This is a genomic window from Rhizobium freirei PRF 81 (assembly GCF_000359745.1).
In the GTDB taxonomy this organism is placed as follows: domain Bacteria; phylum Pseudomonadota; class Alphaproteobacteria; order Rhizobiales; family Rhizobiaceae; genus Rhizobium; species Rhizobium freirei.
The window spans coordinates 1-221,154 of sequence record NZ_AQHN01000072.1 but is presented as its reverse complement, the minus strand read 5'-3'; the positions used below and the strand labels follow the sequence as shown (position 1 = coordinate 221,154).

The 221,154-nt window shown below is 59.5% G+C and carries 240 protein-coding genes and 1 pseudogene (1 of these 241 only partly in view); 96 read left to right on the top strand and 145 right to left on the bottom strand.

Translation table 11 applies throughout. The annotated features are described in order from the left end of the window. Positions 1-55 carry the end of a 5-deoxy-glucuronate isomerase gene (iolB, locus tag RHSP_RS20060; RefSeq protein WP_037153143.1) on the top strand. 743 nt of this gene lie to the left of the window's left edge, so 55 of the gene's 798 nt are visible here — the last part of the coding sequence; its start codon lies beyond the left edge, outside the window; the stop codon is at positions 53-55. A 59-nt stretch (positions 56-114) separates the two neighbouring features. On the opposite strand, the gene RHSP_RS20055 is transcribed toward iolB, so the two are convergent. Next, positions 115-1,482, bottom strand: coding sequence for an MATE family efflux transporter (locus RHSP_RS20055; protein ID WP_004121786.1), 1,368 nt, complete (start codon positions 1,480-1,482; stop codon positions 115-117). 65 nt (positions 1,483-1,547) lie between these two features. Beyond that, positions 1,548-1,982 (bottom strand): glyoxalase superfamily protein, encoded by a 435-nt coding sequence (locus RHSP_RS20050; RefSeq protein WP_004121783.1) that lies wholly within the window; start codon positions 1,980-1,982, stop codon positions 1,548-1,550. Between the two features lie 309 nt (positions 1,983-2,291). On the opposite strand from RHSP_RS20050, the gene RHSP_RS20045 reads away from it, so the two are divergent. After that, positions 2,292-2,690 (top strand): pilus assembly protein PilZ, encoded by a 399-nt coding sequence (locus RHSP_RS20045; protein ID WP_037153140.1) that lies wholly within the window; start codon positions 2,292-2,294, stop codon positions 2,688-2,690. A gap of 110 nt (positions 2,691-2,800) precedes the next feature. On the opposite strand, the gene RHSP_RS20040 is transcribed toward RHSP_RS20045, so the two are convergent. Further along, a complete protein-coding gene (locus RHSP_RS20040; RefSeq protein WP_004121778.1) occupies positions 2,801-3,709 on the bottom strand; it encodes an AraC family transcriptional regulator in 909 nt (302 codons plus the stop codon). Between the two features lie 96 nt (positions 3,710-3,805). Between RHSP_RS20040 and RHSP_RS20035 the strand changes: the two genes are divergently transcribed. Then, the gene (locus tag RHSP_RS20035; RefSeq protein WP_004121774.1) at positions 3,806-4,558 is read left to right on the top strand and encodes an SDR family oxidoreductase; all 753 of its coding nucleotides are present in this window, start codon (positions 3,806-3,808) and stop codon (positions 4,556-4,558) included. Positions 4,559-4,800: 242 nt separating this feature from the next. After that, a complete protein-coding gene (locus RHSP_RS20030; RefSeq protein WP_037153137.1) occupies positions 4,801-5,913 on the top strand; it encodes a pyridoxal phosphate-dependent aminotransferase in 1,113 nt (370 codons plus the stop codon). Between the two features lie 215 nt (positions 5,914-6,128). Here RHSP_RS20030 and RHSP_RS20025 read toward each other — a convergent pair whose 3' ends face one another. Further along, complete coding sequence (locus RHSP_RS20025) at positions 6,129-6,392, bottom strand: sel1 repeat family protein (RefSeq protein ID WP_004121770.1); 264 nt, start codon at positions 6,390-6,392, stop codon at positions 6,129-6,131. A 461-nt stretch (positions 6,393-6,853) separates the two neighbouring features. Here RHSP_RS20025 and RHSP_RS20020 point away from each other — a divergent pair, with 461 nt between their 5' ends. The 3 genes from RHSP_RS20020 to RHSP_RS20015 all read left to right on the top strand — a co-directional run bounded on the left by RHSP_RS20020 (position 6,854) and on the right by RHSP_RS20015 (position 9,197). After that, a complete protein-coding gene (locus RHSP_RS20020; protein WP_004121767.1) occupies positions 6,854-7,192 on the top strand; it encodes a DUF2147 domain-containing protein in 339 nt (112 codons plus the stop codon). Positions 7,193-7,396: 204 nt separating this feature from the next. Then, on the top strand, positions 7,397-7,573 hold the full coding sequence (locus RHSP_RS35170; RefSeq protein WP_167332664.1) for a hypothetical protein: 177 nt from the start codon (positions 7,397-7,399) through the stop codon (positions 7,571-7,573). 121 nt (positions 7,574-7,694) lie between these two features. After that, positions 7,695-9,197, top strand: a complete 1,503-nt coding sequence (locus RHSP_RS20015) for an AMP nucleosidase (protein WP_004121765.1) — start codon at positions 7,695-7,697, stop codon at positions 9,195-9,197. 17 nt (positions 9,198-9,214) lie between these two features. Here RHSP_RS20015 and RHSP_RS20010 read toward each other — a convergent pair whose 3' ends face one another. Beyond that, on the bottom strand, positions 9,215-9,445 hold the full coding sequence (locus RHSP_RS20010; protein ID WP_004121764.1) for a hypothetical protein: 231 nt from the start codon (positions 9,443-9,445) through the stop codon (positions 9,215-9,217). Between the two features lie 156 nt (positions 9,446-9,601). On the opposite strand from RHSP_RS20010, the gene RHSP_RS20005 reads away from it, so the two are divergent. Genes RHSP_RS20005 through RHSP_RS19990 form a run of 4 tightly spaced genes read left to right on the top strand, consistent with a single transcriptional unit; the run spans position 9,602 to position 11,981 of the window. Then, positions 9,602-9,961, top strand: a complete 360-nt coding sequence (locus RHSP_RS20005; RefSeq protein ID WP_004121762.1) for a YciI family protein — start codon at positions 9,602-9,604, stop codon at positions 9,959-9,961. A gap of 10 nt (positions 9,962-9,971) precedes the next feature. Next, positions 9,972-10,334, top strand: coding sequence for a YciI family protein (locus tag RHSP_RS20000; RefSeq protein ID WP_004121760.1), 363 nt, complete (start codon positions 9,972-9,974; stop codon positions 10,332-10,334). 17 nt (positions 10,335-10,351) lie between these two features. Next, positions 10,352-10,729, top strand: coding sequence for a YciI family protein (locus tag RHSP_RS19995; RefSeq protein ID WP_004121758.1), 378 nt, complete (start codon positions 10,352-10,354; stop codon positions 10,727-10,729). A 10-nt stretch (positions 10,730-10,739) separates the two neighbouring features. Next, positions 10,740-11,981, top strand: a complete 1,242-nt coding sequence (locus tag RHSP_RS19990) for an RNA polymerase sigma factor (RefSeq protein WP_037153295.1) — start codon at positions 10,740-10,742, stop codon at positions 11,979-11,981. Positions 11,982-11,986: 5 nt separating this feature from the next. Here the strand turns inward: RHSP_RS19990 and RHSP_RS19985 are convergent, their stop codons facing one another. Continuing rightward, entirely contained in the window at positions 11,987-12,946 is a 960-nt protein-coding gene (locus RHSP_RS19985) for a lysylphosphatidylglycerol synthase transmembrane domain-containing protein (RefSeq protein WP_037153134.1), read from the bottom strand. A gap of 96 nt (positions 12,947-13,042) precedes the next feature. Between RHSP_RS19985 and RHSP_RS19980 the strand changes: the two genes are divergently transcribed. Further along, positions 13,043-14,062: a glycosyltransferase family 2 protein gene (locus RHSP_RS19980; protein WP_037153293.1), complete on the top strand. Its 1,020-nt coding sequence runs from the start codon at positions 13,043-13,045 to the stop codon at positions 14,060-14,062. 93 nt (positions 14,063-14,155) lie between these two features. Here the strand turns inward: RHSP_RS19980 and RHSP_RS19975 are convergent, their stop codons facing one another. Continuing rightward, a complete protein-coding gene (locus RHSP_RS19975; protein WP_004121748.1) occupies positions 14,156-15,523 on the bottom strand; it encodes an aspartate aminotransferase family protein in 1,368 nt (455 codons plus the stop codon). A 287-nt stretch (positions 15,524-15,810) separates the two neighbouring features. Between RHSP_RS19975 and RHSP_RS19970 the strand changes: the two genes are divergently transcribed. Next, a complete protein-coding gene (locus RHSP_RS19970; RefSeq protein WP_037153291.1) occupies positions 15,811-17,151 on the top strand; it encodes a glutamine synthetase family protein in 1,341 nt (446 codons plus the stop codon). Positions 17,152-17,156: 5 nt separating this feature from the next. On the opposite strand, the gene RHSP_RS19965 is transcribed toward RHSP_RS19970, so the two are convergent. Continuing rightward, a complete protein-coding gene (locus tag RHSP_RS19965; RefSeq protein ID WP_004121743.1) occupies positions 17,157-18,104 on the bottom strand; it encodes a diacylglycerol/lipid kinase family protein in 948 nt (315 codons plus the stop codon). A 327-nt stretch (positions 18,105-18,431) separates the two neighbouring features. Between RHSP_RS19965 and RHSP_RS19960 the strand changes: the two genes are divergently transcribed. Next, a complete protein-coding gene (locus RHSP_RS19960; RefSeq protein ID WP_004121740.1) occupies positions 18,432-19,649 on the top strand; it encodes an MFS transporter in 1,218 nt (405 codons plus the stop codon). Here the strand turns inward: RHSP_RS19960 and RHSP_RS19955 are convergent. After that, positions 19,614-20,018: a winged helix-turn-helix transcriptional regulator gene (locus RHSP_RS19955; protein WP_004121737.1), complete on the bottom strand. Its 405-nt coding sequence runs from the start codon at positions 20,016-20,018 to the stop codon at positions 19,614-19,616. The genes RHSP_RS19960 and RHSP_RS19955 overlap by 36 nt on opposite strands. A 104-nt stretch (positions 20,019-20,122) precedes the next feature. On the opposite strand from RHSP_RS19955, the gene RHSP_RS19950 reads away from it, so the two are divergent. Together RHSP_RS19950 and mgtE are read left to right on the top strand one after the other, a co-directional pair. After that, on the top strand, positions 20,123-21,136 hold the full coding sequence (locus tag RHSP_RS19950) for a zinc-binding alcohol dehydrogenase family protein (protein ID WP_004121734.1): 1,014 nt from the start codon (positions 20,123-20,125) through the stop codon (positions 21,134-21,136). Positions 21,137-21,489: 353 nt separating this feature from the next. Beyond that, entirely contained in the window at positions 21,490-22,863 is a 1,374-nt protein-coding gene (gene mgtE, locus RHSP_RS19945) for a magnesium transporter (RefSeq protein WP_004121731.1), read from the top strand. 52 nt (positions 22,864-22,915) lie between these two features. Here mgtE and RHSP_RS19940 read toward each other — a convergent pair whose 3' ends face one another. Further along, entirely contained in the window at positions 22,916-23,389 is a 474-nt protein-coding gene (locus tag RHSP_RS19940) for an Lrp/AsnC family transcriptional regulator (RefSeq protein WP_004121727.1), read from the bottom strand. A gap of 145 nt (positions 23,390-23,534) precedes the next feature. Here RHSP_RS19940 and RHSP_RS19935 point away from each other — a divergent pair, with 145 nt between their 5' ends. After that, entirely contained in the window at positions 23,535-24,449 is a 915-nt protein-coding gene (locus tag RHSP_RS19935; RefSeq protein ID WP_004121724.1) for a DMT family transporter, read from the top strand. 94 nt (positions 24,450-24,543) lie between these two features. Here the strand turns inward: RHSP_RS19935 and RHSP_RS19930 are convergent, their stop codons facing one another. Next, complete coding sequence (locus RHSP_RS19930) at positions 24,544-25,071, bottom strand: GNAT family N-acetyltransferase (protein WP_004121721.1); 528 nt, start codon at positions 25,069-25,071, stop codon at positions 24,544-24,546. 6 nt (positions 25,072-25,077) lie between these two features. Continuing rightward, positions 25,078-26,742, bottom strand: coding sequence for an electron transfer flavoprotein-ubiquinone oxidoreductase (locus RHSP_RS19925; protein ID WP_004121718.1), 1,665 nt, complete (start codon positions 26,740-26,742; stop codon positions 25,078-25,080). 293 nt (positions 26,743-27,035) lie between these two features. Between RHSP_RS19925 and RHSP_RS19920 the strand changes: the two genes are divergently transcribed. From RHSP_RS19920 to RHSP_RS35165, 7 genes are all read left to right on the top strand, one after another. Next, a complete protein-coding gene (locus tag RHSP_RS19920; protein WP_037153286.1) occupies positions 27,036-27,824 on the top strand; it encodes an SDR family oxidoreductase in 789 nt (262 codons plus the stop codon). A gap of 424 nt (positions 27,825-28,248) precedes the next feature. Then, positions 28,249-29,490: an efflux RND transporter periplasmic adaptor subunit gene (locus RHSP_RS19915; RefSeq protein ID WP_004121713.1), complete on the top strand. Its 1,242-nt coding sequence runs from the start codon at positions 28,249-28,251 to the stop codon at positions 29,488-29,490. Beyond that, positions 29,487-32,606: an efflux RND transporter permease subunit gene (locus RHSP_RS19910; RefSeq protein WP_004121711.1), complete on the top strand. Its 3,120-nt coding sequence runs from the start codon at positions 29,487-29,489 to the stop codon at positions 32,604-32,606. Before RHSP_RS19915 ends, RHSP_RS19910 begins: the two co-directional genes overlap by 4 nt. 229 nt (positions 32,607-32,835) lie before the next feature. Next, positions 32,836-34,125, top strand: a complete 1,290-nt coding sequence (locus tag RHSP_RS19905) for an Hsp70 family protein (RefSeq protein WP_004121709.1) — start codon at positions 32,836-32,838, stop codon at positions 34,123-34,125. Positions 34,126-34,278: 153 nt separating this feature from the next. Then, positions 34,279-35,166, top strand: coding sequence for a uracil-DNA glycosylase (locus RHSP_RS19900; protein ID WP_004121705.1), 888 nt, complete (start codon positions 34,279-34,281; stop codon positions 35,164-35,166). A 140-nt stretch (positions 35,167-35,306) separates the two neighbouring features. Beyond that, positions 35,307-35,498 carry a hypothetical protein gene (locus RHSP_RS19895; protein ID WP_037153128.1) on the top strand — a complete coding sequence of 64 codons (192 nt, stop codon included), beginning with the start codon at positions 35,307-35,309 and terminating at the stop codon, positions 35,496-35,498. Between the two features lie 160 nt (positions 35,499-35,658). Beyond that, the gene (locus RHSP_RS35165) at positions 35,659-35,820 is read left to right on the top strand and encodes a hypothetical protein (RefSeq protein ID WP_167332663.1); all 162 of its coding nucleotides are present in this window, start codon (positions 35,659-35,661) and stop codon (positions 35,818-35,820) included. Between the two features lie 102 nt (positions 35,821-35,922). On the opposite strand, the gene RHSP_RS19890 is transcribed toward RHSP_RS35165, so the two are convergent. Then, positions 35,923-36,798, bottom strand: a complete 876-nt coding sequence (locus RHSP_RS19890) for a hypothetical protein (protein WP_004121702.1) — start codon at positions 36,796-36,798, stop codon at positions 35,923-35,925. Positions 36,799-37,292: 494 nt separating this feature from the next. Between RHSP_RS19890 and pepN the strand changes: the two genes are divergently transcribed. Both pepN and RHSP_RS19880 read left to right on the top strand, forming a co-directional pair. Next, positions 37,293-39,941: an aminopeptidase N gene (gene pepN / locus RHSP_RS19885; protein WP_004121699.1), complete on the top strand. Its 2,649-nt coding sequence runs from the start codon at positions 37,293-37,295 to the stop codon at positions 39,939-39,941. A 229-nt stretch (positions 39,942-40,170) separates the two neighbouring features. Next, positions 40,171-42,486 carry a PAS domain-containing sensor histidine kinase gene (locus tag RHSP_RS19880; protein WP_004121690.1) on the top strand — a complete coding sequence of 772 codons (2,316 nt, stop codon included), beginning with the start codon at positions 40,171-40,173 and terminating at the stop codon, positions 42,484-42,486. Here the strand turns inward: RHSP_RS19880 and RHSP_RS19875 are convergent, their stop codons facing one another. The 13 genes from RHSP_RS19875 to RHSP_RS19815 form a co-directional block, all read right to left on the bottom strand. Further along, positions 42,487-45,447 carry a bifunctional [glutamine synthetase] adenylyltransferase/[glutamine synthetase]-adenylyl-L-tyrosine phosphorylase gene (locus RHSP_RS19875; RefSeq protein ID WP_004121682.1) on the bottom strand — a complete coding sequence of 987 codons (2,961 nt, stop codon included), beginning with the start codon at positions 45,445-45,447 and terminating at the stop codon, positions 42,487-42,489. A gap of 41 nt (positions 45,448-45,488) precedes the next feature. Beyond that, on the bottom strand, positions 45,489-46,904 hold the full coding sequence (locus RHSP_RS19870; protein ID WP_004121680.1) for a sensor histidine kinase: 1,416 nt from the start codon (positions 46,902-46,904) through the stop codon (positions 45,489-45,491). Further along, positions 46,901-47,659 (bottom strand): response regulator transcription factor, encoded by a 759-nt coding sequence (locus RHSP_RS19865; protein WP_004121678.1) that lies wholly within the window; start codon positions 47,657-47,659, stop codon positions 46,901-46,903. Before RHSP_RS19865 ends, RHSP_RS19870 begins: the two co-directional genes overlap by 4 nt. A 104-nt stretch (positions 47,660-47,763) precedes the next feature. Further along, the gene (locus tag RHSP_RS19860; RefSeq protein ID WP_037153122.1) at positions 47,764-49,302 is read right to left on the bottom strand and encodes a Do family serine endopeptidase; all 1,539 of its coding nucleotides are present in this window, start codon (positions 49,300-49,302) and stop codon (positions 47,764-47,766) included. 168 nt (positions 49,303-49,470) lie between these two features. Beyond that, entirely contained in the window at positions 49,471-49,977 is a 507-nt protein-coding gene (locus RHSP_RS19855) for a cytochrome c-type biogenesis protein (RefSeq protein ID WP_004121672.1), read from the bottom strand. After that, entirely contained in the window at positions 49,974-51,962 is a 1,989-nt protein-coding gene (locus RHSP_RS19850; protein ID WP_004121670.1) for a heme lyase CcmF/NrfE family subunit, read from the bottom strand. Before RHSP_RS19850 ends, RHSP_RS19855 begins: the two co-directional genes overlap by 4 nt. Then, complete coding sequence (gene ccmE, locus RHSP_RS19845) at positions 51,959-52,408, bottom strand: cytochrome c maturation protein CcmE (protein WP_004121650.1); 450 nt, start codon at positions 52,406-52,408, stop codon at positions 51,959-51,961. Before ccmE ends, RHSP_RS19850 begins: the two co-directional genes overlap by 4 nt. Further along, complete coding sequence (gene ccmI / locus RHSP_RS19840) at positions 52,405-53,547, bottom strand: c-type cytochrome biogenesis protein CcmI (RefSeq protein WP_004121648.1); 1,143 nt, start codon at positions 53,545-53,547, stop codon at positions 52,405-52,407. Before ccmI ends, ccmE begins: the two co-directional genes overlap by 4 nt. 95 nt (positions 53,548-53,642) lie before the next feature. Continuing rightward, on the bottom strand, positions 53,643-54,074 hold the full coding sequence (locus RHSP_RS19835; RefSeq protein ID WP_004121645.1) for a hypothetical protein: 432 nt from the start codon (positions 54,072-54,074) through the stop codon (positions 53,643-53,645). 91 nt (positions 54,075-54,165) lie between these two features. Further along, entirely contained in the window at positions 54,166-55,563 is a 1,398-nt protein-coding gene (locus tag RHSP_RS19830; protein ID WP_004121642.1) for an ATP-binding protein, read from the bottom strand. After that, a complete protein-coding gene (locus tag RHSP_RS19825; RefSeq protein ID WP_004121640.1) occupies positions 55,553-56,224 on the bottom strand; it encodes a response regulator transcription factor in 672 nt (223 codons plus the stop codon). The genes RHSP_RS19830 and RHSP_RS19825 overlap by 11 nt, the downstream gene beginning before the upstream one ends. 133 nt (positions 56,225-56,357) lie before the next feature. After that, a complete protein-coding gene (locus RHSP_RS19820) occupies positions 56,358-56,606 on the bottom strand; it encodes a hypothetical protein (protein ID WP_004121637.1) in 249 nt (82 codons plus the stop codon). Between the two features lie 565 nt (positions 56,607-57,171). After that, positions 57,172-57,480: a Dabb family protein gene (locus tag RHSP_RS19815; RefSeq protein ID WP_004121619.1), complete on the bottom strand. Its 309-nt coding sequence runs from the start codon at positions 57,478-57,480 to the stop codon at positions 57,172-57,174. A 62-nt stretch (positions 57,481-57,542) separates the two neighbouring features. Between RHSP_RS19815 and RHSP_RS36060 the strand changes: the two are divergent. Then, positions 57,543-57,764: pseudogene (locus tag RHSP_RS36060) on the top strand (hypothetical protein); the annotation flags it as partial. 179 nt (positions 57,765-57,943) lie between these two features. On the opposite strand, the gene RHSP_RS19805 reads toward RHSP_RS36060, so the two are convergent. After that, positions 57,944-58,432, bottom strand: coding sequence for a YcgN family cysteine cluster protein (locus tag RHSP_RS19805; protein ID WP_004121616.1), 489 nt, complete (start codon positions 58,430-58,432; stop codon positions 57,944-57,946). Positions 58,433-58,601: 169 nt separating this feature from the next. On the opposite strand from RHSP_RS19805, the gene RHSP_RS19800 reads away from it, so the two are divergent. The 5 genes from RHSP_RS19800 (at position 58,602) to RHSP_RS19780 (ending at position 64,644) form a co-directional block, all read left to right on the top strand. Beyond that, the gene (locus RHSP_RS19800) at positions 58,602-60,791 is read left to right on the top strand and encodes a transglycosylase domain-containing protein (RefSeq protein ID WP_004121614.1); all 2,190 of its coding nucleotides are present in this window, start codon (positions 58,602-58,604) and stop codon (positions 60,789-60,791) included. A gap of 262 nt (positions 60,792-61,053) precedes the next feature. Beyond that, entirely contained in the window at positions 61,054-61,641 is a 588-nt protein-coding gene (locus RHSP_RS19795; RefSeq protein ID WP_004121611.1) for a DUF1214 domain-containing protein, read from the top strand. Continuing rightward, on the top strand, positions 61,634-62,182 hold the full coding sequence (locus RHSP_RS19790; RefSeq protein ID WP_004121608.1) for a DUF1254 domain-containing protein: 549 nt from the start codon (positions 61,634-61,636) through the stop codon (positions 62,180-62,182). The genes RHSP_RS19795 and RHSP_RS19790 overlap by 8 nt, the downstream gene beginning before the upstream one ends. Positions 62,183-62,979: 797 nt before the next feature. Further along, complete coding sequence (locus RHSP_RS19785; protein WP_037153113.1) at positions 62,980-63,186, top strand: hypothetical protein; 207 nt, start codon at positions 62,980-62,982, stop codon at positions 63,184-63,186. Positions 63,187-63,636: 450 nt separating this feature from the next. Continuing rightward, on the top strand, positions 63,637-64,644 hold the full coding sequence (locus RHSP_RS19780) for a DUF2336 domain-containing protein (RefSeq protein ID WP_037153280.1): 1,008 nt from the start codon (positions 63,637-63,639) through the stop codon (positions 64,642-64,644). A gap of 6 nt (positions 64,645-64,650) precedes the next feature. Here RHSP_RS19780 and RHSP_RS19775 read toward each other — a convergent pair whose 3' ends face one another. The 3 genes from RHSP_RS19775 to RHSP_RS19765 are packed head-to-tail and all read right to left on the bottom strand — an operon-like array spanning position 64,651 to position 67,582. After that, positions 64,651-65,010, bottom strand: a complete 360-nt coding sequence (locus RHSP_RS19775) for a DUF1491 family protein (protein WP_004121602.1) — start codon at positions 65,008-65,010, stop codon at positions 64,651-64,653. A 48-nt stretch (positions 65,011-65,058) separates the two neighbouring features. Next, positions 65,059-66,075, bottom strand: a complete 1,017-nt coding sequence (locus tag RHSP_RS19770) for a peptidoglycan-binding domain-containing protein (RefSeq protein ID WP_004121599.1) — start codon at positions 66,073-66,075, stop codon at positions 65,059-65,061. Continuing rightward, positions 66,047-67,582: a sensor histidine kinase gene (locus RHSP_RS19765; protein WP_200863278.1), complete on the bottom strand. Its 1,536-nt coding sequence runs from the start codon at positions 67,580-67,582 to the stop codon at positions 66,047-66,049. The genes RHSP_RS19770 and RHSP_RS19765 overlap by 29 nt, the downstream gene beginning before the upstream one ends. Positions 67,583-68,053: 471 nt before the next feature. Here RHSP_RS19765 and RHSP_RS19760 point away from each other — a divergent pair, with 471 nt between their 5' ends. Further along, entirely contained in the window at positions 68,054-68,518 is a 465-nt protein-coding gene (locus RHSP_RS19760; protein ID WP_004121592.1) for a DUF5330 domain-containing protein, read from the top strand. Between the two features lie 130 nt (positions 68,519-68,648). Then, the gene (locus tag RHSP_RS19755) at positions 68,649-69,071 is read left to right on the top strand and encodes a SufE family protein (protein ID WP_004121589.1); all 423 of its coding nucleotides are present in this window, start codon (positions 68,649-68,651) and stop codon (positions 69,069-69,071) included. A gap of 164 nt (positions 69,072-69,235) precedes the next feature. Here the strand turns inward: RHSP_RS19755 and RHSP_RS19750 are convergent, their stop codons facing one another. The 8 genes from RHSP_RS19750 to RHSP_RS19715 all read right to left on the bottom strand — a co-directional run bounded on the left by RHSP_RS19750 (position 69,236) and on the right by RHSP_RS19715 (position 76,162). Continuing rightward, a complete protein-coding gene (locus tag RHSP_RS19750; protein ID WP_004121588.1) occupies positions 69,236-69,667 on the bottom strand; it encodes a Ros/MucR family transcriptional regulator in 432 nt (143 codons plus the stop codon). A gap of 529 nt (positions 69,668-70,196) precedes the next feature. Further along, complete coding sequence (gene mnhG, locus RHSP_RS19745; RefSeq protein ID WP_004121585.1) at positions 70,197-70,562, bottom strand: monovalent cation/H(+) antiporter subunit G; 366 nt, start codon at positions 70,560-70,562, stop codon at positions 70,197-70,199. Beyond that, on the bottom strand, positions 70,562-70,939 hold the full coding sequence (locus tag RHSP_RS19740) for a cation:proton antiporter (RefSeq protein WP_004121582.1): 378 nt from the start codon (positions 70,937-70,939) through the stop codon (positions 70,562-70,564). The genes mnhG and RHSP_RS19740 overlap by 1 nt, the downstream gene beginning before the upstream one ends. Further along, on the bottom strand, positions 70,936-71,409 hold the full coding sequence (locus RHSP_RS19735; protein ID WP_004121580.1) for a Na+/H+ antiporter subunit E: 474 nt from the start codon (positions 71,407-71,409) through the stop codon (positions 70,936-70,938). Before RHSP_RS19735 ends, RHSP_RS19740 begins: the two co-directional genes overlap by 4 nt. Further along, positions 71,406-72,971, bottom strand: coding sequence for a Na+/H+ antiporter subunit D (locus RHSP_RS19730; protein WP_037153107.1), 1,566 nt, complete (start codon positions 72,969-72,971; stop codon positions 71,406-71,408). The genes RHSP_RS19735 and RHSP_RS19730 overlap by 4 nt, the downstream gene beginning before the upstream one ends. A gap of 4 nt (positions 72,972-72,975) precedes the next feature. After that, positions 72,976-73,353: a Na+/H+ antiporter subunit C gene (locus RHSP_RS19725; protein ID WP_004121572.1), complete on the bottom strand. Its 378-nt coding sequence runs from the start codon at positions 73,351-73,353 to the stop codon at positions 72,976-72,978. Next, a complete protein-coding gene (locus RHSP_RS19720; RefSeq protein WP_004121568.1) occupies positions 73,353-73,772 on the bottom strand; it encodes a Na+/H+ antiporter subunit B in 420 nt (139 codons plus the stop codon). Before RHSP_RS19720 ends, RHSP_RS19725 begins: the two co-directional genes overlap by 1 nt. Further along, positions 73,769-76,162, bottom strand: coding sequence for a putative monovalent cation/H+ antiporter subunit A (locus RHSP_RS19715; protein WP_004121565.1), 2,394 nt, complete (start codon positions 76,160-76,162; stop codon positions 73,769-73,771). Before RHSP_RS19715 ends, RHSP_RS19720 begins: the two co-directional genes overlap by 4 nt. A gap of 383 nt (positions 76,163-76,545) precedes the next feature. Here RHSP_RS19715 and RHSP_RS19710 point away from each other — a divergent pair, with 383 nt between their 5' ends. Then, positions 76,546-77,061 (top strand): hypothetical protein, encoded by a 516-nt coding sequence (locus tag RHSP_RS19710; protein ID WP_004121561.1) that lies wholly within the window; start codon positions 76,546-76,548, stop codon positions 77,059-77,061. Here RHSP_RS19710 and trhA read toward each other — a convergent pair. Then, the gene (trhA, locus tag RHSP_RS19705; RefSeq protein ID WP_004121558.1) at positions 77,036-77,704 is read right to left on the bottom strand and encodes a PAQR family membrane homeostasis protein TrhA; all 669 of its coding nucleotides are present in this window, start codon (positions 77,702-77,704) and stop codon (positions 77,036-77,038) included. The genes RHSP_RS19710 and trhA overlap by 26 nt on opposite strands. Before the next feature lie 315 nt (positions 77,705-78,019). On the opposite strand from trhA, the gene RHSP_RS19700 reads away from it, so the two are divergent. Together RHSP_RS19700 and RHSP_RS19695 are read left to right on the top strand one after the other, a co-directional pair. Then, positions 78,020-78,886, top strand: a complete 867-nt coding sequence (locus RHSP_RS19700; protein WP_004121555.1) for a VOC family protein — start codon at positions 78,020-78,022, stop codon at positions 78,884-78,886. A 99-nt stretch (positions 78,887-78,985) separates the two neighbouring features. After that, positions 78,986-80,155 carry an AI-2E family transporter gene (locus RHSP_RS19695; RefSeq protein ID WP_081615335.1) on the top strand — a complete coding sequence of 390 codons (1,170 nt, stop codon included), beginning with the start codon at positions 78,986-78,988 and terminating at the stop codon, positions 80,153-80,155. Positions 80,156-80,230: 75 nt separating this feature from the next. On the opposite strand, the gene RHSP_RS19690 is transcribed toward RHSP_RS19695, so the two are convergent. Beyond that, on the bottom strand, positions 80,231-81,022 hold the full coding sequence (locus RHSP_RS19690; RefSeq protein ID WP_037153277.1) for a polysaccharide deacetylase family protein: 792 nt from the start codon (positions 81,020-81,022) through the stop codon (positions 80,231-80,233). A gap of 262 nt (positions 81,023-81,284) precedes the next feature. Between RHSP_RS19690 and RHSP_RS19685 the strand changes: the two genes are divergently transcribed. Further along, the gene (locus tag RHSP_RS19685; protein ID WP_004121545.1) at positions 81,285-82,196 is read left to right on the top strand and encodes a DnaJ C-terminal domain-containing protein; all 912 of its coding nucleotides are present in this window, start codon (positions 81,285-81,287) and stop codon (positions 82,194-82,196) included. 3 nt (positions 82,197-82,199) lie between these two features. Further along, positions 82,200-82,532: a chaperone modulator CbpM gene (locus RHSP_RS19680; RefSeq protein ID WP_004121542.1), complete on the top strand. Its 333-nt coding sequence runs from the start codon at positions 82,200-82,202 to the stop codon at positions 82,530-82,532. A 30-nt stretch (positions 82,533-82,562) separates the two neighbouring features. Here RHSP_RS19680 and RHSP_RS19675 read toward each other — a convergent pair whose 3' ends face one another. Continuing rightward, complete coding sequence (locus RHSP_RS19675; protein ID WP_004121539.1) at positions 82,563-82,952, bottom strand: DUF930 domain-containing protein; 390 nt, start codon at positions 82,950-82,952, stop codon at positions 82,563-82,565. Between the two features lie 289 nt (positions 82,953-83,241). Between RHSP_RS19675 and RHSP_RS19670 the strand changes: the two genes are divergently transcribed. The 4 genes from RHSP_RS19670 (at position 83,242) to RHSP_RS19655 (ending at position 88,061) form a co-directional block, all read left to right on the top strand. Then, positions 83,242-85,335, top strand: coding sequence for a S9 family peptidase (locus RHSP_RS19670; RefSeq protein WP_037153275.1), 2,094 nt, complete (start codon positions 83,242-83,244; stop codon positions 85,333-85,335). A 20-nt stretch (positions 85,336-85,355) separates the two neighbouring features. Then, positions 85,356-85,883 (top strand): DUF1697 domain-containing protein, encoded by a 528-nt coding sequence (locus tag RHSP_RS19665; RefSeq protein ID WP_004121532.1) that lies wholly within the window; start codon positions 85,356-85,358, stop codon positions 85,881-85,883. A 99-nt stretch (positions 85,884-85,982) separates the two neighbouring features. After that, complete coding sequence (locus tag RHSP_RS19660) at positions 85,983-87,461, top strand: protein adenylyltransferase SelO (protein WP_338059920.1); 1,479 nt, start codon at positions 85,983-85,985, stop codon at positions 87,459-87,461. Between the two features lie 72 nt (positions 87,462-87,533). Then, positions 87,534-88,061, top strand: a complete 528-nt coding sequence (locus RHSP_RS19655; protein WP_004121526.1) for a hypothetical protein — start codon at positions 87,534-87,536, stop codon at positions 88,059-88,061. Positions 88,062-88,144: 83 nt separating this feature from the next. On the opposite strand, the gene bla is transcribed toward RHSP_RS19655, so the two are convergent. After that, on the bottom strand, positions 88,145-89,146 hold the full coding sequence (bla, locus tag RHSP_RS19650; RefSeq protein ID WP_004121523.1) for a class A beta-lactamase: 1,002 nt from the start codon (positions 89,144-89,146) through the stop codon (positions 88,145-88,147). Positions 89,147-89,376: 230 nt separating this feature from the next. On the opposite strand from bla, the gene RHSP_RS19645 reads away from it, so the two are divergent. Both RHSP_RS19645 and RHSP_RS19640 read left to right on the top strand, forming a co-directional pair. Beyond that, positions 89,377-89,790, top strand: a complete 414-nt coding sequence (locus tag RHSP_RS19645; protein WP_004121519.1) for a MerR family transcriptional regulator — start codon at positions 89,377-89,379, stop codon at positions 89,788-89,790. Between the two features lie 198 nt (positions 89,791-89,988). Then, positions 89,989-90,477 carry a GNAT family N-acetyltransferase gene (locus RHSP_RS19640; protein WP_004121516.1) on the top strand — a complete coding sequence of 163 codons (489 nt, stop codon included), beginning with the start codon at positions 89,989-89,991 and terminating at the stop codon, positions 90,475-90,477. A 36-nt stretch (positions 90,478-90,513) separates the two neighbouring features. On the opposite strand, the gene RHSP_RS19635 is transcribed toward RHSP_RS19640, so the two are convergent. From RHSP_RS19635 to RHSP_RS19620, 4 genes are all read right to left on the bottom strand, one after another. Beyond that, a complete protein-coding gene (locus RHSP_RS19635) occupies positions 90,514-91,140 on the bottom strand; it encodes a C39 family peptidase (RefSeq protein WP_276307830.1) in 627 nt (208 codons plus the stop codon). 110 nt (positions 91,141-91,250) lie between these two features. Beyond that, positions 91,251-92,165 (bottom strand): cytochrome c, encoded by a 915-nt coding sequence (locus tag RHSP_RS19630; protein ID WP_037153268.1) that lies wholly within the window; start codon positions 92,163-92,165, stop codon positions 91,251-91,253. 101 nt (positions 92,166-92,266) lie between these two features. Next, positions 92,267-92,710 (bottom strand): c-type cytochrome, encoded by a 444-nt coding sequence (locus RHSP_RS19625; RefSeq protein ID WP_004121509.1) that lies wholly within the window; start codon positions 92,708-92,710, stop codon positions 92,267-92,269. Between the two features lie 166 nt (positions 92,711-92,876). Further along, a complete protein-coding gene (locus tag RHSP_RS19620) occupies positions 92,877-93,512 on the bottom strand; it encodes a LysE family translocator (RefSeq protein ID WP_004121507.1) in 636 nt (211 codons plus the stop codon). Between the two features lie 129 nt (positions 93,513-93,641). Here RHSP_RS19620 and RHSP_RS19615 point away from each other — a divergent pair, with 129 nt between their 5' ends. Then, complete coding sequence (locus RHSP_RS19615) at positions 93,642-94,343, top strand: helix-turn-helix transcriptional regulator (RefSeq protein ID WP_004121506.1); 702 nt, start codon at positions 93,642-93,644, stop codon at positions 94,341-94,343. 42 nt (positions 94,344-94,385) lie between these two features. On the opposite strand, the gene RHSP_RS19610 is transcribed toward RHSP_RS19615, so the two are convergent. Next, positions 94,386-95,228: a metallophosphoesterase gene (locus RHSP_RS19610; RefSeq protein WP_004121504.1), complete on the bottom strand. Its 843-nt coding sequence runs from the start codon at positions 95,226-95,228 to the stop codon at positions 94,386-94,388. Positions 95,229-95,358: 130 nt separating this feature from the next. After that, a complete protein-coding gene (locus RHSP_RS19605) occupies positions 95,359-95,961 on the bottom strand; it encodes a superoxide dismutase (RefSeq protein ID WP_037153101.1) in 603 nt (200 codons plus the stop codon). Positions 95,962-96,232: 271 nt separating this feature from the next. On the opposite strand from RHSP_RS19605, the gene RHSP_RS19600 reads away from it, so the two are divergent. Next, entirely contained in the window at positions 96,233-96,880 is a 648-nt protein-coding gene (locus RHSP_RS19600; protein ID WP_037153263.1) for a hypothetical protein, read from the top strand. Between the two features lie 4 nt (positions 96,881-96,884). Here RHSP_RS19600 and RHSP_RS19595 read toward each other — a convergent pair whose 3' ends face one another. Next, on the bottom strand, positions 96,885-97,229 hold the full coding sequence (locus RHSP_RS19595) for a nuclear transport factor 2 family protein (protein WP_004121492.1): 345 nt from the start codon (positions 97,227-97,229) through the stop codon (positions 96,885-96,887). Positions 97,230-97,407: 178 nt separating this feature from the next. Between RHSP_RS19595 and RHSP_RS19590 the strand changes: the two genes are divergently transcribed. The 3 genes from RHSP_RS19590 (at position 97,408) to RHSP_RS19580 (ending at position 100,253) form a co-directional block, all read left to right on the top strand. Further along, on the top strand, positions 97,408-98,223 hold the full coding sequence (locus tag RHSP_RS19590; RefSeq protein WP_004121490.1) for a helix-turn-helix domain-containing protein: 816 nt from the start codon (positions 97,408-97,410) through the stop codon (positions 98,221-98,223). A gap of 108 nt (positions 98,224-98,331) precedes the next feature. After that, positions 98,332-99,018 carry a YbhB/YbcL family Raf kinase inhibitor-like protein gene (locus RHSP_RS19585; protein WP_004121488.1) on the top strand — a complete coding sequence of 229 codons (687 nt, stop codon included), beginning with the start codon at positions 98,332-98,334 and terminating at the stop codon, positions 99,016-99,018. Further along, the gene (locus RHSP_RS19580; RefSeq protein WP_004121486.1) at positions 99,015-100,253 is read left to right on the top strand and encodes an MFS transporter; all 1,239 of its coding nucleotides are present in this window, start codon (positions 99,015-99,017) and stop codon (positions 100,251-100,253) included. The genes RHSP_RS19585 and RHSP_RS19580 overlap by 4 nt, the downstream gene beginning before the upstream one ends. Before the next feature lie 69 nt (positions 100,254-100,322). On the opposite strand, the gene RHSP_RS19575 is transcribed toward RHSP_RS19580, so the two are convergent. Next, on the bottom strand, positions 100,323-101,210 hold the full coding sequence (locus RHSP_RS19575) for a branched-chain amino acid aminotransferase (protein ID WP_004121484.1): 888 nt from the start codon (positions 101,208-101,210) through the stop codon (positions 100,323-100,325). A 327-nt stretch (positions 101,211-101,537) separates the two neighbouring features. Here RHSP_RS19575 and RHSP_RS19570 point away from each other — a divergent pair, with 327 nt between their 5' ends. From RHSP_RS19570 to zwf, 4 genes are all read left to right on the top strand, one after another. Then, positions 101,538-102,578 (top strand): zinc-dependent alcohol dehydrogenase family protein, encoded by a 1,041-nt coding sequence (locus RHSP_RS19570; RefSeq protein ID WP_004121483.1) that lies wholly within the window; start codon positions 101,538-101,540, stop codon positions 102,576-102,578. A gap of 335 nt (positions 102,579-102,913) precedes the next feature. Continuing rightward, positions 102,914-104,473 (top strand): TerC family protein, encoded by a 1,560-nt coding sequence (locus RHSP_RS19565; RefSeq protein ID WP_037153098.1) that lies wholly within the window; start codon positions 102,914-102,916, stop codon positions 104,471-104,473. Between the two features lie 15 nt (positions 104,474-104,488). Further along, on the top strand, positions 104,489-105,259 hold the full coding sequence (tam, locus tag RHSP_RS19560; protein ID WP_037153096.1) for a trans-aconitate 2-methyltransferase: 771 nt from the start codon (positions 104,489-104,491) through the stop codon (positions 105,257-105,259). Between the two features lie 171 nt (positions 105,260-105,430). Next, positions 105,431-106,951 carry a glucose-6-phosphate dehydrogenase gene (gene zwf, locus RHSP_RS19555; protein WP_004121479.1) on the top strand — a complete coding sequence of 507 codons (1,521 nt, stop codon included), beginning with the start codon at positions 105,431-105,433 and terminating at the stop codon, positions 106,949-106,951. A 99-nt stretch (positions 106,952-107,050) separates the two neighbouring features. Here the strand turns inward: zwf and RHSP_RS19550 are convergent, their stop codons facing one another. Continuing rightward, a complete protein-coding gene (locus RHSP_RS19550; RefSeq protein ID WP_004121477.1) occupies positions 107,051-107,446 on the bottom strand; it encodes a hypothetical protein in 396 nt (131 codons plus the stop codon). A gap of 216 nt (positions 107,447-107,662) precedes the next feature. Between RHSP_RS19550 and RHSP_RS19545 the strand changes: the two genes are divergently transcribed. Next, positions 107,663-109,174, top strand: coding sequence for a helicase HerA-like C-terminal domain-containing protein (locus RHSP_RS19545; RefSeq protein ID WP_037153093.1), 1,512 nt, complete (start codon positions 107,663-107,665; stop codon positions 109,172-109,174). Positions 109,175-109,312: 138 nt separating this feature from the next. Here RHSP_RS19545 and RHSP_RS19540 read toward each other — a convergent pair whose 3' ends face one another. Beyond that, entirely contained in the window at positions 109,313-110,089 is a 777-nt protein-coding gene (locus tag RHSP_RS19540; protein WP_004121473.1) for a VOC family protein, read from the bottom strand. A gap of 215 nt (positions 110,090-110,304) precedes the next feature. After that, positions 110,305-111,030, bottom strand: a complete 726-nt coding sequence (locus RHSP_RS19535) for a DUF899 domain-containing protein (RefSeq protein ID WP_004121472.1) — start codon at positions 111,028-111,030, stop codon at positions 110,305-110,307. 71 nt (positions 111,031-111,101) lie between these two features. Between RHSP_RS19535 and RHSP_RS19530 the strand changes: the two genes are divergently transcribed. Beyond that, complete coding sequence (locus RHSP_RS19530; protein WP_004121469.1) at positions 111,102-111,548, top strand: MarR family winged helix-turn-helix transcriptional regulator; 447 nt, start codon at positions 111,102-111,104, stop codon at positions 111,546-111,548. Here the strand turns inward: RHSP_RS19530 and RHSP_RS19525 are convergent. The 3 genes from RHSP_RS19525 to RHSP_RS19515 form a co-directional block, all read right to left on the bottom strand. Then, positions 111,535-112,305 (bottom strand): RES family NAD+ phosphorylase, encoded by a 771-nt coding sequence (locus tag RHSP_RS19525; protein ID WP_037153090.1) that lies wholly within the window; start codon positions 112,303-112,305, stop codon positions 111,535-111,537. The genes RHSP_RS19530 and RHSP_RS19525 overlap by 14 nt on opposite strands. Next, a complete protein-coding gene (locus RHSP_RS19520) occupies positions 112,265-112,648 on the bottom strand; it encodes an MbcA/ParS/Xre antitoxin family protein (protein ID WP_004121464.1) in 384 nt (127 codons plus the stop codon). Before RHSP_RS19520 ends, RHSP_RS19525 begins: the two co-directional genes overlap by 41 nt. A 123-nt stretch (positions 112,649-112,771) precedes the next feature. Beyond that, a complete protein-coding gene (locus tag RHSP_RS19515; protein WP_004121460.1) occupies positions 112,772-113,194 on the bottom strand; it encodes an organic hydroperoxide resistance protein in 423 nt (140 codons plus the stop codon). Positions 113,195-113,327: 133 nt separating this feature from the next. Here RHSP_RS19515 and RHSP_RS19510 point away from each other — a divergent pair, with 133 nt between their 5' ends. Beyond that, complete coding sequence (locus RHSP_RS19510; RefSeq protein WP_004121458.1) at positions 113,328-113,792, top strand: MarR family winged helix-turn-helix transcriptional regulator; 465 nt, start codon at positions 113,328-113,330, stop codon at positions 113,790-113,792. Positions 113,793-113,889: 97 nt separating this feature from the next. Here the strand turns inward: RHSP_RS19510 and RHSP_RS19505 are convergent, their stop codons facing one another. The 6 genes from RHSP_RS19505 to RHSP_RS19480 all read right to left on the bottom strand — a co-directional run bounded on the left by RHSP_RS19505 (position 113,890) and on the right by RHSP_RS19480 (position 120,280). Further along, the gene (locus RHSP_RS19505; protein WP_004121455.1) at positions 113,890-114,621 is read right to left on the bottom strand and encodes a L,D-transpeptidase; all 732 of its coding nucleotides are present in this window, start codon (positions 114,619-114,621) and stop codon (positions 113,890-113,892) included. Between the two features lie 162 nt (positions 114,622-114,783). After that, entirely contained in the window at positions 114,784-115,590 is an 807-nt protein-coding gene (locus tag RHSP_RS19500; protein WP_081615339.1) for a L,D-transpeptidase, read from the bottom strand. 172 nt (positions 115,591-115,762) lie between these two features. Beyond that, on the bottom strand, positions 115,763-116,743 hold the full coding sequence (locus RHSP_RS19495; RefSeq protein WP_037153087.1) for an alpha/beta hydrolase family protein: 981 nt from the start codon (positions 116,741-116,743) through the stop codon (positions 115,763-115,765). A gap of 89 nt (positions 116,744-116,832) precedes the next feature. Continuing rightward, positions 116,833-118,470 (bottom strand): cisplatin damage response ATP-dependent DNA ligase, encoded by a 1,638-nt coding sequence (locus RHSP_RS19490; RefSeq protein ID WP_004121438.1) that lies wholly within the window; start codon positions 118,468-118,470, stop codon positions 116,833-116,835. Then, entirely contained in the window at positions 118,470-119,480 is a 1,011-nt protein-coding gene (locus tag RHSP_RS19485) for a ligase-associated DNA damage response exonuclease (protein ID WP_004121433.1), read from the bottom strand. The genes RHSP_RS19490 and RHSP_RS19485 overlap by 1 nt, the downstream gene beginning before the upstream one ends. 29 nt (positions 119,481-119,509) lie before the next feature. Next, complete coding sequence (locus RHSP_RS19480) at positions 119,510-120,280, bottom strand: carbon-nitrogen hydrolase family protein (protein ID WP_037153083.1); 771 nt, start codon at positions 120,278-120,280, stop codon at positions 119,510-119,512. A gap of 218 nt (positions 120,281-120,498) precedes the next feature. Here RHSP_RS19480 and RHSP_RS19475 point away from each other — a divergent pair, with 218 nt between their 5' ends. Continuing rightward, a complete protein-coding gene (locus RHSP_RS19475; RefSeq protein ID WP_004121428.1) occupies positions 120,499-121,869 on the top strand; it encodes a TIGR03808 family TAT-translocated repetitive protein in 1,371 nt (456 codons plus the stop codon). Here the strand turns inward: RHSP_RS19475 and RHSP_RS19470 are convergent. From RHSP_RS19470 to RHSP_RS19440, 7 genes are all read right to left on the bottom strand, one after another. Beyond that, positions 121,866-122,654, bottom strand: coding sequence for a crotonase/enoyl-CoA hydratase family protein (locus tag RHSP_RS19470; RefSeq protein ID WP_004121424.1), 789 nt, complete (start codon positions 122,652-122,654; stop codon positions 121,866-121,868). The two genes, RHSP_RS19475 and RHSP_RS19470, sit on opposite strands and share 4 nt — an antisense overlap. Beyond that, positions 122,651-123,520, bottom strand: a complete 870-nt coding sequence (locus tag RHSP_RS19465) for a hydroxymethylglutaryl-CoA lyase (RefSeq protein WP_004121422.1) — start codon at positions 123,518-123,520, stop codon at positions 122,651-122,653. Before RHSP_RS19465 ends, RHSP_RS19470 begins: the two co-directional genes overlap by 4 nt. Continuing rightward, positions 123,517-125,505 carry an acetyl/propionyl/methylcrotonyl-CoA carboxylase subunit alpha gene (locus RHSP_RS19460; protein WP_004121420.1) on the bottom strand — a complete coding sequence of 663 codons (1,989 nt, stop codon included), beginning with the start codon at positions 125,503-125,505 and terminating at the stop codon, positions 123,517-123,519. Before RHSP_RS19460 ends, RHSP_RS19465 begins: the two co-directional genes overlap by 4 nt. A gap of 9 nt (positions 125,506-125,514) precedes the next feature. After that, on the bottom strand, positions 125,515-125,898 hold the full coding sequence (locus tag RHSP_RS19455) for a RidA family protein (RefSeq protein ID WP_037153079.1): 384 nt from the start codon (positions 125,896-125,898) through the stop codon (positions 125,515-125,517). Between the two features lie 10 nt (positions 125,899-125,908). Next, complete coding sequence (locus tag RHSP_RS19450; RefSeq protein WP_037153076.1) at positions 125,909-127,516, bottom strand: carboxyl transferase domain-containing protein; 1,608 nt, start codon at positions 127,514-127,516, stop codon at positions 125,909-125,911. Positions 127,517-127,552: 36 nt separating this feature from the next. After that, the gene (locus RHSP_RS19445; protein WP_004121414.1) at positions 127,553-128,716 is read right to left on the bottom strand and encodes an isovaleryl-CoA dehydrogenase; all 1,164 of its coding nucleotides are present in this window, start codon (positions 128,714-128,716) and stop codon (positions 127,553-127,555) included. An 86-nt stretch (positions 128,717-128,802) separates the two neighbouring features. Continuing rightward, positions 128,803-132,276 carry an indolepyruvate ferredoxin oxidoreductase family protein gene (locus RHSP_RS19440; protein ID WP_004121412.1) on the bottom strand — a complete coding sequence of 1,158 codons (3,474 nt, stop codon included), beginning with the start codon at positions 132,274-132,276 and terminating at the stop codon, positions 128,803-128,805. A 303-nt stretch (positions 132,277-132,579) separates the two neighbouring features. Here RHSP_RS19440 and RHSP_RS19435 point away from each other — a divergent pair, with 303 nt between their 5' ends. Continuing rightward, positions 132,580-133,239 carry a glutathione S-transferase family protein gene (locus tag RHSP_RS19435; protein WP_004121408.1) on the top strand — a complete coding sequence of 220 codons (660 nt, stop codon included), beginning with the start codon at positions 132,580-132,582 and terminating at the stop codon, positions 133,237-133,239. 6 nt (positions 133,240-133,245) lie between these two features. Here the strand turns inward: RHSP_RS19435 and RHSP_RS19430 are convergent, their stop codons facing one another. Then, positions 133,246-134,142: a LysR substrate-binding domain-containing protein gene (locus RHSP_RS19430; RefSeq protein WP_037153073.1), complete on the bottom strand. Its 897-nt coding sequence runs from the start codon at positions 134,140-134,142 to the stop codon at positions 133,246-133,248. Positions 134,143-134,293: 151 nt separating this feature from the next. On the opposite strand from RHSP_RS19430, the gene RHSP_RS19425 reads away from it, so the two are divergent. Further along, the gene (locus RHSP_RS19425; protein WP_037153070.1) at positions 134,294-134,479 is read left to right on the top strand and encodes a hypothetical protein; all 186 of its coding nucleotides are present in this window, start codon (positions 134,294-134,296) and stop codon (positions 134,477-134,479) included. 27 nt (positions 134,480-134,506) lie between these two features. Next, the gene (locus RHSP_RS19420) at positions 134,507-134,863 is read left to right on the top strand and encodes an MmcQ/YjbR family DNA-binding protein (protein ID WP_004121400.1); all 357 of its coding nucleotides are present in this window, start codon (positions 134,507-134,509) and stop codon (positions 134,861-134,863) included. Between the two features lie 5 nt (positions 134,864-134,868). On the opposite strand, the gene RHSP_RS19415 is transcribed toward RHSP_RS19420, so the two are convergent. Together RHSP_RS19415 and RHSP_RS19410 are read right to left on the bottom strand one after the other, a co-directional pair. Beyond that, on the bottom strand, positions 134,869-135,489 hold the full coding sequence (locus RHSP_RS19415; protein ID WP_037153257.1) for a glutathione S-transferase family protein: 621 nt from the start codon (positions 135,487-135,489) through the stop codon (positions 134,869-134,871). A 147-nt stretch (positions 135,490-135,636) separates the two neighbouring features. Further along, positions 135,637-135,993 carry a hypothetical protein gene (locus tag RHSP_RS19410; RefSeq protein WP_004121393.1) on the bottom strand — a complete coding sequence of 119 codons (357 nt, stop codon included), beginning with the start codon at positions 135,991-135,993 and terminating at the stop codon, positions 135,637-135,639. Positions 135,994-136,118: 125 nt separating this feature from the next. Here RHSP_RS19410 and RHSP_RS19405 point away from each other — a divergent pair, with 125 nt between their 5' ends. After that, positions 136,119-136,874 (top strand): DeoR/GlpR family DNA-binding transcription regulator, encoded by a 756-nt coding sequence (locus RHSP_RS19405; RefSeq protein WP_004121390.1) that lies wholly within the window; start codon positions 136,119-136,121, stop codon positions 136,872-136,874. 167 nt (positions 136,875-137,041) lie between these two features. Next, positions 137,042-137,542, top strand: coding sequence for a DUF2127 domain-containing protein (locus RHSP_RS19400; RefSeq protein ID WP_004121387.1), 501 nt, complete (start codon positions 137,042-137,044; stop codon positions 137,540-137,542). Positions 137,543-137,545: 3 nt separating this feature from the next. Here RHSP_RS19400 and RHSP_RS19395 read toward each other — a convergent pair whose 3' ends face one another. Next, on the bottom strand, positions 137,546-138,553 hold the full coding sequence (locus RHSP_RS19395) for an asparaginase (protein ID WP_004121385.1): 1,008 nt from the start codon (positions 138,551-138,553) through the stop codon (positions 137,546-137,548). Between the two features lie 102 nt (positions 138,554-138,655). Then, the gene (locus RHSP_RS19390; RefSeq protein ID WP_004121384.1) at positions 138,656-139,282 is read right to left on the bottom strand and encodes a helix-turn-helix transcriptional regulator; all 627 of its coding nucleotides are present in this window, start codon (positions 139,280-139,282) and stop codon (positions 138,656-138,658) included. A 101-nt stretch (positions 139,283-139,383) separates the two neighbouring features. Here RHSP_RS19390 and RHSP_RS19385 point away from each other — a divergent pair, with 101 nt between their 5' ends. Further along, positions 139,384-140,808, top strand: coding sequence for an MFS transporter (locus RHSP_RS19385; RefSeq protein ID WP_004121383.1), 1,425 nt, complete (start codon positions 139,384-139,386; stop codon positions 140,806-140,808). On the opposite strand, the gene RHSP_RS19380 is transcribed toward RHSP_RS19385, so the two are convergent. The 4 genes from RHSP_RS19380 to RHSP_RS19365 form a co-directional block, all read right to left on the bottom strand. Next, positions 140,789-141,787: an NAD(P)H-quinone oxidoreductase gene (locus RHSP_RS19380; RefSeq protein WP_037153066.1), complete on the bottom strand. Its 999-nt coding sequence runs from the start codon at positions 141,785-141,787 to the stop codon at positions 140,789-140,791. The genes RHSP_RS19385 and RHSP_RS19380 overlap by 20 nt on opposite strands. A 79-nt stretch (positions 141,788-141,866) precedes the next feature. Continuing rightward, positions 141,867-143,672 (bottom strand): GGDEF domain-containing protein, encoded by a 1,806-nt coding sequence (locus tag RHSP_RS19375; RefSeq protein ID WP_004121379.1) that lies wholly within the window; start codon positions 143,670-143,672, stop codon positions 141,867-141,869. Positions 143,673-143,881: 209 nt separating this feature from the next. Beyond that, entirely contained in the window at positions 143,882-144,127 is a 246-nt protein-coding gene (locus RHSP_RS19370) for a ribbon-helix-helix domain-containing protein (RefSeq protein ID WP_004121377.1), read from the bottom strand. A 225-nt stretch (positions 144,128-144,352) separates the two neighbouring features. Then, a complete protein-coding gene (locus RHSP_RS19365; RefSeq protein ID WP_004121375.1) occupies positions 144,353-144,901 on the bottom strand; it encodes an HdeD family acid-resistance protein in 549 nt (182 codons plus the stop codon). A 153-nt stretch (positions 144,902-145,054) separates the two neighbouring features. Between RHSP_RS19365 and betI the strand changes: the two genes are divergently transcribed. From betI to RHSP_RS19330, 7 genes are all read left to right on the top strand, one after another. Further along, positions 145,055-145,642: a transcriptional regulator BetI gene (gene betI / locus RHSP_RS19360; protein WP_004121373.1), complete on the top strand. Its 588-nt coding sequence runs from the start codon at positions 145,055-145,057 to the stop codon at positions 145,640-145,642. A 5-nt stretch (positions 145,643-145,647) separates the two neighbouring features. Beyond that, entirely contained in the window at positions 145,648-146,289 is a 642-nt protein-coding gene (locus RHSP_RS19355) for a glutathione S-transferase family protein (protein ID WP_004121369.1), read from the top strand. After that, the gene (gene betB / locus RHSP_RS19350; protein ID WP_037153063.1) at positions 146,289-147,752 is read left to right on the top strand and encodes a betaine-aldehyde dehydrogenase; all 1,464 of its coding nucleotides are present in this window, start codon (positions 146,289-146,291) and stop codon (positions 147,750-147,752) included. Before RHSP_RS19355 ends, betB begins: the two co-directional genes overlap by 1 nt. Before the next feature lie 162 nt (positions 147,753-147,914). Beyond that, positions 147,915-149,564, top strand: a complete 1,650-nt coding sequence (gene betA, locus RHSP_RS19345; protein WP_037153254.1) for a choline dehydrogenase — start codon at positions 147,915-147,917, stop codon at positions 149,562-149,564. Positions 149,565-149,647: 83 nt separating this feature from the next. Beyond that, a complete protein-coding gene (locus tag RHSP_RS19340) occupies positions 149,648-149,917 on the top strand; it encodes a type II toxin-antitoxin system Phd/YefM family antitoxin (protein WP_004121362.1) in 270 nt (89 codons plus the stop codon). Beyond that, positions 149,904-150,335: a hypothetical protein gene (locus RHSP_RS19335; protein WP_004121360.1), complete on the top strand. Its 432-nt coding sequence runs from the start codon at positions 149,904-149,906 to the stop codon at positions 150,333-150,335. The genes RHSP_RS19340 and RHSP_RS19335 overlap by 14 nt, the downstream gene beginning before the upstream one ends. A 34-nt stretch (positions 150,336-150,369) precedes the next feature. After that, complete coding sequence (locus tag RHSP_RS19330; protein ID WP_037153060.1) at positions 150,370-151,731, top strand: chloride channel protein; 1,362 nt, start codon at positions 150,370-150,372, stop codon at positions 151,729-151,731. Between the two features lie 152 nt (positions 151,732-151,883). On the opposite strand, the gene RHSP_RS19325 is transcribed toward RHSP_RS19330, so the two are convergent. After that, complete coding sequence (locus tag RHSP_RS19325) at positions 151,884-152,330, bottom strand: RrF2 family transcriptional regulator (protein ID WP_004121355.1); 447 nt, start codon at positions 152,328-152,330, stop codon at positions 151,884-151,886. A 489-nt stretch (positions 152,331-152,819) separates the two neighbouring features. Here RHSP_RS19325 and RHSP_RS19320 point away from each other — a divergent pair, with 489 nt between their 5' ends. From RHSP_RS19320 to cysN, 3 genes are all read left to right on the top strand, one after another. Then, entirely contained in the window at positions 152,820-153,557 is a 738-nt protein-coding gene (locus RHSP_RS19320; RefSeq protein WP_004121353.1) for a phosphoadenylyl-sulfate reductase, read from the top strand. Between the two features lie 124 nt (positions 153,558-153,681). After that, positions 153,682-154,635 (top strand): sulfate adenylyltransferase subunit CysD, encoded by a 954-nt coding sequence (gene cysD, locus RHSP_RS19315; RefSeq protein ID WP_004121350.1) that lies wholly within the window; start codon positions 153,682-153,684, stop codon positions 154,633-154,635. 1 nt (position 154,636) lies between these two features. Beyond that, the gene (cysN, locus tag RHSP_RS19310) at positions 154,637-156,127 is read left to right on the top strand and encodes a sulfate adenylyltransferase subunit CysN (protein ID WP_004121347.1); all 1,491 of its coding nucleotides are present in this window, start codon (positions 154,637-154,639) and stop codon (positions 156,125-156,127) included. A gap of 153 nt (positions 156,128-156,280) precedes the next feature. Here cysN and hisC read toward each other — a convergent pair whose 3' ends face one another. Both hisC and RHSP_RS19300 read right to left on the bottom strand, forming a co-directional pair. Next, on the bottom strand, positions 156,281-157,339 hold the full coding sequence (gene hisC, locus RHSP_RS19305; protein ID WP_037153057.1) for a histidinol-phosphate transaminase: 1,059 nt from the start codon (positions 157,337-157,339) through the stop codon (positions 156,281-156,283). A 169-nt stretch (positions 157,340-157,508) separates the two neighbouring features. Further along, positions 157,509-158,432 carry a LysR family transcriptional regulator gene (locus tag RHSP_RS19300; protein WP_004121342.1) on the bottom strand — a complete coding sequence of 308 codons (924 nt, stop codon included), beginning with the start codon at positions 158,430-158,432 and terminating at the stop codon, positions 157,509-157,511. A 179-nt stretch (positions 158,433-158,611) separates the two neighbouring features. Here RHSP_RS19300 and RHSP_RS19295 point away from each other — a divergent pair, with 179 nt between their 5' ends. The 4 genes from RHSP_RS19295 to RHSP_RS19280 all read left to right on the top strand — a co-directional run bounded on the left by RHSP_RS19295 (position 158,612) and on the right by RHSP_RS19280 (position 163,725). Then, a complete protein-coding gene (locus RHSP_RS19295) occupies positions 158,612-160,171 on the top strand; it encodes an MFS transporter (protein WP_037153054.1) in 1,560 nt (519 codons plus the stop codon). 241 nt (positions 160,172-160,412) lie between these two features. After that, complete coding sequence (locus tag RHSP_RS19290) at positions 160,413-160,754, top strand: hypothetical protein (RefSeq protein ID WP_004121337.1); 342 nt, start codon at positions 160,413-160,415, stop codon at positions 160,752-160,754. A gap of 416 nt (positions 160,755-161,170) precedes the next feature. Continuing rightward, positions 161,171-162,232, top strand: coding sequence for a porin (locus tag RHSP_RS19285; RefSeq protein WP_004121334.1), 1,062 nt, complete (start codon positions 161,171-161,173; stop codon positions 162,230-162,232). 410 nt (positions 162,233-162,642) lie between these two features. Next, positions 162,643-163,725 carry a 3-deoxy-7-phosphoheptulonate synthase gene (locus RHSP_RS19280; RefSeq protein ID WP_004121331.1) on the top strand — a complete coding sequence of 361 codons (1,083 nt, stop codon included), beginning with the start codon at positions 162,643-162,645 and terminating at the stop codon, positions 163,723-163,725. Between the two features lie 31 nt (positions 163,726-163,756). Here the strand turns inward: RHSP_RS19280 and RHSP_RS34800 are convergent, their stop codons facing one another. The 5 genes from RHSP_RS34800 to RHSP_RS19255 form a co-directional block, all read right to left on the bottom strand. Then, positions 163,757-164,185, bottom strand: a complete 429-nt coding sequence (locus RHSP_RS34800; protein WP_276307829.1) for a DUF6314 family protein — start codon at positions 164,183-164,185, stop codon at positions 163,757-163,759. Positions 164,186-164,272: 87 nt separating this feature from the next. Continuing rightward, positions 164,273-164,800 (bottom strand): peptide-methionine (S)-S-oxide reductase MsrA, encoded by a 528-nt coding sequence (gene msrA / locus RHSP_RS19270; protein ID WP_004121324.1) that lies wholly within the window; start codon positions 164,798-164,800, stop codon positions 164,273-164,275. Then, positions 164,797-165,246: a peptide-methionine (R)-S-oxide reductase MsrB gene (gene msrB, locus RHSP_RS19265; RefSeq protein ID WP_004121320.1), complete on the bottom strand. Its 450-nt coding sequence runs from the start codon at positions 165,244-165,246 to the stop codon at positions 164,797-164,799. The genes msrA and msrB overlap by 4 nt, the downstream gene beginning before the upstream one ends. A 182-nt stretch (positions 165,247-165,428) precedes the next feature. Further along, positions 165,429-165,926, bottom strand: a complete 498-nt coding sequence (locus RHSP_RS19260; protein ID WP_004121317.1) for a GAF domain-containing protein — start codon at positions 165,924-165,926, stop codon at positions 165,429-165,431. Between the two features lie 41 nt (positions 165,927-165,967). Then, the gene (locus tag RHSP_RS19255; protein WP_240535470.1) at positions 165,968-166,786 is read right to left on the bottom strand and encodes a pentapeptide repeat-containing protein; all 819 of its coding nucleotides are present in this window, start codon (positions 166,784-166,786) and stop codon (positions 165,968-165,970) included. Between the two features lie 495 nt (positions 166,787-167,281). Between RHSP_RS19255 and RHSP_RS19245 the strand changes: the two genes are divergently transcribed. Continuing rightward, entirely contained in the window at positions 167,282-167,758 is a 477-nt protein-coding gene (locus RHSP_RS19245; RefSeq protein WP_004121313.1) for a GIY-YIG nuclease family protein, read from the top strand. Between the two features lie 33 nt (positions 167,759-167,791). Beyond that, positions 167,792-168,208, top strand: a complete 417-nt coding sequence (locus RHSP_RS19240) for a hypothetical protein (protein WP_037153045.1) — start codon at positions 167,792-167,794, stop codon at positions 168,206-168,208. Between the two features lie 120 nt (positions 168,209-168,328). Here the strand turns inward: RHSP_RS19240 and RHSP_RS34795 are convergent, their stop codons facing one another. The 7 genes from RHSP_RS34795 to RHSP_RS35650 form a co-directional block, all read right to left on the bottom strand. Then, complete coding sequence (locus RHSP_RS34795; RefSeq protein ID WP_157385393.1) at positions 168,329-168,502, bottom strand: hypothetical protein; 174 nt, start codon at positions 168,500-168,502, stop codon at positions 168,329-168,331. Between the two features lie 78 nt (positions 168,503-168,580). Next, entirely contained in the window at positions 168,581-169,819 is a 1,239-nt protein-coding gene (locus RHSP_RS19235) for a hypothetical protein (protein WP_004121308.1), read from the bottom strand. Positions 169,820-169,825: 6 nt separating this feature from the next. Further along, positions 169,826-170,134, bottom strand: coding sequence for a hypothetical protein (locus RHSP_RS19230; RefSeq protein WP_004121306.1), 309 nt, complete (start codon positions 170,132-170,134; stop codon positions 169,826-169,828). Positions 170,135-170,256: 122 nt separating this feature from the next. Continuing rightward, complete coding sequence (locus tag RHSP_RS19225) at positions 170,257-170,613, bottom strand: hypothetical protein (RefSeq protein ID WP_004121304.1); 357 nt, start codon at positions 170,611-170,613, stop codon at positions 170,257-170,259. Between the two features lie 41 nt (positions 170,614-170,654). Then, positions 170,655-170,864 (bottom strand): hypothetical protein, encoded by a 210-nt coding sequence (locus RHSP_RS19220; protein ID WP_037153036.1) that lies wholly within the window; start codon positions 170,862-170,864, stop codon positions 170,655-170,657. Further along, entirely contained in the window at positions 170,865-171,332 is a 468-nt protein-coding gene (locus RHSP_RS19215; RefSeq protein WP_157385392.1) for a hypothetical protein, read from the bottom strand. It lies immediately after the preceding gene. 8 nt (positions 171,333-171,340) lie between these two features. Beyond that, the gene (locus RHSP_RS35650) at positions 171,341-172,075 is read right to left on the bottom strand and encodes a peptidoglycan-binding protein (RefSeq protein WP_004121291.1); all 735 of its coding nucleotides are present in this window, start codon (positions 172,073-172,075) and stop codon (positions 171,341-171,343) included. A 132-nt stretch (positions 172,076-172,207) separates the two neighbouring features. Between RHSP_RS35650 and RHSP_RS34790 the strand changes: the two genes are divergently transcribed. Together RHSP_RS34790 and RHSP_RS19205 are read left to right on the top strand one after the other, a co-directional pair. Beyond that, a complete protein-coding gene (locus RHSP_RS34790; RefSeq protein ID WP_157385391.1) occupies positions 172,208-172,447 on the top strand; it encodes a hypothetical protein in 240 nt (79 codons plus the stop codon). Between the two features lie 10 nt (positions 172,448-172,457). Further along, positions 172,458-173,270: an FkbM family methyltransferase gene (locus RHSP_RS19205; protein ID WP_051074112.1), complete on the top strand. Its 813-nt coding sequence runs from the start codon at positions 172,458-172,460 to the stop codon at positions 173,268-173,270. Positions 173,271-173,322: 52 nt separating this feature from the next. Here RHSP_RS19205 and RHSP_RS19200 read toward each other — a convergent pair whose 3' ends face one another. Genes RHSP_RS19200 through RHSP_RS19165 form a run of 8 tightly spaced genes read right to left on the bottom strand, consistent with a single transcriptional unit; the run spans position 173,323 to position 180,992 of the window. After that, complete coding sequence (locus RHSP_RS19200) at positions 173,323-175,512, bottom strand: hypothetical protein (protein ID WP_004121286.1); 2,190 nt, start codon at positions 175,510-175,512, stop codon at positions 173,323-173,325. 10 nt (positions 175,513-175,522) lie between these two features. Further along, complete coding sequence (locus RHSP_RS19195) at positions 175,523-176,044, bottom strand: DUF4376 domain-containing protein (RefSeq protein ID WP_004121284.1); 522 nt, start codon at positions 176,042-176,044, stop codon at positions 175,523-175,525. After that, positions 176,041-176,925 carry a hypothetical protein gene (locus RHSP_RS33160; RefSeq protein WP_004121282.1) on the bottom strand — a complete coding sequence of 295 codons (885 nt, stop codon included), beginning with the start codon at positions 176,923-176,925 and terminating at the stop codon, positions 176,041-176,043. The genes RHSP_RS19195 and RHSP_RS33160 overlap by 4 nt, the downstream gene beginning before the upstream one ends. A gap of 9 nt (positions 176,926-176,934) precedes the next feature. Next, positions 176,935-177,678 carry a DUF2612 domain-containing protein gene (locus RHSP_RS19185; protein ID WP_004121280.1) on the bottom strand — a complete coding sequence of 248 codons (744 nt, stop codon included), beginning with the start codon at positions 177,676-177,678 and terminating at the stop codon, positions 176,935-176,937. Beyond that, a complete protein-coding gene (locus RHSP_RS19180) occupies positions 177,678-179,063 on the bottom strand; it encodes a baseplate J/gp47 family protein (RefSeq protein ID WP_240535469.1) in 1,386 nt (461 codons plus the stop codon). The genes RHSP_RS19185 and RHSP_RS19180 overlap by 1 nt, the downstream gene beginning before the upstream one ends. A gap of 51 nt (positions 179,064-179,114) precedes the next feature. Beyond that, a complete protein-coding gene (locus tag RHSP_RS19175) occupies positions 179,115-179,465 on the bottom strand; it encodes a contractile injection system sheath initiator (RefSeq protein WP_004121275.1) in 351 nt (116 codons plus the stop codon). 1 nt (position 179,466) lies between these two features. Continuing rightward, positions 179,467-180,132, bottom strand: a complete 666-nt coding sequence (locus RHSP_RS19170) for a Gp138 family membrane-puncturing spike protein (protein WP_004121272.1) — start codon at positions 180,130-180,132, stop codon at positions 179,467-179,469. After that, a complete protein-coding gene (locus RHSP_RS19165) occupies positions 180,129-180,992 on the bottom strand; it encodes a baseplate hub protein (RefSeq protein WP_004121269.1) in 864 nt (287 codons plus the stop codon). Before RHSP_RS19165 ends, RHSP_RS19170 begins: the two co-directional genes overlap by 4 nt. Before the next feature lie 54 nt (positions 180,993-181,046). On the opposite strand from RHSP_RS19165, the gene RHSP_RS19160 reads away from it, so the two are divergent. Next, on the top strand, positions 181,047-181,436 hold the full coding sequence (locus RHSP_RS19160) for a hypothetical protein (RefSeq protein ID WP_004121267.1): 390 nt from the start codon (positions 181,047-181,049) through the stop codon (positions 181,434-181,436). A gap of 3 nt (positions 181,437-181,439) precedes the next feature. Here RHSP_RS19160 and RHSP_RS19155 read toward each other — a convergent pair whose 3' ends face one another. The 22 genes from RHSP_RS19155 to RHSP_RS35160 form a co-directional block, all read right to left on the bottom strand. Beyond that, the gene (locus tag RHSP_RS19155; RefSeq protein WP_004121266.1) at positions 181,440-181,748 is read right to left on the bottom strand and encodes a phage baseplate plug family protein; all 309 of its coding nucleotides are present in this window, start codon (positions 181,746-181,748) and stop codon (positions 181,440-181,442) included. Positions 181,749-181,751: 3 nt separating this feature from the next. Beyond that, positions 181,752-182,378, bottom strand: a complete 627-nt coding sequence (locus RHSP_RS19150) for a hypothetical protein (RefSeq protein ID WP_004121265.1) — start codon at positions 182,376-182,378, stop codon at positions 181,752-181,754. Then, entirely contained in the window at positions 182,378-184,483 is a 2,106-nt protein-coding gene (locus RHSP_RS19145) for a hypothetical protein (protein WP_004121263.1), read from the bottom strand. The genes RHSP_RS19150 and RHSP_RS19145 overlap by 1 nt, the downstream gene beginning before the upstream one ends. 117 nt (positions 184,484-184,600) lie before the next feature. Beyond that, on the bottom strand, positions 184,601-185,128 hold the full coding sequence (locus RHSP_RS19140; protein ID WP_200863276.1) for a hypothetical protein: 528 nt from the start codon (positions 185,126-185,128) through the stop codon (positions 184,601-184,603). Between the two features lie 10 nt (positions 185,129-185,138). Then, entirely contained in the window at positions 185,139-185,573 is a 435-nt protein-coding gene (locus RHSP_RS19135) for a phage tail fiber protein (protein WP_004121258.1), read from the bottom strand. A gap of 24 nt (positions 185,574-185,597) precedes the next feature. Continuing rightward, on the bottom strand, positions 185,598-187,556 hold the full coding sequence (locus RHSP_RS33155; RefSeq protein ID WP_051074111.1) for a DUF3383 family protein: 1,959 nt from the start codon (positions 187,554-187,556) through the stop codon (positions 185,598-185,600). A 40-nt stretch (positions 187,557-187,596) separates the two neighbouring features. After that, complete coding sequence (locus tag RHSP_RS33150; RefSeq protein ID WP_004121253.1) at positions 187,597-188,535, bottom strand: phage neck terminator protein; 939 nt, start codon at positions 188,533-188,535, stop codon at positions 187,597-187,599. Between the two features lie 116 nt (positions 188,536-188,651). Beyond that, on the bottom strand, positions 188,652-190,079 hold the full coding sequence (locus RHSP_RS33145; protein ID WP_004121252.1) for a hypothetical protein: 1,428 nt from the start codon (positions 190,077-190,079) through the stop codon (positions 188,652-188,654). A 577-nt stretch (positions 190,080-190,656) separates the two neighbouring features. Then, the gene (locus tag RHSP_RS19110; protein ID WP_157385390.1) at positions 190,657-190,827 is read right to left on the bottom strand and encodes a hypothetical protein; all 171 of its coding nucleotides are present in this window, start codon (positions 190,825-190,827) and stop codon (positions 190,657-190,659) included. A gap of 19 nt (positions 190,828-190,846) precedes the next feature. Beyond that, a complete protein-coding gene (locus RHSP_RS19105; RefSeq protein ID WP_004121249.1) occupies positions 190,847-191,227 on the bottom strand; it encodes a hypothetical protein in 381 nt (126 codons plus the stop codon). Continuing rightward, positions 191,224-191,769 carry a hypothetical protein gene (locus tag RHSP_RS19100; RefSeq protein WP_004121241.1) on the bottom strand — a complete coding sequence of 182 codons (546 nt, stop codon included), beginning with the start codon at positions 191,767-191,769 and terminating at the stop codon, positions 191,224-191,226. The genes RHSP_RS19105 and RHSP_RS19100 overlap by 4 nt, the downstream gene beginning before the upstream one ends. Positions 191,770-191,781: 12 nt before the next feature. Then, positions 191,782-192,204 (bottom strand): DUF4054 domain-containing protein, encoded by a 423-nt coding sequence (locus tag RHSP_RS19095; RefSeq protein WP_004121239.1) that lies wholly within the window; start codon positions 192,202-192,204, stop codon positions 191,782-191,784. A gap of 6 nt (positions 192,205-192,210) precedes the next feature. Further along, positions 192,211-192,600 (bottom strand): hypothetical protein, encoded by a 390-nt coding sequence (locus tag RHSP_RS19090; RefSeq protein ID WP_004121237.1) that lies wholly within the window; start codon positions 192,598-192,600, stop codon positions 192,211-192,213. A 166-nt stretch (positions 192,601-192,766) separates the two neighbouring features. Continuing rightward, positions 192,767-193,708 carry a GIY-YIG nuclease family protein gene (locus RHSP_RS34785; RefSeq protein ID WP_004121236.1) on the bottom strand — a complete coding sequence of 314 codons (942 nt, stop codon included), beginning with the start codon at positions 193,706-193,708 and terminating at the stop codon, positions 192,767-192,769. A 70-nt stretch (positions 193,709-193,778) separates the two neighbouring features. Continuing rightward, positions 193,779-194,918: a major capsid family protein gene (locus tag RHSP_RS19085; RefSeq protein ID WP_037153022.1), complete on the bottom strand. Its 1,140-nt coding sequence runs from the start codon at positions 194,916-194,918 to the stop codon at positions 193,779-193,781. Between the two features lie 14 nt (positions 194,919-194,932). Beyond that, positions 194,933-195,661: a structural cement protein Gp24 gene (locus RHSP_RS19080; protein WP_004121232.1), complete on the bottom strand. Its 729-nt coding sequence runs from the start codon at positions 195,659-195,661 to the stop codon at positions 194,933-194,935. A 16-nt stretch (positions 195,662-195,677) separates the two neighbouring features. Continuing rightward, positions 195,678-197,402: a DUF2213 domain-containing protein gene (locus RHSP_RS19075; protein WP_081615334.1), complete on the bottom strand. Its 1,725-nt coding sequence runs from the start codon at positions 197,400-197,402 to the stop codon at positions 195,678-195,680. Positions 197,403-197,438: 36 nt separating this feature from the next. Continuing rightward, on the bottom strand, positions 197,439-197,891 hold the full coding sequence (locus tag RHSP_RS19070; protein ID WP_004121226.1) for a hypothetical protein: 453 nt from the start codon (positions 197,889-197,891) through the stop codon (positions 197,439-197,441). Beyond that, a complete protein-coding gene (locus RHSP_RS19065; protein ID WP_051074109.1) occupies positions 197,881-198,738 on the bottom strand; it encodes a phage head morphogenesis protein in 858 nt (285 codons plus the stop codon). The genes RHSP_RS19070 and RHSP_RS19065 overlap by 11 nt, the downstream gene beginning before the upstream one ends. Next, positions 198,698-200,197, bottom strand: a complete 1,500-nt coding sequence (locus tag RHSP_RS19060) for a phage portal protein (RefSeq protein ID WP_004121212.1) — start codon at positions 200,195-200,197, stop codon at positions 198,698-198,700. The genes RHSP_RS19065 and RHSP_RS19060 overlap by 41 nt, the downstream gene beginning before the upstream one ends. Positions 200,198-200,204: 7 nt before the next feature. Then, complete coding sequence (terL, locus tag RHSP_RS19055; RefSeq protein WP_240535468.1) at positions 200,205-201,404, bottom strand: phage terminase large subunit; 1,200 nt, start codon at positions 201,402-201,404, stop codon at positions 200,205-200,207. A 223-nt stretch (positions 201,405-201,627) separates the two neighbouring features. After that, positions 201,628-201,993: a hypothetical protein gene (locus RHSP_RS35160; protein ID WP_004121207.1), complete on the bottom strand. Its 366-nt coding sequence runs from the start codon at positions 201,991-201,993 to the stop codon at positions 201,628-201,630. Positions 201,994-202,100: 107 nt separating this feature from the next. Here RHSP_RS35160 and RHSP_RS34780 point away from each other — a divergent pair, with 107 nt between their 5' ends. Continuing rightward, complete coding sequence (locus RHSP_RS34780; RefSeq protein ID WP_157385389.1) at positions 202,101-202,448, top strand: hypothetical protein; 348 nt, start codon at positions 202,101-202,103, stop codon at positions 202,446-202,448. A 36-nt stretch (positions 202,449-202,484) separates the two neighbouring features. Here RHSP_RS34780 and RHSP_RS19045 read toward each other — a convergent pair whose 3' ends face one another. From RHSP_RS19045 to RHSP_RS19000, 10 genes are all read right to left on the bottom strand, one after another. Beyond that, positions 202,485-202,763 carry a hypothetical protein gene (locus RHSP_RS19045; protein WP_004121192.1) on the bottom strand — a complete coding sequence of 93 codons (279 nt, stop codon included), beginning with the start codon at positions 202,761-202,763 and terminating at the stop codon, positions 202,485-202,487. A gap of 192 nt (positions 202,764-202,955) precedes the next feature. Then, positions 202,956-203,315, bottom strand: coding sequence for a hypothetical protein (locus RHSP_RS19040; protein WP_004121188.1), 360 nt, complete (start codon positions 203,313-203,315; stop codon positions 202,956-202,958). Further along, positions 203,312-203,563, bottom strand: coding sequence for a hypothetical protein (locus tag RHSP_RS19035; RefSeq protein ID WP_037153016.1), 252 nt, complete (start codon positions 203,561-203,563; stop codon positions 203,312-203,314). The genes RHSP_RS19040 and RHSP_RS19035 overlap by 4 nt, the downstream gene beginning before the upstream one ends. 161 nt (positions 203,564-203,724) lie before the next feature. Continuing rightward, positions 203,725-204,216 carry a hypothetical protein gene (locus RHSP_RS19030; RefSeq protein ID WP_157385388.1) on the bottom strand — a complete coding sequence of 164 codons (492 nt, stop codon included), beginning with the start codon at positions 204,214-204,216 and terminating at the stop codon, positions 203,725-203,727. 552 nt (positions 204,217-204,768) lie between these two features. Continuing rightward, a complete protein-coding gene (locus RHSP_RS19025; protein ID WP_004121183.1) occupies positions 204,769-205,446 on the bottom strand; it encodes a hypothetical protein in 678 nt (225 codons plus the stop codon). After that, positions 205,443-205,883 carry a hypothetical protein gene (locus RHSP_RS19020; protein ID WP_037153012.1) on the bottom strand — a complete coding sequence of 147 codons (441 nt, stop codon included), beginning with the start codon at positions 205,881-205,883 and terminating at the stop codon, positions 205,443-205,445. The genes RHSP_RS19025 and RHSP_RS19020 overlap by 4 nt, the downstream gene beginning before the upstream one ends. Beyond that, positions 205,880-206,413, bottom strand: coding sequence for a DUF1643 domain-containing protein (locus RHSP_RS19015; RefSeq protein WP_004121178.1), 534 nt, complete (start codon positions 206,411-206,413; stop codon positions 205,880-205,882). Before RHSP_RS19015 ends, RHSP_RS19020 begins: the two co-directional genes overlap by 4 nt. A gap of 319 nt (positions 206,414-206,732) precedes the next feature. Next, positions 206,733-207,500 (bottom strand): hypothetical protein, encoded by a 768-nt coding sequence (locus RHSP_RS34775; RefSeq protein ID WP_157385387.1) that lies wholly within the window; start codon positions 207,498-207,500, stop codon positions 206,733-206,735. Beyond that, a complete protein-coding gene (locus RHSP_RS19005; RefSeq protein WP_004121176.1) occupies positions 207,497-207,757 on the bottom strand; it encodes a hypothetical protein in 261 nt (86 codons plus the stop codon). The genes RHSP_RS34775 and RHSP_RS19005 overlap by 4 nt, the downstream gene beginning before the upstream one ends. Beyond that, the gene (locus RHSP_RS19000) at positions 207,754-209,220 is read right to left on the bottom strand and encodes a DnaB-like helicase C-terminal domain-containing protein (protein WP_004121174.1); all 1,467 of its coding nucleotides are present in this window, start codon (positions 209,218-209,220) and stop codon (positions 207,754-207,756) included. Before RHSP_RS19000 ends, RHSP_RS19005 begins: the two co-directional genes overlap by 4 nt. Positions 209,221-209,279: 59 nt before the next feature. Here RHSP_RS19000 and RHSP_RS34770 point away from each other — a divergent pair, with 59 nt between their 5' ends. Beyond that, positions 209,280-209,603, top strand: coding sequence for a hypothetical protein (locus RHSP_RS34770; RefSeq protein WP_157385386.1), 324 nt, complete (start codon positions 209,280-209,282; stop codon positions 209,601-209,603). 139 nt (positions 209,604-209,742) lie between these two features. Here the strand turns inward: RHSP_RS34770 and RHSP_RS36055 are convergent, their stop codons facing one another. The 12 genes from RHSP_RS36055 to RHSP_RS18930 form a co-directional block, all read right to left on the bottom strand. Next, the gene (locus RHSP_RS36055; RefSeq protein ID WP_420820099.1) at positions 209,743-210,072 is read right to left on the bottom strand and encodes an HNH endonuclease; all 330 of its coding nucleotides are present in this window, start codon (positions 210,070-210,072) and stop codon (positions 209,743-209,745) included. 197 nt (positions 210,073-210,269) lie between these two features. Beyond that, positions 210,270-210,908, bottom strand: a complete 639-nt coding sequence (locus tag RHSP_RS18985) for a RuvC family protein (RefSeq protein ID WP_004121168.1) — start codon at positions 210,906-210,908, stop codon at positions 210,270-210,272. Further along, complete coding sequence (locus tag RHSP_RS18980) at positions 210,905-211,624, bottom strand: GcrA family cell cycle regulator (RefSeq protein ID WP_004121165.1); 720 nt, start codon at positions 211,622-211,624, stop codon at positions 210,905-210,907. Before RHSP_RS18980 ends, RHSP_RS18985 begins: the two co-directional genes overlap by 4 nt. Continuing rightward, positions 211,621-211,830, bottom strand: coding sequence for a hypothetical protein (locus tag RHSP_RS18975; RefSeq protein WP_037153002.1), 210 nt, complete (start codon positions 211,828-211,830; stop codon positions 211,621-211,623). The genes RHSP_RS18980 and RHSP_RS18975 overlap by 4 nt, the downstream gene beginning before the upstream one ends. A gap of 88 nt (positions 211,831-211,918) precedes the next feature. Then, positions 211,919-212,371 carry a hypothetical protein gene (locus RHSP_RS18970; protein ID WP_240535467.1) on the bottom strand — a complete coding sequence of 151 codons (453 nt, stop codon included), beginning with the start codon at positions 212,369-212,371 and terminating at the stop codon, positions 211,919-211,921. 169 nt (positions 212,372-212,540) lie between these two features. Beyond that, a complete protein-coding gene (locus RHSP_RS18965; RefSeq protein WP_157385385.1) occupies positions 212,541-212,885 on the bottom strand; it encodes a hypothetical protein in 345 nt (114 codons plus the stop codon). A gap of 465 nt (positions 212,886-213,350) precedes the next feature. Continuing rightward, positions 213,351-213,482: a hypothetical protein gene (locus RHSP_RS35855; RefSeq protein ID WP_276307828.1), complete on the bottom strand. Its 132-nt coding sequence runs from the start codon at positions 213,480-213,482 to the stop codon at positions 213,351-213,353. Positions 213,483-213,618: 136 nt separating this feature from the next. Continuing rightward, positions 213,619-213,816, bottom strand: coding sequence for a hypothetical protein (locus RHSP_RS18955; protein ID WP_037152997.1), 198 nt, complete (start codon positions 213,814-213,816; stop codon positions 213,619-213,621). Continuing rightward, a complete protein-coding gene (locus tag RHSP_RS18950) occupies positions 213,813-214,268 on the bottom strand; it encodes a hypothetical protein (RefSeq protein WP_037152995.1) in 456 nt (151 codons plus the stop codon). The genes RHSP_RS18955 and RHSP_RS18950 overlap by 4 nt, the downstream gene beginning before the upstream one ends. Before the next feature lie 3 nt (positions 214,269-214,271). Beyond that, on the bottom strand, positions 214,272-214,733 hold the full coding sequence (locus RHSP_RS33140; protein ID WP_167332661.1) for a hypothetical protein: 462 nt from the start codon (positions 214,731-214,733) through the stop codon (positions 214,272-214,274). A gap of 196 nt (positions 214,734-214,929) precedes the next feature. Then, positions 214,930-215,439: a hypothetical protein gene (locus RHSP_RS18935; RefSeq protein ID WP_004121152.1), complete on the bottom strand. Its 510-nt coding sequence runs from the start codon at positions 215,437-215,439 to the stop codon at positions 214,930-214,932. Next, positions 215,436-215,672, bottom strand: coding sequence for a carph-isopro domain-containing protein (locus tag RHSP_RS18930; RefSeq protein ID WP_004121149.1), 237 nt, complete (start codon positions 215,670-215,672; stop codon positions 215,436-215,438). The genes RHSP_RS18935 and RHSP_RS18930 overlap by 4 nt, the downstream gene beginning before the upstream one ends. A gap of 95 nt (positions 215,673-215,767) precedes the next feature. On the opposite strand from RHSP_RS18930, the gene RHSP_RS18925 reads away from it, so the two are divergent. The 11 genes from RHSP_RS18925 to RHSP_RS18875 all read left to right on the top strand — a co-directional run bounded on the left by RHSP_RS18925 (position 215,768) and on the right by RHSP_RS18875 (position 220,866). Beyond that, entirely contained in the window at positions 215,768-216,568 is an 801-nt protein-coding gene (locus RHSP_RS18925; RefSeq protein WP_051074107.1) for a LexA family transcriptional regulator, read from the top strand. Next, positions 216,568-217,026 (top strand): DUF2441 domain-containing protein, encoded by a 459-nt coding sequence (locus tag RHSP_RS34765; protein WP_004121143.1) that lies wholly within the window; start codon positions 216,568-216,570, stop codon positions 217,024-217,026. The genes RHSP_RS18925 and RHSP_RS34765 overlap by 1 nt, the downstream gene beginning before the upstream one ends. A gap of 723 nt (positions 217,027-217,749) precedes the next feature. Next, positions 217,750-218,001, top strand: coding sequence for a hypothetical protein (locus RHSP_RS18920; protein WP_004121141.1), 252 nt, complete (start codon positions 217,750-217,752; stop codon positions 217,999-218,001). Continuing rightward, a complete protein-coding gene (locus tag RHSP_RS18915) occupies positions 217,998-218,192 on the top strand; it encodes a hypothetical protein (protein ID WP_037152991.1) in 195 nt (64 codons plus the stop codon). Before RHSP_RS18920 ends, RHSP_RS18915 begins: the two co-directional genes overlap by 4 nt. Before the next feature lie 432 nt (positions 218,193-218,624). Then, positions 218,625-219,098: a hypothetical protein gene (locus RHSP_RS18905; RefSeq protein WP_004121138.1), complete on the top strand. Its 474-nt coding sequence runs from the start codon at positions 218,625-218,627 to the stop codon at positions 219,096-219,098. 45 nt (positions 219,099-219,143) lie between these two features. Continuing rightward, positions 219,144-219,566 (top strand): PIN domain-containing protein, encoded by a 423-nt coding sequence (locus tag RHSP_RS18900; RefSeq protein ID WP_004121137.1) that lies wholly within the window; start codon positions 219,144-219,146, stop codon positions 219,564-219,566. Positions 219,567-219,607: 41 nt separating this feature from the next. Continuing rightward, entirely contained in the window at positions 219,608-219,886 is a 279-nt protein-coding gene (locus RHSP_RS18895; protein ID WP_004121136.1) for a hypothetical protein, read from the top strand. After that, positions 219,886-220,137, top strand: coding sequence for a hypothetical protein (locus RHSP_RS18890; protein ID WP_004121135.1), 252 nt, complete (start codon positions 219,886-219,888; stop codon positions 220,135-220,137). The genes RHSP_RS18895 and RHSP_RS18890 overlap by 1 nt, the downstream gene beginning before the upstream one ends. A gap of 6 nt (positions 220,138-220,143) precedes the next feature. Beyond that, positions 220,144-220,353, top strand: a complete 210-nt coding sequence (locus tag RHSP_RS18885) for a hypothetical protein (RefSeq protein ID WP_037152983.1) — start codon at positions 220,144-220,146, stop codon at positions 220,351-220,353. Further along, the gene (locus tag RHSP_RS18880) at positions 220,346-220,660 is read left to right on the top strand and encodes a hypothetical protein (RefSeq protein WP_004121134.1); all 315 of its coding nucleotides are present in this window, start codon (positions 220,346-220,348) and stop codon (positions 220,658-220,660) included. The genes RHSP_RS18885 and RHSP_RS18880 overlap by 8 nt, the downstream gene beginning before the upstream one ends. Then, positions 220,657-220,866, top strand: a complete 210-nt coding sequence (locus RHSP_RS18875) for a hypothetical protein (RefSeq protein WP_037152981.1) — start codon at positions 220,657-220,659, stop codon at positions 220,864-220,866. The genes RHSP_RS18880 and RHSP_RS18875 overlap by 4 nt, the downstream gene beginning before the upstream one ends. Positions 220,867-221,154 lie beyond the last annotated feature (288 nt).

Genomic DNA, 221,154 nt, shown 5'->3' with positions numbered 1-221,154 from the left:
GCGCATCTGGAAATTCCACAATGCCGTGGAGCATGAATGGCTCCTCAAGTCCTGAGCGGCGCCCGCACACTCATAACGAAATGGCCGCGCCCAGAAACGCGGCCTTTTCCATTCTTATGCGGGCAACAAGCCGTAGCGCCATTTCCGATCCCTGGCATTGCGCGACAGCACGAGCCAGGTGAGGAGGATCATCCCCGCTTCCGCGAAGATCGGCGTCATCCAGATCCCGCGTTCGCCGAAGACGAACGGCAGCAGGAATGTCAGCGGCAGCGTGAACAGATAGGACCGTGACAGGCCGAAGATCGCGCCGCGTTTCGCATCGCCGATCGACTGGAAATAGGACGATAGGATGATCGCCTGGCCGAAGAGGAAATAGGCGCCGATCGTCCAGGGCAGGATGCGGCCGACTTCCTCGACGATCACCGGATCGGCCACGAAGATCGAGCCCAGATGCCTCGCCAGCAGTTCGACGACAAGTTCGACGGCGGCGCAATAGACCAGGGCCGAGATCATGGCGATCAGAACGCTATGGCCGACGCGAGCCGGAAGTGCTGCGCCATGATTATGGCCCGAGATGGTTTGCAGCGCGATGCTCAGGCCCAGCAGCGGCAGATAGGCGAAGGTCATCACCCGCGTGACGATCCCGTAGGCACCGACGGTCGCAACATAATCCCCCTGGTGCCAGATCGACAGGTTGAAGAGGATCGCAGCCGAACTCAGCGAAATGCCGATGAAGCCGAGGCTCATCGGCGCGCCGAAGGCAAAGATGCCGCGCCACTCGCGAACATGCAGCGCCGTGTCAACCCAAAGCCCATCGGGTCGACGGAGACGATAGACGATGACGACCATCAGGCAGATGAACTGCGCCAGGATCGAGCCGCCGGCGGAGCCGACCACGCCCCAATGAGCGACGGCCATCAGCAGCCAGTTTGCCAGGATGTTGAGCAGCGTCGAGGCAAGCGTCACCAGCGTCATGAAGCCGAGCTTTCCCTCGCAACGCAGCCCATCGAGATGCAGCGAGAGGAAGAAGCTGATCGGCGCGAAGGCGACCATGACGCCCATGAAGGCTGCGCCGCTGCGAGCGACATCGGCGTTTCCCGCCGCGGCCACGGAAATGAACTGCCGGGCCGCGAGCCAGTAGACAAGATTGATGATCACGACGACGGCGATCGCCAGCGTATGGGCGCCCGTGAACACGGACCTCGCCCCTTTGCGATCTCCGGCTCCGAGGCGGCGCGCGAGAATGCTCGCCATGCCGTTCGAAACCAGCGTCTGCAGCGCGACCAGCAGCATGAGCGCAGGGAAGATGAGGCTGACGGCAGACAACGCGTCGGCCCCGACATAGACACCGAGGAAATAGGCATCGACGACGGCAAAGAGGCCGCTGACTGTCGTGATGACGATGATCGGCGCAGCGGTTTTGGCAAAGACGCCTGGCAGCCAGCCGGTGAGGAACATGTTATTTTCAGCATGACGTGTCATGGTGGTATCCACACGAAATCGCTCGTTATTGGCGAGGATGAAGATCTAGTGATGAAAGATGAATGTCAGATGTCGAGAATAAGATGGGGCACGCCGTTCGACGTCTTGCGCGGCGAAACCCCATCGGCATCGACCTGGGCATTGATGCGCTGGCGGAAGGCCGAGAAACTCTCGAATTCCACCACATCGACCGGCTCGTCGAAATGAATAGTGATCTTGTAAAGACCGCCGGATTTTGCCGACATTGCCAGAACCCTGCCCGTGAACGGCTGGTTCAGGTAACGCCCGCGAACGGCAGAGCCGACATCGAAGGGCGCATCCGGCCCGTCATTCGGCTTTGCCGCGAGCGCCGACAGCGTGTTCCAGTCGCGCAGCCCATGTTGCTTTGCGATCAGTTCCAGCGCGGTGCTGTGGCTCATGTCGTCGCCGCGCTCGGCCATCGCCTGGCGCAGACGCCGGGCCTGAGCCTTCAATTCATCTATGGACGGATACGTCGTCATAGGATCAGCCTTTGCTAAGGCACGCAATTACGACCGTGAAACGGGGCTCGCATTACCGTCAGTCAGCATGCCCTATATGGCTGTGACCAAAACTGCGAGGACTTCACCTTGGATTTTCATCCGCGAGCGGCAGGCGTCTCGAACCGAGAGGTCGTATGATCCAAGCCGATCCCGCTGTCAAGATGCACCAAAATCGGCACAAAAGACGAACCCGTTAAAATTCTACCAATGCATTTGACGCTTCGGCAAAATCTCCGTGCAAGGTTCGTAGAGTAACCGAGATGAATTCGGTCTGTTCTTCAACAGGGAATGACAATGCTTCGCGCAACGCATCTGGCGAAAGTCAAATCCGAAGTCTACGAACGACGCTGGGAACGCTTCTACGTCCAGCGACCTGCACGCCTGGTGGCGGTGCGGCCCTGCCTGACCGGCATCTCGATGCGAAGCGCCGAGATTACCGATATCTCGCGCGGCGGCGCCAGCTTTATCGTCGGCACGACCGTCGGTCTGCCGAGCCACTACTATCTGAACATCCTCGGGCTAGCCTATCGCATCGCCTGCGCCGAAGTCAGCCGTAACGGCAACCGCGTCCAAGTCCGCTTCATCAACCTGATCGAGCCAGAGACATTGCGTCGCGTCGTACGCGCCGATTTCATGATCGGCAACGTCGAAGCACTGGCCGCGCGCGGCAAGCGGCAATTGGTATAATTCAGGTGAGATTTGGGAATGCAGCCGGCGGCTGCGTTCGGCCCGAAGCCGCTAGTCCCATATTGGTCTGGCGGGACTACCTCGTGATGCTAACTGATGACGTCACGTCCTCAATCGCTTCCTAAGCTTTTGCGGGCATATCGAGCGGGCGGCATGCCTGCGTATCGCGCAAAGGCAACGCTAAAAGTGCTTGCCGATCCGTAACCTACGCGTTCGGCCACTTGATCCATGCCCAATTCGCGACTGCGCAATAGCTGCTTTGCAAGAGCCATGCGCCAAGCCAGCAGATATTCCATTGGCGGCCGGCCGACAACGCGGCTGAAACGCGCGAAGAAAGCCGATCGTGACAGGGCCGCTTCGGTTGCAAGATCCGCCACCGTCCAGGGATAGGCAGGGCGCGCATGCATGGCGTGAAGCGCTGCCGCCAAGCGTTCATCGGCAAGGCCGCGACTCAAGCCCGGCGCAGCGGTGGTTTTAGTGCCGGATCGCAACGCCTCGATCAACAACACCTCCAGCAGCCGTTCCAGCACGAGTTCGCGCGCCGGCCTGCGCTCGCGTGTTTCCTCCCCGACCAATTGCATCAGCGTAGCAAGTCGCGGCTCATTGCGAACGATAACCACCTCAGGCAAGAGAGAAACGAGCAGGGCCGCATCCGGCGCGCCGAAGCTGCAATGCCCTATGCGCATGCGCAGATCCGCCGGCCCTTCGAGGCGGCCGACACGGAAACGGCCGCCACTCAACTGCGTCGGAACCATGGCGGGCAGATCGACCGGTGCGTCGACGCTCTCGTTGATGAGATCGCGCATGGCCGGCGCGAGCACGAAGTCACCGGCCTGGAGGATGAAAGGTTGATGTCGACCAAACGCTACGCGGCAGCGCCCCTCAAGGATTGCGCAGTAGAATGGTTCGCCTGTGGCCTCTCGATGAATTCGCCAGGAGCCGGCGCATTCCACCAGCTTCGAAAAGCGCGCGGTCGGCTGCAGCAGCGTGACAATTTCGGCAAGAGGATCGACGGCCATAATCAGGACTGAGGCTAAAGAAATAGAGACTGTAGCATATACAAAGTCTCTCGCTCGGTCACTACCATGGCGTCATTCCTTTGTTTGGAGAAACTCATGTCTACAATATTGATCACCGGTTGCTCATCTGGCTTTGGTCTGGAGACCGCAAAACTGTTCCTTGAACGAGGATGGGACGTGATCGCGACAATGCGCACACCCAATCCCGGGCTGCTACCGGCTTCCGAACGCCTGCGAATTCTGGCACTCGACGTCACCGATCCAGCAAGCATTGCGGAGGCCGTTATGAGTGCCGGTCCCATAGACGTACTGGTCAACAATGCCGGTTTTGGAGCACCAGCACCAATCGAGCTGACCGCGTCGGAGACGGTGCAGTCGCTGTTCCAGACAAATACGATCGGCACATTGGCGATGGTTCAAGCCATATTGCCGCAGATGCGTCAACGCAGAGCTGGAGTCATCGTCAACGTCACCTCCACGGTGACCGTCAAGACTCTACCGGTGATTGGGATCTACCGGGCGAGCAAGGCAGCGGTGAACGCCTTCACCGAGTCCTTGTCGGTCGAGATGCAGCCGTTTGGCGTGCGGGTGCATATTGTCTTGCCAGGCCGCTCGCCGGAAACGCGTTTTGGGGAGAATGCGCGTCCACATTTACGTGGTTTGGACGATCCGGATTATGCGCCACTGATCCAGCAATTCATAAGGAGTGTGCAGGACGACACCGGTCCCGTGACCCATGCTTCCGACGTGGCGAAGGCGGTCTGGCGGGCTGCCACCGATCCATTCGCCCCGCTGCGAATTCCGGGCGGTGCGGATGCCGAGCTTTGGATGGCCGAGGCAGGTTTGTAATCGGAGCAGTAGCGGCCCATGGATGCCGCGGTTCCGATCCCAGCCATGCATTAAGGAGAATGTGTTATCGTCTGGTGCGGAGTGTTTCCTCGGCCTTTATGGACTATCGAACAGATGATCCTTCGTCGGTTGCAATGCCTGCAGCTGGCGCAGTTCGAAAGCAAAGCTTTCCGCCCTTGCAACTACCCGCCAAGGGCCTATTCTGCCGCACCTCGCAACTGAATTCGGGAAACAGAGCCAGCATGTCCGCCTTCTCGCGCTTCACGCCGCTGATCAGCGCCCTTCCCTCCACCGTGCCTTTCGTCGGCCCCGAAGCGCTGGAGCGTCAGCGCGGGCTGACGGTCAAAGCCCGCATCGGCGCCAATGAAAACGGCTTCGGGCCTGCGCCTTCCGTTATCGCGGCCATGCGCGAAAGAGCCGGCGATATCTGGATGTATAACGATCCGGAAAATTTCGAACTGAAGCAGGCACTTGCGGCGCATCTCGGCATCCAGCCGGCCAATATCGCCGTCGGCGAAGGCATCGACAGCCTGCTCGGCCTGATCGCGCGCATGATCATCGAGCCAGGCACGCCCGTCGTCACCTCGCTCGGCGGCTATCCCACCTTCAATTTCCATGTCGCAGGCTTCGGCGGCCGCCTCGTTACCGTGCCCTATGTCGATGATCGTGAGAATCTCGACGGGCTGCTCGAAGCTGTGAAGCGCGAGAACGCGCCGCTCGTCTATTTCGCCAATCCCGACAACCCGATGGGAAGCTGGTGGGATGCCGAAAAGGTCGTCGCCTTTGCCCGCGCGCTGCCGGAGAACTGCCTGCTGATCCTCGACGAAGCCTATAGCGAGACGGGGCCGGACAGCTCGCTGCCTGATATCTCAGCCCTGATCGACCTGCCGAACGTACTGCGCACCCGCACCTTCTCCAAGGCTTACGGCCTTGCCGGCGCCCGCGTCGGCTATGCCATCGGCGCGCCCGAGACGGTGCTGACCTTCGACAAGATCCGCAACCATTTCGGCATGAACAGGCTCGCGACCGCAGCCGCCCTCGCCGCCCTGAAGGACCAGGCCTATCTCGCCGAGGTGGTCGGCAAGATCCAGGCCGCGCGTGAGGCTATCGGGACGATCGCCCGAGACAATGGGTTGCTGCCGCTTGCCTCCGCCACGAACTTCGTCGCCATCGATTGCGGCCGCGACGGCGTCCATGCCCGTGCGATCGTCGACGGGTTGATCCAGCATGGCGTCTTCATCCGCATGCCGGGGGTAGCCCCACTGAACCGCTGCATCCGCGTCAGCGTCGGCCCGAAGCAGGATCTGGATCTCTTCGCCGAAGCGCTGCCCCAGGTGCTGAAGGCGATCGGTTAGAACGGTTCCCGTTCCAGCTCTTTGTCTTACGCAATTCCGGACGAAAAACCGCTGCACACTTTTGCTGGAATTGCTCTGGAGCCATAAACGACGAAACCGCGCCAGCCTTGTTCCGGCTGGTCGCGGTTTTCATCATTCGGCGGTCGCCTCTCCATCGATCGCCGACATCCCCTCCTTCGAGGTCAGTCAGGAAGTCGATTTCTTTGCGGCACGCTTCAGTGCGTCGTCATCCACTCGCGGGCGGCGCGGAGCGCGGTCGCGAGCTGCATCTTGGTCAAGGTTGCCGCGACGTCGGCACGAAGTTCGGCGGCCCGCGCGCTGCCACGAATGGCGGCGATATTCAACCATTTATGGGCGGCGACGAGATCTGCGGAGCAGCCCCGACCAGTCGCGTAGTTCACGCCCAGTTCGCAAAGGGCATCGGCGCTGTTGCCACCCAACATGGCCATTTCAGACATCGGTGTTTCGAAGCGTGCCATCGGTTTTATCCCTGTTTACTTCCGTTCGTATCTGCCCTGTTTTCCGTCCGAACCTTGCCGTCGTTCGCGGCTTTCCGGTTCTTCCGGCCGGCGGGTTTGCCCCGCTCGTTTGATGGCTTCACTATCGCAGACGGCTTTCAAAAAACGGCTAAAATGCATGCTTAATTCGATGCAAACAAAGTACAAATGCTTGGTAAACTTCGGTTTTTGTTAAACATCGCTTCCCTTGCAAATTAAGGATTTTCGAGCGAGTTTTACCTTTCGTTAGGATCTGGATTTAAACCGTTCATTCACCACGAAAAAAGCCGCAGTGATCGGATGCGATGTTTTTCGACAGGACGCCAAGGCTGTAAAACAGGGAATTTGCGCTTGGAGACCATATTTACCTTTACGTTCGCGTTAGATAATCTCACGCCGTTTCCAGCCGTCGAACCGGCAAGTGCCTGGGGAGGAGTAATAATATGATCCGTGTTATCATTCTTGCCGCGGCGCTGTTCGTCAGCGCCAGTACCGCCTACGCCGACGAGCCGATCGTCGGCAACTGGAAAACCGTTGCCGGCGATACCGCCGCCATCGCGCCCTGCGGCGACAGCTATTGCGTGACGCTGAAGACAGGCAAATATGCCGGCAAACAGATCGGCAAGATGCAGGGCACGGGCGGAAGCTACACGGGCGAGCTCACCGACCCATCCGAGGACAAGACCTATAGCGGCTCCGGCACGGTGAGCGGCAATACCGTCAGGATGAAGGGCTGCGTTCTGAAGGTATTCTGCAAGTCGCAGACCTGGACGAGGCTCTAGAGAGCACGCAGCCCAAGAAAAGCACTCCGCTCTATGCCTGCCCGTCACTCTTCGGGCAGGCTTTTTGCTGTTCGTTACTGCCAGCGGATGCGCGATCAGCTCTGGTAAGATTCATGAACGCTGGATGAACCGGTATCTCAGCACCTGTTCAGCCTGACCATGGCAAAACAGTGTCCAGTATAGGGCACGGGTAGGGCCAGAACCATGAACTTGATGATTATCGCACGGCGTTTTGTCGTCATCATGCTATTTGCCGCTGTTTTCGCATTCAGCTTTTCGGTTGCCGTCGAACATGCCGGCCGCAGCGGCGCACAATCGCATTTCGGCGCAAGCTTCACCTGCGTGCAGACCGGCGCTCCCTATTGCACGACGGTACAGTAAGCAAACACCTCGCCGCACGCGGATCGCCGCGTGTGGTTATGACTGCAAAATAGCTGCGAAAATCCGGGGCCGCCGTCCGCAACGTCGTTTGCTTGTAACCAACGACTCTCTATAATGGCGCATGAGCAACCGAATCTCTTCTTTTTCGCCCCTCGACGTTTCCTCTCCCACTCCGTTCCAGCCGCGGACTTTCGACGATCCAGGAAAAGCCGTCGAAGCGCTGACGGAGCTTTACGAACGCAATACGGCGTTCCTGATCGATAATTTCACCAAGCTCGCCCAGGGTGCGCCGATCAAGGCGCGCTATCGCGCCTTCTATCCGCAGGTCAGCATCGAAACGACGAGCTTCGGCCATGTCGATTCCCGCCTTTCCTACGGCCATGTCACGGCGCCCGGCGTCTATACGACGACCATTACCCGCCCGCAGCTCTTCAAGCATTATCTCAAGGAGCAGCTGGCGCTCCTGATGCGCAGCCACAAGGTTCCGGTAGTAGTATCGGAATCGAATACGCCGATCCCCCTGCACTTCGCCTTTGGCGAAGGAGCTCATGTCGAGGCATCCGCTACGGTATTCGAGGATATTCCGCTGCGCGATCTCTTCGATACGCCCGATCTGAACACCACCGACGACGAGATCGCCAACGGCGAATATATCCCGCCGCCGGGCGAGCCCTCGCCGCTCGCGCCGTTCACAGCGCAGCGCATCGACTATTCGCTGGCCCGCCTCGTCCACTATACGGCCACCAGCGCGTCGCATTTCCAGAACTTCGTGCTGTTCACGAACTATCAGTTCTATATCGACGAATTCTGCAAATGGGCGCGTGACCTGATGGCCAGCGGCGGAGACGGCTATACCGAATTCGTCGAGCCGGGCAACATCATCACCAAGGCTGGCTCCAGCCACCCCGAAGGCGATGTGACCGCACCGCGGCTGCCACAAATGCCGGCCTACCATCTGAAGAAGAAGGGCCATGCCGGCATCACCATGATCAACATCGGCGTCGGCCCGTCGAACGCCAAGACGATCACCGACCACGTTGCCGTGCTGCGCCCGCATGCCTGGCTGATGCTTGGCCACTGCGCCGGTCTGCGCAACAGCCAGCGTCTCGGCGACTATGTGCTTGCCCATGCCTATATGCGCGAAGACCACGTTCTCGACGACGACCTGCCGGTTTGGGTGCCGATCCCGGCTCTGGCCGAAGTGCAGGTGGCGCTGGAGGCGGCCGTTGCCGAAATCACCGGCTATGAGGGCTTCGAGCTGAAGCGCATCATGCGTACGGGCACCGTCGGCACCATCGACAACCGCAACTGGGAACTGCGCGATCAGGCTGGCCCCGTCAAACGGCTATCTCAGGCGCGAGCCGTCGCGCTCGACATGGAATCGGCAACGATTGCCGCAAACGGCTTCCGCTTCCGCGTTCCCTACGGCACGCTGCTCTGCGTTTCGGACAAGCCTCTGCATGGCGAACTGAAGCTGCCGGGCATGGCAACCGCCTTCTACCGCACCCAGGTGAACCAGCATCTACAGATCGGCATCCGCGCCATCCAGAAGCTGGCAGCCATGCCGCCGGAGGCGCTGCATTCGCGCAAGCTGCGCAGCTTCTTCGAAACGGCGTTCCAATAAGCGCCAAGGCTCCTGCCCTAACGCCCTTCTGCGGGCGCAGAATGAATATTGGCAACGGCCGCGACTTGCGGCCGTTCGCCGTTTGGCTGTGCACCCAAACTCAGGCACAGGATCAAGAAGGCAAAGCCCGCAAATCCGATCCAGATGCGGTAAACAACCCTTCCGACATCCGCCGCGTCCAGCAGCTCCTCTTCCGACAGAGTCTTCCTTTGCCAGCAATGTACGATTGCGGCTTCCAGACTGTACATTTCCGTCTCTCCTTGTCGTGTTGACGCAACTGGTCGACCGGCGACGGGCTTTTTCGACAGCGATCAAAATTTTTGCCATGCTGCGGATCGGGATGTCGATTTGCTTGGCAGCCACTCGTCTAGGGCCGTCAGCAAATTGAAAGAGGAAGCGCTGCAATGAAATATCTCTGCCAGGTTTGGTTCGATGGTACGACGCTCGACGTCATGACCAAGGAGGAAAAGTACAAGCTCGATTCGGATTCGCTCGGCTATGACCGCGATCTGATGGCGAGTGGCAACATGATCCACGCTGAAGCACTGCAATCGCCAAGCTCAGCGGTGACGGTGCGGGTCCGCAACGGCGAGACGTCTGTGACTGACGGTCCCTTCATCGAAACCAAGGAGTATCTTGGCGGCTTCATCCTGATCGAAGCGAAAGACCTGAACGATGCCATCCGCATTGCCGCCGGCATTCCACTCGCCAAGCTCGGCGCCATCGAGGTGCGGCCGATCTATTCCTTCGGCCCTGACGTTTGAGGAGGCTCAGATGAAGTTTCTTTGCCAGGTCTGGTTCGAGACCGCCGAGATCGCCAAGCTTTCCGAAGAGGAAGGACGAAAGCTGACGCAGGATTCGATCGACAACGATAACCGGCTGCGCGAAAGCGGCCATGTCATCGTCGCCAATGCCCTGCGCGAACCGCAAGCCGCCAGAACGGTTCGGGTGCGCCGGGGCGAAACTGCTGTTACCGACGGCCCCTTTGCCGAAATGAAAGAGCATCTCGGCGGCTTCGTCCTGATCGAGGCACGGGACATGGAGGAGGCGACTGAAATTGCAGCCACCTTCCCCGTCGCGCAATATGGCATGATCGAGGTGCGCGCCGCCTACGACATCCGCTTTCCGGACGAATAGTTGAGAAAGGAAAACACATGCGGTTTCTATGCCTGATCTACACATCCGTTGACGTCGACGGACGCTTGGACCAAAGCGAGATGAACTACCTGATCGCCGAGCATTTCGTCTATGATGAGGGATTGCGGCAGGACGGCACCCTGATCGTTTCGGATGCGCTGGAACTCCGCAACAAATCGATCGTTATCCGGCCGGATGGAGACGCGTTTTCGGTCACGGACGGGCCATTCGTGGAGACGAAGGAATATCTGGCCGGTTTCTATCTTATCGATGCACCTGATCTGGAAAGCGCGACGGACATTGCCAAGCGAATTCCCTCGGCGCGTTACGGCGCGATCGAGATCCGTCCGGTGCGCACCCTGACCCTTAGGGGAGACCTGGCGAGGAATCGTTGACGCCGTGTCGCTGAACCAGACCATCGAAAGCATCTATCGCAGCCACTCGCGCCGCGTGCTGGCGACGCTCATCCGTCTGCTTGGCGATTTCGACCGGGCAGAGGAAGCGCTCCACGACGCCTTTGCGGCAGCGGCGCAGCAATGGACGGCGGAGACGATCCCTGCCAATCCCTATGCCTGGCTTGTCTCCGCCGGCCGCTTTCGCGCCATCGATCACATCAGGCGCCGGACGCGCTTCGATGCGTCCCGCTCGGACATTGCCGACAGCCTTTATCCGCAGGGAGAGGCGATGGAGACCTCGGAACACGAAGAGATCGAAGACGACATGCTGCGGCTGATCTTCACTTGCTGCCATCCCCTCGTGCCCGCCGAAGCGCGCATGGCGATGGCATTGCGGGAGGTTTGCGGGCTAACGACGGAAGAGATCGCCCATGCCTTCCTGACCCCGGCGCCGACCGTCGCCCAGCGCATCGTTCGCGCCAAGAACCGCATTCGCGCCGCCCATATTCCCTATGAAGTACCCGGCAAGACCGAATTGCCGGAGCGGCTGGCGCAGGTGCTGCATGTCATCTACCTCGTTTTCAATGAGGGCTATTCGGCATCGTCAGGCTCTGCGATCGTGCGGGCCGACCTTGCCGCCGAGGCAATCCGGCTCGGCAGGCTCTTGCTGCAGCTATTGCCGGATCCGGAGGTCGAAGGGTTGCTTGCGATCATGCTGCTGCAGGATTCGCGGCGACTGGCGCGCACCGATACATCAGGCAATCTGGTGTTGCTTGTCGATCAGGATCGCGCGCTCTGGGATCGCAGCCAGATCCGTGAGGGCCTGATGCTGTCGGCAAGAGCGATGGCGGCGGAGAGCGTCGGCAGCTACGCGCTGCAGGCGGCGATCGCAGCGGAGCATGCCCGTGCCGTGACCGCTGACGATATCGACTGGCGGCAACTGGTGATGCTCTACGACCTGCTGCTAACGGCGACCCCCTCCCCGGTGATCGAGCTCAATCGGTCAGTCGCCGTCTCGATCCGCGACGGCCCGGCGGCCGCACTTTCGATTGTCGACGGGCTGCTGCAAGAGGAGCGTATGGCGCGGTATCACCTGACCCATGCCGCGAAGGCAGATTTCCTGCGGCAGATCGGACGGTTGGACGAGGCCCGGCAATCCTACGAAATAGCGCTATCGCTCTGCCAGCAGGCGCCGGAACAGGCCTTCCTGCGCAAGCGGTTGGCGGAGCTTGATGAGGCGGCTCGTCGATAGCCGGATCAGGCACGCTTGCGCCCGACCAGCAATCCGATCGCCGTTCCCGTCAGCGCCGACACCACGATCAGCAGATGGGCATTGATGCTCGCCTGAGCGAGATTCTCGATTGCCGCCTTCGCACTCGAAGCCCCGAAGGCCATGGCGCCGGCAGTGATACCGGCCGGATAGGTGCCGACGCCGCCCGGCGCATGCACCGGCAGGACGGATGACAATTCGCCACCGAGCGCGCCGCCGAAGCTTGCCGAAAGCGGCGTGACATTCATGAGGCCAAGCGCCCAGGCCAGCACCACGACCTTGACCAGCCAGTTGACGACGGTCGCCAGCCAGGCGCGCGCGAAGGCGCTGATATCAACCGGCAGGCCACGCTCCAGCTCGTGAACCAGCCCCTGAGCCTTCTTCGGCAGGGTACGGGCGGCAAGGCGGATCAACGGCCTGCGGGACGCAAAGCCCACGACGGGCAGCAGCAGAAAAATCGCCCATGCGATCCAGGAAAGAGCGCGATAGGGCGAAGCAAGCGCGAGGCCGACACCGGCTGCGGTCAGCAGCGCGTGCAGATCGAGCAGCCGCATGACGAACAGCGCCGATGTGCCGCGCGCCAGCGGAATGCCGAATTCCGAGCGCATCAGCACCGGGAAGCTGGTCTCGCCCGTGCGGAAAGGCATCATGATATTCAGCAGGTTATGCACCTGCGTCACGCGAAACAACGAGGTGAAGCGGCCGGTCGTTTCTTTCGGGAAGTAGTCGTAGATGCGCCATGTGCGCAGGAAATAGGTGCCGGTCAGAAGCGCGAGCGCCGTAAGGATCGGCAGAGCGCCGACCTTGCTCCATTGCGCCAGGATGGAACTCCAGCCCCAGAACCATTCGATGAAAGCGGCATAAGCCACGACAACGGCGAGGGTCAGCAGCATCATTCGGTTGCGAATAAACCAATTCTGTCGGCTGGCCACCATGGGAGTCTTCATGTAGTTAGGGCACCCAAATGCGAGCGGAGGCTTCAAACCGGACTTTTCGCTCGTTTCGTCCGGCAAGTTCTGTCGGTCTTTTAGGAGAAAGAAGTGTTGCAGACAACGGCAGAGTCGCCCCTCCCCCAGGCCGATGCGGCAGACCCTCTAGAGCTTTCGCTGGTCGTACCCGTCTTCAACGAGGAAGAAAGCGTCGGACCGCTGATCGAGCGTATCTGTACGGCGATGACCGGTTTTACCAAACCGTGGGAGCTGATCCTCGTCGATGACGGCAGCACGGATGCGACGCTTGCCAATGCGCGCCGGTCGCTGACGCGCGACGGGCTGATCCTGCGCATCGTCGAATTGCAGCGCAATTTCGGCCAGACGGCAGCCATGCAGGCCGGCATCGATGCCGCCGACGGCCGCCTCATCGCCACCATGGACGGCGACCTGCAGAACGATCCGAAGGATATTCCTTCGATGGTCGATGAATTGGAGCGGCGTCAGCTCGACCTGCTCGTCGGCTGGCGCAAGAACCGCCAGGATGGCCTCCTGCTGCGCAAGATCCCCTCCTGGTGCGCCAACTACCTGATCGGCCGCATCACCGGCGTCAAGCTGCACGATTATGGCTGCAGCCTGAAGATCTATCGCGCCTCCATCATCAAGCAGGTCAAGCTGATGGGCGAGATGCACCGCTTCATTCCGGCCTGGGTCGCCGGCGTCGTACCGAGCTCGCGCATCGGCGAAGTGCCCGTCACCCACCATGCCCGCCAGCACGGCACGTCGAAATACGGGATCTCGCGCACCTTCCGCGTCATTCTCGATCTGCTGTCGGTGATGTTCTTCATGCGCTACAAGGCGCGGCCGGGGCATTTCTTCGGTTCGCTTGGCCTTGGCCTTGGCGCGCTTGCAGCGATTATCCTGTTCTGGCTGTTTATCGACAAGTTCATCTTCGGTGACGATATCGGCAGCCGTCCGCTGCTGATGGTCGGCGTCGTGCTGCTGCTGTCGTCCGTTCAGATGATCACGACAGGCATTCTCGCCGAAATGATCGCCCGCATCTATTATCGCGACGATCTTTCGCCGAACTATATCGTGCGCAAGATCTTCGACCGCGATCATCAGGATGCCTAGGCTTCCAATCTGAATGCCGGGCTGCCGGCTTCATGATCGCACCCTCCGTGCGCCGTCCTATGGCGCACGGCCGTCGTTGAAACGAAGCGCCGCTTACGAGCGCATGTCGCCCCAAACGGCATCGAGCGCCTGCCGCGCGATCCGCACCATCGTATCCACCTCCTCATGGCTGATGATGAGCGGCGGCGAGGCCAGCATGCGGTCTCCTGTTGCCCGCAGCACGAGACCGTTTGCCAGGGCATGGTTGCGCACGGCCGAACCTATTGCATCCGGCTTCTCAAACCGACGGCGCGTGGATTTGTCGGCGGCAAGCTGCAATGCACCCATGAGACCGACGCTGACGGCTTCGCCGACCATGTCGTGATCAGCGAGGCTACCCCAGGCCTTGGCGAAGTAAGGGCCGATGTCGTCGCGAACGCGCTCGACCAGCCGTTCCTCCTCGATGATCCTCAAATTCTCCAGAGCGGCGGCCGCGCAAACCGGATGGCCCGAATAGGTGAAGCCGTGATTGAATTCCCCGACCTCGTTGATCAACACATCGGCGATGCGATCGCTGACGAGCACGCCGCCGATCGGCAGATAGCCGGAGGAAAGCCCCTTGGCGATCGGCGCAAGATCGGGCTCGACGCCGAAATGCTGATGGCCGAACCATGAGCCAAGGCGACCGAAGCCGCAGATGACTTCGTCGCTCACGAGAAGAATGTTCCTCGCCTTGCAGATGCGCGCGATCTCGGGCCAGTAGGTGGAGGGCGGAATGATGACGCCGCCTGCCCCTTGCACGGGTTCCGCGATGAAAGCGGCGACATTGTCCTCGCCCAATTCGTCGATCTTCTCTTCCAGTTCGCGGGCGATTTTCAGGCCGAATTCTTCCGGCGAGAGATCGCCGCCCTCGGCATACCAATAGGGCTGGCCGATATGGACGATGCCTGCGATCGGCAGATCGCCCTGCTCGTGCATGTACTTCATGCCGCCCATGCTGGCGCCGGCGACGGTGGAGCCGTGATAGCCGTTCCTGCGGGCAATGACGACCTTCTTCGTCGGCTTGCCGACCGCGGCCCAATAGACCCGCGCCATGCGGAACCAGGTGTCATTGGCCTCCGAGCCGGAATTGGTGAAGAAGGCGTGGTTGAACTGCGGACCGGCATGGGCGCAGACCTTTTCGGCGAGCAGTGTCGCGGGCGTCGTCGTGGTGCCAAAGAAGGTGTTGTAGTAGGGCAGCTCGTTCATCTGCCTGGCAACGGCATCGGCGATTTCGCTGCGGCCATAGCCGATATTCACGCACCAGAGGCCGGCAAATCCATCGAGGTACTTCCGCCCATCCGCATCAAAAATATAGACGCCCTCCCCGCGCTGGATGACGCGGGCACCCTCGGCATTGAGCTTGCGCATATCCGCAAAGGGGTGGAGATGATGGGCGGCATCAAGGGCGGCGAGATTGGAGCGGCTTGGTGTGTCGGACATGGCTGAAACTCACCTCATTGCGATTGGTGTCTGTCAGGCAAGTCCTTGAGCGCCGCGATTATGTGCATGCCCCTCACCCCAGCCCTCTCCCCGTCGAACGGGGAGAGGGAGTTTTCGTGCCACGTGCCGTTTTGAGCGAGGCTGGGCATCGGAGAGTCCCCTCTCCCCGCGTGTGCGGGGAGAGGGTTAGGGTGAGGGGCCTGGCACAAAGCCGCAACGTAGCCAGACTTGACTGAAAACTATCTTGGTTTACGACCATGCCGTGAGGAATGGGGATTTACAAGAGCATGGCAGCCGACAACGCAACCGATGGTAACGCGCGCATCGAAGTGCTGATATCGGACATGAACGGCCGGCTCAGGGGCAAGCAGATCCCGATTTCGGCCGAAAAGAAGGTGTGGTCCGGCGCCGTGCGGCTGCCGACTTCGACACAATCACTCGATATCTGGGGTGACGACAACGACGATATTACCGGCCTGTCGCTGACGATCGGCGATCCGGACGGGATATGTGTTGCCAATGAGCGCACGCTCGCCGACATGCCCTGGGCTCCGGCTGGATCGAAGCAAGTGCTGGCTACCATGCATGAGCTCGACGGCAGTCCAAGCTTTCAGGATCCACGCGCCATCCTCGCTAGTGTGGTCGACCGTTACAGGGCGCTCGGTCTGACGCCCGTCGTTGCGACAGAACTGGAATTCTATCTGCTTGCCGGAGATTGGCGCGAAAGAGGCATCCCCTCGCCGCCGGCAGCACTGACGTACCAGGGCGAGCCGAACGGCTTTCAGCTCTACGACATGGATGCCGTCGATCTTCTCGGCGACTACCTCGAGACGTTGCGCAGCTATGCGCGGGCGCAAGGGCTGCCGGCGGATGCGACGACGGCGGAATTCGGCCCAGGCCAGTTCGAAGTCAACCTGCTGCATCGCCCGGACGTGCTGGCAGCCGCCGACGACTGCATCATGCTGAAGCGCGTGGCCGAACAGGCCGCCCGCAAGCATGGCCTGAAATCGACCTGTATGGCCAAGCCCTATACCGACCATGCCGGCTCCGGACTGCATGTGCATGCCAGCATCATCGACGCTCAAGGCCGCAACGTGCTCGATGCCGCGGGCGGCGAGCCGAGGAGACTGAAGTCGATCTGCGCCGGGCTGCTGCAGACACTGCAGGATGCGCAGCTCATCTTTGCGCCCTATGCCAATTCCTACCGCCGCTTCCAGCCGGGTTCGTTCGCCCCCATCGACCTGACCTGGGGCTTCGGCCATCGCGGCACGGCCGTACGCATTCCCGAAAAGGATGGGCCGGCCGCGCGCATCGAGCACCGCGTCGCGGGCGCGGATGCCAATCCCTATCTAATGCTGGCGGCTATCCTGGGCGGCATGCTGCTCGGCCTGGAGAACGACCTCGATCCCGGTGCGGAGACGACGCCGGCTTGCGTGCCGGCCGATGCACCGCGGCTGACACACGATTTCCTGACCGCCGTCGAGCGCTTCCGCGCGTCAGCCTTCATCGCCGATATTTTCGGCGAGCGATATCAGAAGCTTTACGGCGATACCAAGCACAAGGAAGCGATCCGCCATCTGCGCAGCGTGTCCGATTTCGACTACAGGACGTACCTGCCCCGCCTTTGAGCCCGTCAGATAGCCACGCTATCGATGACACCCTCGCGCGTGACGCTGGCGGCAGTTCCTTGCCGCACCATGACCCTTAGTTCCCCCGGATGGACCTTGAGCGTCACGTCGCGCTCGAGCGGCAGCAACTCGCCATCCATGACGCAGTTCGAGAGATGGCGCAGCTTCGGAAAATGCAGGTGCACCTCCGGCGCATGCATGACCATGACATCGGTATTGTCACGGACCCGGCCACGCAGCATGTCGAATGCCAGACGGGCGACGCCGAGCGGTCGCAAGGGCTTTGCCGTATAAAAGCCCAGCTCACCGCTGCGCAGGCTATCCGCGTAAAGTAGCGCATTGGCTCCGAAGGGATTGTTGGAGACAGAGATCGCCGACACATGCCGGCGATCGTGAATGCCGCCAGCCTCGAAGTCCACATCGAACTCCGGCGGATTGGCAATAACGCCGAAAGCCGCGCGGGTGCTCGCCGACATCTTTCCGAGGCGCGAGCGATAGGTATAGCCGTTGCGGTAGCGCACCATGCGCGCATGCAGGCCGGCGGAAAACTGGTGCACGAAGGCGCGGCCGTTGGCGCTGCCAATATCGACATTGTCGACCTCGCCCGTCGCCAGCACGCTCAGCGTCTGCCAGATGTCGAGCGGCAATCGCAGCGAACGGGCAAAGAGGTTCATGGTGCCAGCCGGAACGACGCCAAGGGCGACGCCGTTTCTCCAGGCAATCGCAGCGGCTGCCGAAATCGTTCCGTCGCCGCCGCCGGCGATGATGCCGTCAATATCGTTCCGCCGGGCGGCCCGTTCCATCGCCGAAACGATGTTGCGCCCCTCCACGATCACAGCTTCGAAATCGTGACCGGCGTCACGGAAGACCTGCTCCGCCCTCTTCTCATAGGCAGCCATGTCGGTCGTGCGGAACGTGCCGCCATCACGATTGAAAAAGCCGATCAGCTTCATCGGGGCTCTTGGTCTTCTCTCAAATTCTATCTCAAAAAGGGGCTGATGCCCCCGTGCGCTTTCACTGAGATGGTTTCGGACAAAGCGATTTCAAGCATTGCGCCGCCTGCGCGGGAAGCAGAACCGGTTGGCACTTATGCGCCAATGGATATGCTGCGCTGCAAAAAATGCACAGGACAGAAATGGTACGATCATTGATATTACCGTTTGAGGCATGTCCATGCCGTCCCAGTCCATTTATTTCCCCATGATGCGCCGAGTACCTGGTTACAAGGTCCGACGCACGATTCGCGGTGCTTCGACCCGATTACCGCCCAAGGAGTTTTCGTGAGCGATATTGCTGTCGAGGCCCTCGATACCCAAACCTCCCTGGAAGCACCGTCGCGCACCGCGATCGCACTGGTGACTTTGGCGTTGGCCGTCGGCAGCTTCGGCATCGGCACGGGCGAATTCGTCATTATGGGGCTTCTGCCCGAGGTCGCCGATACCTTCCGCGTCACGACGCCGGAAGCGGGCCATGTCATCAGCGCCTATGCGCTCGGCGTCGTCGTCGGCGCACCCATTATTGCCGTGCTTGCCGCCAAGATGGCGCGCCGCACGCTGCTTCTGCTGATGATGGCGCTGTTTGCCGCCGGCAATATTTCCAGCGCATTTGCCCCCACCTTCGAGAGCTTCACGGTGCTGCGTTTCATTACGGGCTTGCCGCATGGCGCCTATTTCGGCGTCGCAGCGCTCGTTGCCGCCTCCATGGTGCCGGTCCATCGCCGCGTTCGCGCCGTCGGACAGGTTATGCTCGGCCTGACGATCGCAACGCTGATCGGCACGCCGATCGCCACCTATCTCGGTCAGCTTCTCGAATGGCGCGCAGCCTTCATGATGGTCGGCGGCGTCGGCCTCGTCACCATGCTGCTCATCGCCCTGTTCCTGCCAAAGGACAAGGTCGAGGAAGGCGCCAGCATCACCCGTGAACTGGGTGCGCTCAAGCGCATCCAGGTCTGGCTGTCGCTTGGCGTCGCTGCCATCGGCTTCGGCGGCATGTTTTCCATCTTCAGCTATGTCGCGACGACCACGACCCAGGTGGCGGGCCTCGGCTCCGCCATGGTGCCGATCGTGCTTGCGCTGTTCGGCATCGGCATGAATGTCGGTAATATCGTCGGTTCGCGCCTTGGCGACCTCTCGATCAAGGGCACGATCGGCGGCATGATGATCTTCAACATCGTCATCATGACGCTGTTTTCGCTGACGGCTGCCAATCCCATCATGCTCTGCATCTGCGTCTTCCTGATCGGCTGCGGCTTCGCTGCCTGCCCGGCCGTACAGACCCGGCTGATGGATGTTGCCGCCGATGCACAGACACTGGCCGCCGCCTCCAATCACTCCGCCTTCAACATCGCCAATGCGCTTGGCGCCTGGCTCGGCGGGCTGGTGATCTCCTGGGGCTTCACCGCGGCTGCGACCGGCTATGTCGGCGCGCTTCTCTCCGTCGGCGGACTTGCCGTTTTCGCTCTTTCAGTTGGCCTGGAGCGCCGCACCGGTCACGCATGATATCGGCGGCGCGGCAAGCTCCTGCCGGCCGTTGTGGCAAAGTACATTCTCCTCGCCCCATTCGGCCATCGCCTTGATGATCGGCCGAAGGCTGGCGCCGAGCGGCGTCAGCGCATAATCGACACGAGGCGGCACGACCGGAAAGACGGTGCGCGATACCAGCCCGGATTCCTCCAAATCCCGCAATTGCTTCGTCAGCATGCGCTGCGTCACCGACGGCAATTTGCGGCGGATCTCGTTGAAGCGCAGCGTTCCCTCCATCAGGTGAAACAGGATCACGCCCTTCCATTTACCGTCGAGCAGACTCAGCGTCGCCTCGACCGGGCATCCCGGGAAATTCCTGACAAGCTTGGAGCGGGGAACCGACATCGACAGTATCCTTTTTGTACCTACGTACAGAAATTGTGCATTCTTGCGCCTTTTGACGATAATGCGCATCTAGCCTCTGTGCAACAAACCGAGGAGCTTCTCCCATGCGCGCAGTCGCCTACAAGCAACCGCAACCCATTTCCGCAGCGACATCCCTGATCGATATCGAACTGCCGACGCCAGAAGCAAAGGGCCGTGACCTGCTCGTCGAAGTGAAGGCGGTTTCCGTCAATCCGGTCGATGTCAAAGTCCGTGCCAACGTCGCTCCGAGCGAAGGTGAGTACAAAATCCTCGGCTGGGATGCGGCCGGCATCGTCAAGGCTGTCGGTCCCGAGGTCACCATGTTCAAGCCGGGAGACGAGGTCTTCTATGCAGGCGCCATCAACCGCGGCGGGTCAAATGCCGAGTTCCATCTCGTCGATGAGCGCATCGTCGGCGCCAAGCCGAAGAGCCTCGACTTCCCAGCTACCGCGGCACTGCCGCTGACCTCCATCACCGCCTATGAGGCCCTGTTCGACCGCCTGAAGGTGCAGGACCCCGTGCCCGGCGTGACGAACGCCATCCTTATCATCGGAGGTGCGGGCGGCGTGGGATCGGTTGCCATCCAGATCGCGCGCGCCCTGACCGACCTCACCGTCATCGCAACGGCATCACGGCCGGAAACCCAGGCCTGGGTCAAGGAGCTGGGCGCCCATTACGTTATCGACCATTCGAAGCCGCTTGCGCCGCAGATCGAGGCGCTTGGCATCGGCGCACCGGCCTTCATCTTCTCCACGACGAATACCGCAGATCACATCGCATCGATTGTCGACGCCATTGCGCCCCAGGGCCGGTTCACCCTGATCGACGACCCGAAGACGCTCGATGTCGTGCCCTTCAAACGCAAGGCCGTGTCGATCCACTGGGAGCTGATGTTCACTCGCCCTCTGTTCAACACCGCCGACATGATCGAGCAGCACAAGCTGCTGACGAAGGTCGCGGAGCTGGTGGATGCGGGCAAGATTCGCTCGACGCTGACCGAGACCGCGGGCACGATCAACGCGGCCAATCTGAAGAAGGCGCATGCCCTTGTCGAGACCGGCAAGATGAAGGGCAAGGTCGTCCTGGCGGGCTTCTGATCGACAGAGTTCACAACAATTTGGGCCGGATGCAAGACATCCGGCCATTGCATTTTTACAGAGTTACACCCCAAATTGCTGCATCGCACAAGTTTCAGCCGCCTAAGCAAATTTTTCTTGCGACACTGGGCCTTAAACTGCTTCCACCTCTTGACTTTTTATGCCTTCGGCGCGACTTCTCCGCACATGGGGAACAGCGTTTTTCCATACCGATTAACCGGAGCCATCTTTCGATGCCTAGCGACAGTAGTAGTCGATTGCCTTTGCCGTCAGTAGCATTCGTGCACTAACCGACTCCTGTCGGCTCGCCACGATCCGCTACGACGGCGGATCGACTGGAAAGGCGAGCTATAATGAATATCAACAGCTTTCCCATGCGGGCTGGCAATGCCGCTCGCGCCTTTATCAATAACAACCGCGGCGTGACCATCGCGGAACGCGTCGAGTCCTTGAATGTGCTCGATGCGGCCGAAGCCGCACGCATCCTCGCCAAGATGCCGGAAGAGCGCGCCGTGCGCATTCTCGACCGGCCGGAACTGCGCAATGCATCCGGCATTCTTGAGGTCATGGGCAATGCGGATGCCGCACGGCTGCTGCATGGCATGTCCAACGACCGCGTCGCCGACGTATTGCTGGAGATGGACGTCGACACCCGCGCACGGCTCTTCGCCACGTTCGACGAGCACGCCCGGCAGGCGATCCAGGGACTGATGGGCTACCCGCCGCGCACGGCCGGCGGCATCATGACGACGGAATTCGTCAGCGTGCCGGCAAGCTGGACAGTTGCGCAAACGCTCGATCACATTCGCCAGGTCGAGCGCTCCCGCGAAACGGTCTATGCCATTTATGTGCTGGACGACGAAACGCATGTGCTCATGCACGTCGTAACGCTGCGCCGCCTGATCACCGGCGAGCCCGATGCCTGTATCCTCACCGTCGCCCAGAAGGGCACGCCGGTCACGGCACCGCCGCTGATGAAGCAGGAAGATGTTGCTCGTCTGATCCGGCGCCACGACCTGCTGGCGCTGCCCGTCGTCGACGACAAGGGTCATATGCTGGGGATCGTCACCGTCGACGACGTCATCGACACGATGATCGCCGATACCACCGAGGACGCGCAGAAATTCGGCGGTATGGAAGCTCTCGGCCAGCCCTACATGAAGATCAGCTTTGGCGGCATGATCCGCAAGCGTGCCGGCTGGCTCGCAGCACTCTTCCTCGGAGAAATGCTGACCGCGAGCGCCATGCAGCATTTCGAGGGCGAGCTGGAAAAGGCCGTCGTTCTGACGTTGTTTATCCCGCTGATCATGAGCTCGGGCGGCAATTCCGGTTCTCAGGCTACGTCGCTGATCATCCGGGCGCTGGCGCTCGGCGAACTGAAACTTTCGGACTGGTGGAGGGTCGCGTTCCGCGAACTGCCGACCGGCATAGTGCTCGGCGCGATCCTCGGCCTCGTCGGCTTTGCCCGCATCGTAACCTGGCAGGGCCTCGGCCTCTTCGACTACGGCCCGCACTGGCAGCTGGTCGGCTTCACCGTCTTCGCAGCCCTGATCGGCATCGTGACCTTCGGCTCGCTCGCCGGCTCGATGCTGCCGTTCATCCTGCAGAGGCTGCGGCTGGACCCGGCCAGCGCATCGGCGCCCTTCGTCGCGACGCTCGTCGACGTGACGGGCCTGGTAATCTACTTCTCTGTGGCACTAATGATCCTCAGCGGCACGATGCTCTGAAGATAATCGAATTCTCATCGCAAAGGGGTCGGCAACGGCCCCTTTTTCATTTTCACTCCGGCATTGGCAGCTTCAGCGCGCCGTTGGTCTTGATGGTTCGGATCGCGAAATTAGAGCGCAGATCGACCACGCCGGGAAGAACCAGAAGCTTTTCCGACATCACCTTCTCATAGGCGGCAAGGTCCTCCACGACGACTTCTGCCAGGAAATCGGCCGTTCCCGAAATCAAATGGCAGGCGACAATCTCCGGAATAGCAAGCAAAGCGGCCTGCTGTGCTTCGGAATTCTCCTTCGAATGATGGCCTACCTTGAGCTCGACGAAGACCGTCAGACCGAGACCGGCCTCCTTGCGATCGATGTCGGCTCTGTAGCCACGCAGCAGCCCCGATTTTTCCAGATTGCGAATGCGCCGAAGACAGGGGGACGGCGAGAGATTCACGCGCTCGGCGATCTCGACATTGGTGGCGCGCGCATCCTCCTGAAGGCAGTTGAGGATCGCAATATCGAATTTATCAAGTTTTGGCATATTCGAGAAGCTCAACTATTCATATTGGCAGATTATTGCCCATAGCATGGTTTTCGAGCCATAACTAGCAAGGACATGCCTCCACCTTTGGCGCTATGTTTTCCTCATTCGAACGATAAACCGGATTGTTGGAAAGGATACGTCGATGACCGCTTTGTCTGTCTCCACCCGCAAGGCAACTCCCACCGCGATCGGCTATGCCGGCGCTGTCGTCACGGTGTTGATCTGGGCGAACTGGATCCTCGCCACGCGCCACACGGCCGAGACGCAAATGAGCACGATCGACCTCGGCCTGATCCGCTATGGCGTGCCGGCCCTGGTGCTGGCTCCCGTCTGGTGGCGGACCGGCCTCTTCCCGAAAGGCGTGCCGTTGAGGCTGCTGGCTCTGATGGTCTGTGGCTCCGGCGCCCTCTTCTTCCAGCTGACCACTTTCGCCATCCAGTTCACGCCAGCTTCGTCGGCCGGCATCCTGCTCGGCGGCTCCATGCCGCTGGCAACGGCGCTGATCGGCGTCCTGCTCTTTCGCGAGCGGCTTGATATCACCCGCTGGCTCGGCCTTGGCGGCATCGTCGCCGGTGTCGCGATCCTCCTGGCGCGTAGTCTCTATGGCGTGCAGATTTCCTGGACCGGCTTCACGCTGCTGCCGCTCGCCGCCGTGCTCTGGGCGAGCTACACGCACGCCTTCCGCCGCTCGGGCCTGACTGCGGTGCAATCGAGCGCAGTCATCGCCGTCTGGTCGTTCCTGATCCACCTTGGTCTGGCAGCCATCTTCGGCAGCTCGCTGACTTCGGTGCCACTGCCGGAAATCGGCCTGCAGATCGTCAGCCAGGGCCTGCTGTCCGGCCTTGCCGCAACGCTCGCGTACGGTCTCGCCGTTCAGGCTCTCGGTGGCACGCAGGCCGCAGCTTTCACCGCGATTACGCCGGTTCTCGCCACTATCGGCGGCGGCTTCCTGCTCGGCGAGGAAATCGGCGTGGCTGGCATCGCCGCCGCGATCGTCACCGGCGCTGGCGTCGCCCTCTCTACCGGCCTGCTCGCCCGCAAGCCCGCCCAGCATTGAATCTCACCCTGCGGATACAGACACTTCGATCGGCGGCCCAGAGTAAACCTTGGGCCGCTTTTTCTATTTGCTCTCGTGCCTCGCCGGAAAAGGATCAGAATCGGAGCGCCATTGCGACGCGTCTGGCCGGGTCGGCACCGTGGGCGATTTCATCTTCGAGGATCTGCGTGAGAACGCTCGGCCTCTCTCCCTCAGCCAGGATGCGAAATCCCGCCGAAACATAGAAAGGCGCGTTGAACGCGACGTGGCGGTCCGTCGTCAAGGTGACGCCCGCAGCCCCTTGTGCCTTCGCCGCCGCAATTGAAGCCTCCAGCAGCCGCCTTCCGACGCCCTGTTTCTGCCAGCGCCTGACGACATCGATTTCGGCGATGTGAACGCAACCGTCCTTGCGGATGCCGGCGAGAAAGCCGAATGGCTGATCTTCGCTATCAGCGGCAACGAGCAGCTGCTGCTCCGCCAGAGATTGCCGCAGCACATCGAGAGGCAGGGAGGTAGGCTCGCAGGCAACCGCGCCGGCCTCATGCAGAGCCCAGAAGGCATCCATCTCGATCGCGGCGAGCAAATGCAGCTCGTCGGCCCTGGCCGAACGGATCGTCCAGGCGCCTTGTTCGATCTCGGTCATTTCGTCTCACATATTCGGATAGACCGGTCCCTCGCCGCCCTGCGGCGGAACCCAGTTGATGTTCTGGTTGGGGTCCTTGATGTCGCAGGTCTTGCAGTGGACGCAGTTCTGGGCATTGATGACGAACGTTTCCTTGCCGTCCTTCTCCACCCACTCATAGACGCCTGCCGGACAGTAGCGTGTCGACGGACCGGCAAAAACGTCATGCTCCGACGATACCTGCAGCGCCATATCCTTGACCTGCAGATGCACCGGCTGGTCTTCCTCGTGATTGGTATTCGACAGGAACACCGAGGAGAGGCGATCGAAGGTCAAAATACCATCCGGCTTCGGATAGTCGATCTTCTGATGCTTGGAAGCAGGCTCCAGCGAGGCCGCATCCGTCTTGCCATGCTTCAGCGTACCGAAGAAGGAGAAGCCGAACAGCTGGTTCGTCCACATGTCGAGGCCGCCGAGCGCCACGCCGACCGCCGTGCCGAACTTCGACCAGAGCGGCTTGACGTTCCGGACGCGCTTCAGATCCTTGCCGATATCCGTCTGGCGCCATTCATTCTCGATCTCGATCACTTCGTCATTGGCGCGGCCGGCGGCAATCGCATCGGCGATCTTGTCTGCCGCCAGCATGCCTGACAACACCGCATTGTGGCTGCCCTTGATGCGGGGAACGTTGACGAAGCCGGCCGAACAGCCGATCAGCGCGCCACCGGGGAAGGTCAGCTTCGGCACCGACTGGTAGCCGCCCTCGGTGATGGCGCGGGCGCCATAGGAGATGCGCTTGCCGCCCTCGAAGGTGCCACGAATGGCGGGATGTGTCTTGAAGCGCTGGAATTCCTCGAAAGGATAGAGATAGGGATTCTTGTAATTGAGGTGCACGACGAAACCGACGGCAACCAGATTGTCTTCCAGATGATAGAGGAACGAGCCGCCGCCGGTCTTCATGCCGAGCGGCCAGCCGAAGGAGTGCTGCACCAGGCCCTGGTGGTGATTCTCGGGCTTGACCTGCCAGAGTTCCTTGATGCCGATGCCGAATTTTTGCGGCTCGCGGTCTCTCGACAAATCGAACTTGGCGATGAGCTGCTTGGCGAGCGAGCCACGCACGCCCTCGCCGATCAGCACATACTTGCCCATCAGCGCCATGCCGCGCGTGTAGTTCGGTCCGGGTTCGCCGTTCTTCTCGATGCCCATGTCGCCGGTCGCCACGCCGATGACGACGCCTTCGTCGTTATAGAGCACTTCGGTTGCGGCAAAGCCGGGATAGATTTCGACGCCAAGCGCTTCCGCCTTCTCGGCGAGCCAGCGACAGACATTGCCGAGCGAGACGATATAATTGCCGTGATTGTTCATCAGCGGCGGCATCATGAAGTTCGGGAGGCGTAGGGCGCCGGCGGGTCCGAGGAAGAGGAAGTGATCGTCCTTAACCTCGGTCTTGAAGGGATGTCCCTCCTCTTCGCGCCAGCCCGGCAGCAGGCGATCGATGCCGATCGGATCGACGACGGCGCCAGAGAGGATATGCGCACCGACCTCTGCCCCCTTTTCGAGCACGACGACCGTCAGATCCGGATTGACCTGCTTCAGCCGGATCGCCGCAGACAGCCCCGCAGGACCCGCCCCGACAATCACGACGTCGAATTCCATGCTCTCGCGTTCCGGCAGCTCGCTCGCGTCAGTCATTCACTCTCTCCGCTTGGCCGGCATCCCACTCTGTTGGATCGCAGCCCCATCCCCTTTGGGTATCTTCCCCGTTTCAGATATCTCTTGTCAAAATGGAAAGGGATTGTCGAGCCGGGAAGCGACAGGCAATCCTCCAATTCACCCAACGCGACGATCAAGTTAAATTACCTTTACGTTAACGTCAATATTTTGATCGCATTTGCGACGTCTACCCCGGTAGAGCTTTCAAAGGCGGTCTGTGGCGCTCTATAAGTATGCGTCGAGAGTTCCGAATAGAATGAAGGGTGATGAACATGGATCTTCAGATTGATGGGAAACGTGCACTGGTGCTCGCCTCGTCCAAGGGCCTGGGGCATGGCATCGCCGTTGCGCTGGCGCGAGAGGGCGTAAACGTCCTTCTCTGCGGCCGCAGCGGAGAACGGCTTGACAGCAATTGCAAGGCCATCAATGCCGAAGGCAAAGGCCGGGCCGACTGGGTCTGGGCGGATCTCAGCGACGAGAACTTCGTCGAGACAGTCAGCAGGGCCGTGACCGAGAAGCTCGGCGGCATCGACATTCTCGTCAACAACAGCGGCGGCCCGACACCCGGAACGGCGGAAGACATCACCGCCGACCGGCTGGAAACCTACTTCTTCTCCATGGTCGCCCGGATCATCAGCCTGACCAACACGTTGCTGCCGAGCATGAAGGCTCAAGGCTGGGGACGCATCCTCACCGTCGCCTCCTCCGGCGTCATCGAGCCGATCCCCAATCTGGCACTCTCCAATACGCTGCGCCCTGCTCTCGTCGGCTGGAGCAAGACACTGGCCGGCGAGGTGGCGGCGCATGGGATCACCGTGAACATGCTTCTGCCCGGCAGCATCGCCACCGACCGGCTGGCAGACCTCGACGCGGCCGCGGCCAAGCGCAGCGGCAAAAGCCTGGAAGATATCAGCGCCGAGCGTCAGCAGCGCATTCCGGCCGGCCGCTATGGGCGCATCGAGGAATTCGCAGCGACGGCCGCCTTTCTGTGCAGCGAACCGGCAAGCTATGTGACGGGAACGATGGTCCGCTGCGACGGCGGCGCGGCGCGCGCTCTTTGAAGTCGTCGCACGACCGAAGAGCGGACCCTTGTAAACAGGGTCCGACAACACAATTGCGTGAGCGATGAAAGCGGCCGCCATGAGCTTTGCGACCCATCTCTCCACTATAAATGCTGTATAGGCATGCTCTGCCGTCCAATTATTACATAACGGCAATAAAAAATAGTCATTTGACCGTTTGCTGCGCCGCACAATTCGAGGCAATGCGAAAGCTTTCCAAGCTTTAATTTTTCGTCCCGCCGAACTGTGGTAAATTGCACTGGATCAGCGTTCACCAATTCACGTTATAGGGACAGAATTACCGAACGTTAGCGGTAACGGCGATGTGATGGATTGCGGCGAAGCTCGTCTTTGTTGTGCGGCGCAATAAGTACACCTCAAAGTCATCGCGCTTTCTGCAACTCGCTTTGACCGGTTCTTTAATATGAAAAAATTTTGGCTTCCCCTCGGCCTTCTTGTCGTTGCAGCCCTTTTTGCCTGGGGCTACCGCGATCGTATTCCTTTTCTCTCCACATTTGTTGATAAGGCCTCCGCAGACACCAAGAGCAGCAGCAAGACGACACAGGCAAGTGGCCGCAAGCGCGATTCCGGTCCCACCGCCGTCAAAACGGTTGCCGTTGTGAAGAGAGCGCTGCCGAACGACGTGACGGCCACCGGCTGGGCCGACGCACAGGATACGACGACGATCGCAGCCCAGGAAGCCGGGCTCATCGTAGAGGTCGAGGCGCAGGACGGCGCCATGGTCAAGGCCGGCGACCTCATTGCCAAGCTCGATGCCCGCACCGCACAGGCCACGGTCGAAAAGGATCAGGCGACGCTGGCCAAGGATCAGGCGACGCTGACGGCGGCAGAGACAGCCCTCACCCGCGCCAAGAGCCTGCTCAACAATGCCGGCACGCAGCAGACCGTCGACCAGGCGGTCGCCGCGCGCGATACCGCAGTCGCCACGGTCAACGGCGACAAGGCGCAGCTCGCATCCGATCAGGTGCTTCTGGAACACACCGAAATCCGCGCGCCCTATGACGGTCGCCTCGGCAACGTGCAGCTCAGCGTCGGCGCCTATGTCAGCGCAGGAACGGCCATCGTTTCGATCGCGCAATACAATCCGATCTATGTGAAGTTCCATCTGCAGGAGAGCCACCTCCGCGAGCTCGAAGAGGCCATGCAGGCAGGCGCCGTGCCGGTCAGCACAGTGCCGCGGTCCGCGGAAGGCAAATCGCGCCAGGGTGCGATGAGCTTCTATGACAACCAGGTCGATGCCGCCTCCGGCACCATTCTTGCCAAGGCGAAGTTCGACAATGCCAACGGCGCCATCTGGCCCGGCCAGTCGGTCAACATCGTCGTGCATTTCAACGACAACCAGCCCGTCATCGTCGCCCCCACGGTTGCGATCAGCCCAGGACCGGACGGCTTCTTCGCCTATGTCGTCAAGGACAACAAGGTGCATATGACCCCTGTCACCGTGGCGCGGCAGAACGGCGGATTCACCGCTCTCGCCAAGGGCCTTGCGGAAGGCGATCATGTCGTTACCGAAGGACAGGTGCAGTTGAACGACGGCCAGAACGTCGTCGAACAATTCAGCGACGCCGCACCGCAGAAACTTGCTTCGGCTGACGATCAGTCGGGGCAGAAAACCGAAACGATCTCCGTCGGAGCGCAGCAATGATACCCAGTTTCTGTATCAGGCGGCCGGTCGCGACGACGCTTCTGGCCTTGGGCGTGGTCCTGGCGGGCATGGCGGGTTATCAGCTCGTGCCCGTCGCGGCGTTGCCGCAGGTCGATTTCCCGACCATTAACGTCACCGCGCAGTTGAGCGGCGCCTCGCCGCAAACGATGGCGACATCGGTTTCGACGCCGCTGATCAAGCAGTTCGAAACGATCCCGGGCATTAGTGAAATCTCGTCGACCAACTCGCTCGGCAATACCAGCGTCGTCCTGCAGTTCGATCTCAACCGCAATATCGATGCCGCGGCCGCCGACGTTCAGGCGGCGATCTCGCACGCGACACGGCAGCTGCCAGACAATCTGACGACGCCGCCGAGCTACCGCAAGACCAACCCCGCCGATGCGCCGGTCATGCTGCTTGCCGTGCAGAGCGATACCATGCCGCGCAGCAAGCTCGACGAAATCGCCGAGGACATCATCTCACCATCGCTGTCGACGCTTCCCGGCGTTGCCGAAGTGACTGTTTTCGGCGCACAAACCTACGCGGTGCGCGTCGAGGTCGACCCCGCCAAGCTGCAAAATCGCGGCATCGGCATCGACACCGTCAACAGCGCGCTCGTGACCGCCAATAGCCAGGTCCCGGTCGGCACTCTGCAAAACAATTCGCAGAGCATGACCATCAATGCCAATACACAGCGCACCAATGCCGCGGAATTCCGCTCGCTCGTCATCGCGAATCCGAAGGGCGCGCCGATCCATCTGAGCGATGTCGCCGACGTTCAGGACAGCGTGCAGAACATCAATACCGGCTCCTGGTACGACGGCAAGCGGGCGATCATTCTCGCCATCCAGCGACAGCCGGACGCCAACACCGTCGATGTCGTCGATGCCATCAACGCCAAGCTGCCGCAGCTGCATGCGGAAATTCCGGCATCGGTAAAGACCATCGTCATGAACGATTCGGCCCAGCCGATCCGTGATGCGATCTCGGACGTGAAGTTCACGCTGCTGCTGACGATCGGCCTTGTCGTGCTGGTGATCTATCTCTTCACCGGCCACGTCACGGCAACGATTATTCCAGGCCTTGCCGTGCCGCTGTCGCTGGTTGCGACCTTCGGCATGATGTATGTGCTCGGATACAGTATCGATAACATCTCTCTGCTCGGATTGACGCTTGCGGTCGGCCTTGTGGTGGACGATGCCATCGTCATGCTCGAGAACATATTGCGGCATGTCGAGGAAGGCATGCCGGTGCTCGAGGCGGCGCTGAAGGGGTCGGCCGAAGTCAGCTATACCATCATCTCGATGTCGATCTCGCTGATCGCCGTCTTCATTCCGATCCTGCTGATGGGCGGCGTCGTCGGGCGCATCTTCAACGAATTCGGTATGGTCGTCGCCATCGCGATCGTATCCTCGGCGATCGTATCGCTCACCGTCACCCCGATGCTGAGCTCCCGCCTGTCGGCCGGCCATGACGACGCGCCTTATCCGGTGCGTCTCTTCAACAAAGGCTTCGACTGGACTCAGCGCGGTTATGACAGGGGCGTTGCCTGGTGTCTGCGCCATCGCGGTACGGTGCTGATGAGCTTCCTCGCCTCCGTCGCTCTCTCGGCCTACCTGTTCATGGTATTGCCGGCCAGCTTCTTCCCGACCGAAGACATCGGCCGCCTGACGATTTCGACGCAGGCCCGGCAGGATATTTCCTACCCGGCGATGCAGGATCTGCAGAACCAGGCAGCCGCGCTCGTCAAGCAGAACTCGGCCGTCGCCCACGTCATGTCCATCGTCGGCGGCAATGCGCGCCAGCCGCTCAACAACGGCACCATGTATGTCGAATTGAAACCGAAGGATCAACGCGAGCCCTTGGATCAGACCCTGCGGGAACTGCGCGGCAGCATCAGCAAGATTGCCGGCCTCAAGGCCTATATCACACCGCAGCAGAGCCTGCGCTTTGGCGGCCGCCAGACGGCCAGCCAGTATCAGCTCGTCGTTCAGGCCCTGAGCGCCGACCAGACGAACCTCTGGGCCGGCAAGATCGAAGACGAGATGCGGCGCGATCCGCGCTTCACGGACGTCGCCTCCGATGCCCAGAACAACGCCCTGCAGGCCAATATCGTCGTCGACACGGAAAAGGCCTCGGCCTACGGCATCAGCAACAATCAGTTGCGCACGTCGCTCGAGGAAGGCTTCGGCGGTTACAACGCCGCGCAGATTCAGTCGACCGGCGACAGCTACAATGTCATCGTCGAGTTCGACACCTCCAAGCCCTGGGATGATCAGAGGCTGCAGGAAGTCCGGATCGCCTCTGCAAACGGCGTTCTCGTTCCGCTGTCCAACTTCGCCCATGTCGAACGCACGACCGGCCCCGTCACCATCAACCAGACCGGCCAGCTCGTTTCGACCACCGTCTCCTTCAACCTGCCGGCCGGCGAGGCTCTCGGCGATGCCACGGCGCAGATTGAGCAGATCAAGAAGGATCTCAACATGCCAGCGGACGTCTTCACGTCCTATGGCGGCACGGCACAGATCTTCCAGCAGTCGCAGGGCAGCACGCCTTATCTGATCCTGGCCGCGGTGCTGACGATCTACGTGGTTCTGGGCGTTCTCTACGAGAGCTTCATCCATCCGCTGACCATTCTCTCCGGTCTGCCGGCTGCCGCTCTCGGAGCGCTGCTTGCCCTCAAGATCTTCGGCTTCGACCTGTCGATCATCGCGCTGATCGGCTTGCTGATGCTGATCGGTATCGTGAAGAAAAACGCGATCATGATGATCGACGTGGCGCTCGAAACTTTGCGCTCGACCACGGGCATGTCGCCGGCGGAAGCGATCCACGAGGCTTGTATCCGTCGTTTCCGCCCGATCATGATGACGACCTTCTGCGCCCTGCTCGGTGCCCTGCCAATCGCACTCGGCGGCGGCGCGAGCTCGGAGCTGCGTCAACCGCTCGGTATCGCAGTGGTCGGCGGCCTGGTGGTTTCGCAGATCCTGACGCTGTTCATCACGCCGGTCATCTTCCTTGAGATGAACCGCCTGAACGATTTCCTTGCCCGCTTCGGCAAGCGCAAGGACAAGGACCCGCATCACAAGGAGCCGCCGACAGCCATTGCCGCGGAATGATATGGCGGGCGCCGAAAGGCGCCCGTTTCATTTGCGAGAGGGCCGAAGCACATCACATGCGGTGGCGTAGCCGACGGATCTGCTGCAGGGGAAAATAAAACCCCCTTCACGTCTTGAACTTGAAGTCCGGCCATGTCATGACGCGCCCTCTTTGCGACAAGGGCACGCCTTGCGCCTCATAAGGGGCTTTGCCCCAATCCATACAATTTCGACGGAAGGGAGTGCGGGCATGGCTCGGGCGCTTGGTTTCGACTTCGGCACCACGAATACGGTCCTGGCGATGGCCGATGGACGCGCGACGCAATCGGTCGCCTTCAGCAGTGCGACAGGTACGGCAGACAGCATGCGCACGGCGCTTTCCTTCATGAAGGACCCCGGGCTTGGAGCGGCAGCGCTGAAGGTCGAGGCCGGGCATGCGGCCATCCGCCAGTTCATCGACAATCCCGGCGATTGCCGCTTCCTGCAATCGATCAAGACCTTTGCCGCAAGCGCGCTCTTTCAGGGCACGCTGATCTTCGCCAAGCGCCACAGCTTCGAAGATCTGATGGAGATTTTCGTGCGGCGGCTGCGCGCCTATGCCGGAGAGGGCTGGCCGGGCGACGTTTCCCGGATCGTCACCGGCCGGCCCGTTCATTTCGCTGGAGCCAACCCGGATCCGGCGCTCGCGACGGAGCGCTACAATGCCGCGCTGGCCCGCTTCGGCTTCCCCGAAATTCACTATGTCTACGAGCCGGTGGCCGCCGCCTTCTACTTCGCGCAGAACCTGAAGAAGGATGCGACCGTGCTGGTGGCCGACTTCGGCGGCGGTACGACGGACTATTCCCTCATCCGCTTCGAGACCATCGCCGGAAAGCTCACGGCTACTCCCATCGGCCATTCCGGTGTGGGTATCGCCGGCGATCATTTCGATTTCCGGATGATCGACAACATCGTCTCGCCGGCTATCGGCAAGGGCAGCTTCTTCAAGAGCTTCGACAAGCTGCTGGAAATGCCCTCCTCCTATTACGCCAATTTCGGCCGCTGGAACCAGCTCTCGATCTTCAAGACCTCGCGCGAATATGCCGATCTGAAGACGCTGGTGCGCAGCAGCCTGGAGCCCGAAAAGCTCGAGACCTTTATCGATCTCGTCGAGCATGATGAAGGCTATCCGCTCTATCAGGCCGTATCGGCGACGAAGATGGCGCTTTCCGCCGAGGAGGAGGCGGAATTCAGCTTCCCGCCGCTCGGCAAGGCCGGCCGTCGGCACGTTCGCCGCGCCGATTTCGAAACGTGGATTGCCGAGGATCTCGCCCGTATCGAAGGCGCCCTCGACGACGTACTGACCACCACGAACACGTCGCCCGACGCCATCGACAAGGTGTTCCTAACCGGCGGCACGTCCTTCGTGCCGGCAGTACGCCGCATCTTCACGGAACGTTTCGGCCAGGAGCGCATCGAGACCGGCGGCGAGTTGCTGTCGATCGCCCATGGTCTTGCCCTGATCGGCGAGCGCGAGGACATCGGCCAGTGGACGGCGTGAGATAGCGGGCTCCCTCACCCTTTCGTTCCCGCGCCGCTTTGGCTAGAATCCCTTCGCTTTTCTTCGAATCGCGAAAGGCTCTATCTTTTTTTCGCGCAATTCCGAACGGAAAACCGCTATGCACTTTTCCTGGAATTGCTCTAGAGTTCCCTCATGATTTCCGCCAGCGACCTCACATCGGCCGAACTTGCCGCCCTTCTGCATTTTCATGCAGATGCCGGCGTCGACTGGCTGCTGGAAGATGAGCCGGTCGATCGTTTCGCCGAATTCGAGGCCATGCGTGCCGCCCGGCAAGGGGCGAGGGCGGCGGCGCCTCGGCCGGAAGCACCGCAGCCCACGGCAAAAGCGCAGCCGGATCGCCGTCAGTCCGCAAAGCCAGCCGTGGCACCGCCTCCCGCTTCACCGCGCAATGCGCCTGCTATTCCTGACGAACAGGCCGTCGAACAAGCCCGCTTCGCCGCTGAAAGCGCGCGCTCGCTCAGCGAGCTCAAGACCGCGATCGAAGCCTTCAACAGCTGCAATCTCAAGAACAGCGCCCGCTCGACGATCTTTGCCAGCGGCACGCCAGAAGGCCGAATCATGGTGATCGGCCCGATGCCGAGTGCCGACGACGATCGGGAAGGTACGCCGTTTGCCGGCCGCGCCGGTCAGCTGCTGGACAAGATGCTGGCCGCTATCAGCTTGCAGCGGGACGGGATTCTGCTCACCAACGTCATTCCGTGGCGCCCGCCCGGCAACCGCGCGCCCTCCGCACCGGAAATCGAGATATGCCGCCCGTTCATAGAACGACAGATTGCCCTTGCCGAACCGAAGGCCTTGTTGCTGCTCGGCAATTTTACCGCGCGGCATTTCTTCGGAAGCGCCGAAACTATTCATGGGTTGCGCGGACAATGGCGGGATATCAGCATTCTTGGCCGAACCATACCGGCGATTGCCAGCCTTCATCCGCAGGAATTGCTCACCGCGCCTATCAACAAGCGGCTTGCATGGAATGATCTGCTGGCTTTCAAGAGCCGCATTGACGCCGAAATTTTAGGCTGATTCCCGCCACAGTTAACGGAATATGACATCAGTCATGCGTTTTAGGCATGACAGTCCCTCGGTGTTGTGCATTGCAAAATTGATGTTGCGCTGCAATATATAGCCCTGTCTTGGGAGGAATCTCGAAAGGAACCAAGGCAATGACTGCACGTTTTCGTCCTATTCACAGCGGGTTTGACACCCTGCGTCGCGCCCTCGAGCCCGTGCGCGCCACAAACGGACATCGCAACCTCGGCATCGCCGCCAATGAGCAGATGACAGCCCGAGGAACAGGCGTTTCGGCCCGCGTCGGCCGACCCACCGCCATTTTCGCCGATTTCCGCGCCTGCTAGAGCATTTCCGCTTTTCTTCGAATCGCGAAAACGCTCTATCTTCTTGTTTCCCAACGCATTCCGGACGGAAAACCGCTACGCACTTTTCCTGGAAATGCTCTAATCGACAGGCGCGCGAATCGCGTGTCAGCTTGGCGTTCTATCTTTCAGGAATTGTATCATGTCTTCGGGTTTGCGTTCGCTTGTCGCTCTCTTCGATTCGGTCGGGCACATCGGCTCCGCCGTGCGGGCTGCAGAGGAGTTCGAGCGCGCGCGTCATCTTCACGGAGACGAATGCCGCGACGGGAGCGCCCGCGCGGCAGCGGCAAGCATTCCTCTATAAGGAAGTCTGAGCGGGATCCAAGGCATTGATCTCGCCTTGCTTTTCTCTGCGAGATGCGTCTGAAAAAGCCGGGCATTCAAACCCGGCAATAGTCAGATCAGATCACGTCTTCGGGTCGGACCGCCCCGCAGCGGCCTGCGCCCAGGCAAAAGCCTCATCGATCGCCGCAAGCTTCACAGCCTGCCATCTGCAATATTGATCCAGAAAATCACGCGATATCCACATCCGCGTTTTCCTCGTCTCGTCGTGCCAGCCTATGTCGCCGCGGTCGGCGGATTTGCGCAGGAGACGCTGCAGATGGGTGCGCGATATCATGAAATGCGTTGCAAGGGCCCGCGCATCGACGCGACCGACATCGATCCGGGCGTCGGTTTCTCCGCTCAAATCCAGCTGCGACATGATGTAATCGACGACGAGACCGCCGGCCTCGGTCCAGAGAAACAGGCCGACGCATTCCGGCGGTTCGCGCCAGGCCTCCGTTTCCAGGCAATGGCGAGCCATGCGAGGCTGCGCCAGGTCCATCAATTCCGGAGAAGCGGCGAGTGCGGCAGCACGGCCGCCATCGTCAAGCAAATCAAGCGCGGCCAGGTTGGAGAGGCACCAGCCGAACATCCCGGTGTGGCTGATCTCGGCCGGCACGTAGCGCCGCGGGCGCCTGACAGTGCCGGGAGCAAGCATCAGGAAGCGGTAGGTGAGCAGCTCGTCGATGAAGCTCAGCACGGTGTTGCGACTGGCAACGCGATGCTGCGTGATCAGATCGCGAAGACCGACAACCGTCAGCCCGGAGCCGGGCACTTCCGGATCATATTCAAGATGAAGGGCATAGGCCGTCTGCGTCAGAAGCCAGCGCTGATGCGAGGCGAGCATGCGCGCGATCCTGGGACCATGATCGTAACGATTCCGCAACGCCTCCGCAAGAAAGCGCAGCGACGCCATGAATTTGGGATGACGCGCAAGCTGCTCGATAGAAAAGCTCAATCGGGCCTCCTTGGGGTGCCCTTCTCAACTGTCTACAAAAGGAGGATGTTTTATTTTTGTGAACGAATTCACCGGAATCGATCATAATTCCGACATCTTATAGCATGCTATAGTTATGTAGGTGCGCTTATACCGCAAGAGGCTAAACAAATAATTTACTTTAAGTGGCTGTTTCTCTGAGCAAACTGGATGTCTTTCCAGAATGGCGTCGCAATCATGATCCATCGCCCTTGCCGCAGCGATTGCCCGGATAGCTACGACAAGCAGCAGGCGGGCAGCCACAGTGAGAACGAGTATACGTCTCGAGGTGGCACCCGACCGGACAAACAAGGCGGCTCGCCGAGCAAATATTTGCTGTGTCGTAACAGAACATGTCTATGTAATGATATGACTTTAACTTTGGTTCAGATTTCGATGTAATGATGCAGCCACTTTCAGTCCGGAGGAGGGCTTCGGACTGTGCCGCAAAATGCATAGCCTGATCAGGATAGACCATGCGAACAGATACCGGCCAGATCGTAAATCTGGCAGACTACCGTCCTACCGACTTCGTTCTGGAACGCGTGGACCTTACTTTCGATCTGCATCCGACCGAAACCAAGGTGGAAGCGCGGCTGATCTTTCATCGCCGCGAAGGCTCCGACCCAAAGGCGCCGCTGGTGCTGGACGGAGACGAGCTGGTGCTCTCCGGCCTGCTGCTCGATCAGGCGGAACTGCCCACCGGACAGTATGACGCCACGCCCGACGGCCTGACCGTTCGCGACCTGCCGGAAAGCACGCCCTTCGAGATTACGATTACGACGGTGATCAATCCGGAAGCCAATACGCAATTGATGGGCCTCTATCGCACCGGCGGCATCTACTGCACACAGTGCGAGGCTGAAGGCTTCCGCCGCATCACCTATTTCCCTGACCGGCCGGATGTTCTCGCGCCCTATACGGTCAACATCATTGCCGACAAGCAGGCAAATCCGCTGCTGCTGTCAAACGGCAACTTCCTTGGCGGCGCCGGCTATGGCGAAGGCAGGCATTTTGCCGCCTGGTTCGATCCGCACCCGAAGCCGAGCTATCTCTTCGCGCTCGTCGCCGGCGACCTCGGTGTCGTCGAGGATACGTTCACGACCATGTCCGGCCGTGAAGTGGCACTGAAGATCTATGTCGAGCATGGCAAGGAGCCGCGCGCCGCCTACGCCATGGATGCGCTGAAGCGTTCGATGAAGTGGGACGAGGAGCGGTTCGGCCGTGAATACGATCTCGACATCTTCATGATCGTCGCCGTGTCGGACTTCAACATGGGAGCGATGGAAAACAAGGGCCTCAACGTCTTCAACGACAAGTACGTCCTGGCTGATCCGGAAACCGCCACCGACGCCGACTACGCCAATATCGAAGCCATCATCGCGCACGAATATTTCCACAACTGGACGGGCAATCGCATCACCTGCCGCGACTGGTTCCAGCTTTGCCTGAAGGAAGGCCTGACTGTTTATCGCGATCACGAATTTTCTGCCGACGAACGTTCGCGTCCAGTCAAGCGCATCGCGGAAGTCCGTCATCTGAAATCGGAACAGTTTCCTGAGGATAGCGGCCCCCTCGCCCATCCCGTGCGACCGACGACATATCGCGAAATCAACAATTTCTACACGACAACCGTCTATGAGAAGGGCAGCGAAGTCACGCGCATGATCGCGACCCTGCTCGGCCGCGATCTGTTCAAGAAGGGCATGGATCTCTATTTCGATCGGCACGACGGCCAGGCTGTCACGATCGAAGACTTCGTTAGATGTTTCGAGGATGCGAGCGGCCGCGATCTCGCGCAGTTTTCGCTTTGGTATCATCAGGCCGGCACGCCGCTCGTAACGGCCTCCGGCACCTATGATGCCGATGGCAAGACATTCACCCTGTCGCTCGAGCAGATGGTGCCGGCGACGCCGGGTCAGGCCGTCAAGAAGCCGATGCATATCCCGCTGCGCATGGCGCTCTTGGCCGAGGACGGCACCGCGATCACCCCGACGTCCGTCAGCGGGGCGGAATTGACCGACGATGTGCTGCATCTGACGGAACAAGCCCAAGAGATTGTCTTCCACGGCATCCCGTCGCGGCCGGTTCTGTCGCTGAACCGCAGCTTCTCGACGCCGATCAATCTGCAATTCAACCAGAGTGCCGCCGATCTGGTGCTGATCGCGCGCTACGAGACCGACCATTTCGCCCGCTGGCAGGCGTTGATCGACCTCGGGCTGCCCAATCTGCTGCAGGCAGCTCGCGATGTCCGCCAGGGCATTGCCGTCAACTGCGATTCCGCCTTCGTCGACGCCTTGCTGGCTGCTGCGAATGACGACAGCCTGGAGCCGGCTTTCCGGGCTCAGGCGCTTGCCTTGCCGAGCGAAGCGGACATTGCCCGCGAGCTCGGCGGCGACACCGATCCCGATGCCATCCATACGGCGCGCCAGGCCATCCTCAAACGTGTTGCCGAAACCGGCAAAGATATCTTTGCCGCGCTCTACGACAGCATGAAAACATCAGGCCCATTCAGCCCGGATGCCGCAAGCGCCGGGCGCCGGGCCCTGCGAAACGCGGCCTTGAGCTATCTCTCGCACATGGACGGCGCTCCGACCCGTGCCAAGGCCGCCTATGATGCGGCAGACAACATGACCGACCTCAGCGCGGCGCTGACGATTCTCGCACATCAATTTCCGGATACCACCGAGACCGCAGCGGCGCTGGAGCATTTCCGCGCGCGCTTCTCCGAAAATGCACTCGTCATCGACAAATGGTTCGCCATCCAGGCGGGGATCCCCGGTCCGGAAGCACTGGGGCGCATCCAGCGCCTCATGGAAGCGCCGCTGTTCAAGCGCAGCAACCCGAACCGCATGCGCTCCCTGCTCGGCACCTTCGCCTTCGCCAACCCGACCGGCTTCGGCCGTGCCGACGGCGCCGGGTACAATTTCCTCGCCGACGAGATCCTGGATATCGACCAGCGCAATCCGCAGCTCGCTGCCCGTATCCTGACCTCCATGCGATCCTGGCGCCTGCTGGAGCCGGTGCGGGCAGACCACGCCCGCTCGGCGCTGGTGCGGATCGAGCGCGCCGGCGGTCTTTCGACCGATGTGCGCGACATCGTGGACCGCATTCTCAAGAAGTGATTTCGGCCACTTCCTATGCCGATTTGGAAGGCCGATTTGCCTCGGCCTTTTCAGCTTCAACGAGTCCCGGCCGCGCGCAACTTACCGCTGCGTGTGTGAAATGCGCTGAAATCGCAGATGGTTAATAAAGTTTTACCTTCCCCTCTGGACAAGCCGAATCACGAGTGATTCATTAGGGCAGATTCGGGCGAGCGGCGCAGCGAATCACACGAGGGACAAGGCTAAGGCGATGGTGGACGTGCGGCGGGCAACCGCGGCCGATGGACGGCTGCGTGTTAATTTCGACGGTCTGAAGTCCTGGCATAGCGGTGTTACCGATCGAGCGGATATACGGGTGGAGACGATCTCGCGTCGTTTTCCGCAGACCGAACATATCCTCAAGCGCATCATCCCCGTTCTCATCGTTTCCTTTCTCATGGTCGTGGCCGCGTCGCATGTCTTCGGCATGCTGACGGAACATGGCCGGATGGCCGCTTCGGCCCGGCGCACGACGTCGCTGTCCATCGCCGCTGCCTCGGCCGCGTTCTCGAACGATGCCAGCATGTTCCAGGCGGGTGACCGCCGCAACGCCGAGCGCAAGCTGGCCACCTATCTCCCGCAAGATCGGCTCGATGCCGGCGCATTCGTTCTGCTGGTGCAGTCGAGCGGGCGTGTTTTCGGCTCATCCGCCGCCGGCTCCGCCTATATCGGGATGCTGATCTCCGATTTCTTTCCGGAAGTATCCGCCATCAGCAACTTCGGCGACCATGCCGGCGTAATCGAGACGATGATCGGCGGTGAGCCTTATTATGCCGCGATCTCCCTGATCGGCGACAAGGGTGATTTCGTTCTGTCGGTTGCATCGATGGAGCAGATCGACAAGCTCTGGCGCGATGAGCTGACGCTCAACGTCACGATCTTTGCCGGCATTTCGTCCATCCTGCTCGTCATTCTCTATGCCTACTACACACAGGTGCGACGGGCACGCGATGCCGACGAGATCTTTCTCGAATCCAACCTGCGCGTCGAGACGGCGCTCTCGCGCGGTCGCTGCGGCCTCTGGGATTTCGATTTCGCCAGCCGCAAGTTCTTCTGGTCGCGGTCGATGTACGACATGCTCGGGCTGCCGGCTGCCGACAAGCCGCTCGCCTTTTCCGACGCAGCGCGGCTGATGCACCCTGACGATAGCAGCCTGCACATGCTGGCCCGTTCCGTCAGCCGCGGCAGCGCCGGCCAGGTGGATCAGATCCTGCGCATCCGCCACGCCAAGGGACATTACGTCTGGATGCGCGCCCGCGCCCAGGTCATCCGCACCAACTCCGGCCGCGTTCACATGATTGGCATCGCCATGGACGTGACGGAGCAGCATCGCCTGGCGCAGCGCTATGCCGAAGCCGATCAGCGGCTCGCTGACGCCATCGAGTGCACCTCCGAAGCCTTCGTCCTGTGGGACAAGAACGATCGCCTGGTGATGTGCAACGTCCACTTCCAGCAGGCTTACGGCCTGCCCGACAATGTGCTCGTGCCCGGTACAGAGCGCGCCGTGGTCAATGCCGCCGCCGTTCGGCCCGTCATCGAACGGCGCATCGTCGATCCCGGCCGCTCCAATCATTCGCAGACGACGGAAGTGCAGCTTGCCGACGAGCGCTGGCTGCAGATCAACGAACGCCGGACCCGCGACGGCGGCCTTGTTTCCGTCGGCACCGACATCACGCAGCTGAAGCGCAACCAGGAACGCCTTCGCGAATCCGAGCGCCGGCTGATGGCGACGATCAACGATCTCTCGGCATCGCGGCAGATCCTGGAGCGGCAGAAGGCGGAGCTTTCGACCGCAAACACCAATTATCTCGCGGAGAAGGAACGCGCCGAAGCCGCCAACAGGGCGAAATCGGAATTCCTCGCCAACATGTCGCACGAGCTGCGCACGCCGCTCAACGCCATCCTCGGCTTCTCGGAGATCCTGCAGGACCAGATGTTCGGCCCGCTCGGCTCGCCGCGATACAACGAATATTCCAAGGACATCCACGACAGCGGCAAGCACCTGCTCAACGTCATCAACGACATCCTCGACATGTCCAAGATCGAGGCGGGTCACATGAAGCTTAGCTGCGAGGAGGTCGATCTTGCGCCGCTGATCGAAGAATGCCTGCGCTTCACCCGCATTCCGGCGGCGAACAAGAACATTCTCGTCGAGCAGTGCATTTCTCCCGATATCAAGCTTAGCGCCGATCGCCGGGCCATGAAGCAGATCGTGCTCAATCTGCTCTCCAATGCGGTGAAATTCACCAATGACGGCGGCCGCATCGCGGTTCGCACCCGAAGGATCGACGATGCCGTGATGCTTGTCATCGCCGATACCGGCATCGGCATACCAAAATCGGCGCTGAGCAAGATCGGCCAGCCTTTCGAGCAGGTGCAGAGCCAATATGCGAAGAGCAAGGGCGGCTCCGGCCTCGGGCTTGCGATTTCACGCTCGCTGACGGTGCTGCATAAGGGTCGCATGCGTATCCGCTCCCGCGAGGGCATCGGCACGGTCATCGCGATCCGCATCCCGGATCAGCGCTGATCAGCTTCCAACCGTCGCCTGGAATACCTTCCGCACCGCCTTCGACAGTCGCTTCAGCTCCGCTTCCAGCATGCGGATATCCGGGCAATCGCCAGCGCGGCAGACCAGTTCGATCAGCCCCGAAGGCGTGTTTTTCGGATCGAACGTACCGTCGATGCAAAGGCGGATGAGCTGCGACACTTCCGTGTAGAGTTGCAGAGCCTCCAGGCAGACCTCCAGATCATTGCGATCCATCAGGCTGCCGCCGAGCAACTTCAGCGCTTCGGCCGTGCTGAGACCATTAGCGTCGATACCGACGCCGCGCGCCGGCGCGATCAGCCGCAGATATTGCGCGGTGAATTCGATATCGATCAGCCCGCCGGGGATCAGCTTCAGATCCCAGATGCTTTCCGGCGGCTTTTCCTGTTCGATCAAGGCGCGCATCTCGCGAACATCCTTGGCGATCTTGGCGACATCCCTCTTTGTCGAAAGAGCCTCGCCGATGACGCGCTCCGCATCGTTCACCAGTTCCTCGTCGCCGCAGATCAGGCGAGCGCGCGAAAGCGCCATATGCTCCCAGGTCCAGGCTTCTTCGCGCTGGTATTTCTCGAAGGAATTGATGCGCGTCGCGACCGGGCCTTTGTTGCCGGAGGGACGCAGGCGCATGTCCACCTCGTAGAGCACGCCTTCGGCCGTAGGCGCCGAAAGGGCCGCGATCAGGCGCTGCGTAATGCGCGTGAAATATCGCGTGGCATCGAGCGGCTTCGAACCGGAAGATTCGCCGGCCGTATCGTCGTAATCATAGAGCAGGATGATATCGATGTCGGAACCGGCCGAGAGCTCGAAACTGCCGAGCTTGCCCATTCCGACGACGGCAACACGGCCACCGGGATATTCGCCATGCGCTGCCCGGATTTCCTTCATGACAGCATCGAGCGCTGCCTCGACGATCAGATCGGCAAGGTAGGTGAAGGCGCGGGCCGCCATGCCCCCGCCGATCGCGCCCGTCAGCAGGCGAATACCGATCAGGAAGCGCTGTTCGGAGGCGAAGATGCGCAGCAGGTCGAGCGTTTCTTCATAATGCCTTGCCGGAGCAAGGAAGCTTTTGAGGCGCTCGGCCAGATAATCGCGCGTCGGCAACTCGGCCATCAGGCTTGGATCCAGCATGCCGTCAAAGACATGCGGCTTGGCGGCAATGATCTCGGCAAGGCGCGGTGCCGAAGACATGATGTTGACGATGAGAGAAAGCAGCGCCGGGTTCGTGCCGAGCAGCGAGAAGAGCTGAATGCCCGCCGGCAGGCCGGAAATGAAGCTGTCGAAACGCAGCAACGCCTTGTCGGCACGCTTGCTTTCGCCGAACACCCGCAGCAGTTCCGGCGTCAGCTCCGTCAGACGTTCGCGTGCCTCGACCGATTGCGTGGCGCGATATCGCCCGTAGTGCCAGGTGCGGATCACATTGGCGATATCCGACGGCCTTTCGAAGCCGAGGTGGCGCAGCGTCTCCAGCGTGTCGGGATCGTCGCCCTGGCCGGTAAAGACCAGATTGCCGGTTTCGGATGACAGTTTCGTTTCCTGCTCGAACAGGCGTGCATAACGGCGCTCGACCGTCTTCAGGGTGCTGACAAGAGCCTCGGAGAAGGCCGGCACGTCGGGGAAGCCCATCATGAAGGCGATGCGCCTGAGCTCTGCATCCGTTTCCGGCAGCAGATGCGTCTGCTCGTCGCGCACCATCTGGATGCGATGCTCGACATCGCGAAGGAACCAGTAGGCGGCGGCCAGCTCGTCGCGCGTTTCCGCATCGATCCATTTTGCAATGGTCAGTTCGGCCAACGTCTCCTCGGTGGCGCGGCTGCGCAGCGCCGGCATGCGGCCGCCGGCGATCAGCTGCTGCGTCTGTACGAAGAACTCGATCTCGCGAATACCGCCACGGCCCAGCTTGACGTTATGGCCCTTGACCGCGATCGCGCCGTGGCCCTTATGCGCGTGGATTTGCCGCTTGATGGAATGAATGTCCGCAATGGCGGCGTAATCCAGATATTTGCGGAAGACGAAGGGCACGAGGTCGCGGATGAAAGCCTGCCCCGCCGCAACGTCGCCGCCGACCGGCCGCGCCTTGATGAAGGCGGCGCGTTCCCAATTCTGTCCCCTGCCCTCGTAATAGATCATCGCCGCATCGACGGGGATCGCAAGCGGCGTCGAACCGGGATCGGGGCGCAGGCGCAGATCGGTGCGGAACACATAGCCATCCGCCGTGCGCTCCTGCAGAATGCGCACCAGCCGGCGCATCAGCCGCGGGAAGATATCGATCGCATCTTCCGGATTGGGAACGATTCCGGCCATCTCGTCGAAGAAGATGACAAGGTCGATGTCGGAGGAGTAGTTCAGTTCCTTGGCGCCGAGCTTGCCCATGCCAAGAACGATCAGGCCGGAATTCCGGCTCGGAGCGGCGGGATCGGCAACCGAGATCTTACCTGCCTCGTGCGAAGAGAACAGCAGATGATCGATCGCCGCGGATATTGCCGCCTCCGCCAGTTCGCTCAGCCAGCGGGTCGTTGTCCTGCCATCATGGATGCGCGCGAGGTCTGCAAGGGCAGCGAGAAAAGAGGCGCGACGCTTAGCGACACGCAGGCGGCTCATCACCTCGGACTCCGAAGGCGACTGGTCCTCGCCTTCCGCCGGACGCCAGGCGTTACGGGCCTGTTGAACCAGGGTTTCGATCTGCGGCGAAAGCGGCTTGTCGATGGCTGCAACCAGCAGAGACGGCTCGAGATTGGCCGTTTCGCGCAAATGCGGCGACAGCGATAGCGCTGCGACGACGAAGTCCCTAAGCGCGCTCTCGCCGGCCAGCAAGGTGGCAATGGCCGGTTCAGCCGCGGCGATCTGCCTGAGGTCGGCAAGCGCGGATTTCATCTCTGTCTGGTTCAGCGGTCGCAGCCGCCCAGACGGGACATCCCTCAACATATCGCCTTGCGTCTTCGTCATGCGCGCTCCCCCAAAGAGCAATCGGATAACGCAGGATTAACCTATTGTTTCTGCATGGGGAAGATCATCGTTACGGTTAGCCCTTTGGCATCGGCTTTATCGGGATCGGTATCCGAAAGCTCAAGCTGGCCGCCGTGCAACTCCATGACCGCCTCCACCAGCGCGAGGCCAAGCCCGGTTCCCGGCTTGGAACGGCTTTCGTCCAGGCGGAAAAAGCGCTTGACGACATCGGCGCGCTGTTGAGCGGGAATGCCGGGGCCATGATCCACGACGCCGAGCATCACCGCGTCATGCGTGCGGGACAGCTTTAGCGTCACGGTCGGCTCGCCCTGGCAGCCTGCTGCGTATTTGAGAGCGTTGTCGATAAGGTTGAAAATCGCTTGGCCGATCAATTCGCGATTACCCTGCACCTCGACATCGGGCTCGATATCGGCCATCAGCGTCAACCCGGATTCCTCGGCCACCGGCTCATAAAGCTCGGACGTATCGGCGACGATGGAGGAGAGATCGACGGCGGTCATCTCGGCCGCCACCGAGCCGGCTTCGACGCGCGAGATCATCAGCAGCGCATTGAAAGTGCGGATCAGCTGGTCGGATTCGCCGATGATGCCCTCCAGCGCGACGCGGCGGCCGTCGCTGTCGGCATTGTCGAGCGCATCGGCTGCCTTGTTGCGCAGGCGTGTCAGCGGTGTCTTCAGGTCGTGCGCGATATTGTCGGAGACCTGCCGCAGCCCCTCGTTCAGCTTCTCGATGCGCCCCAGCATGGCATTCAGCGATGTCGACATGCGGTCGAATTCATCGCCGGAGCCGCCGACGGGCAGGCGCTGCGAGAGGTCGCCGGCCATGATCTTGCGGCTCGCATCCGTCATCCGGTCGATGCGCTTCAGGGCATTGCGGCCGATGCCGAACCAGATGACCAGAGCACCGAGGCCCATGATCGCCAGCGCCAGCATCAGCGCCTGGCGCACCAGCACACGGAAACGCTCCGGCTCGCCAAGGTCGCGGCCAACCAGAATACGCAGGCCGTTATCGAGGATAAAGATGTTGGCGATCGCCAGATGACGCCGCTCCTGATCGTTGGAAGCGTCCGTATAGCGCTCGTAGATGAAGGGCAGTTCCGTCCAGCCGGCCTGACCGAGCACACCGGGCTGTACGGAAGCGACGTTGCCGGCAAGAATATCGCCGGAAGGACCGGCAATGATGTAGAGATTGGCGCCCGGCTGGCGCGCGCGGCGCTCCATCGTGCGCAGAAGCAGGTTCAGCCCGCCGATATCGTAAGCGCGCTTGACCTGATTGACTTCCTGCTGCACGGCATCGCGGATCTGCCCCGATAGCAGCCGTTCGGACATGGCCGTGACATAGAAGACAAGTGTGGCGGCGCAGAGCGAAAAAAGAAGGATGTAGAGGGCAGAGAGGCGGACTGCGGTGGATTTGAAGAGGACGCGGAAGCGGCTCATCCCTCGTCCTTGATCATGTAGCCGGCGCCGCGGATCGTCTTCAGCAATGGCTGACTGAAATCCTTCTCGATCTTGGAGCGCAGCCGCGAGACATGGACGTCGATGACGTTGGTCTGCGGATCGAAATGATAGTCCCAGACATTCTCGAGAAGCATGGTGCGGGTGACGACCTGGCCGGCATTCTTCATCAAATATTCCAGCAGGCGGAATTCACGCGGCTGCAGCGGGATTTCCTTGCCGCCGCGGCGAACCTCATGCGACAGCCGATCCAATTCGAGATCGCCGACGCGATAGAGAACATCCTGCTCGGGCGTTCCCTTGCGGCGCCCCAGCACTTCCACACGCGCGAGCAGCTCGCTGAAAGCATAGGGTTTTGGCAGATAGTCATCGCCGCCAGCACGCAAGCCGGTGACGCGATCGTCGACCTGCCCAAGCGCCGAGAGGATCAGGACCGGGGTATGCACGCCCTTGCGGCGCAATTCGCTGATGACGGACAGGCCATCGCGGCGCGGCAGCATACGATCGATGATAGCGACATCGTAGGTGTTTTCCGTGCCCATGAAGAGACCGCTCTCGCCGTCGCTGGCGTGATCGGCAATGATGCCGGCCTCGCGAAACGCCTTGGTGAGATAGGCCGCTGCCTCGAGATCGTCTTCGATGATCAGAATCTTCATGTGGGCGACATTACCTGCCGAGGGTGTCTCGGCACAACCGGATTCGGAAGGATTCACGGCATGTTGGCCAGCGGTTGTCATCTTTCACCTGCCTCAGAGCCAGTCATCGTTTACGTCATCTAAAGGGGAAGCCGCGCAAGCCGTGCCTGCGCGGCTTCCCATTGTATTCTTAGAGATGGAAAGGATCAGCCTGCATTGATCGGCAGGGCGACGAAACGGCTGCCGTCACCGGACTGGATCTGGAACAGGGCGCGCGTGCGGCCGTCCTTCTTCGCCTGTTCGAGAACCTTGACAATGTCCTTGGCGCTCGAGACCTGCTGATTGTTGACCGAGGTGATCTTCTCGCCTTCCTTCACGCCCTTGTCGGCAGCATCGGAATCGGGGTCGACGGCGGTGATGGCAACGCCCTTGCCATCGTCGGAGGGGCCGACGGTGAGACCAAGATCGGCCAGGGCCTTTTCGGTGGATGGCTGCGACTGGCTCGGCTGCGAGTTGTCGTCAGTCGAAGACTGGCTCTGATCGACCGGCAAAGTGCCGAGCTCGACCGTGACCGATTGGGACTTGCCATTACGCCACAGGGAAACCTCGACCTTGGCGCCCGGCTGCATGGCACCGATGCGACGAGCCAGATCGCGCGGATCCTTGACCGGATCGCCGTTGACCGCCATGATCACATCGCCGTTCTTGATGCCCGCCTTCTGACCCGGCGAGCCATCCTGCGGAGAGACGACCAGCGCGCCGCTTGCTTCGGAAAGGCCGAGGGATTCAGCGATATCCTTGCTGACGGGCTGGATCTGAACGCCAAGCCAGCCGCGCGAAACCGTGCCGGTCTTGATCAGATCGGTGACGACATCCCTGGCGGTGGTCGCCGGAATGGCGAAGGCGATGCCGACGCTGCCGCCCGACTGCGAGAAGATGGCGGTATTGATGCCGACCACCTGGCCGTTGAGGTTGAAGGTCGGGCCACCGGAGTTGCCCTTGTTCACGGGCGCATCGATCTGGATGTAATCGTCATAGGGACCGGAATGGATGTCGCGGCCACGGGCAGAGACGATGCCCGCGGTCACGGTGCCGCCGAGGCCGAACGGATTGCCGACGGCAACGACCCAATCGCCGACGCGGACCTTGGCGTCATCGGCCCAGCCGACATAGGTGAATTTCTTGCCCTTGGGGTCGACCTTCAGCACGGCAAGGTCGGTGCGCGAATCCTTGCCGACGAGCTTGGCGTCGAGTTCGGTGCCATCGTTGAGAACGACGACAAAGGCTGCGCCATCTGAAACGACGTGATTGTTGGTGACGATGTAGCCGTCTTCCGACACGAAGAAGCCGGAGCCTTGAGCGACCGGCCGCAGGCGGCCCTTGCCATCCTCGGAATTCTTCTGCTGGCCGCGGCCCTGCTGCTGCTCGAACTGGCGGAAGAACTTCTTCAGCGGGTGATTGTCGGGGAGATCGTCGAAGCCACGACCGAGGCTGAAGGAGTCGTCTTCATCGGCAGCCGAGTTGACGCGGGATTCGACACGGACCGAGACGACCGCCGGCGATACGGCATCCACCACGTTGGCAAAGCTCGGAACCTGCGGTGCCTGAACATTGACGGCATCGGCATAGGAACTGCTGACTTCGGCGGGAACACCCGTTGCCAGAGCAGCGACAGCGAGACCGGCGACGACAGAAGCCTTCATAGCGGTGCTACGGGACAAGGTGTCCTTGATATTCCTGAACATATGCGAGTTACCTTCTCTTCTCTCGTCAGATTTCCGCCGGCGCAGGCCGACAATGACTTGTGTGGTAAACATATAGGACACGGGACCTTACAGCGAACTGTCCGCCCCATGAAAAATTCGTAATGTAGGGAAATGATGGCAATGACGTGAAGGAAGATGACGTCAGCGTCACTTTCCCAGGATCTCATTCAATTGCGCCTCTTCCTCGGCACTCAGAGGCTTGCCGGTGGGCTTGCCGGCACGGCGGCGAGCATAGACTGCAAGGGCAAATCCGCCGACGACAAAGAGTGAGATCGGCGCACCCCAGAGTATGAATGTCTTTTCGCTGAAGCGCGGCTTCAAGAGGACGAACTCACCATAACGGGAGACTATGTAATCGAGTACCTGCTGATCGGTGTCGCCATCCTTGAGGCGGTTGCGGACCAGCAGACGCAGATCGCGCGCAAGGTCGGCATTGGAATCGTCGATCGACTGGTTCTGGCAGACCATGCAGCGCAATTCAGCGGAGATCGTCCGCGCCCGCGCTTCCATGGCCGGATCGGGCAGAACTTCATCGGGATTGACGGCGAAGGCCGATAGCGGCGTCAGGATGGCTGCAAGACAGAGCCAGAGCCTGACAAGGCCAGGCAGACGGCTTGCGCGCGCAAAGGGTAATATCGACCGAACCCTGCTCATTCGGCCGGCTCCATGGCAGGATCGGCCGGCTTTGCCTTGCGACTTGGCGCGCCGATACGCAAGCGCCGATCGCTGAGCGACACGAAACCGCCGAACGCCATGACGAGCGCACCCACCCAGATGCAAAGGATGAACGGCTTCCACCAGATACGCACGACCATGCCGCCATCCTTGCCGGCATCGCCGATCGATACGTAGAGCTGGTTCGGCCCAAGCGTCAGGATGCCGGATTCGGTCGTTGCCGTGCGGCTTGCCGTAAACACGCGTTTGGCGGACGACATTTCGGCAAAGGCGACGCCGCCGCGGCTCACCGTGAAGCGGGCGCGATCCTCGGTAAAGTTCGGACCGACAGCCGGTTGCACGCCTTCAAAGCGCAGGCTGTAGCCGCCGAGATCAGCGGTCTCGCCCGGCTTCATGCTGGTGATGTTTTCCGCCTCGAAGGTCGTCACGGCGACGATGCCGAGCACGGTAATGCCGAGGCCGGCATGGGCGAGCGCGGTGCCGAAGGCGGAACGCGGCAGCCCGCGCAGCCGGCGCCAGGCGACACCAGCGGCAACCTTGCGAACGCCGGCGCGATACCAGAGATCAGCCAGCGCGCCGAAGATCAGGAAGAAGCCGGCAGCAAGGCCGAGAATGGCCATCACCGGGCCGCCATGCTTGAGATAGAACAGGACAAGCCCGGCCAGAAAGGCAAGACCGGCCACGACATAGAGCCGCTGCAACGCGCCCAGCAGATCGCCACGCTTCCAGGCAAGCAGCGGGCCGAACGGCACGGCGATGAGGATCGGCGTCATCAGCAGCCCGAACGTCATGTTGAAAAAGGGCGGCCCGACGGAAATCTTGTCGCCGGTCAGCGTCTCCAGCGCCAGCGGATAGAGCGTGCCCGTCAGCACCGTGCCGCAGGCGACTGTCAGGATCAGATTGTTGAGAACCAGCGCTCCCTCGCGCGAAATCGGCGCGAACAATCCGCCAGCGGCAAGCTTCGGCGCGCGAAGAGCGAAGAGCGACAGTGCGCCGCCGATGAAAACAAGCAGAATGCAGAGAATGAAAATGCCGCGCGTCGGATCGCTGGCAAAAGAATGCACCGAGGTCAGCACGCCGGAGCGGACGAGGAAGGTGCCGAGCAGCGAGAGCGAGAAGGTCAGGATCGCCAGCAGCACCGTCCAGATCTTCAGAGCGTCACGCTTCTCCATGACCAGCGCCGAGTGCAGCAGCGCAGTGCCGGCAAGCCAGGGCATGAAGGAGGCGTTTTCCACCGGATCCCAGAACCACCAGCCGCCCCAGCCGAGTTCGTAGTAGGCCCAGTAGGAACCCATGGCGATGCCAAGCGTCAGGAAGCTCCAGGCGGCAAGCGTCCAAGGCCGAACCCAGCGTGCCCAGGCGGCGTCGATACGGCCCTCCAGAAGCGCTGCGACGGCGAAGGAAAAGCAGACGGAGAAGCCGACATAGCCGAGGTAGAGCAAGGGCGGATGGATGGCGAGGCCGATATCCTGCAGGACGGGATTGAGATCCTTGCCCTCGGCCGGCGCCGGGTCGAGCCGGAGGAACGGATTGGATGTCAGCAGAATGAAGACCAGAAAGGCCGAGGAGATCCAGGACTGCACGGCCAGAACATTGGCACGCAGCACATCGGGCAGATTGCGCCCGAACAGTGCGACCAGTGCGCTGAACAGCGACAGGATCAGCAGCCAGAGCATCATCGATCCCTCGTGATTGCCCCAGACGCCGGAAATCTTGAAGATCAGCGGCATCAGCGAATGGGAATTGGCCCAGACGTTCAGCACGGAGAAATCGGAGGCGACATAGGCATAGGTCAGGACGCCAAAAGAAAAGGCGACAAGCAAGAATGCGACGACCGAGCCGACCGGCGCGATATCCATCATCGACACGTCGCCGCGGCGCGTGCCGATGACAGGAAGGATGGAGACGACGAGTGCGGTCGCCAGCGCCAGAACCAGGGCATAATGTCCAAGCTCGATAATCATCGGGTCGCCTCCTCGCCCTTCCAGACGCCGTCAGCCTTCAGCTTGTCGGCAACCTGCTTCGGCATGTAGCGCTCATCATGCTTGGCAAGAACGCTGTCCGCGACAAAGACATTGCTGCCCGGCTCGAATTTGCCCTCGGTGACGACGCCCTGCCCTTCGCGGAAAAGGTCAGGCAGGATGCCGTCATATTTCACCTTGATGGTATCGGTGCCGTCGGTCACGGCGAATTGTACCTGCGTACCCTGCCCGCGCACGATCGATCCTTCGCCGACCAACCCGCCAAGGCGGATCAGCGTGCCGGCGTTGACCGGCGTCTTGGCGAGATCGGCCGGCATATAGAAATAGGCGACCGACTGGCTGAAGGCGAACAGGACGAGCAGCACGGCAACGGCGATGAAACCCATGCCGCCGGCGATCACTGCCAGGCGTTTCTGCTTGCGGGTCATTGCTGTTTCACCTCCGTCGGCAGTCCCAATTCCTTCGCCAGCGCCAGAAGCTGCCGGCCCTCTCCTCCATCGGCGGGAAAAGCCGCAAGGCCGCGCTTCAACGCATCCGCTGCACGCTCCCGATCGTTCAGCACCGCATAGGAACGGATCAGCCGCATCCAGCCTTCGAAATTCTTCGGGTCGTCCTTAAGCTTGGCATCAAGGCTCTCGACCATGCCGCGGATCATTTGCTGGCGATCGCCGCTGCTGAGCGCATTGGCGGCCGCGACATCCTCCGCAGTCGGGTTGCCGGGCGCGTTGGCATTCGCGGATGCCGTGGGCTGGCCGCCATTCTTGACAATATGCTCATTGACGGCGGCAAGCCAGGGCGCATCCGGCGGCGATAGCCTGGCCAAGGCTTCGAAGGCTGACTTCGCGTCCCCCGCCTTGCCTTCCTGCTCCAGCGCCAGCGCCAGATAGAAAAGCGTGCGCGGATTGGCGGTATCGAGCGCCAGCGACTGCTGCAGGACGCTGCGGGCCTCCGCAGTCACGACGCCGTTGGCCTTGACCACCAGGACTTCGCCCAGATCGCCGAGCCGCGTGGCATTCGGCCCCAGCAAACGGATGACATTGCGATAGGCAAGCTCCGCGTCAGCGATACGATTGGTCTTGAAATAGATCGGCGCCAGAACTTCCCAGCCCTTGGCGTCATCGGGATTCTGGGCCAGATGCTGTTCGATCTTGACGATGGAAATGGCAAGGTCGTTGCCGGGCTTCTCGAGCCGCGCTTCCAGCGGCTGCGACGGTAGCCCCGGATTGCCGTTGGCGAGATAAAGACAGAGGCCGATGGCGGGGAGAAGGACGATGATGAACGCCTGCGAAAAGCGATAGTTGCCTCGGGCAGGCGATTTCGCTTCGGTGGCCTCGCCTTTGGAAACGGCGATGAGGCGCCGACCGATCTCCGCCCGGGCATAGCCTGCCTCCTCCGGCGAGATCAGCCCGCCGGCAAGATCACGATCCAGTTCGCGGAGCTGATCGCGGTAGACCTCGGCCTCTCCGGAACGATAGTCGGCGGCCTCCTTTGCACCACGCAGAAGAGGAAAGAGCAGCACAGCGCCGACAACGGCCGTGATGACGGCCACGAGAATCCAGAACAGCATAAACGCCCAATACTTTAACGGGGCGCTTATTCCAACTGAGAAAGCCTCACTGACGAAGATTTGAGGCGTTTGGCCGCGCCTCTCAGCAAGCGAACCTATTCGAGCGGCGTCCAGGTGCCGTCATCATTGCGGCAGGCAGCGCCCCTCGCGGTCGTCGGCTTGCCGTCGACGGTGATGGTATGGGTATATTGTCGGCAATTCTGCGAGCCGACCTGATAGGGCGCGGCGGCTACGACTTCGCCGCTGGCATTCCTGCCCTTCCAGGCCACTGGCTGGCCAAGCGGCGCGGTTTCCAGCGCCCGATACTCCGCCTCCAGCGCCCGCTGCTTGTCGTTGTCGCTGAGCTTCAATCCCGTCCGGCCGACGATGCCGCCATCGAGCGCTGTGATAAACGTCGCCGACGCCGGCAGCTTGGGGGAGGACAACAAGCTATCGCCGCCTCCTTTACCACCCGTGGTGGAACAACCGGAAAGCGCAAGTACTGCAAAAAGAGAGGGGACAATCAGGAAATAGGTACGAAGCTTCATACAACCGAACCAGTATCAAAAAGCAAAACCATAGGTACTGCGATGCGGCATCATCATGACCCACGATATCTCTTTGGCATCATGCCGTTCCTCACGCAACATCCTTCGTAAGCCCAGGTAGAATTAGGCTTGCGCGAAGACCGCCCCAGTCGCCTCGGGACAATTCGAACTTGCCTTGATATTCGTTGGTAATCTCGCTGACGATCGACAGGCCGAGACCTGTCCCGGGCTTGCTCTCGTCCAGCCTGCGACCACGCTTCATCGCCTCGCGGATCTGATCCGGCTCGAGCCCCGGGCCATCGTCTTCTACCACAAGTTCCACCCAATGACGCCGCGCAGGATCGATGCCCTTGATCTCCGGCGGCGCCTCGCTCGCCGAAAGGCGCACCTTGTGCTCGGCAAAGCGGGCGGCATTTTCCAGAAGATTGCCGACGGTCTCTTCCAAATCCTGCTGTTCCATCGCCAGCGCCAGATTGGGAGAAACGGTGAGTTCGAATTCCTTTTCCGCATTGAGCCGCCGCATGACGCGGACAAGCCGCTCGAGCGCGGGTTCGGCCTCGGTGCGCGCCAGCACGGAATCGCGCTGTGCAGCGATGCGGGCGCGATTGAGATAGGACTGGACCTGCCCCTGCATGACCTCGGCCTGGTTCTTCACCAGATCGCCATGCGAGCGTTCCAGCACGCGGGATTCATTCAGCAGCACCGCGATCGGCGTCTTCAGCGAATGCGCGAGATTGCCGACCTGCATGCGGGCGCGCTCGACAATGCGCCTGTTGCTTTCGATCAGTGCGTTGACCTCGTTGGCGAGCGGCAGGATCTCGCGCGGGAAATCGCCCTGCAGCCGCTCGCTCTCGCCGGCACGGATGCGCTCCAGTGCGGCGCGGGCCTTATCGAGCGGCTTCAGACCATAGAGAATGGCAAGCGCATTGACGATGAGACTGCCGACACCGAAGCCGACGAGCGCGAAATAGAGGCTATGGGAGAAATTGCGGACATCGTCCTCGACGACGGCGACATTGCCGGTAACGCGGAAACGCGCCGCGCGGCCATCGGTATCCAGCACGACTTCGGTTTCGGCGACCTGAACACGGTTTCCGAAGGCATCAGTGACGATGTAATAACGCTCGTAATTCTTGTCGAAAGGCGCTTCCAGCACCGACAGCACCGGCAGATTGGACGCGCCGAGAGACGGCGAAACCAAGGGCGTCGCCGTGTAGGTGCCGAGCGGCTCGACCATCCAGTACCAGCCCGTTTTCGGCTGGGCGAAGCGGAGATCGCCGAGCTGCGGGCTGCCGGCCAATGAGCCCTGGTCACCGATCGTCACCGAATTGATGACGTTGTAGAGCTGCGCTCTCAGCAAATCCTGAAAGCCGCGCTCGGCGCTCTTGCGGTAGATGTTGGAGATGACGAGGCCGATCACCACCAGCGCTACCGCCGACCACAGCGTGGTCAGCAGCAGGACGCGCGCGGTAAGCGACTTAATTCGCATTGGTCGGAGATTGGATTCGGTAACCAAGGCCACGGACCGTTTCAATCAGATCGACACCCATCTTCTTGCGCAGGCGACCGACGAAAACCTCGATCGTATTGGAATCGCGGTCGAAATCCTGATCGTACATATGCTCGACCAGTTCGGTCCGCGAGACGACTTCGCCCTTGTGATGCATGAGATAGGCGAGCAGCCGATATTCATGGGAGGTTAGCTTGAGCGGCTTGCCGTCCACGGTCGCCTTCGAGCTCTTGGTGTCGAGGCGCACGGGACCGCAGATGATTTCCGAAGAGGCGTGGCCTGCGGCCCGGCGGATCAGCGCACGGATGCGCGCGAGCACTTCCTCGACGTGGAAAGGCTTGGCGACGTAATCGTCCGCACCGGCATCGATACCGGCGACCTTGTCGCTCCAACGGTCGCGCGCCGTCAGGATCAGCACAGGCGTTGCCCGCCCAGCACCGCGCCATTTCTCCAGCACGGTAATGCCGTCCATTTCGGGCAGACCAATGTCGAGGATGATGGCGTCGTAGGGCTCGGTATCGCCGAGAAAATGCCCTTCCTCACCGTCAAAGGCCGTATCGACGACATAGCCGGCCTCTTTCAAGGCTTCGGCGAGCTGGCGATTAAGGTTGATATCGTCTTCGACTATCAGAATGCGCATGTTCGGACCCAATTTCCCCGGTTCGAGAAACAGTACTGTAATTCGAGCTATAGTGGAATCACGGAAGCGATAAGATTTTGCGTGAAATTCAAGGCTTTAGAACATCTGCTATGCGGTAGGATCGAAATGCCCCTCACATCGGCACTTTCATCGTCACCTTACGCGGGCGCTGCCCGTTGCCCTGCACGAGAACTGTAATTACGCAACTATCGCCGGACGGCTGCGCGGAAAGCAGCTGCCCGCCCGTCTTTTCGACGACTTCCGCCGCCGCCTCGCTGCAATCGCTGTTGGCTCGGGCCACCTGAGTCGAGGCCGGCGCCGGCAGAACAGACGAGCCGGCCAGGACAAGGGCCGCTGCTGCTATGCTTGAAATTGAGGCCATGCTTCGGACTTCCCACAGGGACATTAACTTGAGCAAATATGTACCCAAACACGTCTGAATGGCAAATGAATGGGCCGTAATTTTCCCTTTTCAAGGCCTGCGGCGAGCCCGGAGAAATACTTAACCGTTTGAAATTATTAGATGCGACGCGGCAGATTTGCGGGAATGACCGTCAATCGGCACCCTGCGCCGCATGATCGGCACAATCTCATGGCGACGCGCATCGAGCAATGCCCGAACCGCGCAACCGCTATATAAGCAACCGCGCAAACTCAGTCATTTTTAATCATTCCTCGATATGGTTAAGCGCATGAGCGTGTCGCGAACCATCGCGTCTCGCCGGCCAATCCAGCTGGCCTTCAAGTGTTTTGCCAGTGCAAAGCACGGTGCTTTCATTGAGTCTTTTGAATCGCTTGGAGCCGCTTCCTTCCAAATTGAATCGGCTCGCTCAGATGTTGATTCAAGAACCTCTTGCAAAGAGTCCGATCGCTGACATTTCGATTCCGCCCAAAGGCTCAATCCCTTGGAATGGTTGGTGGCGGATACTCTTTAACCGGCGCGTTGTTCAGAACGGCGCGCGGACAGCGACATCCGTCTCGTAGTCGGCCGCGATCCGCATTTCGCGCAGCGGGCGCACCCGCTCTATCGAGCGCTGATAATTCGGATGCGCCTTGTAGGCCGCGAGCGCCGCCTCGTCATCGAATTCGCCATAGACGATGATGTCGACGTCGGTGCCGAGCTGATCGGTCTTCACATTCATGCCGATTTCCAAGAGGCGCGCGTGCGGAATGGCTGTCAGGATCGACAGGCCGGAGCGGACCTCATCGAGCTTGGCGCGATCGGGAACGGTGAAGAAGACGATATGACGGATCACGCGACGGCTCCTTGTGGCATCAGCGAAGGCTCGCGCGATATCACGCGTATCCGCGCAATTCAATGAAGAGGCGGATCTCCACCGAGGCTGCGTTGTCGCAGGCCGCGCGCGTCGGCGTTTTCGCTTGCAGCCATGCATGCTATTCTTTCGCCATGACAGACGGGGATCTGATCGCCCTTGCCCTCAGCCTGCCGGAGGCGGTGGAAAGCTCGCATTTCGGAACCCGCGATTTTCGCGTGCGGGGCAAGATTTTCATGACCCTTCCGGGTCCGGATTTCTGCGTCGTGAAACTGACGCCGGATCAGCAGCAATTAGCCTTGGCGACCATGTCGGAGCATGTCACGGCCGTGCCGGGCGGCTGGGGGCTGGCTCAAAGGCTCGACCCGGCTCTTCCACCACTACGCCGATGGCGAAGCGGTCAGGACGCTCGTGCGGCGCGCCTGGCGGAACGCCGCGCCGAGGTCTATGACTTTGCCGGAGGGTTAGGCAGCATGTCGTCTTCGACGGTTAGCGGCCAGTCGACGACGAAATCCTCGAAGTCGTCGAGATCGACGTCATTTTCGCTGACCGTGCGGCCCCGCGCCGAAACGCCGGCGATATGCACCGTTTCCGGATCGCCGGAAATCAGCGGATGCCACCAATAGAGATCGCGGCCGTCGTTGACGAGGCGGTAGGCGCAAGTGGGCGGCAGCCACTCCAGCTCCGACACCTTCTCCGGCGTCAACTGCACGCAGTCGGGCACGAAATCCCAGCGGTTCGGATAGCTGGTGCAACGACAGCTTTCACCGTCCATCAGCTTGCAGCGGATCGAGGTGAAGTAGACGTCGCCAGTATCCCACTCCTCGAGTTTGTTGAGACAACAGAGGCCACAGCCGTCGCAAAGGCTTTCCCATTCCGACGGGCTCATTTCCGTCAGGCTCTTGCTTTTCCAGAAGGGTATCTCGTCTGTCATCATCGTCGTCCTCGCCACCCGACGTAAGGAGGAATTCGGGCTGCGGCATGCATGTCTCTTGTTCTTTTCTCTAAATCAACCAATTATTCAATTCGCCGTCCTATGAGATAATGGGCTTTGCGTGTGCCACAAGGAGACGCGCAGCCGCAATATGGTCGGGAAGTAGAGCGTGGAAGACCCATCCAATCCAGAAAGCGGGCCGAAGATGGAGCCCGAGACGCCGAAGGACGGCGGGGCCGAAAAACCCCGGCGGCGGAAACGCTATTTCTTCCTGCGCCTCGATTCATGGATCGACTCCACTCTTTGGAACGCAGGCTTTCGCCTTGCGGAGGCCTGGGAAGAGATCACGATCTTCTTTCGCCGGTTCCGTGTGCGCGGCTGGAAGCGCATTATCTTCGAACTGCTCGGCGAAAGCCTGACGCTGGGTGCTGCCGGCTCCGTGGTCATGCTGATGCTCGCCATGCCGGCCTTCGAGGCGACCCAAGGCGACTGGCGCAATCGCGGCAATTTTGCCGTCACCTTCCTCGACCGTTACGGCAACGTCATCGGTCATCGCGGCATCATTCACGAGAATTCCGTACCGGTCGACCAGTTGCCGGACTATTTCATCAAGGCGGTGCTAGCCACCGAGGACCGGCGCTTCTTCGACCATTTCGGCATCGATGTCATCGGTCTCTTCCGCGCCGTGACCGTCAATGCGCAGGCGGGCGGCGTCGTCCAGGGCGGCTCGACGCTGACGCAGCAGCTGGCGAAAAACATCTTCCTCAGCAACGAGCGCTCCATCGACCGCAAGATCAAGGAAGCCTTCCTGGCGATCTGGCTCGAGGCCAATCTGTCCAAGAAGGGGATCTTAAGCCTCTATCTCGACCGCACTTATATGGGCGGCGGCACCTTCGGTGCGGCCGCCGCGGCACAATTCTATTTCGGCAAGAGCATTACCGACGTCAATCTGGCCGAAGCGGCGATGCTGGCCGGCCTGTTCAAGGCGCCGGCGAAATATGCGCCGCACGTCAATCTGCCGGCCGCGCGCGCCCGCGCCAACGACGTGCTGTCCAATCTCGTCCAGAGCGGGCTGATGACCGAGGGACAGGTGATCGCCGCCCGGCGCAACCCCGCCTCCGTCGTCGACCGCGCCCAGATCGAATCCCCAGATTATTTCCTCGACTGGGCCTTCGACGAAGTGCAGCGGCTTGCCACGCGCTTTCCGGAGCGCTCGCTGATCGTCCGCACGACCATCGACATGGGCCTGCAGAAGGCGTCGGAGGATTCGATCCAGTCCAGCCTGATGGAATATGGCGAGCGCTATCACGCCAAGCAGGGCGCGAGCGTCATGATCGAAAGCGGCGGTGCCGTGCGCGCCATGGTCGGCGGCAGCGACTACGGCGAAAGCCAGTTCAACCGCGCGACCAAAGCGCTGCGTCAACCGGGCTCTTCGTTCAAGATCTACACCTATTCCGTGGCGATGGAGAACGGCATGACGCCGACCTCCACCATCGTCGACGCACCGATCACCTGGGGCAACTGGAGCCCGCACAACTACGAGAACCGCTACGAGGGCAAGGTCACGCTCACCCAGGCGCTCACGCAATCGATCAACACGATCCCCGTGCGCCTTGCCAAGGAGAAGTTCGGCATCCAGCCGATCCGCGACATGGCCAAGGCCATGGGCGTCGAAACGCCGGTCCGCAACGACAAGACCATTCCGATCGGCACATCGGAAGTCACGGTGCTGGACCAGGCCACGGCCTATTCGGTCTTCCCGGCAGACGGCATGCAATCGCAACGCCATGGCATCGAGCAGATCGCCGGTTACGACGGCAAGGTGCTCTATGATTTCAGCCGCGACGAGACGCCGGCCAAACGCGTTCTCAGCGAAAAAGCCAATTCCTATATGACCCAGATGCTCACGCAGGTTCCGGTAATCGGCACCGGCCGCAAGGCAGCTCTGGACGGCATCGTCGTCGGCGGCAAGACCGGCACTACGCAAGCCTATCGCGATGCCTGGTTCATCGGCTTTACCGGCAACTACACCTGCGCCGTCTGGTTCGGCAACGACGACTACACGTCGACGAACAACATGACGGGCGGGACGCTGCCGGCCATGACCTTCAAGAAGATCATGGATTATGCGCACCAGGGTATCGTGCTGAAACCGATCCCTGGTATCAGCGATCCGTTCCCCGCGCAGAAACCCCAGACCGCTGCCAAGAAGCCGGCGGATCCGGCAAGTGGCGGCTTGCCCCCGCTCGTGCGCCCCCGATCCCTATCGGTGGATTCCACCAAGATCCTCCGCGATATCGGCGAAAGGCTGAAGGCAGCGGCTCCGCTTGCAGCGCAAAAGCTGGCGGCCGCTGAATAGCGGCTGCTCGGTGCAGGCGGGCGGTATCGCATGCCGGCTGATATCAGCCGGATGGATTTCCACCGAAATATGCGGAGCAACAGCATCTCCTGTCGAATTGGCTGGCCGTTGGGGCTTGGCACGCGCTAACAGCCGAGCCCTGATCCTCATTCCGCTCCACTGTAAACGTCCCCATAACCCGGCCCATCCACGCCCTGCCCTTCCCCCTGCCTTCAGAATCAGGAATAAATCGATATCGATTTGTCATAAGGACGATCCCAGGGTGTTCCGAGTTCCCCTTCTTGTTGCGCTTTCGCTGCTGATCGCCTTCGGCGGCGGGATCCTGTTCACGCTCCTTGCGCTGAACGCGACATCCGGCTTCGGCGCGATCAAGCTCGGCGCCTGGCAGGCATTTCCGGAAATGCAGACGGCGGATGCGGACCCTTATGCGAAATCGCACCGAGCCCGCGCCGGACGGCTGCTTTACGGTACGGCCGAAGGGCTGGCGTTTACGGCCTCCGACGACGATACGGGCGCGCGGCTGACGGCGAACTGCAGCTACCGCATCAGCGGCCAGACGCCGCCGGCGCGGCTCTGGACGCTTTTCATCGCCGGCAATGACGGCGCTCCGCTTGAAGGCTTTCCAGGACGCCCCTCGACGATCAACTCCTGGGTCGTGCTGCGCAACCCGGATTCAAGTTTCAGCATAGCCGTTTCGCAAAGCGCGCACGCGGACAACTGGCTCGCCCTGCCCGCCACCGGCAATTTCCGACTGGTCTGGACGCTGCTGGATTCGCCGGCGGCCGGCAATTCCGGCCTGATCGACCTCACCATGCCAAAGCTCGAGAAGATCGGGTGCGGCAATGTTTAAGTTTGTTTTCACCATCCTGACAGGCCTCTTCGGCGCAGCGCTGCTGCACATCGTCATCATCCTGTCGCTGCCGCATTTCTCCGACCGCGACGCCTATACCCGCGTATCGGACGAAGGCGACGAGAACCATTTCTACATGCTCGACGACAAGGATGACGATGCAGGGCTTTCCAATACTGACCCGTACATCCGCACGGCCGTTTGCGCTTATGACATCGAAGACAAGCCGGTGCATTTGACTGCGAAAGGCAAGGTGCCGTTCTGGTCGCTTGCCGTCTACGATGCCGCTTCGAACGAAGTGTTCAGCATGAGCGACCGCACCTCGGTCGGCGGCGCGCTCGACGTGCTGCTCGCCTCCACCGTGCAGCTGACGGGCATACGCAAGGCTCTGCCGCCGGCTCTTGCGCAATCGATCCTGGTGGAAGCGCCGCACGCCCAGGGCTATGTGGTCTTGCGTACGATGGCGCCGCAGGCCAGCTTCAACAATGCGGCCCGAGAATTTCTGTCGGAAGCTGGCTGCGACGAATTCGGCGACGGCTGAGGCTTGGCCGGTGGCGGAGCTTGCGCTTCCAGTCGCGAGGGGCCGGAGGGCACCGCAAACCCGTGGCAATCTATGGACGTCGGCGCGAAGCTCTCTCGTAGCCGACGGGCTTACTTGCTCTTAGCCCGCTTAGGCCCGGTTCCGGGGCGATGGGTAGGAGTATCCAGATGTTCGTAGCGCACTCCGGTAAACAGCAGTATCCGTGCTTCTACCGGTTCGCGCCGAGCGCGCGGCGGCAAGCGTAATCGCCAGTCCGAAAGGGATATTATCTTTGCCATTCTCGTCTCCATTTACGTCTTGAGACGGATGAACCTGCGACTGATTTCACCCTGCCCGCGATCGAAGCGGGCTAGCGCTTCCCTCTCTCAGCCCTATCCTTCCAGCTAAGACGAGGGACATTCACGCCTTCTCTCGGCATTTTCGAAACGCCTTGGCATGGGCGCCGACTACGGTTTCCATGCCCTCCTTGCACCTGATTAGATTCTGCCAGCGGCTGCTTTCATGGGAATTCAGACATATTGCAGTTAACAGAATGCTAATCTTCGTCGCACGTCACCCTTGCCATGGGCGATCATATGCTAGTAACGCCGCGGCCATGGCTTTGGTTTCATGAACGGCAGAAAATTCGCAAAAATCAATTTCTCCGTGAAACCAAGCAATATCAATTTCTTATGTGAATAATAGGCGCTGCCGGCAGCCAGATGAATGATGGTTGCGTTGCAAAAAAGCGTCATGCAAATATTATTTGCGATCACGAAAAATTAACGTATTGTAAGGCCGGCAATCGAGGGCAACACATGTTTGCTGCGGGCAACTCCATCTTCTCTCCAGAGGATATCATTGTCCTGCGCGGCGCGCTCGATAAATGGTGCCAGGAGAGGCGAATCGACATCAAAAGTGCCGAAGCCCAGTTCGCCGCGACGGCAGCACTCGGCCTTTTTCAATCCGGCTACAACACCTCGGAAAAGCTCCTCGCGGCGTTGCGCGAGTATCGGGGCATCTAGCCCGCATCCACACGGTTCTAGTTCCCACTGCATCAAGAATGTCTCTTACGGCAGCGGTCGGCGCAGCAAATACGCCAAGCTCGGGAGAGCCCGCATAGGTTGAAATATGGGCCTAATACTCCTGAAGCAAAAGCCTGCTCTAACGCAGCCTCTCCCCTGTAGGGCATCTCATCCAGCGAAGTTCCGATGCTCGCCATCGCGCAAGCTTTACGCGCAATTTTTATTCGGATTTTAATAAAGTTTTCACGAACCATTAACCGAACCGGCCTTAGTCTTTCCCGAAAGCCAGACAAGGACGGTCGTGTCTATCCCCATTTCGACAATCGCCGCCGAGGATGCTCCGGTTCAGGGAAGTGTCATTCGGCGCGAACGGAAAGTGGTGCGGCAGTATCGGCGGTCGACGATCCGGCTCCCTGCGTTTTTGTTCAGCGTATCAGTATGGGTGTTGGCGTGCGTGACCGGTTTCGAGACCTTGAAGAGCCTGCGACTGTCCGTAAGAAGGACGTGGTTCTGATGGCAACGATCACCAGCTTCGAAGGCATGGGCCATCCATCCAAATCCGCACTTCGGCAATTTGCCGAGCTCTTCACGCCGGTATTCCAGGCTTCCTCCGACGAGGCGAAGCGCCAGGCCGTGGCCGCCCTGTCCCAATGTGCGACAGTGCCGCAGGCCGTCGCCCTCTTCATCGGCTGCCAGCCGATCGCCATCGCCGCCCCCTTCCTCACCAGTTCGCAGGCGATCGACGACGACACCCTCATCACCATCGCCCGCACGCAGGGCGCAGCCCATGCGCGCGCGATCGTCAGCAGACCGTCGCTGTCACCCAAGGTCATCGACGCTTTGGTCGGCCTGCATCGGGCCGAGCCCGATCGCGGCGTGACCGTGCCGGACGCCGCGGCGAATGCACTTCCGCCGAAGGTCGATACGGTCGAAGCCGACAGGCTGGCGCGGGAAGAATCCTTGCGTCTGCAGATCAAGCAGGTTGCACGTCATCTGGTTCGCGACGACAGGGACCGCCTCGGGCTGCGCAGCCTCGACGAAATGCAGGAGGCTCTGCTCGTCCGCTTCGCTCGGGAGCGCGATGCACAGCAATTCGCAAAAACACTCGCCGATGCGCTGTCCTCAAGCTATTGGCTGGCGGAACGTATCATGCTCGACACATCAGGGCAGCAACTGGCCGTGACGCTCGTCAGCCTCGGCATGGGTATTGCAGACGCCGTCTATTCGCTAGAACGCTTTTATCCGCATCTGGCAGAACAGCATGGCAGCGTCAGCCGGGCATGGCTGGTGCTTGACGACATCGATGCCGAAGAAAGCCAGACGCGTGTCGAAGCATGGCGTCGCGCCGACAGCTATACCTATCTTCCGCAGGACAGCATCGCGGCGCGCCCTGTCGCTCCGCTGTTCGGCGCCAAATCCGGTTCGATCCGCGAATTGAGAGTGGCAAGCAAGCGATAGCAGCCGTCAGCCCAAGGGATTGGGCCGTGTTTCGGCCAAGGGCACGATCTCGCCTATATCGTCCGCTTCCAGCTCGACGATCCACAGATCCGGGTCGAATTTCAGCTCGCGATCGAGCGTTTCGCGGATTTCGGCCGGCTCTTTGCGGTCGATGCGGATTTCGAACAGTCGTCCCCCACCCTCTTTCCCGTCAAACAGGCTCTGCGGCGCAGGCGCATAAAGAGTCTCCAGCCCATCGCGGAAGCGCTGACGAATGAAGATCGCCCCCGCCTGCTCCTCGCCCTTGCGTTCAACCGCAGCGAAATCGCCCCGTGCAAACAGACGGCGGGTCATGGCGGAAACAAAGATGTCGCTGCGCAATCTCATGGCCGAGCTATAGCGGCGAGCGGCGAGCGAGGCAATTGAGGCGGTGGATCAAAGCGCGCCGATATCCTGCAGCTTCTTCAGCACGGCCATGTTCGGCTCGCCGGTCTCCGGCAGGCGATAGTGCTTCTGGAACCGGCGGATGGCGGCTTTCGTCTGCTCGCCGGCCACGCCGTCGATGCTGACATTGCTATAGGCGATATTGCTCAGGCCCTTCTGGATCTGCATGACCATGTTGACCTTGGTGACCGCATCGCCCGACACGGGCTTCGGCGCGACAGCGCCCGTCCTCATGTTTTTCTCGGCGTTCTGGATGGCGGTGGCGACCGGATCGATGGCATCAGCCGTTGCGGAGACATTGATCGGACGCTGCGCGGGGATCGCCGCGATGCTTGCCTTGTTGACCGCTGCCGGCGGAGAGCCGGCAGCGTTGCTGGCTTTCAGGGCAGTCAGAAGCTCGGCTGTCGGTGCACCTGTCTGCGGCAGGCCGGACGCCTCTTGAAAGAAAAGAATAGCAGCTGTCGTTCGCGATCCCGGCACGCCGTCTGCGGCGCCATCATAGAGGCCATGGCGGATGAGTTCGGCTTGCACGTCGGCAATCAGCTTCGATGGCGCGGCGGATGTGTTCGCCGATGGCCTGCCGGTCGCAGGCGCAGCAGCGGTCGAATCCTGTCGTTCGATGCGGAACGTCGTGACATTGCCGGCATCGGCCTGCTGGGCATGGAGGAATGATTTGCGGCCAGGGATCTGATAGGGAGACGCGGGATCGCGGGTGCGCAGCAAGGGCGATGGATGCGTGCCCGGCTGATACCAGAGCGCATTTGCCGTCACGAAACCGAAAACCCCGAGAAAGAGAGCAATGCCGCCGGCAATGGCAGGATGGCGACCGACTGCGCTGCCGATCAGGCCTGCGAACGCGCCAGCTCCGCGCAGGCCAAGACCGCCAAGCGCCGTGCCGCCACGCAGGCTGAGGCTACCCAGGGCGACCACTCCGCGAGAAGCGAACCCGGGCTGCTTGCGCTTGCCCTTGCCTCTTCCCTTAGGCGATTTTCGCTTTTGCGGCGCCATCCATCCCTTCCTCTTTTCGCCCTTCACTTATCTCCACTGTATGTTTCAGGCGCGGCGGAAAATCGACAGGACGATTGACATCCACAGGCTGTTGCACAGCCGTGACGCCCGAACCGTCGAACGGAATAAGAATCGTGATCACCGTGCCCTCGCCCGGCGAACTGGCTATATTGAAGCTTCCGCCGTGCAGGGCGACGAGGCCCTTGACGAGCGAGAGGCCAAGGCCAGTGCCGGCATAGCGGCGCGTGTAATCGTTCTGGATCTGCACGAAGGGCTGCCCCAGCGAGGCCAGCCGCTCGCTGGCGATACCGATGCCGGTATCTCCGACCGAGAGCTTCAGCATGCCGTCCGCCAATGCCGCATCGACGGTGACCGCGCCGCCGGCGTCGGTGAATTTGATGGCATTGCCGACGAGGTTGATCAGGATCTGCTGGATGGCGCGCTGATCGGCGACGATGTCTCCAAGGCCGCGCTGGACCCGGCTCGACAAGGTCAGCCCCTTTTCCTTGGCCTGCAGCGCCAGCATGGCTTCGCATGTGGCAATGGAATCCTCGATCGAGAAGGCTTCCATCAGCAGTTCATAACGGCCGGCCTCGATCTTGCTCATGTCGAGCATGGTGTTGACCACCGACAGCAGATGGGCACCGGACTGGCGTATCAGGCTGACATATTCGCGCTGGCGGTTGTTTTCCAACTTGCCGAAATATTCGCCGCTGAGGATATCGGAAAAGCCGAGGATCGCATTGAGCGGCGTACGCAGCTCATGGCTGACGGCTGCAAGGAAACGCGACTTGGCGTCATTGGCCGATTCCGCTTCCGCCGTCTTGCGCGCGGCATCCTCGCGAAGCTGCTGATCCTGCGATATGTCGCGCAACTGGCCGACGATTGCCGTCAGGCGTCCTTCGGCATCGCGCCGCGCCGTCAGCTCCACACGAACATGGACGAATTGCTGATCGCTACCGATAACGGCGGAGCGCTCCAGGCGCAGGTCGACACAGAATGCGTCCCCGCCCTGGCGAAGCGCATCGATGGCCTGCAGAAATACGATCCGGTCCGATACGTGAATCTGCTCGATAAGGCCACGGCCCGTCGGATCGCGCATCCAGCTCAGGAATTCCGGCCGGTCACGACCACCAACGGTGGTGACGTTCCCCTGCGGGTCGAGAAGCAGGACTAGGCCGAAGGCGGCCTCCAGCATCAGGTCGCGATGCTCGACGATGACAGCCTCGGCAGATTGGGAAGCGGGCCGCTGGCGCGACAGCGCGATGCTGCCGACTGCCGAAAACAGGAAAGCGGCGCAAACCGTGGCAACGCCTGCGGGCAAAGCAACTGCGGGGCTGGTAATGAAGGAGAGCCCTGCAGGAACTGCAAAAAGCGCTACCGAGGAGGCAAGCGCCAGCCGACGCAGGATCGTCAGCTCCTGCGCCCGGACCTCGCCATTTCCGCTCGTGCCGGAGAGCCAGCTTCCGCTCACCCGGTCTACGAAGGCTACAGCCCCGACAGCCATGTCACTCAATACGCGCACACTACAACCCGTCAAAACGGTCACTTATTGGACTGCACAATAGGCCTTCGCGACTTAAGGAAAGAATAAAAAGAGAACCCGCCGATCAGCCGAAATGGCTGCAAAATCCCGTTTTGGCGCAGAATGCGAGACCTTTGTTTTTTGTGGTTAACAGCGGGTAAGCAGCGGATTTTATTCATATTTCCGCTGAGCGTTAACTTTTGCAACAAGGCCGAAGCTCGCAATAGCCTGCATATCAACGGGATAGGGCGAGACATGCTTAACATCAATCGCTACAATTTGATCTAAAAGCGGCTCGAATTCGGAAAGCTAAAATTTGAATCAAATTCGCCGAAAAAGCCGCCGAATTTTGAAAAGCGATGTTGTCCTCTGCCGGATAGGTTTCAAGCCACATCGGACGGATGAAGTCCGAATCGGCGACTGCGCCGAACGACAGAGAGGATGGGCAAGGACATGTGGTTTCTGATTAGAGCAGGGTTCTGGTTCTCACTGGTTCTCATGTTTCTGCCGATCTTTGCCAAGCCTGACGGCGCTCCCCGCCCGGCTGGCGAAGCGACGCTACAGGTTTCCGATGCGATTTCGGCCGCTTCCGGCGTCGTTCAATATGTCGGCGCCATGTGCACCGAGAAGCCGGATGTCTGCGTCAAGGGCGGCGAAACGCTGACGGCCCTTGGATATCAGGTCGGCGACGGCGCCCGCGTCGCCTATGACATGCTCGGCCGCCACTTCAAGGATCAGTCTGCAAACGCTTCTGCCGCCACTGCGGCGGCGCGCGTGAATGCAGAACAGGTCGCTGCCACGACGCAGCCGATGCCCGCAAAACGCATTCTCGGGACCGAGACTGCCGACGTGGTCGTGACCGGAACGGTGCGGCTGCCCAACTCCGTACCGCTGCCGATGCCGCGCCCGCGGACCTGACATTTTTTAAACTTGCCCTCCTTCTCGCCGCGAGCCCGAACATGGGCCGCGGCGTTCTTTTTCGTCGCGGGTTCAAATTGCCTGCCGTTTCGCCTATATCCAAGGTGAATGGATAAACTGGACCGATATAATGACTGCGCTTGAGAAGATCTTCGACGACTTTTCCTTCCTGGACGACTGGGAGGATCGCTATCGTTACGTGATCGAACTCGGCAAGGCGCTGCCAGATCTGCCTGATGACAAGCGGACGCTGGAAAACAAGGTGCAGGGCTGCGCGAGCCAGGTCTGGCTCGTCACGCACGCATCCGGCGATCCTGAGAACCCGATATTGACTTTCGAGGGCGATTCCGATGCGCATATCGTGCGCGGACTGGTCGCGATCGTGCTTGCGACCTATTCCGGCAAGCCGGCCTCCGAAATCGCCGCGCTCGATGCGCTCGACGTTTTCGGGAAAATCGGGCTGGTCGAGCATCTTTCGTCGCAGCGCGCCAACGGATTGCGCTCGATGATCAAGCGCATTCGCGAAGAGGCCCGTATCAGGGCCGCTGCCTGAGCACTTACCAAAAATGGGAAGTTGTTTTCCGTTCGGAACCAAGCGAACGGTAGCGACGGCACGCTCATGGTGTTCCGTCGACTTCTTGCCGATCTAAGCAGTCGCCCGCCGGCTATTGCCAAAACCCGGCCCGAAGGCCGGGTTTTGGGAGCCTTCCAAGGCTCTTAGCGACCGCCGCGCTTGCGGCGCTGGCCGAGGCCCATTTCCTTCGCAAGCCGAGAACGTGCTTCCGCATAGGCGGGCGCCACCATCGGATAATCGGCAGCCAGATCCCACTTCTCGCGGTATTCTTCGGGCGAGAGGCCATGATGGGTCATCAGATGGCGCTTCAGCGACTTGAAGCTGCCACCGCATTCCAAGCAAGTGATCTGGTCATCCTGTACCGATTTACGGACGGATACGGCCGGCTTCTGCTTTTCAACAACGGCAACGGCGGGAGCCGGGGCCGAAGTGCTGCTCAAGGCGGAATGTACGTCGGAAATCAAATTCGGAAGGTCGCTGACCGGTACAACATGGTTGCTGACATAAGCCGCGACGATATCGGCGGTCAATTCAACCAACAACTCCTGCCCGTTGCCAAGGGCCGCATCTGACATTGTGTTCTCCTGTTCATCGGCTTGCTTGCTGCGCCGCGGCTCAATGGAGCGCGCAAGGCACAACGTTGCTATATGATCTGCGCTGAGCCCAGAAATCTGTAGATCACCAAGTTAGCGTAGCGCCGAGCAATCCGCGCAAACGTATTGCTCGTATTCGTAGCAGCCACCGGCAAAAAACGGTGCATAACGCCATGTTTCTTACCGCAAGAAATCCACCCCTAGATCTCATACGGAGAAAACCGCCTCGTACCGTCTGATATCCATATTAGCGATCACGAAAAGTGATCTCCAATCCTTAACCGGAAGAAAGTTTTGCTCAGCTTTTTCTTAAGGAAAGTTAAAAGCATTGAGAGCTTAAACCCGGTTGAGACTAACGCAACATCAGAACTCTACTTGAATCTGAATTAGCACTCTTTACCCAAATGTCCAGTTTTTAATCCGAACATTTCTTCGTAAAAATTTCATCTACAAAAAAGCAGGTAACTAAAGAGGCGAACTGCCGTTGCTTATTCTTCAATCACTGCGTTTGTTAGCTCTTCTCTCTATACCCGCGTTTCGCGATTCGCCCCTGTATTAGCAGTTCATCTCGGATCGAAGGTGGCGTCAACCGATACCCGGCTTCATGCGCTGCGCGTGCCAGAAGATGCGCTGCAATCGGCGCAGTCAGCACAAAGAAGACAAATCCGGCCAGCGCCCGCGCCAGGATCGACAGATCCTGCGAATGAATACCGACTGCAAGTAGCAGGAGGCCGGAGCCAACGGTCCCGGCTTTCGATGCCGCATGCATGCGGCTGTAGAGGTCAGGCAAGCGAACGATACCGATGGCGGCGATGAGCGAGAACAATGCGCCGGCCAACAGAATAACCGCCACGACAACAGCCCAAACGAGATTCATTACCGCGCTCCCTTCTGTCGTCTGGCGCGCTTGCGCGTTTTCTTGTGAAGCGATTCGTTTCCTTTGCCTCCTCCATCGATGGGCTGCTTCGAGGCATCCGACTGCGCCTGGGTGAGAACGAACCGGGCGAAGGCGACGGTGGCGAGAAAGCCGACAAGGCCGAGCGAAATAGCGATATCAATATAGAGCAAGAAGCCAGTCTTGATGGCGATGACCGCGATGAAGCCGATTGCGATAGCCACCAGCATGTCGAGCGCCAGGATTCGGTCCGGCAGCGTCGGACCTGCAACCACCCGATAGACCGTGAACAGAAACGCAAGGCTCAGAATGCCGAGCGCCACCATTGCCGCAGCCGAGACGATGGATTCCGCGATCATCGGAAAGCCTCCATGATCCTGCGCTCGAAGCCATCGGCAATATTCCGCTTGATAGCTTCCGGGTCGGAGCAATCGAGCGCATGCACATACAGGGTCTTGCGATCGTCGGAGACGTCGACCGACAAAGTGCCCGGCGTCAGCGTGATCAGATTGGCGAGCAGCGTGATTTCGAAATCGCGGTCGACGGTCAAGGGAAAGGCAAAGATCCCGGGTTTGACGTCCATTTTCGGGCTCATGACGGCAACGGCAACCGCCCAGGCCGATTTGGCAAGCTCGCATAGGAACAGCAATAGCAGGGCAAGGAGCCGGCGCGTGCGGCCAAGATAAAGCCCGCCGTCATAGGACGACCGCACGACCGCAAGCGCGATCGCGGCCAGCACGAAGCCAAACACAAGATTGACGAAGGACGCGCTGCCCGTGATGGCAACCCAGACGATGGCAAGCAGGAGGTTGAAGACAAATAGGATCACTGCGTGCCCCCCGCCTGCGGGAAGACGGAATGCAGATAGGCGGACGGCTGCTCGATGCCGGCGGCGGCGGCATGCGTCAGCTGCAGAAGCCTCTCCGGAAAGACACCGAAACCGACGACAAGGATTGTCAGCGCGAGAAGCGGCAGGCCCGCCTGCCACCTGATCGGCTCCTGAACCGCGCTCCCTTCATCGGCTGCGGGGCGCCAATAGGCCAGCAGGAAAACTCGCCCGAAGGCAATCGTGGTCAGGAAACCCGCCAGCAGGATCGCAGCCGCGATCCACCATGCACCCGCGGCCAGCGCCGCCTTCACCAGGACCACCTTGGGCCAGAAGCCGGAAAAGGGCGGCAGGCCGCTGACGGCGAAGAACAGCACCAATGAGAGCCCGGCGAACCAGCCGCTCCGCCGGTAAAGTCCACCAAGCGAAGCGAGCGAAAAGCTGCCGCAAAGCCGGGCGGCCTGGCCGGCAAGCAGATAGAGAGCCGTCATCAGCACCATCGAATGCAATACGTAGAAGATCGCGCCGCTGAGGCCATCGGCACCGCCGAGCGCGACGCCTGCGAGCATCGTGCCGATGCCGGAAATGACGATATAGCCAAGTAGGCGGCGAATGTCGGTCGACCCGAGCGCGCCCAGCACCCCGGCCAGCATGGTGGCGATGGCAACGACTGTTATCATCGGGCCAAGCTCCGTGCGCTCGACCGGCAGCAGCATGACGAGAACCCTGATGAGCGCATAGACGCCAACCTTGGTGAGCAGGCCTGCGAACAGGGCCGAAACCGTGATCCGCGGCGTGTGATAGGAGGCCGGCAGCCAGAAATTGACGGGAAAAGCCGCCGCCTTCATGCCGAAGGCCAGCAGAAACAGACCGGCCAGCGTCATCATCGGCGCGGTGCTGCCGCTCGCCCTCGCCTTGATCGCGATATCGGCCATGTTGAGCGTACCGAAGATGGCATAGAGGTAGCCGACCGAGACGAGAAAGAGCGTCGTGGCGATCAGGTTCAGCACGGCGTATTTCAGCGCGCCGTCAATCTGCTCGCGTTCCGAGCCAAGGATCAGCAGGCCGAAGGACGAAATCAGCAGCACTTCGAACCAGACATAGAGATTGAAGACGTCCCCCGTCAGGAAGGCGCCGCTGACGCCGGCAAGCAACAGCATCAGGAACGGGAAAAAGCCATAGCGGCGGCCGCTGGTGCCGATTTCTGCGAGAGCGTAGATACCGGCGGCAAGCGCCACGATCGCCGCCGTCAAAGCCATGGCCGCGCCAAAAAGATCGACGCTGAAGGCGATACCGAAAGGCGGCAGCCATCGGCCCATGACCATCGTCACAGGTCCACCGCCGGCAACCCTGTAAAGCAAGGCAGCGTCGACGAGCACCAAGAGCATCAATCCAGGAACGGCGATCCAGGCGTGCCATTGGGTGCGGTTGCGCAGCATCAGGAGAATAGCACCGAGGCCGATGCACAGGGCGACCGGCAGGATGACCAGCCAATGCCCGAGCGGCACCGGTGCTGCCACCAGCGCGGCAGAGAGATCGACTGGGATATCGGTCGGTGCGGCCATATCGTCAGTATCCCAAGGGCGGCAGCGGCCGCTCGTCCGGCTCGGCTGCCAGCATCTCGCCGGTGTTGTCCGTCTTGAGGTCCTGATAGGCCCTGTAGGTCAGCACAAGCAGAAAGGCGAGGAACGAGAAGGAGATGACGATCGCCGTCAGGATCAATGCCTGCGGCAGCGGATTGGCCGCCGCCAGATCAAGCGTACTGGCGCCTTGCGGAATGATGGGCGGCACTTCGGGCGTTATCCGACCCGCGGTAAAGAGCAGCAGATTGACGGCATTTCCGAGGATGGCGATGCCCAGCATGATGCGGATCGAAAACTTCGACAGCATCAGATAGATCGCCGCCGCGAAAAACAGGCCGACAAGAGCGGCGAAGACGACTTCCATCAATCCACCTCCCGCTCTTCGAGCGCAAGCGCGATCGAGGTGATCGCACCGACGACGACCAGATAGACGCCGATATCGAAGAGCATCACCGTTGAGAGCGCCACTTCGACGCCGAAAAGATGAGGATAGACCCACAGCCCGGTCATGAACGGCACGCCGAAGAAGGCGGACAGGAAACCGGCAAGGGTCGAGGCCAGCAGACCGAAGCCGGCAATCGTCAACGGATGAAATATGATCGCACGCCGCACCGCCGTCACGCCACAAGCGATGCCGTAGATCGCGAAGGCAGACGCGGCGATCAATCCGCCGATGAAGCCGCCGCCGGGTTCGTTGTGACCGCGTAGAAGGACGAAGATGGAAAAGAGCAGCATCAAAGCTGTCAGAAACGGCGCTGCGGTGCGGAAGATCAGCGTATTCATGAGCGCTCGGCCTCCATCCTCACCTCGAGATCGGGCTTTTCCTCACGATCGGGGTCATTGGTCGCAAGCTTGCGGTCGCCGCCGGCGCGAATGCGGATCAACGCCAGAATGGCAAGCCCGGTCATGGCGACGACGGCGATCTCGCCGAGCGTATCCGTACCACGGAAATCGACGATGATGACGTTGACCACGTTATCGCCATGGGCGATCAGTTTCGAATAGTGGTTGAAGAAGGCTGTCAGCGTCAGATCGAAGGGCGCTTGGGTCGCCTTCAGCAAGAGCAGGGCAAAGCCGGCGCCACAGGCGATCGCCAGGGCGGCATGGGCGATCATCTTCAGTGGCGGGCGACGATCCGACGGCGAAAGGCGTAACCTCGTCATCACCATGGCCAGGATGACGACGGAAAGGGTCTCGACCACGAACTGCGTGAAGGAGAGATCCGGCGCGCCGAACAGCAGGAAGATGACGGCGACGGCGAAACCTTGAATACCCAGCGAAATAATGGCCGTCAGCCGGTCGCGCGCGCGGATGACGGCGGCGAGCCCGATGACGGCAATCAGGAAAATGGTTGCCTCATGCCACTGCAAATTCGGCCAGGCAGGCATTGCCGGCAATTCGCCATGGATGACGAGAGGAATCAGCAGCATCGCGGCAAGGCAGAGGAAACTGACCGCCACGTAGATTTCCAGGCGCCCCGGCTGCAGGATGCGCGAGAGGGCATGCGACAGCCGCACCAGTCCGGAGATGAAGCCATCGAAACCGCGATCCGGTCCCGGACCCAGGTGCCGCAGCATGACCGACATGAAGAAGCGGGCGCGATCGAGCTTCCAATAGACGAAAATGCCGATCAGCACGGTTGCCAGTGAAAGCGCCAGGGGCAGACCGATATGCGGAGCAAGCGAAGCCGAAATATGCAGCTCCTTGCCGCCGACGGCGCTGGCCATCGGCGAAGAGACATAGGCGTGCCACGGCCCCGAGAGCAATGCCGAAGCGATGCCGAGCAGGGCAAGCAGCGCCGGCCCGAGCCAGAGCAGCGGCGGCGCCTCATGCGGATGGCGCGGTGTCTCGGTCAGCGGTCCAATGAACGGTCTTAGTGCTACCGCAAAGGCGATGGCGAACATCAGCGCATTGCCGGCCACGGCGATGACGGTCAGGGCGATCGCAGCCGGCGATGTCTGTGCCAGCGCGGCATAGATCTCTTCCTTGGCAAGGAAACCGAAGGCTGGCGGCAGGCCGCCCATCGAAATCGCGGCGATCAAGGCGGCGGCGAAGGTGAGCGGCATGGCGGAGCGCAGCCCGCCCAGGCGCGTGATGTCGCGCGTTCCCGTCTCATGATCGACGATACCGGCGACCATGAACAGGGCGCCCTTGAACAGCGAGTGGGCCACCAGATAGAGCACGGCGGCTTCGACGGCATAGTCCGTGCCGAATCCGGTGAGCAGCACGAGCAGTCCGAGGGACGATACAGTCGTATAGGCGAGTTTTAGCTTCAGGTCCGTCTGCCGGATCGCAAGCAGGGTGCCGACCAGTAGCGTTGCAGCGCCGAAAACCGGCAGAATCGTCTGCCATGCCGCCGTGCCACCCATGACCGGATTGAGCCGCATCAGGAGATAGACGCCGGCCTTTACCATGGTGGCGGAATGCAGATAGGCCGATACGGGGGTCGGCGCTTCCATGGCATTCGGCAGCCAGAAGTGAAACGGAAACTGCGCCGATTTGGTGAAGGCGCCGCCCAGCACCAGGATCAGGGCGGCAAGGTAGAACGGGCTTGCCCGCAAGGTATCGCCGGAGCGCAGCAGCTCGGACATGGAGCCGAGGCCGGTGACCTGCCAGATCAGTAACAGGCCCGCGAGCAGCAGCAGCCCTCCTCCGCCGGTGACCACCAGCGCCTGCAACGCCGCCCGGCGCGACGCTTCCCGCCGATGATCGAAGCCGATCAGCAGGAAGGAGGTGATGGAAGTCAGTTCCCAGAAAACGAACAGCGTCAGGAAACTGTCCGAAACGACAAGACCGAGCATCGAGCCCATGAAGAGGAAGATGAAGGAGAAGAAGCGCCCGAGGTCCGTATGCCCTTTCAGGTAGCCGCCGGTATAGAGGACGATCAGGGTGCCGATGCCGGTGATAAGCAGCGCGAAGGTAAGCGACAGCCCGTCGAGTAGCCAGGAAAAGCGCAAGCTCAGGCTGGGCACCCAATCAAAGCCCCCCTGGACGACCTGCCCCGCGGCAATATTGGGCAGAAATTCCGCAAAATGGAGAAAGGCAAGCCCAGGAAGTAGCGCCAGGAGCCAGGCTGCATGATGCCCGAGCCGCCGAACGAAGACGGGCGCGATCAACGCACCGAAAAAAGGCAGGCATAGAGCCAGGAATGTCAGGCCCGCGACACCGGCCATGCCTTCCCCTCTGCTGAGCGATCATGCGGAACCCGGCAAAACCGGAGCTAGGGTGCAGGGATAGGTGAAAGGGTAAGCCGCCTCAAGTGCCGAGGGGCAAAAACCGGGATTAAACCACTGAAATCGCTTTTCTGCCCGAACAACACCAGGTTGCCGGGGTCGGTAGCAGGACCTTTGTGGGCAAAGACTTCTCCAATTCGGGATCGAGGCGCCGGCGAAGATCGCGCGAACATGGCAGCAAATCGTCCAATCCTGCATGGCTCGCAATGAAGCCGTAACGAATTTGAGCTAATTTTACGCTATTTTCAGAATCGCTATGGAGTTTTTGCCGAAAAAGGCGCTATTCTTGAGCGGTTTGCAGATCCCGCCTCCCGGAAACCGCAATGCTCGCCCGCCTGATTGCCCTCCTGTTGCTTTGCCCCGCGTCGGCGCTTGCCGCCGATTGGTGGTCTTATGACGATGCGGGCTTCGGCTATGCGATCGAGCTGCCATCTGATTTCCATCTCTCGGCCTCTTCCGGCGACGGCAGCCGCCTTTCCCTATCGCCGGCGGATCGATCCGCCATGCTGCAGGTTTTCGGCACGGCGCTTGCCAATGGCGATTTCGTGGAAGAGGCGAATGTGCGTGTCGCACTCGCCCGGGATCAGGGCTGGAAGATCTCCTACTCCAAATCGAACTCGCGAGGCATCAGCTTTTCCGGCACGAAGCAAGGGCGCATCGTCTATGTGCGCGGCGTGGCGCTTTGTAATGGCGGCGCGGCGTTCTTTCAGATGGATTATTCGAAGGCCGACATGCAGCGCTACGACGCCATCGTGATGCGCCTGGTGCGCAGTTTGCGATCGACCAAGAAGTGCACGCCGACGGCGCAGGTCGTCAAAAACTTTCCGGCGACAGGCTGAAGCAGGTGAGCACCGCCGAATAATGCACGGCGGCGGCGGCGACCACGAAGCCGTGCCAGATCGCGTTCTGAAAGCGCAGCTTTTCCCACACGTGAAAGATGACGCCGAGCGAATAGATCACCCCACCGATAATGATCAGCAGCATCGAGGCAAACGGGATATGGGTCGAGACCGGCTTGGCCACGATGACGCCGCTCCAGCCCATGGCAAGGTAAAGCAGGATCGCCAGCCGGTCGTACCGGCCCGGGAACAGACATTTCAGCACGATGCCGAAAGCGGCGAAAACCCAGACGGCGATCAGCATGGCAGAGATCAGCGGATCCCCGGCACCACGCTCGAGAAACGGCGTGTAGGTGGCGGCGATCAGCACATAGATCAAGGAATGGTCGAAGCGCCGCAAGAACCACTTCGTGCGCGACACAGGCCAGAGATTGTAGGCGAAAGACATTCCAAGCGTGAGAACCAGTCCAACGCCGTAGATCCAGGCGGCGGCGATCGCGCCATAGGAACTCCAGACGGTCGCATAGAAGATCAGCACGGTCGCTCCGATCAGCGCCAAGACCACGCCGACGCCGTTGACAATGCCATCGGCGATCACTTCATATCGATCGTAAGCCCAGCGAATGCCTCTGTATTCGGCCATTTCTCTGCACGTTCCAATTCCGTGATGCTCGATCCTTGCACCTCGCCGATGCGGAAGCAACCTCGCCAAACGGGCATTACGATCAATCTTCGTGAACGGCGCAGAGCATGTCGTCAACAGCAAGCGAACGCTCAATCCGCAATTTCTGGTCTTCTATGAACAATCGAAATCCGCCATATAGTTCAGCAAGTACAGCGGGCAGAGGATATCGAAGAGGCATATCAACCGGCGAAAACCCTTCACCCGCCATTGACGGCTTGCTTGCCGTCCGCGCCGGTTGCCTTTTTCAAGACTATCGAGGTTGGAACTACTCCCATGACCGAAATTGCCCCCTCCTACGCACTGACACGCCCTGCCTATGTCGGCCAGTCGCATCTCGTCGTCACCGACCTGCCGCTCGTCTCCCGCTTTTACCAGGACATGCTCGGCCTGAAGGTCATCGAAAAGACGGCGAGCGGCGAAGTCCTCGGCGTTGCCGGCCAGCCGCTCCTGACCCTGACGACGGATCACGCTGCAGCTCGGGCGCCGCGGACGGCAGCCGGCCTGTTTCACACCGCCTTCCTGCTGCCGAGCCGCGTCGAGCTTGCCCGCTGGCTCCGCCACGCCGCGCACAACAACGTCACGCTAGAGGGCGCATCGGACCATATCGTCAGCGAGGCGATCTATCTTTCTGACCCCGAAGGCAATGGCATCGAGATCTATGCCGACCGGCCGCATGAGGAATGGACCTTCCACGACGACGGCACCGTAGAGATGGCAACACTCAGGCTCGATCTGCAGAAGCTCTACGAAAGTGCTCCGCAGGACCGCTGGGACGGCATGGCCGACGGCTCGGCGATCGGCCACATCCACCTGCAGGTCGGCGACGTCGCCGAAGCGAACGCCTTCTATCGCGATGTCCTCGGCATGAAGGTCATGGCGGCGCGCTATCCCGGCGCGACCTTCCTTGCGACCGGCGGCTATCACCACCATCTCGGCGCCAATACATGGAACAGCCGCGGCGCCGGCGTACGCTCCGAACACATGACCGGCCTTTCGGATTATACCTTGCGCTTCAATGACAAGGCTTCGCTTGACAAGGCCGTTGCCGCTCTGGAGCAACACGAGATCAAGACCGAAAAGCGCGACGGCGGCATTTCGCTGCGCGACCCCTGGGGCATCGGCCTCAATCTGGTCGCCTGACGCCCTTATTCCAGACGCTTTTGAAAGCCCGTTCCGGAACCGGAGCGGGCTTTTCGCGTTTGAGTGGTGAGGCAATCTTGCCTTCGAGGATTTGAGGGCATGGAAAGCGAAAAAATCGCCGGCAAACGGCCAGGCGGCGCGGTGGTGCCCGAACCGGAGAGTGATGCAAGACGCGCCACTTCCGAGGGATACGGCAACGAAGCCGATGCCTCAAAAATCGAGGATTACGCGACGAGGAATAAGCTCGATGTCGCCACCTCCTGGGCGACGATCGGCATCTTCCTCAGTCTGGCGCTGATGGGCATCTCCGCGATGTCGATGATCCTTATTCCGGTGACGCTGGCCGTCGTGGTCGGCATGATCCTCGGCCTGGCGGCAGAGAAACTCAGCAAACTCGGCGTGCCGCGCGTTCTCAATGCCGTTCTTCTATCGACGGCGGTGGCGCTGGCAATCTTTCTCGTCATCAATGCGCTCGCTGGGCCGCTCGCGAAGCTGGCTCAGGAAGCCCCTGATTTCTTCCAGCGAACCTCCGATCGGCTGGTGCCCTATCTCGACCGGTTAAAATGGCTGCATATTTCGGCTGAGACGTTTCAGGGTGGTCCGATGTCGATCAGCACCCTGCTGGAAAACAGCGGCAATGTCTTGCATGTCGTGTCCAACAGCCTGACGCCGGCCATCGTGCAAATTCTGATCTTCTTTGCCGCATTGCTATTGTTTCTCGCCGGCAGGATCAGCCTGCGCAAGACGATCATCATGGCCTTTCCCAACAGGACCTCGAGGCTGACGGCAATCCGGATCATCAATGCGGTGGAGAGGGTGCTCGGCGTTTACTTCGCCACGGCCTCGCTGATCTATGCGGGCATCGGCGTCGCCATGACGGTGATTGCCTATGTCGGCGGCATGAGCGTGCCGGTGCTCTGGGGCGTCTTCGCCTTCGTTTCCAGCTTCATCCCGCTCCTTGGCGTCACGACCATGACGATCGCGCTGGCGATCGCCGGTATCGTCACCCATTCGGACCTTGTCTTCGGTTTAGCCCCCGCCGTGGCCTTCTTTGCCGTGCACCTGGCCGTGGAGAACCTGGTCTTTCCTGCCGTCATGGGCCGGCAATGGGAACTCAACCCCTTTGTCGTATTTCTCGCCATCATCTTCTGGACATGGATGTGGGGCGCCGTCGGCGCCATGCTGGCGCTGCCTTTGTCGCTGATCGTCATGACCGTCATCGACGAGCTTTTCATCGAGGAGAAGGCCCAGCCGCAATTGCCAGGCTAAAACAATTCCAGGAAAAGTGAGCAGCGGCTTTCCGTCCGGAATTGCGTAAGAACAACAACCTGCACCCTTGCCGGCTCAGTTCGTCGTGCCGCCATCGCCCTTTTCGGGGATATCCTGCAGGCGGACGAACTGTACGCCCTTTGCCTTCAGCGCAAGAATGCTTGCCGCAACCCCCTCGCCCGCGGCATGCGTCGGCTGGTTGATGTGGGAGATGATGACATCGCCGTCCTTGGCGGATGCATATTGCCTTTCCACCATCTTGGCCGACAGAAGCGAGCCGCTGTCGCCGTTTACCGAATAACCGGCGATGCGATAGCCCATGCCACGGATCTGCGCGATAGCCGAAGGGCTATATTTTGCAGTTGCGCCGCGGAACCAGTGCGGCTGCGGAATGCCTGCCGCGATCATCGCATCGGCGCCGCCCTTGACCTCCTGTCCAACCGCCTGCGGCGAGCCGGCAGCGGGGATGCCATAAACGTCGGTCGGAACATCGACGGCCGGGATATGGTTCTGGCCGTGATTTTCCAGCTCGAAAAGATCGGGATGGGCGAGGAGGACGGCAAGCGCATCGGGATTGGTGCGCAGCCAGCGCGCTGTGACGAAGATCGTCGCCGGGATACGCTGATCGACAAGGGTGCTCAGAATGCGCGGATCGGTCTTGCCCATGCATGCATCGAAGGTGAGCGCGATGCGGGGTGCTCCCTTGCCTGCCCGATTGACGTGCAGATGCGGCTCCAGAAGCTTGACGGTCGATGCCGGCGCTTTCGGTGGCAGCTGCGGCCAACCGGCAGGCGATTGCTCCGGCTGCGCGGCGAAGGCGGCCTGTGCAGCAAAGAGGATCATGGATGTCAGCAACAGGCGTTTCATCAGGAGGCCACCGGGTGAATCAAGCAAAGGAAATCTGGAGCGCAGGACGATCACCGTCCCAGCCGCAACGCTCGCCATTATCCGGCAACACGCCGGAAATATGGCAAACGGGCGGCGATGATACGCATTTCACATCACAAGTGCGCCAGTTAGGAAAGCGCTAAAGTCCGAGCTTCAACCTGACGGCGTCTATGCTACGATTGATATGAAGTGGCGGTGACACTATCTGCGTATTTTTCCGTGCTCCTAAAGAGAAACATGTATGAGTCGCGATCCCTATGAAGTCTTGGGCGTAAAGCGGGACGTCCCGCAAAAGGATATTCAAAGCGCCTATCGCAAGCTTGCCAAGAAGCTGCACCCCGATCTCAACCCCGGCGATAAGAAGGCCGAGGACAAGTTCAAGGAAGTCTCGGCCGCCTATGGCATCCTTGGCGATGAGGAGAAGCGCGCGCGGTTCGACCGCGGCGAGATCGACAGCAGCGGTGCCGAGCAGGCGCCACGCAGCTACTATCGTGATTATGCGGCGCATGATGGCCAGCGTGGCCCCTATCAGAACACCGGCGGCTTTGCCGATTTCGGCGATGCAGACGACATATTCTCCAGCTTCTTCTCGCGGCGCAGCCGAGGCCAATCCCAGATGCAGGGTCAAGATCGTCACTATACGATGGAGGTCGATTTCCTTGACGCCATCAACGGCGCAAAGAAGCAGATCAGCTTGCCCGACGGTCCGGCGCTGGATGTTCAAATCCCGCCTGGCACGCGTGACGGGCAGACGCTGCGCCTGAAGGGCAAAGGCGAGCCAGGTTTCGGCGGCGGCCCCGCCGGCGACGCGCTGATTGCGGTGCATGTCCGCCCGCATCGCTTCTATACCCGCGACGGCGACGATATCCGGCTGGAGCTGCCGATTTCACTGGCGGAAGCGGTGCTTGGCGGCAAGGTCAGGGTCCCCACCCCCTCCGGCGACGTCACCGTGACGCTGCAGCCGAACTCCAACACCGGAAAGGTGCTCCGGCTGAAGGGCAAGGGCGCGCCGGTACGCGGCAAGGAAAACGGCGACGCCTATATCTCCCTGAAGATCGTCCTGCCGGATACGCCGGATCCGGAGCTCACGCGTTTCGTCTCGGAATGGCAGGCCGGCAAGGCACAAGATCCCAGAAAGACGATGGGAGGATAAGCGATGAACGAGAGAGAGTTTCGACTGCACCTCGAAATCGAAACCACGGTGCTGGAGGTCTGGATCTCACAGGGCTGGGTGGTGCCGGAGCTGACGGATCAGGGCCGGAATTTCCGCGAGGCGGACATTGCCCGCGGCCAGCTTATCCTCGACCTCGGCAACGCCATGGGCGTCAATGAGCCCGGCGTCGATGTGGTCATGGATCTCGTCGATCAGCTTCACAGCCTGAGGGCGACGCTGCGCGACCTTACGGACGCCGTCAGCCGTCAGCCCTCAGACGTGCAGCAGCACATCCTGTCGGAGCTTAACCGCGTCGACATTCAACGGCGGCGCTAGCGGCTCACGAGAGCACCTGATCGCGATCGCTCAGTCGTAGAGATAGTGCTGCTGCCACGCGTCGCGCGGCACTTTGTCGCCGATCTGGTAGCTCAGATCCCGGACATGAATATGCTTCGGGCCGGTGACGCAATCATATGACAGGTGATACCAGTCGCCCTTGCTGCGAAAGACCGCGCCCGGCGCCTTCATCGAATCCGGGGTCATGGCCGGATCACCGAATGTGTAAGCGATGACCTTATCCGGCTTGAAACCCGTCTTGTCCGTGCCGATCTTTTTCATGGCTTCCGCGTCACATGCCTGTTCCATCCGCTCTGAGGGGTCGAGCTTTTCCAACTGCTTTTTCATGGCTGGGTCGACCGCGAAGGCAGAACTAGCGAAAGCAGCCAATGGGATAAGGATGGCAACGAGTTTCAGCATCAAGACCGGTCCCTTTGCATTATTCTGGAATTGATTGCGTCCGTTCCATCGGGGATGGCGGTTCGACCGCCTTTATGTCGACGCAATGTATAGCGACTTCAATAAAGATTGTGGCCTCATCAAGGCAGCTCCCCCATCGGCTTTCCCGCAAGCTGCCTGTTCGATCAAGACTAATTTACCCGACTTGCATGAAGCTTGAGGTGAGAGTTCCCTATTGAACCTCATGCAGCCGCCCTCTATCTCTCTGTTCTCTTCGCATCCGACTTTCACTCCCAGAGAAAGCGCTCTCGTGTCCGTATTCAAGAACCTCCCCACCGCGCCTGCCGCCCCGAAACATCCAGTTACGGATACGCATCATGGCATCAGCCGCAGCGATGACTATGCATGGCTGCGTGCAGACAACTGGCAGGCGATGTTCAAGGATCCGTCGATCCTGGCCCCGGAAATCCGCGCCCATCTGGAAGCTGAAAACACCTATATGAACGCTGCGATGGCCGACACGAAGGATCTGCAGAAGGCTCTCTTCCGCGAGATGAAGGGCCGTATCAAGGAGGATGACAGCTCGGTCCCGGTCAAGGACGGGCCCTATGCCTACGGCACGCTTTTCGTCACCGGCGGCGAGCAACCGCATTATTTTCGCGAAGCCCGCAACGGCGGCGATCGCAAGCTGCTGCTCAACGGCGACAAGGAAAATGAGGGAAAGTCCTATTTCCGCCTTTCCGGCCTCGACCACTCCACCGATCACAGCCTCGGCATCTGGGGCTATGACGACAAGGGCTCTGAATATTTCACGCTGAAGGTCCGTAACCTCGAAACCGGCGAAGATCTTGCCGATGTCCTTGAGAACACCGGCGGCGGCGGCGTCTGGGCGCCCGACGGCAAGAGCTTCTTCTACACGCTGCAGGACGAGAATCATCGCCCTTCGAAAATCTTCCACCACATCCTTGGCACGCCGCAATCGCAAGACCGGCTCGTCTATGAAGAGGAAGATGCCGGCTTCTTCATGGGTGTCGGCGGCTCGCTGCTCGACGACTACATCTTCATCGACATCCACGACCACGAGACCAGCGAATACCGCATCATCCCGACATCCGACCTGACCGCCGAACCCAAGATCGTGGCCGGACGCGAGACGGGGATCGAGTATGAGATTACCGAAGGCGGCGACGTCTTCTACATCCTGACCAACGACGGCGACGCCAAGGATTTCAAGATCATGGTGACGCCAGCCGACGAGCCGGGCAAGGAAAACTGGCGCGAGGTGGTGGCCCACAAGCCAGGCACGCTGATCCTCAACCACATGGCCTATGCCCGCCATCTCATCTGGCTGGAACGCAAGGACGGCCTGCCGCGCATCGTCATCCGCGATCGCCGTACGGGCGAAGAACATTCCATCGCCTTCGAAGAGGAGGCCTATTCGCTCGGCCTGCAAGGGGCTGCGGAATACGATACCGACGTCATCCGCTTCTCCTACTCGTCGATGACGACGCCGAGCCAGCTCTTCGACTACAATATGGTGACGCGCGAACGCACCCTTTTGAAGACTCAGGAAGTGCCCTCCGGCCACAATCCCTCTGACTACGTCACCCGGCGCGTCTTCGCGCCCGCATGGGACGGCGAAAAGGTGCCGATAACGCTGCTTTACCGCAAGGACACGCCGCTCGACGGCTCTGCTCCCTGCCTGCTCTATGGCTACGGCGCCTACGGCATCACCATTCCGGCCGGCTTCAACACCAACTGCCTGTCGCTTGCGGACCGCGGCTTCGTCTACGCCATAGCCCATATCCGCGGCGGCAAGGACAAGGGTTTTGCCTGGTACGAAGACGGCAAGATGGCCAAGAAAACCAATACGTTCAAGGACTTCATCTCGGCCGCCGACTATCTGAATCAGAAGAAGTTCACCTCTTACACGAAGATCATCGCCGAGGGCGGTTCGGCAGGCGGCATGCTGATGGGTGCTGTCGCCAACATGGCACCGGAGAAATTCGCCGGCATCATCGCCGCAGTCCCCTTCGTCGACGTGCTCAATACCATGCTCGACGACACCTTGCCGCTGACGCCGCCGGAATGGCCCGAATGGGGCAATCCGATCGACAGCAGGCAGGAATACGAGCAGATCGCCGCGTACAGCCCCTACGACAATGTCGGCGAGAAGGCCTATCCGCCTATCCTTGCGCTTGGTGGCCTCACCGACCCGCGCGTCACCTATTGGGAACCAGCCAAGTGGGTCGCCAAGCTGCGCGACAAGACGACGGGCGACGCGCCGATCCTGTTGAAGACCAACATGGATGCCGGCCATGGCGGCGCGTCGGGCCGCTTCCAGCGACTGGAGGAAGTGGCCTTCGAATATTCCTTCGCCATCAAGGTCGCGGGCAAGATGTAGGCGCAAGCCGGGAGGAGCGGATGGCAGTCTTTGTGGCTCTCTTGCGTGCCGTCAATGTCGGCGGCACCGGCACTTTGCCGATGGCGGAGCTGAAGGCGCTCTGCGAGGAGATCGGCTTCACTGACGTGAAGACCTATATCCAGAGCGGCAATGTGCTCTTTCGCTCGGAAGAAGATGAAAAGACCGTACAGGCACGGCTCGAAGAGGCGCTGACACGCCATATGGGTACTTCTCCCGGCGTCATCCTGCGCAGCCGTGGGGCTTTGGAGAGTGCGGCTGATCACTCACCCTTCCCGCATGCCAAGCCGAACTACCTGCTGATCAGCTTCCTGCCGGATGCGGCGCCGAGGGATGCGCTGGACAAGCTCGTGGCACCCGGCGGCGAAGAGGTGCATATCGCCGGCCGGGAAATCTACGTCCATTACCCCGATGGTTCCGGACGCTCGAAACTGAAGCTGCCGGCGCTGAAAGCAGGCACATCGAGAAATCTCAATACGGTACGGAAGCTTGCGGAGATGGCACGCGAGCTGGAGGAGAGCAAGGATTGACGACGAGACGGAGGCGCGATCGACTGTGATCTCCAGCTTGCGCCTCCTCTTCATGCACCCTACCTTAGAGGCATGAGCTCTTTCCTTTCCGACACACAGATGCTTCAGGCGTCTCCGGTTCTGTTCGACAACAGCTATGCGCGCCTTCCACCGCAATTCCTGGCGGAACAGGCGCCGACACCCGTGGCGGCACCGCAGCTCATCAAATTCAACGAGGCGCTGGCGCGCGAGCTTGGGCTCAACGTCGAGGCGTTGAGACAGAATGCTGCGGCTATCTTTTCGGGAAACCAGCTTCTGCCGGGATCGCAACCCATCGCCATGGCCTATGCCGGGCATCAGTTCGGTAATTTCGTGCCGCAGCTCGGCGACGGCCGTGCCATTCTTCTCGGCGAAGTGAAGGATCGCAACGGCAGACGCCGCGATATCCAGCTCAAGGGCTCCGGGCCTACCCCATTTTCCCGCCGTGGCGACGGGCGCGCAGCGCTTGGCCCGGTTCTGCGCGAATACATCGTCAGCGAGGCCATGCACGCGCTCGGCATTCCGACGACACGGGCGCTGGCAGCGGTGACCACCGGCGAGCCCGTCTATCGCGAGGAAGTGCTGCCCGGCGCGATCTTTACGCGCGTGGCGGCAAGCCACATCCGCGTCGGCACTTTCCAGTTCTTTGCCGCCCGCGGCGATGCGGAGAGCACAAGAACGCTGGCGGATCATGTCATCGCCCGGCACTATCCCGAAATCGGGGATCGTGAGAACCCCTACCTCGCCCTGCTGGAAGCCGTGGCCGAGCGGCAGGCGGCGCTGATTGCGCGCTGGCTGCATGTCGGCTTCATCCACGGCGTGATGAACACCGACAATATGAGCGTGTCGGGCGAGACGATCGACTTCGGTCCCTGCGCCTTCATGGATGCCTATGACCCGGCGACTGTCTTCTCTTCCATCGACCGCAACGGCCGCTATGCCTATGCCAACCAGCCGGCGATAGGCCAATGGAATCTCGCGCGCTTCGGCGAAACGCTGATTCCGCTGATCGATCCATCCGTCGATAAGGCAATCGAGCTGGCAAACATTGTTATCAAAGCCTATGGCGAGCGCTTCCAGGCCCATTGGCTCTCCGGCATGCGCGCTAAGATCGGTTTGAGCAGCGAGGAAGAAGGCGATCTCGACCTCATCCAGTCGTTGCTGGCGGTCATGCAGCAGCAGAGTGCGGATTTCACGCTCGCCTTCCGTCGCCTTGCCGATCTCGCGGCAGATGAAGGCGCAACCGATTTCGCTGCCACCTTCCAGGATCCGCAAGCCGTTACGTCCTGGCTTGCTGAATGGCGCGAGCGGCTCGCCCGCGATCCTCAGCAGCCTGCCGCGCGCGCGCAAGCGATGCGAAAGGTCAATCCGGCCTTCATTCCGCGCAACCACCGGATAGAACAGGCAATCGAAGCTGCGGTCGAGGACGGCGATTTCTCCCTGTTCGAAGCGCTGCTGAAGGTGCTCGCCAAGCCCTACGAAGACCAGCCCACCTTTGCGCCCTATGCCGAGCCGCCCTTGCCGGCGGAAAGGGTATTGCAGACCTTCTGCGGCACTTGAGAAAGCTTGGCGCATAAGCCCCGGGCAGGCTTGCAGAGTCATCGTCTCCCCAACCCATAGGGAGATATGACGATGAAAGTGCACCACGGCACCCATAACTATTTCAGCACTCCGATACGCAGCAAGCAGGATCAGAGTTCCGACGACAGCTCGCCATTTAGCCTGCCCGACGACAGCGAACAGCAGGACGATTCGCAGGGACCGTCGATCTCGACGAGCGGTATCCCTTCCTCCATTTCATCGGGCTTCTGGCTCAGCCAGATCGGCGGGACGTCATCGTCCGGCACCAGCGACGATCAGGGTGGTTCGACCACTGCTGGCGGCAGCAGCTCGACCTCATCGGCCAAGCAGTCCAATCAGGACATTCTGGACGAGTTTGCCAAATGGGCGAACATGACGCCGGCCCAGAAAATCCGGGCGCAATATCTGCAGGCGCATGGCCTGACGGAAGAATCCTTCAACGCTCTCTCCACCGACGACCAGAAGGCGATCAACGACCAGATCGCTACCGAGATCAAGCAGAAGCTCGGCGCTGGCAACAGCAAGGGTGACGACGAGAAGGAAGCGGACGGCGCATCTTCGGCCTTGTCCGCCGTCTGAGCAAATTGCCAGATTGCATGAAGAGGATACGATCCTGATTCACATCTCGATCGTATCCTTTTGTTTTTACTGGCCGTATTTCGTCACTGACCAACCATTTGGACAATGATCTTGCCGACTTCGGCAAAGACGGCTTCGACATCTTTCGCAGGTGCGGTTGCCTCCGCGACGAACGTCGTGACGAGAACAGGGCCGCGCTCCGGCGGCCAGATCACCGCGATATCGGCATAGGAGCCATTGTTGCCGGTGCCGGTCTTGTCGCCGACCTTCCATTCCTTCGGCAGGCCGGCGCGCAGGCGGTTATTGCCCGTGGTGTTGGCGACCAGCCAATTGATCAGCTGATCCCTGGATGTTTCCGACAGCGTATTGCCAAGCGTCAGCAGCCCGATCGTGTCCAGCATCGCATCCGGCGTCGTCGTATCGCGCGGATCGTCCTTGACGGCCTGATTGACGTCGGGCTCATTGCGATCAAGGCGGGTTTCGGTGTCGCCAGTGACGCGCAGCCAGGAGGTCAGCGCAGCAGGGCCACCGACGCTTTCAAGCAGCAGGTTGCCGGCGGTGTTGTCGCTCAGCGTGATGGCGGCGCCGCAAAGTTCGGCGACGGTCATGCCATCCGTTCCGGCATGCTTTTCCGTTTCCGGCGAATAGGTGACCACAACCTCTTTCCCATAGGTGACGCGGCGGTCGAGTTTTTCGACGCCCTGGTCGACACGCGCCAGGACAAAGCCGGCTGCCAGCGCCTTGTAAGTGCTGCACAGGGGGAAGCGCTCTTCCTGGCGAAGGCCGAGCGAAATATTGGTTTCTGTGTCGAGGACCGAGACGCCAAGTCGCCCGCCGGTCTTCTTTTCCAGATCCGCCAGCTGCTTGTCGACATCGTCGGTCAGCTGCGAATTGTCCGTCTGTGCGCCATTATCGCCATCCATGCCTTGTCCGTTGGGCGGCGTTGCGGAATTGTCCTCGGTGGCGGGCACCTGCGGCGACGTAGCGGCACCCTGGGCGAAGAGCGCATCCGGACCGAACGTCAGGGCGGGGAGCAGCAGCGCCGAGCCGGCCACGAGGCCGCGACGGGTGAGCAATATGGGCATGCGAAGAGCCTCCAGCAGAATCGGGCGGATTGTGGGCTATGCGACGAATATGGCAAGCCTCCGACTGGCCTGATTGCTATCGGATTCCATGCCGCCTTGTCGACCGCGACTTCAATGACTGCGTCAATAATGGACTTAGGCGAATTGCAGCGCATGACTACCTGCCCTTGTAAATTTAATGGGCGATCGCATATATTGCTCTAGAGACTAGAGGTATTGGAGATCATGTGATGTTGTCGATCGGCGATTTGTCCAAGCGTACCGGCGTCAAAGTACCGACGATCCGCTATTACGAGCAGATGGGGCTGATCTCGGAGCCTGACCGCAGCGAAGGCAATCAGCGGCGCTATACCAGAACCGATCTGGAGCGCCTGGCCTTCATCCGCCATGGCCGCGACCTCGGCCTGACGATCGATGCCATCAAGGAACTGATCTCGCTCAGCCAGCACCCGGATCGCCCTTGCGTCGGCGCCGACCGCATCGCCAAGGAACATCTCGACGACGTGCGCACCAAGATCGCACAGCTGAAGCGGCTGGAACACGAGCTGGAGCGCATCGTTTCGCATTGCGACGGCCACAGCATCGAGGACTGCTATGTGATCCGGGCATTGTCGGACCATGGACTGTGCGACGGGGAACACTGAGCCCCCATTGACAAATGGGCGGAAGCGGCTCATTGATGCGCCCATGATCACGCACGCGCTCCATAACTGCTCGTATTTTTGGCTGTACCTGTAAGGGGCGGCCAAGACAGATCATGTTGTCAACAAGCCGCCGTCAGGCGGCTTTGTTGTATCGGCAGCGTCCTGACGGCTCATTCAAAAACAAGGACGCAGAATGCCATGCTAGACGATAGCGAAATTTCACTCCTCCGCCCGCCTGTGCTCACTATCCGCAATGCGCAGCCGCGCGACCTGCCCGAGCTCAACGATATGATCCGGATGCTCGCCGCCCATCACGGCGATCCTTCCGGCACGACGCCCGAGCAGCTCGAGCGCGATCTGTTCGGCCCCGCCCCCTGGATCACGGCGCTGGTCGCCGAAGGCGAAGACGGGTTGCTCGGTTACGCCATCCTCGTGCCGCTCTACAAGGCGCAGGAAGGCCAGCGGGGCATGGATCTGCATCATCTCTTCGTGCGTGACGGCCATCGCAGCCATGGCATCGGGCAGCATCTCGTCGACCGCGCCCGCGACATCGCCCGCAAGGCCGGCTGCAGCTACCTTTCGGTCGGTGCCGCGACGGGCAACTTCAAGGCCCACCGCTTCTACGAGCATATGGATTTCAAGCCGCGTCCGGTCACCGGCATGCGCTACCTGCAGGCACTGGCCTGATGCCGGCCTTTAACGGGATCGCCATCCGATATTGATCTAACGATCGATGGCGATCCCGCGGCCTGCAAAGAACCTTTCGAACGTCTCCAGCGACATCTCCACATTCTCGCGCGTCGCAGCGACGTGGCCGGAGGGATTGTGAAAGCGGATCATGTCGCCGTCGATGGCCGTGATCAGCACGAGATGGCCGCCTTTGGCCGGCGGTTCGGTCTCCGGCCAGCGGATGGAATGATGGACTGACGCGATGAAGAACTCAGACTGTGTGAGGATATCTGCGATCTCAGCGACGGAAATGCCGGTGACAACCCTCGCATTCAGATCGAAGCGGTCCCGAACGAAGGGTACGAAGGGCGCGTAGATCAATCCCTTGATCCGGCCATCCGGCTCCTCGACATAGCCGCCGTAATCCCTGCATCCCATGGCCAGACCCATGATCGGAACCATTTTGCCGGTGCGGGCGGCAAGCACCATCTTCAGGCAGGCCATGCCGCAGAGATGGGCAGCCCAATGGGCATATTCCTCGACATTGCAGGCGCCGGAAGAGGCCCAAAGCGGGTCCTTCAGCAAGGTGGAGTACGCGCCCTCGGCTACGACAGCCAGCGTCATGTCAGGCGTTTCCCATTGGCTGAAATAGGGAACCCTTTGCGCCACCCTTGCGTCCACGACCGCCCTCTCCCGTTGCCGAATCCCGTGGCCATAAGCTTGGCGGGAAATGCGCTGGAAAAATGGCTGCGTCCGTAAAGCACTCAGGTACGTCATGGACAATTTCCGATCTATTTCGCCGGCAGTGCCTTCAGATAGGCCGCAATCGCCTCGCGGTCGGTTGCCGGCAGATGGGCGATGTTCTGCTGAACTTCGGCCATCGAGCCGCCGGCTGAATCATAGTTCGGGGTGAAGCCGGTTTCGAGATAGTTGGCGATGTCGCCGGCGCTCCAGCTGCCGATCGCCTTGGAGCCCGGCCTGATATCCGGGATCTGGCCCTTGCCTTCCGGATTGGGGGCTCCCGCCAGCCACTGGCCGCTCAGGAAGCCGCCAAGGCTATCGCGCGGCGTGTGGCATTCGCCGCAATGGCCCGGCCCTTCCACGAGATACTGCCCGCGCTTGATCTTGTCGTCGGCCTTGGCAAGGACGACACGCGGCTGGTCGTTGAGATAGAGGAACTTCCAGGCACCAAGCGCGAGCCGGATGTTGAAAGGAAAAGGCAGCTCGTGCGGCGGGGCAACATTGCTGCTCTTCGGCAGCGTCTTCAGGAAGCCCCAGAGATCGTTGATGTCCTTGTCGCTCATGCGGCTATAGGAGCCATACGGGAAGGACGGATAGAGATGCTCGCCGTTCCTGCCGACGCCACGCTTCATGGCATTGCCGAAATCGGCAAGCGTCCAGCTGCCAAGCCCGGCCTTCTCGTCCGGCGAGATATTCGGCACATGGAAGGTACCGAAGGGGCTTTTGAGCCCGAGGCCGCCCGAAAGCATGAGCTTGGCGTCCCCTTGAGCACCGGGCGCGGCGTGACAGCTGGTGCAGCCGCCGGCCCAGAACACCATCTCGCCGGTCTTGAGATCGGGATCGCCGAGATTGGTCCAATGGCTTGCCGGCAAAGGCGTCGGCGCCGTGACGACATAGAGCGCGCCGCCGCCGAGGACGATCACGCCGAAAAGGCAAAGCAGCCACCGGAGAAACCGCGCCATCACCACTACCCCCAAGCTTTGTCTCTAAAACCATGAAGCCCCGCACCGGCGGCAAAACCGATGCGGAGCCGAAACCAATCTTCAGACGAGGCCGGACCTACCGCTTAGTCCCTCTTGATGCGGTAGGCCTGATGACAGGCGCCGCAGCTGCCGCCGAGCGTCTTCAAGGTCGCGCCGACGCCGGCTTTGTCATCCGGGAGCTGGGCAAGTGCCATCTCGGCATCGGTGGAGAGCTTCGCGGCCTTGGACTTGAAGTCATCGAAGTTCTCCCAGATCTTCGGATTGACCTCGGCGTCGCTCTTATCGCTCTGCGGATTGAACTGGTTCGGGAACGCCTTGGCCGTTTCGGCGATCGTCGCCAGCGATGCCTTGACGATGTCGGCGTCATAGGGCTTGTCGCCCTTCGCAATCGCTCCAAGAGCTCCGGTGGCGCCGCCGATCTTCTTCATCATCCCGACGCGGGAATCATGCGTGCCATCGGCCGCGACGACCGACCCCAGGGCGACGCCGGCCAAGGCCGCTGCCGCCACAATCGCTTTCCACTTCATTTCATTCTCCTACGTCTTCCTGATGATCAAGACCGCATGCACGGCCGGCGCATGGTTACGGGCGACATATTTGCCGGTTTCCGCCCTGGCAATGAAGTCACAAAGTGGTGAGAACCAAGTGAAATCAGTGTCATGCTATCGACACATTCATTCGCCGCATCAGCTCTCACGCCATTTTCAGGCCCTCCCAGACCGTAAACGCCGAAACCGCGACGAGCAGCAGGCCGGCCGCTCGGCCTGCAAAAGCGGTTGCCCGCGGATTGGCGACCAGCAGGTTGCGGCTGCGTCCAGCGGTGATGGCAAGACCTCCATAGACGGCAAATTGCGTTACTATGGTCATGGTTCCCATGATGACGGCCTGTATCCATACCGGGCCGTAATCCGGCTTCAGAAACTGCGGATACACGGCGAAGATGAAAAGATAGGCCTTCGGATTGATCAGGCAAGTGACCGCCCCCTGGCGGAAGGCTTTCCAGGTGGAGCGGCTGGCGGCAGGCCCTTCATGGCCGACGGTGATGGAACTGCGCATCAGCGTGTAGCCGATAAAGGCCATATAGGCGCCGCCGATGACAAGCAGCGGATTGAAGAGAACAGGCACGAAATGCATCAGAAGACCGATGCCGACGGCGCCGTTCAGCGAGTGCACCGCGCCGCCGAGCATGATGCCGCCTGTCGCGGCAAGGCCGCGATTGCTGCCGCCGGTCAGGGAGTTGGCGAGTACGAACAGCATGTCCATGCCCGGCACGACGATGATGCCCAAGAGAAGGAGAAAGAAAAGCCAGAGATTTTCTGCGTAACCCATGTCAGTTGCCTATCGCTCTCTCCACGGAAACGGGAGAGGAACCGGTTGATTTTCAAGTGAATAGGCGATCTTATAACTCGAGCCAACTGACGGCGTATTGTCAGTAGCCTTCGTCTTCGAGGAGATGAAATGCGCAAGGCCTCGCGCCTGTTCGAGATCATCCAGATCCTGCGGCTAGCCAGGAAGCCGGTGACGGCGGCCGATATTGCCGGCCAGCTGGAGGTGACCGTGCGCTCGGTCTATCGCGATATCGCAGCGCTTCAGGCGATGCGGGTGCCGATCGAGGGGGAACGTGGCATCGGCTACATCTTGCGGCCGGGCTTCGATCTGCCGCCGCTGATGTTCTCGATCGAGGAAATGGAGGCGATCGTGCTGTCGCTGGCGCTTCTGGAGCGCACCGGCGACTCCGAACTGAAGCAGGCGGCCAAGCGCGTGAGCGCCAAGATCGCCGGCGCCGTGCCGCCACCGCTGCGGCAAACGCTCGATGCCAATGCCTTGCATGCCTGGGGCTTTGCGGCACCTTCGGCCTCAGCGATCGACCTCGCACTGGTGCGCCGCGCCATCCGCGACGAGGAAAAGCTTGACCTTGCCTATCGCGACGAACTCGGCCGCGCCACCGAGCGCATCATCCGGCCAATCGCGCTGATATACTACGCCGAAACGGCCAACATCGTCGCCTGGTGCGAGTTGCGCCAGGCCATCCGCAATTTCCGCAGCGACCGGATTGAGGATTGCCAGCCGACCGGCCTCTGGTTCAAGGGCGAAGGCGATGGCCTGCGGCAAATCTGGGTGAATGGCTGGCAAACGAACGCCTCGGCCGCAGCCGGCTGAGGCGTTGCGGGACATCGAGCGCGGGAGGCGATCGGGTGAGCATCAGCGCAGGGCCAACGTCCTGTTTGCCTCGCGCCCGAAACCGATGATCTCAAGCCGGTCCCCGTAAACATCGACGATCGCATAGGCATTGCTGTCTTCGGTATCGACCATGCCCATGAAGTTGATGAAATAGGTTCCGTCGGACACGCCGAAATTGCCGGCATGATTATGGCCGTTGAGATAGGCCACGACATGGTCGTGCTCGGCCAGAAGCGCCAGCATCCGATCGCTATTCAGGGCATTGTGCGGGTTATCCGGGAAGATTGGGTAGTGGTTCAGGACAATGACCTTCTCGCCAGACGCCTTTGCCTCCCGAAGCTTTGCAGAGAACCAGTCATATTGCGCATCACCGATCGCACCGTTCCAGCGCTGCCCATTCAGCGCACCGGCGCTCTCCATCGCCTTCATGAGGTCCTTCGCCTCCTGCCGACGCAGGTCGCCTTCCGGCGGCGCGAAGACGCTAATCTCGTTGCCGTCGAGCGCGATGAAGCGATAGCCGGAATAGCCGAAATCATAATAGGCCGATGGCATGCCCACACGCCCCGGCACGCTGCCGAGATGTTCAGGCGCTATGGCAAAATCATGGTTGCCGAGCAGGAAATGCTTGCGATGACGCAGCGCCTCGTAGACGGGCAGGATGGCGTCAAAGCTCTTCCATTCGCGATCGATGATGTCGCCGAGCGTGACGACGAAAGCGAGATCGTGCCGGTTGAAATCCTCTATCGCCTCGCGAAGCTTGACGAGGCTGTTCGCAGGATAGCGATTGAGGGCCAGATTGGGCTCGAGATCGGCATATTGCGGATCGGCGATGACACCGAAGCGGAAGAGCGGTGCGGACGACATGCAGCCTCCTAGGGCGGCCTCTTTGGGGACGGCAAGCGGCACGCGAATGATATTATGAGAGGCTGGCCAATAAGAAAACACCCGACGCCAAAAAGACGCCGGGTGCGAAAGCCAGCCTGCGCGGCAAACCTTACTTCGTCGCGGCTTCGTAGCGCTCCAGGACGTAGTCCCAGTTGATCAGGCTGTCGATGAAGGCTTCGAGGTACTTCGGACGCAGGTTGCGGTAATCGATGTAATAGGAGTGTTCCCAGACGTCGACGCCGAGGATCGGGTCGGCACCATGAACGAGCGGGTTTTCGCCGTTCGGGGTCTTGGAGATTTCGAGCTTGCCGTTCTTGACGGAAACCCATGCCCAGCCCGAGCCGAACTGCGTGGCGCCGGCAGCGGCGAAATCGGCCTTGAACTTGTCATAGCCGCCGAGATCGGAATTGAAGGCAGCTTCGAGCTTGCCCGGCAGCTTGTTGCCGCCGCCGCCCTTCTTCATCCACTTCCAGAAATGGATGTGGTTGTAGTGCTGGGCTGCATTGTTGAAGAGGCCAGCATTGGTGCCGAAGGACTTCTTCACGATTTCTTCGAGCGACAGATCGGCAAGGCCGGCTTCGGCGGCAAGCTTATTGCCGTTGTCGACATAGGCCTTGTGGTGCTTGTCGTGGTGATATTCGAGCGTCTCGCGCGACATGAAGGGCGAAAGAGCGTCGTAATCGTAGGGAAGTGCAGGCAATTCGAAAGCCATGGTCATATCTCCTCTTGGCAGAAAATTGCGGTCGGCAGGTGACCGGAACATAGGAGCGGTCGCCAGGAAGAGCAACCGCCGACATGCCAAAAAAGTTGCGTCCGGGAGCAAAAATTGCCCTATTTTTCAAACATGTATAGCATCTACTTAGAAGTTTATCTTGCTGCATGCCGCGCAGCCTGGACAGATGGCCGGACACCGTTCCGAAATGTCGACAAAGGGGGGAACGGCGGCTAGGTTCGCGGATCTTCTGCCATGCCGAGGAATGCCCGTGACGATCACCTGCCTGCACACCGCCGAAAGCAACATCGCCGTCTATGAGGCTGCCGCGAAGGCGCTCGGGCTGCCCGATGGCATGCTGCGTCATCATGTTCGTGCCGACCTTCTTCTCTCCGCCGAAAAGGCCGGACGACTGACCGAGGAGGTTTCTGCCGAAACGGCGGCTCTCCTTTGGCACTTGGCCGGGGAAGCCGATGCCGTCGTGCTCAACTGCTCGACGCTCGGCCCGGCAACATCCGAGGTCGCCGCCGGCGCAGCAGCGCCGATCATCAGGGCGGATGCCGCGCTTGCCGCGGAAGCCGTCAAGGCTGGCGGCAAGGTCATCGTGCTGTGCACGGTCGAAACGACGATCGCCCCGACGACTGCGCTTTTCGAGATAGCGGCGAAGGAAACGGGGGCCGAAATCGAGGTTCGGCTGGTCCCTGGCGCATGGGCGCACTTCCGGGCGGGCGATCTGTCGGCCTATCTCGCCGCCATTGCCGATGCCGTAAAGGCCGCCCACGACGAAGGCCCAGTCACCATCGCCTTCGCGCAAGCGTCCATGACCGATGCAGGACGCTTTCTTCCGGAAAACTATCAACGACCGATGAGCGGCCCGGCGACCGCGCTTACGGCGGCAATGGCGAGGATCAGGAGCTGACCCGTCACAAGCTCCGTCCGAAATAGACATTCACTTCGGCGATTCGGTCGCCGGCAAAGCGGATCATCTCGACATTGCGGAAGCTGCCGCCATCCATCTTCTCTGCACGATAGCCGACAATCACGTCATCGCCCTCGGCGACCAAATGCTCAATATGAATGTCGCGGAAAACTTTCTCCTTCGGCCAGCAATGCTCGAAATACCGTTTCTTATCAATATGATCGTCGCGCGGGCTGGAAAAGGTGAAATCCTCGGTCAGCATCGGATCGACGAGATCGGGATGCTGCGCGACATAGGCTGCAAACAGGCGCCGGACGGTGTCGCAGCGGGTATTTTCGCGAGGGTTCATGATGTGCCTCCTCCTTTGCATCAGGGTAATTTCCGATCATTCGACCACAAACTGCTTGCAAATCGCAATCAGTTAATAACATAAGGCAGGCGAACCAACAAGGCGCTTTGCGGCCTTGGCATCGTCATGCGTGTGGTCCAAACTCCAGGATACCCCATATCAGCAGGAAGCCATCGCCGTGTCCGAGGCCCATCATCAGATGCTGGAAAAGCTGCGCCGCCTGGCGGCAAAGGATAACCGCCCGACGGTCGCACCGACCGGCATCGGCAGCTATTCCACGCTTTTCACCTTCGTCACGCGCGAACGCGAGCGCATTGCCGGCTCAGCCTTTTCACAGGTCTCAATCGTCGCCATCCTCGAAGGTTCCAAGGAAATCGTCAGCATGGGGCGGCAGCGGCACTTTGCGGCCGGTACTGTCATCGTGCTGCCGGCCGGCTGGAGCGGCGATGTCGTCAACGATCCCGACCCGCAGACCGGCGTCTATCGGGCAATCTTCATTACCTTTCCCGAGGAATTGACGAGACGGGCGGCAAAGGCATTTCCACCTGCCCAGATCGCCACGCAGGCAGAGTTGCCGCTTGATCCATTGCTGGCAGCGGCCATCAGCCATGCCGGTGAAGGCATTGCTGAGGGCAACATGCCGATCCCTTTGATCGAGCACAGGCTTCTCGAAATCCTCATGGTGCTCGGAATGCGCGGCGCTCTCCCCGGCTCGCCCGAGACCACAGCCGAGGCGGTGCGGGCACTGGTGCGCTGGCAGCCAGACCGCCCCTGGACGGCCGATCTCATCGCCGCCGAACTCGGCACAAGCAACGCCACGCTGCGGCGGCGGCTGTCGCGCGAAGGTGCCTCCCTGCGCGATGTGCTGGCAAGCGAGCGCGTGGCGCTGGCAACGGCCCTTCTTGCCGAAGACGGGCTTTCGCTGCGCGAAGCCGCCCTTGCCACCGGCTATCGCTCCCCTCGCCGCTTCGCCGATCGACTGCGCAGCGCGTGAGCGTTTCAGGCAGAACTTTGAGCGTTTTCGTGCGCCGGCGTTCGGCGCGAATTTGTTAAACCCTGTCCTCGAAGGCTCACAGGAGCCGCAACATGAAAGGGCAACATTATGAAATCCATGCTCAAAGCTCTGAACGCCATCGTCATCGCCGCAGTTGCCGCCACCCCGGCCCTATCGGCCGATCTCACGGTGACCTTCGCAAAGAGCAGCGGCCAGATGCTGCTCCCCGAAAACGCCTCCTGCATTTCGACGGGAGCCGACAAGTCAGCGCCTGGGCCGAACAAGAGCCTGGCCGTGTCCTGGTCGAAGGGGCCGAAGGGGACGCGCTCCTATGCGCTGACGATGGTAGACCCCGACGTGCCCACCGATTTCTCGCTGTTCAACAAGGCGGACAAGACCATCCCAAAGAATTTCAAGCGGATGGAATTCGTCCACTGGGTTCTGGCCGATATCCCCGCATCGCGCACCAGCCTTGCTGAAGGCATGGACGGAAACGGCCCCTCAGCCAATGGCCTGCCGCTCGAGCGCACGGCCTATGGGCGGCGCGGCCAAAACGGCGCGGGCGGCGGCAACTTGAAGGATGGGCCGCATGGCGGTTATATGGGCGCCTGCCCGCCCTGGAATGACGCGCGTATCCATAGCTACCACGTCACCGTTTATGCGCTCGATGTCGACCGACTGAACCTTCCCGACCTCTTCATCCGCGCCGATCTGCTCGCCGCCGCGAAGGGTCACATTCTGGCATCGGGCAGCCAGGAACTGTTCTACACATTGAATGCAAAGGCCGAGAAATGACCGAGACGAGATGGGACGCAGCCGCACCGGCCGAGCGGGAAACCGCTCATTGGATGCGGAACCTGATCATATGCCTCGTCGGCTCGTTCACGACGATCGTGGCGATGACATTGCTGCTCCCCTTCCTGCCGCTCTATGTCGAGGAGCTCGGCGTCAGCGACAAGGCGGCGATCGTGCAATGGTCGGGCATCGCCTACGGCGCCACCTTCTTTGCCGCCGCCATCGTTGCGCCGCTCTGGGGGCGGCTCGGCGATATTTACGGCCGCAAGCTGATGCTGATCCGCGCCAGCCTCGGCATGACGGTCGCCATCTCGCTGATGGGCATGGCCGGCAATGTCTGGCAGCTGGTGGCGCTGCGCCTGTTCACCGGCCTTGCCGGCGGCTATGCCTCGGGATCGATGGTGCTGGTGGCGGCGCAGACGCCGAAGCATCGCTCGGCCTGGGCACTGGGCACGCTGTCCGCCGGCATCATGGCCGGCAACCTTGTCGGACCGCTGATCGGCGGCGCGCTGCCGCCGATTATTGGTATTCGCGGCACGTTCCTGCTGGCCGGCGGCGTGATCTTCTTCACCTTCCTGGCGACGACCTTCCTGATCAAGGAAGAGAAATCCACGGCGCGAAAGAAGGCGGCGAAGGCAAGCGGCAGCTGGGCCTCCATTCCGGACAAGCGCCCGGTCATCGCCATGCTGTCGCTCGGCCTGCTTTTGATGCTCGCCAATATGTCGATCGAACCGATCATAACGGTTTACGTCGCACAGTTCGTCACAAACGCACAGGTGACGATGGTCTCCGGTGTCGTCATGGCCGCTGCGGCACTCGGCAGCATCCTGTCGGCCTCCTGGCTCGGCAAGCTCGCCGACCGCATCGGCTACTGGAGCGTCATCATGGCGGCCCTTGCCGTCGCGGCGCTGCTGCTCATCCCGCAGGCTTTCGTCACGTCTGCCTGGCAACTGATCGCCCTGCGCTTCCTGATGGGCATAGCGCTCGGAGGGCTTCTGCCCTGCATCACCGCCGTCATCCGGCATAACGTTCCGGATACTGCGACTGGCAGCATCCTCGGCCTGTCCATCTCGTCGCAATATGTCGGTCAGGTGGCAGGCCCGGTCATGGGTGGTTTCGTCGGCGGGCGCATCGGCATGCCCGCCGTGTTCCTCGGCACCTGCGTGCTGCTCGCGCTCGGCGCCATCTATTGCTGGTGGGTGAGCCCGAAGAAGGAAGCGAAACCAGCGAGCTAACGACGAAGCCTCGGCATATGTCTGCCCCATGCGATCGATCGAGTTGATAGAGCGCGTGGGGCCATAAGCTCACTCTTCGCTGGCGCTGCGGCCGTGCGCCCAGTTCATGTAAAGCTCCAGCGCCTTGCGGGTGACCGGCCCCTCCTGGAATTCGCGATCGTCCAGGCGCTTGACGCCGACGACCTTGGAATAGTTGCCCGTCGTGAAAACCTCGTCGGCCGCCTTGAACTGCTCCACGGTGAGCGTTTCCTCGCGAACGTCGAAACCTTCCTGGCGCAGCAGGCCGATGACGCGGGCGCGCGTGATGCCGGCGAGGAAGGTGCGGTTGGCGATCGGCGTGTAGACGATGCCGTCCTTGACCATGAAGACGTTGGATGCGGCGGTCTCGGCGACGTTGCCGTTCATGTCGCAGACGAGCGCATTGTCGAAGCCGCGCCTCTTCGCTTCCAGAATCATGCGGCCGCTGTTCGGATAGAGCGAGCCGGCCTTGGCGTCGGTCATCGCCGTTTCTGGCGACGGGCGGCGGAAGGGCGAAACGGTGAGCGTGACGCCGCCATTGCCGCCAAGCGGCGCTTCGAACAGGCACAGCGCGAAACGCGTCGATTCCGGATCGACGGCGACGACACTGCCGGCCGAGCCATGCTCGCCCCAGTACATCGGCTTGATGTAGATCGGCGTCTTGCCGTCGAATTTCCTGATGCCTTCCCAGGCGAGCGCTTCGATTTCCTCAGCCGTCTTGACCGGCTTCAGCCCCATGGCGACTGCGGAGCGGTTGACGCGCCGGCAATGCAGATCGAGATCGGGTGCGATGCCATCGAACCAGCGAGCGCCGTCAAACACCGTTGAGGCCAGCCACATAGCGTGCGACGTCGGCCCGATGAGCGGCGGATTGCCGGAGAGCCACTCTCCTTCGACATAGGTCCAGGTGGTGGAGCGGGGCGACGTATCGACTGCCATGGTAGCTTCCTCTCTTATCTCTTAATTGGCTAGAGCATGATGCCGAAAAGTGTGCGCGGTTTTCGGGCGACATCATGCTCTACTTCTTTGATTCCAGAGCGGATTCAGATTTCAGGTCCAAGGACCTAAAATCATCCGGTTCTAGGAGCAAATAACCGCACAATCTCAGGGTCAAGCAGAAACTGCGCGGCAAAATCCATTTGCAACAAAGCGCCCGATACCGCATTCATAGCGCAATTTTCATGCGTCGAAACAACAGCTTGACGAATGGGTCCATCAGGAAAAATGATTGATCGGACCGACGGCAGGCAAACAGGGAGAACGCCGATGAAAGCGATGTACTACGAGTCTTTCGAGACGACGCCCGAAATCCGCAACCTGCCGGACCCGACGCCGGGCGAAGACGGCGTGGTGATCGCCATCGGCGCAACCGGCCTCTGCCGCAGCGACTGGCATGGCTGGATGGGCCACGATCCGGATATCAAGCTGCCGCATGTGCCCGGACACGAGCTTGCCGGCAAGGTCGTCGCGACCGGCCGCGGCGTCGTCCGCTTCAAGGTCGGCGACCGCGTCACCGTTCCTTTCGTCTCCGGCTGCGGCCATTGCGCCGAGTGCCATTCCGGCAACCAGCAGGTCTGCCCGAGCCAGTTCCAGCCCGGATTTACCCATTGGGGCTCATTCGCCGAATATGTCGCCATCGACTATGCCGACACCAATCTCGTTCACCTGCCCGAGACCGTCGACGACGCGACGGCGGCAAGCCTCGGCTGCCGTTTCGCCACCTCCTTCCGCGCTGTTGCGGACCAGGCGAAAACCCGCCCCGGCGAATGGATCGCCGTGCATGGCTGCGGCGGCGTCGGCCTCTCGGCAATCATGATCGCCAGCGCCCTTGGCGCCAATGCCATCGCCATCGACATTTCGGACGAAAAGCTCGCTTTCGCCCGCGAATGCGGGGCCGTCGCGACCATCAATGCGGCTGAGGTCGCCGACGTGGCGGAAGCGGTGCGCGAGATCACCAAGGGTGGCGCGCATGTTTCGATCGACGCGCTCGGCCATCCCACGACCTGCTTCAATTCCATCAAGAATCTGCGCCGCCGCGGCCGGCATGTGCAGGTCGGCCTCATGCTCGGCGACTATGCAACGCCTCAAATCCCCATGGCGCAGGTCATCGGCCACGAGCTGGAAATCTACGGCAGCCATGGCATGCAGGCCTGGCGCTACGATGCCATGCTCGACATGCTCGCCGCCGGCAAGATCGCGCCGCAGAAGCTCATCGGCCGCAAGATCAGCCTGGAAGAGGCGGTTCCCGCGCTGATGACGCTTGATAAGGCCGAGGGCAACGGTATCAGCGTCATCACGCAATTTTGAACGCGGCCCTCAAGGAGCACCAAACCTCAAGATTGACCCACTTCGCCCGGTTCAACCGGGCGACGATGAGATATTTTTGAAAAACTGTCATGCAATCCGGATAGACTCGTTCATTCGATGCCCTTGCGAAAATGTCATTTCGTGTCCAGATTGCCGCCCATGCCCGACAGCGAGCCTTATAGTTCCTGCTCCAGGAAAGCCGGCCCGACAAATAACGATCCGGATAGCGACGGCTGTACAGGCCGCGCGGTGGCATTGGCGCGCGGCATCTCACTCGACAAACAGAAGGAAAGAATTGGCAGGCCCATCCCGGCCGGCGCCAAACTTGCACATTGATGATCTTCGACTGGATATCCGACCCTTCCGCCTGGATCGGTCTTGCTACCCTGATCGTTCTCGAGATTGTTCTCGGTATCGACAATCTCGTTTTCATCGCGATTCTGGCCGACAAGCTGCCGCCGCACCAGCGCGATGCCGCACGCATGATCGGCCTGGCGCTGGCCCTCATCATCCGCCTGGCACTCCTCGCCTCGATCGCCTGGGTGGTGACGCTGACGGCGCCGCTGCTCTCCGTCTGGGGCTTTGGCCTGTCCGGCCGCGACCTCATCCTGATTTTCGGCGGCCTGTTCCTGTTGTTCAAGGGCACGATGGAGCTGCATGAACGGCTGGAAGGGCATGAGGCGCAGGGCGAAAAGAAGCTCGTTCACGCCGTCTTCTGGCAGGTGATCGTGCAGATCGTCGTGCTCGACGCGATCTTCTCGCTCGACAGTGTCATCACGGCCGTGGGCATGGTGCAGGAGCTCTCCATCATGATGGTTGCCGTGATCTTCGCGGTCGGCGTCATGCTGTTCCTGTCGAAGCCGCTGATGGCCTTCGTTTCGAAACATCCGACCGTGGTCATCCTCTGCCTCGGCTTCCTGATGATGATCGGTTTCTCGCTCGTCGTCGAAGGCTTCGGCTTCCATGTGCCGAAGGGCTATCTCTATGCCGCCATCGGCTTCTCGATCATCATCGAGACGCTGAACCAGCTTGCCCGCCGCAACAAGGAGCGGCTGATTACGCCAAGCAATATCCGCAATCGCACCGCCGATGCCGTGCTCGGCCTTCTCGGCGCCAAGCGGCCGCAGGCTGCGCTCGGCGAGACAGCGGAAAAGACGGCCGAGCAGACCGTCAGCGAAGAGGTGTTCTCCACCGAGGAGAAGGACATGATCCATGGCGTGCTGACGCTTGCCGACCGCTCGGCGCGCTCGATCATGACGCCGCGCACGGATATCGTCTGGCTCGACCTCGACAAGCCGCGCGAGGAGCAGCAACGCCGTGTCATCGAGATCGGCCATTCGCGCTTCCCGGTCGTCCGCGGCAGCCTCGACAATTTCATCGGCATCGCCAGCGCACGCGACGTCCTGCGCGACCTGATGGAAAAGGGCGAGATCGATCTGGAGCGCTCCATCCGCCAGCCGCTCGCCGTGCATGAGAGCATCAGCGTGCTCAAGCTGATGGAGCGGCTGCGCCACCAGAATCAGGCCATGGCGCTGGTCCTCGACGAATATGGCGAAATCGAAGGACTGGTGACGACGACGGATCTCTTTGAGGCCATCGCCGGCGAATTCCCCGGCGAGGAGGACGAGCGGCTGACGATCGACAAGGGCGAGGACGGATCGCTGACCGTCGACGGATGGATCGACATTCGTCACCTCTCGAAACTGGTCGGCATCGACCTCGTCGACGAGAGCGATCGCTATTCGACGCTCGCCGGCTTCATCCTGTGGGGTCTCGGTCACTTGCCGCACGAGGGCGAGCGCTTCAACTCTGGCCGACTCGCCTTCGAAGTGGTCAAACTCAATGGCCGAAATATCGACAAGGTCCGGATTCAACCGTTGGAATATGCAATCTAGGAAGAGGATAGGCTCATGGCATGGTCTGCCGGCCAATATGTGAAATTCGAGGATGAACGCACGCGCCCCGCACGCGATCTGCTGGCGCAGGTGCCGCTGGAGCGCGTGGAGCGTGCGATCGACCTTGGTTGCGGCCCCGGCAATTCGACGGAACTGATCGTCGAGCGATACGGCACGGCCGGCGTCTCCGGCCTCGATAGCGACGACAACATGCTGGAAGCCGCGCGCAAGCGCATGCCGGGCACGGCCTTCGCCAAGGCCGATCTCGCAAGCTGGCGTCCCGATGAGCCCGTCGACCTCCTCTTTGCCAATGCCGTCTTTCAGTGGCTGCCGAACCATCTCGATATTCTCGACCGTCTGATGGATGGGCTGAAGCCCGGCGGCGTGCTTGCCGTGCAGATGCCCGACAATCTGACCGAGCCAAGCCATCTGATGATGGAGGAAACCGGCAAGAACGGCCCGTGGAGCGAGGCCTTTGCCAAGAAGAGCGTGCGCCGCAATCCCCTTCCCGCACCGTCGGCCTATTACAACAGGCTGATCGGCAAGTCGGCCCGACTGGATATCTGGCATACCAATTACAATCATGCGCTTGAGAATGCGGCTGCCATCGTCGAATGGGTGAAGGGTACGGGCTTGCGTCCCTATCTCGACCATGCCGGCGCTGACCATCGCGACGCTTTCGCGGCCGAATATCTGGAACATATCGAGAAAGCCTATCCGCCGCTTGTCGACGGCAAGGTGCTGCTGCGCTTCCCTCGCCTCTTCCTGGTTGCCGTGAAAAAATAGGCAGCCAGTCCCTCGCCAAAGTCTGCCGACGGCGGTGCGTCGATCCCATCGACAACCGGCGTCGGCCCGCGCTAGAACACAAGCAGCCAAAGCTGAAACAGCAATAGCTCCGAGGAGATAGTCGATGTCGTCCAGAAGCCCCCTTTATGGCCGTCGCAAGGAGAAGCGCTCATGACCACCCCCGACGTCGCACCCGCCCCGCCACTGACTTTCGTGATCTTCGGCGCCACGGGCGATCTCACCCGCCGTCTTCTTATTCCGACTCTGATCAACATGACTCGCAGCGGGCTTGTGGGGGAGGATCTGCATATCCTTGGCGTCGGCATCGAGACTGGCGGTGTCGACATGCTGCTGGAGCGTCTGGACGCGTTTTTGAAAACGTCCGGCGACATCGACGATCCGGAGCGGAGAGACGCATGGCAAAGCCTGCGGAAGCGCGTCAGCTACATCTCGGGCGACTTCACCCAGAACGCCGTCTATAGGGAAATCGCGAATTACCTTTCGCATGCACAAAGCGCCAACGCGGCCTTCTATTTCGCCGTACCGCCAAGTTTCTTCGGAGATATCGCCGAAAAGCTGTCGGAGAATGGCCTGACGGATGAAACAACGGGCGCCTTCCGCCGCATCGCGATCGAAAAGCCCTTCGGCCGCGATCTTGCCTCGGCGCAGGCGTTGAACGCGCGACTGCTCAATCATGCCGATGAAAGCCAGATTTATCGCATCGATCACTTCCTCGGCAAGGAAACCGTCCAGAACATCATGACGACGCGCTTTGCGAACATGATGATCGAGGCGCTCTGGAACAACAACTATATCGACCATGTCCAGATCACGGCGGCCGAACTCGTGGATGTTGGCCTCCGCGGCAAATTCTACGACGCGACCGGCGCCTTGCGCGACATGGTGCCGAATCATCTCTTCCAGCTCCTCGCGATGGTGGCCATGGAGCCGCCGAACAGCTTCGACGCGGAATCGATCCGCAACGAAAAAGCCAAGGTTCTAAAGGCACTGCGGCATTATTCGCAGGAGGAAGCTGCCAAGAACGGGGTACGCGGCGCCTATATGGCCGGCCCGCTAAATGGCAGGGATCTGCATGCTTATACGCAGACTGCCGACGTCGCGCCCGACAGCGATACGGAAACCTTCGTCGCGCTGAAGCTCTTCGTCGATACGTGGCGCTGGGCCGGCGTGCCCTTCTATCTGCGCACCGGCAAGGCGATGAAGGCACGCGATACGGAAGTGGTCATCACCTTCCGGCAGGTGCCTTTCGCGCAGTTCCCCCGCCAGGGCTCGAGCCCGGACCTGCCGCCCAACAGGCTGATCATCCAGGTGCAGCCCGACGAGGGCCTGGACATGGAAATCTCGATCAAGTCGCCGGGCATGGTACTGAAAACCGCGCCCGTTTCGCTCGACTTCCGCTATGCCGACAGCTTCGACATCGGCAAGCAGACCGGCTATGAAAGCCTGTTCTACGAACTCTTCGTTGGCGACCAGACGCTCTTCCAGCGCGCTGACGGCATCGAGGCGGGCTGGGCGGCCGTGCAGCCTTTCCTCGATCTCTGGGCCGAAGGCGGCAAGCCCGACCCTTACGCCCCCGGCAGCACCGGCCCTGCCTGCGCCGACGAGCTCATCGAACGCGACGGCCGCAAATGGCATCAGATCGAAGGGGCGTCGAGCGGCAGGAGGGTTTGAGGTTGAAACGGGCCGGTGTCTATGAGCGCCGGTCCTTCATACCAACAAAAAGCCCCACGGCATCACCGCGGGGCTTTTTACTATCGGCGGTAATACCGATTAGATGAACTGGCTCAAGCCTGGAACGGAATTCACGACTTCGTCGACGACTTCGTTGCCGGCATATTGGCGGGCGGTCGCGACCGTTTCCTTTGCAAGCGAGGTAATGTCGCCCATGCCGAGGCCGGTGCTCATCAGCTGCTGGCCGAGGCCCATGATGCCGCCGCCGGCGCCGACCGCGTTCAACAGACCGCCGAGAAGGCCGCCGCCCGAACCCTGATCGCCGCCATATTGCGCGACCAGATCGGTTGCGCCGGGAAAGGCTTCAATCATCTTGGTCACGGGGCCATCCGGAGCCTCGCGCTGCAGGAAGCTGAGAATCATGCCGACGGCCTTCTCCGCGAGGTCGGGAGCGATGCCGGCTTTGGTCGCGATCTGGTCAATAACTTCGTTCACTGTGGCCTCCTGCCTTTACGACGTTAACGTCAACGTAACTGAATGCGGCAACCGACACAAGCCGCGCCGGAGGCCGCCATTCTACCAGAAGCGGAACCCAACGCGAATGGTTGTCCCTCTTCATGCGAGTTCTTATAACAGTGTCAGGACAAATCGATGAATGGCCCTGGCAGCTTGCAAAAGCTGCTGTGCCGCCGCCCAAAGGGAGACGACACCATGCCGCAGCAGGATGGACAGATTTTCGTCGGCGCGAGCCGCAATCCGGATGAAAGCATCAACAAGGACGAGTTCCTGACGCTGAAATTCGGCAACCGCCACGGCCTCGTCACTGGCGCCACAGGCACCGGCAAGACGGTGACCTTGCAGGTGCTGGCGGAAGGATTTTCCAAGGCTGGCGTGCCTGTCTTCTGCGCCGACATCAAGGGCGATCTCTCCGGCATCGCCGTCAAGGGCGAGGCCAAGGATTTCCTGCTCAAGCGCGCCGAGGAAATCGGCCTGTCGCCCTATGAATTCGATCAGTTTCCGGTCATCTTCTGGGATCTTTACGGCGAAAAGGGCCATCGCGTGCGCACCACCATCGCCGAGATGGGGCCGCTGCTGCTGGCACGGCTGATGGACGCCTCGGAGGCGCAGGAAGGCGTGCTCAACATCGCCTTCAAGATCGCCGACGAAAACGGTCTGGCGCTGCTCGACCTCAAGGATCTGCAGGCGCTGCTGAACTATATGGGCGACAATGCCAGCGAGCTTTCCAGCAAATACGGCCTGATCTCGAAATCCTCCGTCGGCTCGATCCAGCGTGCGATGCTTGTCCTGGAGCAGCAGGGTGCCGAAAACTTCTTCGGCGAGCCGGCTCTGAAGATTTCCGACATCATGCGGGTCGGCAATGACGGCTACGGGCAGGTTTCGGTGCTTGCAGCCGACAAGCTGATGATGAACCCGCGCCTCTATGCCACCTTCCTGCTGTGGCTGCTGTCCGAACTGTTCGAAGAACTGCCCGAGGTCGGCGATCCGGAGAAGCCGAGGCTGGTCTTCTTCTTCGATGAAGCGCATTTGCTCTTCAACGATGCGCCGAAGGTGCTGGTCGAGCGTGTCGAACAGGTGGTGCGTCTGATCCGCTCCAAGGGCGTCGGCGTCTATTTCGTCACCCAGAACCCGCTCGATGTACCGGAAACGGTGTTGGCGCAGCTCGGCAACCGCGTGCAGCATGCCTTGCGCGCCTATACGCCGCGCGAGCAGAAGGCGGTGCAGACGGCGGCCTCGACCTTCCGGCCCAACTCCACTTTCGATTGCGCCACCGTCATCACGACGCTCGGCACCGGCGAGGCGCTGGTTTCGATGCTCGAAGGCAAGGGCGCACCATCGGTCGTCGAGCGCACGCTGATCCGACCGCCATCGGGCCGCATCGGTCCGGTGACCGATGTCGAGCGCCGGGCGATCATCCATGCCAGCCCCGTCGCCGGCATCTATGACGAGACGATCGATCGCGAATCGGCCTACGAGATCCTGACGGAGCGCGCGCGCAAGGCGGCCGCGCCGCAGAATGAAAGCGCGGGTGACGGCTGGACGCTGCCGGGCTTTGGCGGCGACAGCAACAAATCCTCCGGCCGCCGCTCCGGCTATCAGCGCGAGACGATCATGGAAGCTGCGTTGAAGAGCGTCGCGCGCACGGTCGCCACACAGGTCGGCCGTGCGCTGGTCCGAGGCATTCTCGGCAGCCTGAAGCGGTAGAAGATTACCCTCCCCTTGAGGGGGAGGGTCGGAGCGAAGCTCCGGGGTGGGGTGATCCGCGGCAACTTCTGCAGGTCCGAATGTCACCCCCACCCGCCGCTTTGCGGCGACCTCCCCCCTCAAGGGGGAGGTGCCATTTTAACGCACCGGCGCGACCAGCGAGAAGAACGCACCCTGGGGATCGGTGGCCTGGACGATCCAGCTGCCGCCGGGGACCTCCATCGGGCCGTTGACGATCTTGCCGCCGCCCTCGGTGATACGGGCGATCGCCGCATCGATCGCGGGGACATTGATGTAGAAATTCCAGGCCGGCACCGGCATTTCCGCCGGCTTGGTCATGATGCCGCCGAAGTCGCGGTCGCCGATCTTGAAGATCTTGTACGTGCCCATCGGCCCCATGTCGAAATCGGAACTCGATTCCCAGCCGAACATCTCGCAATAGAAGTCGAAGGCCTTCGGGCCGTCGCCGGCGTAGAGTTCGTGCCAGCCGAAATAGCCGGGAGTGGCAGGAGCCGCCGGCTCCCAATTCTGACCCGGCAGCGGCGTGAAGAGGCAGAAGGCAGCGCCATAGGGATCGGTGACGACGGAGAACCGGCCGACGCCCGGAATGTCCGTCGGTTCACGATAGATCTTGCCGCCTTTGCCGGCGACGGTCTTGGTCGCTTCGTCGACATTGGGAACACCGATATAGCCGGTCCAGCAGGGCGGCGTGCCCATGGCCTTCGCCTCTTCCGGCAGTATCATCAATCCGGCAACGGGGCCTGCGCCGGCACTGAACAGCGTATAGTCCATGCCGACATCAGGCATGCCGGCATCCGCCGCATCCCAGCCCACGACCTTGGTATAGAAAGCTTCGGCCGCCTTCATGTCTGACGTCATCAGCTCGTACCAGACAAAATATCCCTTCTCAGCCATCGTATCTCTCCCCATTGTGATAGTTGCACTGTCCGTCTCGTCCCGAGCCGGCTATCGGCGCAGGCGCATCATGACCCATGAAAGTGACGGCCAAACGATGGTCGATCGATTGATCCGTCCGTCTTCGGCAAACACGCGCTAGGTACTATCTAGGCGGCAAGAGCGTTGTTTCGACCCCCGCTTCCTACAACTTGCACCAGGCCGCCCATTATACATCAATGGCAGCAGGAATCTGCCTGGGGCGCATCCTCATATTCGTCATGACGACGAACAAAATTCATCGTGCTGCTTTCGTTGCGTCCCTTGGGGGCTCGATCGAGGATCATCAGCGTGCCGATCAACTCCTCAGGCCCGCGGGCATAGCTCGAATAGGTATGGAAGACATTGCCGGCCTCATCCTTGTAGAAGGCGCTGAGACCCGGAAGCTCGTCAAATCCCTCGGCTGCATCCATCGGTGTAAAGTTGTAGAAAACCTTTTCGCCGGCAAGCTGCTCCTTCGAGAAGGAGACATGATAGTCGAAATTGAAGTCGTTGGCGAAGGAGGACACCCAAGGGAAACACCAGCCCATGCGCTTCTTGTAGGCCTCCACCTTTTCCAGCGGCGCGCGGGAAACGGCAACCAGGGTAACATCATGATGGTTGAGGTGCGGAAGCGCCCCATCGAAGTGATCGGCAAGGAAGGAGCAGCCGGTGCATCCGGCATCCCAATCGGGGCCGAGCATGAAATGATAAATGATCAGCTGGCTGCGGCCATCGAAGAGATCAGCGAGCCTCTTCTTGCCGTCCGGCGTGTCGAAAACATAGTCTTTATCGACCTTTACCCAGGGCAAGGCCAAGCGTTCCGCATTGACGCGATCGCGAAGATGCGTTGCCTCTTTCTCGCTGGCGAGCAGTTGGCGGCGGGCCTCCAGCCACACCTCCCTGGAAACGACCTGGTTCATTGTCCGCGCCCTCCTCCGGCGTTTTCATTCCCAAATCTTGACAAATATATTGATATCAATATTAATGAATCATGTCAAACGCGGTCGAAATCCCCTTTGAAACCACGCTATTAGTGCGCGACACCTGCCTTTGTCTGCATGTGCAGCGAGCGGCACGCGCCTTGGCCCGCCGCTTCGATGAGGCGCTGCGGCCGTTCGGGCTTACCAACGGCCAGTTCTCCCTGATGATGTCGCTGAACAGGCAGGCGCCGGCATCCATGGGGTCGGTCACCGCACTCCTGGCAATAGACCAGACGACGCTGACGGCGGCGTTGAAGCCGCTGGAACGGCGGGGATGGGTCAGCATCATGCCCAATCCGAACGATCGGCGCGCGCGCCTGCTCAGCCTCACGCCATCGGGAAAGGCAGCGCTCGCCGCCGCCGTGCCGGTCTGGAAGACGACACATGCAGCGCTTGAGGAACGGCTGCCCGACGGCGATGGCAATCGCCTGCGCAGCGATCTTGCTACTCTGCTCTGAATTGCGGCTCCGAGAGCCGGGGATCACCGTCGAAATCCTGCCGTTCGAAACCGATCCGCCGCCGGGGGAACTCGCATAGCGCCTGCACACCCACGCGCGAAAGCCGGATACGCCATGTCTGGCGCTCCACAGGTTCCCGCGCCGAGAAAGCCTTGGCCGTGAGCAGCGCGATATTCCTGCCACCCTGAGGATCGCGCACGGAGCGATAGAGAATGGCCTCGATGCCGCCGGTCCGCGCCGCCTCCGCAAGCGACTGGCAGGCCTCATAGCTGACGGGATCCGCCCAGTGCTGCCGGTCGCGATCCAAGGGAGGCGCAGTCAGATCGATCGCCGCCTTCGTGGTGATCGCCGCTGTGAAGGCAGTGTATTCCGCCGCATTGGCGGGGAGAGGCGTATCGGGAGAATCGTGGAAAAAAAGCAGCCGATAGAAGCTCATTTCGGCGAGGGCCGTTTCCACCTGCTCGGAGGCATAGAAGACGCCGAGCGTTCGGCCGGCGCGACGGAAACGCGAACCGTGCGGATAAATCGCCCCATAACGAAAGGGCGTCGCCAGCAGATAGTCGAGCCCGACGCATTCCGGCGGCAGGACCGGCTTGCTTTCCTCCAGAATGCTTTCGAGGAGAGCCTGTTCCTCCAGCGTATCCACGAGCTTCAGCGTCGAAACCTGATGCTGCGATTCGACTAGCCGCCAGTAGCAGCCGGAAATGGCCCTCGCCTCAGATGAGAGCGCGGCGGGCGTCCAGATAGGCAATGACATCGGTCAAACCGGAAATCGAGGTGATTTTGTCGATGGGTGCTGCGCCGAAGGCGATATTGCCGTTGCGCAGCCATTGGCGCGCCACAGCCTCATCACCGCCGACGATGGCATCGAGCGAACGGAAAAGACGAACGAGAAGCACAGCCAGCTCGAACGGCTTACTTTCGCGCTCGAGCAGATGATCCTGCCGCTTCATGCGCGAAATGGTTGCCTCGGATACACCGATGACGGCCGCGAGGATGCGGGCATTCAACCCCAACCGTTCGGCGGCATTGACGACAGCCTTGGTGATGACGAGCGCTTCGCCGGGCTTTGCCCGATCAATTGTCTGGGCATTTATCATGACTATTTCCTTTCCCAAGAAAAGATATAGCATTTTTCTTGCAAAAGAAAAGGAGCGACCGATGAAACCTGCCGCTCCTTTTCAATATATCCGGCCTTAACTTTACCGGCCGTTCATTTCGTCTCAGACAACCGTGAATGCCACTTCGGTCGAGGTGCGCATGGCGTGGCTGTAGGGGCACACGATATGTGCGGCGGCGGCGAGCTTTTCAGCCTCGGCCTTGTCCAGACCGGGGATGTGAACAGCCAGGGACACTTCGATGCCGAAGCCGGTGCCGTCTGCGCGCGGGCCGATACCGACCGTCGCCGTGACTTTGGCGTCTTCCGGAATCTTGACCTTCTGCTGGCCCGCGACAAATTTCAAAGCGCCCAGGAAGCAGGCGGAATAGCCGGCGGCAAAGAGCTGTTCCGGATTGGTGCCGGTGGCGCCGTCGCCGCCGAGTTCCTTCGGCACGGTCAGCGTAACGTCAAGAACGCCATTTTCGGAAACTGCATGGCCGGCGCGGCCACCGGTGGCGGAAGCTTTGGTCGTATAGAGAATAGGCATGTCATGTCTCCTTCGGTTTGGATGGCAATTATATATAACACGATTTAATCGCGCGCAATATGTATTTTTTGCAATTTGATTTTGCAAAGTGAATTTGTGACAATGGCGCCAACAAGAAAATGGCGGAGCAGCAATGACGGACAAGGCAGATGGGCGCACCATGATCCCGGATGAGGAAACGCGGCTTGAAAGGCAGCTTTGCTTTGCCGTTTACAGCGCCGCACATGCTTTCAACCGCGCCTACAAACCAATCCTCGATCGCGTCGGCCTCACCTATCCGCAATATCTCGTGATGCTCGTGCTGTGGGAAAAGGGCAGTCTTTCGGTCAAGATTATCGGCGAAAAGCTGGATCTCGACTCAGGGACGCTATCGCCTCTTTTGAAGCGATTGGAGCAGGCAGGTCTGATCGGCCGTGCACGCGACCCGAGGGACGAGCGTCAGGTGATCGTTTCGTTGACGGAAAAGGGGACCGGCATGCAATGCCAGGTCGGCAGCATTATGGATGCCATCGGCCAAGCCACCGGCTGCGACATGATCGAGATAGCCCATTTGCGCAACCAGTTGCAGCGGTTGAAGGCCAATCTGGCCGCCGAGTGAAACCAAGCCTGAGCGCCCTGCTCGGCGCGTAGACGCGGTCAGCAAAAATAAAAGGGCGCCACGTCCGGGCGCCCTGCTACTTCTCGGTGATGCGCTCCTACGACGTCACCAGAATCGGCGCACGTTCGGGCACGCGATCATAGAGATCGATAACATCCTGGTTCAGCAGGCGGACGCAGCCGGAAGAAACGGCCTTGCCGATGGAACGCCAGTCCGGATTGCCGTGCAGACGGTAAAGCGAATCCTGCTTATCCTCGAAAATGTAGAGAGCGCGGGCGCCAAGCGGGTTCTTCAGGCCCGGATCCATGCCGCCATTGGCGATGGAGAACTTGACGAGCTCCGGCTGGCGGGCGACCATTTCATCCGGCGGGTTCCAGCGCGGCCACTTCTTGCGCCATTGGATAACGCCACGGCCCTGCCAGGCAAAGCCCTCGCGACCGACGCCGATGCCGTAACGCATGGCCGTGCCGCCTTGCTCGGTAACGTAGAGCATGCGCTGCGTCGTGTTGACCACCACCGTACCCGGCGCCTCACCCGTGGGATCGACGACGCGCTGACGATAGAAGCGCTGGTCGATCTGCTGATAGGGAACCGGCGGAACATGGAAGCCGCCATCGTCGAGCGCCGCGTAGATTACGGCCGGATCCGGCTGCTCGCCATCATAGCTGGAAAACCAGGTCCGGAAGGGTCTGGGCGAGCCGGTATATTGCACCGGGCTGACAACGGTACCGTTGTCGACCGTGGAGGCACAGCCGGCAAGCGTCGAGACGGCGCCAATGCCGGCAAAGGCGAGGAAATTTCGTCGGGATAGAGATGAAGGAAAGCTCATGTCGACAGCATAGTTCCTGTTGAAGAGGAAGCGAGAACCCGCAACGCATAAGCTGATTCGGCTCCCCGAAAGGTTTGCAGAGACAGAGGTAAAATTAAAGAGCGCAGTTGGACCCGGCTATCGCACTTATGCAACATCACGAAAATTTGTGATGGAATGCCCCTACAAAACGACGATTTCCGTCCTCGCGGGCACTCGGTTGTACAGATCAATCACGTCCTGATTGAGCATACGCACGCAGCCGGACGACGCCGCCCTGCCGATCGACTGCCAATCCGGCGTGCCGTGGACGCGATAAAGCGTATCCCTGCCGTTTTGAAAGATGTAGAGCGCGCGGGCGCCGAGCGGATTGGTCGGCCCCGGATTCATGCCACCGCGTTCGGCGGACAATGGCTTCATCTGCGGTTCGCGGGCGACCATTTCCGCCGGCGGCGTCCAGCGCGGCCATTTCTGCTTCCATTGAATCACGCCCCTGCCATGCCAGGCATAGCCGGCCGCGCCGAGACCGACGCCGTAGCGCATGGCCTTGCCGCCCGGCTCGACGTAATAGAGAAAGTGCTCCCTGGTATCGACGATGATGGTGCCCGGCCGTTCGTTGGTCTTGTAATCCACTTCCTGGCGCAGGAAGCGCGGATCGATGCGCTTGTAGGGGATGGCCGGCAGCGTGAAGTCGTCTTCGCTCTTCTGCGCATACATCGCCTGGTGCACCGGATTGAAGGTCGGCAAGCCATAGGTCTGATGGAACTGCGTGCGGAAGAGATCGCGCGATTTCGGCACGGGCTGCACCGGCAGACGCTGCACCCTTTGCGGGTCGATACCTTCCGGCCGATAGAAGATCGGCGAGGTTTCCTGCACGAACCGATCCGGATCGGTCGCACCGGTATCGGGGATGATGCTGCAGGCGGACAAGGTCGCCAAAGCGGCAGCAGCAAGAAGGTGACGGGAAGCGGGCAGCAGATCGGCCATCATCGGAAACCAGTTGGAACACATGTCGGGTCGGCGACATGATGACCGGCGCGGCTGGAGCGAAGCTGGCGTCGATGGCGAAGATATTGCTCTGATTGGCCAAACGCATGCTTTCCGTCGTGGCATTAGACCTTGCGAGACAGAGGATGGCCGTAGCCGCCAGTCTGACGCCCGGCTAGACCGCCACGCTCTGGAAAAACCGGATGCTCTCCTCGATCTCGCCCGGCAGGGCCGAATTATGGCTGCCCGGCACCGTCGCCATATCCATCTTCACGCCAGCAGCTGTCGCCCGTTTGGCGAGCAGGGCCATGCGCGATTCGAAATGAGCCTCCTCGGTGCCGTGAAACAGCTTTATCGGGCATCGGAAGCTGTGCGCATAGCACAGCGGCGAGCGCATCTGGAATTCGCGCGGGTTCCTGGTGTTGAAACGGATATCCTGCGGATAGCGGCGGAAGAAGGCATAGGCGTCCGGATTGCCAGATATCGGCGCGGCTGCACGGAACCGCTTGGTCGACATGGCGGTCAGCATGGCCAGCGTACCGCCGATGCTATGTCCTGCCAGAAACATGCGCTGCGGGTCGACGCCGGGCAGGTGCCTCAGCCGATTGGATGCCGCCAGAACATCGGCAACCTCATCATAAAAACCGGAGAAATTGCCCTTCTGACCGTTTTCGCCCCTCATCGAGGGGATCATGACAACATAGCCTGCTTCGACATAGGGCTTCATCAGCTGCCAATGTCCCTGGCCGATGGCGTTGCCGCCATGCAGGAAGATGACGGCCGGTTTCAGCGTGCGTTCGCGCGTATGTTTAGAGACCCAGGCGACGAGTTCCAGTTCACCGCCAAGGCCGCTGCGATAGAAAAGCTGATCGGCGGTGGGTGGTGTCGCGAGCGGCTCGTAAATGTCGGGAGCCGGCCCCTTGCTCAGCAGGTCTGTCCGAAACAGACGGCGCTCCTTGCTGTAGTTGCCCGACAGCAGTGGCGGCGCATCCTCGGCCTTTTCCTCCGCCACGGCGTTCTTGCTATCGGCGGGCTTGCTCCCAGCCGTGCTATCATCGGCTGATCTAACGCTGTTCGGCGCGAAAAGCGCCGCAGCAAGGCCGACAAGGACGCCGCGGCGATTAGGACGGAAAGTGCTGTCGTCAGACGTGGTCATAGGCTCAGTCCAGATATCCCGGCGCAGCTTGAGTCTGCACAGGTTGCAAGGCAAGGCCAACTCACATTGTGGTGAGGATTCGCCCTACCTTATTCATCAACAGTGGGAGCCTTCGCGTCAATCAGCGCGATTAAACTTTCCAGTCGATCGGCCTCGTAAGGCGGCTTGTCGGCTCGAAGCCGCGCGATGCGGGGAAAGCGCATGGCCACGCCGGATTTATGGCGGGTGGAGCGGTTGATGCCCTCGAAGGCTACTTCCAGCACAAAGCCGAAATCGCGATCGGCGCGCACGGCCCTCACTGGGCCGAAACGATCGACCGTGTTGTTGCGCACGAACTTGTCGAGCACCTCCAGCTCGGCATCGGTGAAGCCGAAATAGGCCTTACCGACTGGCACGAGCTGCTCACCCTCCGGCGTCGTCGCCCAGACGCCAAAGGTGAAATCGGAATAGTAGCTGGATCGCTTGCCGTGACCGCGCTGCGCATACATCAGCACGGCATCGACATTGTAGGGATCGCGCTTCCACTTGAACCATGGTCCCTTGGCCCGACCGGCAAGATAGGCGCTGTCTCTGCGCTTGATCATCACCCCCTCGATCACCGGATCGGGCGGCGAGGATCGCAGTCGGTCCAGCTCCTCCCAAGAGGTGAAATCGACGAGAGGCGAGAGGTCGAAGCGGTCATGGGGTGCTGCCTCGACAATCTCCGTCAGCCGCGCGCGCCGATCGAGGAAGCCGCGAGCGCGCACATCCTTCGCACCATCGAACAGAAGATCATAGGCGCGGATGAAAGCCGGGAATTCCTCCAGCATCTTTGACGTCACGGTCTTGCGGTTGAGGCGCTGCTGCAGATCGGAAAAGCTGCGCGTCGGGCTGTTGGAGCGGACCGTGCCGCCGATCAGCAGCTCGCCATCCATGACGCCCTCGAAGCTCATCGCATCGACGATGTCGGGAAAGGCGCCGCAGATATCGTCGCCCGAACGGGAATAGAGCTTGCTTGTGGCGCCGGAGCGCGAAAGCTGGACACGGATGCCATCCCACTTCCATTCGGCGGCAAAATCGGTTGGGTCGAGCCCATCGAGATCGCCGGGTTCGACGGGATTGGCGAGCATGACGGAATGGAAGATCGCCGGCGTCGCCAAGATCGGCCGCTCGCCCTTGCCCTCCAGCCAGTGGAACAGGCTTTCATAGGGCGGCTGCAGGCCGTGCCACAGCGTTTCGATCTCGGTCACATCCTTGCCGCCGAGCTCGGCCAGCGCCTGTTTGGCAAGCCGAGCCGAGACGCCGATGCGCAGCGCACCGGTCGCAAGCTTCAGGAAGGCGAAGCGGCCCGACGTATCCAGCCGGTCCAGCAGGTCGCGGACGAAGCTGCGCACCTCGGTCCGCCCGAGCGCATTCATGCGGCGCACGACCTCACCGAGCTTTGGCTGTTCGCCGGCAGGGCGCTCAATGTCGCTTTCCTTGTCCCAAACCAGCGAGATCGTTTCGGCAAGATCGCCGACATAATCATAGGAATAACGGAACAGCACCTCGTCCATGCGCTCGAGAACAAGTTCTCGCAGCATGGCGGGCTTGACGTTGCGTACCTCGAGCGTACCGGCGATGGCGGCCAGACCATAGCCGCGATCGGGATCGGGCGTATCGCGAAAATAGTCGGTCAGCAGCTTCAGCTTGCCGTTGCGGCTCGGCGTCAGCACCAGGCGGTCGAGAAGGTCGGCAAAGGCTTTCATCAATCGCCCTCGTCTTCATAGCCGATGAGATGCAGCGGCTTGGCGGCGATGCCCTGCAGCTCGCACCAGCGCACCAGTGCCTCCTCGCGGCCATGGGTGACCCAGACCTCGCCCGGCTTCAGATCGGAGATCGTCTCGGTCAGCTCGGGCCAGTCGCAATGGTCCGATATGACCAGCGGCAACTCGACGCCAAGCTGCTTGGCGCGCTGGCGCACTATCATCCAGCCCGACGCAAAGGCCGGCAGCGGATCGTGAAAACGTCTCGCCCAGCGGTCCTGGAATGCGGAGGGCGGGCCGACGACGACCGCGCCGTGGAAGATCGATTGATCCCGGCTTTCGATCGTTGCCGGAAGCAACTCGCCGAGCGCGATGTCCTGACTGACATAGTAGTCGCATAGGGTTTGCAGCGCGCCATGAATATAGATCGGCGCGTCATAGCCGGCATCGCGCAGCAGACGGATGACACGCTGGGCCTTGCCGAGCGCATAGGCGCCGACCAGGTGAGTCCGCTCCGGGAATTGGCGCAGCGACGCCAGAAATTTCTGCGTCTCGGCCATGGGATCGGGATGATGAAACACCGGCAAGCCGAAGGTGGCCTCGGTGATGAACACGTCGCAGGGAACTGGCACATAAGGTTCACAGGTCGGGTCCGGCCGGCGCTTGTAATCGCCGGAAACGACGATGCGCAGCCCATCCTTTTCCACGGCGATCTGCGCCGAGCCCAGCACATGGCCCGCAGGGTGGAACTGCACCTTGACGCCGTTGATCGTCACTTCCTCACCGAAGGCAGCCGCCTGTTCGGACCCAGTGAAACCGTCGCCGTAGCGGATGCGCATGATGTCGAGCGTCTGGCGCGTGGCGAGCACATGGGAGTGGCCGGAGCGGGCGTGGTCGGAATGACCATGGGTGACGAGCGCCCGCTCGACCGGCCGCACCGGATCGATGTAGAAGCCGCCGATCGGGCAGAACAATCCTTCAGGCGCGGGATAAAGCAGCTGGTCAGGTCTCATGACTTAGGAGGATAGCGCTATTTGCACGATTATGTAGCGATGCGATCCGCTTTTTGAGCGAATCCGCGTTCGGGTTGTCTATCAGGCAGATCGAAGACGAGCACATCCTCGCTATAGGGTTTGGCTTTCGCCACAACGACACCGTTCGGATCGACGATGGCGCTGCTGCCATAGCTCACCCAGCCGTCGTCGTTGCTGCCGACCACATCCGATGCCATCACCCAGCATCCCGTGTGCCTGGCGCATATCTGCAGGCTCGATATGCCTGGCTTGTGCCACCTCTCCACCTTGTGGGGCCTGAGCATCAGATTGATGGGATTGCAGATGAGGCCGGCGCCCTTTCGGGCGAGACGCCTTGAGGTATAGGGATATCTCAGATCGGCGCAGATATTGATGCCGAAGCGCCAATGCCCTTCCTCCCAGACAGGAAAATCCTTCCCGGGCGTACAGCCCTTTTCAAGCGGATGGGCCTTGGCATAGACCCCGACTATCCGGCCTGCCTTGGCGACCATGGCACTATTGTAGAGCGCATCGCCCCTCTTTTCGAAAAAACCGACGATCGCAGTCGTCTTCCCGGAGGCGAAGCGGCCGACAAGGGCGTTCAACCTGATATCGTCGAGAGAAAGCGCGCGGCTCTTGGCTGTGGCCTTGTTATAGCTATGCCCCTGCAGGTAACATTCGGGAAAAAGGGCGAGATCGACGCCCTGCGCTTCGGCCCAGGCCAGATCGTGCGCCAAGACCTCGGCCGTCTGCTCGACGGCATCGAAAAGTGCCAGACGTTGAAAAGTCGCGATCCGCATGCGGCAGAACTAGCATAGGTGGTGAGTCGCCCCTAGCACCAACCGACTGAACTGCGATCGCCATCCGCGCCGGATTGGTCAAGGAAGGATGGAACCTATCGCTCGTCCGGCAGCGCCAAATGCCTGCGAACAGTGGCTTGATATCCCAGGCGTGCCAAAACGAGACAAATTTGACTGGCACGATTTCTGCTTCACGCACAGCGTTTCAGGAGCCTGCAATGATCCAGCGCCGTGCCTTCCTCGCTTCTCTGGCTGCTTCGGCCACCGCCGGCCTGTTTGCGCCCGGCATCTTCGCTGCGCCGCTTGCCAGAACTAGCGGGGCAGACTTGCGTGGCTCGATCGATGCCATCGCCTACAAGGCGACTCCAGGCACCAGCGATATGAAAAGCGGCAAGCTGCAGGCGTTGATCGACAATGCCGCGCGCAGCAACGTGCCGCTCTTCCTGCCACCCGGCAATTACACCGTGTCCAACCTGACGCTTCCGGACAATGCTCGGATTACCGGCGTACCCGGCGCCACACGCTTGATCTATGGCGGCGACGGCTATCTGATGAATGCCGACAAGGCCAAGCGCATCGAGCTTTCCGGGCTCGTTCTCGACGGCGGCAATCGCTGGCTGGCCGACTATGCCGGAGCCCTCCTGCAATTTGCAGGCGTCGGTGATGTACGGATCGACAATTGCGAGATCGCCGGCAGCCGCAAGCACGCGCTGCAACTGGAGCGCTGCGGCGGCCGGATCGAACGCAGCCGCATTTCCGGTGCAGCCGAGGCCGGCATCTACTCCGTCCAATCCACCGGATTGCAGGTGACAGGCAACAGCATCGAGGATTGCGGCAATGGCGGCGTCCTCATCCATCGCTGGGATAAGGCGGAGGACGGCAGCAGCGTCACCGACAACCGCATAGCCCGCATCCGCGCAAATGGCGGCGGCACCGGCCAGAACGGCAACGGCATCAATGTCTTCCGCGCCGACGGCGTGCAGGTGTCCGGCAACCGCATCACCGATTGCGCCTTCACCGCGATCCGCGCGAATTCGGCATCGAATGTGCAGATCTCGGGCAACCAGTGCCTGCACTCCGGCGAGACGGCGATCTACTGCGAATTCGAATTCGAAGGCGCCGTCATCAACAACAACCTGATCGATGTCGCCACGAACGGCATTGCCGTCACCAATTTCGACAAGGGCGGCCGGCTCGCAAGCGTCACCGGCAATGTCATCCGCAACCTGTCGACAACAGCCCCCTATGCGCAGGAGGGTGGGTTCGGCATCGGCATTTCCGCGGAGGCCGATACGCTGATTTCCGACAACGTCATCGAGAACGCGCCGCTCTGCGGCCTGAAACTCGGCTGGGGACCTTATCTTCGTAATGTCGTCGCCACCGGCAATATCGTCCGACATGCCGGCATCGGCTGCATAGTATCGGTGGCGGATGGCGCGGGCTCTGCCGTCATTTCAAGCAATCTCTTTCAGGAGATGGAGAAAGGCGCGATCATGGGCTTTCGCTGGGACAAGCCCGCCTCCGGCGATCTCTCTGTTGGAAGCTCACAATTTCCGCAATTAACCGTGGCGAACAACAGAGTGATTTAAGCCCGCCGCCAGTTCGGCTGGCGCTTTTCGAAGAAGGCGGTGATGCCCTCTTTCGCCTCCTCGGTTTCCCATGCATCGGCCAATTGCTCGACGACGTCGTCGATCATGCCATCGGTGATCGGCCGGCCGACCGAGCGGGCCAGTGCCTTGGCGCGCGCCGCAGCCTGTGGAGATGCCGAAAGGAAATGGCGGATCTCGGCCTCGACAGCTTCATCTAGCGCCTCCTCGGCAACGACGCGGGACAGCAGGCCGGTGGCGTGCGCCTGCCACGCATCGATGATCTTGCCGGAAAGGAAGAGCGGACGAGCATTCGCCTCGCCGATACGGGCGACCACATAGGGGCTGATCGTGGCGGGGATGATGCCGAGGCGTACTTCCGTCAGGCCGAAACGGGCCGTCGATGCGGCAATGACCATGTCGCAGACGCTGAGGACGCCGATGCCGCCGCCGAAGGCATTGCCCTGGACACGGGCAATCAAAGGCTTGGGCAGCTCGTTCAGCGCCTTGAACAGCATGGCAAGCCGGCGCGCCTCGACCATGCGCCCCGCACGCGTCGCATCGAACTGCGCGCGCATCCAGCCGAGATCGCCGCCCGCACAAAAGCTAGCACCCTCGCCGGTGAGCACGACGACACGGACCGTCTTGTCATTGCCAAGATCGCGGACTGCCGAGGTCAAGGCATCGATCATCTCGGCCGAGAGAGCATTGTGCTTATCCGGGCGCGCCAGCGTAAGGCTGGCAACGCCGCGTTCATCGGTTGCGATATGGATTGTTTGCGACGTCATGAAGCACTCCTGAGGCTGCGGGCAAAGGCGGCGGCACGGGCGAGCTTCTTTTCATCAAGGCCTGTGTCGTAGCCATGTGCCGCCAAATAGTCGTGCACCGCGACGGTATCGACATTGCCCTTCGCGCCGGGGGCGAAAGGGCAGCCGCCGAGACCGCCGGCGGCGGCATCGAACACGCGCAAGCCGCGATCGAGGGCAACGGCGATATTATCGAGCGCCCGGCCGGACGTGTCGTGAAAATGTCCGGCAAGAGCCGAAACCGGAAGTTCGCCCAGAACCGCTGCAAGCATCCGATCCACGGCCTCCGGCGTGCCCCTGCCGATCGTGTCACCGAGACTGATCTCATAGCAGCCGAGCGCCCGCAGCTGCCAGGCGACATCAACGACATTCTTCGGCAGCACGGCACCTTCATAAGGGCATTCGACGACGCAACTGGCATAGCCGCGTAACGGGACGCCGCGATCGCGGCTTGCAGCAGCCACCGGCCGGAAGCGCTCGATGCTTTCGGCGATCGAACAGTTGATATTGCGCTGCGAGAATGTTTCCGAGGCCGACGCAAAGATCGCCACCTCATCGGCACCGGCCACAATTGCCGCTTCGAAGCCCTGCATGTTGGGCGCCAGTGCTGCGTAGCGGACGCCAGGCCTGCGTTCTATCCCGGCCATGACGGCGGCGGCGTCGGCAAGTTGCGGCACCCATTTCGGACTGACGAAGCTGGTGACTTCGATGCGGGTGAAGCCGCAGTCGGAGAGCAGATTGACCAGCTCGATCTTGCGTGCGGTATCGATCGGCTGCTTTTCGTTCTGCAGGCCGTCGCGCGGGGCCATCTCGACGATGGTCACCTGATTGGAGCGTTCACCACTCATGCCGCATCCTCCGGGCGGAGTGCCAGAAGCACGGCGCTCTCGCTGGTCTGGTCTCCTTCGCCGACGTTCAAGCTCTCGACGATGCCATCACGCATCGCCGTCAGCGTCAGTTCCATCTTCATGGCCTCCATGACGATCAGCGCCTGCCCCTTTGCCACCGTGTCGCCCTCGCGGACGCGGACGATCTTGACGAGGCCGGGCATCGGGGCGATCAGCCTGTCGCCGCCGGCCGCCGCCTCTTCTCCGCCATCGAGCGGATCGTGACGATGGAAGTGGTGCGTATGCCCATCCATGAACAGCGTCGTGCTATTCGATGCTTCGAAGATGGTGACGCTCGACTGGCGGCCATCGATCTCGACGCGACGAGCCCCGTCTTCTGCCGGCAAAAGCCGAACCGGAATGGCGTGATCCTTGAGCGCGACGCTGAAAAGCGCCCTTCCCTTTGCGGCCACGCGGCAATGTATGTGCCCGCCGCCGAAATGCAGCGTGACGGGACGGCTCAATTCGCCCCAAAGCTGCCATGCACCAAGCGAAAGCCAGGGATTGCTTTCATCGGGCTGAGCGAAACCGCCAGCCTCGACGATCGCGGCAACGGCAAGCGCTGCATCGTCAGGCTGTTGCGCCGAGGTCAGCGCCTCCATGTCCCGGTCGATCAGCCCGGTGTCCGGATGGCCGGCGGTAAAATCCGGCTGGCGGCTGAGACGGATGAGGAAATCGAGATTGGTGGTGGTTTCGGCAACCTGCGTCTGCTCCAACCCGCGCGTGAGCTTGGCAAGGGCGGCCGCTCGATCCGGCGCATGCACCGTCAGCTTGGCAATCAACGGATCGTAGTGCGGGGTGATGGTGTCGCCCTCGCGCACGCCGGCATCGATGCGGACATCGCCTTCGGGAAAGCGCAAGTGCGAGAGGGTGCCGGTTGCCGGCAGGAAGCCGCGCGAGGGGTCTTCCGCATAGATGCGCGCCTCGAGGGCCCAGCCGTTTATGGTGAGTTCATCTTGCCTCTTCGGCAGCGGTTCGCCACTTGCAACGCGCAATTGCCACTCGACAAGATCGACGCCCGCGATCGCCTCGGTGACAGGATGCTCGACCTGCAACCGTGTGTTCATTTCCATGAAGAAGAAGCGATCCGGCGACAGGCCGTCTGAGATATCGACGATGAATTCGACCGTGCCAGCGCCGCGATAATCGATGGCGCGGGCGGCGCGAACCGCCGCTTCCCCCATGGCGCTACGCATCTCTTCCGTCATGCCAGGCGCCGGTGCCTCCTCGATCACCTTCTGGTGCCGGCGCTGCAGCGAGCAATCGCGCTCGAAGAGATGCACGGCATTGCCATTGATATCGCCGAAGACCTGGATCTCGATGTGGCGTGGCTTGATCAGGTATTTCTCGATCAGCACGGCATCGTCGCCGAAAGCGGATTTCGCCTCGCGCTTCGCCGCCTCCAGCGAGGCTGCAAAATCCTCCGGCCGGTCGACCCGGCGCATACCCTTGCCGCCACCGCCCGCCCGCGCCTTGATGAGGACAGGAAAGCCGATGCCATCGGCCTGCTCGGCAAGAAGGCCGGCCTCCTGCCCATCGCCGTGATAGCCGGGGACGACAGGCACGCCGGCCCGCTCCATCAGCGCCTTGGCGGCGTCCTTGAGCCCCATGGCCCGGATCGAGGCCGGCGGCGGGCCGATGAAGACCAAGCCTGCGGCCTCGACAGCTTCGGCAAAGTCCGCGTTTTCGGAGAGAAAACCGTAGCCGGGATGGATGGCTTCCGCACCTGTGCGCTGAGCCGCCGCAATGATCTTCTGCTTCGAAAGATAGCTGTCGCTCGCAGCAGCCGGGCCGATGTGAACGGCCTCGTCGGCCAGTGCCACGTGCAGGGCATCCCGATCGGCATCGGAATAGACGGCGACCGTGCGGATACCCAGGCGCCTTGCGGTGTGGATGACCCGGCAGGCGATTTCGCCGCGATTGGCGATCAGTATCTTCGAGAACATCGGCAAACCCTATTGCGCGGCAATGACTTCGACTTCGAGCAGCCAGGCGGTGTCGAAAATACCGGCGATCACGACCGTCATGGCCGGCGTGAGCGGGCCTAGATATTCGGCGCGGATCTCGCGGTTTTCCATCGTGTGGTGCCGGTCGGCGAGAAAGGTGGTGACCTTGACGATATCATCCTTGGTCATACCGGCCGCTTTGAGCTGGGCATCGACATTCAGCCAGGCTTGCCGAGCCTGCGCCTTGAACCCCTCAGGCAGCGTATCGTCCGACGTCATCGGGATCTGGCCGCTGACAAACAGCAATCGCTCGAAATTTTCGAGCTTTACGGCCTGCGCATAGCCGCCGCGCGGCTGCGGCGCATTCTTGGCATTGATGGCATCGCGTTTCATTTCCATCTCCTCACATCCTGAACAGACCGAAGCGTGTGTCTTCGATCGGCGCGTTGAGTGCTGCTGAAAGCGACAGAGCCAGCACGTCGCGGCTCTTGCGCGGATCGATGATGCCATCGTCCCAGAGGCGGGCCGAGGCGTAGAGCGGATGGCTCTGGGTTTCGAACATTTTGAGCGTCGGCGCCTTGAAGGCGGCCTCCTCCTCCTTCGTCCAGGGCTTGCCGGCGCGGGCCAGCGCCTCGCCGCGCACCGTGGCGAGCACGCCCGCTGCCTGCTCCCCGCCCATGACCGAGATGCGGCTGTTGGGCCAGGTCCAGAGGAAGCGCGGCGAATAGGCGCGGCCGGCCATGCCGTAATTGCCGGCACCGAAGGAGCCACCGATCAACATGGTGACCTTCGGAACCTTGGTCGTCGCAACGGCCGTCACCAGCTTCGCACCGTTCTTGGCTATACCCTCAGTCTCGTATTTCCGGCCAACCATGAAACCGGTGATGTTCTGCAGGAAGACGAGCGGAATTTTGCGCTGCGAGCAAAGTTCGACGAAATGCGCGCCTTTCAGCGCCGACTCCGAGAAGAGCACGCCGTTATTGGCGATGATGCCAACGGGAATGCCGTGGATATGGGCGAAGCCGCAGACCAGCGTCGTGCCGTAGCGCGCCTTGAATTCATCGAGGCGGGAGCCGTCCACCATGCGGGCTATGACTTCGCGCACATCATAGGGCGTGCGCAGGTCGGAAGGAACGATGCCGAGGATTTCTTCGGGATCGTAGAGCGGCGCCTCCGGCGTGCGAAACTCGACGCCGTCAGGCTTGCGGCGATTGAGATTGGCGACCACCTGCCGGGCGAGCGCAAGCGCATGGGCATCGTCGCGCGCCAGATGATCGGCGACGCCGGAAAGGCGCGTATGGACATCGCCGCCGCCGAGATCCTCGGCCGAGACCACCTCCCCCGTCGCCGCCTTGACGAGCGGCGGACCGGCGAGAAAGATCGTCCCCTGCTTCTCGACGATGATGGTTTCGTCGGACATAGCAGGCACATAGGCGCCGCCTGCCGTGCAGGAGCCCATGACGACGGCAATCTGCGGAATGCCGGCGGCCGACATATTGGCCTGATTGTAGAAGATGCGGCCGAAATGATCGCGATCCGGAAAGACTTCGTCCTGGTTCGGCAGGTTGGCGCCACCGGAATCGACGAGATAGATGCAAGGGAGATTGTTCTCCGCGGCGATCTCCTGCGCGCGAAGATGCTTCTTCACCGTGATCGGATAGTAGGTGCCGCCTTTGACCGTGGCATCGTTGCAGACGATCATGCAGTCACGGCCCGAAACGCGGCCGATGCCGGCGATCAGGCCGGCGCCCGGGGCCTCATCGCTATGCATTCCATGGGCGGCCGTCGCGCCGATCTCCAGAAACGGCGTGGCGGGATCGATCAAGCCGGCGACGCGATCGCGCGGCAGCATCTTGCCGCGGCTCACATGCCGCTCGCGCGCCTGCGCTCCGCCGCCTTCCGCCGCCTTCGACGCCGCAGCCTCGGCGACCCCGATCGCCTCCAGCAACGCCGCACGATTGTCGCGGAAGCGATCGGAATGCGTCGATATCTCTGATTTCAGGACGGTCATGCGGCCTCACTCGATCGAGTAAAATGGAATTCGAAATCAGGCCGTTTCGCCGAACAACTCGCGGCCGATCAGCATGCGCCGGATTTCGGACGTGCCAGCGCCGATCTCGTAGAGCTTGGCGTCGCGCAGCAGACGTCCGGCGGGATAATCGTTGGTATAGCCATTGCCACCGAGCGCCTGGATGCATTCGAGCGCCAGCGCCGTCGCCTTCTCGGCGGAATAGAGAATGCAGCCGGCGGCATCCTTGCGGGTCGTTTCGCCGCGATCGCAGGCGGCTGCGACCGCATAGACATAGGCGCGCGCGGCATTCATGGTGACATACATGTCGGCAAGCTTACCCTGCATGAGCTGGAATTCGCCGATCGACTGGCCGAACTGCCTGCGCTCATGCATGTAGGGCAGCACCACATCCATGCAGGCGGCCATGATGCCGACGGGACCGCCCGACAGCACGACGCGCTCATAGTCGAGGCCCGACATCAGCACACGCACGCCGCCATCGACTTGGCCCAGAACATTTTCCTCCGGCACTTCGCAATCGACGAAGATCAGTTCCGACGTGTGGGAGCCGCGCATGCCAAGCTTGTCGAGCTTCTGGCCGACGGAGAAGCCGGGGAAGCCCTTTTCGACGAGAAAGGCGGTGATCCCTCGCGGGCCGGCATCGGGCGAAGTCTTGGCGTAGACGACGAGGACATCGGCGTCCGGCCCATTGGTGATCCACATCTTGCTGCCGTTCAGCACATAATGATGGCCGCGCTTTTCGGCTTGGAGTTTCATGGAGACGACATCCGAGCCGGCGCCCGGTTCCGACATGGCCAAGGCGCCGACATGCTCGCCGGAGATCAGCTTCGGAAGATAGCGCTCCTTCTGCGCGGTCGTGCCGTTGCGATGGATCTGGTTGACGCAAAGGTTGGAATGGGCGCCATAGCTGAGGCCGACGGAAGCCGAAGCGCGGCTGATCTCTTCCATGACAACCGTGTGGGCGAGATAACCGAGGCCGGCGCCGCCAAAGGCCTCATCGACGGTGACCCCGAGCAAGCCGAGATCGCCCATCTCCTTCCAGAGATGCATCGGGAAGCCATTGTTGCGATCGATCTCATCGGCGATCGGCGCGATGCGGTGGTTGGCAAAACGGCGCACCTGCTCGCGCAGCGCATCGATGTCCTCCCCAAGCGCGAAGTTCAATCCCCCTGCAAACATCCGGCTTCTCCTCCCGACCGTCGCAAACGTCCGATCCTTGTGAACGTATATCTCTTTATGCCCGCTTCAAGCGCCCGCCTTAGCCGTCATGCGGCATTGGCCGGCACTTGCTGCTTCTCCCGTGGCGTCTCATAGGCCTTCATCTTGTCCGCGATCTTCGCCATGATCTTGCGGATCGCCTCTTCCTTGACCGGGCCGAACCCTCTTATCTCGTCAAACAACGATAGGAGGACAAGGGCCTCGGCTTCGTTGTCGTGGCGCAGACCTGCAAGTACACGCCCGGCAATCCCTTCGTATTCGGCAATCAGGCGGCGTTCCACCCGACGCTCCTCCATATAGCCGAAGGGATCGAAGACGGTGCCGCGCAGCCGCTTCATCGGCGCAAGGGCGCGCAGCAACGGCAGGATCCAGGCGCCGAATTCGCGCTTCTTCGGCCGGCCGTTCGGATCCTTCCCACCTAAGATCGGCGGGGCAAGATTGAAGGCCAGCTTGAAATCGCCCTCCATCTCCTCCCGCAGCTGTGCCTCGAAGGCAGGATCCGTCAGAAGACGGGCGACCTCGTATTCATCCTTATACGCCAGAACCCGCGCATAGGTGACGGCAACGGCAAAAGGCACCTTGTCCGAAAGCCGCTCCCTGATTGCCAAGGCATTGGCATGAGCCACGAAACGAGCATAGCGCTCGGCAAGCGCGCTGTCCTGATAGGCAGTCAGATGTGCCTTGCGATGCTTGATGAGGTCTTCCAGGCTCTTATCCGCCAGCGTCTTGGCGGCATCCGGCTCGGCGATCATGGCCTCCACGGCCTGCGGATCATGCGCCAGAAGCCGGCCCCAATGGAAAGCGGAAAGGCTCGCTTTGACCGCGACGCCGTTGAGCTCGATCGCCTTTTCGATCGCCTCCAACGACAGCGGCAGCAAGCCGCGCTGCCAGGCAAAGCCGGTGAGCAGGATGTTGGTCGACATGGCATCGCCGGTGACTTCGGTTGCCACATGGTTGAAATCGACGAAGACGGATTTGTCGCTGACCGTCTTGGCGATCGTGTCCTGAACCGAGCCGGCCTTGAAGTCGAAATCGCGATTACGCACGAAATCGGCAACCGGCATCAGGCCCGTGTTGACGATGGCAATGGTCCGCATCGATGAACAGAGTGTAATCGCGTCCTTGGAGGCGCCCACAACCTCATCCGCTGATAACAGCAGATCAGCACCGCCGTTGACGATGCGCGACGAGGTGACGTCGGCCTGATTGAGACCGATGCGCAGATGGCTCATGACGGCGCCGCCCTTCTGGGCAAGGCCGGCCATATCGAGGATCATCGGCACCTTGCCGTCGAGATGCGCAGCCATCTCGAGGATCGCGCCGATGGTCAGAATGCCGGTGCCGCCGATGCCGGCAATTGCGATGTTCCAGGGGCGATCGGCGATGACGGGAATTTCTGGCATCGGTGCTTCGATATCCGCATGTTCCAGAGCCTTCCGCTTGCGGCGCTTGCCGCCATGGACGGTGACGAAGGACGGGCAGAAGCCTTTGACGCAGGAGAAATCCTTGTTGCAGCTCGACTGGTTGATCTGGCGCTTGCGGCCGAATTCCGTCTCCAGCGGCTCGACGGAGATGCAATTGGATTGCACCGAGCAATCGCCGCAGCCCTCGCAGACCGCAGAATTGATGAAGACGCGCTTGGCCGGATCCTCCATCAAGCCTCGGCTGCGACGACGGCGCTTCTCGGCCGCGCAGGTCTGGACATAGACGATCGCCGAGCAGCCTTCGGTGTCGCGCAAGGTCAGCATCACCTGATCGATATGGTCGCGATGCAGCACCTTGACGCCGGGCGCCAGCTCGGAGGCGGTGTAAGCGTCGGGATTGTCCGACAGCAGGTAGATCGGTTTGACGCCCTCGTCATGCAACTGCTTCGTCACCAGTTGCGGCGTAAGGTGCCCGTCGATCTGCTGGCCGCCGGTCATGGCGACTGCATCGTTGTAGAGCAGCTTGTAGGTGACGTTGACCTTGGCGGCGACGGACTGGCGGACAGCGAGAATGCCGGAGTGGAAATAGGTGCCGTCGCCGAGATTGACGAACATGTGCTTTTCGTCGGTGTAACGGGCGATCGCCGTCCACGGCACGCCTTCGCCGCCCATCTGCGTGAAGGTCTCGGTGCTGCGGTCCATCCAGGTGACCATGTAGTGGCAACCAATACCAGCGGCGGCGCGGCTGCCTTCGGGAACGCGGGTGGAGGTATTGTGCGGACAGCCGGAGCAGAAGAACGGCGTGCGGTTCAGCGGCGCCACATGGCTGCGGCTGATCTGGCCGCGCTCGGCAAGATGAGCAAGCTTGGCCGCGATGCGGTCATGCAGACCCTGGTCGAGATCGAGCTTGACGATGCGGCCGGCGATGGCTCTTGCGACCGCGCCGACGGTCAGTGCCGAAGACAGGCTGAGATAGGGTTTGTCGTGCTCGTCGAACTTGCCAACGATGCGCGGGCGGACATCGGCGCGCCAATTGAACAGCTGCTGCTTGATCTGGTTTTCGATGATCTCGCGTCGCTCTTCGACGACAAGCACCTCATCCAGCCCTTCGGAGAAATGCCGAACTGCCTCCGGCTCCAGCGGCCAGGGCATCCGCACCTTGAGGATACGCAGGCCGATATCAGCCATCTCCCGTGGGCCAATCTCGAGTTCGCGCAGCGCCTGCAGCACGTCCTCATAGGCCTTGCCAGACGAGATGATGCCGAAGCGGGCATTGGGGACGTCATGCGTCACTTGGTCGACGCGATTGGCGCGGGCAAAGGCGATGGCAGCATAGGCTTTGTAGTTCTGCAGGCGATCGTCCTGGATCAGCGGCGGATCTGGCCAGCGCAGATTGAGGCCGCCGGGCGGCAATTCGAAATCACTCGGCAAGACAAATTGCCGCTTTTCGCCGGAGAGATCGACGGCTGCGGTCGTCTCGACCGTGTCGGCAATGAATTTCATGCCGACCCAGCAGCCGGAGTAGCGCGACATGGCGATGCCGAGCAGGCCGTATTCCAGAAACTCGTGGATGGATGAGGGATAGATGACCGGAATGAGCGCCGACATGAAATCATGGTCGGTCTGGTGCGGAATGGTCGAGGATTTGGCGGAGTGATCATCGCCGGCGAAACAGAGGACGCCGCCATGCCTGGAGGTGCCGGCCGCATTACCATGCTTCAGCACGTCGCCGGAGCGATCGACGCCGGGGCCCTTGCCATACCAGATGCCGAGCACGCCGTCCTTGCGGGCGCCGGGCGAAAGACCGACCTGCTGCGAGCCCCAGACGGCCGTTGCGGCAAGATCCTCGTTGATGCCGGGCTGAAAGGTGACGTCATGCGCATCGAGATAGGTCTGCGCTTTCAGAAGCTGCTGGTCGTAGCCGCCGAGCGGCGAGCCGCGGTAACCGGAAATGAAGGCTGCCGTGTTGAGACCGGCCGCCCGGTCGCGCCGCATCTGGGTCATGGGCAGCCGCACCAGCGCCTGCAGGCCGGTCATGAAAACGCGGCCGTCCTCTGCGGTATATTTGTCGTCTAGCGAAACGCCGGTCGCAAGCATCTGCTCTCCTCCCGAGATCGCAGTCACCGATTGCCCATATGCATTTCACCGGATGCCTCCTACCGCATCCGACGAAAGCCGTGATCGAACGGTAACATGCACCGACGCTAATTTCCGAACGAAGGCTAGGCCTCCGCAGCATGATTTGCAAAGATTTCGGCCGGTTGGCAGATGTTTTCGTGCTTACGGAGCAAGCTGCGCTGCCATCCATCACAAGCTTTCATAAGAGATATCAGCCGCAGGATCTTTTACTCGTCCGGCCCTCCCAATAATGTCGCGCCGACTCGAATCTGGGAGACCCACATGCTGACGATCTACGGTGTCTATCGCTCGCGCGCCTCGCGCAATTACTGGATGGCGGAGGAGCTCGGCATCGAGTTCAAATCCGTGCCCGTGATCCAGGCCGGCCGGCTTGCCAATCCGCTCGCCGTCGACGCGCCGATCAACACGATGTCGCCGGAGTTTCTGACGGTCAATCCGATGGGCATGATCCCCTGCATCAAGGATGGCGACCTCACGATGCATGAATCGCTTGCCATCAACCTCTACCTCGCGCGCAGATATGGCGGCCCGCTTGCCGGCAAGACGGTGGAAGAGGAAGGGCTGATGTCGATGTGGACCATGTGGGCAGCGACCGAAGTCGAACCCTACAGCGTCGCGCTCGTACGCATCTATGACAATGCGCAGGAAAGCAGCGAGCCCGGCAAGGCCGGGATCGCGGTCGCCTGCCGCTCACTGAAAAAGCCGCTCGACGTGCTGGAAAAGCACCTGCAAAATCAGGACTACCTCGTCGGGAACCGCTTTACCGCCGCCGACCTCAACCTCGCGGAAGTGCTGCGCTACGCCCAGACCGAGCAAGAATTGTTCGACGCTCGCCCGAAGATGAAGGCATGGATCGAACGCTGCCAGTCGCGTGCCGCCTACAAGGCCATGCAGGCGACGCGCGGCAAGGAGTCGGTCTGATATTGGTTATTGGAAGAGGCGCATGCTCTCTTCCATCTCCTCACGGATCCAAGTCTTGAAAGCGGTGACTTTCTTCGGCTCCCGCACGCCTTCGGCCGTAACGAAATAGTGGCCGAAGCCCGTTCTGGCGCGGATGCCGAAGGGATCGACGAGGCATTTCTGCTCCAGGGCATAGGCGGCCAGCGTCTGCCAGGCGAGCATCACACCCTGCCCCGCCATGGCGGCATCGAGGCAGAGCGATGCATCGTTGAAGATGTGCCGCTCTTCCATGCAATGGCCTGATAGGCCAGCCTTTTTCAGCCAGACCTCCCAGCCGAACATCGCATGTCCGTCGATCACCGCAGGGACTTTCAGCAGGTCTGCGGGCTCCCGGAGCGTGGCGGCGATCCGCGGCGTGACGACCGGGAAGACTTCCTGTGCCAGCAACAGCTCTGACTTGACATCCGGCCACTGCCCGCTGCCGACCCGAATACCGATATCGACGTCCGATGTCGCCGGATTGATCAGCCGTGTGGTGGCGTCGATGCGCAGGCGGATATCGGGGTGACGATTGGCAAAGCGATCGAGGCGATACACCAGCCAGCGGGCGGCAAAAACCGGGGCAACGGAAATGGTGAGAATATTCTCATCCTTATGCTGCGCGACCGCCACCGCTGCCGATAATGCCTTGAAACCCTCCTCCAGCCGGGCCAGCACCGCGGCACCGGCTTCCGTCATCATCATGCCCTTCGGCGTGCGCTCGAACAACGGCCGGCCCAATTGCGCCTCGGCCTTGATGACCTGCTGGCTGACCGCGCCGATCGTCACGCCGAGTTCATCCGCAGCAGCCTGCAGCGACCCCAGCCGCCCCACCGCTTCCACGGCTCGAAGGCCATTCAAATGCACGCTGTTGAGATTTCGCATATAGAATATCTATATCAGTATCTCGTCATTCTCAATTGAATAAAGCGAGAACCGGCGCGATTATTGCAGCATGGAATTGAAACCTGCCGCCGCCAGGCCGGCCGATGCCCTTATGGTTGCATCGATGCGGAGAAATCTCAGGAGGCATACCATGTCCATATTGAAGCTTTTCTTCAATGACTTGCAGGATGAAAATCGCAGGCAGGAAGACGATCCGCTGCAGCATCCGCTGCTCGCGGCCATGTCTCTCGAAGAACTCGCCGACCTGCCGCTCATGCCGGAAAACCTCGGCCGGCCTATGGACAAAAGAGCCGCTCAACCGGAAGAATGCACTTAGGAGAGACCCTACGCCTCTGGAGCGAACATGTCCTCAAACGTCGATATGGATGTCATCGCGGAACGACTGAACAGGCTCGTGATGCAAGCCCGGCTGCCGGAAGTCGAACCCGGCACACATTACGGCCTGCCGGCATTCAAGGTCGGCGGCAAGGCATTCGTGACGGTCAAGAACAACGAGACCATCGTGCTGTCGCTGCCGATCGACCGCAAGGAACAGCTGATGGAAATGGCGCCGGAGATCTATTTCCAGACGGATCACTATGTCGGCTGGCCTTCCCTGCCCCTGCGCATCACCGCGATTGGTGACGAAGAACTGCAGCGGCGTTTGATCGAGGCGTGGCGATACCGCGCCCCGAAAAAACTTCTGGCAACATTCGGCTGACGGGATCAGCCTGCTTCGACGGCAAGCGCCTTCTTGACGGCGGGGCGCTCGAGCATACGCGCATAATGGGCGCTCACCTTCGCGAACTGGTCGCGGTCAACATTGTCACCCGGCAGCCATTTCGCCATGGTGAAAAGATAGCCGTCTGCGACCGTATATTGCTCACCCATCACCCAGGGACCTTTCAGCATGTTGTCCTCGATCATGGCGAAGCTTTCCGTCATGGTCTGTGGAACCTTGGCTTTCATCGTCTCGATGGCTGCGGCATCGTCGGTCCAGCGATAGCCACGCCCCTTGTGCGAATGGTTCACATGAACGGTCGAGGCGATATAGCTGTTGAAGGCCTGCATCCGGGCAAACTCGAAGGGATCGTCGAGCGGTGCCAGCTTTGCGGCGGGCGCGATCTGGGCGACGTAAGCCAGAATCGCAATGTTTTCTGTAATGACGCCCTTGTCGGTGACCAGGGCCGGCACGCGGCCCTTCGGGTTGATGGCCAGATAGTCCGGCTGGCGCTGATCGCCATTGGCAAGATTGAGGCGCCGGGGCTCGTAGGTAAGGCCGGACTCTTCCAGGGCGATGAGGCTGGCGAGAGCGCAGCTTCCGGGCGCAAAATAGAATGTCAGCATGTTGCGTTCCTCGATTGGATCCCATCCGACGCTAAAGGCAACCGGGCCAATACGGAAGTGGCCGATGCTGATACCTTCTACAAAAGGTTTTGATCGGTCGGCAGACATGCCCATCCTCATGGGGTTGTGAGGATGGGCAACCTAGGTTCAGGCGCAGCCGGGTACGTCTTCCAGTCTGTACCAGACCGGAATGCCGCGCTCGCGGGCGATACGGACATCATTGTCGGCACCCTTGGAATCACCCGGCAATCTCAGAACGCCCTCACAAAGCTGCAGCAGGCGGCCGGCCGTCGGATGGAAGATCTCCTCGTAGAGATCGTCGCCGATGCTCTTGCCGCCGGCCGCGTGCCAGACCGGCAAGGCGACCCATTCGCCGATCATCGGCAGATGCCCGGCCTTGAACAAGGCATAGGACGGCTCCTCCAGGCGCTTGAGGTTCTCGGCCATCTTCTTCGGGTCGTCCGCGGTGCCGGAGCGATACGGGCCGGCAATCAAGATCAACATGTCATGTCTCCATTTTTCCTCCTGCTTCCTGCAGGAATTTGCACGAATATGCGCATATTTTCTTGAATGTCGAATCTATTTTGATAGAATCACGATATTTCATGAAATAACGTGCAGAGATCGACATGCTGACCAGCCAACGCAAAGCCCTCATCCTCGACAGATTGCGCCGGGACGGCCAAGTGATCGCCAAGGCTCTGGCCGACGATCTCAGCCTTTCCGAAGACACGATCCGCAGGGATCTGCGGGAGATGGCGGCGGAAAAGCTGCTGAAGCGCGTGCATGGCGGCGCATTGCCGCTTTCGCCCGATCTTCCCGATTTCTCGGCGCGTCAGGCGGTCTCATCGGAGGAGAAGCGCCGGCTTGGAGCCTTTGCGGCGGGGATGATCAAGTCGGGCCAGACCGCGTTTCTCGATGGCGGCACCACCAATGCCGAGATCGCCCGTCGTCTCCCGAAGGATCTTGCCGTCACCATCGTCACCCATAGCCCGACGATAACAGGCGAGCTGGAGCATCATCCCGTCGCCGAAGTCATCCTGATCGGCGGCAAGCTCTACAAGCATTCGATGGTGGCGACGGGGGCTGCCGCCATGGCGGCGATCGCATCCATAAGGGCCGATATCTTCTTTCTGGGCGTCACTGCCATCCACCCCGCCCACGGCTTTTCGACCGGCGATTTCGAGGAAGCCGCCATCAAGCGGCATATCGCGCAGTGCTCGGCGGAAACCTACGTACTGGCGACGGCTGAAAAGCTGGATGCCGCCTCCCCATGCCAGATTCTGCCGATCAAGGGCGTTTCCGGCCTGATCGTACCCTCCGATATTCCCGAGGAACGCCTGGCACCCTACCGCAATGCCGGCGTGCCGATTTTCCTGGCCTGACGCGCACATCGCATCCAACCCTTGGAAAAGAGATAGTTCGTCAGGATTTGCGCCGCCGTCATCATGATGCGGTCGAAGATTGATCCTATGCCGACCGGACATCGGCATGCCTTGCGGTCATTGCCGATCAAGTCTACCTCAATATCGCGCAGAGGTTACGATCGCCCATGAACGAACGCCGCATTCACCAGATTTTCGAAATCAGCATCCTGCTGAAGGGTGCCCATGCCTTGATCGAGTGCATCGGCGGCCTCATCCTGGCGCTCGTCAGCACCCAATCCATCCTTCGCCTGGTGAACTGGATCGTGCAGCCCGAGTTGCTCAACGATCCCAAGGACTTCGTCGCGAGCCATCTGCATGCCTGGGTGCAGGATTTCTCCGTCGGCACCAAGAATTTCTATGCCTATTATCTCTTGAGCCACGGGCTCGTGAAGGTGCTGCTCGTCATCGGCCTGCTCAGGGGCAAGATGTGGGCCTATCCGGCATCGCTGGTCGCCTTGGCGCTGTTCATCGTCTACCAGCTTTACCGCTTCACCGACACGCACGGCATCGGGCTCATCATCCTGACCGTTTTCGACCTGTTCGTCATGGTTCTCATCTGGCACGAATACAGGATCGTCCGGCAGCATGTGCCGGTACGACAAGCCAGAGGTCGGACCCAAGAGTAGGGCTTATGCCGTCAGGACCGAGGCCGGCCTGATATCGCCGACATGGATGCCGTTCCAGTTCCTGAAGGATTTGTTGGCCATCGCCGTCAGGCCGGCATGGACCGCACCATCCTTCTCGAAGAAGCGCGCAAGCGTCGCCGCCACCGTGATTTCCGCCGCGCGGCCGGTGCCATCATCGCATTTGATCGCGATGGCGATGCCCTGCTCGGGGATCGCGGCACAAAAGACGCCTTCGGCACCGGTCTTGGCGAAGATGCGGCCGGGAGCGACCTGCATCAGCTTGGTGCAGGCGCGGTCGGTGCCGGCCACGTAGAAGGGTTCGGCCATGCAGGCTTCGAACAGCCGGCGCGACGCCTTGGCGCGCAGCGGCTCGAGGCCAACGCCGGTCGCCATCCTGGCAAAGCCGTGCGCCAGTCCCTTGAGCGGCACCGCATAGGTCGGGATCGAGCAGCCATCCGTGCCGCAATTGTCATGGGCGAGAACAGCGCCGGTCAGGCTCTGCATGGTGTCGCGGATCTGCTGCTGCAGCGGATGATCGTAGCCGACATAGCCCTTGGGATCTATGTCCTGATGGCAGCAGGCGCAGACGAAGCCCGCGTGCTTGCCCGAGCAGTTGTTGTGCAGCGCCGTCGGCTTGTCGATCGTGCGGGCCTGATGGATGAGGGTCTTCTGATCGGAAGACCAGTGCGCGCCGCATTCGAGCGTGCCGACATCGCGGCCGGCACGCGCCAGCATGGAGGCCGCGAGCGCGACATGCTCGTCCTCGCCATTATGGGAGGCACAGGCGAGCGCCAGTTCCTTGTTGCCAAAGCCATAGGTGTCTGCGGCGCCGCTTTCGACCAAAGGCAAGGCCTGCATCGCCTTGCAGGCGGAACGCGGAAACACGCCCCTGTCGATATCGCCCGCCGAGAAGACCACCTTTCCATCGCCATCGATCGCAACGATGGAACCGCGATGGCGGCTCTCGACCAGATTGCCACGGGTGACTTCGACGCAGACGGGATTGGACATGATGGAATGCTGCCTTTGATTTGCGGGATGGGCAGTAATAGCCGCTGCGCTCGGGATTGCCAATCTCCGATCACATTCGATCGCGCTGAAAAGAGCGACCACTCAAGCCGCGGCGCGGATCCGATAGGCACATCGTCTCGCACCGAGCAGGATATGCTCCTCGCGCTCGACTTTCGCGCCGAGTACCGTGCGGAAAGTTTCCAGCTCGGAGCGGCAGAAGCCGGCGCAGGCGCAGGCTGCGGCGCAGATGGGGCAATGATTCTCGACCAGCATGAGCGAGCCGTCATCCTCCTGCCAGTGATCGGCCATGTAGCCTTCCTGCGTGCGGATGGCAGCGAGGCTCGCGACGCGTGAGGCGAGGTCAGCCGTGCGATCGATTTCGCTGCGGTAGCGTCGAAGCGTTTCGGTTTCACGGGCGGAGATGACCGTATCGACGGCGCTCTGCCCCAGCTGGCTGACCATGGTCGCAAGCAGCGTCGCTGTGAGATCCGCGTGGCCATCCGGAAATTGCCGGTTGCCGCTCGCCGTCAGGTGCCAGAATTGCCGCGGCCGACCCCTGCCCGCAGCGGCCTCCGTCAGCGGCTCGACCAAGCCCTCCTCCGCCATCTTCGTCAGCTGTTGTCGCGCCGCCTCGGACGATATTCCGAGCGCATCGCCGACGGCCGAGGCCAGCTGCGGTCCATCCGTTTTCAACAGGATCAGAATTCTGTTGGCAGGTGATTGGCGCATTTTTCCAAGTTATCTCTTGTTTTAATCCGATGGCCGTGTAATTTTCCAAATTATAACTTGGAAAATAATCAACCGCTAGGGAAAATACCGAGGATCGTCCGATGTCCAGCATCGAAAACACCGCTCCCCTCAAATCAGCCTCCATCTTCACGCTGTTCTCGCCAAGGCTTCTGCCCGCGACGCTGATGCTTGGCGGCGGCGTCACGCTTTATGCCGTTGAATCCTACATCACCGCCACGATCGCCCCCTCGATCGTCCGGGATATCGGCGGCCTCGAATTGTTCTCCTGGATGACGACGCTTTTCGTCGCCGCCGGCGTGCTCGGCTCGATCACGGTTGCGACCCGGCCAAAGGGCATGGGCCTGCGCGCCGTCTATATTGCAGCGGCACTTACTTTCGGCGCCGGCAGCCTCATCTGTGCCATCGCACCGACCATGCCGGTGCTGCTGATCGGCCGCGCCGTTCAGGGCTACGGCTCGGGCATGCTGTCCGGCCTTGCCTATGCCTTCATTCGCTTCATCTATCCCGAGCCCCTCTGGCGCAGGGCCTCTACGCTCTACGCTGCCATCTGGGGAGTGGCGACCGTGCTCGGACCGACCCTTGGCGGCCTTTTTGCCGCCGGAGGCGCCTGGCGGGAGGCCTTTATCATCCTCGTGCCGCTGGCCGTCATCATGGCGTTCTCGGCACGCTGGCTACTGCCTGATGTCGCGGATGACCGGATCGACACCAGAACGCCGCTGATCCAGATCATACTTCTGCTTGCCGCAGTTCTGTTCGTCAGCATTGCCGGCACGATCGAACATGGATCCTACAAGGTGGTGCTGATCGCCGTTTCGATCGTGCTCGTCGCGACGATGGTGCTGATCGAGCGCAAGAGCGAAGTGCGCCTCCTGCCATATGGCGCCGCCATGCTCAGCAACCCCATCGCGCGACTCTACCTGACGATATTCACGATGATGCTGGTGCTGACGAGCGACATCTACATTCCCTATTTCCTGCAAACGCTCCACGGCGTAACGCCGCTGGTCTCGGGCTATCTCGTGGCGCTGGTGGCGCTCGGCTGGACCATTGCGGCCTTCTTCAGCAACTCTTTATCGGGCCGGCAGGCAGCCGCCGCGATCATTGCCGGGTGCATTCTGGAAACCGCGGCCACGGCATCGCTGATTCCGTTCCTGTCGACCGCTACGCCTTTCTCCGAACTCGCGGAATTCGCGCCGGCCGTGATCGCCATGTTCCTGATGGGCTTCGGCGTCGGCTTGGGATGGGCGCATCTCGTGACCAGGATCATCGGCATCGCCAGGAGAACCGAGCAAGACAAGGCGTCGGCGGCGATTTCGATGACGCAGTCGCTCGGCGGCGCGTTCGGCGCTGCCCTTGCCGGCGTCATCGTCAATGGCGCCGGTCTGACCAATCCAGGCGGCATTGCCGGCGGCCTTTCCGCTGCAAACTGGCTCTACACGCTGATGGCCGTGCCAGGGCTGATCGCCATCGTTCTGTCCTTCACGATCAGGCCAGCTTCAGCATGATCTTGCCGATGTGGTCGCTGGTTTCCATCAAGCGGTGCGCCGCGACCACATCATCGAAGGCGAATACCTTGTGAATGACGGGTGCAACCGTGCCCTCGTCAAGCAGCGGCCAGACCTGGGAGAGAAGATCGTCACGGATGGCGCGCTTTTCCTCCGCCGTGCGTGGACGCATGGTCGAGCCGGTCACGGTCAGGCGCTTGACCATGATCGGTGCCAGGTTGACCTTCTCCGCCACCGTGCCGCCGAGGAAAGCGATGATCGAGAGGCAGCCGTCACGGGCGAGCGAGGCGAGGTTCTTCTCCAGATAGGCCGCGCCGATCATGTCGAGAATGATATCAACGCCATGATCCGTCTCCGTCTTGATGACCTCGGCGAAATCCTCTTCCCTGTAATTGATCGCCCGTTTCGCGCCGAGCTTCTCGCATGCCTCGCACTTTTCCTTGGAGCCGGCCGTCGTATAGACCGTTGCACCGAAAGCGCGGGCAAGCTGGATCGCCGTGGTGCCGATGCCGCTGGAGCCGCCATGGATCAGCACGCTTTCCCCCTCGGTGAGGCCTGCCATCTGGAAGAGATTGGCCCACACGGTGAAGAAGGTCTCGGGAACGGCTGCTGCGCGCACGGCGTCATATCCGTTCGGAAACCGCAGTGCCTGACCGGCGGGCAGCACGCAATATTCGGCATAGCCGCCGCCATTGGCGAGACCGCAGACCTTATTGCCGATCGCAAATTCCGTAACGCCGGCGGCGACATCGACGACTTCGCCGGCAATTTCCAGACCCAATATAGGGCTTGCATCCTTCGGCGGCGGATAGGTGCCCTGGCGCTGCGCCACATCCGGCCTGTTGACACCGGCCGCCTCGACGCGAACCAGGATTTCCCCCGGTTTCAACGTGGGCAGAGGCTTGCGGGCTATAGCCATGACCTCAGGAGCACCGAAGGTCGGCAAATCCACGAAACGCATTTCAGACGGCAAGGGCATTGCGCAATCTCCTATCCCAATGAAGCAATGGAGATAGTTGAGCGCGCGACGCTTGAAAAGGATCGATTGCGATAGGGCGTCAATTCGTCTCGGCTAGGCCAAGGAACGCGACGCCGATCGCGCTTTCCTTTGCCTTCGCCTTGATGCCCGCGATGGAGGTGCTGACCCGATTGATGTTGTCGATCACTAGTCCCTCGGGCAGTTGCAGGATGCCGATCGAGCAGCGCATCAGCGGGAATTCCGCCTCGACGCCACTGCGGTCATGACCACGAATGCGGCCGGCAGCACGATCCTCCGTCGAATAAAATTCGAGAACATCGGCATGGAAGTCGGCAAGCAGTCGGTCCAGAACCTCACGAAGCTCCTGCCTGCTCCAGCCAGTAACGCCGATAAAGAAGTCGTCGCCGCCGACATGGCCGAGGAAATGGCGTTCGGCAAAGAAGTAGCGCCGCATCAGTGCCGCAAACAGGGAAATGGCGTGGTCGCCGAGATGGAAGCCGTAGGCATCGTTGAAAGGCTTGAAATTGTCGAAGTCGCAATAGCAGAAATGCCTGATTTCATCGCCGTCGCGGCCGGCGCTCTGCATGAAATCGGTGATCGCCCTGTTGCCCGGCAAGCCCGTCAGCGGGTTCTGGTCCTGGGCGATCTTCAACTGCTTCTCGTTGATGACCTTGATTAGCGACGCGGCCGAGACGATGCCGGCATAGTGCGTGCCTTCGGTGACGATCAGGCAATCGCTGCTTTCCATATTGGCGAAGATCGCCATCAGCGTATCGGCATCGGAATCGAGACCGACGATCGGCGCCATTTCGACGAAATGCGAAATGGAGCGCTTATAGACCTTGTTCTTGAGGAGGTCGCGGCCGAAGGGCTGATAGATGTATTCCTTGAGCTGGTACTCGTGGATGATGCCGCGCGGCTCGTCATTGGCGTTGACGACGGGAAAATAGGCCCGGCGCGGATTGCGGCGGAAGAGCTCGAAGACACTGTCGATGCTGTCGCTCTCGCGGATGGTCGGCAGCACTTCGATCTGCTTGCGGATGAGGATCTCGTCGAGCGACTGGCTGTTGCGCGCTGCCTTGCCGAGCTCCTGCAGATGCGGAAAGCTCTGCTTCAATTCGTTGACCAGCACGGTCGGACGGGCAATGAACCAGCCCTGGACGAGATCGACGCCGAATTCGCGGCAGGTCAGGAATTCAGCCTCCGTCTCGATGCCCTCGGCGATGACGCGCGTGCCGAGAACATGGGCGATGTTGACCAGATTCCTGAGGATATGGCGTTTGCGGGCGCTGCGGTCGATATCGACGATGAAATGCCGATCGATCTTCAGGTAGTCGACCGGATAATCGGACAGCAGCTTCATTTCGCCATGACCGACGCCGAAATCGTCGATCGCCAGCTTGAAGCCGGCGTTCCGCATCCTGGCGACCAGACCGGAGAACTCGGGCACCTTGGTATTGTCGAAGCGCTCGGAGAATTCGAAACAGACGGAGGAAGGCGTCATGCCGGCCTTTCTCATATGCTGCAGCAGACTATCGACCAATATGGCCCCTTGAGGGATCAACCGCACATCCAGATTGAGGAAAAGCGTAGCCGAGGCGACATTGGGAAGCGTGGTAAATTTTGCCAGCGCGCGGCTGGTAACCATCTGCTCCAGGCCAAGAAGCTGGCCGGTGCGCTCGGCTTCGTCGAGCATGTCGATCGGGCTGCCGAAGCCGATGCGTTCCTGGCCGCGCATCAGGGATTCATAGCCGAAGACGGCGCCGGTGCCGGCTTCCACGATCGGCTGAAAAGCGTTTTCGATCACGAGCTTCGCAAGGGTGACAATCTGGTCGCTGGCATACCGGCGCAACACGCCGGGCTCGACTGCGGCAGTCAGGGACATGCCCATCTCCGTTGGGATTTTTCGATCAAATTATTTGAGTAAGATTTTGGATCTACTGTATTTTCAACCCAAGATGCGCATAAAGCGTCAACGAAACCTTTCCTCCATGTGAAAGTTTTGTGAATGGTAAAGCAATGTTAACCATTGCTCCGGCCTGAAAATCAGGCAAGCCGAGATACGTCATGGCCGGAACTGGCTGATTTCCCGGCCTAATTGTGCGAGTGCTGCTCCGCCTCATAGTCGGCAAACATGTCGGCAACGCAGCGACTGCCCTTGAGCGTCTCATCATTGGCCGCCTGTGGCACATCGCAAACATCGCTGCGCCTGCGCGCCGCATCCCACATGCGCAAGGCTTCCCGCACGACTTCACTGCTCGAGGCATAGGTGCCGGTGTCGACTGCGGCGCGAATGCCGGCGGCCTGAAGCGGAGAGATAGAAACCGTTACCATCGGCATGATATTCCTCCCTTGACATTATCAAGCGGAATTCTCGCTGGAGACGTATTCCGCCGCCGTCAGCGGTGCCTTCGAAGCATGTCCTGCAAACATGCTTGCTCCAGAGGTGGCACCGTCGCTACATCATTCGGCGACGCTCCGCCTTGCAAGGCAGAGCCATTAGGGTAGCGCCGCTCACGCCCCTTGTCAAAAAGTAGTAGTCCGTTATCCGTTGTGCTGGAACGGCTAGCGCCGGAGGGCGAGCCCGAAAGCAACCAGCGTCCAGCCCTGGAAGATCAGATCGAACGCCAGAAAAAGCCCGAGAATCCAAAGGCTGTTGACCGGCCAGCCGACCATGATGGCGATGCCGGCAATGGCAGTCGCCACGCCGCTGACGACGATCCAGATCCAGCCGCGCTCGGGCTTCACTTTTCGCCCGACCCAGACGCGGAACGTGCCGGCGATAATCAGCGCGACGGCGAGAAACAGGGTCAGCGCCGCGGAAGCCAGGAGCGGGTTGGCAAAGGCGAGGATACCGGCAAGCGTATAGAGCACACCGCTAAGCACCCAGAAGAGGATATGCTCCCAGCCCCTCACCTGAAAGGCATGAGCAAGATGCACGATGCCGCCGATCAGCATCAGCATGCCGACATAATAGACCGATGCTACCGTGGCGATGACCAGATTGCCGAGGGCAATGCCGCCGCAGACCAGCAGCAGGACGCCGAGGCCAACAAACCAACCCCATTTGTTGCGCATCGCAGATGAGGGAACTTCATCAAGCATATCGACCATGACCGTACCTCCTCCTGGGTGGAAGTATGACACAGAAATGCAACTCGGAAAGAGGTTGCGGATTTTTCGCTGATCTCTGCCGGGCAAGCAATTTTTTTATTGATTGATCAGTCAATCAAAAATAAACTCCCTCTCAATTTCGAGGATTGATGCATGCCCAAGATCGGAATGGAACCGGTGCGCCGCAAGGCGCTAGTGGATGCGGCGATGCGCGTGATCGGCGATCACGGCTCGCTGGCCGTCACCATGTCCGAAATCGCCAAGCAGGCCGGCGTCTCCCCTGCCCTTGCGCATCACTATTTCGGCAGCAAGGAGCAGCTGCTGATCGAAACCGTCCGTGTCCATCTACAGCGGCTGCGCGACAGTGTGGTGACGGCGCTCCGGGCTGCGACAACACCGCGGGAAAAGCTCTCCGCCGTCATCCGCGTCAGTTTCCAGGCCGATCAATTCGCGCCGGAGACGATTGCAGCCTGGCTCGCTTTCTATGCCGAGGCGCAGCGCTCGGAAGAGACGCGCCGCTTCCTCGTCATCTACGCCCGCCGGCTGCATTCGAATCTGGTCGCCAATCTTAAGGCCTTGTGTGCGGCCGGCGACGCCGAGCGGATTGCCGAGGGTGCGGCCGCGATGATCGACGGGCTCTATATCCGCCAGAGCCTGCGATCCGCGCCGATCAGCACCGAGGCGTCGATCGCGCTGACAGAAGACTATCTGACGACCAACCTCGACGCGGTGAAGGGCTGAAGACCATGTTGACCGTTTGGGGCCGCAAATCGTCATCCAACGTGCAGGCGCTGATGTGGTGCATCGGCGAGCTCGGCCTTGCCTATGAGCGCATCGATGCGGGCTTCAAATACGGCGTCACCGACACGCCGGACTTCCTTGCGATGAACCCGAACGGCACCGTTCCGGTGTTGCGCGACGGCGATGGCGAACCCTTGTGGGAAACAGGTGCCATCCTGCGCTATCTCGCCAATCAATATGCCGAGGATGCCTTCTGGCCGAAGGATGCGCGGCATCGCGCCCAGATCGACAGATGGGCGGAATGGGCCAAGATCAACATTGCAATGAATTTTACCGGCCCCGTGTTCTGGCGGGTGGTGCGCACGGCCGCTGCGCTCAGGGACGAAAAGGCGATCAACGCGGCCGTTGCGGCGCTTGGGGCGAAGCTTGACATCGCCGAGTCGCAGCTCGGACGGCATCGCTTTCTCGCGGGCGATAGCGTGACACTCGCAGACATACAGTTCGGGCATATTCTCTATCGCTATTTCGACATCGACATCCAGCGACCTGCCCACCCGCGGCTTGAACGCTACTACGAAAACCTGACCGAGCGACCTGCTTTCCGAGAGCATGTCATGGTGTCCTACGAAGAATTGAGGGTTCTATAATGCGCGCACAACCGAAAGCCTCGCATTTCATCGACGGGGAATATGTCGAGGACACCGACGGCACCCTTATTGAAAGCATCTATCCGGCGACCGGCGAAGTGATCGCCCGCCTGCACGCAGCGACGCCTGCCATCGTCGAGAAGGCGATCGCTAGCGCCCGCCGGGCACAGCCGGAATGGGCGGCCATGAGCCCGACGGCACGCGGCCGCATCCTGAAGCGCGCGGCCGATATCATGCGCGAGCGTAACCGCGAGCTTTCCGAGCTGGAAACGCTGGATACGGGCAAGCCGATCCAGGAAACCATTGTCGCCGACCCAACGTCGGGCGCCGACAGCTTCGAATTCTTCGGCGGCGTCGCGGCCGCCGGCCTCAACGGCTCCTACATCCCGCTCGGCGGCGACTTCGCCTATACCAAGCGCGTGCCGCTCGGCGTCTGCGTCGGCATCGGCGCATGGAACTATCCGCAGCAGATCGCCTGCTGGAAGGGCGCGCCTGCCCTCGTCGCCGGCAACGCCATGGTATTCAAGCCTTCGGAAAACACGCCGCTCGGCGCGCTGAAGATTGCTGAAATCCTTATCGAAGCCGGCTTGCCCAAGGGCCTTTACAATGTCATCCAGGGCGACCGCGAGACCGGGCCGCTGCTCATCAACCATCCGGATGTGGCGAAGGTGTCGCTGACCGGCTCCGTGCCGACGGGCCGCAAGGTGGCGGCTTCTGCCGCCGGCAACCTCAAGCATGTCACCATGGAGCTCGGCGGCAAGTCGCCGCTGATCGTCTTCGACGATGCCGATATCGACAGCGCCATCGGCGGCGCGATGCTCGGCAATTTCTATTCGACCGGCCAGGTCTGCTCCAACGGCACCCGCGTCTTTGTCAACCGCAAGATCAAGTCCGAATTCCTGAAGCGCCTGAAGGCCCGCACCGACGCTATGCTCATCGGCGACCCGATGGACGAGGCAACGCAGATCGGCCCGATGGTCTCCTGGGCTCAGCGCGAAAAGGTGCTCGCCTATATCGAAAAGGGCAAGGCCGAGGGCGCGACGCTGCTGACCGGCGGCGGCATCCCGAACAATGTCTCGGGCGAAGGCTATTACATTCAGCCGACCGTGTTTGCCGATGTCACCGACGATATGACGATCGCCCGCGAAGAAATCTTCGGGCCAGTCATGTGTGTTCTCGATTTCGATGACGAGGCCGAGGTGATCGCCCGCGCCAATGCCACCGAATTCGGCCTTTCCGGCGGCGTCTTCACTGCCGACCTCACCCGTGCCCACCGCGTCATCGACCAGCTCGAAGCCGGCACGCTCTGGATCAACGCCTACAATCTCGCCCCGGTGGAGATTCCCTTCGGCGGCTCCAAGCAATCCGGCTTCGGCCGCGAGAATTCGCTGGCGGCACTGGAGCATTATTCGGAATTGAAGACCGTCTATGTCGGCATGGGGCCGGTACAGGCGCCTTATTGATCCACCTCCCCCTTGAGGGGGGAGGTCGCCGCATAGCGGCGGGTGGGGGTGACCAGCCGCTATGCGTATACAATGATCACCCCGCCCCGGCCTGCGGCCGACCCTCCCCCTCAAGGGGAGAGTGTAAAACCGCCTCGATTTACGCCCCTGGAGCACATGGTCATGCAAGCAGATTTCGTCATCGTCGGCTCGGGCTCGGCCGGCTCCGCCATGGCTTCCCGTCTGTCGGAGGACGGCAAGCATTCGGTCATCGTTCTGGAGTTCGGAGGCAGCGATTTCGGCCCGTTCATCCAGATGCCGGCCGCCCTTGCCTGGCCGATGAGCATGGACCGCTACAATTGGGGCTATCTTTCCGAGCCTGAGCCGCAGCTCAATAACCGCCGCATCACCGCGCCGCGCGGCAAGGTGATCGGCGGCTCCTCCTCGATCAACGGCATGGTCTATGTGCGCGGCCATGCCGAGGACTTCAATCGCTGGGAAGAACTCGGCGCCCAAGGCTGGGCCTATGCCGATGTGCTGCCCTACTTCAAGCGGATGGAGCATTCGCATGGCGGCGAAGAGGGATGGCGCGGCACCCACGGCCCGCTGCATGTGCGCCGGGGCGACGTCCGCAACCCGCTGTTCCACGCCTTCATCGAGGCCGGCAAGCAGGCAGGCTTCGAGGCGACAGAGGATTACAACGGCAGCAAGCAGGAAGGCTTCGGCCTGATGGAACAGACGACCTGGATGGGCCGGCGCTGGTCCGCGGCGACAGCCTATCTCAAGCCTGCCCTCAAACGGTCGAACGTGAAGCTCATCCGCTGCTTCGCCCGCAAGATCGTCATCGAAAACGGCCGCGCGACCGGCGTCGAAGTCGAGCGCGACGGCAAGATCGAGGTGATCAGGGCGAACCGCGAGGTGATCGTCTCCGCCTCCTCGTTCAACTCCCCGAAGCTGCTGATGCTCTCCGGCATCGGACCGGGTCAGCACCTGCGCGACATGGGGATCGAGGTGAAGCTCGACCGACCGGGCGTCGGCGCGAACCTGCAGGACCATATGGAATTCTATTTCCAGCAGATCAGCGTGAAGCCGGTGTCGCTCTATTCCTGGCTGCCCTGGTACATGCAGGGGATCGCGGGCGCGCAATGGCTGCTCTTCAAGAAGGGGCTCGGCACCTCCAACCAGTTCGAAGCCTGTGCGTTCCTGCGCTCGGCGCCCGGCGTCAAGCAGCCGGATATCCAGTATCACTTCCTGCCGGTTGCCATCAGCTATGACGGCAAGGCGGCGGCCAGGAGCCACGGCTTCCAGGTGCATGTCGGCTACAATCTGTCGAAATCGCGCGGCAACGTGACGCTGCGCTCCTCCGATCCGAAGGCCGATCCGGTGATCCGCTTCAACTATATGAGCCATCCGGAAGACTGGGAGAAGTTCCGCCATTGCGTGCGCCTCACCCGCGAGATCTTCGGGCAGAAGGCTTTCGACGACTATCGCGGCGCTGAAATCCAGCCTGGGGCAAATGTTCAGACCGACGATCAGATCGATGCCTTCCTGCGCGAACATCTGGAGAGCGCCTATCACCCCTGCGGCACCTGCAAGATGGGCTCGAAGGACGATCCGATGGCGGTCGTCGATCCCGATACCCGCGTCATCGGCGTGGATGGCCTGCGTGTCGCCGACAGCTCGATCTTCCCGCACGTCACCTACGGCAATCTGAACGCCCCTTCGATCATGACGGGCGAAAAGGCGGCCGATCATATCCTCGGCAAGCCTAGGCTTGCCCGCTCAAACCAGGAGCCGTGGATCAATCCGCGCTGGGAGACGAGTGACCGGTAAGATAGTCTTCGGGCGATAACAGCTCCATAGTCAACTTGCGGGATTTACGGAAAGCCCGTATATTTCCAGCAAGGAGATTTGTCATGAAGACGGTAACTGCCGCTGAGGCTTCGAAGAATTTTGGCGCGTTTCAGGATGCGGCCATGCGCGATCCGGTTGTCATAACCAAGAACGGCCGCCCCCGAACGGTTCTGCTCGCTTATGAAGACTATCAGCGCCTGCTGCGGCGAGACAGACAAGTTCAACTGACAGCAGAACTTTCGGATGCCGATATTGCCGCCGTCGAAGCATCTGAGATGGAAGCCGGGCACGAACATCTCGACGATGAATTAAGGCCTCATGCTACCCGCTGAGGTCAAGGTCGGCTTCGTCTTTCGCTATTCCTATCTCTGGCACAGAGAGCGGTTGGAGGGGCGCGAAGAAGAAGTGAAGGATCGCCCTTGCCTCGTGTTGGCGCTGGTCGTCAACGATGTGGATGGAAACAAGCAGGTCGGTGTTCTTCCCATCACGCATTCGCCGCCAGAGGTCGCGTCCATGGCCATCGAACTTCCCTCACCGATCAAACTTCGGCTTGGCCTGGACGATGCGCCTTCGTGGATCATACTTTCGGAAAGCAATTACTTTGCTTGGCCGGGACCGGATATTCGTCCATCGGAGACGGAAAACGGCTATCTCGGACCATTGCCGCCCAGTCTTTTCAACGAGGTGAAATATCGTTTCGTGGCATTAGCACGACAATCGGCGCATAGATCGGTGGCCAGAACAGAATAGCGCCTCCGATTCCCATTGCCCTGAAGAGCGTCTCATGCCCCCGATCTACCGCAAGTCCAAGCTGCTCCGTCGTTCCCGTGTTTTCTGGGGATCTTTCAATCTCTGGCGGCCGCGTTTGGTGTTCTGGACGGGTGCTCTGGCGATCGGCGTCATCAGCGTCGGCTTCGCCAAGCTCGCCGATCTGGCGCACCGGGCTTTCACGGGCGTGACCCAATCGGGAGAGTGGATGTGGCTGCTGCCGCTCGTGCTGACGCCGCTTGGTTTCGTTCTCTCGGCCTATCTTGCAGCGACGCTGTTTCCCAACTCTCAAGGGAGCGGCATTCCGCAGGCGATTGCCGCGCGGCACCTGCATCACGAAGAGGACCGCACGAAACTGCTGTCGCTGCGGCTCGCCTTCGGCAAGATCGTGCTGACCATATTGGGGCTCTTGAGCGGCGCCTCGATCGGCCGCGAGGGGCCGACGGTGCAGGTCGGCGCGTCCTTCATGCTGGCGGTCGCGCGGTTCGGAGGCATGGCGCAGGCAAAGGGGCTGATCCTTGCCGGCTCCGCCGCAGGTATCGCGGCTGCCTTCAATACGCCGCTTGCCGGTATCGTCTTTGCCATCGAGGAGATGAGCCGCACGTATGAATCTCGCGCCAATGGCCTTGTGCTGACGGCAGTCATTCTCTCCGGCCTTGCGGCACTCGGCCTTTCCGGCAGCTACAATTATTTCGGCACGGCCGATGCGGCGCCGACGATGCTTCGGGATTGGATCGTCATGCTGATCTGCGGCATTGGCGGCGGCGCACTCGGCGCCAGCTTCAGCGGGCTGGCGCTTTATGCCGGCATCCGTATCCGCCGCTGGACGCAGCCCCAACCGCTGAAGCGCATGCTGATCCTTGCCGGCCTCTGTGGTTTTATCGTTGCCGCCGTCGGCGTGCTCTCCGGCGGGCAGACCTTCGGCACCGGTTACGAGCAAGCCCGCGGCGCGGTGGAAGGACATGCCCTGCCGCCGCTCTTCTTCGTCGAGAAGCTGCTGGCAAGCTTCCTGTCGATGATCTCGGGCATTCCCGGCGGCATCTTTGCGCCATCGCTTGCCGTTGGCGCCGGCTTCGGCAGCACGGTCGGCACGCTGGTCGGCGGCGGCGTGGCGCTCGCGGCGATCCTCGGCATGGCCGGCTATTTCGCCGGCGTCGTTCAGGCGCCGATGACCGCTTTCGTCATCATCCTGGAAATGACCGGCGACCATCGGGCCGTTATCCCGATCATGGCGGTGTCGATGATCGGTTACGTCACCTCGCGGCTGCTGTCGCGCGAGCCGCTGTATCACGGACTGTCGCGCGTCTTCATCGCCGCAGCCATCCGCGCCCGGCGAGCCGTGGAAAAAGAAGGCGGCGAGGGACACGCCGCCCATTGAGGTCTGTGACCCAATAATTCTCGATGAACGACCGTTGCGGGCGCTTCTCTAAAGCACGTCGCGATCTTTCAGATTCGCTTCCTGTGCTTTAAGTCTTTGATTTTGCGCATGTCGTTCTCGCAAAACCGCTACACACTTTTGCGCGACATGCTTTAGGCCATCAGCCTCGTGACTTCAGCGGCTTGCGGCTGAGCGACGGCATCGGCGATGGTCGTCGAGAACAGCACCTTGCGGGTCGCATCCGCCACCCTGGCAAAGACGTGGCGGATTTCGCAGGTCTGCTCGCCATCACAATCGTCGCAGCGACGATAGGCGGTGAGCGACAGACAGGGCAGCGGCGCCAGGGGCCCATCGATGACCCGCAGGATCTCGCCGAAGGTGATCTCGTTTGCCGGCTTGCGCAGGAGATAACCGCCCTGCTTGCCGCGACGGCTGATCACGATGCCCTGATGCTTCAGGTCGAGAAGAATCTGTTCCAGGAATTTCTTTGGGATCTTCTGCTGGGCCGCAATATCGGAAATCATCATCGGCTCGCCTGCCTCGGACTGGGCCAAGGCAGAGAGCGCCCGCAACGCATATTTTGCTTTTTGTGTAATCATTTCGAACCGCTTCACACACACATGCGATACGTTCGGCCGATGGATTCGGCCGGTCCGCTCTAGAACTCCTCAACCCTCGTCCCCGGGGCGTTTCGAAGCATTCACACCCATGGCGCAACGCCAGGAAAGATTAGCAACCCAGACTTGTTGTCATTCTTAGCCGCTATGCCCATAGTTTAGCTCAAAATCCGCCGCAACGCATCATTTTGGGCATCACTTCCGATTTCCGTTTGACAAGCTATGTGTAACTCTACTATTTCTATAGACATTAAAGCAAGCACTTAAACATGGTCAGCCATATCAAGTGCTTCCGAAGGGCCGCTTCCGGCGGTAAAACGCCTTGGTTAACAGCCGAGGCGGTCGCTTTTCCTTATCGGCGCTGCTTCATGGAGATATTTACTCTCCATCCGCTTCCTTTCGAAATCTATTTTTCTGTCCGCTGCCCGGACGAACTGCGATACTCCGGGCAACATCAGGACAGGATCCCCCATGACTGCCATTACATCCATTGAAGATGCCGCGACGCTCAACAGCCAGCTCGCATCGCTCGATCTTGCCGGCCGTCTGTCTCTCGTCGCCGGTCTTGGCGAGCGCGTGGTCTTCACAACGTCGCTCGGGATAGAGGACCAGGTGATCACGGCGGAGATCGGCAATCACCGCCTGCCGATCGAAGTCGCGACCCTGCAGACCGGCCGTCTCTTCCCGGAAACGCTCGCCCTGATCGACGAGACGGAAAGCCAATACGATATCAACATCGTCCGTTACGAGCCGGAACAGGCCGATATCGACGCCTATGCCGCAAAATACGGTCTGAACGGTTTCTATGAGAGCGTCGAAGCCAGGCATGCCTGTTGTGGCGTGCGCAAGCTGAAGCCGCTTGCGCGCGCACTCTCCGGCGCCAGCATCTGGATCACCGGCCTGCGCCGCGGCCAGTCCGCCAATCGCGCCGATACGCCCTTCGCCGAGTTCGATCCCGAGCGCAACCTCATCAAGATCAATCCGCTCGCCGATTGGGACATCGATGCCATCCGCGCCTATGTCGCCGACAACAGCGTCCCGGTAAACCCGCTGCATGCGCGCGGCTATCCCTCGATCGGCTGCGAGCCCTGCACTCGCGCCATCAAGCCGGGCGAGCCCGAGCGGGCCGGCCGCTGGTGGTGGGAAAACGACGAGAAGCGCGAATGCGGCCTGCATGTTCACGAAGAAGGCGCAGCGACAGCCCAATGACATACCGCCGGTTCCCGGTATCGATTCGAAGCGCGTCCCGACGCTGCCGATCAATCGGGAACCAACACATATTTTCTTTCCGGCCGGTTTTGGGTCGGGACCTTTGAAAGTTCTGGAGTGATACATGCCCGATAGCCGTCCGGATACGGAACTCTCCAATCCGCAAAGCATCAAGCCGCCGCTCGATCCGCACCTGAAGGCGCTGGAAAACGAAGCCATCCACATCTTCCGCGAGGTTGCGGCCGAATTCGAGCGTCCTGTCATGCTCTATTCGATCGGCAAGGATTCGTCGGTGCTGCTGCATCTGGCGCGCAAGGCTTTCTATCCCGGCCGCGTCCCCTTCCCGCTCCTGCATGTGAACACCGGCTGGAAATTTGCCGAGATGATCGCCTTTCGCGACGAGATCGTGAAGAAGTACGATCTCGATCTGATCGAGCACATCAATCCGCGCGGTAAGGCGGAGAATATCACGCCCTTCACCCATGGCTCGGCCCGCTACACCGACATCATGAAGACCGAGGCGCTGCGCCAGGCGCTCGATGCCGGCCAGTATGACGCTGCGTTCGGCGGCGCCCGCCGCGACGAGGAAGCCTCGCGCGCCAAGGAGCGCATCTACTCCTTCCGCACGCCGGACCATCGCTGGGATCCGCGCAATCAGCGCCCGGAACTGTGGAACGTCTATAACGGCCAGATCCGCAAGGGCGAAAGCGTTCGCGTCTTCCCGCTCTCCAATTGGACCGAGGTCGATATCTGGCGTTACATCCAAGCCGAAAATATTCCGATCGTGCCGCTCTATTTCGCTGCAAAGCGCCCGATCGTCGAGCGCGACGGCATGATGATCATGGCCGCCGACCCGCGGCTCGAGCTGCTGCCGGATGAGGTCAAGCGCGAGGAGCTCATCCGCTTCCGCACGCTGGGCTGCTTCCCGCTGACGGGGGCCATCCGCTCTGCCGCGACGACGCTGGATGAGATTATTGCAGAGCTGGAAATCGCCACGGTTTCCGAACGGCAGGGCCGCGCCATCGACCGCGACCAGTCAGGCTCCATGGAAAAGAAGAAGCGCGAAGGATATTTCTGAGATGACCGTAACCGCAAACGTCGTCGCAATGCCTGCTGTTGGGCCCGCCGCCGAGCCGGCCAAGGCAGTTCGCGACTCGCGCCCCCTTCGCCTGATCACCTGCGGCAGCGTCGACGACGGCAAGTCCACACTGATCGGCCGCCTCCTCTGGGATACCAAGGCCGTCAAGGAAGACCAGGCCGCCACGCTGCAGCGCGATTCCACCGGCAAGCAGAACGATCTCGGCCTGCCCGACTTCGCACTGCTGCTCGACGGACTGCAGGCCGAGCGCGAACAGGGCATCACCATCGATGTCGCCTATCGCTATTTCTCGACGGACAAGCGCTCCTTCATCGTCGCCGACACGCCCGGCCACGAGCAATATACCCGCAACATGGCAACCGGCGCCTCGACCGCCGATCTCGCCGTGCTTCTGGTCGATGCACGCATGGGCATCCTCGAACAAACCCGCCGGCATGCGACGATCGCATCGCTGCTCGGCATCAAGCAGTTCGTGCTGGCCATCAACAAGATCGACCTGACGAATTACGACCGCGCCGGCTTCGAGAAGATTTCCAACGAATTCCGCGAATTCGCGCTTTCGCTCGGCGTCAAGCAGATCACGGCCATCCCGATGTCGGCGCTGAAGGGCGAAAACGTCGTCTATTCCGGTGAAGCTGCCATGCCGTGGTATAACGGCCCGACGCTGGTCGAGACGCTGGAACTGGCGACTGTCCGCTCGGCGCAGACGGTCGGTTTCCGCCTTTCCGTGCAGCGCGTTTCCCGCCCGGGCGAAAGCTTCCGCGGCTATCAGGGCACGGTTGCCGGCGGCTCGGTGAAGCCGGGCGACAGCGTCATGATCCTGCCGTCGGGCATGGTCGCAAACGTCTCGAAGATCGTCACCTTCGATCTCGTACGCAACGCGGCAGTAGCCGGCGATGCCATTACGCTCGTTCTCGATCGCCAGGTCGACGTGTCGCGCGGCGACATGATCGTCGCCATCGACAATCAGCCGCAATCCGGCCTCTCCTTCGATGCGCAGATCGTCGCGCTACAGCCGGAAGGGATCGAGCCGGGCAAGCGCTACTGGCTGAAAAGCGGCAGCCGTCGCCAGCGCGTGCAGGTGCAGCCGATCGCACAGCTCGAGCTGAAGACAGGCGCCTGGGCACCGGCGCAGACGCTCTGGATGAATGCCATCGGCAAGGTTCGCCTCACCTTCGACGAAGCCGCCATCTTCGACCCCTATGAGCAGAACCGCGCCACGGGTTCCTTCATCCTGATCGATCCCGAAAGCAACAACACAGTTGCCGGCGGCATGATCACCGGCAAGCGTTCCGACCTTGGCGGCATCCACAAGGAAGGCCAGCGCGTTCTCCTCTCCCTGCCGGCGGACCTCGCCGAGCAGATCATGGCAAGCGACCTCTTCGTCAGCCGCCGCGACGAAACGGAAGTGCGCCGTGTTACCGCGGCGCAGGCTGCGGAAATCTGGGCGAACGCCGCCAGCGATATCTGAGCGCTATCGCATCTGAAGAAAAAGGCGGCGGGCTTGGCTCAGCCGCCTTTTTCATTTGCCGTCTTAAGCACAACACGATTTCGTTTCGGTTGGATTGAGGCCGCTCCCGGTCTTTGACAACAAGCCCCGGAGCAGTCCTTCCGAGGCAGCCAGTCAATGCAATATCTCGCCGAGCGCCGCCAACAGGCGGTCGCACTCTTCGTCGGTGCCGATGCTGATACGCAGGAAGTCGCTGATACGATCCGCCGAAAACCGCCTTGTCAAAATGCCCCTGCTCCGCAGTTCGGCCGTGAGCTCCGCACCTGCCCGGTTCGGATGCCGCGCGAACAGAAAATTGGCGGATGACGGAAGGACATGAAAGCCGAGCGCTTTGAGCGCGACGGCCAGACGTTCGCGGCTGGCGATAATCATGGCGCGATGACGATCAAACCAGTCCCGATCCTTCCAGGCCGCCACGGCGCCCGCCAAGGCGAGCCGGTCGAGAGGATAGGAATTGAAGCTGTCCTTGACCCTTTCCAGAGCCTCGATCAGCGGTCTTTGCCCGACAGCGAAACCGACGCGCAAACCGGCAAGTCCGCGGGACTTCGACAATGTCTGGATCACCAGCAGGTTCGGATATGTCCCGACAAGCGGAACGGCGCTCTCACCACCGAAATCGACATAGGCCTCATCGATGACCACAACCTGATCGGGATGATACTTGAGAAGGCTCTCGATATCGTCCTGCGGCAGGCCGATCCCTGTGGGCGCATTGGGGTTGGGCAGAATGATCGCGCCGCAAGGCTGGCGATAATCATCAAGGCAAATCCGCATCTCCGCATCGACCGGAACCTGCTGGTACGCGATGCCATAGAGGCGGCAATAGGTCGGATAAAAGCTGTAGGAGATATCTGGGAAAAGCAGAGGCCTCTCATGGTTCAGCAACGCCTGGAATGTGTGGGCTAGGACCTCGTCCGATCCATTGCCGACGAAGACCTCATCCTTGTCGATCCCGAAGCTCTCGGCAATTGCTGCACGCAACTCCCGCGCCGTCGGGTCCGGATAAAGCCGAAGCGTATCGGACGCGGCCTTTGAAATTGCCTCCAGGACAAGCGGCGAAGGGCCGTAAGGGCTCTCATTGGTGTTGAGCTTGGTTATCCCGCCTGCGGTCGGCTGCTCGCCGGCGACATAGGGGATCAAGGAATGTACAATAGGACTCCAGAAGCGGCTCATCGTGATTTCCAACCTGACTGCGCAGACCCCGGATCGGCGTGGCAAATCTGCATGGGAAGCCGATACCGTTGCAAAACCAAACTCCTGCGACAACCGTCTCCCAGGCAATTGTGAAAATTATCTCGCCGGGCAACCAAGCGGACTTCAAGCCAATGCAATCGTCTCTGTCTCAGGCGGCAGACGTGCCCGGCAAAGCCTCGCAGCTTTTCGCGAAAAGTCGTTCGCCGAGAAAATCGACGAATACGCGGACCTTGGGTGACAGGTGGCGGCTCGAGGGCCAGAGGACATGGAAATGGCCGGGCTCATCGATGAAATCATCGAGAACGGTTTGCAGCTTGCCTTCGGCAAGCGCACTGCGCACGAGGAAATCCGGCATGCAACCTACCCCGAGCCCGGCGACGGTAGCGCCGCGCACGGCTTCCATATTGTTGCAGGAAAAGGCGGTGCGCATGCGCAGCTCCGGCTCCGCTTCGGGCAGCGTTAGCGGCCATTCCTGCAGCTTGCCGCTGTTCGGAAACCGAAACCGTACCGCCGAATGCTCGTTGAGCGCCCGCGGACAATCGGGAACACCGTGACGCTCCAGATAGCAAGGTGCTGCGCAAAGCAGCATCTGGAATGGCCGCAGCGTGCGCGACATCAGCCGCGAATCCGGCAGATCGCCGCTGCGGATCGCGACATCGACGCCCTCCTCGATCATGTCAACGATACGGTCATTGAAATCGATGTCGAGCTCGACCTCGGGATAGCGTTCCACGAATTCCGGCACCACCGGCAGCAGGAAATGATAGCTGACGATCGGCACGCTGACGCGCAGCCGTCCGCGCGGGACTGCGACGGCCTCAGCGAGCGAGGCCTGGGCGTCGTCGAGATCGTCGAGCACGCGCCGGCAGCGCTCGTGAAATAAGCGCCCCTCCTCCGTCAGCCGGATGCTGCGGGTGGAGCGCTGCAGCAAGCGAACGCCGAGCTGGCGTTCCAGATTGGTCACTGCCTTACCGATTGCCGAGGCTGAAAGACCAAGCACGCGGCCGGCGGCCGCGAAACTGCCGAGATCCGCCGTCCGGACGAAAGCATGCAGGCCACTCAAGCGATCCATGGGCAACTCCATTCGAGCGTTTTCTTCCTGTATATATGGAGAGATAGCCTCATTATCATTCAATTGCAGCAAAACTATCTTGTCCGGGTCATTTGAAGCCCGTGGGCGGCGATGCGCCGCATGCATCCACTCCCAGGAACGCCCACGGCCTCCCTTGCTCAAACCCAACGGAAAACCCGATGACCTCACCCAAGACAAAGGTCGTAAGTCCGACCGAAAAATTCTTCGTTCTCGTCGCGGTCTGCTGCGCCGCAGCGGCTATGCCGCTGACATTTACCGGCCCGGCCGTCGCATTGCCGGCCATCAGCCGAACGCTCGGCGGCAGCCCGATTGCCCTCAACTGGGTGACCAACGCCTTCATGCTGACTTTCGGCAGCAGCCTGATGGCTGCCGGCGCGCTTGCCGACAGCTTCGGACGCCGCCGCATCTTTCTGACCGGTGTCGGCTGCTTTGCGCTGTTCTCCGCTGGGCTGGCTTTTGCCAACGACATCGTCGTGTTCGATATATTGAGAGCGCTGCAAGGTCTCGGCGCGGCAGCCGCCTTTTCCGGCGGCATGGCGTCGCTCGCCCAAGAGTTCGACGGCACGGCGCGCATGCGGGCTTTCAGCATCGTCGGCTCCAGCTTCGGCGTCGGCCTCGCCTTCGGGCCGATCGCCTCCGGCCTGATGATCGACGCTTTCGGCTGGCCGTCGATCTTCCTGCTCGTGGTGGCCTTGGCGCTGCTCTCTCTTGGCTTAGCTTCCTATTTCCTGCGCGAATCCAGCGATCCGAATGCGACCGGGCTCGATTGGCCGGGCGCACTCAGCTTCACGCTTGCGCTGACGCTCTTTACCTATGGCGTGCTGCGCGCACCCGAGACCGGCTGGAGCGATCCGCTGGTCATCGCCCTGCTGGCCGGCGCTGCATTGCTGTTCCTCGCCTTCGGCATCATCGAACGCTCGGTGAAGCGGCCGATGCTCGACCTTACTCTGTTTCGCTATCCGCGTTTCGTCGGCGTGCAGTTGCTGGCGGCGGCACCCGCCTATGCCTTCGTGGTACTGCTGATCCTGCTGCCCGTGCGCTTCGTCGGCATCGAGGGCATGAGCGAGATCGCCGCCGGGCGGATGATGATTGCTCTTTCGGCGCCGCTTCTCATCCTGCCGATCGCCGCCGGTCTTATGGCCCGCTGGTTCAGCGCGGCCACGATCTGCGGCAGCGGTCTTCTCATTTCCGCCGCCGGTCTCTTCTGGCTCAGCCATTTCGCCGCCGGTTCGGCACCGCAGGCCTTGATCGGTCCGCTGCTGACGATCGGCATCGGCATCAGCCTGCCATGGGGCTTGATGGATGGTCTCGCCGTGAGCGTTGTTCCGAAAGAGCGGGCCGGCATGGCGACGGGCATCTTCAGCACCACGCGCGTCGCCGGCGAAGGCGTTGCCCTTGCCGTCGTCAGCGCCATCCTCTCCGCCCTCATCCAATCGAAACTCGAGGCGCCAGCGGGCGAGCAGGCGTCGGCCGCCGCGCAACGGCTCGTCACCGGCGACCTTGCTGCGGCCGCATCGAATGTGCCGACGATCGGTCACGACGCGCTGATTCACGGCTATGGCGATGCCTTCAGCGCGCTGCTCTGGCTTCTGAGCACAATCACGATGATCACCGCAATCGTGGTTTTCTCCTTCCTTGGTCGGGGAGCGTCGAGCGATGTGGTCGAGGATGCCGCCGCATTGCCGGAGGAAGAAGAGCTCCGCACATCGAAGGCCTGAGCAATTTCATGGGCCGGTCGGGGCAACAATTCCTGCCGGTCCATAGCGCCTCGCGACACGACAAGGCGGCGATTCGAAGACCGAAAGGCGCCGAGAGCGCCCGCGCAGCGCAACATAATGTTTCGCAACCACATAAAATGTGCGCGCCCAAAAGCGATAGGCCCCGCTCTTCAGAACGGTGCGAGGCTGGCGTTTGGGCGCGCCGCTGCTATATCATTTCCCCATGATATCAGACCGGTTTTTGAAGATTTTCGCATGGACCTATATCGCGGCGCTCGTTGCCGTGACCTTTGCGCATCTCAACTGGCAAGCCGCCTTCGGCAATCCCTTCGACATCTTCCGCGCCGGGGCACTTTGCCTCGCGGGCATGCTTGCCCGCCTCGCCTACCCGCAATCCCCGTCCTTCACCTGCCTGCTGATGATCGGCAGCGTGCTGGCGCTCTGCCTTTCGCATTTCCTGGCAAACGGCAATTACGGCTCGACGCTCGACATCGTCGTCGGCATGATCAGCGGGTTGTGGGGCATCATGCTCGGCTCGGTGTTGAGCAAGTTGCTAAGCTCGGCCTCCAAGCGAACGGCATAGCATCGGGAAACCCGTCATTCGCTCCCGCCGCCTCAGAGGAATTGCTAGTTCCGTTTGAATGGACCGCGCCGCTCGCTCCGTCTTTTAGTGATTACTCAAGGTATATCCGGGGCGCTTTGAGGCCGCGAAGCCGACCATTGTTTTCCCTAAATGATTATTATGCCACCAATATTATGCAGCACTTATCATATTTGTTCGCATCTGTGGCATTCGTGCAACTATATTTTTTAAATGACGGAAAAGCCGTTCTGAAAAAAATATATCATATAACTTTACAGGAATTCATCTTTAATAGCGACCAGAAGCGGGTGGGGCCCGTTTCTCCCGAGTCGGGGTATTTAAACAGGGATAGGGTTAAGGCACGTCGATTTTCGGCGCGGTAGCCTATGCCCAATCTATATTGGATTGGAGTTTTTATGAACATCAAGAGCCTTCTTCTCGGCTCTGCTGCGGCTCTCGCAGTAGTTTCCGGCGCTCAGGCAGCTGATGCCATCGTCGCCGCTCAGCCGGAACCGCTCGAATACGTCCGCATCTGCGACGCATACGGCGCTGGTTACTTCTTCATCCCGGGCACCGAAACCTGCCTCAAGGTCGGCGGCATGGTCCGTACCGAAGGCAAGTGGTTCAACGCTTACGCTCCGGACACTCATTTCGGCACGCTGTGGCACACCCGCGCTCAGTTGAGCATCGACACCGCTTCCGACACCGAATACGGCCCGCTGAAGACCAACACCCTTATGCGTTGGGATTGGCAGGACGGTGGCTCGACCTCCACGAAGATGGTCGCAGCCTACATCAGCCTCGGCGGCTTCACGGTCGGTAAGCTCGACTCGCAGTATAACTCCTACATCGGCTACGCTGGCAACGTCATCAACGACGACGTCGTCAATGACGGCCCGTACGAACTCAACCAGATCACCTACAACTACGACGCCGGCAACGGCTTCACGGCTGTGATCTCGGTTGAAGACAGCAACTCGGGCACGGGCGCTACCGGCGTCAACGGCGAAGACAGCTCCAACCACTACGCTCCTGACGTTGTTGCCGGTGCTGGCTACAAGGCCGGCAACTTCGGCTTCAAGGTCGTTGGCGGTTATGACTCCATCGTCGAAGAAGGCGCTGTCAAGGCTCGCGTCGATGCCGACTTCGGCGTCTTCAAGGCCTTCTTGATGGGCGGCTGGAACACCAACGGCGACAAGCTGAACAAGTACGCTAATGCGAACGGTTCCGGCGCGGCCTCCGGCATCGGCTGGGGCGACTGGGCTGCTTGGGGCGGCGTGACCGTTCCGATCAACGCAAAGCTGCAGGCTAACGCTCAGGTTGCCTACACCGACTCGAAGATCTTCGCAGCAACCGCAAACCTGCGTTGGAACCCGGTCAAGAACCTCCTGGTTCAGCCGGAAGTATCCTACACCAACTGGGACTCCATCAATCAGGACCAGTGGGCCGGTATCCTGCGCTTCCAGCGCAGCTTCTAAGACCTCTTTCCCGAGGATCTGATCTGACTTGACCCCTGATCGGATGGGGACTGGTCCGGCTTCCAGCGAAGTCGGACCGGTCCTTCCGAGAGGGGGTTTGTCGTTTCATCCGGCGCCATTGCGATGACTTGCGATCATGGCCGGAATGCAGCTTGCGAACCGACTTTTCAGCGGCCAGGCGATCGACGGCAGCGTTGCCTAAGTGCTCGCATTTCTCACCATTAACAGCATCGACAACCAGCTTTTTTTGTCGTAGAGACAGCTCATGTCGAACACCTGCGCATATGCCTCGCGATTTTATTCGTACCGCTGCTCTCAGCGGAGACGGGCCTGTGCGTAGTTAGAAGAGACACGACAGCAAAGACCCGAACAGCCGCTAGTCTACCTGGCGGCTTTTTTGTCGCCACGGTATGACCCTCAAAGGAACCGATACCGTGCTGAATTCCACTGATGACCTGCGCATTGTCGAGATTACGGCGCTGACGCCGCCCTCTCGGCTCATAGACGAAATCCCCCGCGACGAGGCGGTGACGGCGACCGTCACCCAGGCGCGCAATGCCGTTCACAATATCCTGCGTGATGAAGACGACCGGCTGATCGTCGTCATCGGCCCCTGCTCCATCCACGATCCGGCCGCGGCCCATGAATATGCGGCACTACTCAAGGAACAGCGGGACCGCTTCGCCGACGATCTCGAAATCATCATGCGCGTCTATTTCGAGAAGCCGCGCACGACCGTCGGCTGGAAAGGCTTGATCAACGATCCGCATCTCGACGGCAGCTATCGCATCGAGGAAGGCCTGCGCATCGCGCGCAAGCTGCTGTTCGACGTCAACGAGATCGGCCTGCCGGCCGGCTGCGAATATCTCGATACGATCACGCCGCAATATATTTCCGACCTGGTCAGCTGGGGGGCGATCGGCGCGAGGACGACCGAGAGCCAGGTGCATCGGCAGCTGGCATCGGGCCTCTCCTGCCCCGTCGGCTTCAAGAATGGCACGAATGGTGACGTTCGCATCGCGCTCGACGCGATCGTCGCGGCATCGCAGCCGCATCACTTCCCGGCCGTGACCAAGGAAGGCCTTGCCGCGATCGCCTCGACCCGCGGCAACGAAGATTGTCACATCATCCTGCGCGGCGGCAAACAGCCCAATTATGACGCGGCAAGTGTCCAGTCGACGGCGGAACAGTCCCTCAAGGTCGGGCTCGAGCCGCGCATCATCATCGATGCCAGCCATGCCAACAGCAGCAAGAATCCCGAAAACCAGCCGCTCGTCGTCACATCAGTCGCAGAGCAGGTTGCAGCCGGCGACCGGCGGATCAAGGGCATGATGATGGAAAGCAACCTCGTGGCCGGCCGCCAGGATCTCGTGCCGGGCAAGCCACTGGTCTACGGCCAGAGCATCACCGACGGCTGCATCGACTGGCCGACCTCCGTGCGCACGTTGGAAGATCTGGCAAAGGCGGTTCAGGCACGGCGACGGACGCGCTGATACTACCTTCCATTCTGAACATTGGTCCGGGTCAAATACGTCGGTAGTGCGCGAGGCTCAGATAGTTTTTTCTAGGCCCGCGCACATGCCACATCTCCGCCCAGGTGTCGGGGGTGCGAAAGAACAGACGGCCTCGATAAAGATCGGGGCCGCAATGGTGGGTGACGCGCTGCGAGGCGCCTTTGCTGATCCGAATGAATTCCGAAAGATTGGGGAAACGCACGACGAGATCGTGCTCTGCGTCATCGAGCCGGTAAGTACGGCTGCTTCTCAGCGTCGCGTATTCACTTCGCGTGTCGCCGTGTTCCTCGAACCGGACAGGCGTGACCAACGCCTGTCCTTCGAATGTTATAAGGGAGCGGTTGAAGCGATCGATGATCCGCCGCTTCACCTCCCAAGTGCCGAGGAAGAGGTCCAGCCGGCTAGAGCATTTCCGCTTTTCTTCGGACCGCGAAAACACTCTATCTTCTTGTTTCTTTAAGCATTCCGGACGGAAAACCGCTATGCACTTTTCCTGGAAATACTCTAAAGCCGGCCGTTCCTTCCATCAGGAGGCTGCGCGCTGTGCTGCGTCGGCCTGCCGGCGCGGAAGCTTCCAACCGGGCCGGGCAAAGTGGCAGGTATAACCGTTCGGATAGCGCTCCAGATAATCCTGGTGCTCCGGCTCGGCTTCCCAGAAATCGCCGACCGGTGCGACGTCTGTCACGACCTTGCCGGGCCACAGGCCGGAGGCGTCGACATCAGCGATCGTATCGAGCGCGACCTGCTTCTGTTCTTCGCTGGTGTAGAAGATCGCCGAGCGATAGCTCATGCCGACATCGTTGCCCTGGCGGTTGCGCGTGCTCGGATCGTGGATCTGAAAGAAGAATTCCAGCAGATCGCGATAGCTGATCTTCTGCGGATCGAAAATGATCTCGATCGCCTCGGCGTGCGTGCCGTGGTTGCGGTAGGTGGCGTTGCTGACATCGCCGCCGCTATAGCCGACACGCGTCGAGATGACGCCATTGTAGCGCCGGATGAGATCCTGCATGCCCCAGAAGCAACCGCCGGCGAGAACTGCACGTTCCGTTGTCATCTTACATCCTCCACTTGATCGATATAGGCACCATAGCCCTCCGCTTCCATTCGGTCACGCGGCACGAAGCGAAGCGAGGCGGAATTGATGCAATAGCGCAGGCCACCGCGATCGATCGGGCCGTCCGGAAAAACATGGCCGAGATGGCTGTCGCCATTTGCCGAGCGCACTTCGACGCGCATCATGCCAAGCGACAGGTCGGTCAGCTCGCTGACATTGGCGGGTTCGATCGGCTTGGTAAAGCTCGGCCAGCCGCAGCCGGAATCGAATTTATCCGCAGAAGCAAAAAGCGGCTCGCCCGAGACGATATCGACATAGATGCCCGACTGCTTGTTGTAGAGATATTCGCCGGAGCCGGGACGTTCCGTGCCGCTATGCTGCGTCACGCGATACTGCTCAGGGGTAAGCTTGGCTATGGCTTCTGCCGTCTTGCTGTATTTGCCCATTCTTGTTCTCCTTGCCCCTTGGCACGCATTCCGGGCTTGGCCGAGTGTCCTGCAGAGGGACGCGAGAGGGCCGAAGAAGCTCGATCAGCGCTAAGGGAGTGGTTGCTGAGCCAATATAGGCATTGCGCCATCGATTTGCCATATCGATCACGACTGCGTGACGCCGCTACTCATCTGGCTTTTCAGAGGCTCGTTTCGCACGAGGCGACGTAGATTGCCGCAAGCGCCTCGATGCCGGCTTGGTCGTCGCGATCGAAACGGCCTGGAAGCGGGCTGTCGAGATCGATCACGCCGAAGACCCTTCCATCGCGAAAGAGCGGCACGACGAGCTCCGAGCGCGAGGCAGCATCACAGGCGATATGTCCAGGAAAGGCATGCACATCCTCGACAAGGATCGAATGCCCCTTCTCTATCGCCGTTCCGCAGACGCCGCGGCCGACGGCAATGCGCACGCAGGCCGGTTTGCCCTGGAACGGGCCTAGCACCAGCTCGTCGCCGTCGCGCAGGAAATAGAAGCCGGCCCAATTGAGATCCGGCAGCATCTGGAAGATCAGCGCCGATGTATTGGCGGCATTGGCGATCGGATCGTTCTCGCCTGCAAGCAGGGCATGCAGCTGGAGCGCAAGCTCGCGATAGAATTCGGGCTTGCTATCGCTCTGGATCGCCTTCTCTGCAAACATCACATGTCGCCTTCTCTAAGGATCTCTTCCCGGCAGCCGTATCAGTCCTTGTCATCCGGGTCATCCGGTGAGCAAGGCCAGGCGGCGGGCGCCGTCAGCCACAATGGCAACTTGGTGGCATTGTCCCCACAGGCCAGGTTGAGCTGCGCCTGCTGGAGCCCCGTCGCATTCGACAGGTCCAGCCCCTCGATGCGGGTCAGATACATGAAGGCGCCGCTGAAGGAGACCGGCCCCTGGATCACCGCGCCGCTGAGCGTCGCGCGCGAGAGGTTTGCGAAGGAGAAATTCACGCCTGACAGCACCGCCTTGTTGAAATCGGCGCGGCCGAGCTCGGCCTTCTGAAAATCCGCATTGGCAAGTTGCGCGTCGCCGAATTCGGCCCGCTGCAGCTCGGCATTGGCAAATGAAGCACCATTGACGGACGCATTGCTGAAATCGGAACGATAGGCTTCTATCTTCTTGAAATTCGCGCCATCGGCATGGGCATTCTTCAGCCAGGCACGCACCAGCGTCGCCTTTTCGAGATTGGCCGATGTCAGGTTTGTATCGCTCAGATCGGTGCTGTCGAAATGGGCGCCCGCCAGGTTGGCGCCGTGCAGGTCGCTGTTCTGCAGCATGATGTTGGTCTTGCTGCACTTGCTCCAATCGAGACCCGGCGCTGCGACGTTGCCGCAATCGGCGGCACGCAGGGCATTGCCGCTGGACGCCAGAAGAAATGCGACACTCAAGGCCGATACGCCAAGGCCCGTCGCAATCCCCAGCCTGCGCCCGACGATAGCGCGAGACCACAGGCCATGACGCGGCTGCCGACGCACGTACCGCTCCGCTGCCGATTCGGCCATTCCTTCAGCAAGACTCATACCATTCCTCCGCTTCAACGCGCGCAAACCATCCCAAGCCCGAGTCGGACGCATGCGTCCTCCCTTTGTATATGGTGCTTCGTACGACAAAAAGAGCCGGCCTTGCAAAAGCATGCCTGAAAAGCGAACGGATGCCGGCCGCGATGGAGCAAGAGCGTAATCCCCGGTCTTCGGCGCCATGGCGCAAACGTCGATATCGCTTACCGCCGTCGCAGGGCGCCTGTCTGCCATTCCGGGCAGCCGCGGCAGCAAACGAAGCTGACACGCCCGATCCTGCGATCGGGACTGGAGAAAGCGTCTTTTTGAGGATTTTTCGGGAAAAAGATCGGTAATTTAGGCTGGTCGGAGTGGAGTGATTCGAACACTCGACCCCCACGTCCCGAACGTGGGTAGGGCTCTCCAAAGCTCGGCAACGCAAGGGTTTTCAGCTAAGGTTACCGACGTTTGTTCCAATGATGTTCCGCGAAGCTGTGCGGAAACTGTGCGGGGATGCCTATGGGATACGTCTATGATCGACTTCAGGAAATTGAAAATAATCCAAAAATCAAGTCAAAAAGACTAAAGGCCAAAAAGGAAATTATCGAAAGCGTCTTGCAGAGCGAAGTGGATTTCGAAGCCCAAACTGGGCACGTCTATTTTATAAAAATGGGCGATTTCGTAAAGATAGGATATTCGGGCGGCCTGCTGTCTAGAATTAAAAATCTTGAAGTTGGATTTCCAGAGCCATCTGAATTATTGGCCACAATACCGGGCACCAAAAACACAGAAGCATACTTTCACAAAATCTTTTCCAGCCTGCGCGTCAAAGGCGAATGGTTTAAATTCGAAGGCGCACTGAAAGCATTTGTCTCCATTGCAGCAATATCCACTCTGCCAGAGATATCGACCGTTAAGAAGCTTAGCATTGCGGAAATTGAAGCGGCGAAAGAAGGCCCGTGGCGAAAGCCTAAGCGAAATTCAGGACGCATTTAATTGCGTGTTCCGCAATGTTCTAGGAGAACGGAAATGCAGATGATTGAGAAAGTCGGATGGGCTATATCGAATGTGGCACTTTGGTCCAGAATCAACGATTGGTCTTCCGACAAGGCCGACGGATTTCCAATAGAGATTTGCCGCTACGGGATCGATGGAGAGCCTGAAATCGTTGTGGTTCGCAGATTTCCCCGTGATGTGGGCGAAACCCAAGCCCTGACTATGGTAGTCATGGAAGAGCGCGCTAGAGCTGCCATTGAGGCGATACGAGAGCCTACGGCCTTGATGGTTGCCGCCGGACTCCTCCAAAGCAATAGGGATGATATCGACCTGACGGAAAATGAAGTGGCAGGAATTTTCCAAGCGATGCTCGACGCAGCACTTCAGGAAGGCAAGGAGACGGGAGGATTAGGGGGGATTTTGCTGAAGCCTAGAGGCGGGGCGATTTGATCGCGGGCTTCGTGGCGTCTTCCTTGGGCGGAAGATTGCATACGGTGATCCTATAGCGGTCACCGTTGGACGTGCGGACTAGGCCGCTACCATGACAGGCGGGGCAAGAGCGATTGCCGATCATTGCTCCCACCTGAGAGCGCCGGCAAGCTCGCGAATAGCTTCCACTATCCATTGGGCCGGTACTTTGCCATAGGATAGATTGCCGATCCGGAACTCATAGATGGGTTTCTTGCCGTCCTTCCGGACGATGATCTTAATCTCGGGAGGGTCTTCGTCTGGCGTCTTTTGCATGAGACGATGGCCCTTTGCGCAGAATGATGAGAACGAGACATAGGAAAAGAAATGTGAGGAGCGCGCCGAGGCGCGGCCTCATGTCGTATGCCAGCCGGCCGGCACCCTTACGATGGGCTTAGGTGGCGTCTGCGGGTCTTCGAGCTGAACAGGCATCCGCTCCCTGAGCCACCAACGAGAATGAAGCAAATACATCCATTGCTGGGGCGGCTCGACAACGGCGCGGAGGTCATCGGCATATTCGGAATAACCGGGTACGCTTCCATTTGCGAGGACGTGTCCAGGGTTGCCACTTACGTGATAATGGCCGAATTGGATCAGATCAGGCTTCCGGCCGATGCTTGCTTGTTGTGCATCGATCTTCTTTGACCCGCGAACGATTGGGAGCATTGGGCCAGCAAAACCCATACCACCTTTCGTGCCAATCTTGTCGCCGTGGCTCGAGAAGACGGTTCTGCCGAAAACCGGCGTGATTTGGTCTTTTGCATCGCTTTGCTGGAATGTGACCCTATCGTCTCCCTCGAAGCGCTGAGCCACCATAGAAACGATCAGGCTGTCATAGGACAGGCGAGCATAGAGCTTCGCCGTCGGCTTATGTGTGGTGCGTCCGTGATTTCCAGGCACTCCCACCACATGGACGCGGCCATAGGTGTCCCTGAGATGGCGTATCCCCGCCACGCATTCTTCAGCAACCGCGAGGCACTGCTCATGCGAAGTGAGAGCGTTCGTCATTTTCAGTTCGTCATGGATATCGCCGCTGATCAGATCCCCCGCCAGGGCAAGCAGAACGCCCTCACAATCCGTATCGGAGGCCCATCGTTGACCGATGGTACATACCGCAGCGAAATAGCGGCGCAGCCTCTGACGGCAAATTTCTGGGTTGAAGGCATTGATCCCGAGGATTTCCGCGGCGGATATGACCTCACCCATGTGGATGTCTGAAACCAGCGCTCCGATTACACTCTTGCCGCGCCGACTGGTGCGCGTGTCCAGTATCCAGTCCGGAATGGTGAAGGGAACGCCGCGGATGCCGGAAAGCTCGGAGACAAGATGCTCGGCATCCGCAAGCTCCCTCTCCGAAGCCGTATGTTTCTTGCGCCAAAAAGCGGCGTCCCGAAGCTCGGTGCGTGAAGGTTCTGGGTGCGAAGGCGCCGGACTATCCTTTTTCAGGCCTCGTTTCTTGGCCTTCTGCAGTCGCCGCTTTATCCAGTGCCAATCATGGCCTGAGGCGATGGAAGCGGCTCGGATCGTTTTATGCTCATGCATGAGCGCAATTGCATAAAGGCAGTCTTCGTCTGTCAATGGGGGTGTTGGCATGTGCCGTTACTCCTGAGAACCGCGGGAACGGCGGGAAGATGGCAGGCTTTGGAATAGGCTATCGATCCGGCCGCCGAGCCCCTCGATCGCCCGGAGAACCTGATCCGTGGTTTCTCGGTGGCCAGCCTTCGATATGTAGGTCTCGGCCACGTGAGTTTTATAATCGGCGAGTTCTTTGGTGGTGGCCGCAACTTTTGTCTCGACCTTCTCGACTTCTGCCCGGAAGAACTTCCAAACCGCAAAAGCCGTAACGATGATGGTAACAATCCCTCCGGCCACCATCCATAGATTTTCCCAAGTCAATGAGACATTCATCCGCCGCGCCCTTGATTGAATGTATGAAGATGTCCCTCAAGGGACGCTCGACCACGCCAAGAGCAGGAAAGCTCCCAGCGTGGCTATGGAGATGATGAAGCCGAGAATCTGAAGGCGAGCGATCACGAGCCTATTGGCTTCTTCGCCCTTAGGCGTCCGTAGAGCGTGACGGCAATGCCGGCGAGTGGGACGGCTAGGGAGACAAGCAGCTCTTGAGTGCTAGCGTTCACGGTCACACCGAAACCGGCAGCAGCGAGACCGGCTGCCGTGATGATCTGGCCCCAGATGATGCGGGACTGCCACCACGGCTCGTTGTTGGTCGAATGCAGGATGGAATTGGCGACAGATTCGGCAACTGGAGTGAGCGCCTCGATCAAAGCCGGAATCGAAGACTTCTCGGCCTGAACATTAGGATCAACCACAGTAGCGGCCACAGCAGCCGCCATCTGCGATTTGATCTGGGTTTGGATATCGGCCATTTGGTTGAATCCTTTCGGGTATGGCGCGGCAGGTGACCGCTTTATGCCAAAGGGGCCTGAAGAGCCGCCGAAAGCGCCTGATGGCTCGACTGGAGGGCTGTGCGCTGTGCATCGGTCAACGGCTGCTTCATGAAGACGAGCTGATAGAAAGCACCAATGGCCGGCCCAATGTCCTGACCGAGTGCCTGAAGGAGGGCGAGTGCCGAACCGACGATCTGAAGGTCGGCGAGGATTGCGTCAGCAGTGACCATTTACTTTACTCCGTTTGTGGCTGCGATCTGTTCGGCAGCACTGATTGCGGATTTGAGGGTGTCATAGGCGGCTGAAATGCCAGAGCAGGAAGTCTGGCCCGCAGCCGTGCAGACGTTGAGCTGATCTTGAATGCTCTTCAGGGCCGTCTCTACGGCCTGATCAGCAGCTTGCAGTTTCTGAACGATGACCTTTTGGGCGCAGAGACCGTTTGCGTTCGTCACTTTGTCCGAGCCGAGGCACGGATTCTTGTCATAGAGGGCTCGATAGTTCTTGGCCGGGGCCAGGAACAAGGTGTCATAGCCAGACATGGCTTTATCGATCGTCGTCTGGTTGATCGAGAAATTGTTGATTTTCTGAAGAGCGCCGCACGAGGCAAGCGAGACCGTCATGGCGGCTACTGCCACCAAGCTAAACATGCGCATTGGATTGTCCTTTGATGTTGAGGGGGCTTTTGCCGCGAGCCGCACGGCCGGTATCAAGCTGCTAGAGCTGCGAGCGTCTTCGGGCCGGCGATGCCGTCTGCAGAAAGCCCCGACGCGCGTTGGAAGGCCAGAACGGCTGATTGGGTGCCATAGCCGAAGATGCCATCCGGATTGCCGGGCTTGTAGCCGGCGGCGACGAGGCGCTGTTGAAGTTGCAGGACGGAAGCGCCGCGTTCACCGCGCTCGAGGATGCCATCGGCCATTGCGGGATCCGGCATGTTTGCCCCTATCCCGCCGCTGGCATAGATGCCTTGGGAGATCAGCCTAGCCTCATCCTTCCGGCGCGCGACCAGACCCGCAAGAACCCTTCCGTTCTGTGTTACCGCGGTTGTCAGCAATCTCGTGCCGGCGAGATCATACTCGGCCGCCTTGATCGCCGTCGCCCATGTCCAGGCGAGAGCCCCTGCTCCACAATTGAACACGACCGATGTTGCGCCATCGAATACGGTCTGAGGCGTCATGCGGCCCGTGAGGAAGCGATCGACCGCGGCGCCATACTCCTCGTCTGAGACGAGCTGTAGAACGGCGTCGGATTCCGCCTTCGTTATCGTCGCGCCGGGGCCGAACTTCTGACCGGGGCGGTTCTTGCTCCACCATTCACGGAAGGCAGCCGATGCCCATGTGAAGCCGGTACCAATCGTCCCCACGCCGCCCGGATCGGCATACCAAGACGCAGAGAAGCCTTCGTGCAGCCGAATATCGGCCGCGCCGCTGGGAGAGAGACGCATTTGATTGCTCCAATGAAAAAGGCGCCCCGAAGGACGCCTGGATTTGAATGACTGAGAACGCGGCTTGACTTTAATCGGTCGGGTCGATTGATTGTGCCGAAGAAATGTCTTTAGAATCCAAGTGAGGGATCCGTGAAAGTCGTTACTGAAGACCAATTCGATGCGTTAGACGATATCACGATTATCCATCGTCCTACCGGCACCAAAATTTCTGCATATGACCGAAGCGCCCCACAAGGCACAATTTCCGTTACAATCAAACCAGGAGACGGCCTCGACTCTTATTTAAAACACGCAATAAGAGATGCCGCTATGCCAATTTTGAGACGAATGATCGCCACAAATGAGACGGCGAATAGTTCCGGAAATTGAAAGTTATCAGATGGCAGATGGCCAACATAAAGAAGAATTTATGAGACTGAATCACTCTATGTTATTTAGCAGTTTCGATAGAAATCTAATTTATGATCTCGGAATGAATCATGGCGAAGATTCCCTCTTCTATTTGGAAAAAGGTTTCAGAGTTGTCGCCGTTGAAGCAAATCCGGTCATCTATTCAAAGATGATAAAAGAGTTTTCCAATTGGATAGAAACTGGGAAACTCGTTATCCTTAATGTTGGAATTTGGGACAGCCAAAACAAGCTAACGTTCTACAAGAACTTGGATAATGACCACTGGAGTTCTTTCGACGCTGGCTACGGTACCAGAGGGGGGACCAGATACGAAGAGGTAGAAATCGATTGCATTACTTTGCCAATGCTTTTGGCAGAGCACGGAACGCCATATTACCTAAAAGTTGATATTGAAGGTGCCGATAAGATCGCCATCAGCTCTCTCGCTTCTGCCGACGTTCTTCCCGCTTTCGTCTCGGTAGAGGAATATGGTGCCAAGTGCATAGAGGATCTTAGGGACCTGGGATACGACCGATTCAAGATCGTTCCACAAGGCAATAAATCCTCCATGAACCCCGCGCCGTCACCTGCGCGTGAGGGGACCTATGTAGAAAGATGGTTTAGTGGCCGAGATACCGGTCTATTCGGGTTAGAGCTTCCTGGAGCTTGGCTGCCGTTCCAAGAGGCATATAGCATTTTCACGTCTACAATCAGAGATTCATCGTATTCGTATATAGGCCCCGAAAATGAATGGTTCGACGTCCATGCGACCAATACTCGGGTTGACGGAATTGACAATTAGCCACTAGGTGTTGCCGTTCACCTTACTTTCTTTGTTTGGACTGCCGCGCAACTCAATATGCGCGGCAGGAAATTTCAATAAAAGAAGACGAATTGAAATTCGCCGCTGCGCCGGTCGATTGCGCAAAATTGGCGAATGTTGCGCTTGTCGTGCTGAATGCCGTTTGTTTCACCGTATATGCTCCGGACGTAGCAAGATCGCTGGCAGCACATTGCCAAACTGTGGGTGCCGCTGGGAGCGTAATCGTTCCTGTTCCCGTTGAGCACCCAGTCCCTACACCCAGAATGAATCCGGCGACGTTGTTGCCGTTAATGGTCGGTGACGTGCAAAACCCACTCGCAACGGCTGGTTTCTGAGTGGAGTTTGATAGAGTTACCCCGTTGGAGAAGTAAATATTCCCCAATGGCGCAACAGCGCTGTCCAACAACAATTCAGAAAAATATGTCCCCAGAACAGCCGATCCACTTGATTGATACCCGCGAACGGAAACCTGATTCAATCCGCCTGATTGCGCAAAATTAATTGCGCCACCCGTCAAGTTATTTTCTACCATGCTAATGGTATTCGATGACGGATTGCACGCGCCTGAATTGTCAAAGACGACTCCAACTGGCGACGCCTGGAGGGTGTTCGACAAATTGACATTCGTGATCAGATTTTGCGCCGAACAAATGCTAATAAGCGGGCCGGTAGCTATCGCAAAAATCATGCTGTCATTGATGACGGTACCGCCTGCATAGCCCTGCAATCGAACAGCGTTTGAGATCGCACCCTCAAATTGAGATTGAATAAAGTTGCCAGTGCCACCCGTATCTACGAACAACGCATATTTATATCCTGCCGCTGGCAGTGTCGAAACCCACGGGTGCAAATTGCTCCATTCAGCAAATGAGTTTGCGCCACCCGCTGCGCCATACGTGCGAACGCCAGAATAGGTATTTGATGCCGCTCTGCCGCAATCTTTTACGATGATATTGCTATGGCGGCTATCATGCGGGCCACCGAAGTCCATCCCATCATAAGAACATGTATCAATTGTAAGATTGTTGACATATCCTTCCATTGCGGTGTTGGCATCGGTCCACTCCGATTTCCAGGCCGTGCCAGGGCAATTATCAATGCCGACATTCTGGATGATTTCGCGATAACCCCAAAACGAAAAACAGCTATTGCCGGCTGTCGTGGTATTATTCGCCATGTTGCCGTCGATAGTCAGATCGAACAGCCCGAAATCATGGGTTCCCTGGCCAATCGGATTTGCTGGGATGGTCCCGAACAGGGAGCCATTGCCATCAGCGATGACGGTTGATGCGTTGGCGCCATTTTTCTGTTTGATGAATGTCGTATTCATCCCGCCGCCGCGCAAATAGACGCCATTTTTGATGACGACGTTTTGAGCGAAAACCACCCCATTCGGAAGGCGCAACGTGCCGCCACCAGCAGCAGAAATATCGCTAATAGCTTGATTTAGTTGCGTACTATTATCCGCGTTTGCGGTGCTAACTCCCCAATCTCCCGCGTCTTTTACATCTTGCAATCGTGACGTGATCGTGCGGGACACCGCATTTGGCAATCCATTCAGATATTGGCATCCCGTAAGCAGAGACCCGGTGCCATTCGCCCAACACGCTAGATCACCGACGTTAGACGTTGCCGGACCTCCAACGATATTTCCAGAGGTCGGAAACACCTGCGTCACACCGCCGACCGTCACGCTGCTGAAAGACTGGGGGGCACTCCATGTATTCGTCCCGTTTAGCAGGGGAACATTCGGTCCGCTCGTCCCGGTATTCTGGCCTGCGGCAGTGCCAAGCGCGCCGCCATCGATAAGTGCAGTGCCGCTGGTATTCCCCCACTTGGCAATGTTGCCTACTGCCGTGGTGGCGGGGCCGGTGATGGTACCCGCACCAATAGGGCCGAACGTGATATTCCCAGCCTGATAATAGAGCCCCGTTGAGGTCAGCCAAATATCGCCGTTATTGGGCGACGCTGGGGCTACACCCTGCAGAAAACTAAAGCCGGCAGATTGAGTCGTTGACGCGGCCGTCGTTAACTTGCCGAGCATCGTGCCCCCGGCTTGATTTAGAGGGGTATAGCCGAGATAGTCTTGCTTCGAAGCAAAATAGCCATTCCATTGCCCTGCAGTGGGCACCTGACCATAGCTGAGATTGGGACTCGACTGAGCAAAAGCAATCGTTGGCAGCAGCATCGCCAAGGCGATGAGGCGGGAAATAAACTTCATTGAATGGTCCTCAAGCCCAAATGATTGCCGCAACGGCATCGAGCGAAGCGGATGCGTTAACTGCATCTGTCAGTTGAGCCAGTTTTTTTTGGCAATCGATGACGTGCGCCTTCCCGTCTGCTCCAGCCTGTTGGATCTGGACGCCATCGTGAGAGCGGAATGCCCAAATGCCGTCCTTATCGGCGCACCAAAATGGCGTCGTCCATCCATTGGGTAGATCTGGCAGCAGGCTATCAGTGACCGATCCCATAAGATTGATCTGATCCTTGATTGCGCTAGGATAGCTATAGGAGGAGCCAAGCGCGGACGACTGAAACCCGCCAAGGATGGCCGCGGCACACGCACCATTAAGGATATCGATGCGGTCGGCTTTTGCCATTGATAGCGCTCGTTCCTGATAGGAGCTGACATCGATATCTGGCTCGACTTCATATCCGGTGATGGCATCATTCTCATCCCGTATTTCCGACACCATCGTAGCGCCGAGAGCGTGCAAGATTGCATCGTCCCAATCGGTCCCATTCAGTTTCATGGTTCAATTTCTCCGAAAATCAGAGTTGCTTTGTTCGTAGTCGGAAGGCCAGATAGGTCAGAGTTGGTTGGGTTAAAAATGCCAACCCACGCCAAGGCATCGTTCCGAAGGAAAGATAGAGAACATGCCAGCGTGCCGGCCGAAATGCCGGTCAAAATAAGTGACGGTGTCGATGCTCCACCAATCGATCCTGGCGCTCCAGTCGCCGTTTGAGTATAGGCGGTGCTCGGGCCAAAGTCGGCGTTCGTAGAGCCGATAGTCATCCGGCCTATTGCTGGACCATTGTTCGATTGGGCATTCAGAACCAAAAGCTGGAAATTGCTCCAGACCAATATATTGCTGGTGGCTGAGCGCTTGGTGTAGTTGAAGCCGCTCCAGGGTGTTGCCGTAACGCCGGTACCCGAAGTGCTCATGGATACTCGCGTCGTATTCGTGAACGAAACGACATTGTTCAGCGATTTCGAGGCAACCGTACCTTGGAACAGCACCCATCCGGTCGGATTGGAGTCCGGATTGTTCGTGTTGTTGTCGATCGAGCTGACCCAGAATTGGCCGGCCGTCGTCGATTCAAGCGTGGCCCCCCTCGGATATCCCCCGATGGCTGTCGAGAAGGCAGAATCGAAGATGCCGCTACCGCCAGCAGCTTGCCATTGCGCCCATAGAGTAATCTGGTTCAGGATGCCGTTCATGTCCTGCCCGAAAGGCGGAACACCACCCGAGCCTACTGGGAGGAAGTTTAGTGGCGGGAATCCGTCGGTGAGTGACGCGGCACCGTTCGTGATCCCGATCTGCGATGCCTGCGGAATGGCGCGGATATAGCCAGCGCCCGCATTGTTCGCGAAGGGGATCGCAAACTTATTGGGAATTTGAGAAAGCTGCATTGATGGCCCCTAAAGGGTGACAACCGAAGCTGCGACACCCGTCGACTTCGGCAAAACACCAGATTGCTGGACAATGGCGAGTTCCACTGGAGACAGCTGGAACTCGAAGGTGTAAGTCATGGTCATCGTTGCGATGGGAGAGCCGCTATAGAACGATGCCTGATTGAAGCCCTGCGCATTGGTGGATTCGGCAAATCCGAACCATGCGCCGGTATGCGATCCCTCGGTGACATACGCATTCCCGCGATTGGGGAAGAGCATCATCAGAATATGGTTGATGGCGGGTATCGAGCCATCGGTGATGTTCGCCGCGGCCTTGGCATAAATCAGCGTTCGATAGGCTTGATCTGACAGCGAAAAGTTGCTGGTTAGCGAAGCGCCGCTATAGAACGATCCCTGTCCGAAAGTCCAAGACCCCGGAGATGCTTCATTGAAGCCAAACCAGTTGCCGACCTGAACCTTTAGGACGCGATTTACGCCTACTATGCGGCCCCATATATTTAATCCTTCGCCTTGGGCGGTAGCCACGTTCATAATGGCGTCATAGAAAGCATCCAGATTCTGCGTCTGGTCGATGTAGTCGTTGAGATTGGTGATCAGCGTCGTCAATATTTTTGAATTTGCATATTGACTGATTACTGTGTCCCAGACCGAAAAACTGGGTTGCGTCCCGATCAGGCTGACGCCGATCTCAAATTGCCCTATACCGTTGGGAATGCCAGCGGGTGGGCGTGGATACGGAACGTCAGTCATCAGATCAACGTCACAACGATGTTGTTGGCGGATACCGTCGGTACCTGATTGATGCGAACTGCGATCTCAAACAGGTTCGCGATGGCGGATTGCATCGACTCTGAACCCACGGTCTGGCTGGCCGAGATCGTATAGGTTCCCGTTCCGCCAGTTCCCGTACCAAGCGCGGTTATCGTTGTCCCCACAATCAGATTTCCGGTGACATCCGAAATGGTTTGACCGACCGCCAGCGTTCCCGAACTGACGGCCGACACAGTCAGCGTCGTTCCGGAGATGGATCCAGTGAAAGAAGCCGAGGCATTGTTGACTGAGCCGATCTCAATCGAGACGATCTGCGCCCAAGACCCGAGAGCGGCCACAGGCGCATAGAACCGGCTGGCAAGCAACGTTCCGCCGATCTTGGCGCGTGGACCACCATCGCCACCGGAGAATGCACTGATGATCGCATTCTGGATTAGCGTCCCCGCATTCGCCGGCACCAGTGTCGAGTTGACGATATTCACCGCAAACAGGATTGGAAGCGGCGGCGGAACCTCGAAAGACACGGTATAGGCCGGATATGGCGGCACATATCCTGGGCTGGTATCCAGGACCGTTACGCTTGTGTTGCCGTTATAGGCGCATCCCGGCGCCTTCTTTGACCAAATGGCCTGCCCTATATCCTGTGCAGCTCCGCCGACTACCGAAACATACAGGGAGTTTGGGTAGACAGAGACGCCGCCGATTGTCTGAGGGCTATTCGTCGAATTTTCTGTGACGAACGCGTCAATGACATTCGGAACTGCCAAGACCGCGCCGAGCACGGACGGAAGCGAGCCAATGGAGTTCAGAGCAACGGACGCTGCCCGCCGCGCTTCGAAGGCTGACCGGCTTTCAACATTGTTCCCAAGCACGCCATCCGCTGGGTTGGTGATCGAATCCCAGCCAGGGATGCTGCGATAGATCTGGTTCAGCGTACCTTCAGGGCAAGAGATCGGACCCGGAACGGAGCATTCAAAGGTCAACGTGATGTTGCCAGAAGCCGGAATAGTGCCAGCTTCCGTGCAAATGTACTGATTGCCATCCGCAGCGACCACCAGTGACCCGACCGGGATAACCACGCCTTGCAGGCCGGTGCACAATGCCTGAACAACGGTCGGCTGTGCCGGATTGCGCTCGAGGAAGTATATCCGCGCTAAGGCATCCTGATATCGACCAGAGGCATAGGCCGGATCGAATTGCTGTGTCAGGAATAGGAAGGTCTGGTTGACATTATCGACTACCGCAGCTTCCGAAGACGCGAGCTGACCTTGTGGCGTATTGAGCGCCGGGTTGAGATTCCCTCCGAATGCAGAATTGATGTCTTCGGTAACGCCGGTCAGCACCTGAGATGCAGACGGAATCACGAAGCCGTTCGGCCCGAAGGACGGCTGAGGAACAGAAGTTGTCATGTGTGATTAGAACCCTGTAGCCGAAACTTGGCCGTCATCGTTCATGATCTGGACTTGGCCCGAGACCACGCGGTCTTTCCAAGAAGTGATGAATGACTGAGACTTGGTGACCCCCGGAACCGTGAGGGCCGCAGCATTGAAGCGCGCCTTCATCAATGATATCGGCGGCGAATAGCCTAGGATTTCGGTGAAGTATGGAATCCCAAGGGTTGTATCGAAGTACACTTCACCTTCGAACGTCCGGATCGCACTGGCAGCGTCTTGTGCCTGCGAATAAGGATTGCCGGCCACAGCGATATTGCCCGCGGTATCTACGGCTAGATCCCACGTCACCACATCCAAAAGAAGTGTCTGCATGTCAGGTTCCTGGATCGGGCGGTGGGCCGCCACCATGCTTGTGATGCTGCAGCGTGACGCTATCACCCGTGCCCGTGCCCGCTTGGACTCCGCCGGGAGTGGTCAGATTGCCGCTACGATCAATAATCAGGCCGTTGATATTCACACCATTGGTGCCAGTTTGAATGCTGTTACCAAACTCATCCACGATATGGATGCCGGGGCCATTCAGGTTGACGTATCTGGTTGGCGTCACTGCGTTCAGCATCGCGCCGTGATAGACGCCATCCGAAAGATTGCTGCGCCGAAAGGAGCCGGGATTAGATTGCGCTCCCTCATTTGAGCGAAGAGACGAAGTATCCCGGTCACTGATGATAATATGGCCCACATCACCGATGACCGGATCCATAATCACGCCGGCGGCGCCACCCTGGCTACGAGAAACGGGAAGACCATAGATAATGCCATGAGGCGTCTGATTGCCCTGCCCATCGATCTGATTGACCATGGGCTGAACATCAACCGTAGGAGCCGCCCCTACCCCGCCACCATGAACGGCGATGATTTTCACCGGCAATGCTGTCCGCGCCTCAGAGAGTTCCTGCTGAATCAGAAACCTGATAGCATTGTAAAGGTCCGTGTTATCGGTAATGCCTTGTTGGCCGAAAAAGCCCTCCGGAGCCGTCATGATACCGTGGCTCCGATCTGAACGCCTTCCATCGCCATTTCCCAGCGACCGTGCGGCACCATAGATTCAAGCTGATATTCCAGCCGGTTGACCTTCCATTTCCCATTAGCGGGAGTCAGATCGCTTTTGACTTCGATCGCGCCGAGATATTTGACGGACGGATTGAATAATGCCCTGACCAAGACATTCGCCTGGTTGAAGCTTGGATACCCAATCATCCCGGTCTGAGCGGAAATCAGAACGGCATCACCTTCCCGCGTAGAGCTTGGAGGCACGATCGCCATTGTGTTTCGTTCGATAATCATGTCGACACCGGCGTGCTTTGCGATCGCAAGAGCTTGCTGAAGAGCTGTCCCCGCATAGTAAGGGTTTGCCAGTTTCGTCGTGACACCGGCATTCTCGAAGGCGAACCCCATCTGCGTCGCGAGACCCTGCATCATCCCTGCGACATCAGCAGAGCCCCGGATACTCAAAGGCGTGGCAGGCTTTATCGCGTGAAAAGCTCCTGGCCTTGCCATCACCCGAAAGCAGACTTCAGGCATGGCCTCCGCATCAACGAATGCGGAGGTGATTTGACCGCCAAATACCAAAGTCATGCCAGAGGCATCACCAGCTTCCACCGTGACGGAATTCTGGTAGAGCTTATAGGCTTGTGTGCCGACCGTCGATAACTGGTTCATAAGGCTCATTGGCAACCCGTAGATCGCCATCTCGAGCCAGCTTTGCGATGCGCCACCTGTGTTCGTAATGTGACACGCCACACGAGCGCCAGTCACCAAGGCGCTGTTATTCTTTCCTTTTCCGAAACTACCATTGGCAAGATCGAATTGGACGTTAATTAGTTTTTGCGAAAATGACATTCATTCATCTCCGCTCATCTTGCAGAAATAGATAAACAGGCGCACATTTTCGCCATGATCTTTGTGCCCGCTCTATTTTTGCTATTTCTGGTCATCCTCTTTCCGAGGTTCACCAAATTCATGCTGACGCTTTTTGCCTTTGGCATTCTGTTTGCCGTGGCGTCATGCGTTGACCACGCTCATGCGCAGGTACCGAGCGAAGCAATGATGAGGAATGCGATCTCTTTCGCCAATTGCACGGCGGCGAATGCCGAGCTGGAGTCTGGAAAACTTCATCAGATCAAAATGCTTGGAGGCGATGAAGTCGCAGTTCTCGTCACGAGTTGCGCCCCAGTAATCGATTCCTATGTTCATTTCTGCCGCGCTTCCGGATACGCCGAAGATCACTGCTACGGCGATTTGCGCATCATGGCAGAAGATGCATTGCGAAAGATCGGAGATTGAATCTCACGCCGCCAATTCATCTGGCGTGAGATATGCGAGGTTCCAGCGCGTCCCCAGACCCGTATAATATGGATCTTCATCTCCACTCTGATCATCGATAAAGGCCAGATCGCCTTGAAACCCGAGATAGGCCGATCGAACGATCCTGTTGTTCGTTTCGGCAATAACCCCGCCAATGATCAATGTGTTGCTCACATAAAGATCGACGAATAGGCCGCCGATCGTCTGATAAACATCGATCTGGCAAACCTGCCCGTTCAAGGTCACTGTCACGGTCTGGTTTGGAATAGCCTGTAATGGGACGATCAGCATAAGTCACTTATTCGCGTGTATGCGGTCGAGTGCCGCGTTTTGCGTTGGCGTTGCCGCTACGGGCTGGACAGTGCCGCCGTTGACTTGGGACGCCGAGGTCGGGCTTTGTGTGGCAGATTGCATATCGTTCACGGTCTCGCGAACTTCGAACGTCCAAATATCCACCACGATCAGACCGACGCCATTGTTAGCGGACTGGCTATAGCTCCAATTTGTGATGTTGACGGAAGGATAAATCGCATCCGGTGTCACCACATCGTAGAGGTTCAAATCACCCGCCACGGCCTGGATCGAAGCGATGAATGCCTGCTTGTTTGCATCCGATCCGCCGGCTGAGAACTGAAATCTGGCATCGAATGGGATCTGAACTTTATCGAAGCTCTGGAATGCCCCGCGCTCGACTGGAAAGTCCGAAATTGCCCATTGCTGTCGATAATCAAACCTGACCACGTTATCCGCGAGAATGACAGGGGTTCCGCCCGAATAGATCCCCCATGGTTGCTGAAGAGGCGCTCCAAAGAATAACCCAACCGCATCGGCCGTGAGGAAATTCAGAAGTTGCCCAGCCGCCGCGGCGAAGACCACAGACGGCACTCCCGGCACATTGGGAACATTAACCGGGAATACCATTATTGTGGTCCTGAATTGGCAGTGGCGGCAACTGTCGAGCGGAATAGGCTATCGGCGATCGTTGAGGCTATGCCCTTCGAATCCGTCGCCTGCGGCGCGTTCACATTGATCGTACCGACATGCATAGCGTTTGATGTGCTCGACGTAGTGGCGGTATGGTTGTTCTGAATATTGGACAGTGCCGCGCCGCGCGCACCCGACATTACAGAATCCACATACCCGGTGTCTGGGAATGGACCAACGCCCATTTTCCCAGTGATTCCTTCGGCCCGAGCACCCATCCAAGGCCCCCAGCCGCCCTTTCGAACTTGATCCAGCGCGAAATCAATCTGCTGTTTCCATGTGCTGGAATTGCGAGCATCCAGGCCAGTTTTCTTTGTGAACTCATCCCCAAGGCCACCATGAGGCATCCGAGGATTGATACCACCATAATGGAGCTGGAATGGCCCGAAGGACGAATTCCCATCACCGCCCCGGTCCACTTTTGTTGGATCAAATCCACGAAGACCTTCATGATTGGCAACACGAAGAGCAATGTTCGGATCAATGCCACGTTTGATTGCGGCCTGACGGATATAGGCAACAACATCCGCGTTAGAGCCGGTCAGACTTGGCGTTCCGGCCGCTAAGGTTTTGCCCACGAATGGTGTTGTTTTACCGCCTGAAGGCGCTGCGTCATTGCTGCCGCCGCCGCCAAGCAGCCCACCGAAGAAATTACCGACGCTCTGCCAAAACCCGCCACCAGATCCTTGCTGTTCAAGGGTGACGGGCATCGGATTGGACTTCGATACCGGACGGCCGTCTACAGTCTGGTTCAGGAAGTCGTTAAGACTGCCTTCCCTGCCGACGCGATCCCTATCCCGATCATCTGGGCTTCCAGATGAATTTGCGGCAGGCCCGCGATTGTACCAAGCGTTCTTTTCGGCCGCGTTGATTTTTGCTTGGCTTGGTCCTGGCGCGGTATCGGTCAACATATATGCTGCTCCGGTGACTGCGAAGATCTTTCCTAGGACACCCATCATCCCACCCCCAGATGATGCGGATGGCGTAGCGGCAGCACTTGGTCCCAATGCAGTTCTCAGACTACCAAGCATCCCAAGGGCTTTGCTACCGGCCCACAGAGCAAACAGAACCTCTGTTGCGGTCGTTATGCCGCCGATGGCATCCGCAACCTGCTTTGCGTCATTGCCGAAATCCTTAAGCCCCTGGCCGATCGCATTCCAATCCACTTTCGCGAGATAGTCGGAGAAGTCTCCGACAGCCTTGACAATCCCGCTTCTGAGCCAGTCTTGGTTCTTTTCCAACCAATCCGTCATCTGCTTGAGCAGTTTCGCCATTGTCGGGCCAAGCTTCTCCAGCACAGTATTGGCGAGAGAGACCGCCGTCTGCTGTAGAGTGACCCACTGATCTTGAAGCTGTTGGGCTGCCTTGATGGCATCATTCGATGGCGAAAGCTTCTTGATCTGATCAAGGTAGGCGCCAATGGCGTCACCATACTTGATCATCACATTGGCGGTGGCGTCATCGATCCCCATTCCCTGCGCAAGGAAATGCGCTTGAGCCGGATCAATGCCGTTCATGGCCTTCAGAGCAGACGCAGTGTCCCGAAGGAACTTGTCGACGCCATGTTCTGTATCGATACGCTTGCCGGTCAATGCCTGAAGCTGGCTGAATTCCTTCGGCAGCAACTGACCATTGCGGTGCAGATCATAGAGGGCCTTGCCGATCCGTTCAAATGAGCCAGCGGTAGCTTCGGCAGACCCACCCATGCGCTCGGTTGCCATACCCCAAGCGGCAATAGTCTGAGGCGATTGACCAAGATTGGCTGCAAAGCGGCCGAGCGATGCATCAGCGGTATTCAGGTCAGCAATGAATTCCTTGATGCCGCGCGCACCGAGAAATGTGGCATAAAGCGTCAGAACAGATCGCGTGACAGAAGAAATCGCCTGCGCTGTTGATTTGGCGGAAGCTTCGACAATCTTGCCACTTTTGACCATCTGATCAGTGGTCTTTTTGTCGGTCTCCTGGATTTCCTTCGCGCCCTTCTTGTAGGCAGAAGGATCGAGGCCTACGGCAACATAAAGGGTGTCGATGATGTTCGCCAAATCAACTCCCCTTTCTTTTCGCTGCTTCTCTGATCAATTCGGCATTGTAGGAATCCACCGCAGCGACTTCCAAAATGTCGTAGACATCTTCTAGGGACAGGTGCTCTTGAAGGTCTCTCAGCGCGGTCGTTTTGTCTTTTGCGAGCGAGAGAACTGCACCGATGGTTCGGGGAAGGTTGGGATATTCGATGAGGGAGACGGATGAGCCGGCGCCGACGAAGAAGTTTCGCTCGATAGGCCGCCGGTCACGGAAAAACCCGTGATCAACTGAAACACCTCCGATCGAAGATAGAGGCGAGTCGCGATTTCCTCGATGTCTTCCTCAATGAGATCTTCGCGAATGTAATTCGGCCTCTGCGGGTCTGGTTTGATACAAACGCACCACATCATCTCATCAAGAAGCGGCTCTATCTCTTCGAACGGACAATTTACGAGAGACGCAACCCCCAGCATGGCTATACCAGCCATTCCGAGCTTCATAATCTCATCAATTCCGCCGATATCGACACCAGATTTAGCCACGACTGCGAGCGCGCGAGTAGCCCACTTCTCGGACTGCATTGGTGGAAATTCCCGAAGATGGAAGACCTTACCATAGTCTCGCCCTGGGAAGGTGATCGTTACGTCTTTAGTTTTACGAGCCATTAGTCAAACCTCAGAGCGGAGAAGGATCAACCGATTGCCAACGAATTAGCGCTTGGCGAGGCTGCGTAATTTTTGCTGCGGCCGGCGCAGGAGGCCAGCTAACCAGTGCGCCATTCTTGCAAACGTATGTTGTTCCCAAGGAGGGCAATGTGACATCCCCCTCCACGCGATAAGTTGTGCGATTTGATTTCATGGCGGCCATCCATGTATCGAAAATCTGATTGGAATCAGAATCGGCCTGAAGATGGAATGTCTGATCAACAGGATTGATGACATATCCCGCCGATAGTTTGCCATCCACGCCCATCGCCGTCTGGTTCACCTCAACGGTGGGCAGATCATAGACATTGTCGGTCGTAAACCCTTGAAGCTGAACCGGAGTGTTGAATACCCCGGGAATGGTCAAGGTAATGACCACATCTGCGGCTGTAAGATTTCCTGCCATCGAAGGCTCCTGATTTTCCGAGGGTTACTGAACGAGGGTGCTGTTCAGGACGATCTGCTGCACCGATTGGCCATCTGTATAATAGAAGTTGCACGGCGGCGATGTACGCGCTTGGCGAACCTGCGGGGACGCATCGACTACCTGCAAATACCAGCCTTGCTGCTGGAGAACCTGCCAAGACGTATCGGTGCCCGTCGCATTCCTGATCTGGGCACGCTGAAGGCTTGACAAGGTTATGCCAGACCGAATGACGCCGGCATTCAGGCCCGCATTGATAGGATCGAGGCAAGCTGCGCGGATCAACCCATAACCCTGATTGTTATAGGGAACGGAATTGATGTTCTGCAGCAATTCCATGAGCGCAAGCTGGAGTGCATTGTTGAGCCAGATTTGGTCAACATAGCTATCCAGCCACTGGAACTGGCCTGAGACAAGACCGGTCTGGAACTCCACAAACTGCTGGTTGGCGGTCGCATATGCGCCATAGAAGTTATAACCGTTTGCCGTCAGATTGTTGGCCGTGGTCGCATCGGTAACACCAGCGATAAGCCCATCCTGTCCACGGAAGGCAAAGGTGATGCGTCCGTTCAGAGCCGTGAAATCGATGGAGGCTGCCATGCCGCAAACAAAAGCGGCGATATCAGCCGCTGGCGTCGTGGCATTGAGAGGCTGATAGATCGGCGCGATACCGTCATAAGCCGCCACCTTGACGATATGGCCGAAGCTGGTTGTCGCATTGTTGCTTTCGGTCGGGGTGATATCGGTATCCCACGCGATATAAGCCCAACGCTTGTTCTGACTATTGGTCCATACCGCGAATTCCAATTTCTGAGCGCAACCACTGCCACCATCCGGATCAAATAGCGTCATGAACGTTGCCCAATTCTGGGTCAGAATGGTCATAGCCGTCATGAAAGCCGCTGGGTTCGCGGCAACCGCACCCTGCGAGAGAACAGCACCCGTTGCCTGAGTCAGGAAGATCGGAGCCGCAAGCGTGCCGGTGGCGAACGCAACGGTGGACTGATTGCCACGAGAGCCCGATTTGATGACGAACCCACCAGAGATGGAGTCGTAGGACACGGCAAGAGCCGATCCTGTAGCCGTCAGAGTACCACTGACAACCGTCTGTGTCAGGTTGACGAAGTAGGTACCCGTAAGGCCCGCTCCCGTACCCAGAGCGGTAATATTGGTGTTCGCAAGCGTGGTGCCCCCCGTAATGGTCTGGCCTACCGACAGCGTGCCAGAAGAAACGGCGGTCACCGTCAGAGTGCCATAGGAGGCCGTGACGGTGGTGGAGGCAACAACCTGCGTCTTCGAAACAGCATATTCACCGATACCGCCAGGAGTGCCGGAAATCTGCGCATCGATCTGCGTGCCAGCCGTGACGCCAGTGCCAGTCAGAACCGCACCGACAACCAAAGTTCCTGAGCTGACTGCCGTCACATACATGGTGTTGCCAGCAATGGAGGCCGTCACAGACGCAGTAGCAGCCGCAATCGAACCAGTCACGCTTGCAGCAGACGGCAGGGCTGCATTGAGTCCGGTCTGGATAAGCGTAGCCGCCGCCGAATAGCTGGTTGCACTCACAAGGTTGATGCTGGCTGCCGAATAGGCATAACCATCCATCACGATTGCCAAGGAACCGGAAAGGCCCTGAAGCTGTGGAATCGTCAACTGATTGACGGGGCCGCCACGAAGATAGGCCGCAACCGACGCAGAATTGTACTGCGCGAACAGGATATTGCCGGGCTTCTGTGTGGATGTGTTGAAGCCATTGAAATAGATATTCGCAATCGCGACTTCCTGAGACGATGGCCCGAAGTAGTTGGAGACGGAGACGCCATCATTCGGAAAGGAAAGCACCTGTCCGGTCGGGACTTGCGTATTCTGGGTCAGCATCAGGCCGTTGAGAACGAGCCCATTGCCGCCGGCATTGAGCACGCTCGGATTCACGCGCACGATTTGCGATGCAGGTATGGTCATGGACCGATCCCTTTCGAAAGTTTCAGATTGTGGGGATTGTTCAGTTGGCTGGGAAAGCCGCTTCAACTTCAGTGATAGCTATGTCGAGTTCATCGGCGAACTGCTGAGGTGCACGGATGATCTGGTTCGACTGCATCACTGCATCGATCACCCATCGGTTTTCGATTTGGGCATTCTCATTTTCAAAGGGCAATTGCCGAGGATCGCTCATGTAGAGCGGTGTCACATCGAAGCCCGAAGCCTTGAACACTTGGACGGCGAAATCATCGCGAAACAGCGTTGATATGGTCTGCGCATTCTCGGCACTATTCGGGCCATGAATGTCCAACTGCACGGTGATACGAGTAGGCTGGAGGAATATCTCTCCACCCGACGCCATCTTTCGAGACGGAACCGTTTGCGTGGGCGAGACCATGTAAGTCCCTATCCCGCCAGTTCCGGTTCCCAAAGCTATGATCTTGGTGAGGGCTGCAACGCCCACACCGAAGACTGTCTGCCCGACTGCAATGGTTCCAAACGCCACAGCGGAAACCGTCATGGTCTGGCCAGCAATAGCCGCCGTAAATGAGACATCCTCATAGCTATCGACGTTCGTCTCCAAACGAGATTGCATGATAGGCGTCATGGTCACAAAATCAGGCACAGCAGGCTCAGGAACGCGATTTGTCTGTGCCTGCACTACTTCAACGCCGGTATAGAGTTTCGCGCTGGCGAGCGTCTGTGAGGCGGCGATAGTGTATGTTCCAGTACCCCCGGTACCTGTGCCGAATGCCTTGATCGTCTGCCCTGGTGTAACTCCCTCACCAAGGACTGCATCCCCGATATTGATGGCGCCCGAGGTGATGGCGGAGACGGTTAGTGTTGTCCCGGCAATAGACCCGGTGAAGGTTGCATTGCCATTCGGCAAAATACCGAGCAAGAATTTCCGCAGCGCAGTCATGATGTTTGACTGCGTTGGAGACGGCGCCATCAATGTCATTGGATCTCAATCCATTTGCAGCACGCAGGCAATGTAGCCGGTGCTGACTTGCATCGCGCACGGAACGTTCGGGTTCACCGAACCAATGATAGGCGCGACAACCGCATGAAGATTCATCACTGCACCGTGTAGCTGAAAGTCACGCCGTAGCTATTACTGTTGGTATTTGCCGACCAGATCGTCAGTGATGCCGAATTGTCACCCGAGAACCCGATCACGGAGAACGATCCCTGTCCAACCTGCAGGGTTGTGGTTCCAAACCCGACCGCCTGATTACTAAAGCCAATGTTACTAGCGATCGGCAGCGACAATCTGATATTACCGGATGACCCCGGTGCGCCGGCAACCGCAATGCTCATTGTGCCCGTCACCGTCACAACGTTCCCGACACGCTGATACATGAATGTGCCGACGAAACCGGATGACGCGCCGCTGTTGTAGACCACAGTCGGCGTATAGGTTCCTGAAGCAAGCACAGGACCGCCACCGGTAGCGCCATCAACATAAGCCTTAGTTGCGAGCGATTGCGCGTTGGCCGGCGTGTAGCCCGAAGCTGCTTGGATATCCGAAGCATTGACGACAAGTTGGCCTGTGCCGCCAGGTGCCAGCACGATAGCTCCAGTGCCTTGAGTAGCAAGCCCAAGAGAAACATTCGCATTTCCGCCCGCCGATGAAATCGTAGGCGTTCCTCCCGATATCGAGGGAGTAAGGGTGATATTGTTGAAATTGTTGACCGAGAATCCGCCAGTGTGCACCCACGATCCAGAGCCGCTATTGGATGTGATGCCAGTGACCCCAGCGGCCTGACCTCCGCAGCCTTTCAGCCATGGGATAGCTGCGCTTCCAGCGTCATTTTTAAAGCGGAACTGCTGACAGCCCTGAAACGCAATCGCTTCATAGGTTCGGTTGTTGACGGATTGTGTCGCGTCGAAAAAGAGAACATCAGCGACATCAGGAGCTGCAGACAACGCGACGCCAGAATTGGTCGGCCCAGCCGGTGTTGTATTATTTGTTGAGCTGAGGAGGCCTTGGACGGTCACATTGGACGCGAATGCGTGTGCCCCAGTCCATGTTGGCGTAATGGCTAGATTGATAGGAGGCGCGGCGTCACTGCGCATGAAGGTCTGCGCGGTACCATTGATGGCGCTAGTACCGATCTGAGCGGATGGATTTGCCGGAGACGGTGCAGTCCCGCTACCGATCTGTTCGTAGACGGTGCCATTGTAGAGCAGATAATTTCCGGCCACATAGCTTACAGAGCCACCGCCGAGATTTTGAGAACCGCTGGTCGATATCGCGTACATGTCGCCAACAACGCCCGTACCATTCGCCAGCGTCGGCGTGTTGGTGGCCGCATTCCATGCGCCCTTGTACTGCAGTGCTGTGATTGCAAGCTGGCTATCTGGGAGCCGACCCGTAATGGTGAGCGGACCTGCTGGCTGACCCGGTTGTCCGTTAAGGGGAGGAGCTGGATTAGGCGCGATCTGAGCATGAGCTACGCTGACCCCAGTCAGTATGAGAAAGGCGAGAGCAATCTTTCTCATCAATTCTGTTCCACATATAACGGGCTGGAGGCAGCACTAGCGATGCAGTTAAGCGCCTGATTGGGTGCCCCGCCTGTAGTCGGTCCCCATGAAGCGCTTTGGCCGGCTGCCAGCATGAATGAGTTAGTACTGTTGAGGGACGCCGCACCGCTCCACGAGCATGCGATGGTCGCCGATGCTGATGTGTTCTGCATCTGAACCCAATTACGCGGGTTAGACCCAAGACAGGCACTGGACGTTACCCCTACCGTACAACCCGCTACAGTTTTCGGGTTTGACGGAACGTTATAAGAGACGGTCCACGGATTAGTTCCCTGTGTGACGGATGTAGAGCCACCAGTCGGGCAAGGAATCGCTTGGTTGCTACCGTTGATACACATGGTAACCACACCGTTAACAGTTCGTCCCGGCGTTGCGGTCTGAAACTCATTCCCAGTGATATTCTGGCCAACGGATGGCACCGCGACAGCCGTAAACGCGGCAGCGAAGATAAGGCGCTTCAGCATATTGCGATATCCTATTGATTTTCACTTGGCTACGTCTGCAAGACGCAGGCGCATTCGCGCCAAGCTATCCGTCAGATAGCATCCTTTTCGACCGAGGCCGGCTCAGGAGCGAGTTTCTTAGATTTCCCGGTGTCGGGTGCTGCGATATCGCTTGGAGCACTCAACGCGGCCTCCAAACGATCAAGGCGATCTAAAACCTCAACCTTGAAGGCACGGAATTCTTTGCGGAGTTCGTTGTCCATGATGTTCACCTATTAATTTTCATGACATTTGCAGAACACAGGCGCACTTGCACCAACCAACATCCCAGGTCTCTAGGACTTGAACGACAAGCCAGTTTCCAGCGCTTGCGCCATTGGAGAGCGTGATGATATCGCCGCCCTTGGTCTTGGTTCTCAGCACACCTTGAATGTCGCCATAGAAATATATTCCACGGGCTGCACCGTTCTTGTTGATGCCATCGAGTTGCGTCAGGTCTTTGAATGTAAGAGCTTGGACCTGAGCCGTTCCCGTCGCGGTGACATATGTCGGGATCTGCACGCCATCATCATTTGTGGTGTAACCGGTGTTGTTCTGCATTGATGCATCGACAAACGGATTTACTGTGCCGATCGCGCCCGAAACGAGCCCGTGAAGGTTCATTCGCTTTCACCAACTTTGTGAGTTACGGAGGCCAGCAACAGGCCACTATCAATCAACGGCTTGTCAGACGCACCATAATTGGTCTCGCCATCAGCGACGCGCTGTGCTGCCTCTCCGACCGTCTTTCCACTCACTATCAAGCTGGGGTCATTTCGACGCATGCCGCGAAGCATGACGGTAATGGGGCTCAAAGGCGGATCGGTGACTTCCGCTATGGATGTCTGAATATCCGCAGCCATCACACCACCGACTTGCTCAAGAACATCATCGGAAGTAATGGTGCCCTCAATGACGGCCTTAACCCCTCGGGCCAGATCATCTCGCCAACCGCTTCGATACTGCTCCACAGCGGAGCGCATTGGGTGGCGCGGCGGGATTTTGACCTTCGGCGCTCCGTACTCTTGGATCGCGGCAACATATGCGACTGGCGTACCGTCGGGATATGCAGCCTCGGGAAAGAACCCTGCCTGAGCTGTCTTGCCCTGAAACTCACCAATTCGCTTGGAGATCTCGGTAAGCGCTTTATCGAGAGACGAACTCATGGCAGAAAGTCCTCACTGAAAGGTCCCATAGACCTTACGGAATGCTCTCCGTTCAGGCAGGCCGCCGACATAATCACCGCCGGCCGCTGCAACGCAGAGATTGGCCCACAGCATCTGCCCATAGGGCGATCCCGATAGGTAATATTGAAGGCCGGTCTTGATTGGAGGAGCGGCAAAGGCAGCATTGACGCTGCCCTCCGCAGCACTGACCATTGCACCGCCCGGAATGGCCTGCCCAGTCGCTGCTTTGGAAAACAGATAACCGATGTGAGCAACCATAAGCTGTTGGTTGGTCAAACCTGTCTCGCATTCGAACCAGCCGCCCATCGGGGAGTTGATGACAAGCGTCACCCATCCCTGGATTGTGTCAGACGGCGTGGTCGCAAATTGCGGGAACGCCGTCTGAAATGCGGCGATATCAAATGCCGGGTTCATGGTCTATCAAACCGAGACAGAGCCGGTGCTGACCGACAAGGTTTCAGGCTTGTTGGGGTCATTGTCCTGGAACTGCATGGGATTGAGCGGCTGCGACTTGTCGCCGAGTTGCATCCCATCCGCAGCCTTCTCACCCGGAACGGCACCCTTCTTGTAGATCTTCAGGAAACCGTTTTTGAGGTGTTCCTTGAAATGATGGTCGCTTTCGAGGAATGCCAGTTCGTCATCCGAAATGGAGGTGAGGATTGCACCGGTCGGCGTGACAAAGTTCTTGTCCGCCAGACCGAAGCCTCCCTTGATGACAACCGATCGACCTTCGATCAATCGTCCATCGCCACCACGGTTCCATTCGGTGTATCTGGTGGCATTCGTCAGTGTTGAAGCGATATGCGGCATGAATGTTCTCCTGCCTCCTGACAAAAGGGATTGCACGCCCGCGCCGTCTTAGGAGACATGGGACGACTGAGGTAGCGAACCTTGGGCGTGCAACTAGTAGCGAGTAGACAAAGAAAAAGCCGCCCAATGGCGACTTCAAAATTGCATCATCATTGGGAACTGATATTCAAATTCGAATTGCTTTACCGTTTTTTATCCAGCGAGAGACTGCCGCGTCGCTTACACCGTAGTGCACAGCCATCTCTCGTTGAGAAGCAAATTCGATATCGTCTTTTATGTGGCGCACTTTTCGACTGCATGCCGCCGCAGCTAGGCTTGCCATTTTACGGCAATGATCTGCATTGACATCCGAATTTCTCCACATTTCCAACCGTTTTAATGCATTGGCAACATTCTCTGGGTTGGCACACATGGCCTCATATCCTTGCCGTGCATATTCCTTACCTTTTGGAGAATTGGAGAATTCTCTTTGTTTGGCAGTCACAATAGCGCGGGTTTCCGGAGATAGATGATCCGGACGTCCTGTCTTTATCTGCCTGAGATGCTCCGCGCCGCCATTTGCCATTTGCTCGCGCGTACGATCAGATAACTTCTTACGCCACTCTGGACTATCCCAAACCTTTTCTCTCATAATGGCATTTGCGGTATCGGTCTTTCGCCACGCCTTATATCCATCAATTGTTTCGCTTGAAGGAGGTCTTCCCTTCAATGATTCACTGATTTTTCTGCAACGCTCTGCGTTCTTCCAAACCTTCTCTTCCATTAATTCATACATTGAAGATCCGGGTGGGGCGTTCAGGCCCTCGCCGCCAGCCATCAGATTATAACCCTTGGACAGGTCAGTCGAATTGTAGGTAAGAATCGCCTCAATCTCCGCAAGAGCGCAAGATTCACGAGTTGCATACAAGCTGAGAACCTCTTGCTGCGGATCTCCGTATTTGCGCCAAGCAGAATAGACAGGACTTTTATTTCCAGCCTTAGCGGCTTTTCTGTGCTCTTGATAACGCCTTGAAAACACGCGATGTTGGTGTGTTTTCGACATCCCAACGTATACTTTGCCGTTACTAAAAGTCAGCAGATAAACAAAGTAGAATGTCTTCTGGATCACAAACACTTCCCCTGTCAATTTCACAGGGGAAGTGTAACACACCATAGGCGATTTAGCGCGTTAAAAAAAATCACACGCCCGAGGCTCTGAAAATTGCCCAAGGTCTTTTCACCATTACGCCGGCAGTCGCATTGGCGAAATCCTCGACAAATTTCTTTGCCTGCTGCTCAACGCCAAGCGTCTGCATCTTGGATGGGACTGCCTGCAGGAACGTGCGACCGTCATCCGTGGACGATGGATCGGATTCCACCGTGTCCGCATAGAGGTAGAACACGTTGGCACCGCCGTTGGCACCCTGAAGCTGTGGTGCGGTGACGACCCGGCACTTCGGGTAGTTTTCGCGCAGCCATTGGCCCGCAGAATAGCCGAGGGTGGTCGGCGTACCAAGATAGGTGTCCCAACCGGTGGGCAGAGCCAGAGTGGTGTCATCGTTCTTGGGCTGGATGTTACCACCCGACTGTGTTTCCAGGGTCTGGAATGCCTGGATCAGGTCGGCGATGATATCCAGCGTTGTCTTGGTGGCCCACTGAGGCGTGCCGCTGGCAACACCATTGGCGACCGTGACATAGGCCGGCAGGTTCGGATCGTTCAGGAAACCGTAGGTACGGTCTGCGCCGGCATTATAGCCGACGAAGCCGACCTGATTGCGCTGGATGTCCAGAGCAGTAGCAACGCCGATCCGCTTTTCATTGGTGGACGATACACGGATGGCAGACGCACGCGCCTCTTCCAGGCGGCCGACAGCAAAGCCTTTTTCAAATCGAACGATCGTGCGGCGCTCGAAGTTGATGTTCCAGCTCGCATAGGGAACGTTGCTGAGATCGCCATAGGGAACGGCATCACCCATGGATTCGATGGCACCCTGAACAACTTCTTCGTCATGCCATTCGCCGATGGTGGTAATGCCCACCAGCTCATCGATCATGCGCACCTTGAAGACGGCGCGGACAAGGCCCGGAAGCCATGCCTGCAGGAACTGCACCGGAACACCGATGCTCGGCGAAAGAACGGCGCCCTGCGTATCGTCCATCGCGAATGCCGCCATCGCGCGAAGATCGGCTTCATCAAGACCGAGGCCGACCGACTGCAGTTCGCGATAGCTTTTCACATCGTCGCTATCCATGCCGAACAGCGATTTGTTGGCAGCACGCCGCGCCGCGGCTTCACGACCGCTGACGTGGAAATGCTCAGTAGAGGGGATAAGATTCATCTTCAGGTTCCTCGTCAGTTGGTCAGTCGAGCCACGGTGAGACCGCCGCCGACAGCCGTGACGGGGTAGCGATAGACCGAGCTATTGGGGATGGCGGCGCAGCCAGCCGGCACTGTGCCGCCCGGAGCGTAGGTTGCAATGGCACCTGTCGTGACGTTGTAGGCCAGTAGGTCCAGGATATTGCAGGGGCCAGGAACGACCACGACGAAATCGCCCATGGTGCCGAACTCAGCCTGCGCATTGTCCGGAATAGCGAGCGTCGGGGCCAAGGTGCCGTTGGACGTACCCCACAGGGTCGCTTCTTTCGTGCCAACCATCAGGCCGGCAAGCACACGATTTGTGCCACCAGAGGCCGTCATAGCCTCACTGGCAACCGTCTGGCTGGCCGACACGGTATAGGTGCCCGCACCGCCGACGCCAGTGCCAAGCGCCGTGATGGTTGTGCCACCCGTGACGCCAGCACCGGCAATCGTCTGGCCGACTTGCAGGGTGCCAGCCGAGACGGCGGATACCGTCAGGGTGGTGCCGGCGATCGCTCCGGTAAAGGATGAAGTGCCCGGACCGACAATGCCGCCCATCTGCGCGATGTTCGTCAGAGCGCTCTTGGTGGCGAAATAGCCGTAGACGTTCGGGGTGGCGCCGTTGGAATTGATGACCAGCGATTCCACGCGGGTCGGGGAATCAAGGTAGGGCTCGCCAGGGAGACCAAACCCCTGGAAGGTATTCACAGCAGTCTGAAACATGGGTTGGGTTCCTCTGTTAGTGGGCGAGCGCGGCGCGCTGCTTGTTCAGCCAATTGCCGCCTGCACTATCCATGCCGGTGGCCACGCTGGCGGGGCGTTCAGACGGCGCCTTGACAGCGGACAGATAGACATCCAGCGCAGTCATCTCGTGGCCCTTCTGGACGTTCTTGATGCCAAGCTTGCGAACGCCGTACTCTGCGACCTCCTGAGCATCCATGGCCGAGCTGTCGAAGGTGCCGACATGCTTGGCGAGCCGACCGGCGATCTTGTCGCGGGCAGCGATCCGGGTTGAAACCGCACGGGCAAGAGCCGCTTCGTCCATGGCGCGGCCCTCGCCTTCCTTGTCCTTGTCGTCCTCGGTTTCAGCCTTCTCGGCGGCGTTCTCTTCACGCTCCGCGCCGGCTGCAGCCGCTGCTGCGGCTCCTTCAGCATCTTCCGCCTCGTTTTCGGAGCCCTCACCAGAACCCGCAACTTCTCCTTCGCCCAGAGCCGACTTCATGGCTGCAGCGATCTGAAGGAGACCATCGAGCTTGGGGAGAAACTCGGCAAACTGTGCCCGCAGCTCTTCGAGAGACGAGCCTCCGCTTGCGCCGCCTTCTACGGCGTCGGTATTCATGTTTTCATCCGGCATGTTGTTGACCTCGAATGTGGAATCACAGGTGAAAACAAAGCGGTCAGTGTCACTGTGATCCAACACCGCCACATCCGGCCCCATCCTCCCGTTCTTCACGAGGGCGATATGGTTGCCACGAATGTTCCGTTGAACTGCGTCATAGGGCTGCCCATTCCAGACGCCGGGCGTCCAGTCATAGGTGCAGCGGTATCCGCAGGAGAGCTCTCGCTTGCCAGCCTCAATCAGATCAGCCAGGGCATTGGAGAAGACTTTCAGGTTCCCGTAGAGTGTGCCGTCCTGGAAATGGACATCCTGCCCGATGACACCCTGAACGCCCTTCTTCTCGGCAGGCATGAGCCCTGCGCCGTCGCCGAGCATAACGTGATTGTCGATCCAAGGCAGAAGCTTGAAGGACTCGATAGCTTCGGGATTGTTCAGTTCTTCTTCCGGTCGGAGAACTCGATACATCTTGTCCGGATTCGGTGCGCCCGGGATCTGTGCGCCGCGATAGTCGAACACGCCGGCCTTGCTGATCGGGTTATCCTTGATCTCGGGCCATCCATTCGTGTCGACGGCGCGCTCGTCCATAGCACCGCCATCCATCTCGTCAGGTTCCTCTGGAAAGAGCATATTCAGGACGCGAGCGACTTCCGGATGCATGGGGCTTGGGAAGCAATCAGCCGTAGCCCAGACATAACCGCAGTGCTCAGCATCGATTTCAGGGACAAACCGATATCGAACCGGCTGTACGAAGGTCGTGAAGATCATGCCTGTGGGCGTCGTGACCTCATCGGCTATCGTCGGTTCACCAATCCATGCATGCTTGTTGGAGGAACCGATTTCTTCCTCAGCTTCGCGGCAGACGATTCCCCACGGCGTTTCGCCCGGCTCGCCCTTCCCGCCCGGTAAAGCCCAGTGACCGCCGTAGTTCGGCTCTTGAGCGCTACGGCAGAGCAACAGGACGGCACCATCGGGAGCGACGAAGATCACACCAGCGGCTAACTGTTGGGCTTCCTCCGCATCCTTGCCAACGAACTCCTCGCCTACCTTCTTTGGGATACCGAGCGTTGAATGGCCGTGGGCGGCGGCTTCCATGGCACGGCGTTGCCGTTCCGAAACTGGAGGCATTGGTATGTCCCTAAATTGTAAGAATAAGGCTGTTTGTTAGAGCGCGGCCCTAATGCGCTCGATCAGCGCGAGCCCACCGGCCCGCAGCCGCTCGATGCCGGCATTCTCGAAATGGTGAGCTCGGTTGATCAGGTCTTCAAGCCCATCCAGCAGATCGTGAGCGTCATCATCCACGGTAGACGCATCCACAATAGCCGGAGCTGCGGCCTCGCCACGAACGTCAGCAGTCTGCGCCTCGTCAGGTGCCGTCTGGGTCTCTGCAGTCTGCGCGTCGTTCGCCGTGGAGGCCTGTTCTGCGGCGCCAGCTATAGGGGCTTCTGCGGCACCCTGCTCGGCTGAATTGGAAGCATCCGCGACGCCGCCCCGCTCACCTTCTTGAGCCGGAATAGGCGCATTTTCCGCTCCATCGGGAGCTGGTGCCTGAGGATCGACAGCAGCGGTCTGGTCTTGAGCTATAGCATCATCGCCGGGGCCGAGATTAAGTGCCATTGCGATTGTCTCCAAATTTAAGGCGCGGACGCGCGAAGCATTTGCAATTGATGGCCTGCCCAGGCAATACCGGCCCGAAGGTCTCGTCTACCGGTGGATCGTCGTAGCGGAACACTTTGCCGTTCCACCCCTGATGTTGCTTGCGAGGATCGTGGCCGCCGTGAGAATGGCGCCACTCGAATTCTTCAACTCCGGCATCTTGCATTCGCTGCGCGGACAGATTGCTGTAAGCTTTTCGGGTCTGATCAAGCGCGACGTTCTTGGCCTTGCGCAGGTTTTGGCCATACTTCTTGGCAAGAAACGGCGTCAGGTCGGCCATGCCTCGCCCGCTGGTAATCGCCCGCATGGTCTGACCCTGAACCTGGGACAGGAACCTTTCCGGGATGGTCCTGATAAGCTGTGTTGCTTCCTTCGTGCTCGCCGCAACAATCTCTCGAAGACGGGCGCTCCAGAAGTCAGGAAGCTCAAGGCCAGCGCCCATCTCCCGGAGGCTCAAGCCAGCGGTAGTGTCGACGTGCTTGAGCGTTGCCTTGATCATCCGATCCGTGGCCATCGTCGCCAGATCGTCGAATTTCCCCCGATACTTCCTCATCAGTTTATTGAGGATGATCTGCGATCGAGCCGCTGGGCTTCCGTTTTCAACGCCGCCGAAGTGGTCTCCGTCCAACGCATAACCGGGTGCGCTGAACATCGCTTTCAATTCGGCCACCGTGTCTCGGGCCATTTCTCGGATCATCGCCTGCACAGACTTGGCATACTTCTCGGCGATAGCTGCATTAGAGATCAGCGGCTTTCCGACAATCGCCTTATCCGAGGCCAAGCGTCTCGACTGCCGCTTTGCCTTCATCGCTCAATCCTATGTCGTCCAAGTCGGTACCGAGCTCATCCGCATCGCCAAGTTGGTGATATCCAGAGTCCGGATCGGAGGCCAATCGCTTGCGGGCGTCTTCACTGTCGATCACACCCGCGCCGATAAGCTCCCCATCCGTCTGAGCCTTGATCAGATTGGTTTCGGCCACTTCCTTGGCCGTCGGCGCGTCAAGCGGACGCCAGGAAGCCGTTGTCTCGAAGTCGGTGACGTTGTTAGACCGCAGCACCAACAGATGGTGGCGTTCTATAAGAGGCGTGAGATCGTGCTCCTGGATCGATTCAAGAAACTCATGATAGTTGGCCTCTTCATACTCACCGGTCGAATTGAAACCCTTGGGTTGGGTCCCGAGCAGTTTGGTAGCCGGAACCTGTGAAGCGGCAGCTACGAGCTGGTATTGCGACATCATCACGTCATCGAGATCGGCAAGTGATGTATCGAACTGCTGGAATTCGTCGGCTTCCTTATCACCGATCTTGATCCCGTAATTGTCGCGGAACTCGACCCATTCCGCGAGCTTCTGCCTGCCTGCTTCCCCAGCCTGCTTGAAAGCAGCCATGTCCGTACGCCAGACATTAGTACGCTTCGACTGCGCCAGCAGCGGTGCCTCATTGGCAGTCCGCTCGGCCGCGTAGACGCGCTCCATGATCAACTGCGTGGTAGGGATGCCACCATACAGATAGAGCGGTTTCAGAATGTCTGGCGGCTCGCTGGTGCGAAAGATTTGCAGATGCGTGCGGTGAACCTTGGTACTACCAATCATCCACCATGTCGGTTCGTAGAAGTGAATGTTCCCCGGATCACTGGTGGCGTCGCTATCAAGGATAGGCGCGCACCAATACGGATCGACCTGAGCGATGCCCTTATAGCTTCCCTCGGTCACACCATCCGGATTGAAGGGGTTTTCATAATAGGCAGGATCGGAGGATTCGACCTTAAACCACGCGATGCGGATACCAAAGGCGCGCCCCATACGCACCAGTTGCTCGGCATTCCATTTGATCCGGTATTTCTTGTCGAATTTTTCAAGAAGATCCCGGTATTCGTCATCCAGCTCCTTGCCGTCCACTCGCACGGCATCCCAGCCATTGCGAGTCGCGTCGCGCGCCGGCATAGTGACCGCTTTGTCCACCAGCCAGTTTTGCATCAGCAACGCGCATGCCTGCCAGCCTATAAACGACTGCGATGCATACCAGTCTATCAGGGCTGGATTGATCACGCCGTTAGGCAACCCAGCCGATATCTTCACACCCCAAGACCCATCGGAGGAATCCATAGTTCCTACCGGAGGCTCAATCTTCGGCAATTTCGCGTGGGCGGCGGCAAGCACCTCAGCAGCAAGACTTATCTTCATATTCCGCACAGCATGCGTGCTGAAGAAGCTTTCAGACGTGCGCCGCTCTACAGGTTCTACCTTGCGTTTCAGCCACTTGAACATAAAAGCTTCACCCAAAAAATGAGATTCTTGCGCCCACAAGCCGGCCGAATGCGCCCGACGATGCGTCCACTTGGTCCTTGAGCACAGCGCCAGGGAAAGCACACAGCTCGTCTATGTAATCTTGGTTCCATCCTTCATGCTTCAGAAGGTAAACATTCCCTGCGGCGCATTGGGCAGCGAAGGGTTCGGCGCGAGTGAACTTGTCCCCGCTTTCCGGCTCCGTCTTCACCTTGTAGCCCGCAAAAGCTGCTACAAAATCTTGCGCCTGAACCTTACCCGCCTGCCCTGGATCTTGCGGCAGCGAGATCGTCACCGATCTGCCATCCATTTCCGCAGTGGACTTGATGACCTGTCTGACGCCGTTACCGTCCCACCGGTCCTTGATGACATGACCAACGATGTATCGGCCATCTGGTGTTCTACCAAGCTTGACGCCAGCGGTGCGGGCACCCTGTCCCTTCTTGGTGGCAGCCAAGTCCCAATGCCTAACCCAGACTGTTCCAGAAGGCGCGGCTTCGATGATCTGCCCGACAAACCATTCCCGCTTGAACAGGCCGCCTTCACGAGCCGTAGGCCGCTGTTGGTACTGACCGGCCCATGAGAAGCTGACGCTCTTCAAAACGTCGATCGCCGGCCTCGGCACGCGAACCGGGTCCATCAGCTCGCCATCGAATGATCGTGGGTCCTGCCACGGCAGAGGTGTCACACACCTCCGTTCCGGCTCGAACTCCATCGGAATCATGATGTGGATGAAACCGAGGTCGCGAGCCAGTAGCGCGCCCGTCAGATCATTTTCATGAAGTCTCTGCATGACAACGACGATTGCCGATGTCTGTTGGTCGTTAAGACGGTTCAGACCACCTTCCAAGAAGAGCCTGACCGATTCTCCACGCTGCTGGTCGCTCTCAGCGCCCTTGAGTGAATGAGGGTCGTCAATCACCACCCGGTCACCGCGCTTACCGGTGATAGAAGCGAATGGCACACCTTCGCGGGTTCCTGTATCGCTATTGGCGAATGACAACTCCGCAGAGCGCTTCATCCGCACTTCAGGCCAGAGAGATTGAAACCACTCGCTCATAACCAAGTCGCGCGTCTTACGGGTATCGCGCTTGACATTCTCAAGCTCGAACGATGTTGTCAGAAAACGGTTCGATCGCTTGCCGCATGGTCCCCATTCCCATGCCTGCCAGAGCACGGAAACAATCATCGACTTCGATGACCCTGGCGGCACATTGATGATGAGCCACGGCGTTATCCGGCCGAATGTCACCGCTTCGAGATGGTCACATATGCACGCCATGTGCCAGGACCATTTCAGCGGAGTATTCGGCTCTAGGATATGCCAAGCCTCTCGAACGAAGCCAGAGAAGGTTTTGCATCGAGCCCTGATGGTCTCCGCATCTTTGGCTAGCCGATCCCGTTCGGCGACTTCAGCCCTCCGTTTCCTCTCCGCCCTGATCTCCGCTAGAGATGGCAAGCGGACCGAGGATTGTTTCGAGACGGTCAAGCTCATCATCACTCATCTTCGAAAGATCATAGGTTCCAATTGAACCGCGATGCTCATGGGCCTGAGTTGCCTTGCCGTAAGCACGATCAAGGAGAGAATTGGCAGCGGCTACCCGCGCGCTTTCGCTTTCGCCCTTCTTGGCTATATCGACTAACGCTTGCAGCGCCACAGAGGTGTGTACACGAGCGAGATCAGACAGCGTGGCCTTATGCTCACGAGTAGCCCTAGAACGCGCCCCTTGAGGCCGTCCAGCTCCCTGACGCTTGCCCCCACGGTTTTCCTTAGCCATTTGATTTCCGTTTGATTATTTTGGCCGAATTCAAACCGGCACTAAACTATCCCGCACGACGTGATACATTGATGAGCTTCCGGCAAGACACGGCGCTACGCTCCCGAATGACCGAGCACGACAAGAATAAAGCAACAGCACGACGGGTTATTGAATACCTGGAAAGCTGTGGCGATCGGTATCTTGAAACTGCGGTGCGGGAGTTCCACGAGAGCGCCACAACAGATGAGAAGGCCTTCATTATGAAGGGCCTCATCAAGGTGCTTGCCGAGCCACATGACCCGACCGTCCTCGATGACGACGAGACCTACCGTCAGCGCATCCATGCTCATTTCGATGAAAATGGCGCAATTGCCGATTGGGTTTATAAGGTCACCGATCTGGCTTCTGGCGAACTCCTTGATGAGATCGGCGAATCCTATTGGGTTTATCGCGATCACCGGACGAAGCCATGACCGAACGCGAAAAGCAAATAGAGGTGGACACCCTCATCACAGCATTGCGTGAGGCGGGGATGGTGTATCCGAAGACGTCGGGGATTCTGCTTCGCGGTCAGAGCCTGGATAGGGTGCTAGCGGATTGGCCTGGAGATTGACGATCTCGCCGGCGCCATGAAGGCGATCCAGCGCCTCACGGGCAAGATTAGCCGCTTCCGCCAGTTCCTTCAGAGTTGCCGTAGCCTCTGCAATCGCGGCAGTCTCGATGTCAACGCCGATTTTGACCACCAAACCCTCGACTTCGGTAGCCTTGGCTTTCTTCTTGTCAGTCATGGATATCTCCGAAACCTAACCCGCCACCCACTCCTGCAGATCGCGACATCCTTAGGCGTGCCTATTGGTCTCTCTGTCATCCAGTATGGGCGGTGGAAGAGTCGTTGGAGCCAGCCCATAGCCAATTTCTACCGGTGATTGGTATAAATCCCGCTACAAAGCATACCTTGGGACAGTCAACTCAACCTTAGGTCATGAATTCAGTGACCGGTATTCGGCTTTGCCAAGGCTCGTCATAGCATTCACGCTATCGAAGTCTGGAGCTACGGCGCCAAATGATAATTTCACATTCTCGCCGGCCTCTGCGGAATTCATGGCGACACCCGCAATGGCCGATGTGTTCGCACCATAGATGATCGGGTTGAGCGGCGTTCCAACATACCATGGCCGATATGGCGGCATGTAGCGATCAACATAGACCGGATATGTCGTTACAGTCCCGTTGATCTCGGCAACCCGAGCCTTGATGCGTTCCCACTGCTTTTCGCTGGGAGCGCCTTCAAGGGTTTCCGTGAAGCCTTCGAACCAAGCTTTGAATTCTGCGAGGGTCATGCCGACCTCCATGGATCATCAACGATAGAAAACCTTGGCATTGCGCCGCCACAGGCAAAAAACCACTCAGCGATACGGTCAATGCGAAACTTGCCTGGATTTCCCCACACGGTCTGCATGACCTTAGCGACGCTCCATCCAAGTCGCGAGGCGATCATATGAGCATTGCACTCCTGATCGAGCGCGGCCTTAAGCATCAACCACTGTAGACGTTTCGGGAAGGGAATGACGCTCTCGAATATCGTCATCTCACTCTCCAAACTCCACAAGGCCATGGCGAGCCACCGCCTAAGACCTCGTTTCGGCAGCACTGCTTTACACCGGTTAATTGGCGGTCCGACCGGCGCGGTTGCTGCGACATTCGAAATGAAAGAGCCAGACCAACAGCTATGCCGATCGGGCTGCGAAATTAGAAACAATGGCGCTGGTCATTGAGCTTTGCTCGAACCATCGCGCAGCACAGCGCCAATGCATCGGTCTCGCCAGATCCGACATATTCGGTACCGTCGAGATCAGAGATATCCCAAGAGATGCCGTTGCAGCCATTGACGAAGGCCTGTCGCGTCCAGTCGCCCTTGTCTTGGCCGAACTCTTCGTCGAAGAGCTTCACCGCTGCCTCGAAGTTTCGCGTCCAGCCTGATCGAATATCGCGCTCGAAAAGCTCCTGCATGGCCTTCTCAAGCTGATACGCGCCCTTTTCCGCATGGGCTATTGTCAGGGCTAGATTATATGGCTCAAGGTCCCACGCTTCAAAGGCCATTGGGATCTCCTGTCCTCTGGTGAGGAATTGGTCGGGAAGGCGATCGCTGGGCCGCTTGAGATGTTCGGTTGACACTACGGCTGCTAACCCAGAGCAGCACCGAACATCATCGCCTTTTCGATCTTGCTCGGCTTTGCCCATCGCTTGTTCCGTGCTCACAGCGGGCTCACTGCTCTGCATCAAACGCTATAAGCCGATCTCGTTGCCTTTCGGCGAATTGTTATCCAGCATCTGCCCGCTTTAGGGGCCGTCGCCCCACGGTTGAAGACATGCCTTCGAAGCGCTAGCAGCAGTGACATGTCCCAGCAGATTTGACCAGCGGCTGGATCTCGTTGAGGCGACAAGAATTGGCGGGACGTCATATCCGAATGTAGTCTCGCCGGCATTCGCCTCGAATTAACACGAAAGAACCGACATGTTCGAATTATCGGCTTTCGTTAACATGGCTCTGGAAGGATCTGCAATCCAGCTATGGCTTCGGTTCTGAGCCGCAAACCCTTCACCTTCCAGATTTCGAAGCGAGACGGCGCTCCCGAATTGAACGGGCCCTGCTCCATCGCCGTTGAGCTATCGCTTTCGCGCCGTCGAGATGCAACCACTTACACCTTACGCCGTCTCGCTTTTCGTCGCTCGGAACCTAAGCTCCGAGCCGAGGATGATCCCGGTGGCCAGACCGGGTATTGCCTCATATCTCTATGCCGCTTGGCGTCTGCGAAGCTCTGAGCGACGTTGTGCCTCAGCCTTCCGCATATCTCGCCAGTTGAAAACGGTTCCCTCTTTGCAGAAAACCGTATCCGCATCTCGCTCTACAAACCGATCTCTTCGGTTCGGCGCGTCGGCTGCGATGTTATCTGAAATATGCTCGAAAACAGGGCCAACAGGCAACACCCCAAATCCGTCAGTTTCAGTATTGGGTGAAGTGCCCCGAATAAGATACTGTTCAATAACAACAATCGCCCGATCTTTGCGACGGGAGCCGGTCATCTCGTGGATGCCTTCGGAGCGACACCACTTACTAAATTCCTTGCCGCCAGCCTTGGCAATAGCCCAATGGAAGAGCGCGCGCCGGTTTCCCTCATCCGCCACAAGCTTGATTAGTTCGTTCGCCTGTTCCCAAATAGCGATGTCCTCGGTCTTGAGCCGCTGGTTATCCTCATCGAAGAATTTCCCGAACCACTCTTCAATGGGGTCGTCGTTGGGCTGCAGTTGGCAACTCAGCTCATTGCGACGGATCCAGAGGCGCATGTCGGCTTGACTATGGGTGAAGGGAACCCATGACCCTTTGAGCCGCGCCGGTCGAGCTTGGATAGGCAACCGACGATCTACGATAGCCGCCTTGATGAATAGAGTTGCGATTTCGATCTTGTTCATGCTGCCGCTCTCCTGCGATCGTCAAATAAATCGCCCTGTCCTGCGTTCGGGCCGAACCTACGCACTATCCGTTCTGCAATCATACCCACCAAGGCAAACCGCTGATGGGGAAGGCTTTTGGCAACCACCTGCAGTTCAGCCACAGGAGCCGCGTCAAAGCATTCCAGCCATTCTGTGGTCTGATGCTCCACAATGCCCCTAAACGCGTCCACAAGGTCGCTAACGGCGTGGAGAAGGTATTTGTCGATATATCCCTGATTGTTCTCAGTCTCAGCGACGGTGGACAGCACCATTCGGAAATGGCCCTCCCCCTTCGCCCTCAGGATCTTGTCCATCGTGAAAACAGCGCGCGTCTCTCTGATGCCCGGATAAGACCGCCCATCGACGATCTTGAGGCCATATTCCTCGCAAAGAGCAGAGACGCGCGGGTCGATCATACGCCAGCAGCTCTCCACATGATCGGCATCTGGTCCCGAGGGATACGATGCTTGCCACGTGCCATGGGATGCTTTGGTTGACCTGACAGCGTTGTGCCGAGGCAGATGAGATCAACCTTACAATCCCTGGATAGGGCCGTGAAGTAGGTATGGTAGCCGCCGACCTGACCGTCATTGCCCCACGCGGCCAAAAGCTTCCCGCCATTAGCTGCAGCATAGTTGACGGCAGCCTTAATGTAATTATCGTTGTCCGGTCCGAATGCCTTTTTGCCTTGGGCAAACATCTCTTTCGGCGATGGAGACCGGAAAGCATAGAAATTAACGATGAGCAGACCACCATAGCCCCAGAGCCGGGCAAAGTGGATCAAGGCCAATAAGGTCGGATCTTCCTTGTCTTGATCGGCCCAGCTTGGATTCAGCATGCACACGACAAGCAAGGGAAGATCATCGTTCCATATCCGACGAAGCTCATAGCGATATAGCTCGCATAGTGAGATAATCGCTGACCGGCGCATGAACAGATCGCTCATATCTTCGCCCTCGGCTTAATTCTCTCCCTTATGGGCCAACCATGCTTCTGGCGAAGCGCTCTGACCGTGCGAGCCCCGATATGAAACGTCTCGCAGATCCGCTCAACCGGTACGCCAGATTCATAGTCCCGTCTGATTTGAGCGAGCTTTAACGGCCCGACTGCCGGACGGTCACCGTGGCGTTGAGGCTTGAGGGTTACGATGACCAAGTCATCCTTTGGCCGAACGACCTTGCATTCGGTTATGCCGCCCTTGGGATTGCGGACACGCTGGGCTACTTCCTGGTATCTGGCTTTGAGGATCGCTTCGATATGCATGATCAAGCCCCTGGATACATGATGGAGGGCTGTAGACGGCGCACATTACCGCGAGTTGGGCCAGCCAGAAGGCTTGCGATGGCGTCTGTCTGCCGATAGGCGCACGTCGGGCAATTGAGACCAGTGGAGGTTGCTAGACCCGAAACATAGCACTCCTTGAACGCTTCACGATGACCTTCCAACCCGCAATCGTCACAACGCCATCGCATACGTTCCCTTCTTGGTGCAGTCGGCGGCCTAATGGGACGAACTTCACCGAACATCGCATCGTCATCGGCTTCGCCTGCTAATGAATGCAGGTGAGCGGCGACGGAGGCAGGCATGTTCTTCAGCCAGACAGCATCGCACCAAGTTTTGTCTCGGCATCTGCTCCCAATGAAGCGGTTTAACTTTTCACGTGGAAGGCAATAGCGTTCTTTGAAAAGAACCCATTCTTTCTCTCCTAGGTGCCGGTTCAACTCATCAACGACGGATGTCCCGAAAAGAGCCCTCATGACTTCATCCGACGCGATATCATCGAGATTATATCCAGACCACGAATACTTGGGGTCCATGGTCCATTTCGAACCAGAGTGGCCATGAGAGCCCGAGCCGTGGCCGGCGATCAGGGAGTGAACCTCGTGAAAGCGATCACCATTCGCGTCGAGCCATGCGAGGCGGAAGCCGCCCACGTTGAGCGAAAAACTATTGTGCCGCCCTCCATATCGGGTCTTCGATGAGGACATTGTAACTGTCATGGGCAGCAGAACTCTGGAATCAATGCCACTCACGCCGCCTTCTCCTTCTTGAAATGCCTTTCGGCTTCTATTTTTGCCGCTGGAATGATCTCGCCAGATCGAACAAAAGAGCCGTTGATATAAGCAACCATGGCATCACCGGCCGCAGCCTTTGCTTCAGCGCGAGTTGGGAAGACGATAGGCAGTCCCTTTTCGCCCTTTACGATTTCATTGTCGGCGCGGTGAACTTTTCGAAACCAACCGAGGAATCCGCCAGGGACAGGCATTGAGCCGATTGCGAACTGGTTCATCCGAAGAACCCCCGTTCATTGAACTGCTGCTTGAAGGGAGGTCCGAAGCTGGTTGTCGCGCCGGTCCAAGGGATATCGCGACGCCGCGGGAATTCATTCTCGCGAGAGAGGGCCAGGATCAGTTCGGCTTTGCCGGTGATCTCATTCATAGCCGCTTCCCAGATCGCATAGTCTTCGGTGCCCTGCTCAGGCTCCATGGCGGCTACGATGGGTCGAGCCTGAAAGACGATGACGGCATGATCCGCATCTTTATCGATATTGCCGAGAAGGCTCTTGTAAGTCGGCCGGCGGCGCATGGCGGAATAGAGACGTTCCCGATAGCTCATGCGCCCAAAGCTCTCCTGAAAGCCTGTCGTCTTGTTGACGTGGGTTAGAGCGACGATCGGGATGCCATGCTTCATGGCCAAGTCTTTAAGGGTAGACGTCGCCCGATTGGCCTTCTTGAAGTCGTCGGCATCCTCCATCTTTCCGGTCCACAACAGCTTTAAGATGTGGTCAACGACATACCCCTCGATTCCGTATTCCCCCTTGAGACGCTTGATGCGCTCGTCCAACTGGTCGAGGGTGCGACGCTGGCAATCGATGTCGATGAATTTCAGGCCCTTCATGTCAGCGCCAGCCTTCACCAACTCCTGCATCTCGCGTTCGCTGATTTGGCCTGCCTTCTGTCGCTTAGCGGATATCCCGGTGCGCCGAGCCTTCTCGCGAAGGATAATCTGGGCTCGGGGCATCTCCCCACTATTGCCGGCGATTGGGTGATTTTCAGCGATATTAAAGAAGGACTGCCAAGCCAGAGCCGATTTACCCTGCTTCACGTCACCGCCAAGGATGATGAGATTGCCGGGTTGCCATAGGCCGGTGAGCGACGTCAGTTCCTCAATGCCTGGATCAATGCCGGTCAGATCACGACCACTCATCGCGTCTGCTGTGGAATCTAGCGTCGCATCGATGGCATCACGGAAGTTCTCAGTCGGTGCGTTGCGTTCCTGAATTGACGCCACGATCGCGGTCAGTCTCTCCCGGCAGTCAGTGATACGATCAACGAAATCAAGCTCGTCTTGGGCGCTCGCCCCAGCCAGATAGGCCTCATCGGCAATCGTCATGGCCTCACGGCGGTTGTAATAGCCAGTGATTGCATCGGCGAAATCTGGAACGTTGACGACGTTTACCGCTTCCGTGACCAGTCGGGAAAGGTATTGAGCGACCGTCATGTCACCGACCTTAGACGTGGCAACATCTGGAGCCATGAAGGATCGGACCGTGACAGGGTTCATGCTCTTTTTGGCCTGTCGGCCGGCAATCATTGCCTCAAAGATCTGTCGGTGAATCCGCTCATAAAAGTGATCTGGATCGAATGCCGGCGGGATTTTGTCCATCGCTGCATTGTTCATGAGGATGGCGCCCAAGAGGGCCTGTTCAGCCTCAATATTGGCGGGCAATGGGTCTCTGGTGTGAGCGTTCATGCGGCCACCGCCTCTCTGGCGAAGAACCGCGGGCCGCCGCTGTGCTGAACATGGAACCGATGCCACGCAGCGTTGTCTTTGCCGGTGAACTGAGAATCCTCAATCCACTTCACGCGGCCAACGGAAACGATATGGCTGCACTGGTCTATGAAGGGGATGGCTTGGCGCGTGTGTGCCCAGTCAGCGTCGAAGAGCAACCAAGTTGGCGCGATCTGCTGGAAGCGAAGTATCATCGGGTGGAGGATTTCTCGTGTCCAAGGGGGATTCTCAATTATAGCATCGGCCTGAACGTCATCGATATCCAGCGCGTCAAACTCAAGGACATCGGCACGCAGAGGGGCTATGTCACTCATGCCGACGCATTTGAGTCCGTGCTTGACTAGATGGTCAACGAGTGCGCCGTCCCCAGCGCATGGCGCATAGAAGGTCTTGACCCCGTGTAGGTGCCTCAAGAGCGGCATTACCGCGCTTTCCGGAGTACGGTAAAAGTCATTTTTACGGCGGACAAAGTGATTAGCTCGCTTAGACATGTTTCCACGTGTGCCTTCTCACTACTTTTTTGATGGTCGACGCTGGCGTGTTGTAGCGACTAGAAAGCGCCTCGTATGAAGCGCCGCCCGCTGCGTCCGATCTGATATCCAGGACGATCTCGACGGATAGCTTCGCTCCGCCCATCCGCATTTCCCAAGTCCCATGCGCCCTTTTGTCTTCTTCGTTCTCGGCCTGCGTTGCCCACCGGACATGATTTGGGTTGACGCAGCTATTGTTGCCACATCGGTGAGCGGCTTGAGCATCAGGGAATGACGGAACGCCGTGCGCCTTTTCACATACGACCCTATGGGCGAGATGCATCCCATCGTGCAATCCGACTTGGCCATACCCGTTATCCATACGGTAATACGGCCACTCAATGCACTCTTTGGCGTCTGTTAGGATCACCTCATTAATAAAAGTGATGCCCTTCCCAGAGCCCCGGTTGCTGCGACCGACCGAGGCCGGCGTGTGATAGGCGTCGTTCTTACGGCGTTCGAATTGGCTCCTCTTCCCCATTACGCAGCGCTCCTCTTCCGTTCGAATGCCCCGCTGCGGAGTTCCATGAACCTTTGTTGCATCCATCGGAGTTCGGGGATGGCGCAATTGTGCCAGCAGGTGCAAATGCCGATGGCCTCGGCTGCGTCGCGCTGTTCGGCCTTGGTGGGAGGAAGGGCGATGTTCTCTCGCTGGGCATACTCTATGGCCAAGTCCTTCCAATCCTTGCCAGGAGCTGGCTTTACCCCTTTGCCAAAGTAGACTGGACGCCATGAGACAGCGGCTATGGTCCCGAACGGAATATTCTTGATCTGGCAGATGCCAGCGACCGCCCCAAAGATGCCCGTAAGTTGGAGGGCAGCGGGATTGATGGTCGAAACCATCTCCTCATTGCCGGTTAGATCTGCTTTGCCCTTCTTTTTGAACTGGCGAACGCCATGCTCGGGTCGCTCTATGGCGACAAAATCCGGCTGGTATTCCTTCACCAGCCGATAGAAGAGATTGGCGGCTACAGGGTATTTCGATTCCCAAAGCAGCTTGTCGCCGTGGTTGTTTTCAGCGACGGAGAATGTCCCGCAGACGATTGAAGAACGGTGCTTCTCGCTGTTTCTGACACTCCAGCCTGATCGTGTCGCAAGGTCTAGCCCCATCACAATCATTTCCGCCCTCCGATCCCATTGAGAGCGTTGCGTTCGGACGTGGTGCCGCGGCCACGAGCAATCATGGCGTGAGCGGCACAATATGAGCCGTGGGTGCGATTAGCACCGCAGAAGGGAGTATTAGCGCCCTTCGGGCTTTCATCGCAGGTAATGGGCCATCTGCAGTGCTTTTCCGTCAGATCAAGCAAGCGGACGGGACTGGCGCCAGGCAAAGCGAACACAGCGGTATTATAGCCGTGATGAGGCAACGGAGGAGGTTCTGCCGGCAAGCCCTGCGCATGACGTTCGCGCTTAGCCCGCTGCAGCCCTACTCGATCAACGATGCCTCTGTTTCCTGTGCCCCTGAGGTCCCTGCACGGGAACATGTCTCGGTTGGCATGTGCCTTCTTCTGAACGGCATTGGAGGATTTCCCGATCGTCGCGCCGATTTCTTCAGTCGTGAGGTTCCGGTTCCAAAGATCAATCGCGGTCTGCAGTTGCTCTTCAGTCCAAGTGGATTTCCCGTTGAGCGTGGGAGCATTAATCTGCACATAAGCAGATTTTCCAGCTCCACCACGCTTCGGAAACATATTGCGATTGCGTGTCATCAAGCCGGAAATGGAGCCGAGTTGGACATTAAGGCGAGCTGCGATCTGGGCTACAGATAAGCCGTCAGCCCAAAGTTTGCTGGCCCTTTCCTTGGCCTCGACAGTCCAATTGGAATAATTGATGGTCATTGTGCGGCCCTCCGGATCGGGCGGCCGCGACGACGTGTTTGATAGCTCGCGACATCTACGCCTTGGAGAACATCTCGCGTCAGACCACCAGATACGATCTTGTCAATGATTGCCTTGCCGAGAGCTGTTGCATTCACGCCATAGAAGGCGGCTTCGCTCTCTAATATTTCCTCGGCTTTCGCCTGGATTCGAATGTTCAAGCTCATGATGCCCTCGGGAAGAGAAATGCCGCATTCGCGCGGCTAGTTGGGCGGCTCAAGCCTTGGGAGGAGAGCGAGCCGCCTGGGGGAGCGGTCAATCTTCGTCGTCGTCTGCCGGTGGCGCTTCCTTGTCCTCGTTCGCCTCGATACGGGCGAGAAGATCGGGAATCTTCGTCTCGTATTCCTTTCGGCCCTCGTCATACGATGTGAGCCACCAGTGATCTTCATCGGTACCGGCCATATGGCCAGAGACGCGATCATTGCCGAGAAGGCCGGCCTGAAAGCCCGAGGCGCGAATAAGTGGTTCGCCGGTAACGCGCTCACCTTGGGAAAGAAGATCGCCGCCTGTGGTCTTGGGAATAAGGCCCATCCACTCAAGGTTCTGGCGCTCGCTGTAGAGCTTATCGACCACCTTTTGCTTGTCGTCGGCGATGACGCTTTTCAGGTAGTGATCGAGCTTGGCCGATGAGATGCCATGAGCATTGGCATTCTTGCGGTTTGCCTTCTTGTCGCCGGCGATACGCTTCGCCTCAAAATGCGATGCCAAATCCTTCCGGTGGTAATAAGCCACAAGGAGTCTGAAATCATTTTCTGCTTTGCTGCTGTTATCACCGGCTAGTGCCATCATGCTTCACCTTCTTTCGGAAAAGTGGTCGGAAAAATCCGAAGGTTTAGAACAAAGAAAAAGGCGCCTGCGCGAGGCGCCCTATTTCAGCTCAGGTGCGATCCAGAGCGCGAATGAACGCGCGGAACCCATCAACCAGCGGGCGATAGAAATCCGCCTCCGGGCCATCCAGGAGAGCGTCTGCTTTTGCGATGAGTTCATCGATGGTTCGGACTTCGATGCGGCCATATTTGACTCCTGATGCTTCCTCGATTGCCCGCAATTCGTCTGCATCGATCGATACGCGCGGGGCGGCGTACCAAACGTCTTTGGTGCGGGAGAAGGACCAGTTCATCCGACGTGCCGCCAAGCGGATGCGATCTTTCACATTATGGCCGTCAGCCTTGGGTGCGACGTACCGTTGAAGAGCTTGCGCTGCGAAATCGACGCTAGACATTTCGGATTTTCCCAACTGTTTTTCGGACATTTTCGATTTTCCCTGTGCGACTAATCCGTTGTCGCGACAGAGTGGTTTGGAAAGAACTCAGCCGCCCGCTTCTGCCCGCGACTGGTAATGAGGATCACCGCCTGGAAAACGGTGAGATATGTATGGATCACGAAGACGAAGCATTGCGCTGCGCTCGCTGGATACTTGCTCAAGCGCTCTTGCTTCGGTGATTCCGAGAATTTTCGAGATGGCCAATGTATCGTGACCGGCACGGGAAAGGCCGAGGGCAGTCATGGGCAGGCGATATAGTAGGCTCATTTCGAATCATCCCGATGAGGATTGCGAGCATCACCTTCGACAGCACCGGCATTGTCGGTTTCGTCGGGTCGGTTCTTTCGGACGACAGTCCAGACAAACATGATGAAACAGCAGACAGCGCCGACGGTGCCTATTGGAAGAAAGCCATTGAGGAAATCAGTCATTGCGGCGGCACTCTTGCTGAGAGATGCGACCCGACAGAACACACGGTGCAATCGCGAAAGTCGTGCAGACCGTGAAGCCAATGGTGATGAAGGTGAAGAGGATGAATTGGCCGAGGGTGATCATATTCACCACCTCGCTTCAACAAGTGACAGCGCGACCGCTAGGTTGAACCCAGACATGAAAAGACAGGCGTCATTGCTGAGCAACAACCATAAGAAGAACATCAGGACCGCTAGCATGAAGTTGATGACCATAATCATCATGACGCCTCCCCCGAAAACCTATTGGTCTCGACCCGTTGATGGCTGGTGCCCTCGACGGCTTTTTGTGCTTCGCATTGGGGTTCTGGAAACTCTTCGGCAAATAGCCGGCGGAAGTCCTCAAGCCAATCGTCACCGACGGGTGGGTTCACTTGCTGGCGCTGGATCTGACGTGCTGCGCATATGGCGGAGGTCATTGAGAATCCTCCGCATCAAGCGTTGCCTGTTTCTGGCGATGAGCTTCGATATCGGCATCAATCCACTTATCGAACGATCCCCATGCCTCGTGCGGCTTAACCTGCTGGAATTCCCAGCCGATGGACCATTCTGCCGGTTGCTCATGCGTCATCGGATAAAAGGACGAACAATGATCACGGAGATACTGATAACGAAGCGCGTCGTGACGGAGCTGTCGCACGCCGTTGGGCATGATCGAAAGACTTGTCTTGTCGTTCCAGCCAAGCTCCCGACGAATCTCGTAAAGCATGCTGGTTTCGCCAGCGGCCTTTTGCATCTTACGGAGAAGATCTACCTCGGCCTGCAGTTCGTCACGTTCCGCTTCAAGCGTTTCGATCACAGAACCGCGACGATCCATTTCAGCGACAATCTCGTCAAAGGAAGCTTGGCGATTTGCGGTAACTATCGTCATGACCTATTCCCCTCCGACATCGTCGATCAATGCGGGGCAGATGACCTTAGAAACATCTGCCCCGCGCTGGGCCGTATCCTTCTCGCTCTCCAGCGTTACAGGAGGAGAGGATTCGGCTTTGGGAATGATGGGAAGCGGCATCCAGCCTGTGGGCTCAAATCCATAAGACATTCCGCTCGTCCACCCGAGATCGTAATCCTTGGTCTTGCGATTGTATTTCGCCGCTCCCCACCAAGCGATTCTGATGCCATATTTCGTCGCGATGAGGATCTCGGTTCTGGTGCTCTTCGGAGCCGTCTCCATTGGCCGCCACCCGTCGCGTTCACGCTCGGAGAGAATCGCCCTCGCAATGACATCGACGCGTTCACAAAAGAGCGAACCAGTCATGTCTTCCGCGATATTCAACGCGTTTGCCGCAGCTTCGCGAATATCGGACGGAATATTGTCTTTGATGGAATCGGTCATCATGCCTTCACCACTTCCCTAGCCCAACGGTTCATCGCGTTCGTGAGAACCCGCATCTGCCCGACTGTTCTGGATGGACTCGGTTCCGCATCCCCATGGATGACGTACCCTCCACCAGAGCCTCGGGTGATCTTTGGGGCTGGTTTGTTGTGGTAGGCCTCGTAGGCGCGTTGGTACGCATGAATGGTCAGGTCGGTCACGGCTTCGCCCTCCACTCTTGCGGGAGTTTTGAAACGTTCGCGCGGGCCGTCTTTGGCCGCTGCTTTTTCGGGATTCGGTTCAGTTGAAAAACGAGCGTGTAAACGTCGCGAACCTTAGGGCTCTCCTGAACCAGATCGCCCCACAAGATGCGGGCGGCTCGCCAGTAATCCTCAATGCCATTCAGCTTGGATACCTTGACGCCATTCGATCCGAGAAAGGCACGAATGCTCGTCTCAGCCGCCGTCATGTCTCCAGCGCCACTCTTGGCCTTCCTGTTGGCCAACCCAGCCTTGATGAACAGCTCCAGTCGACCAAGCAGCTTTTGTCCGTTGTCCTCGGACATGTCGTTGAAGTCGAAGCCGCCGAATTTTGTCAGCTTCTCGTCATCAAGATCGGTAGCGACGGCGACCGCAGCCCAGTAGTGGGTCATGCCGTCGTCGTTCAGCTTTGCCCTCTGGAACTGAAGGCGTTTGGCGCAAAGAGGGAAACCGGAGACGTTGATCATACCACCGGTTCCGATTGCAAAAACATTTGCACGTCGAGTTCGACGGATAGCTCGCTGCGGGCCGCCTCGATGATGGGCATCCAATACCCCTGCGGAATCTTGCCGCGGTCCTTCCATCCTTGGACGGTCGAGACCGGGAAGACCTTCTCATCGGTCGAGAGAAGCTTTGCAGTCTTTGTCAGACCTCCAAGCTTGTTCATGATGATGTTTTCGGCTGGGCTGATCGGTGTCACTTTACGCGTCCATCGTTGTTGTTACGTATTCATACGCACATCGCGTAAATATGTCAACGTGGAAAACGTAAACGCCTTTTGCGTAATTCTACGTCATGAACGCAGAAGCTGATTCCGTAACTGCCAAATTCCGCGCTCTGCGCGAGCGAGCCGAAATGTCGATGGACGATCTGGCGCGAGCGATGGGATATTCCCGCGCCTCAAGTATCCAGCGCTACGAGGATCCGGTTCTCTATAAGAAGGAATTCCTTGCCCCGGAGCTTGTCCTGAAAATGGTCAAAGCGCTCGTTGGTAGAGGCGAGCCTCCGATATCAGCATCTGAGATTTGGGCACTGGCACGGCCAGAGGTCACCGATCCTGATTCGATGGACTTTGATGGTGATGCACGAACTGCGCCGAGGGTAGTTCCGAAGAACACTGATGAAGTGCGCGAGCTAGATGCTAGAGCCGGTGCTGGAGGTGGCGGAGTCTTTGACCTAATCAACGTGACCGATGATTATGGCAATCAGATTTCGGCGGAAGTGGTCAAGGATCATTGGCAAATCCCAACGTCCTTCCTTCGCGGCGAACTTCGTCTCGAAGCGACGAAGGCGGTGATGATCGAAATCACTGGCGATTCCGGATACGATCCATCAAATCCGAATGCTCCAGGTTCAGTGTTCCCCGGAGACCGCGTGATAGTCGATGCTAGGGATACGCGACCGAGCCCACCTGGACCTTTCTTGGTCTATGACGGGACTGGTTTCGTCGTGAAGCTTTGCGAACCGGTTCACGGCTCTGATCCTCCAACTATTCGCTTGGCGAGCAGAAATCCGATCTACACACCCTATCACATCACAATTGACGACGGGCATGTGATCGTCGGTCGAGTGGTTGGCCGGTTTACGAGGATGTAATGAAGATCTCCCCTCTTTATCATTGCGCACCTCTTCGCCTTGGAATTGGAAGCGTTATTGAAGTTGGTAACTGGGGAAGACTAATTCGGTCGATGTATCAAACTGGTCAGACCGATGGCACGTCGAAGATCGTCTTTGAGATGGCGTATGAGGCAATGCGTCTCGCGTGCAACCCAAGCGCGCCATCTCGCCTTAATTGCGTTTTCTGTTGCCCGACATTGGATGAGGCCAAGAAATATTGGGAAGCCAACGCGCGAGCAAATATAATCTACAAGGTTTGTCCAGTCGATCCGTCTTGCTCGATGCATGTAACTAGTTGGGCATTTTACGGTTTTGGCAATGGACTAAATTACACCGCCGCCGAACAACGGGTGCGAGCTTATTGGACCGAGACGCCTATTGATCAATTGGAAGTTCTTGTTGGTGGGTCAGTGCGCGTGGAAGAGGTTTTGTCTTAGGTAACAAAAGAGATAACCTAGGCATTAGGATGGTCCTGTGGAGACGCATCCTTTCTTGCTGGTGGCCCAGCCAAGCATCCATGAAGTCGATATCACCAGCAGATAGTTTTGTTTTCCCGGACCCTACCGGGCTGTGATTTGGCATCCTCCCGCTGGTCAAGCGGTGCAATCGGAACTCGCCAACAAGAAAGTTCGTCTCTCGACGGTCTCCACATTTGGTTCTGCTGTTATCCGGCAGCTTGCAAAGCTGTGTTTCCGGCGGGCCATCAACCCCGTCTGACTTCGCTCGGTGAGCCTGGCACCGATACCGCGTTGGGATTGATTTGCCGGATTGATCGGCGGCGCGGGACAATGCCCTGAAAAAACCGCTGCCCTTGCCCCTCCAAATACATCATCTTGGCGGGAACCTCCGATCAGACCCAAGATTTTGCGTTTTTCAGCGCCTCAGAGCAGCTTTTCCTATTCCATCAATTATTGTGATGTGTTAGGAATATTCTATCACGAATTCTGCTTTTTCTGCTCTGAGCGCCGGTCGGATCATCCCGCCGGCGCTTTTCTTTTATTCGCGTTACGCGCCTTACGCAACATTTTTACGTTCTATGCGTACGATTTTTGTTGCACTTTACGTTTTCTACGTATATCAATGTCCTCATCAACACAGCGCAACGCCTTCTCAGTCCAACGGCAAGAAGAAGCGGATGCGCAAGATGAGGGACAACGAAGATGGACATGTTCTCAGCATCGACGATCGGAAAGGAAGAACTCTTCCGCCGTCCTCGCATGAAGACGCTCCACTACGTGGCCGTCCTGTTTCCAAATGGTGAGACTGACTACTTCGACGGTTCGGATCTGACTCCGTACCGCGATGACGCCCTTGAATACACCGACATCGAAGAGGCTGAACTGGACTGCGCCATTCTAACGGCGCGGCGCTTCAATGCCTCTGTCGAAACCTTCCAGAGGTATTTCCAATGATGAACACGTTCCAGATTGAACATGCGATCGATGCAACCCATCGACTGAACCGGAAACTGATCGAAGCGATTTCGATGCCGGTCAACTCCCCTGATCGTCGGAACCGTCTCGCCTCTTGCCAGGATAATCTCGAGACGTTGGCGACGCTCATGGAGCGGGTGCTGGTCGAACAGCAACAGGATGTCGCCTGATCCGGTTTTCGCCAGCCTTCGGGCCTGATCTTTCACGACAATTCAAAACTGAGGGAACGAAGATGAAATCTAGACAAGTCGAACGCGCAGAATTCCGGGCTGAGGTTAAGCACGGCGCGAAGATCGCAAAACAGCAGGCTCGCGATAAAGCGCGTCAGTCCTTGCTTGAGCGACAGACAGCTCGCGAAAAGGCAGGAGTGTACGAGGGTCGTGGAGTGGCAGCTTCTGTCGCTAGTTCTCGTTCCCGCCTCAGCAGCCGAAAGGTCAAGAAGGGAACCGCCTTCGCCAGGATCATCACCAAGTTCGTCGAAGGTGGCCGCGAGTTTTCGCTCCATGCAACCAAGGGCTGGCGTTCGCATCGAGCCTGATCGTGTTCCGCATCCCGCACTCACCTGCGGGATTTGGAAAGTGATCGTAGTTGAGGAAACGGCGATGGGTAGAGAAGTTAGAAAAGTTCCGGAAAATTGGGATCATCCGCGCTACGCAGAGTGGAATGCTCCATTTCCTACGGCCGTTGGTCGGTTTATTCCGATGCATAACGGTGGCTATGAGCAGGCTGCGGCGGATTGGCTACAGAAGGCCAATGCGGAAGGCTTGGAAGAGGCAATCGACTATTACGGCGATGCTCCCAAGAAATCCGACTACATGCCTTCATGGCCGGAAGAGCAGCGCACTCACTTCATGATGTACGAAAGCACATCTGAAGGTACTCCCATCTCCCCGGCGTTCTCCACCCCAGAAGAATTGGCACGATGGCTTGCTGATACCGGAGCAAGCTCCTTCGCGGGCCATACGGCTAGCTACGAAGCTTGGCTTCGAATTGCAAACGGAGGTTACGCCCCGTCTGCCGTCATGACGTCTCACGGACTTTCCAGCGGCGTCGACGTTTTCGCAACAGAGAGCTGACAGCCGCAGCGGATCAACGCGCTACAGCGCTTGGAGGAATGGGAAATGGAAAATCGTATCGTAATTATCCTGCATGGCAATGAAGACATGGTGACGCTGGGCACGACAGCCCGGCTTTGCGACTACCAGTGGGTCTATTCTCCGCCCTCGGATGAGGAGCTTTCGAAGCGCTTCATCGCATTTCGCAAGCGGCTACAACGAGTTTCTGGCGTGAAAGAAATTCACATTGGCAAGCACGAGGTTCGCATTGAACGTTACGAGGCTTTCCTATGGAACGAGATAGTTCCAAACGTGGTGCCGATCTTGGCGCGATACGCTAAATTCTCTGATTTCGTCATCCGTCTTCGCGATGATCGCCCGACCGATAATTGGGATGAAGACGGTAATTCCACGTCACGGCGCTGCAATCCCGACATTGACCTCGGTATCCCTGATCTAAGGCCACTCAACCAGTCGCTGGCCGCCTAACCCACCCCCGAAACGGATGCTCTGACAGAGGACGAACGATCATGGCAGATGGCAAGACGATCGATGATGGCGGACCCGCTTTCGCTCGGCCCGGATTTTATGACTCTTCTGGTCCTTCTGGCATAGACTGCCATCCAGAAGATGGCATGAGCCTGCGCGACTGGTTCGCAGGTCAGGCATTGCCACAGTTCATCATGATCAATGAACATGTCACCGTTGGTCGCGATGATGTCACCTATGCTCAGGCGTTGGCTGTCACGGCATCGCAGTCTTATGCGATTGCTGACGCCATGATCGCCGCCCGTAAAGGCGGTGCGTGATGGGAAAGCGCAGCCATAAAGCAGCACCTTGGATGTGCGGTCAGTGCAAAACTGGCTTCGAAAGCGAGGGAGCTGTTCGCCACCACATCAAGGATGCCCATCCGGCAATTCAGGGCTGCGGCATTTTCCGCTGTGTCGGTCGTGTCGATGGGCCTGACTACGAACCCTCATTTGCAGATCGCGCTATCGAGGCTTCTTTGGCCCTGGCCATGGGCGAGCCCACCGATGACGCTTGGCTTCTTGGAGAGTAAACGGCCATGACCACCCGCGACACCCAAATCCAATACCTCGCTCCAATCGAAGGAACATGGTTCCTGATGGATGCGCAGATAACCGTCCTAGGCTTCAAACTTATAAAGGACGATATCCGTCACCAGCACCACGATATGCGGGAACGGAAGCTGGCTAAGGCGCGGCGGTCGTATTCTGTGGATGTCGCTGCGGTTCCGGAGATGCGCCATGTCTGAGGCAAAGCACACACTAGGACCGTGGCGGCTCAACAGCGTAGGGCCGATACGATTTATCATCGATGGGACAAAAGAAGGATGGGTAGTCGCAGATCTGAAGACCTACCATGGACGCCATACTGTCGAAGATATGGAAGCGAATGCCCATCTGATCGCCGCCGCTCCTGAGCTTTTGGATGCGTTGCAGCACCTTTCAGACGTTTACGAACATATCTGGGTGAAGATGTCGGACGGCGAAATGGCAATCGTTCGCGGCGCATGGGAAGTAGCTGCGGCAGCCATCGCCAAGGCGGAGGGCCGGTCATGACCGACATTCAAGCCCGATTGGCCGACATCAACGATAGAGCCCGGAAGGCCCAACAGAAGCGTGATCGCCAGTTCTGGTCGATCATCTCCCTAATCTGGATCGTCGCTATCGCAGCAGTGATCGTCACCTACTCCGTCCCAAGAGCGATGGAAGCTGATCACCTTTTGACCCTCGACCATCAGGAACAGGTCGCCTTGAGGCGCTGAGCCCATCCCAATCACCAGAATCTAATTTAGAGGAACCCATCAATATGTCTTGGAAGATTATCAAAACGCAGGCTGAACTTGATGCAGCGCTCGCCTTGGATGACGGCTGGCTAGATTTTCATGCCAGTTTCCGTTTTTCGCTGACGAAGGGGCGCTGGGTGATCCGGACGGCGGCTGATGTAAAGGCTTCCGTCGTGGCCAGGGAGAACTCTTCCGTCGAGGCCAGGGGGAACTCTTCCGTCGAGGCCTGGGAGAACTCTTCCGTCGAGGCCTGGGGGAACTCTTCCG

Excerpts from the sequence above, each read along its gene's own strand:
- RHSP_RS20055 (WP_004121786.1), bottom strand. The coding sequence starts at position 1,482 with ATGACACGTCATGCTGAAAATAACATGTTCCTCACCGGCTGGCTGCCA.
- RHSP_RS20050 (WP_004121783.1), bottom strand. The coding sequence starts at position 1,982 with ATGACGACGTATCCGTCCATAGATGAATTGAAGGCTCAGGCCCGGCGT.
- RHSP_RS20045 (WP_037153140.1), top strand. The coding sequence starts at position 2,292 with ATGACAATGCTTCGCGCAACGCATCTGGCGAAAGTCAAATCCGAAGTC.
- RHSP_RS20040 (WP_004121778.1), bottom strand. The coding sequence starts at position 3,709 with ATGGCCGTCGATCCTCTTGCCGAAATTGTCACGCTGCTGCAGCCGACC.
- RHSP_RS20035 (WP_004121774.1), top strand. The coding sequence starts at position 3,806 with ATGTCTACAATATTGATCACCGGTTGCTCATCTGGCTTTGGTCTGGAG.
- RHSP_RS20030 (WP_037153137.1), top strand. The coding sequence starts at position 4,801 with ATGTCCGCCTTCTCGCGCTTCACGCCGCTGATCAGCGCCCTTCCCTCC.
- RHSP_RS20025 (WP_004121770.1), bottom strand. The coding sequence starts at position 6,392 with ATGGCACGCTTCGAAACACCGATGTCTGAAATGGCCATGTTGGGTGGC.
- RHSP_RS20020 (WP_004121767.1), top strand. The coding sequence starts at position 6,854 with ATGATCCGTGTTATCATTCTTGCCGCGGCGCTGTTCGTCAGCGCCAGT.
- RHSP_RS35170 (WP_167332664.1), top strand. The coding sequence starts at position 7,397 with ATGAACTTGATGATTATCGCACGGCGTTTTGTCGTCATCATGCTATTT.
- RHSP_RS20015 (WP_004121765.1), top strand. The coding sequence starts at position 7,695 with ATGAGCAACCGAATCTCTTCTTTTTCGCCCCTCGACGTTTCCTCTCCC.
- RHSP_RS20010 (WP_004121764.1), bottom strand. The coding sequence starts at position 9,445 with ATGTACAGTCTGGAAGCCGCAATCGTACATTGCTGGCAAAGGAAGACT.
- RHSP_RS20005 (WP_004121762.1), top strand. The coding sequence starts at position 9,602 with ATGAAATATCTCTGCCAGGTTTGGTTCGATGGTACGACGCTCGACGTC.
- RHSP_RS20000 (WP_004121760.1), top strand. The coding sequence starts at position 9,972 with ATGAAGTTTCTTTGCCAGGTCTGGTTCGAGACCGCCGAGATCGCCAAG.
- RHSP_RS19995 (WP_004121758.1), top strand. The coding sequence starts at position 10,352 with ATGCGGTTTCTATGCCTGATCTACACATCCGTTGACGTCGACGGACGC.
- RHSP_RS19985 (WP_037153134.1), bottom strand. The coding sequence starts at position 12,946 with ATGAAGACTCCCATGGTGGCCAGCCGACAGAATTGGTTTATTCGCAAC.
- RHSP_RS19975 (WP_004121748.1), bottom strand. The coding sequence starts at position 15,523 with ATGTCCGACACACCAAGCCGCTCCAATCTCGCCGCCCTTGATGCCGCC.
- RHSP_RS19970 (WP_037153291.1), top strand. The coding sequence starts at position 15,811 with ATGGCAGCCGACAACGCAACCGATGGTAACGCGCGCATCGAAGTGCTG.
- RHSP_RS19965 (WP_004121743.1), bottom strand. The coding sequence starts at position 18,104 with ATGAAGCTGATCGGCTTTTTCAATCGTGATGGCGGCACGTTCCGCACG.
- RHSP_RS19955 (WP_004121737.1), bottom strand. The coding sequence starts at position 20,018 with ATGTCGGTTCCCCGCTCCAAGCTTGTCAGGAATTTCCCGGGATGCCCG.
- RHSP_RS19950 (WP_004121734.1), top strand. The coding sequence starts at position 20,123 with ATGCGCGCAGTCGCCTACAAGCAACCGCAACCCATTTCCGCAGCGACA.
- mgtE (WP_004121731.1), top strand. The coding sequence starts at position 21,490 with ATGAATATCAACAGCTTTCCCATGCGGGCTGGCAATGCCGCTCGCGCC.
- RHSP_RS19940 (WP_004121727.1), bottom strand. The coding sequence starts at position 23,389 with ATGCCAAAACTTGATAAATTCGATATTGCGATCCTCAACTGCCTTCAG.
- RHSP_RS19935 (WP_004121724.1), top strand. The coding sequence starts at position 23,535 with ATGACCGCTTTGTCTGTCTCCACCCGCAAGGCAACTCCCACCGCGATC.
- RHSP_RS19930 (WP_004121721.1), bottom strand. The coding sequence starts at position 25,071 with ATGACCGAGATCGAACAAGGCGCCTGGACGATCCGTTCGGCCAGGGCC.
- RHSP_RS19925 (WP_004121718.1), bottom strand. The coding sequence starts at position 26,742 with ATGACTGACGCGAGCGAGCTGCCGGAACGCGAGAGCATGGAATTCGAC.
- RHSP_RS19920 (WP_037153286.1), top strand. The coding sequence starts at position 27,036 with ATGGATCTTCAGATTGATGGGAAACGTGCACTGGTGCTCGCCTCGTCC.
- RHSP_RS19915 (WP_004121713.1), top strand. The coding sequence starts at position 28,249 with ATGAAAAAATTTTGGCTTCCCCTCGGCCTTCTTGTCGTTGCAGCCCTT.
- RHSP_RS19910 (WP_004121711.1), top strand. The coding sequence starts at position 29,487 with ATGATACCCAGTTTCTGTATCAGGCGGCCGGTCGCGACGACGCTTCTG.
- RHSP_RS19905 (WP_004121709.1), top strand. The coding sequence starts at position 32,836 with ATGGCTCGGGCGCTTGGTTTCGACTTCGGCACCACGAATACGGTCCTG.
- RHSP_RS19900 (WP_004121705.1), top strand. The coding sequence starts at position 34,279 with ATGATTTCCGCCAGCGACCTCACATCGGCCGAACTTGCCGCCCTTCTG.
- RHSP_RS19895 (WP_037153128.1), top strand. The coding sequence starts at position 35,307 with ATGACTGCACGTTTTCGTCCTATTCACAGCGGGTTTGACACCCTGCGT.
- RHSP_RS35165 (WP_167332663.1), top strand. The coding sequence starts at position 35,659 with ATGTCTTCGGGTTTGCGTTCGCTTGTCGCTCTCTTCGATTCGGTCGGG.
- pepN (WP_004121699.1), top strand. The coding sequence starts at position 37,293 with ATGCGAACAGATACCGGCCAGATCGTAAATCTGGCAGACTACCGTCCT.
- RHSP_RS19880 (WP_004121690.1), top strand. The coding sequence starts at position 40,171 with ATGGTGGACGTGCGGCGGGCAACCGCGGCCGATGGACGGCTGCGTGTT.
- RHSP_RS19875 (WP_004121682.1), bottom strand. The coding sequence starts at position 45,447 with ATGACGAAGACGCAAGGCGATATGTTGAGGGATGTCCCGTCTGGGCGG.
- RHSP_RS19870 (WP_004121680.1), bottom strand. The coding sequence starts at position 46,904 with ATGAGCCGCTTCCGCGTCCTCTTCAAATCCACCGCAGTCCGCCTCTCT.
- RHSP_RS19865 (WP_004121678.1), bottom strand. The coding sequence starts at position 47,659 with ATGACAACCGCTGGCCAACATGCCGTGAATCCTTCCGAATCCGGTTGT.
- RHSP_RS19860 (WP_037153122.1), bottom strand. The coding sequence starts at position 49,302 with ATGTTCAGGAATATCAAGGACACCTTGTCCCGTAGCACCGCTATGAAG.
- RHSP_RS19855 (WP_004121672.1), bottom strand. The coding sequence starts at position 49,977 with ATGAGCAGGGTTCGGTCGATATTACCCTTTGCGCGCGCAAGCCGTCTG.
- RHSP_RS19850 (WP_004121670.1), bottom strand. The coding sequence starts at position 51,962 with ATGATTATCGAGCTTGGACATTATGCCCTGGTTCTGGCGCTGGCGACC.
- ccmE (WP_004121650.1), bottom strand. The coding sequence starts at position 52,408 with ATGACCCGCAAGCAGAAACGCCTGGCAGTGATCGCCGGCGGCATGGGT.
- ccmI (WP_004121648.1), bottom strand. The coding sequence starts at position 53,547 with ATGCTGTTCTGGATTCTCGTGGCCGTCATCACGGCCGTTGTCGGCGCT.
- RHSP_RS19835 (WP_004121645.1), bottom strand. The coding sequence starts at position 54,074 with ATGAAGCTTCGTACCTATTTCCTGATTGTCCCCTCTCTTTTTGCAGTA.
- RHSP_RS19830 (WP_004121642.1), bottom strand. The coding sequence starts at position 55,563 with ATGCGAATTAAGTCGCTTACCGCGCGCGTCCTGCTGCTGACCACGCTG.
- RHSP_RS19825 (WP_004121640.1), bottom strand. The coding sequence starts at position 56,224 with ATGCGCATTCTGATAGTCGAAGACGATATCAACCTTAATCGCCAGCTC.
- RHSP_RS19820 (WP_004121637.1), bottom strand. The coding sequence starts at position 56,606 with ATGGCCTCAATTTCAAGCATAGCAGCAGCGGCCCTTGTCCTGGCCGGC.
- RHSP_RS19805 (WP_004121616.1), bottom strand. The coding sequence starts at position 58,432 with ATGACAGACGAGATACCCTTCTGGAAAAGCAAGAGCCTGACGGAAATG.
- RHSP_RS19790 (WP_004121608.1), top strand. The coding sequence starts at position 61,634 with ATGTTTAAGTTTGTTTTCACCATCCTGACAGGCCTCTTCGGCGCAGCG.
- RHSP_RS19785 (WP_037153113.1), top strand. The coding sequence starts at position 62,980 with ATGTTTGCTGCGGGCAACTCCATCTTCTCTCCAGAGGATATCATTGTC.
- RHSP_RS19775 (WP_004121602.1), bottom strand. The coding sequence starts at position 65,010 with ATGAGATTGCGCAGCGACATCTTTGTTTCCGCCATGACCCGCCGTCTG.
- RHSP_RS19770 (WP_004121599.1), bottom strand. The coding sequence starts at position 66,075 with ATGGCGCCGCAAAAGCGAAAATCGCCTAAGGGAAGAGGCAAGGGCAAG.
- RHSP_RS19765 (WP_200863278.1), bottom strand. The coding sequence starts at position 67,582 with ATGGCTGTCGGGGCTGTAGCCTTCGTAGACCGGGTGAGCGGAAGCTGG.
- RHSP_RS19760 (WP_004121592.1), top strand. The coding sequence starts at position 68,054 with ATGTGGTTTCTGATTAGAGCAGGGTTCTGGTTCTCACTGGTTCTCATG.
- RHSP_RS19755 (WP_004121589.1), top strand. The coding sequence starts at position 68,649 with ATGACTGCGCTTGAGAAGATCTTCGACGACTTTTCCTTCCTGGACGAC.
- RHSP_RS19750 (WP_004121588.1), bottom strand. The coding sequence starts at position 69,667 with ATGTCAGATGCGGCCCTTGGCAACGGGCAGGAGTTGTTGGTTGAATTG.
- mnhG (WP_004121585.1), bottom strand. The coding sequence starts at position 70,562 with ATGAATCTCGTTTGGGCTGTTGTCGTGGCGGTTATTCTGTTGGCCGGC.
- RHSP_RS19740 (WP_004121582.1), bottom strand. The coding sequence starts at position 70,939 with ATGATCGCGGAATCCATCGTCTCGGCTGCGGCAATGGTGGCGCTCGGC.
- RHSP_RS19730 (WP_037153107.1), bottom strand. The coding sequence starts at position 72,971 with ATGGCCGCACCGACCGATATCCCAGTCGATCTCTCTGCCGCGCTGGTG.
- RHSP_RS19725 (WP_004121572.1), bottom strand. The coding sequence starts at position 73,353 with ATGGAAGTCGTCTTCGCCGCTCTTGTCGGCCTGTTTTTCGCGGCGGCG.
- RHSP_RS19720 (WP_004121568.1), bottom strand. The coding sequence starts at position 73,772 with ATGAATACGCTGATCTTCCGCACCGCAGCGCCGTTTCTGACAGCTTTG.
- RHSP_RS19715 (WP_004121565.1), bottom strand. The coding sequence starts at position 76,162 with ATGGCCGGTGTCGCGGGCCTGACATTCCTGGCTCTATGCCTGCCTTTT.
- RHSP_RS19710 (WP_004121561.1), top strand. The coding sequence starts at position 76,546 with ATGCTCGCCCGCCTGATTGCCCTCCTGTTGCTTTGCCCCGCGTCGGCG.
- trhA (WP_004121558.1), bottom strand. The coding sequence starts at position 77,704 with ATGGCCGAATACAGAGGCATTCGCTGGGCTTACGATCGATATGAAGTG.
- RHSP_RS19700 (WP_004121555.1), top strand. The coding sequence starts at position 78,020 with ATGACCGAAATTGCCCCCTCCTACGCACTGACACGCCCTGCCTATGTC.
- RHSP_RS19695 (WP_081615335.1), top strand. The coding sequence starts at position 78,986 with ATGGAAAGCGAAAAAATCGCCGGCAAACGGCCAGGCGGCGCGGTGGTG.
- RHSP_RS19690 (WP_037153277.1), bottom strand. The coding sequence starts at position 81,022 with ATGAAACGCCTGTTGCTGACATCCATGATCCTCTTTGCTGCACAGGCC.
- RHSP_RS19685 (WP_004121545.1), top strand. The coding sequence starts at position 81,285 with ATGAGTCGCGATCCCTATGAAGTCTTGGGCGTAAAGCGGGACGTCCCG.
- RHSP_RS19680 (WP_004121542.1), top strand. The coding sequence starts at position 82,200 with ATGAACGAGAGAGAGTTTCGACTGCACCTCGAAATCGAAACCACGGTG.
- RHSP_RS19675 (WP_004121539.1), bottom strand. The coding sequence starts at position 82,952 with ATGCTGAAACTCGTTGCCATCCTTATCCCATTGGCTGCTTTCGCTAGT.
- RHSP_RS19665 (WP_004121532.1), top strand. The coding sequence starts at position 85,356 with ATGGCAGTCTTTGTGGCTCTCTTGCGTGCCGTCAATGTCGGCGGCACC.
- RHSP_RS19660 (WP_338059920.1), top strand. The coding sequence starts at position 85,983 with ATGCTTCAGGCGTCTCCGGTTCTGTTCGACAACAGCTATGCGCGCCTT.
- RHSP_RS19655 (WP_004121526.1), top strand. The coding sequence starts at position 87,534 with ATGAAAGTGCACCACGGCACCCATAACTATTTCAGCACTCCGATACGC.
- bla (WP_004121523.1), bottom strand. The coding sequence starts at position 89,146 with ATGCCCATATTGCTCACCCGTCGCGGCCTCGTGGCCGGCTCGGCGCTG.
- RHSP_RS19645 (WP_004121519.1), top strand. The coding sequence starts at position 89,377 with ATGTTGTCGATCGGCGATTTGTCCAAGCGTACCGGCGTCAAAGTACCG.
- RHSP_RS19640 (WP_004121516.1), top strand. The coding sequence starts at position 89,989 with ATGCTAGACGATAGCGAAATTTCACTCCTCCGCCCGCCTGTGCTCACT.
- RHSP_RS19625 (WP_004121509.1), bottom strand. The coding sequence starts at position 92,710 with ATGAAGTGGAAAGCGATTGTGGCGGCAGCGGCCTTGGCCGGCGTCGCC.
- RHSP_RS19620 (WP_004121507.1), bottom strand. The coding sequence starts at position 93,512 with ATGGGTTACGCAGAAAATCTCTGGCTTTTCTTTCTCCTTCTCTTGGGC.
- RHSP_RS19615 (WP_004121506.1), top strand. The coding sequence starts at position 93,642 with ATGCGCAAGGCCTCGCGCCTGTTCGAGATCATCCAGATCCTGCGGCTA.
- RHSP_RS19610 (WP_004121504.1), bottom strand. The coding sequence starts at position 95,228 with ATGTCGTCCGCACCGCTCTTCCGCTTCGGTGTCATCGCCGATCCGCAA.
- RHSP_RS19605 (WP_037153101.1), bottom strand. The coding sequence starts at position 95,961 with ATGGCTTTCGAATTGCCTGCACTTCCCTACGATTACGACGCTCTTTCG.
- RHSP_RS19595 (WP_004121492.1), bottom strand. The coding sequence starts at position 97,229 with ATGAACCCTCGCGAAAATACCCGCTGCGACACCGTCCGGCGCCTGTTT.
- RHSP_RS19585 (WP_004121488.1), top strand. The coding sequence starts at position 98,332 with ATGAAATCCATGCTCAAAGCTCTGAACGCCATCGTCATCGCCGCAGTT.
- RHSP_RS19580 (WP_004121486.1), top strand. The coding sequence starts at position 99,015 with ATGACCGAGACGAGATGGGACGCAGCCGCACCGGCCGAGCGGGAAACC.
- RHSP_RS19575 (WP_004121484.1), bottom strand. The coding sequence starts at position 101,210 with ATGGCAGTCGATACGTCGCCCCGCTCCACCACCTGGACCTATGTCGAA.
- RHSP_RS19570 (WP_004121483.1), top strand. The coding sequence starts at position 101,538 with ATGAAAGCGATGTACTACGAGTCTTTCGAGACGACGCCCGAAATCCGC.
- RHSP_RS19565 (WP_037153098.1), top strand. The coding sequence starts at position 102,914 with ATGATCTTCGACTGGATATCCGACCCTTCCGCCTGGATCGGTCTTGCT.
- tam (WP_037153096.1), top strand. The coding sequence starts at position 104,489 with ATGGCATGGTCTGCCGGCCAATATGTGAAATTCGAGGATGAACGCACG.
- zwf (WP_004121479.1), top strand. The coding sequence starts at position 105,431 with ATGACCACCCCCGACGTCGCACCCGCCCCGCCACTGACTTTCGTGATC.
- RHSP_RS19545 (WP_037153093.1), top strand. The coding sequence starts at position 107,663 with ATGCCGCAGCAGGATGGACAGATTTTCGTCGGCGCGAGCCGCAATCCG.
- RHSP_RS19540 (WP_004121473.1), bottom strand. The coding sequence starts at position 110,089 with ATGGCTGAGAAGGGATATTTTGTCTGGTACGAGCTGATGACGTCAGAC.
- RHSP_RS19535 (WP_004121472.1), bottom strand. The coding sequence starts at position 111,030 with ATGAACCAGGTCGTTTCCAGGGAGGTGTGGCTGGAGGCCCGCCGCCAA.
- RHSP_RS19530 (WP_004121469.1), top strand. The coding sequence starts at position 111,102 with ATGTCAAACGCGGTCGAAATCCCCTTTGAAACCACGCTATTAGTGCGC.
- RHSP_RS19525 (WP_037153090.1), bottom strand. The coding sequence starts at position 112,305 with ATGTCATTGCCTATCTGGACGCCCGCCGCGCTCTCATCTGAGGCGAGG.
- RHSP_RS19520 (WP_004121464.1), bottom strand. The coding sequence starts at position 112,648 with ATGATAAATGCCCAGACAATTGATCGGGCAAAGCCCGGCGAAGCGCTC.
- RHSP_RS19515 (WP_004121460.1), bottom strand. The coding sequence starts at position 113,194 with ATGCCTATTCTCTATACGACCAAAGCTTCCGCCACCGGTGGCCGCGCC.
- RHSP_RS19510 (WP_004121458.1), top strand. The coding sequence starts at position 113,328 with ATGACGGACAAGGCAGATGGGCGCACCATGATCCCGGATGAGGAAACG.
- RHSP_RS19505 (WP_004121455.1), bottom strand. The coding sequence starts at position 114,621 with ATGAGCTTTCCTTCATCTCTATCCCGACGAAATTTCCTCGCCTTTGCC.
- RHSP_RS19500 (WP_081615339.1), bottom strand. The coding sequence starts at position 115,590 with ATGATGGCCGATCTGCTGCCCGCTTCCCGTCACCTTCTTGCTGCTGCC.
- RHSP_RS19495 (WP_037153087.1), bottom strand. The coding sequence starts at position 116,743 with ATGACCACGTCTGACGACAGCACTTTCCGTCCTAATCGCCGCGGCGTC.
- RHSP_RS19490 (WP_004121438.1), bottom strand. The coding sequence starts at position 118,470 with ATGAAAGCCTTTGCCGACCTTCTCGACCGCCTGGTGCTGACGCCGAGC.
- RHSP_RS19485 (WP_004121433.1), bottom strand. The coding sequence starts at position 119,480 with ATGAGACCTGACCAGCTGCTTTATCCCGCGCCTGAAGGATTGTTCTGC.
- RHSP_RS19480 (WP_037153083.1), bottom strand. The coding sequence starts at position 120,280 with ATGCGGATCGCGACTTTTCAACGTCTGGCACTTTTCGATGCCGTCGAG.
- RHSP_RS19475 (WP_004121428.1), top strand. The coding sequence starts at position 120,499 with ATGATCCAGCGCCGTGCCTTCCTCGCTTCTCTGGCTGCTTCGGCCACC.
- RHSP_RS19470 (WP_004121424.1), bottom strand. The coding sequence starts at position 122,654 with ATGACGTCGCAAACAATCCATATCGCAACCGATGAACGCGGCGTTGCC.
- RHSP_RS19465 (WP_004121422.1), bottom strand. The coding sequence starts at position 123,520 with ATGAGTGGTGAACGCTCCAATCAGGTGACCATCGTCGAGATGGCCCCG.
- RHSP_RS19460 (WP_004121420.1), bottom strand. The coding sequence starts at position 125,505 with ATGTTCTCGAAGATACTGATCGCCAATCGCGGCGAAATCGCCTGCCGG.
- RHSP_RS19455 (WP_037153079.1), bottom strand. The coding sequence starts at position 125,898 with ATGAAACGCGATGCCATCAATGCCAAGAATGCGCCGCAGCCGCGCGGC.
- RHSP_RS19450 (WP_037153076.1), bottom strand. The coding sequence starts at position 127,516 with ATGACCGTCCTGAAATCAGAGATATCGACGCATTCCGATCGCTTCCGC.
- RHSP_RS19445 (WP_004121414.1), bottom strand. The coding sequence starts at position 128,716 with ATGTTTGCAGGGGGATTGAACTTCGCGCTTGGGGAGGACATCGATGCG.
- RHSP_RS19440 (WP_004121412.1), bottom strand. The coding sequence starts at position 132,276 with ATGCTTGCGACCGGCGTTTCGCTAGACGACAAATATACCGCAGAGGAC.
- RHSP_RS19435 (WP_004121408.1), top strand. The coding sequence starts at position 132,580 with ATGCTGACGATCTACGGTGTCTATCGCTCGCGCGCCTCGCGCAATTAC.
- RHSP_RS19430 (WP_037153073.1), bottom strand. The coding sequence starts at position 134,142 with ATGCGAAATCTCAACAGCGTGCATTTGAATGGCCTTCGAGCCGTGGAA.
- RHSP_RS19425 (WP_037153070.1), top strand. The coding sequence starts at position 134,294 with ATGTCCATATTGAAGCTTTTCTTCAATGACTTGCAGGATGAAAATCGC.
- RHSP_RS19420 (WP_004121400.1), top strand. The coding sequence starts at position 134,507 with ATGTCCTCAAACGTCGATATGGATGTCATCGCGGAACGACTGAACAGG.
- RHSP_RS19415 (WP_037153257.1), bottom strand. The coding sequence starts at position 135,489 with ATGCTGACATTCTATTTTGCGCCCGGAAGCTGCGCTCTCGCCAGCCTC.
- RHSP_RS19410 (WP_004121393.1), bottom strand. The coding sequence starts at position 135,993 with ATGTTGATCTTGATTGCCGGCCCGTATCGCTCCGGCACCGCGGACGAC.
- RHSP_RS19405 (WP_004121390.1), top strand. The coding sequence starts at position 136,119 with ATGCTGACCAGCCAACGCAAAGCCCTCATCCTCGACAGATTGCGCCGG.
- RHSP_RS19400 (WP_004121387.1), top strand. The coding sequence starts at position 137,042 with ATGAACGAACGCCGCATTCACCAGATTTTCGAAATCAGCATCCTGCTG.
- RHSP_RS19395 (WP_004121385.1), bottom strand. The coding sequence starts at position 138,553 with ATGTCCAATCCCGTCTGCGTCGAAGTCACCCGTGGCAATCTGGTCGAG.
- RHSP_RS19390 (WP_004121384.1), bottom strand. The coding sequence starts at position 139,282 with ATGCGCCAATCACCTGCCAACAGAATTCTGATCCTGTTGAAAACGGAT.
- RHSP_RS19385 (WP_004121383.1), top strand. The coding sequence starts at position 139,384 with ATGTCCAGCATCGAAAACACCGCTCCCCTCAAATCAGCCTCCATCTTC.
- RHSP_RS19380 (WP_037153066.1), bottom strand. The coding sequence starts at position 141,787 with ATGCCCTTGCCGTCTGAAATGCGTTTCGTGGATTTGCCGACCTTCGGT.
- RHSP_RS19375 (WP_004121379.1), bottom strand. The coding sequence starts at position 143,672 with ATGTCCCTGACTGCCGCAGTCGAGCCCGGCGTGTTGCGCCGGTATGCC.
- RHSP_RS19370 (WP_004121377.1), bottom strand. The coding sequence starts at position 144,127 with ATGCCGATGGTAACGGTTTCTATCTCTCCGCTTCAGGCCGCCGGCATT.
- RHSP_RS19365 (WP_004121375.1), bottom strand. The coding sequence starts at position 144,901 with ATGGTCGATATGCTTGATGAAGTTCCCTCATCTGCGATGCGCAACAAA.
- betI (WP_004121373.1), top strand. The coding sequence starts at position 145,055 with ATGCCCAAGATCGGAATGGAACCGGTGCGCCGCAAGGCGCTAGTGGAT.
- RHSP_RS19355 (WP_004121369.1), top strand. The coding sequence starts at position 145,648 with ATGTTGACCGTTTGGGGCCGCAAATCGTCATCCAACGTGCAGGCGCTG.
- betB (WP_037153063.1), top strand. The coding sequence starts at position 146,289 with ATGCGCGCACAACCGAAAGCCTCGCATTTCATCGACGGGGAATATGTC.
- betA (WP_037153254.1), top strand. The coding sequence starts at position 147,915 with ATGCAAGCAGATTTCGTCATCGTCGGCTCGGGCTCGGCCGGCTCCGCC.
- RHSP_RS19340 (WP_004121362.1), top strand. The coding sequence starts at position 149,648 with ATGAAGACGGTAACTGCCGCTGAGGCTTCGAAGAATTTTGGCGCGTTT.
- RHSP_RS19335 (WP_004121360.1), top strand. The coding sequence starts at position 149,904 with ATGCTACCCGCTGAGGTCAAGGTCGGCTTCGTCTTTCGCTATTCCTAT.
- RHSP_RS19330 (WP_037153060.1), top strand. The coding sequence starts at position 150,370 with ATGCCCCCGATCTACCGCAAGTCCAAGCTGCTCCGTCGTTCCCGTGTT.
- RHSP_RS19325 (WP_004121355.1), bottom strand. The coding sequence starts at position 152,330 with ATGATTACACAAAAAGCAAAATATGCGTTGCGGGCGCTCTCTGCCTTG.
- RHSP_RS19320 (WP_004121353.1), top strand. The coding sequence starts at position 152,820 with ATGACTGCCATTACATCCATTGAAGATGCCGCGACGCTCAACAGCCAG.
- cysD (WP_004121350.1), top strand. The coding sequence starts at position 153,682 with ATGCCCGATAGCCGTCCGGATACGGAACTCTCCAATCCGCAAAGCATC.
- cysN (WP_004121347.1), top strand. The coding sequence starts at position 154,637 with ATGACCGTAACCGCAAACGTCGTCGCAATGCCTGCTGTTGGGCCCGCC.
- hisC (WP_037153057.1), bottom strand. The coding sequence starts at position 157,339 with ATGAGCCGCTTCTGGAGTCCTATTGTACATTCCTTGATCCCCTATGTC.
- RHSP_RS19300 (WP_004121342.1), bottom strand. The coding sequence starts at position 158,432 with ATGGATCGCTTGAGTGGCCTGCATGCTTTCGTCCGGACGGCGGATCTC.
- RHSP_RS19295 (WP_037153054.1), top strand. The coding sequence starts at position 158,612 with ATGACCTCACCCAAGACAAAGGTCGTAAGTCCGACCGAAAAATTCTTC.
- RHSP_RS19285 (WP_004121334.1), top strand. The coding sequence starts at position 161,171 with ATGAACATCAAGAGCCTTCTTCTCGGCTCTGCTGCGGCTCTCGCAGTA.
- RHSP_RS19280 (WP_004121331.1), top strand. The coding sequence starts at position 162,643 with ATGACCCTCAAAGGAACCGATACCGTGCTGAATTCCACTGATGACCTG.
- msrA (WP_004121324.1), bottom strand. The coding sequence starts at position 164,800 with ATGACAACGGAACGTGCAGTTCTCGCCGGCGGTTGCTTCTGGGGCATG.
- msrB (WP_004121320.1), bottom strand. The coding sequence starts at position 165,246 with ATGGGCAAATACAGCAAGACGGCAGAAGCCATAGCCAAGCTTACCCCT.
- RHSP_RS19260 (WP_004121317.1), bottom strand. The coding sequence starts at position 165,926 with ATGTTTGCAGAGAAGGCGATCCAGAGCGATAGCAAGCCCGAATTCTAT.
- RHSP_RS19255 (WP_240535470.1), bottom strand. The coding sequence starts at position 166,786 with ATGAGTCTTGCTGAAGGAATGGCCGAATCGGCAGCGGAGCGGTACGTG.
- RHSP_RS19245 (WP_004121313.1), top strand. The coding sequence starts at position 167,282 with ATGGGATACGTCTATGATCGACTTCAGGAAATTGAAAATAATCCAAAA.
- RHSP_RS19240 (WP_037153045.1), top strand. The coding sequence starts at position 167,792 with ATGCAGATGATTGAGAAAGTCGGATGGGCTATATCGAATGTGGCACTT.
- RHSP_RS34795 (WP_157385393.1), bottom strand. The coding sequence starts at position 168,502 with ATGCAAAAGACGCCAGACGAAGACCCTCCCGAGATTAAGATCATCGTC.
- RHSP_RS19235 (WP_004121308.1), bottom strand. The coding sequence starts at position 169,819 with ATGCCAACACCCCCATTGACAGACGAAGACTGCCTTTATGCAATTGCG.
- RHSP_RS19230 (WP_004121306.1), bottom strand. The coding sequence starts at position 170,134 with ATGAATGTCTCATTGACTTGGGAAAATCTATGGATGGTGGCCGGAGGG.
- RHSP_RS19225 (WP_004121304.1), bottom strand. The coding sequence starts at position 170,613 with ATGGCCGATATCCAAACCCAGATCAAATCGCAGATGGCGGCTGCTGTG.
- RHSP_RS19220 (WP_037153036.1), bottom strand. The coding sequence starts at position 170,864 with ATGGTCACTGCTGACGCAATCCTCGCCGACCTTCAGATCGTCGGTTCG.
- RHSP_RS35650 (WP_004121291.1), bottom strand. The coding sequence starts at position 172,075 with ATGCGTCTCTCTCCCAGCGGCGCGGCCGATATTCGGCTGCACGAAGGC.
- RHSP_RS19205 (WP_051074112.1), top strand. The coding sequence starts at position 172,458 with ATGGCAGATGGCCAACATAAAGAAGAATTTATGAGACTGAATCACTCT.
- RHSP_RS19200 (WP_004121286.1), bottom strand. The coding sequence starts at position 175,512 with ATGAAGTTTATTTCCCGCCTCATCGCCTTGGCGATGCTGCTGCCAACG.
- RHSP_RS19195 (WP_004121284.1), bottom strand. The coding sequence starts at position 176,044 with ATGAAACTGAATGGGACCGATTGGGACGATGCAATCTTGCACGCTCTC.
- RHSP_RS33160 (WP_004121282.1), bottom strand. The coding sequence starts at position 176,925 with ATGCAGCTTTCTCAAATTCCCAATAAGTTTGCGATCCCCTTCGCGAAC.
- RHSP_RS19185 (WP_004121280.1), bottom strand. The coding sequence starts at position 177,678 with ATGACTGACGTTCCGTATCCACGCCCACCCGCTGGCATTCCCAACGGT.
- RHSP_RS19175 (WP_004121275.1), bottom strand. The coding sequence starts at position 179,465 with ATGCAGACACTTCTTTTGGATGTGGTGACGTGGGATCTAGCCGTAGAT.
- RHSP_RS19170 (WP_004121272.1), bottom strand. The coding sequence starts at position 180,132 with ATGACGGCTCCGGAGGGCTTTTTCGGCCAACAAGGCATTACCGATAAC.
- RHSP_RS19165 (WP_004121269.1), bottom strand. The coding sequence starts at position 180,992 with ATGTCATTTTCGCAAAAACTAATTAACGTCCAATTCGATCTTGCCAAT.
- RHSP_RS19160 (WP_004121267.1), top strand. The coding sequence starts at position 181,047 with ATGATCTTTGTGCCCGCTCTATTTTTGCTATTTCTGGTCATCCTCTTT.
- RHSP_RS19155 (WP_004121266.1), bottom strand. The coding sequence starts at position 181,748 with ATGCTGATCGTCCCATTACAGGCTATTCCAAACCAGACCGTGACAGTG.
- RHSP_RS19150 (WP_004121265.1), bottom strand. The coding sequence starts at position 182,378 with ATGGTATTCCCGGTTAATGTTCCCAATGTGCCGGGAGTGCCGTCTGTG.
- RHSP_RS19140 (WP_200863276.1), bottom strand. The coding sequence starts at position 185,128 with ATGGCTCGTAAAACTAAAGACGTAACGATCACCTTCCCAGGGCGAGAC.
- RHSP_RS19135 (WP_004121258.1), bottom strand. The coding sequence starts at position 185,573 with ATGGCAGGAAATCTTACAGCCGCAGATGTGGTCATTACCTTGACCATT.
- RHSP_RS33155 (WP_051074111.1), bottom strand. The coding sequence starts at position 187,556 with ATGACCATACCTGCATCGCAAATCGTGCGCGTGAATCCGAGCGTGCTC.
- RHSP_RS33150 (WP_004121253.1), bottom strand. The coding sequence starts at position 188,535 with ATGACATTGATGGCGCCGTCTCCAACGCAGTCAAACATCATGACTGCG.
- RHSP_RS33145 (WP_004121252.1), bottom strand. The coding sequence starts at position 190,079 with ATGAGAAAGATTGCTCTCGCCTTTCTCATACTGACTGGGGTCAGCGTA.
- RHSP_RS19110 (WP_157385390.1), bottom strand. The coding sequence starts at position 190,827 with ATGGACAACGAACTCCGCAAAGAATTCCGTGCCTTCAAGGTTGAGGTT.
- RHSP_RS19105 (WP_004121249.1), bottom strand. The coding sequence starts at position 191,227 with ATGAACCTTCACGGGCTCGTTTCGGGCGCGATCGGCACAGTAAATCCG.
- RHSP_RS19100 (WP_004121241.1), bottom strand. The coding sequence starts at position 191,769 with ATGAGTTCGTCTCTCGATAAAGCGCTTACCGAGATCTCCAAGCGAATT.
- RHSP_RS19095 (WP_004121239.1), bottom strand. The coding sequence starts at position 192,204 with ATGAACCCGGCATTTGATATCGCCGCATTTCAGACGGCGTTCCCGCAA.
- RHSP_RS19090 (WP_004121237.1), bottom strand. The coding sequence starts at position 192,600 with ATGCCGCATATCGCTTCAACACTGACGAATGCCACCAGATACACCGAA.
- RHSP_RS19085 (WP_037153022.1), bottom strand. The coding sequence starts at position 194,918 with ATGAATCTTATCCCCTCTACTGAGCATTTCCACGTCAGCGGTCGTGAA.
- RHSP_RS19080 (WP_004121232.1), bottom strand. The coding sequence starts at position 195,661 with ATGTTTCAGACTGCTGTGAATACCTTCCAGGGGTTTGGTCTCCCTGGC.
- RHSP_RS19075 (WP_081615334.1), bottom strand. The coding sequence starts at position 197,402 with ATGCCTCCAGTTTCGGAACGGCAACGCCGTGCCATGGAAGCCGCCGCC.
- RHSP_RS19070 (WP_004121226.1), bottom strand. The coding sequence starts at position 197,891 with ATGGCACTTAATCTCGGCCCCGGCGATGATGCTATAGCTCAAGACCAG.
- RHSP_RS19065 (WP_051074109.1), bottom strand. The coding sequence starts at position 198,738 with ATGAAGGCAAAGCGGCAGTCGAGACGCTTGGCCTCGGATAAGGCGATT.
- RHSP_RS19060 (WP_004121212.1), bottom strand. The coding sequence starts at position 200,197 with ATGTTCAAGTGGCTGAAACGCAAGGTAGAACCTGTAGAGCGGCGCACG.
- terL (WP_240535468.1), bottom strand. The coding sequence starts at position 201,404 with ATGATTGTTTCCGTGCTCTGGCAGGCATGGGAATGGGGACCATGCGGC.
- RHSP_RS35160 (WP_004121207.1), bottom strand. The coding sequence starts at position 201,993 with ATGGCTAAGGAAAACCGTGGGGGCAAGCGTCAGGGAGCTGGACGGCCT.
- RHSP_RS34780 (WP_157385389.1), top strand. The coding sequence starts at position 202,101 with ATGACCGAGCACGACAAGAATAAAGCAACAGCACGACGGGTTATTGAA.
- RHSP_RS19045 (WP_004121192.1), bottom strand. The coding sequence starts at position 202,763 with ATGACTGACAAGAAGAAAGCCAAGGCTACCGAAGTCGAGGGTTTGGTG.
- RHSP_RS19040 (WP_004121188.1), bottom strand. The coding sequence starts at position 203,315 with ATGACCCTCGCAGAATTCAAAGCTTGGTTCGAAGGCTTCACGGAAACC.
- RHSP_RS19035 (WP_037153016.1), bottom strand. The coding sequence starts at position 203,563 with ATGACGATATTCGAGAGCGTCATTCCCTTCCCGAAACGTCTACAGTGG.
- RHSP_RS19030 (WP_157385388.1), bottom strand. The coding sequence starts at position 204,216 with ATGGGCAAAGCCGAGCAAGATCGAAAAGGCGATGATGTTCGGTGCTGC.
- RHSP_RS19025 (WP_004121183.1), bottom strand. The coding sequence starts at position 205,446 with ATGAACAAGATCGAAATCGCAACTCTATTCATCAAGGCGGCTATCGTA.
- RHSP_RS19020 (WP_037153012.1), bottom strand. The coding sequence starts at position 205,883 with ATGATCGACCCGCGCGTCTCTGCTCTTTGCGAGGAATATGGCCTCAAG.
- RHSP_RS19015 (WP_004121178.1), bottom strand. The coding sequence starts at position 206,413 with ATGAGCGATCTGTTCATGCGCCGGTCAGCGATTATCTCACTATGCGAG.
- RHSP_RS19005 (WP_004121176.1), bottom strand. The coding sequence starts at position 207,757 with ATGAACCAGTTCGCAATCGGCTCAATGCCTGTCCCTGGCGGATTCCTC.
- RHSP_RS19000 (WP_004121174.1), bottom strand. The coding sequence starts at position 209,220 with ATGAACGCTCACACCAGAGACCCATTGCCCGCCAATATTGAGGCTGAA.
- RHSP_RS34770 (WP_157385386.1), top strand. The coding sequence starts at position 209,280 with ATGCCACGCAGCGTTGTCTTTGCCGGTGAACTGAGAATCCTCAATCCA.
- RHSP_RS36055 (WP_420820099.1), bottom strand. The coding sequence starts at position 210,072 with ATGCATCTCGCCCATAGGGTCGTATGTGAAAAGGCGCACGGCGTTCCG.
- RHSP_RS18985 (WP_004121168.1), bottom strand. The coding sequence starts at position 210,908 with ATGATTGTGATGGGGCTAGACCTTGCGACACGATCAGGCTGGAGTGTC.
- RHSP_RS18980 (WP_004121165.1), bottom strand. The coding sequence starts at position 211,624 with ATGACCATCAATTATTCCAATTGGACTGTCGAGGCCAAGGAAAGGGCC.
- RHSP_RS18975 (WP_037153002.1), bottom strand. The coding sequence starts at position 211,830 with ATGAGCTTGAACATTCGAATCCAGGCGAAAGCCGAGGAAATATTAGAG.
- RHSP_RS18965 (WP_157385385.1), bottom strand. The coding sequence starts at position 212,885 with ATGTCTAGCGTCGATTTCGCAGCGCAAGCTCTTCAACGGTACGTCGCA.
- RHSP_RS35855 (WP_276307828.1), bottom strand. The coding sequence starts at position 213,482 with ATGATCACCCTCGGCCAATTCATCCTCTTCACCTTCATCACCATTGGC.
- RHSP_RS18955 (WP_037152997.1), bottom strand. The coding sequence starts at position 213,816 with ATGACCTCCGCCATATGCGCAGCACGTCAGATCCAGCGCCAGCAAGTG.
- RHSP_RS18950 (WP_037152995.1), bottom strand. The coding sequence starts at position 214,268 with ATGACGATAGTTACCGCAAATCGCCAAGCTTCCTTTGACGAGATTGTC.
- RHSP_RS33140 (WP_167332661.1), bottom strand. The coding sequence starts at position 214,733 with ATGACCGATTCCATCAAAGACAATATTCCGTCCGATATTCGCGAAGCT.
- RHSP_RS18935 (WP_004121152.1), bottom strand. The coding sequence starts at position 215,439 with ATGATCAACGTCTCCGGTTTCCCTCTTTGCGCCAAACGCCTTCAGTTC.
- RHSP_RS18925 (WP_051074107.1), top strand. The coding sequence starts at position 215,768 with ATGAACGCAGAAGCTGATTCCGTAACTGCCAAATTCCGCGCTCTGCGC.
- RHSP_RS34765 (WP_004121143.1), top strand. The coding sequence starts at position 216,568 with ATGAAGATCTCCCCTCTTTATCATTGCGCACCTCTTCGCCTTGGAATT.
- RHSP_RS18920 (WP_004121141.1), top strand. The coding sequence starts at position 217,750 with ATGGACATGTTCTCAGCATCGACGATCGGAAAGGAAGAACTCTTCCGC.
- RHSP_RS18915 (WP_037152991.1), top strand. The coding sequence starts at position 217,998 with ATGATGAACACGTTCCAGATTGAACATGCGATCGATGCAACCCATCGA.
- RHSP_RS18905 (WP_004121138.1), top strand. The coding sequence starts at position 218,625 with ATGGGTAGAGAAGTTAGAAAAGTTCCGGAAAATTGGGATCATCCGCGC.
- RHSP_RS18900 (WP_004121137.1), top strand. The coding sequence starts at position 219,144 with ATGGAAAATCGTATCGTAATTATCCTGCATGGCAATGAAGACATGGTG.
- RHSP_RS18895 (WP_004121136.1), top strand. The coding sequence starts at position 219,608 with ATGGCAGATGGCAAGACGATCGATGATGGCGGACCCGCTTTCGCTCGG.
- RHSP_RS18890 (WP_004121135.1), top strand. The coding sequence starts at position 219,886 with ATGGGAAAGCGCAGCCATAAAGCAGCACCTTGGATGTGCGGTCAGTGC.
- RHSP_RS18885 (WP_037152983.1), top strand. The coding sequence starts at position 220,144 with ATGACCACCCGCGACACCCAAATCCAATACCTCGCTCCAATCGAAGGA.
- RHSP_RS18880 (WP_004121134.1), top strand. The coding sequence starts at position 220,346 with ATGTCTGAGGCAAAGCACACACTAGGACCGTGGCGGCTCAACAGCGTA.
- RHSP_RS18875 (WP_037152981.1), top strand. The coding sequence starts at position 220,657 with ATGACCGACATTCAAGCCCGATTGGCCGACATCAACGATAGAGCCCGG.